This is a genomic window from Streptomyces callyspongiae (assembly GCF_047200695.1).
Classification (GTDB): domain Bacteria; phylum Actinomycetota; class Actinomycetes; order Streptomycetales; family Streptomycetaceae; genus Streptomyces.
Genome location: NZ_JBJZOM010000011.1, coordinates 1 through 193915 on the forward strand (window position 1 = coordinate 1; position 193915 = coordinate 193915).

At 71.0% G+C, this 193915-nt stretch carries 192 protein-coding genes and 4 tRNA genes; 53 read left to right on the forward strand and 143 right to left on the reverse strand.

Features of this window, described 5'->3' with window-relative positions:
- Positions 1 to 25 precede the first annotated feature (25 nt).
- The 6 genes from ACL06G_RS12485 to ACL06G_RS12510 all read left to right on the forward strand — a co-directional run bounded on the left by ACL06G_RS12485 (position 26) and on the right by ACL06G_RS12510 (position 6810).
- Entirely contained in the window at positions 26 to 1165 is a 1140-nt protein-coding gene (locus tag ACL06G_RS12485) for a MalY/PatB family protein (RefSeq protein WP_412787676.1), read from the forward strand.
- Positions 1166 to 1328: 163 nt separating this feature from the next.
- Positions 1329 to 2759 carry an ergothioneine biosynthesis glutamate--cysteine ligase EgtA gene (egtA, locus tag ACL06G_RS12490; protein ID WP_412787671.1) on the forward strand — a complete coding sequence of 477 codons (1431 nt, stop codon included), beginning with the start codon at positions 1329 to 1331 and terminating at the stop codon, positions 2757 to 2759.
- On the forward strand, positions 2756 to 4141 hold the full coding sequence (gene egtB / locus ACL06G_RS12495; protein WP_412787670.1) for an ergothioneine biosynthesis protein EgtB: 1386 nt from the start codon (positions 2756 to 2758) through the stop codon (positions 4139 to 4141). Before egtA ends, egtB begins: the two co-directional genes overlap by 4 nt.
- A complete protein-coding gene (gene egtC / locus ACL06G_RS12500) occupies positions 4141 to 4965 on the forward strand; it encodes an ergothioneine biosynthesis protein EgtC (protein WP_412787669.1) in 825 nt (274 codons plus the stop codon). Before egtB ends, egtC begins: the two co-directional genes overlap by 1 nt.
- Positions 4962 to 5924, forward strand: a complete 963-nt coding sequence (egtD, locus tag ACL06G_RS12505; protein WP_412787668.1) for an L-histidine N(alpha)-methyltransferase — start codon at positions 4962 to 4964, stop codon at positions 5922 to 5924. The genes egtC and egtD overlap by 4 nt, the downstream gene beginning before the upstream one ends.
- A gap of 67 nt (positions 5925 to 5991) precedes the next feature.
- Positions 5992 to 6810: a hypothetical protein gene (locus ACL06G_RS12510; protein ID WP_412787667.1), complete on the forward strand. Its 819-nt coding sequence runs from the start codon at positions 5992 to 5994 to the stop codon at positions 6808 to 6810.
- Between the two features lie 61 nt (positions 6811 to 6871).
- On the opposite strand, the gene ACL06G_RS12515 is transcribed toward ACL06G_RS12510, so the two are convergent.
- Positions 6872 to 7681: a hypothetical protein gene (locus ACL06G_RS12515; RefSeq protein ID WP_412787666.1), complete on the reverse strand. Its 810-nt coding sequence runs from the start codon at positions 7679 to 7681 to the stop codon at positions 6872 to 6874.
- Between the two features lie 268 nt (positions 7682 to 7949).
- On the opposite strand from ACL06G_RS12515, the gene ACL06G_RS12520 reads away from it, so the two are divergent.
- Complete coding sequence (locus ACL06G_RS12520; RefSeq protein WP_412787665.1) at positions 7950 to 9584, forward strand: M28 family peptidase; 1635 nt, start codon at positions 7950 to 7952, stop codon at positions 9582 to 9584.
- Positions 9585 to 9843: 259 nt separating this feature from the next.
- Positions 9844 to 12690 (forward strand): helix-turn-helix transcriptional regulator, encoded by a 2847-nt coding sequence (locus ACL06G_RS12525; RefSeq protein WP_412787664.1) that lies wholly within the window; start codon positions 9844 to 9846, stop codon positions 12688 to 12690.
- Here ACL06G_RS12525 and ACL06G_RS12530 read toward each other — a convergent pair.
- Positions 12674 to 14293 (reverse strand): putative glycoside hydrolase, encoded by a 1620-nt coding sequence (locus tag ACL06G_RS12530; protein ID WP_412787663.1) that lies wholly within the window; start codon positions 14291 to 14293, stop codon positions 12674 to 12676. The genes ACL06G_RS12525 and ACL06G_RS12530 overlap by 17 nt on opposite strands.
- Positions 14294 to 14447: 154 nt before the next feature.
- Between ACL06G_RS12530 and ACL06G_RS12535 the strand changes: the two genes are divergently transcribed.
- Both ACL06G_RS12535 and ACL06G_RS12540 read left to right on the forward strand, forming a co-directional pair.
- Positions 14448 to 15521 (forward strand): polysaccharide deacetylase family protein, encoded by a 1074-nt coding sequence (locus tag ACL06G_RS12535; protein WP_412787662.1) that lies wholly within the window; start codon positions 14448 to 14450, stop codon positions 15519 to 15521.
- 100 nt (positions 15522 to 15621) lie between these two features.
- Positions 15622 to 16833, forward strand: coding sequence for a low temperature requirement protein A (locus ACL06G_RS12540; protein WP_412787661.1), 1212 nt, complete (start codon positions 15622 to 15624; stop codon positions 16831 to 16833).
- 87 nt (positions 16834 to 16920) lie between these two features.
- On the opposite strand, the gene truA is transcribed toward ACL06G_RS12540, so the two are convergent.
- Positions 16921 to 17778, reverse strand: coding sequence for a tRNA pseudouridine(38-40) synthase TruA (gene truA / locus ACL06G_RS12545; RefSeq protein WP_412787660.1), 858 nt, complete (start codon positions 17776 to 17778; stop codon positions 16921 to 16923).
- Positions 17779 to 17970: 192 nt separating this feature from the next.
- Between truA and ACL06G_RS12550 the strand changes: the two genes are divergently transcribed.
- From ACL06G_RS12550 to ACL06G_RS12560, 3 genes are all read left to right on the forward strand, one after another.
- Complete coding sequence (locus tag ACL06G_RS12550; protein WP_412787659.1) at positions 17971 to 18885, forward strand: AurF N-oxygenase family protein; 915 nt, start codon at positions 17971 to 17973, stop codon at positions 18883 to 18885.
- 54 nt (positions 18886 to 18939) lie between these two features.
- On the forward strand, positions 18940 to 20460 hold the full coding sequence (locus ACL06G_RS12555; RefSeq protein ID WP_412787675.1) for an FAD-dependent oxidoreductase: 1521 nt from the start codon (positions 18940 to 18942) through the stop codon (positions 20458 to 20460).
- Between the two features lie 188 nt (positions 20461 to 20648).
- Positions 20649 to 21827 carry a DUF3103 family protein gene (locus ACL06G_RS12560; protein ID WP_412835890.1) on the forward strand — a complete coding sequence of 393 codons (1179 nt, stop codon included), beginning with the start codon at positions 20649 to 20651 and terminating at the stop codon, positions 21825 to 21827.
- A 90-nt stretch (positions 21828 to 21917) separates the two neighbouring features.
- Here ACL06G_RS12560 and rplQ read toward each other — a convergent pair whose 3' ends face one another.
- The 31 genes from rplQ to rpsJ all read right to left on the reverse strand — a co-directional run bounded on the left by rplQ (position 21918) and on the right by rpsJ (position 39004).
- Positions 21918 to 22415, reverse strand: a complete 498-nt coding sequence (gene rplQ, locus ACL06G_RS12565; protein ID WP_412787657.1) for a 50S ribosomal protein L17 — start codon at positions 22413 to 22415, stop codon at positions 21918 to 21920.
- 234 nt (positions 22416 to 22649) lie between these two features.
- The gene (locus ACL06G_RS12570; RefSeq protein WP_412787656.1) at positions 22650 to 23675 is read right to left on the reverse strand and encodes a DNA-directed RNA polymerase subunit alpha; all 1026 of its coding nucleotides are present in this window, start codon (positions 23673 to 23675) and stop codon (positions 22650 to 22652) included.
- 115 nt (positions 23676 to 23790) lie between these two features.
- Positions 23791 to 24417 carry a 30S ribosomal protein S4 gene (gene rpsD / locus ACL06G_RS12575; RefSeq protein ID WP_412787655.1) on the reverse strand — a complete coding sequence of 209 codons (627 nt, stop codon included), beginning with the start codon at positions 24415 to 24417 and terminating at the stop codon, positions 23791 to 23793.
- A gap of 26 nt (positions 24418 to 24443) precedes the next feature.
- Positions 24444 to 24848 carry a 30S ribosomal protein S11 gene (gene rpsK, locus ACL06G_RS12580; protein WP_016473404.1) on the reverse strand — a complete coding sequence of 135 codons (405 nt, stop codon included), beginning with the start codon at positions 24846 to 24848 and terminating at the stop codon, positions 24444 to 24446.
- A gap of 67 nt (positions 24849 to 24915) precedes the next feature.
- On the reverse strand, positions 24916 to 25296 hold the full coding sequence (gene rpsM / locus ACL06G_RS12585; RefSeq protein ID WP_412787654.1) for a 30S ribosomal protein S13: 381 nt from the start codon (positions 25294 to 25296) through the stop codon (positions 24916 to 24918).
- 211 nt (positions 25297 to 25507) lie between these two features.
- Positions 25508 to 25621, reverse strand: coding sequence for a 50S ribosomal protein L36 (gene rpmJ, locus ACL06G_RS12590; RefSeq protein ID WP_003956441.1), 114 nt, complete (start codon positions 25619 to 25621; stop codon positions 25508 to 25510).
- 70 nt (positions 25622 to 25691) lie between these two features.
- Entirely contained in the window at positions 25692 to 25913 is a 222-nt protein-coding gene (gene infA, locus ACL06G_RS12595; RefSeq protein WP_003948620.1) for a translation initiation factor IF-1, read from the reverse strand.
- Between the two features lie 152 nt (positions 25914 to 26065).
- Entirely contained in the window at positions 26066 to 26911 is an 846-nt protein-coding gene (gene map, locus ACL06G_RS12600) for a type I methionyl aminopeptidase (RefSeq protein ID WP_412787674.1), read from the reverse strand.
- A gap of 201 nt (positions 26912 to 27112) precedes the next feature.
- Positions 27113 to 27763, reverse strand: a complete 651-nt coding sequence (locus ACL06G_RS12605) for an adenylate kinase (protein WP_412787653.1) — start codon at positions 27761 to 27763, stop codon at positions 27113 to 27115.
- Positions 27763 to 29076 carry a preprotein translocase subunit SecY gene (gene secY, locus ACL06G_RS12610; protein WP_412787652.1) on the reverse strand — a complete coding sequence of 438 codons (1314 nt, stop codon included), beginning with the start codon at positions 29074 to 29076 and terminating at the stop codon, positions 27763 to 27765. Before secY ends, ACL06G_RS12605 begins: the two co-directional genes overlap by 1 nt.
- A 209-nt stretch (positions 29077 to 29285) precedes the next feature.
- Positions 29286 to 29750 (reverse strand): 50S ribosomal protein L15, encoded by a 465-nt coding sequence (rplO, locus tag ACL06G_RS12615; RefSeq protein ID WP_412787651.1) that lies wholly within the window; start codon positions 29748 to 29750, stop codon positions 29286 to 29288.
- Position 29751: 1 nt separating this feature from the next.
- Complete coding sequence (gene rpmD / locus ACL06G_RS12620; protein ID WP_412787650.1) at positions 29752 to 29934, reverse strand: 50S ribosomal protein L30; 183 nt, start codon at positions 29932 to 29934, stop codon at positions 29752 to 29754.
- The gene (gene rpsE / locus ACL06G_RS12625; RefSeq protein WP_412787649.1) at positions 29934 to 30533 is read right to left on the reverse strand and encodes a 30S ribosomal protein S5; all 600 of its coding nucleotides are present in this window, start codon (positions 30531 to 30533) and stop codon (positions 29934 to 29936) included. The genes rpmD and rpsE overlap by 1 nt, the downstream gene beginning before the upstream one ends.
- A gap of 43 nt (positions 30534 to 30576) precedes the next feature.
- Positions 30577 to 30960 (reverse strand): 50S ribosomal protein L18, encoded by a 384-nt coding sequence (gene rplR, locus ACL06G_RS12630; RefSeq protein ID WP_412787648.1) that lies wholly within the window; start codon positions 30958 to 30960, stop codon positions 30577 to 30579.
- A 3-nt stretch (positions 30961 to 30963) separates the two neighbouring features.
- On the reverse strand, positions 30964 to 31503 hold the full coding sequence (rplF, locus tag ACL06G_RS12635) for a 50S ribosomal protein L6 (protein WP_412787647.1): 540 nt from the start codon (positions 31501 to 31503) through the stop codon (positions 30964 to 30966).
- A 23-nt stretch (positions 31504 to 31526) separates the two neighbouring features.
- Entirely contained in the window at positions 31527 to 31925 is a 399-nt protein-coding gene (rpsH, locus tag ACL06G_RS12640) for a 30S ribosomal protein S8 (protein WP_356295629.1), read from the reverse strand.
- Positions 31926 to 32147: 222 nt separating this feature from the next.
- Positions 32148 to 32333: a type Z 30S ribosomal protein S14 gene (locus ACL06G_RS12645; RefSeq protein ID WP_028433259.1), complete on the reverse strand. Its 186-nt coding sequence runs from the start codon at positions 32331 to 32333 to the stop codon at positions 32148 to 32150.
- A 1-nt stretch (position 32334) separates the two neighbouring features.
- Positions 32335 to 32898, reverse strand: coding sequence for a 50S ribosomal protein L5 (rplE, locus tag ACL06G_RS12650; protein WP_412787646.1), 564 nt, complete (start codon positions 32896 to 32898; stop codon positions 32335 to 32337).
- The gene (gene rplX / locus ACL06G_RS12655) at positions 32898 to 33221 is read right to left on the reverse strand and encodes a 50S ribosomal protein L24 (protein ID WP_412787645.1); all 324 of its coding nucleotides are present in this window, start codon (positions 33219 to 33221) and stop codon (positions 32898 to 32900) included. Before rplX ends, rplE begins: the two co-directional genes overlap by 1 nt.
- Before the next feature lie 2 nt (positions 33222 to 33223).
- Entirely contained in the window at positions 33224 to 33592 is a 369-nt protein-coding gene (rplN, locus tag ACL06G_RS12660; RefSeq protein WP_412787644.1) for a 50S ribosomal protein L14, read from the reverse strand.
- A 103-nt stretch (positions 33593 to 33695) separates the two neighbouring features.
- Positions 33696 to 33980 carry a 30S ribosomal protein S17 gene (rpsQ, locus tag ACL06G_RS12665; RefSeq protein WP_412787643.1) on the reverse strand — a complete coding sequence of 95 codons (285 nt, stop codon included), beginning with the start codon at positions 33978 to 33980 and terminating at the stop codon, positions 33696 to 33698.
- On the reverse strand, positions 33980 to 34204 hold the full coding sequence (rpmC, locus tag ACL06G_RS12670; RefSeq protein WP_412787642.1) for a 50S ribosomal protein L29: 225 nt from the start codon (positions 34202 to 34204) through the stop codon (positions 33980 to 33982). Before rpmC ends, rpsQ begins: the two co-directional genes overlap by 1 nt.
- Entirely contained in the window at positions 34204 to 34623 is a 420-nt protein-coding gene (gene rplP / locus ACL06G_RS12675; RefSeq protein ID WP_412787641.1) for a 50S ribosomal protein L16, read from the reverse strand. The genes rpmC and rplP overlap by 1 nt, the downstream gene beginning before the upstream one ends.
- Positions 34624 to 34626: 3 nt before the next feature.
- Positions 34627 to 35466 (reverse strand): 30S ribosomal protein S3, encoded by an 840-nt coding sequence (rpsC, locus tag ACL06G_RS12680; protein WP_412787640.1) that lies wholly within the window; start codon positions 35464 to 35466, stop codon positions 34627 to 34629.
- Positions 35466 to 35813, reverse strand: coding sequence for a 50S ribosomal protein L22 (gene rplV / locus ACL06G_RS12685; protein ID WP_237320015.1), 348 nt, complete (start codon positions 35811 to 35813; stop codon positions 35466 to 35468). Before rplV ends, rpsC begins: the two co-directional genes overlap by 1 nt.
- A 39-nt stretch (positions 35814 to 35852) precedes the next feature.
- On the reverse strand, positions 35853 to 36134 hold the full coding sequence (gene rpsS / locus ACL06G_RS12690; protein ID WP_412787639.1) for a 30S ribosomal protein S19: 282 nt from the start codon (positions 36132 to 36134) through the stop codon (positions 35853 to 35855).
- Positions 36135 to 36149: 15 nt separating this feature from the next.
- Positions 36150 to 36986 (reverse strand): 50S ribosomal protein L2, encoded by an 837-nt coding sequence (gene rplB, locus ACL06G_RS12695; protein ID WP_412787638.1) that lies wholly within the window; start codon positions 36984 to 36986, stop codon positions 36150 to 36152.
- A 47-nt stretch (positions 36987 to 37033) separates the two neighbouring features.
- A complete protein-coding gene (gene rplW, locus ACL06G_RS12700) occupies positions 37034 to 37372 on the reverse strand; it encodes a 50S ribosomal protein L23 (protein WP_412787637.1) in 339 nt (112 codons plus the stop codon).
- Positions 37372 to 38031: a 50S ribosomal protein L4 gene (rplD, locus tag ACL06G_RS12705; RefSeq protein ID WP_412787636.1), complete on the reverse strand. Its 660-nt coding sequence runs from the start codon at positions 38029 to 38031 to the stop codon at positions 37372 to 37374. Before rplD ends, rplW begins: the two co-directional genes overlap by 1 nt.
- 5 nt (positions 38032 to 38036) lie before the next feature.
- Positions 38037 to 38681, reverse strand: a complete 645-nt coding sequence (rplC, locus tag ACL06G_RS12710; RefSeq protein WP_412787635.1) for a 50S ribosomal protein L3 — start codon at positions 38679 to 38681, stop codon at positions 38037 to 38039.
- Between the two features lie 14 nt (positions 38682 to 38695).
- On the reverse strand, positions 38696 to 39004 hold the full coding sequence (gene rpsJ / locus ACL06G_RS12715) for a 30S ribosomal protein S10 (protein WP_016909683.1): 309 nt from the start codon (positions 39002 to 39004) through the stop codon (positions 38696 to 38698).
- 516 nt (positions 39005 to 39520) lie between these two features.
- On the opposite strand from rpsJ, the gene ACL06G_RS12720 reads away from it, so the two are divergent.
- Both ACL06G_RS12720 and ACL06G_RS12725 read left to right on the forward strand, forming a co-directional pair.
- Complete coding sequence (locus ACL06G_RS12720; RefSeq protein ID WP_412787634.1) at positions 39521 to 40258, forward strand: hypothetical protein; 738 nt, start codon at positions 39521 to 39523, stop codon at positions 40256 to 40258.
- Positions 40259 to 40469: 211 nt separating this feature from the next.
- Entirely contained in the window at positions 40470 to 41159 is a 690-nt protein-coding gene (locus tag ACL06G_RS12725; RefSeq protein ID WP_412787673.1) for a GNAT family N-acetyltransferase, read from the forward strand.
- Between the two features lie 36 nt (positions 41160 to 41195).
- Here the strand turns inward: ACL06G_RS12725 and ACL06G_RS12730 are convergent, their stop codons facing one another.
- From ACL06G_RS12730 to ACL06G_RS12810, 17 genes are all read right to left on the reverse strand, one after another.
- Positions 41196 to 42434, reverse strand: coding sequence for an alpha/beta fold hydrolase (locus tag ACL06G_RS12730; protein WP_412835891.1), 1239 nt, complete (start codon positions 42432 to 42434; stop codon positions 41196 to 41198).
- Positions 42435 to 42494: 60 nt separating this feature from the next.
- Complete coding sequence (locus tag ACL06G_RS12735; protein ID WP_412835892.1) at positions 42495 to 43049, reverse strand: YceI family protein; 555 nt, start codon at positions 43047 to 43049, stop codon at positions 42495 to 42497.
- Positions 43050 to 43213: 164 nt separating this feature from the next.
- Positions 43214 to 44407: an elongation factor Tu gene (gene tuf / locus ACL06G_RS12740; protein ID WP_412787631.1), complete on the reverse strand. Its 1194-nt coding sequence runs from the start codon at positions 44405 to 44407 to the stop codon at positions 43214 to 43216.
- A 222-nt stretch (positions 44408 to 44629) separates the two neighbouring features.
- The gene (gene fusA / locus ACL06G_RS12745; protein WP_412787630.1) at positions 44630 to 46753 is read right to left on the reverse strand and encodes an elongation factor G; all 2124 of its coding nucleotides are present in this window, start codon (positions 46751 to 46753) and stop codon (positions 44630 to 44632) included.
- 39 nt (positions 46754 to 46792) lie between these two features.
- Entirely contained in the window at positions 46793 to 47263 is a 471-nt protein-coding gene (rpsG, locus tag ACL06G_RS12750) for a 30S ribosomal protein S7 (RefSeq protein WP_028433241.1), read from the reverse strand.
- Between the two features lie 2 nt (positions 47264 to 47265).
- The gene (rpsL, locus tag ACL06G_RS12755; protein WP_003948652.1) at positions 47266 to 47637 is read right to left on the reverse strand and encodes a 30S ribosomal protein S12; all 372 of its coding nucleotides are present in this window, start codon (positions 47635 to 47637) and stop codon (positions 47266 to 47268) included.
- A gap of 327 nt (positions 47638 to 47964) precedes the next feature.
- The gene (locus ACL06G_RS12760) at positions 47965 to 48477 is read right to left on the reverse strand and encodes a DUF1707 and DUF4190 domain-containing protein (protein ID WP_412787629.1); all 513 of its coding nucleotides are present in this window, start codon (positions 48475 to 48477) and stop codon (positions 47965 to 47967) included.
- Between the two features lie 180 nt (positions 48478 to 48657).
- Positions 48658 to 52557, reverse strand: coding sequence for a DNA-directed RNA polymerase subunit beta' (locus tag ACL06G_RS12765; RefSeq protein WP_412787672.1), 3900 nt, complete (start codon positions 52555 to 52557; stop codon positions 48658 to 48660).
- Between the two features lie 99 nt (positions 52558 to 52656).
- Positions 52657 to 56142, reverse strand: a complete 3486-nt coding sequence (gene rpoB, locus ACL06G_RS12770) for a DNA-directed RNA polymerase subunit beta (RefSeq protein WP_412787628.1) — start codon at positions 56140 to 56142, stop codon at positions 52657 to 52659.
- A 470-nt stretch (positions 56143 to 56612) separates the two neighbouring features.
- Positions 56613 to 57002 carry a 50S ribosomal protein L7/L12 gene (gene rplL / locus ACL06G_RS12775; protein ID WP_412787627.1) on the reverse strand — a complete coding sequence of 130 codons (390 nt, stop codon included), beginning with the start codon at positions 57000 to 57002 and terminating at the stop codon, positions 56613 to 56615.
- Between the two features lie 87 nt (positions 57003 to 57089).
- The gene (rplJ, locus tag ACL06G_RS12780; RefSeq protein ID WP_412787626.1) at positions 57090 to 57662 is read right to left on the reverse strand and encodes a 50S ribosomal protein L10; all 573 of its coding nucleotides are present in this window, start codon (positions 57660 to 57662) and stop codon (positions 57090 to 57092) included.
- 333 nt (positions 57663 to 57995) lie between these two features.
- Positions 57996 to 58949: an SCO4651 family lipoprotein gene (locus tag ACL06G_RS12785; protein ID WP_503167848.1), complete on the reverse strand. Its 954-nt coding sequence runs from the start codon at positions 58947 to 58949 to the stop codon at positions 57996 to 57998.
- 93 nt (positions 58950 to 59042) lie between these two features.
- Positions 59043 to 59765: a 50S ribosomal protein L1 gene (gene rplA / locus ACL06G_RS12790; RefSeq protein ID WP_412787624.1), complete on the reverse strand. Its 723-nt coding sequence runs from the start codon at positions 59763 to 59765 to the stop codon at positions 59043 to 59045.
- Positions 59766 to 59844: 79 nt separating this feature from the next.
- Positions 59845 to 60282, reverse strand: a complete 438-nt coding sequence (rplK, locus tag ACL06G_RS12795) for a 50S ribosomal protein L11 (RefSeq protein ID WP_412787623.1) — start codon at positions 60280 to 60282, stop codon at positions 59845 to 59847.
- A gap of 228 nt (positions 60283 to 60510) precedes the next feature.
- Positions 60511 to 61359, reverse strand: coding sequence for a transcription termination/antitermination protein NusG (gene nusG, locus ACL06G_RS12800; protein WP_412787622.1), 849 nt, complete (start codon positions 61357 to 61359; stop codon positions 60511 to 60513).
- A 136-nt stretch (positions 61360 to 61495) separates the two neighbouring features.
- On the reverse strand, positions 61496 to 61774 hold the full coding sequence (gene secE, locus ACL06G_RS12805; protein ID WP_412787621.1) for a preprotein translocase subunit SecE: 279 nt from the start codon (positions 61772 to 61774) through the stop codon (positions 61496 to 61498).
- Between the two features lie 108 nt (positions 61775 to 61882).
- Positions 61883 to 61955: transfer RNA gene (locus ACL06G_RS12810), tRNA-Trp, on the reverse strand.
- A gap of 205 nt (positions 61956 to 62160) precedes the next feature.
- Here ACL06G_RS12810 and ACL06G_RS12815 point away from each other — a divergent pair.
- The gene (locus ACL06G_RS12815) at positions 62161 to 63399 is read left to right on the forward strand and encodes a pyridoxal phosphate-dependent aminotransferase (RefSeq protein ID WP_412787620.1); all 1239 of its coding nucleotides are present in this window, start codon (positions 62161 to 62163) and stop codon (positions 63397 to 63399) included.
- A gap of 102 nt (positions 63400 to 63501) precedes the next feature.
- Positions 63502 to 64524, forward strand: coding sequence for an adenosine deaminase (locus tag ACL06G_RS12820; protein WP_412787619.1), 1023 nt, complete (start codon positions 63502 to 63504; stop codon positions 64522 to 64524).
- A 49-nt stretch (positions 64525 to 64573) separates the two neighbouring features.
- On the opposite strand, the gene ACL06G_RS12825 is transcribed toward ACL06G_RS12820, so the two are convergent.
- From ACL06G_RS12825 to ACL06G_RS12850, 6 genes are all read right to left on the reverse strand, one after another.
- Positions 64574 to 65629, reverse strand: coding sequence for a UDP-N-acetylmuramate dehydrogenase (locus ACL06G_RS12825; protein ID WP_412835893.1), 1056 nt, complete (start codon positions 65627 to 65629; stop codon positions 64574 to 64576).
- Positions 65630 to 65672: 43 nt separating this feature from the next.
- Positions 65673 to 66107, reverse strand: a complete 435-nt coding sequence (locus ACL06G_RS12830; RefSeq protein ID WP_412787617.1) for a MaoC family dehydratase — start codon at positions 66105 to 66107, stop codon at positions 65673 to 65675.
- Positions 66108 to 66111: 4 nt separating this feature from the next.
- A complete protein-coding gene (locus ACL06G_RS12835; RefSeq protein WP_412835894.1) occupies positions 66112 to 66564 on the reverse strand; it encodes an FAS1-like dehydratase domain-containing protein in 453 nt (150 codons plus the stop codon).
- Positions 66565 to 66675: 111 nt separating this feature from the next.
- The gene (rpmG, locus tag ACL06G_RS12840; RefSeq protein WP_412787615.1) at positions 66676 to 66843 is read right to left on the reverse strand and encodes a 50S ribosomal protein L33; all 168 of its coding nucleotides are present in this window, start codon (positions 66841 to 66843) and stop codon (positions 66676 to 66678) included.
- A 92-nt stretch (positions 66844 to 66935) separates the two neighbouring features.
- Positions 66936 to 67008: transfer RNA gene (locus ACL06G_RS12845), tRNA-Met, on the reverse strand.
- A gap of 53 nt (positions 67009 to 67061) precedes the next feature.
- A tRNA-Thr gene (locus ACL06G_RS12850) sits at positions 67062 to 67134 on the reverse strand.
- A 196-nt stretch (positions 67135 to 67330) separates the two neighbouring features.
- Between ACL06G_RS12850 and ACL06G_RS12855 the strand changes: the two genes are divergently transcribed.
- Positions 67331 to 68587 carry an amidohydrolase family protein gene (locus ACL06G_RS12855; protein ID WP_412835895.1) on the forward strand — a complete coding sequence of 419 codons (1257 nt, stop codon included), beginning with the start codon at positions 67331 to 67333 and terminating at the stop codon, positions 68585 to 68587.
- A gap of 82 nt (positions 68588 to 68669) precedes the next feature.
- Positions 68670 to 69344: an SDR family oxidoreductase gene (locus ACL06G_RS12860; RefSeq protein ID WP_412835896.1), complete on the forward strand. Its 675-nt coding sequence runs from the start codon at positions 68670 to 68672 to the stop codon at positions 69342 to 69344.
- A 93-nt stretch (positions 69345 to 69437) separates the two neighbouring features.
- Here the strand turns inward: ACL06G_RS12860 and ACL06G_RS12865 are convergent, their stop codons facing one another.
- The 5 genes from ACL06G_RS12865 to ACL06G_RS12885 all read right to left on the reverse strand — a co-directional run bounded on the left by ACL06G_RS12865 (position 69438) and on the right by ACL06G_RS12885 (position 74906).
- Complete coding sequence (locus ACL06G_RS12865; RefSeq protein WP_412835897.1) at positions 69438 to 70103, reverse strand: hypothetical protein; 666 nt, start codon at positions 70101 to 70103, stop codon at positions 69438 to 69440.
- Between the two features lie 1173 nt (positions 70104 to 71276).
- Positions 71277 to 71867, reverse strand: a complete 591-nt coding sequence (locus tag ACL06G_RS12870) for a hypothetical protein (RefSeq protein WP_412835898.1) — start codon at positions 71865 to 71867, stop codon at positions 71277 to 71279.
- A 29-nt stretch (positions 71868 to 71896) separates the two neighbouring features.
- On the reverse strand, positions 71897 to 74110 hold the full coding sequence (locus ACL06G_RS12875; protein ID WP_412835899.1) for a hypothetical protein: 2214 nt from the start codon (positions 74108 to 74110) through the stop codon (positions 71897 to 71899).
- 13 nt (positions 74111 to 74123) lie between these two features.
- On the reverse strand, positions 74124 to 74510 hold the full coding sequence (locus ACL06G_RS12880) for a hypothetical protein (protein WP_412835900.1): 387 nt from the start codon (positions 74508 to 74510) through the stop codon (positions 74124 to 74126).
- 314 nt (positions 74511 to 74824) lie between these two features.
- Positions 74825 to 74906 (reverse strand) — tRNA-Tyr (locus tag ACL06G_RS12885).
- 212 nt (positions 74907 to 75118) lie between these two features.
- On the opposite strand from ACL06G_RS12885, the gene ACL06G_RS12890 reads away from it, so the two are divergent.
- Complete coding sequence (locus tag ACL06G_RS12890; protein WP_412835901.1) at positions 75119 to 75607, forward strand: YajQ family cyclic di-GMP-binding protein; 489 nt, start codon at positions 75119 to 75121, stop codon at positions 75605 to 75607.
- A gap of 118 nt (positions 75608 to 75725) precedes the next feature.
- On the opposite strand, the gene ACL06G_RS12895 is transcribed toward ACL06G_RS12890, so the two are convergent.
- The 13 genes from ACL06G_RS12895 to ACL06G_RS12955 form a co-directional block, all read right to left on the reverse strand.
- Positions 75726 to 76130, reverse strand: coding sequence for a YccF domain-containing protein (locus ACL06G_RS12895; RefSeq protein WP_412786513.1), 405 nt, complete (start codon positions 76128 to 76130; stop codon positions 75726 to 75728).
- Entirely contained in the window at positions 76130 to 76990 is an 861-nt protein-coding gene (htpX, locus tag ACL06G_RS12900; protein ID WP_412835902.1) for a zinc metalloprotease HtpX, read from the reverse strand. Before htpX ends, ACL06G_RS12895 begins: the two co-directional genes overlap by 1 nt.
- 124 nt (positions 76991 to 77114) lie before the next feature.
- A complete protein-coding gene (locus ACL06G_RS12905) occupies positions 77115 to 78689 on the reverse strand; it encodes an NADH-quinone oxidoreductase subunit N (RefSeq protein WP_412835903.1) in 1575 nt (524 codons plus the stop codon).
- A complete protein-coding gene (locus ACL06G_RS12910; RefSeq protein ID WP_412786516.1) occupies positions 78686 to 80320 on the reverse strand; it encodes a complex I subunit 4 family protein in 1635 nt (544 codons plus the stop codon). The genes ACL06G_RS12905 and ACL06G_RS12910 overlap by 4 nt, the downstream gene beginning before the upstream one ends.
- A gap of 4 nt (positions 80321 to 80324) precedes the next feature.
- Entirely contained in the window at positions 80325 to 82346 is a 2022-nt protein-coding gene (locus tag ACL06G_RS12915; RefSeq protein ID WP_412835904.1) for an NADH-quinone oxidoreductase subunit 5 family protein, read from the reverse strand.
- Entirely contained in the window at positions 82343 to 82750 is a 408-nt protein-coding gene (gene nuoK, locus ACL06G_RS12920) for an NADH-quinone oxidoreductase subunit NuoK (RefSeq protein WP_412786518.1), read from the reverse strand. Before nuoK (ACL06G_RS12920) ends, ACL06G_RS12915 begins: the two co-directional genes overlap by 4 nt.
- Positions 82750 to 83337 (reverse strand): NADH-quinone oxidoreductase subunit J family protein, encoded by a 588-nt coding sequence (locus tag ACL06G_RS12925; RefSeq protein ID WP_412835905.1) that lies wholly within the window; start codon positions 83335 to 83337, stop codon positions 82750 to 82752. Before ACL06G_RS12925 ends, nuoK (ACL06G_RS12920) begins: the two co-directional genes overlap by 1 nt.
- A complete protein-coding gene (locus ACL06G_RS12930) occupies positions 83334 to 83894 on the reverse strand; it encodes a NuoI/complex I 23 kDa subunit family protein (RefSeq protein WP_412786520.1) in 561 nt (186 codons plus the stop codon). Before ACL06G_RS12930 ends, ACL06G_RS12925 begins: the two co-directional genes overlap by 4 nt.
- Positions 83895 to 83897: 3 nt before the next feature.
- Complete coding sequence (locus ACL06G_RS12935; protein WP_412786521.1) at positions 83898 to 84851, reverse strand: complex I subunit 1/NuoH family protein; 954 nt, start codon at positions 84849 to 84851, stop codon at positions 83898 to 83900.
- On the reverse strand, positions 84852 to 85820 hold the full coding sequence (locus ACL06G_RS12940) for an NADH-quinone oxidoreductase subunit C (RefSeq protein ID WP_412786616.1): 969 nt from the start codon (positions 85818 to 85820) through the stop codon (positions 84852 to 84854).
- A gap of 68 nt (positions 85821 to 85888) precedes the next feature.
- Positions 85889 to 86533 carry an NADH-quinone oxidoreductase subunit B gene (locus ACL06G_RS12945; protein WP_412786522.1) on the reverse strand — a complete coding sequence of 215 codons (645 nt, stop codon included), beginning with the start codon at positions 86531 to 86533 and terminating at the stop codon, positions 85889 to 85891.
- A complete protein-coding gene (locus tag ACL06G_RS12950; protein ID WP_412786523.1) occupies positions 86524 to 86901 on the reverse strand; it encodes an NADH-quinone oxidoreductase subunit A in 378 nt (125 codons plus the stop codon). The genes ACL06G_RS12945 and ACL06G_RS12950 overlap by 10 nt, the downstream gene beginning before the upstream one ends.
- 84 nt (positions 86902 to 86985) lie before the next feature.
- On the reverse strand, positions 86986 to 88536 hold the full coding sequence (locus tag ACL06G_RS12955) for a hypothetical protein (RefSeq protein WP_412835906.1): 1551 nt from the start codon (positions 88534 to 88536) through the stop codon (positions 86986 to 86988).
- A gap of 263 nt (positions 88537 to 88799) precedes the next feature.
- Between ACL06G_RS12955 and ACL06G_RS12960 the strand changes: the two genes are divergently transcribed.
- From ACL06G_RS12960 to rarD, 4 genes are all read left to right on the forward strand, one after another.
- Positions 88800 to 89906 (forward strand): class I SAM-dependent methyltransferase, encoded by a 1107-nt coding sequence (locus ACL06G_RS12960; protein ID WP_412786525.1) that lies wholly within the window; start codon positions 88800 to 88802, stop codon positions 89904 to 89906.
- A gap of 358 nt (positions 89907 to 90264) precedes the next feature.
- Complete coding sequence (locus ACL06G_RS12965) at positions 90265 to 92202, forward strand: 2-oxoacid:acceptor oxidoreductase subunit alpha (RefSeq protein ID WP_412786526.1); 1938 nt, start codon at positions 90265 to 90267, stop codon at positions 92200 to 92202.
- Positions 92195 to 93310 carry a 2-oxoacid:ferredoxin oxidoreductase subunit beta gene (locus ACL06G_RS12970; RefSeq protein ID WP_412786527.1) on the forward strand — a complete coding sequence of 372 codons (1116 nt, stop codon included), beginning with the start codon at positions 92195 to 92197 and terminating at the stop codon, positions 93308 to 93310. Before ACL06G_RS12965 ends, ACL06G_RS12970 begins: the two co-directional genes overlap by 8 nt.
- A 126-nt stretch (positions 93311 to 93436) precedes the next feature.
- Positions 93437 to 94453, forward strand: coding sequence for an EamA family transporter RarD (gene rarD / locus ACL06G_RS12975; protein WP_412835907.1), 1017 nt, complete (start codon positions 93437 to 93439; stop codon positions 94451 to 94453).
- A gap of 129 nt (positions 94454 to 94582) precedes the next feature.
- Here rarD and ACL06G_RS12980 read toward each other — a convergent pair whose 3' ends face one another.
- The 6 genes from ACL06G_RS12980 to ACL06G_RS13005 all read right to left on the reverse strand — a co-directional run bounded on the left by ACL06G_RS12980 (position 94583) and on the right by ACL06G_RS13005 (position 99837).
- Positions 94583 to 95104 carry a phospholipase gene (locus ACL06G_RS12980; protein WP_412786529.1) on the reverse strand — a complete coding sequence of 174 codons (522 nt, stop codon included), beginning with the start codon at positions 95102 to 95104 and terminating at the stop codon, positions 94583 to 94585.
- A gap of 202 nt (positions 95105 to 95306) precedes the next feature.
- A complete protein-coding gene (locus ACL06G_RS12985) occupies positions 95307 to 96191 on the reverse strand; it encodes an ABC transporter permease (RefSeq protein ID WP_412786530.1) in 885 nt (294 codons plus the stop codon).
- Complete coding sequence (locus ACL06G_RS12990) at positions 96178 to 97149, reverse strand: ABC transporter ATP-binding protein (protein ID WP_412786531.1); 972 nt, start codon at positions 97147 to 97149, stop codon at positions 96178 to 96180. The genes ACL06G_RS12985 and ACL06G_RS12990 overlap by 14 nt, the downstream gene beginning before the upstream one ends.
- Positions 97146 to 97274, reverse strand: coding sequence for a hypothetical protein (locus ACL06G_RS12995; protein WP_412835908.1), 129 nt, complete (start codon positions 97272 to 97274; stop codon positions 97146 to 97148). Before ACL06G_RS12995 ends, ACL06G_RS12990 begins: the two co-directional genes overlap by 4 nt.
- A 28-nt stretch (positions 97275 to 97302) precedes the next feature.
- A complete protein-coding gene (locus ACL06G_RS13000; RefSeq protein ID WP_412835909.1) occupies positions 97303 to 98613 on the reverse strand; it encodes a LolA family protein in 1311 nt (436 codons plus the stop codon).
- Between the two features lie 213 nt (positions 98614 to 98826).
- A complete protein-coding gene (locus ACL06G_RS13005; RefSeq protein WP_412786534.1) occupies positions 98827 to 99837 on the reverse strand; it encodes a polyprenyl synthetase family protein in 1011 nt (336 codons plus the stop codon).
- A 245-nt stretch (positions 99838 to 100082) separates the two neighbouring features.
- Between ACL06G_RS13005 and fahA the strand changes: the two genes are divergently transcribed.
- Positions 100083 to 101273 carry a fumarylacetoacetase gene (fahA, locus tag ACL06G_RS13010; protein WP_412786535.1) on the forward strand — a complete coding sequence of 397 codons (1191 nt, stop codon included), beginning with the start codon at positions 100083 to 100085 and terminating at the stop codon, positions 101271 to 101273.
- 93 nt (positions 101274 to 101366) lie between these two features.
- Entirely contained in the window at positions 101367 to 101966 is a 600-nt protein-coding gene (locus tag ACL06G_RS13015) for a hypothetical protein (RefSeq protein ID WP_412835910.1), read from the forward strand.
- 86 nt (positions 101967 to 102052) lie between these two features.
- Here the strand turns inward: ACL06G_RS13015 and nuoN are convergent, their stop codons facing one another.
- From nuoN to ACL06G_RS13085, 14 genes are read right to left on the reverse strand one after another with little or no spacing between them, the layout of a single operon-like run.
- Positions 102053 to 103711: an NADH-quinone oxidoreductase subunit NuoN gene (gene nuoN / locus ACL06G_RS13020; protein ID WP_412786537.1), complete on the reverse strand. Its 1659-nt coding sequence runs from the start codon at positions 103709 to 103711 to the stop codon at positions 102053 to 102055.
- The gene (locus tag ACL06G_RS13025; protein ID WP_412786538.1) at positions 103708 to 105303 is read right to left on the reverse strand and encodes an NADH-quinone oxidoreductase subunit M; all 1596 of its coding nucleotides are present in this window, start codon (positions 105301 to 105303) and stop codon (positions 103708 to 103710) included. Before ACL06G_RS13025 ends, nuoN begins: the two co-directional genes overlap by 4 nt.
- A gap of 1 nt (position 105304) precedes the next feature.
- Positions 105305 to 107197, reverse strand: a complete 1893-nt coding sequence (gene nuoL, locus ACL06G_RS13030; protein WP_412786539.1) for an NADH-quinone oxidoreductase subunit L — start codon at positions 107195 to 107197, stop codon at positions 105305 to 105307.
- 13 nt (positions 107198 to 107210) lie between these two features.
- A complete protein-coding gene (gene nuoK / locus ACL06G_RS13035) occupies positions 107211 to 107510 on the reverse strand; it encodes an NADH-quinone oxidoreductase subunit NuoK (protein ID WP_412786540.1) in 300 nt (99 codons plus the stop codon).
- The gene (locus tag ACL06G_RS13040) at positions 107507 to 108391 is read right to left on the reverse strand and encodes an NADH-quinone oxidoreductase subunit J (protein ID WP_412786541.1); all 885 of its coding nucleotides are present in this window, start codon (positions 108389 to 108391) and stop codon (positions 107507 to 107509) included. Before ACL06G_RS13040 ends, nuoK (ACL06G_RS13035) begins: the two co-directional genes overlap by 4 nt.
- Positions 108388 to 109026, reverse strand: coding sequence for an NADH-quinone oxidoreductase subunit NuoI (gene nuoI / locus ACL06G_RS13045; protein WP_412786617.1), 639 nt, complete (start codon positions 109024 to 109026; stop codon positions 108388 to 108390). Before nuoI ends, ACL06G_RS13040 begins: the two co-directional genes overlap by 4 nt.
- A 37-nt stretch (positions 109027 to 109063) precedes the next feature.
- Positions 109064 to 110479 (reverse strand): NADH-quinone oxidoreductase subunit NuoH, encoded by a 1416-nt coding sequence (gene nuoH / locus ACL06G_RS13050; RefSeq protein ID WP_412786542.1) that lies wholly within the window; start codon positions 110477 to 110479, stop codon positions 109064 to 109066.
- Positions 110476 to 112986, reverse strand: coding sequence for an NADH-quinone oxidoreductase subunit G (locus tag ACL06G_RS13055; protein ID WP_412835911.1), 2511 nt, complete (start codon positions 112984 to 112986; stop codon positions 110476 to 110478). The genes nuoH and ACL06G_RS13055 overlap by 4 nt, the downstream gene beginning before the upstream one ends.
- Positions 112983 to 114332: an NADH-quinone oxidoreductase subunit NuoF gene (gene nuoF / locus ACL06G_RS13060; protein WP_412786544.1), complete on the reverse strand. Its 1350-nt coding sequence runs from the start codon at positions 114330 to 114332 to the stop codon at positions 112983 to 112985. The genes ACL06G_RS13055 and nuoF overlap by 4 nt, the downstream gene beginning before the upstream one ends.
- Positions 114332 to 115210 carry an NADH-quinone oxidoreductase subunit NuoE gene (gene nuoE / locus ACL06G_RS13065; protein WP_412786545.1) on the reverse strand — a complete coding sequence of 293 codons (879 nt, stop codon included), beginning with the start codon at positions 115208 to 115210 and terminating at the stop codon, positions 114332 to 114334. The genes nuoF and nuoE overlap by 1 nt, the downstream gene beginning before the upstream one ends.
- Positions 115207 to 116535 carry an NADH-quinone oxidoreductase subunit D gene (locus tag ACL06G_RS13070; protein ID WP_412786618.1) on the reverse strand — a complete coding sequence of 443 codons (1329 nt, stop codon included), beginning with the start codon at positions 116533 to 116535 and terminating at the stop codon, positions 115207 to 115209. Before ACL06G_RS13070 ends, nuoE begins: the two co-directional genes overlap by 4 nt.
- Entirely contained in the window at positions 116532 to 117302 is a 771-nt protein-coding gene (locus tag ACL06G_RS13075; protein ID WP_412786546.1) for an NADH-quinone oxidoreductase subunit C, read from the reverse strand. The genes ACL06G_RS13070 and ACL06G_RS13075 overlap by 4 nt, the downstream gene beginning before the upstream one ends.
- Positions 117299 to 117853: a NuoB/complex I 20 kDa subunit family protein gene (locus tag ACL06G_RS13080; protein WP_412786547.1), complete on the reverse strand. Its 555-nt coding sequence runs from the start codon at positions 117851 to 117853 to the stop codon at positions 117299 to 117301. Before ACL06G_RS13080 ends, ACL06G_RS13075 begins: the two co-directional genes overlap by 4 nt.
- Positions 117854 to 117865: 12 nt before the next feature.
- Positions 117866 to 118225, reverse strand: coding sequence for an NADH-quinone oxidoreductase subunit A (locus ACL06G_RS13085; RefSeq protein ID WP_412786548.1), 360 nt, complete (start codon positions 118223 to 118225; stop codon positions 117866 to 117868).
- Between the two features lie 516 nt (positions 118226 to 118741).
- Between ACL06G_RS13085 and ACL06G_RS13090 the strand changes: the two genes are divergently transcribed.
- A complete protein-coding gene (locus ACL06G_RS13090) occupies positions 118742 to 120346 on the forward strand; it encodes an N-acetylmuramoyl-L-alanine amidase (RefSeq protein ID WP_412786549.1) in 1605 nt (534 codons plus the stop codon).
- Positions 120347 to 120858: 512 nt separating this feature from the next.
- Positions 120859 to 121644 carry a C40 family peptidase gene (locus tag ACL06G_RS13095; RefSeq protein WP_412786550.1) on the forward strand — a complete coding sequence of 262 codons (786 nt, stop codon included), beginning with the start codon at positions 120859 to 120861 and terminating at the stop codon, positions 121642 to 121644.
- A gap of 73 nt (positions 121645 to 121717) precedes the next feature.
- Here ACL06G_RS13095 and ACL06G_RS13100 read toward each other — a convergent pair whose 3' ends face one another.
- From ACL06G_RS13100 to ACL06G_RS13120, 5 genes are all read right to left on the reverse strand, one after another.
- A complete protein-coding gene (locus ACL06G_RS13100; RefSeq protein WP_412786551.1) occupies positions 121718 to 123022 on the reverse strand; it encodes a geranylgeranyl reductase family protein in 1305 nt (434 codons plus the stop codon).
- 121 nt (positions 123023 to 123143) lie between these two features.
- Positions 123144 to 123845: a demethylmenaquinone methyltransferase gene (locus tag ACL06G_RS13105; RefSeq protein ID WP_412786552.1), complete on the reverse strand. Its 702-nt coding sequence runs from the start codon at positions 123843 to 123845 to the stop codon at positions 123144 to 123146.
- A 96-nt stretch (positions 123846 to 123941) separates the two neighbouring features.
- On the reverse strand, positions 123942 to 124598 hold the full coding sequence (locus ACL06G_RS13110; RefSeq protein ID WP_412835912.1) for an imidazolonepropionase-like domain-containing protein: 657 nt from the start codon (positions 124596 to 124598) through the stop codon (positions 123942 to 123944).
- 11 nt (positions 124599 to 124609) lie between these two features.
- Positions 124610 to 125806 carry a cyclic dehypoxanthinyl futalosine synthase gene (mqnC, locus tag ACL06G_RS13115; protein ID WP_412786554.1) on the reverse strand — a complete coding sequence of 399 codons (1197 nt, stop codon included), beginning with the start codon at positions 125804 to 125806 and terminating at the stop codon, positions 124610 to 124612.
- 112 nt (positions 125807 to 125918) lie between these two features.
- Positions 125919 to 126770, reverse strand: coding sequence for a menaquinone biosynthetic enzyme MqnA/MqnD family protein (locus ACL06G_RS13120; RefSeq protein ID WP_412786555.1), 852 nt, complete (start codon positions 126768 to 126770; stop codon positions 125919 to 125921).
- A 322-nt stretch (positions 126771 to 127092) separates the two neighbouring features.
- On the opposite strand from ACL06G_RS13120, the gene ACL06G_RS13125 reads away from it, so the two are divergent.
- Together ACL06G_RS13125 and ACL06G_RS13130 are read left to right on the forward strand one after the other, a co-directional pair.
- Complete coding sequence (locus ACL06G_RS13125) at positions 127093 to 127296, forward strand: cold-shock protein (RefSeq protein WP_412786556.1); 204 nt, start codon at positions 127093 to 127095, stop codon at positions 127294 to 127296.
- Between the two features lie 441 nt (positions 127297 to 127737).
- Complete coding sequence (locus tag ACL06G_RS13130) at positions 127738 to 128607, forward strand: TauD/TfdA dioxygenase family protein (protein ID WP_412835932.1); 870 nt, start codon at positions 127738 to 127740, stop codon at positions 128605 to 128607.
- Positions 128608 to 128702: 95 nt separating this feature from the next.
- On the opposite strand, the gene ACL06G_RS13135 is transcribed toward ACL06G_RS13130, so the two are convergent.
- The gene (locus ACL06G_RS13135) at positions 128703 to 129518 is read right to left on the reverse strand and encodes an endonuclease I family protein (RefSeq protein ID WP_412786557.1); all 816 of its coding nucleotides are present in this window, start codon (positions 129516 to 129518) and stop codon (positions 128703 to 128705) included.
- A gap of 121 nt (positions 129519 to 129639) precedes the next feature.
- Between ACL06G_RS13135 and aac(6') the strand changes: the two genes are divergently transcribed.
- Positions 129640 to 130113, forward strand: a complete 474-nt coding sequence (gene aac(6') / locus ACL06G_RS13140; protein ID WP_412835913.1) for an aminoglycoside 6'-N-acetyltransferase — start codon at positions 129640 to 129642, stop codon at positions 130111 to 130113.
- 33 nt (positions 130114 to 130146) lie between these two features.
- Here the strand turns inward: aac(6') and ACL06G_RS13145 are convergent, their stop codons facing one another.
- The 6 genes from ACL06G_RS13145 to ACL06G_RS13170 all read right to left on the reverse strand — a co-directional run bounded on the left by ACL06G_RS13145 (position 130147) and on the right by ACL06G_RS13170 (position 132681).
- A complete protein-coding gene (locus ACL06G_RS13145; RefSeq protein WP_412835914.1) occupies positions 130147 to 130893 on the reverse strand; it encodes a hypothetical protein in 747 nt (248 codons plus the stop codon).
- Between the two features lie 327 nt (positions 130894 to 131220).
- Entirely contained in the window at positions 131221 to 131526 is a 306-nt protein-coding gene (locus ACL06G_RS13150) for a hypothetical protein (protein ID WP_412786560.1), read from the reverse strand.
- 4 nt (positions 131527 to 131530) lie between these two features.
- Positions 131531 to 131818, reverse strand: a complete 288-nt coding sequence (locus ACL06G_RS13155) for a hypothetical protein (RefSeq protein ID WP_412786561.1) — start codon at positions 131816 to 131818, stop codon at positions 131531 to 131533.
- Complete coding sequence (locus ACL06G_RS13160; protein ID WP_412835915.1) at positions 131818 to 132102, reverse strand: hypothetical protein; 285 nt, start codon at positions 132100 to 132102, stop codon at positions 131818 to 131820. Before ACL06G_RS13160 ends, ACL06G_RS13155 begins: the two co-directional genes overlap by 1 nt.
- 139 nt (positions 132103 to 132241) lie before the next feature.
- Positions 132242 to 132466 carry a type II toxin-antitoxin system HicA family toxin gene (locus tag ACL06G_RS13165; protein WP_023531770.1) on the reverse strand — a complete coding sequence of 75 codons (225 nt, stop codon included), beginning with the start codon at positions 132464 to 132466 and terminating at the stop codon, positions 132242 to 132244.
- Complete coding sequence (locus ACL06G_RS13170) at positions 132463 to 132681, reverse strand: type II toxin-antitoxin system HicB family antitoxin (protein WP_023531771.1); 219 nt, start codon at positions 132679 to 132681, stop codon at positions 132463 to 132465. Before ACL06G_RS13170 ends, ACL06G_RS13165 begins: the two co-directional genes overlap by 4 nt.
- A 358-nt stretch (positions 132682 to 133039) precedes the next feature.
- On the opposite strand from ACL06G_RS13170, the gene ACL06G_RS13175 reads away from it, so the two are divergent.
- Positions 133040 to 133264 (forward strand): hypothetical protein, encoded by a 225-nt coding sequence (locus ACL06G_RS13175; RefSeq protein WP_412835916.1) that lies wholly within the window; start codon positions 133040 to 133042, stop codon positions 133262 to 133264.
- Positions 133265 to 133916: 652 nt separating this feature from the next.
- Here ACL06G_RS13175 and ACL06G_RS13180 read toward each other — a convergent pair.
- Positions 133917 to 135221 (reverse strand): acetyl-CoA C-acetyltransferase, encoded by a 1305-nt coding sequence (locus ACL06G_RS13180; protein ID WP_412835917.1) that lies wholly within the window; start codon positions 135219 to 135221, stop codon positions 133917 to 133919.
- Between the two features lie 77 nt (positions 135222 to 135298).
- Between ACL06G_RS13180 and ACL06G_RS13185 the strand changes: the two genes are divergently transcribed.
- Positions 135299 to 136669, forward strand: a complete 1371-nt coding sequence (locus ACL06G_RS13185; protein WP_412835933.1) for a 3-oxoacyl-ACP reductase — start codon at positions 135299 to 135301, stop codon at positions 136667 to 136669.
- Position 136670: 1 nt separating this feature from the next.
- Positions 136671 to 137555, forward strand: coding sequence for a MaoC/PaaZ C-terminal domain-containing protein (locus ACL06G_RS13190; protein ID WP_412786565.1), 885 nt, complete (start codon positions 136671 to 136673; stop codon positions 137553 to 137555).
- On the opposite strand, the gene ACL06G_RS13195 is transcribed toward ACL06G_RS13190, so the two are convergent.
- The 7 genes from ACL06G_RS13195 to ACL06G_RS13225 form a co-directional block, all read right to left on the reverse strand.
- Entirely contained in the window at positions 137488 to 138141 is a 654-nt protein-coding gene (locus ACL06G_RS13195; RefSeq protein WP_412835934.1) for a TetR/AcrR family transcriptional regulator, read from the reverse strand. The genes ACL06G_RS13190 and ACL06G_RS13195 overlap by 68 nt on opposite strands.
- Before the next feature lie 123 nt (positions 138142 to 138264).
- Positions 138265 to 139632, reverse strand: coding sequence for a dicarboxylate/amino acid:cation symporter (locus ACL06G_RS13200; RefSeq protein ID WP_412835918.1), 1368 nt, complete (start codon positions 139630 to 139632; stop codon positions 138265 to 138267).
- Positions 139633 to 139989: 357 nt separating this feature from the next.
- A complete protein-coding gene (locus tag ACL06G_RS13205; RefSeq protein WP_412786568.1) occupies positions 139990 to 140271 on the reverse strand; it encodes a DUF4229 domain-containing protein in 282 nt (93 codons plus the stop codon).
- Positions 140268 to 140834 carry a GNAT family N-acetyltransferase gene (locus tag ACL06G_RS13210; protein ID WP_412786569.1) on the reverse strand — a complete coding sequence of 189 codons (567 nt, stop codon included), beginning with the start codon at positions 140832 to 140834 and terminating at the stop codon, positions 140268 to 140270. Before ACL06G_RS13210 ends, ACL06G_RS13205 begins: the two co-directional genes overlap by 4 nt.
- A 6-nt stretch (positions 140835 to 140840) precedes the next feature.
- On the reverse strand, positions 140841 to 142007 hold the full coding sequence (gene mqnE, locus ACL06G_RS13215; protein ID WP_412786570.1) for an aminofutalosine synthase MqnE: 1167 nt from the start codon (positions 142005 to 142007) through the stop codon (positions 140841 to 140843).
- Positions 142008 to 142071: 64 nt separating this feature from the next.
- Entirely contained in the window at positions 142072 to 142533 is a 462-nt protein-coding gene (locus ACL06G_RS13220; protein ID WP_412786571.1) for an Lrp/AsnC family transcriptional regulator, read from the reverse strand.
- A gap of 60 nt (positions 142534 to 142593) precedes the next feature.
- Positions 142594 to 143295 (reverse strand): UbiX family flavin prenyltransferase, encoded by a 702-nt coding sequence (locus tag ACL06G_RS13225; protein WP_412786572.1) that lies wholly within the window; start codon positions 143293 to 143295, stop codon positions 142594 to 142596.
- Between the two features lie 65 nt (positions 143296 to 143360).
- Here ACL06G_RS13225 and ACL06G_RS13230 point away from each other — a divergent pair, with 65 nt between their 5' ends.
- Together ACL06G_RS13230 and ACL06G_RS13235 are read left to right on the forward strand one after the other, a co-directional pair.
- Complete coding sequence (locus tag ACL06G_RS13230; RefSeq protein WP_412786573.1) at positions 143361 to 144455, forward strand: hypothetical protein; 1095 nt, start codon at positions 143361 to 143363, stop codon at positions 144453 to 144455.
- Between the two features lie 82 nt (positions 144456 to 144537).
- The gene (locus ACL06G_RS13235; RefSeq protein WP_412786574.1) at positions 144538 to 145131 is read left to right on the forward strand and encodes a rhomboid family intramembrane serine protease; all 594 of its coding nucleotides are present in this window, start codon (positions 144538 to 144540) and stop codon (positions 145129 to 145131) included.
- Positions 145132 to 145186: 55 nt separating this feature from the next.
- Here ACL06G_RS13235 and mqnP read toward each other — a convergent pair whose 3' ends face one another.
- Entirely contained in the window at positions 145187 to 146098 is a 912-nt protein-coding gene (gene mqnP / locus ACL06G_RS13240; protein ID WP_412786575.1) for a menaquinone biosynthesis prenyltransferase MqnP, read from the reverse strand.
- Positions 146095 to 147546 carry a menaquinone biosynthesis decarboxylase gene (locus tag ACL06G_RS13245; protein WP_412786576.1) on the reverse strand — a complete coding sequence of 484 codons (1452 nt, stop codon included), beginning with the start codon at positions 147544 to 147546 and terminating at the stop codon, positions 146095 to 146097. Before ACL06G_RS13245 ends, mqnP begins: the two co-directional genes overlap by 4 nt.
- An 86-nt stretch (positions 147547 to 147632) precedes the next feature.
- On the opposite strand from ACL06G_RS13245, the gene ACL06G_RS13250 reads away from it, so the two are divergent.
- The gene (locus ACL06G_RS13250) at positions 147633 to 147971 is read left to right on the forward strand and encodes a PLD nuclease N-terminal domain-containing protein (protein ID WP_412786577.1); all 339 of its coding nucleotides are present in this window, start codon (positions 147633 to 147635) and stop codon (positions 147969 to 147971) included.
- Between the two features lie 21 nt (positions 147972 to 147992).
- On the opposite strand, the gene ccsB is transcribed toward ACL06G_RS13250, so the two are convergent.
- The 6 genes from ccsB to hemL all read right to left on the reverse strand — a co-directional run bounded on the left by ccsB (position 147993) and on the right by hemL (position 154374).
- The gene (gene ccsB / locus ACL06G_RS13255) at positions 147993 to 149093 is read right to left on the reverse strand and encodes a c-type cytochrome biogenesis protein CcsB (RefSeq protein ID WP_412786621.1); all 1101 of its coding nucleotides are present in this window, start codon (positions 149091 to 149093) and stop codon (positions 147993 to 147995) included.
- Positions 149094 to 149098: 5 nt separating this feature from the next.
- Positions 149099 to 150886: a cytochrome c biogenesis protein ResB gene (resB, locus tag ACL06G_RS13260; RefSeq protein ID WP_412835919.1), complete on the reverse strand. Its 1788-nt coding sequence runs from the start codon at positions 150884 to 150886 to the stop codon at positions 149099 to 149101.
- A gap of 5 nt (positions 150887 to 150891) precedes the next feature.
- Positions 150892 to 151680, reverse strand: a complete 789-nt coding sequence (locus tag ACL06G_RS13265) for a cytochrome c biogenesis CcdA family protein (protein WP_412835920.1) — start codon at positions 151678 to 151680, stop codon at positions 150892 to 150894.
- A gap of 7 nt (positions 151681 to 151687) precedes the next feature.
- Complete coding sequence (locus ACL06G_RS13270; RefSeq protein WP_412786580.1) at positions 151688 to 152296, reverse strand: TlpA family protein disulfide reductase; 609 nt, start codon at positions 152294 to 152296, stop codon at positions 151688 to 151690.
- Positions 152297 to 152386: 90 nt separating this feature from the next.
- A complete protein-coding gene (locus ACL06G_RS13275; protein WP_412786581.1) occupies positions 152387 to 153058 on the reverse strand; it encodes a histidine phosphatase family protein in 672 nt (223 codons plus the stop codon).
- Positions 153055 to 154374, reverse strand: coding sequence for a glutamate-1-semialdehyde 2,1-aminomutase (gene hemL, locus ACL06G_RS13280; RefSeq protein WP_412786582.1), 1320 nt, complete (start codon positions 154372 to 154374; stop codon positions 153055 to 153057). The genes ACL06G_RS13275 and hemL overlap by 4 nt, the downstream gene beginning before the upstream one ends.
- A gap of 128 nt (positions 154375 to 154502) precedes the next feature.
- On the opposite strand from hemL, the gene ACL06G_RS13285 reads away from it, so the two are divergent.
- The 8 genes from ACL06G_RS13285 (at position 154503) to ACL06G_RS13320 (ending at position 160972) form a co-directional block, all read left to right on the forward strand.
- Positions 154503 to 155051 (forward strand): hypothetical protein, encoded by a 549-nt coding sequence (locus ACL06G_RS13285; protein WP_412786622.1) that lies wholly within the window; start codon positions 154503 to 154505, stop codon positions 155049 to 155051.
- A gap of 185 nt (positions 155052 to 155236) precedes the next feature.
- The gene (locus ACL06G_RS13290; RefSeq protein WP_412786583.1) at positions 155237 to 155932 is read left to right on the forward strand and encodes a response regulator transcription factor; all 696 of its coding nucleotides are present in this window, start codon (positions 155237 to 155239) and stop codon (positions 155930 to 155932) included.
- Complete coding sequence (locus ACL06G_RS13295; protein ID WP_412786584.1) at positions 155929 to 157287, forward strand: sensor histidine kinase; 1359 nt, start codon at positions 155929 to 155931, stop codon at positions 157285 to 157287. Before ACL06G_RS13290 ends, ACL06G_RS13295 begins: the two co-directional genes overlap by 4 nt.
- A gap of 125 nt (positions 157288 to 157412) precedes the next feature.
- The gene (locus ACL06G_RS13300) at positions 157413 to 157787 is read left to right on the forward strand and encodes a hypothetical protein (RefSeq protein WP_412786585.1); all 375 of its coding nucleotides are present in this window, start codon (positions 157413 to 157415) and stop codon (positions 157785 to 157787) included.
- Positions 157784 to 158749 carry an FAD:protein FMN transferase gene (locus tag ACL06G_RS13305; RefSeq protein ID WP_412835921.1) on the forward strand — a complete coding sequence of 322 codons (966 nt, stop codon included), beginning with the start codon at positions 157784 to 157786 and terminating at the stop codon, positions 158747 to 158749. Before ACL06G_RS13300 ends, ACL06G_RS13305 begins: the two co-directional genes overlap by 4 nt.
- Positions 158746 to 159429 carry a ferric reductase-like transmembrane domain-containing protein gene (locus ACL06G_RS13310; protein WP_412786587.1) on the forward strand — a complete coding sequence of 228 codons (684 nt, stop codon included), beginning with the start codon at positions 158746 to 158748 and terminating at the stop codon, positions 159427 to 159429. Before ACL06G_RS13305 ends, ACL06G_RS13310 begins: the two co-directional genes overlap by 4 nt.
- Complete coding sequence (locus ACL06G_RS13315; RefSeq protein ID WP_412835922.1) at positions 159426 to 160763, forward strand: NADH-ubiquinone oxidoreductase-F iron-sulfur binding region domain-containing protein; 1338 nt, start codon at positions 159426 to 159428, stop codon at positions 160761 to 160763. The genes ACL06G_RS13310 and ACL06G_RS13315 overlap by 4 nt, the downstream gene beginning before the upstream one ends.
- Positions 160760 to 160972 (forward strand): ferredoxin, encoded by a 213-nt coding sequence (locus ACL06G_RS13320; RefSeq protein WP_412786589.1) that lies wholly within the window; start codon positions 160760 to 160762, stop codon positions 160970 to 160972. The genes ACL06G_RS13315 and ACL06G_RS13320 overlap by 4 nt, the downstream gene beginning before the upstream one ends.
- Positions 160973 to 161081: 109 nt before the next feature.
- Here the strand turns inward: ACL06G_RS13320 and ACL06G_RS13325 are convergent, their stop codons facing one another.
- The 3 genes from ACL06G_RS13325 to ACL06G_RS13335 form a co-directional block, all read right to left on the reverse strand.
- Entirely contained in the window at positions 161082 to 162791 is a 1710-nt protein-coding gene (locus ACL06G_RS13325; protein ID WP_412786590.1) for a BCCT family transporter, read from the reverse strand.
- A 177-nt stretch (positions 162792 to 162968) separates the two neighbouring features.
- The gene (locus ACL06G_RS13330; RefSeq protein ID WP_412786591.1) at positions 162969 to 164753 is read right to left on the reverse strand and encodes a BCCT family transporter; all 1785 of its coding nucleotides are present in this window, start codon (positions 164751 to 164753) and stop codon (positions 162969 to 162971) included.
- A 340-nt stretch (positions 164754 to 165093) separates the two neighbouring features.
- Entirely contained in the window at positions 165094 to 166287 is a 1194-nt protein-coding gene (locus ACL06G_RS13335; protein WP_412786592.1) for an RtcB family protein, read from the reverse strand.
- Between the two features lie 208 nt (positions 166288 to 166495).
- Here ACL06G_RS13335 and ACL06G_RS13340 point away from each other — a divergent pair, with 208 nt between their 5' ends.
- From ACL06G_RS13340 to ACL06G_RS13350, 3 genes are all read left to right on the forward strand, one after another.
- Positions 166496 to 167422 (forward strand): hypothetical protein, encoded by a 927-nt coding sequence (locus tag ACL06G_RS13340; RefSeq protein WP_412786593.1) that lies wholly within the window; start codon positions 166496 to 166498, stop codon positions 167420 to 167422.
- Between the two features lie 44 nt (positions 167423 to 167466).
- Positions 167467 to 168150, forward strand: a complete 684-nt coding sequence (locus ACL06G_RS13345; RefSeq protein ID WP_412835923.1) for a DUF3558 domain-containing protein — start codon at positions 167467 to 167469, stop codon at positions 168148 to 168150.
- Between the two features lie 63 nt (positions 168151 to 168213).
- Positions 168214 to 169773 (forward strand): DUF2637 domain-containing protein, encoded by a 1560-nt coding sequence (locus tag ACL06G_RS13350; protein WP_412835924.1) that lies wholly within the window; start codon positions 168214 to 168216, stop codon positions 169771 to 169773.
- Positions 169774 to 169828: 55 nt separating this feature from the next.
- Here the strand turns inward: ACL06G_RS13350 and lysS are convergent, their stop codons facing one another.
- Positions 169829 to 171553, reverse strand: coding sequence for a lysine--tRNA ligase (gene lysS, locus ACL06G_RS13355; protein ID WP_412786596.1), 1725 nt, complete (start codon positions 171551 to 171553; stop codon positions 169829 to 169831).
- A 141-nt stretch (positions 171554 to 171694) separates the two neighbouring features.
- On the opposite strand from lysS, the gene argS reads away from it, so the two are divergent.
- Together argS and ACL06G_RS13365 are read left to right on the forward strand one after the other, a co-directional pair.
- Entirely contained in the window at positions 171695 to 173467 is a 1773-nt protein-coding gene (gene argS / locus ACL06G_RS13360) for an arginine--tRNA ligase (RefSeq protein WP_412786597.1), read from the forward strand.
- A 150-nt stretch (positions 173468 to 173617) separates the two neighbouring features.
- Entirely contained in the window at positions 173618 to 175078 is a 1461-nt protein-coding gene (locus ACL06G_RS13365; protein WP_412835925.1) for an FAD-binding protein, read from the forward strand.
- Between the two features lie 59 nt (positions 175079 to 175137).
- Here the strand turns inward: ACL06G_RS13365 and ACL06G_RS13370 are convergent, their stop codons facing one another.
- From ACL06G_RS13370 to ACL06G_RS13415, 10 genes are all read right to left on the reverse strand, one after another.
- A complete protein-coding gene (locus ACL06G_RS13370; RefSeq protein WP_412835926.1) occupies positions 175138 to 176118 on the reverse strand; it encodes an ABC-2 membrane transporter-related protein in 981 nt (326 codons plus the stop codon).
- Between the two features lie 26 nt (positions 176119 to 176144).
- Positions 176145 to 177122, reverse strand: a complete 978-nt coding sequence (locus ACL06G_RS13375) for an ABC-2 membrane transporter-related protein (protein ID WP_412835927.1) — start codon at positions 177120 to 177122, stop codon at positions 176145 to 176147.
- Positions 177119 to 178036: an ABC transporter ATP-binding protein gene (locus ACL06G_RS13380; RefSeq protein WP_412835928.1), complete on the reverse strand. Its 918-nt coding sequence runs from the start codon at positions 178034 to 178036 to the stop codon at positions 177119 to 177121. Before ACL06G_RS13380 ends, ACL06G_RS13375 begins: the two co-directional genes overlap by 4 nt.
- On the reverse strand, positions 178033 to 178419 hold the full coding sequence (locus ACL06G_RS13385; protein ID WP_412835929.1) for a GntR family transcriptional regulator: 387 nt from the start codon (positions 178417 to 178419) through the stop codon (positions 178033 to 178035). Before ACL06G_RS13385 ends, ACL06G_RS13380 begins: the two co-directional genes overlap by 4 nt.
- Positions 178420 to 178679: 260 nt before the next feature.
- Entirely contained in the window at positions 178680 to 179696 is a 1017-nt protein-coding gene (gene hemB / locus ACL06G_RS13390) for a porphobilinogen synthase (protein WP_412786603.1), read from the reverse strand.
- A complete protein-coding gene (locus ACL06G_RS13395) occupies positions 179693 to 181303 on the reverse strand; it encodes a bifunctional uroporphyrinogen-III C-methyltransferase/uroporphyrinogen-III synthase (RefSeq protein WP_412786623.1) in 1611 nt (536 codons plus the stop codon). Before ACL06G_RS13395 ends, hemB begins: the two co-directional genes overlap by 4 nt.
- A 116-nt stretch (positions 181304 to 181419) precedes the next feature.
- The gene (gene hemC / locus ACL06G_RS13400; RefSeq protein WP_412835930.1) at positions 181420 to 182439 is read right to left on the reverse strand and encodes a hydroxymethylbilane synthase; all 1020 of its coding nucleotides are present in this window, start codon (positions 182437 to 182439) and stop codon (positions 181420 to 181422) included.
- Positions 182436 to 183866: a glutamyl-tRNA reductase gene (locus ACL06G_RS13405; RefSeq protein ID WP_412786605.1), complete on the reverse strand. Its 1431-nt coding sequence runs from the start codon at positions 183864 to 183866 to the stop codon at positions 182436 to 182438. Before ACL06G_RS13405 ends, hemC begins: the two co-directional genes overlap by 4 nt.
- Complete coding sequence (locus tag ACL06G_RS13410) at positions 183863 to 184642, reverse strand: redox-sensing transcriptional repressor Rex (protein ID WP_412786606.1); 780 nt, start codon at positions 184640 to 184642, stop codon at positions 183863 to 183865. Before ACL06G_RS13410 ends, ACL06G_RS13405 begins: the two co-directional genes overlap by 4 nt.
- Before the next feature lie 321 nt (positions 184643 to 184963).
- A complete protein-coding gene (locus ACL06G_RS13415; protein WP_412786607.1) occupies positions 184964 to 185200 on the reverse strand; it encodes a glutaredoxin family protein in 237 nt (78 codons plus the stop codon).
- Between the two features lie 154 nt (positions 185201 to 185354).
- Between ACL06G_RS13415 and ACL06G_RS13420 the strand changes: the two genes are divergently transcribed.
- The 3 genes from ACL06G_RS13420 to ACL06G_RS13430 all read left to right on the forward strand — a co-directional run bounded on the left by ACL06G_RS13420 (position 185355) and on the right by ACL06G_RS13430 (position 188999).
- Positions 185355 to 186272, forward strand: a complete 918-nt coding sequence (locus ACL06G_RS13420; protein WP_412786608.1) for an HAD family hydrolase — start codon at positions 185355 to 185357, stop codon at positions 186270 to 186272.
- Between the two features lie 528 nt (positions 186273 to 186800).
- Complete coding sequence (locus tag ACL06G_RS13425; RefSeq protein WP_412786609.1) at positions 186801 to 187607, forward strand: ECF subfamily RNA polymerase sigma factor, BldN family; 807 nt, start codon at positions 186801 to 186803, stop codon at positions 187605 to 187607.
- Positions 187608 to 187811: 204 nt separating this feature from the next.
- Positions 187812 to 188999: a DUF5667 domain-containing protein gene (locus ACL06G_RS13430; RefSeq protein WP_412786610.1), complete on the forward strand. Its 1188-nt coding sequence runs from the start codon at positions 187812 to 187814 to the stop codon at positions 188997 to 188999.
- 71 nt (positions 189000 to 189070) lie between these two features.
- On the opposite strand, the gene ACL06G_RS13435 is transcribed toward ACL06G_RS13430, so the two are convergent.
- The 6 genes from ACL06G_RS13435 to ACL06G_RS13460 all read right to left on the reverse strand — a co-directional run bounded on the left by ACL06G_RS13435 (position 189071) and on the right by ACL06G_RS13460 (position 193843).
- Positions 189071 to 190162, reverse strand: coding sequence for a lysophospholipid acyltransferase family protein (locus tag ACL06G_RS13435; RefSeq protein WP_412835931.1), 1092 nt, complete (start codon positions 190160 to 190162; stop codon positions 189071 to 189073).
- The gene (locus ACL06G_RS13440; protein ID WP_412786612.1) at positions 190155 to 191222 is read right to left on the reverse strand and encodes an NAD-dependent epimerase/dehydratase family protein; all 1068 of its coding nucleotides are present in this window, start codon (positions 191220 to 191222) and stop codon (positions 190155 to 190157) included. Before ACL06G_RS13440 ends, ACL06G_RS13435 begins: the two co-directional genes overlap by 8 nt.
- 127 nt (positions 191223 to 191349) lie before the next feature.
- Complete coding sequence (locus ACL06G_RS13445) at positions 191350 to 191448, reverse strand: 30S ribosomal protein bS22 (protein ID WP_003948845.1); 99 nt, start codon at positions 191446 to 191448, stop codon at positions 191350 to 191352.
- Positions 191449 to 191585: 137 nt separating this feature from the next.
- Positions 191586 to 191795 (reverse strand): helix-turn-helix domain-containing protein, encoded by a 210-nt coding sequence (locus tag ACL06G_RS13450; RefSeq protein ID WP_412786613.1) that lies wholly within the window; start codon positions 191793 to 191795, stop codon positions 191586 to 191588.
- A gap of 188 nt (positions 191796 to 191983) precedes the next feature.
- Complete coding sequence (locus ACL06G_RS13455) at positions 191984 to 193171, reverse strand: acetoin utilization protein AcuC (RefSeq protein ID WP_412786614.1); 1188 nt, start codon at positions 193169 to 193171, stop codon at positions 191984 to 191986.
- A 24-nt stretch (positions 193172 to 193195) separates the two neighbouring features.
- Positions 193196 to 193843, reverse strand: coding sequence for an HAD family hydrolase (locus ACL06G_RS13460; protein WP_412786615.1), 648 nt, complete (start codon positions 193841 to 193843; stop codon positions 193196 to 193198).
- Positions 193844 to 193915: the final 72 nt, after the last annotated feature.

Below are 193915 nucleotides of genomic sequence, written 5' to 3' on the forward strand. Positions count from 1 at the left end.
CCAGGCGACGCGGACCGATCCGCTGATGCAGTGCTCCCCGGCGGGGCTGCGGCGGCGCACCAGCACCAAATGGCGCTTCCACCCGCCGGACGTGCTGCCGCTGTGGGTGGCCGAGATGGACGTGCCGCTCGCCCCGCCCGTCGCCGAGGCGCTGCACACGGCGGTGGCGCTCGGCGACACCGGCTACGCGGAGGGCCCCGGGCCGTACGCGGCGGCACTGGACCACTTCGCCTCGCGGCGGTGGGGGTGGCGCGTCCCCGAGGAACGGACCCGGCTGGTACCGGACGTGATGCAGGGCGCGGCGGAGGTCGTGCGGCTCCTCACCGCGCCCGGCGAGTCCGTGGTGGTGACTCCGCCCGTGTACGCGCCGTTCCTCGCACTGGTCGCCCGGCTCGGACGGCGGCTGGTCGAGGCGCCGCTGGACGGGGCCGGACGGCTGGACTCCGAAGCGCTGGAGACGGCGTTCCGCACCGCCACGGCGGGCGGCGGGCGGGCCGTGCTGCTGCTGTGCAGCCCGCACAACCCCACGGGGACGGTGCACACCGCCGCCGAACTGGCCGCCCTCGCGGACCTTGCCGAGCGGTACGGGGTGCGGGTGGTCGCGGACGAGATCCACGCGCCGCTGGTGCCGCCCGGCGGCCCGGCCTTCACTCCGTACCTTTCGGTGCCGGGAGCGGCACGCGGCATCGCACTGTTCTCCGCCTCCAAGGCGTGGAACCTCGCGGGCCTGAAGGCCGCTGTGGCGGTGGCGGGAGAGGCGGCCGCCGACGATCTCGCGCGGATGCCGGCGGAGGTGGGCAACGGGGCCTCGCACTTCGGCGTGCTGTCGCACACCGCGGCGCTGCGGGACGGCGGGGCCTGGCTGGACGGCCTGCTCGCGGGTTTGGCGGACAACCGGAAGCTGCTCGGGGATCTGCTGGCGGAGCGGCTTCCCGGGGTGCGGTACCGGCCGCCGGAGGGCACGTTCCTGGCGTGGCTGGGCTGCTCGGGGCTCGGCCTGGGGGACGACCCCGCTGCCGCGTTCCTGTCGGAGGGACGGGTGGCACTGGTGCCCGGGGAGGTGTTCGGCACCGGAGGCGCCGGCTTCGTCCGGCTCAATTTCGCCACCCGTCCGGACCTGCTCGCCGAGGCCGTGACCCGCATGGCGGCGGCCCGCCCGCGCTGAGCGGAGTCCCGTGCGCGCACCGGACGGGGCCGCGCGTCCCGACACGCCGGGGGCCCGGGCCGGAACCCGTCGCGCACGCCGCTGATCGTGCCTACCATGTCCCGAGGACCACCGAAACGGGGTGTGCGAAAGCGCACCGTCCACCTCTGCGAGGGGAGTCCCCGTGGCCCGTGCGCATCCAGCCCGGAGCGGCGATCCGCTCACCGAGTCCGAGGCCGCGGCCCGCATCCACGGCATCTGCTTCAAGACCGGTCCACCGCGCCGTGTCGGCGTCGAACTCGAATGGCTGGTGCACGACCTGCCCAGCCCGCACGACCCGCACAGCCCGCACGACCCGCACGACCCGCACGACCCGCCTTCCGGCGGTGGCGACGACGCCCTGCCGACCTTCCCGCTCCTCCGGGGTCCCGATCCCGCGCGCTACGAGAGTGCCCTCCGCGCACTGCGCGCTCTGCCTCTTCTCTCCTCCCTGACCGTCGAGCCCGGCGGACAGCTCGAACTCAGCTCCGCCCCCGCTCCGTCGCTCCCCTCCTGCGTGCGTTCGCTGCAGAGCGACCTCACCGCCGTACGCCGCTGCCTCGCCGCACACGGCCTGGCGCTCGCCGGGCACGGCCTCGACCCGTGCCGCCCGGCCCGCCGGGTACTGGACCTGCCGCGCTACCGCACCATGGAGGCGTACTTCGACCGGTCCGGCCCCGCCGGGCGGGCCATGATGTGCAACTCCGCCTCCGTCCAGGTCTGCGTGGACGCCGGAACGGAGGAGCCGGGCCCGACCGGACACGCCCGTCGCTGGCTGCTCGCGCACCTGCTCGGCCCGGTACTGCTCGCCGCCTTCGCCAACTCACCGCTCCACCACGGGGTGCCGACGGGCTGGCGCTCGACGCGGCAGACGGTGTGGGCCGCCATCGATCCCGGACGCACCGCCGCCCCCTCACTGCGGCACGAGCCCCGCACCGCCTGGACCCGGTACGCCCTCGACGCGCCCGTGCTGTGTGTGCGGGGTGCGGACGACGCCCCTTGGGCGGTGCCGCCCGGCCGGGGCTTCACCTTCCGCCAGTGGCTGCGGGGCGCCGGCCCGCGGCGGCCGGTGCCGGAGGACCTCGACTACCACCTGACGACACTCTTCCCTCCGGTCCGCCCCCGCGGCCATCTCGAACTGCGCATGATCGACGCGCAGCCCGGTGCCGACGGCTGGATCGTTCCTGCAGCGGTGACCACCGCGCTCTTCGACGATCCGGCCGCCGCCGAGAGCGCCTACCGGGCCGTGAAGCCGCTGGCCGACCTCGAGGGAGAGGAACCGGCACCCCGCAGTCCGCTCTGGCGCCGGGCCGCGCGGGACGCGCTGACCGACCCCGAACTGCACGCTGCGGCCCGCCTCTGCTTCACCGCGGCACGGGAAGCACTGCCGCGCCTGGGCGCGGCGCCGGAGGTCCTGGCAGCGGTCGACCGCTTCACCGCACACCACCTGGAGCGGGGCCGCTGCCCCGCCGACGACGTGCTCGACACGTACACCCGGAGGGGGCCCGCCCGGGACACCGGCGCCAGCGGCGTCACACGTCCCGGCGCCACGGCCGTATCGAAGGAGTTCCGATGACCACCGCCCACCGCACGATGCCGTACGACCCCGAGGCGCTCCGCAGCCGTGCCCTCCACGTCCTGACGGCCGCGCGGGACCGCACCACCCTGCTCACCAGCGCCGTCGACGAGCACGACCTGACCGCCCAGCACTCCCCGCTGATGTCGCCCCTGGTGTGGGACCTCGCGCACATCGGCAACCAGGAGGAGCAGTGGCTGCTCCGCGCCGTCGGCGGGCGGGAGGCGATCCGCCCCGACATCGACCCGCTGTACGACGCGTTCGAGCACCCGCGGGCCGAGCGCCCGTCGCTCCCCCTGTTGCCGCCGGCGGAGGCCCGCGCCTACGTCGCGGAGGTGCGCGGACGCGCCCTGGACGTGCTGGAGAGGAGTCCGCTGCGGGGTAGCGGTCTGCTGGACGGCGGCTTCGCGTTCGGCATGATCGCGCAGCACGAGCAGCAGCACGACGAGACGATGCTCATCACCCACCAGCTCCGGAACGGACCCGCGGTCCTCACCGCCGCCCCGCCTCCGCCCGCACCGGCGGACGCGTCCCTGCTGCCCCGGGAAGTCCTCGTCCCCGGGGGCCCCTTCACCATGGGCACCGACACCGAGCCCTGGGCGCTGGACAACGAACGCCCGGCCCACCGGCGGGATTCGGCGGCGTACTTCATCGACACCCTGCCGGTCACGAACGGCGCCTACGCACACTTCGTGGAGAGCGGCGGCTACGACGACCCGCGGTGGTGGACGACGGAGGGCTGGGCGCACATCCACCGGCACGGCCTGCACGCACCCCGGTTCTGGACACGCGAGGGCGGCCAGTGGCTGCGCGACCGGTTCGGGGTCACCGAACCGGTGCCGCCGGAGGAGCCGGTGCAGCACGTGTGCTGGTACGAGGCCGACGCGTACGCCCGGTGGGCGGGCCGCCGGCTGCCCACCGAAGCGGAGTGGGAGAAAGCGGCGCGGTTCGACCCCGCCACGGGCCGCTCCCGTCGCTACCCGTGGGGCGACGCCGACCCCGAACCCCGGCACGCCAACCTGGGCCAGCGGCACCTCCGACCCGCACCGGCCGGCAGCTATCCCGACGGTGCCTCGCCCCTCGGCGTACGGCAGTTGATGGGCGACGTGTGGGAATGGACGTCGAGCGACTTCCTCCCCTACCCCGGGTTCCGCCCGTTCCCCTACCGGGAGTACTCCGAGGTGTTCTTCGGCGGCGACTACAAGGTGCTGCGCGGCGGCTCGTTCGCGGTCGACGGGGTCGCCTGCCGCGGCACCTTCCGCAACTGGGACCACCCGGTGCGGCGCCAGATCTTCTCCGGGTTCCGCACCGCGCGCGACGCGGAACCCGAGCAGGCCGCGGCGACGCGGCACCACGAACGCGCAGCGGGAGGTCCCGCCTGATGTGCCGCCACCTCGCCTACCTCGGGCCGCCTCTCGCGCTGGGGACGCTGCTGCGCAGCCCTTCGCACTCCCTCCACCGGCAGTCCTGGGCGCCACGCCGCCAGCGCCACGGCACCGTCAACGCCGACGGCTTCGGCGTCGGTTGGTACACGCCCGAGGATCCCGTGCCCGCGCGCTACCGGCGCGCCCGCCCGGTCTGGGCCGACCCGTTCTTCGACGACCTGTGCCGGACCGTACGCTCCCACGCCGTCCTGGCCGCGGTCCGCGACATCACCGAGGGCTGTGTGGCCGACGAGTCCGCCGTCGCCCCGTACACGGCCGGGCGGTGGCTGTTCAGCCATAACGGCTCCCTGACAGGCTGGCCCCGCTCGGTGTCCGGGCCCGCCGCGGCACTGCCCGCCGAGGCGCTGCTGTCGCTGGAGGCACGCTGCGACTCCGCGCTGGCCTGGGCGATGGTCCAGCAACGGCTCGGGGAGGACGGCGGTCCCGGGGAGGCGCTGACCGCCGTCACCCTCGAACTGGGGCGCGCCGCCCCGGGCTCCCGGCTCAACTTCCTCCTCTGCGACGACCGCACCCTCGCGGCCACCGCCTGGGGGGACGAGCTGTGGTACCTGCACCGCGGCGGCGAGGCACTGGTCGTGGCCTCCGAACCGTACGACGACGACCCGCTCTGGACGGCGGTGCCCGACCGGCACCTGCTCACCGGCGACCCCGCGTCCGTGCGGCTCACCCCGCTCGACGCCCGCCCCGCGGCACCGGCCACCCCCTCTTCCGTACCGCTCGACGAGACCGCTCGTCCCCACTCCGAGGAGCACGCACTGTGAGCTCGTTCTCCCTCACCCGAAGCCTGCCGCAGGACGCCACGGCCGCGGCGCTCCGCGCCGACGTGGAACGGGGGCTCGCACGGCGGCCGAAGACGCTCCCTCCGCGCTGGTTCTACGACGCCCGCGGCAGTGCACTGTTCGAGGAGATCACCCGCCTCCCGGCCTACTACCCCACCCGCGCCGAGCGGGAGATCCTGCAGGCCCGCGCGGACGGGATCGCCCGCGCCTCCGGCGCCCGCACCCTGGTCGAACTCGGCTCCGGCTCCTCGGAGAAGACCCGGCTGCTCATCGATGCGCTCGGCCCCGGACTGCACTACGTACCGGTCGACGTCAGCGAGTCCGCACTCACCGGTGCGGCAGAGACACTCCTGGCGGACCACCCGGACCTCACGGTGCGCGCTCTCGTCGCGGACTTCTCCTCCGCTCCCCCGCTCCCCGCGTCGCCTCGCCCCCGGCTGCTGGCGTTCCTCGGCGGCACCATCGGCAACCTGCTGCCCGACGAGCGCGCCCGTTTCCTCACCATGGTCCGCTCGCTGCTCGCCGAGGACGACGCGCTGCTCCTGGGAACCGACCTCGTGAAGGACCCGGGCACCCTGGTCGCGGCCTACGACGACGAGGAGGGCGTCACCGCCGCCTTCAACAAGAACGTGCTGTCGGTCCTCAACCGCGAACTCGGCGCCGACTTCGACGGGGACGACTTCGCACACGTCGCGGTGTGGGACGCGGAGCACGAGCGGATCGAGATGCGGCTGCGGGCGCTCAGGCCGGTGCACGCCAAGATCCCGGCAGTGGACATGAGCGTCCGCTTCGACGCCGGCGAGGAGATGCGCACCGAGGTGTCGGCGAAGTTCCGCGAGGCCGGCGTGCGCACCGAGTTGGCGGCTGCCGGGCTGGCGCTGCGGCACTGGTGGACCGACCCGCGGGGCAGGTTCGCACTCTCTCTGGCCTCCCCGGCCTGACCGGGACGGACGGGGACAGGGCGGCACCGGCCCGTGTGCGCCGGGCCGGACCGCTTAGGATGCCGCCATGAACTACGGTCAGGGGGATCCGTTCGGATCCGGAGGATCCACACCGGACTGGGCCGCGCTCGCCGAGGAGTCGGAACGCAAGGGTGCGGCCCGGCGGCGCCGACTGGTGATCGGTGGCGCCGCAGTGGCCACACTCCTCGTCGGTGGCATCGTCGCCGTGGCCGTGACGACCGGGAGCGGCGGCTCCCCGTCCGACGGGCCGTCGCAGGCCCTGCCCAGCCCGGAAACCCTGCCGCCCGAACCGGAGCCGTCCTTCGAGGACAAGCTGCCGCCGGCACCCCCGCAGGACTACCTGAAGGACCCGGAGAAGGACACCGCCCCCCTCAGCACGGACACGCTGTTCCCGGAGGCGAAGGCACTCGTCAACGGGCGCGACTACACGCGTGCGGCGAAGGACGCCACCACCGACTGCGCCTCCGTCGCCTCGGACGCGCTGGGGAAGCTGCTGGAACAGCACGACTGCCGGAAGCTGTTCCGCGCCACGCTCCACAACGGCGGTCTGGCCGTGACCGTCGGCATCGCCGTCCTCCCGACCGAGCAGGACGCGGCGGCCGTCAAGAGCGACTACGAGCCGAACGTGGACGCCCTGTCCGGCGGCGCCGTGCCCGAGTACTGCACCGACGTCGAATGCCGCACCACGGTCAACTCGCTGGGCCGCTACGCCATCATGACGCTCGCCGGGCACGTCGACGGCGAGCCTGCGGGCGACGACGACGAGCCCGCCAAGCAGGCCGCGATCGACGGCTCGAACTACGGGTACGAGCGCCTCGTCGACCGCGGCAGGCGCCAGGCGGAGGCCGACGCCGAAGCGGGCTGAGCACCGGAGCGGCTCCCCGTCCGGCGCCGGCCCGCCGGCGCCCGCCTGCCGGCCACCGGCGTCAGCCGAGCTTCGCCAACTGCGCCTCGACCAGCGGCGCGGGCGCGTCGGCGGAATCCCCCTCACCGGCGAGTGCGGAGAGGTTGGTGGACTGGAAGGCGGCGACCAGGCCACCCTCCCGGTAGACCGTGTACCGGGCCATCGGCGTGATCTCCCCGCCGATGTCGACGTTCACCGTGAAGGCGACGGCCTCGTCTGCGCCGCGCAGCGGCTCGTCGGCGCTGACCCCGCCGACCTTCTGCTTCTGGCCCGCCACGGTGAACCCGTCGCTGCAGGACCGCGTCCAGGAGCGCAGCTCCTCCATCGCGTCCGCCGCGCCCCCACCCGCATAGGTGGCCACCGAGACCCGGACCACGGCGGCGCTCAGGGCGTCGTCCAGCGCCTTCCCCAGCTCGTCCAGATCCTCCGCGGAGACCTCCCCGTCGCCGTCCGGCGCGCCCTGGCCGCCCTTGCGCTGCTCGGTGGCGGTGCGCACGACCACACCGGCCGGGTCGCCCGGCGCGGAGCGGGCGGCGAGGCCGATGTAGGGGGAGCAGGCCGCCGGTTCGGCCTTCGTGCCCTGCGGAGGCGCCCCCGCGTCGTCCGCAGCCGCCTTCTCGATCGAGAAACCCTCGACATCGCCCTGTTCCAGGGCCAGTTCCGTGAGCTCCGCGGTCGACAGCGCCTTCGCAGCGGAGGTGCCGGCCTTCGCCCCGTTCGCCGGGGACTCCTTGTCCGGTGCGTCCGAACCGCCCGAGCAGCCGGCGACGAGACCGAGCGCCGCGACCGCCGCGGCGACGACGGCCCCCGATCTCCACATTCTGTTGCCCATTTCTCACTCCCTGTAAAGAATAAGGAGGGTTGATCCTCGGTGATCACCGCGCGGACAACAAGCCGGATGCCCTAAATGCGCACCCCGGCGTGGTCACGAACACGTTGCGTTTCCCTGCGTGTTCCTCCCCCGCCACCTCATCTCTCCGTGACGACAAGGGTTTTCCCCGATACCCCTCCGAGCTCCGGGCCCCGATCCTCACCACAGGGCACGGCGGTCCCCGCCCTGCCCACTGCCCGACGGGGGAACCCAGCAGAGGGAGGACGGAATGCCGAGTCTCAGACGCACGGCCGCGTCCCTGGCGGTCCTGGCCCTGTCGTTGTCCGGCACCGCGCTCGCCGGCACGGCCGCGCACGCGGCCGGCGACGGCGACCGGGGGAACGCCGTGGCGGCAGCGGCCGCAGCACCCGACATCCAACTGGCCGCCGTCAAGGACCATCTCGGCGCCCTGCAGGACATCGCGGACGCCAACGGCGGCAACCGCGCCCACGGCGAGCCGGGTTACTCCGCCTCGATCGACTACGTGCAGAACGAACTGGACGCCGCCGGCTACGACACGCAGGTCCAGAGCTTCAGCTACTTCGGTGAGACCGGCTACAACCTGATCGCGGACTGGCCGGGCGGGGACCCGGACCACGTGCTGATGGCAGGCAGCCACCTCGACAGCGTCAGCGCCGGCCCCGGCATCAACGACAACGGCAGCGGCTCCGCCGGCATCCTCGAAGTCGCCCTCGAGGTGGCACGCACCGGCCACCAGCCCGACAAGCACCTGCGGTTCGCCTGGTGGGGCGCGGAGGAACTCGGCCTGATCGGCTCCGAGCACTACGTCGACTCGCTGTCGTCCACCGAACAGCAGCGCATCGACGGCTACTACAACTTCGACATGATCGGCTCGCCGAACGCGGGCTACTTCGTCTACGACGGCGACGACTCCGACAACACCGGCTCCGGCCCGGGCCCCAACGGCTCCGCCTATCTGGAGACCGTGCTCGAGGACTACTTCGCCTCGGTCGGCGTCGAGACCCGCGGCACCGACTTCGACGGCCGCAGCGACTACGGCCCGTTCATCGCCGTGGGCATCCCCGCCGGCGGCACCTTCACCGGCGCCGAGGGCTACAAGACCTCGGAGGAGGCCGCCCTGTGGGGCGGCACGGCCGGACAGCCGTACGACGCCTGCTACCACAGCTCCTGCGACGACATCGGCAACCTCGACGACACCGCCCTGAACCGCAACGCCGACGCCATCGCCCAGGCCGTGTGGACCGTGGGCGGCACGCAGTCCGCGGACGACTTCTCGCTCTCGGTCTCCCCCGCCTCCGGAACGGTCGAGGCCGGGCAGTCGGTGACCGCGACCGTCGACACCACCGTCACCCGGGGGTCCGCCCAGACCGTGCAGTTCTCCGCCCAGGGCCTGCCCACCGGCGTCACCGCGAGCTTCCAACCGGCGACGGTGACCTCCGGCCAGTCCACCACGCTGACGCTGACCGCCGCGGCGGACGCCCCGTCCACCACCGCCACCGTCACGCTCACCGGGGACGGCAGCGCGGCCTCCGACGCCACCGGCTACAACCTCACCGTCAACGGCACCTCCAGCTGCGGCGGTTACGACAACACCGCTTCCGGATCGGTGAGCAGCGGCGCCGTGGACGTGCACCCCGACGGCAGCTACTACCACTCCGACGTCTCCGGCACCCACAGCGCCTGCCTCGACGGTCCCGACGGTGCCGACTTCGACCTCTACCTGCAGAAGTGGAACGGCTCCTCCTGGTCCGACGTCGACGAGTCGATCAGCTCCGGACCCGACGAGCAGATCACCTACAGCGGCACCTCCGGCTACTACCGCTACCAGGTCCACGCCTACAGCGGCTCCGGCAGCTACACCGTCGCGTGGACCACCCCCTGACACCGCCGAGGTCACGGCCCCAGGCCTATAGCACCTTCCGATAGCGCGGTGCGGCCCCGACCCGGGAACCCGAGGTCGGGGCCGCACCGCGTGCGCCCGCACGGCCCGCGACACTTCCGCCGCCCCACGCGCCATTGAGACGCGTTCCAGGGGTGGTTACTGTCACCTCCGCCGTGCCGCCCGCCCGCGCCGGAGGGGGAGGACCATCGCCGAAAACGCCGTGCACCCCGACGGGCCGGGACCCCCACCGCGGCAACCGGTGGGCCGTACCCGGCTGCTCGCGGCACTGGAATCGCTCGTCGGCGCCGGCACCGGCGCCGTCCTCACCGGCCCGCAGGGCATCGGCCGCTCCACGCTGCTCGACAGTCTCGGCACTGCCGCCCTCGAACGCGGCGAACTGGTGCTGAGCACGGCCGGAACGGAGGCGGAGCGCGGCACCCCGTACGCCGGCCTGGTCGGTCTGCTCGGACGGGTCCCCGTCGAACGGCTCGCCGGCCTTCCCGCACCGCAACGCAACGCCCTCTACGCCCTGCTGTCCGGCAGCGGCAGCTCCGCGGGCCCCGCCGCCGACCGGCAGCCGCCGGTGTACCGGCACGCGCTGCACCGCCTGCTCGACCGGTGCGCCGCCGAGCGGCCGGTGCTGCTCCTCGTCGACGACGCGCAGTGGCTGGACGGCGCCACCGTCGACGTCCTGCGCCACGCGCTCCGGCGGACGGCGGGCCCCCGCGTCCGGGCCGTCACCGCCGGCCGCTGGCCCACGCACCCGGCGGCGCCCGCGGACAGCCCCGGGCCGTGGAAGCCGGCGCCGTCCGCCGCCGTGCTCCCCGTACCGCCGCTGGCCGCCGACGAGACGGCCGAACTCCTCGCCCGGCACGGCCTCCCCGCCCGCATCGCCAACACCCTGCACGCGGAGTCCGGCGGCAACCCCTCCCTCGCCCTGGCACTCGCCGAAGCCTTCGCGGATCGCGTGCCCCGGCACGGGCGCCCCGCGCCGCTGCCGCAGCAGGTCCACACCCTGATCGGCGAACGACTCGGCGCCCTGCCCGAGCGGACGCGGCGCACACTCCTCACCGCCGCACTGGCCGCCCGCCCGACGGTCGACCTGCTGGTGCGTGCCGGACACGCCGGGGCCGCCCAGGACGTCCGCATCGCGGCCACCACCGGGCTGGTCTCCCCGGACCGCGGGACCGTCCGCTTCACGCCGCCCGCCGTGGCCGCCGTGCTCGCCGAGTCCACCGAGCCGGGCCGCTGCGCGGCCGTGCACGCCACGCTCGCCGACACCTCCCCCGACGCGGCCGAGCGGGCGCGGCACCGCGCCCTGGCCGCTCCCGGCCCGGACGCCGCTCTGGCCCGGTCGTTGGCGGAGCAGGCAGCGGCGGCTACGAGGCGGGGCGCGCACCGGGCGGCGGCGGAGCTGTACCTGCTGGCAGCCGACACTTCTCCCGGCGAACCGGCACCTGCCGACGCGCCCGCCCACCGTACGTCCTCAAGGCGGGCGGGGAGACGGACCGCACTGCTGGTGGCGGCCGCCGAGTCGGGAGCGGCCGCCGGCATGCCGGCCCTGGTGCACCGGGCCGTGGACGCCGTCCTCGGGTCCGACGCCCCGGACGCGGCACGGGTACGGGCGCGCATCGCCCTGCTGGACCTGTCCGGACAGGGGCTGTCCGAGATGGACGAGGTGTTCGCCGCCGCACGGCTCGAGGCGGGAGACGACCCCGCGCTCACCGCGCCCCTGCTGCTGCGCCGGTCGTGGGCGGCGCTGGTGCGGGGCGAGCCGGAACGCAGCGCCCGGGAGGCGGAGTCGGCCGCGGCCCTGGCACGCAGCGCGGGCGACGGCGCGACCGAGGCCATGGCGTGGACGGGCGGCGCCGTGGCGGCCCTGGTCGCGGGTCGCCACGAGCACCGCGACCTCCTGGAGCGTGCCGGGAAGACGGCCGCGGCGCCACCGGGCCTGCTGCACGCCTCCCCCCGTTTCGTCGCCGCCCGGTTCGCGCTGTTCGAGGACCGGCTCGGCGAGGCGCGCCAGGAACTGCTCGGCATGCTGGCCCTCGTCGATCAGGGGTCCGGGGAGGAAACCGTCCACGTGCTGCGGGCCCTCGCGGAGGTCTCCGCGCGAACCGGCCGCTGCCGGGACGCGCTGGACTACGCGGACCGGGCGGTCCGCCTCACCGAGGAGGCCTCGCTCAGCCCCGGCCCCGCCTGGTGGAGCGCCGCCGTCGCCGAACTCGCGGGCGGCAGCATCGCCCGTGCCGCCGTCTACGCCGAACGGGGGCTGCGTGCCTCGGAGGAGGAACGCGACGTGCTCCACGGCATCCGGAACCTCCACGTGCTCGGGCAGGCCCGGATGCGCGACGGAGACCTGCGCGGCGGTGTCGAGGCGCTGCGGCGGGTGCGCGCCGGGGAGCGCGAACGGGGCCTCCGTGCACCGCAGGTCGTGCGGTGGGACGGCGATCTGGTCGCCGGCCTGACGGCGCTGGGAGAGACGGAGCACGCGGCGGTCGTGCTGCGGGAGGCGCGTGGCACGGAGGGGTCCTGTGCGGCGGGTCCGGGTGTGGCCGCCCAACTCGACCGCGCCGAGGCGCTGCTCAGGGCGGCATGCGGCGATCCGGCCGGTGCGCTGGAGCTGCTGCGGGATGCGGAACTGCGGTTCGGAGAACTGGGGCAGCCCCTGGAGGTCGGACACTGCCTGCTGGAGAGGGCGCGCGTGGAGCGCCGAAGACGCCGGCACGCCGCCGCACGCGGCGCCGTGAACCGCGCCCGCACCCTGTTCGAACGCTGCGGGGCGCGCCCCTGGGTCGAGCAGAGCGGGCGCAGCCTCTCCGTGACCGGGCCCGGTGGTGCTCTCCCCTCCCGGCGTTCCGGTGGGGGCGGCGGGGCGGAGAGCCTCACCGGCAACGAGGCGCGCATCGCCTCCCTGGTCGGCGAGGGTGCCACCAACCGGGAGGTGGCGACGCGGATGTTCCTGAGCGTCAAGACGATCGAGGCCTCACTGACCCGGATCTACCGCAAGCTGGGCGTCCGCTCCCGCACGCAGCTCGGCACGCGGCTGCGGTCGGGAGCGGATGCCCGGGAGGCCGGCGGCGACGCCGTCAGTCGTGGCGTGTGAGCGCCTCGGCGTGGTAGCGGGCTCCCGCGTTCCACAGGATGAACGAGTCGAGACCGTCGTCCCGGGCCCCCTGGATCTGTGCGGACACCTCGTTCGGCCCGTAGGAGACGCCGAGGGAGAAGTCCTGGAGCCAGGGCACGACCTGCGCACCGGTGCCTTTCACCTGCCGCTTGAAGTCCGCCAGCGACCGCTTGACGATCCGGTAGGGACTGCTGTTCGGGTCGGAGACGCCGTACTCGCCGGCGGCCCAGTGCGACGGGTAGACCATCGGTGCGATGTAGTCCGCCTGTTCGGCCATGGTGGGGATGTCCTGGGCGATCTCGTCGGGACGCGTCGCCGCCACACCGAACACACAGGCGCCGAGGAACGCACCCTCGGGACGGACGCGTTCACGGGTCTCGGCCATGAAGGACGCGATGGACACGGTCGGCTTCGTGTCGCCCAGCCCCGGGAAGCGGAAGCCGGACATCGGCCCGTCGGGACGGCGCACGTAGTCGTAGAGGACGTCGTCGAAGCCCAGCTTCGCGGCCTCGACCGCGATGTCCATGTTGTACTTGCGGACCGCCGGGTTGGCGAAGTTGGTGAACGCGAGGCTTCCGTAGTGGCCGCCGCTGTACGGGGCGCCGGACGGAGTCAGCACGAGGCGGTCGTCCTTGCCCGCGCGGTGCGAGGCGGCTGCCAGCATCGGGTCGCGGAAGGCGACGATGCGCCCCACCACGCGCACCCCGCGGTCGTGCAGCTGACGGATCGCCTTCTCGGCGTCGTAGTAGCCCTTGGCCGCCCCGATCCGCTTCGCCAGCGGCACCTGGGAGTCGTAACCTATCTCGCCGTCCTCGTCCTTGATGTCGAGCTGGACGGCGTTGATCCGCCCCTCCTCCGCCATGCGCAGGATCGGCTTCCGCAGGGCGTCGGAGGTCCACCCGATGGCCGTGATGTGCACGGCGCGGGTCTCGGGGTAGCTGACGAGCACCGTGGCCTGCTCGGTCGTCTCGTTGCCTCCCGCGTCGGCCGCCCGGACCTCGACCTCCGTCAGGGGCTTGCGCAGCCGGTGCGAGAACGAGCCGTCCTCGCCCACCTCGACCTCGGCCCCGGCCACGGTGACGGTGTCCGCGCCCTCCGCACGTCCGCGTACCGTCGCCGGCTCACGCAGCGACTCCGCCTTCGCCTTCTCGACGGTCAGCCGGGGCGCCACGGTGTCGACCGTGAACTTCCGGCTGGTGCTCCTGTCCATGCCGATGCCGCTCTCCGAGGAGAGCGACACCTCGTGCGGCCCCTCGCTCAGATCGGCGGCGTCGACGAGCAGGCGGCGGTTCCCCACTGCCCTGGCCTCGACCTCCTCGCCGTCCAGACGCACCGTCAGGGATTCCGGCGCGCCCCCGCTCCGGACCACCAGGGTCAGATGTCCCTCGCGCATCTCGGCCCGGTTGAGCACCGATCCACCCTCCAGGCCCACGACCTGCATCCGGGGCGGAACGGCGCGGAACGCGAACGCCGCCGTCACGGCGCTCCCGACCACCACCAGCACCACCGCGAGCACGACGACCAGTCTGCGATATCGGGGATCGAGGACGCTGTTGCGGCTGCGCGCTGCGGCGGGACTCATGTGTACGACCACCTGCCGTTCCGATGAAGATCATTCTGGATATCCGGCTTATCAGGTGCACGACGCCCTGGGAAGATTCGGAGGGGCCTGACTCGGCAACGATTCCTGTACCCCCACTTCCCCCATACTTCCCAGGCACCCAGGGAGGCCAACCATGGCTCGGCCCCTCCGATACGGCACGGCACTTGCCGTGGCCTCGCTGCTCCCCCTCGCCGGTTGCGCGGATCCCGGCCCCTCCGACTCCGGTCCCGCCGGCAGCAGGGCCGGCACACACGCCGCCGACGCAGAAGCCGGGGCGAAGAGTTCGCGGTCGACCTCCCCCTCGCCCTCCCCGGAGCCCGTCGACCCGGCATCCGTCGGGGCCGACGAACTGGGCGCTGTTCCGGTGCTGATGTACCACCAGATCGTGCAGGATCCGGCGAGCGTCTACGACCGCACCCCGAAGGCGTTCCGCGCCGAACTGGAACGGCTCGCCCGGGAGGACTACGTACCGGTCACGGCACGCGAGTTCACGGGAAGCCGCATCGACATACCTGCCGGGAAGCACCCGGTCGTCCTCACCTTCGACGACTCGACCGTCAGCCAACTGGCTTTCGACGGGAAGGGCCGGGTCGGCAGCGGCACCGCGGTCGCCATCCTCCGCGACGTCGCGGCGGAGCACGAGGGCTTCCGTCCCGTCGCCACGTTCTTCGTCAACGGCGACCCGTTCGCCGAGCCGGGCGGCGAGCGGACGCTGGGCTGGCTGCACGACCACGACTTCGAGATCGGCAACCACACCCTGCGGCACACCACCCTGGGCACGGTCTCCGACGCCGAGGTGCAACGCGCCATCGCCCTCAACCAGGACGCCATCACCGACGCCCTGCCGGACGTCCCGGTCGACTCGCTCGCGCTGCCGAACGGTTCCATGCCGGCACGGGACCGGCTCGCCGTCGAGGGATCCTCGGGCGGCACCGCGTACCGCCATGCCGGGGTGTACCTCGTGGGCGCCAACCCCGCGCCCTCGCCGTTCGACAAGGACTTCGACCCCGGCGCGATCCCCCGCATCCGCTCCCAGGGCCCCACGGGGCCGGACGCCGATTTCGCCTCGACCGCCTGGCTGAACAAGCTCCGGGACGGCACTGTCGACCGCTACACCTCCGACGGCGACCCGGAGCGGATCAGCTTCCCCGCCGCCAAGAAGGCCGAGCTGGACGGCGCCCTGGCCGATCGCGCCCAGCCGTACTGACCGACCGGGCGTACCGGTGGCCTGCCGCCGCGCCGTCCGGCCGCGCCGTGACAGGGCCCGGGCCCGGCGTCCCCCATGATGGGCCGCAAGGAGGTCGGGCATGGGCGGCGGGAACGGTGGAAGGACTCCGGCAGGTGCGTTGCGCCGCGTGATGCGCGGGCGCGACCCGGAAGAGGTGCACCGGGCCGCCACTCCGCTCGAGCTGCTGTTCGACCTGACGTTCGTGGTGGCGGTGGCGCAGGCCGCCGCCGAACTCCACCACGGGCTCGCGGAGGGGCATCCCGGCTCTTCCCTGGCGGGGTACGCCGCGGTGTTCTTCGCCATCTGGTGGGCGTGGATGAACTTCTCCTGGTTCGCCTCGGCGTACGACACCGACGACGTGGCGTACCGGGTGCTGACACTGGTGCAGATGGCGGGCGTGCTGGTGCTGGCCGCGGGTGTGCAGCCCGCGTTCGAGGACCGCGACTTCACGGTGATCGTCATCGGCTACGTCGTCATGCGGATCGCGCTGGTCGCGCAGTGGCTCCGTGCGGCGGCGGAGCACCCCCGGGGCCGGGACGCCACCCTGCGCTACGCCGTCGGGATCGCCCTCGCGCAGGCCGGCTGGGTCGCATGGCTCTGGGCGCCGGAGGCGTGGGCCTGGCCGTTGTTCCTACTCCTGGCCGCGATCGAGCTGGTGGTTCCGGCGTGGGCGGAGGTCGGAGGTTTGCGCACACCGTGGCATGCGGGCCATATCGCCGAACGCTACGGCCTGTTCACCATCATCGTGCTCGGCGAGGTCGTCCTGGCCACGCTCAGCGCGGTGCGGAGAGGCGTGAGCGAGGGCGGACTGTCCGCGGACCTGATGCTCGTCGCGCTCGGCGCCCTGCTGCTGGTCTTCTCGCTGTGGTGGATCTTCTTCAGCGGCGCCGAGGTACGGCTTCCCACTCTTCGTGTCGCGCTCACCTGGGGGTACGCCCACTACGTCGTGTTCGGGGCCATCGCCGCCATCGGCTCGGGACTGGCCGTGGCGTTGGACCACGTCCTGCACCACGCGCACCTGTCCGCCAGGGCGGCGGCGCTCACGGTGGCGGTGCCCGTCGCCGTCGTGCTGGCCGTGCTCACCTTCCTGCACCGGCTGACCGCGGTCGGGGCCGTGGAACACGTCCTGGTAGTGGCAGCCGGTGCGCTGGTGGTGGTGGCTCTCGGGGTCGCCGCGTCGGCGATCGGCGTGGGAGGCGCCGTGCTGGGGATGGGCCTGGCCGTGACGGCCACCCTGGTCGCGAACCTGGTCGTGGTGCGGCACCGGGGACGCGGCGAGGGCACGCCCTGATCCCGTCGCCACGGCCACAAGGCCGGGCTCGGGGCCAACGCGTACGTCACGTCCCCGGCCTACGTATGCGCGGGAGCCTGCCGTGCTTCAGCAGCAGCCCGAACCGCCTGGCAGGCTCCGCCTGTTGCGGGAGGCCGCGTTCCGCGCGGCGAGGTCGGCGTCGGCGGGGTAGCCGACCTCCTCGAGCGTGAGGCCGTGCGGCCGCACGACATGGACCGCGGAGTCGCGCACGCCCGCCGCCAGCACCTTCCCCGGCCAGTCGGCAGGCCGATGGCCGTCCCCCACGAACAGCATCGCCCCCACCAGCGCCCGCACCATGTTGTGGCAGAACGCGTCGGCCTTCACGGCGGCCTCCAGGACGCCGTCGTCGTGGCGCACCCAGTGGAGCCGCTGCAGCGTGCGGATGGTGGTGGCACCCTCCCGCTTCTTGCAGTACGCGGCGAAGTCGTGCTCGCCGAGGAGGGCCGCCGCCGCCTCGTTCATGACGTCGACGTCCAGCGGGCGGTTGTGCCAGAGGATGTGGCCGCGGCGCAACGGGTCGACGCCGCCGGGGGCGTCGCACACGCGGTAGGCGTAGCGGCGCCAGATCGCGGAGAACCGGGCGTTGAAGTGCGGCGGGGCCTCGGCGATCCGGTGGACGCGCACATCCGTCGGGAGCCGCCCGGCCAGGCGGCGCAGCAGGTGTGGGCCGTGCTCGGCCCAGACCTCGTCGGGCAGGTCGACGTGGGCGACCTGCCCGCGGGCGTGGACGCCCGCGTCGGTGCGGCCCGCCACGGTGAGCTGCACGGCGTGGTCGAGGCGCAGGACGACGCGGAGGGCGTCCTCGATCTCCGCCTGGACCGTGCGCTGTCCGGCCTTCTGCCGTGCCCAGCCGGAGAAGTCCTTGCCGTCGTAGCCCAGGTCCAGCCGCGCCCGCACGTACCCGGGTTCCACCTCGTCGCTCACCCGTCGATCCTCTCACCGCGCGGTGGACGGGCGGCCGGGGGCCACCGCACGGGTACGGGAGGTTCTCGGTCGCGGGGGTGGGCACCGGGAACCTCTTGCTATACAGTCCGTCAACAAGAATCGGTGTATCCGCCGGTAACACCTGAACGACCCCGCGAGGAACACACCCGGACGCGACTTGAGGAGTCCCCCATGGCCGACAGCAGCGTGCGACCGGAGACGACCGACCGCTCCGCGCGGGACGACGTACCGCGCCGCCTCCTCGACTCCTCGGCCCGGCTGTCCTACGACCCGCTGACCGAGGTCGACTGGGACACCCCGCTCGACAAGGACTTCCACGGCGCGAGCCCCGAGTGGAGCTCCCTCTACGGCACCGCCTACTGGGACGACATGACCGAGGCGCAGCGCAGGGAGCTGACACGTCAGGAGGCCGCCTCGGTGGCCTGCACGGGCATCTGGTTCGAGATGATCCTGCAGCAGATGGTGCTGCGCGACATCTACACCAAGGACCCCACCGACCCGCGCGTCCAGTGGGCACTGACCGAGATCGCCGACGAGTGCCGCCACTCGATCATGTTCGCCCGCGGTGCGGGGAAACTGGAGGCTCCCGCCTACCGGCCGCACCGCCTCGCGGTCGAACTCGGCCGGGCGTTCAAGACCGTGGCCTTCGGCGAGGCCGCCTACGCGGCCATCCTGGTCGCCGAGGAGGTCCTCGACGTCATGCAGCGCGACTGGATGCGCGACCCGCGGGTGGCGCCGTTCGTCCGCACCATCAACAACATCCACGTGGTCGAGGAGTCCCGGCACATGAAGTTCGCCCGGGACGAGACCCGCAGGCACCTCGCCCGCGCCGGGCGGGTACGGCGGCAGCTCCACGCCGTCGTGATCGCCGTCGCCGCCTGCGTCATCGTCACCAGCATGGTGAACCCGAAGGTCTACGCGAACGCGGGACTCGACGGGAAGCGCGCCCTGCGCGAGGCCCGGGCGAACGAGCACCACAAGGCGATGATGCGCTCCAGCTGCTCCGGGCTGATGGACTTCCTCGCCTCGGCCGGCCTGCTCACCAAGCCTGCCCTGGTCTTCTACCGGCGCGCCCACCTGATCTGACCCGACCCCGAGACACGGACCCCGGTGCTGCCGACCGGAACCGGAGCGGACGACATGGCCTACGCGATCACCCAGACCTGTTGCACCGACGCGGCCTGTGTCGCCGTGTGCCCGGTGAACTGCATCCATCCCACGCCCGAGGAGAAGGAGTTCGGCAGCACGGAGATGCTGCACATCGACCCGCGGGCGTGCATCGACTGCGGCGCCTGCGCGGACGCCTGCCCGGTGGACGCCGTCCTCCCCGTCGACAGCCTGAGGGGCGGGCAGCGCGCGTACGCGGCACTCAACGCGGACCACTTCGCGGACCCCCCTCCCGAACCGGAGGACGGCAGCCCGAACTTCCACGCCTGGGGCGGGCCGAGCTTCGCACGGGTGCTGCCGGCCGACTTCCCGCCGCTCCGGGTGGCAGTCGTGGGGACCGGACCCGCGGGGATGTACGCGGTGGAGGATCTGGTGCTGCACACCGGCGCCGAGGTCACCCTCGTCGACCGCCTGCCGGAACCGGGAGGCCTCGCGCGCTACGGCGTGGCCCCGGACCACCCCGCCACCCGCAGGGTCGGCGCGCGCTTCGCCCGCTTCCACGAGCACCCCCGGGTGCGCCTGCACCTGGGGCTGGACATCGGCGGCGGTACCGGCGTCGGCCACGACGAACTCGCGGCGCACCACGACGCCGTCGTCTACGCCGTCGGCGCCTCCGGCGACCGGCGGATCGGCATCCCGGGCGAGGACCTCCCGGGGAGCCTCTCCGCCACCGCCTTCGTCGGCTGGTACAACGGCCGGCCGGACGCCCCTCAGGAGACGGTGGACCTCTCCAGCGCTCGCGTGGTCGTCGTCGGCAACGGGAACGTCGCCCTGGACATGGCCCGCATCCTCCTCTCCGACCCGGAATCGCTGGCGGGCACCGACATCGCCCCCCGGGCGCTGGAGGAACTGCGCCGCAGCGCGGTGCGGGAGGTCGTCGTGCTCGGACGGCGCGGCCCCGAGGACGCCGCCTGCACCCGGCCCGAGATGCTCGCCCTGAAGCACCTTCCCGGCGTGGACCTCGTGGTGGACGACCACGACGCCCGCATCGGCAGGAGCATCGACGCGTCGGACCCCCCGGGCAGGGCCGGCATGTTCCGGGGCGTCGCGCGCGAGACGATCGACTGGACGGTGCCGCCCGCCGCAGGCCGCCGCATCGTGCTGCGGTTCCGTTCCGCGCCCACCGCGCTCCTCGGCGAGGGCCGCGTCGCCGCGGTCCGGACCACGGACGGCACGGGCGGGCGGGACATCCCGGCCGGCACCGTGCTGCGGGCCGTCGGCCACCGGGGCCGGCCGGTCCCCGGGCTGCCCTTCGACGAACGCACCGGAACGGTCCCCCACGACGCGGGCCGCGTCACCGGCCGGCCCGGCACGTACGTGGTGGGCTGGATCAAGCGCGGGCCCTCCGGGGGCATCGGCGCGAACCGGGGCTGCGCCGCCGAGACGGTCGGCAGCCTGCTCGCCGACGCCGTGGCGGGCAACCTCCCCGCCCCCACCGGAACCCCGAGGTCCTTCGCGCGCCTGGCGCGGCGCCGCCGGCGCGGCCGGAACTGACGGGAAGGGACGCGGGGACGCGGGGACGCGGGGACGCGGGGACGCGGGGACGCTGCGGTGGCGGGGAACACCTCTTTCGTAAGTGACATGCATCTGTCAATCTGGAGCAGGCGTCTACTCGCATAGACGCCTGCTCCGCACTCCCGCACGTGTCCGCCCGACCACTCACCCCGGGAGGAGTTCTCCCCATGCCCACCACATCCCGCGCCTTCCTCAGACGCCGCGGCGCGGCCGTGGCCCTCGCCGCGACCGTGCTCCTGGCGCCGTTCGCCCAGAGCGCCGCCGCGGCCGAGTCCGCGGCGGCGCCTTCTTCTTCGGCGGCCGCCCCGTCCACCGACCCCGCCACCACGGTCGCCACCATCGAGGCCCGCACGGCCCGGGCAGTCGCCCGCTCACTGGCGGACCCGGCCTGGCAGGACCGGGTGGAGAAGGCCGCACTCGCCTCCGAGACCGTCCGCCTCGCACCGCTCGCCGACCGCGCCGACGACGAGGCGGCCGCCCGCACTCTCGCGCCCCGCCTGCACCGTGCGGAGCGCAGACTGGCCGAGGCGAAGGGCCTGGACGCCGACACTCCACCGCTGCTGAACCTCCGGCTCGCGGCGGACTCCATGCGGGCGGCACTGGCCGACGGACGGGCACCGCTCGTCGCCGCGGCACCCGCCGACGAGACCGCCCGTACCGTCCCCGCGTACGACAGCCGCGGCAGGACGCACACCCTGAACGTGCGCAGCGTGCCGGAACGACCGGTCTACATCGTCGACGTCGACGCCACCCGGGCGCTCGCGGCAGGCATGGACGTGCTGCGCGAGGAGCTGACCGCGCAGGGTCTCGGCGGCGCCGCGGCACGGGTCGCCGACAACGCACCCACCGCGCAGGGCGGTTTCTGGACGACCCGCATCACCTCGGTCCGGCTCTCCGACAACAAGGAGCCCTGGGTCAAGGGCTCCAGCGAGATCTACACGCTGGTCACCGGCTTCGGGCACGACGGCAAGGTCCGGGTGGACCCCGTCGAGATGCCCTACCTCGACGACGAGGACCACACGTACTACCCGAACCAGGTCCTGGTGAACTGGTCGTACTACAAGTACAACCTGGCCGACGCCGTGATGATGGAGGAGGACGGCGGCACCAACTACCACGACCTCGCACAGGCGCTGGCCACCGCCCTGCTCACCATCACCGACCAGGGCATGTACATCCCGCTGGTCAACGCGCTGCTGGACGCCATCCCCACCGACTGGTGGACCGACGACCCGGACTACGTCGACTCCTGGTACACCCTCGCGCAGGGCGACCGGGGGACGCTGAACGGCGCCGCCGGCAACGGAACGATGGGTGTGGAGCCGTACTTCGTCGACGCCCTCTGACCACCCCGCACGCCGGTTGCCGGCGACCACAGCAACGGGCCCGCCCCCCTTCCCCGGGGAGCGGGCCCGTTGTCGGGACGCACGCGGCGATCAGTCCTCCTTGGAGGACTCCTCGGCCGGGGCCTCGGCGGCCTCGTCCTTCGCCTGAGTGTCGGCGGCCTTCTCGTCGGCCTCCTTCACGGAACGCTTCGTCGCCGCCTCGGCCTCGCCGACAGCCTCCTGCTGCACGGTGAGGGCCTCCACCAGCTCGATGACCGCCATGGGGGCGTTGTCGCCGCGACGGTTGCCGATCTTGGTGATGCGGGTGTAACCACCCGGGCGGTTCTCGTACCGCGGACCGATCTCGGTGAAGAGCGTGTGGACGACGCCCTTGTCGAGGATCGTGCGCATGACCTGACGGCGGTTGTGAAGGTCGCCCTTCTTCGCCTTGGTGATCAGACGCTCCGCGACCGGGCGCAGGCGACGGGCCTTCGCCTCGGTCGTGGTGATCCGGCCGTGCTCGAAGAGGTCCGTGGCGAGGTTCGCCAGCATGGCCTTCTGGTGCGTGGCGCTGCCGCCCAGACGAGCACCCTTGGTGGGCTTCGGCATGGTGATTCTCCTTGGTTACTGCACCGGCCGTATCAGGTACCGGTGTCAGGGGTCCGTACGGACGGGCCGTCCGCACGGGCCCGGGACGGTCGGCGTACCGCCGTCCCGGAACCGCGGGCCGTGCGGCCCGCGGCGTACCCGGCCCGAAGGCCGGAGGTCGTCACTGCGCGTGACGGCGGAGCGGGGACCGGCCGCGGACGACCGGCCCCGTACGTCTCCGCCCTCGGGCGCGGATCAGTACTGCTCCGTCTCGACGAAGCCCTGGTCGCCGCCGTCGTCCTCGGCACCGAACGCGTCGGCGGCGGCGGTCGGGTCGAATCCGGGCGGGCTGTCCTTGAGGGCCAGGCCCATGCCGGCCAGCTTCGCCTTGACCTCGTCGATCGACTTCGCACCGAAGTTGCGGATGTCGAGCAGGTCCGCCTCGGAGCGTGCGACGAGCTCGCCCACGGAGTGGATGCCCTCGCGCTTGAGGCAGTTGTAGGAACGCACGGTGAGCTCGAGCTCCTCGATCGGGAGCGCGAGGTCCGCCGCCAGCGCCGCGTCCGTCGGAGACGGGCCCATGTCGATGCCCTCGGCGTCGACGTTGAGCTCGCGGGCCAGACCGAACAGCTCGACCAGGGTCTTGCCGGCCGACGCCATGGCATCGCGCGGGCGCATGGCCTGCTTGGTCTCGACATCGACGATCAGCTTGTCGAAGTCGGTGCGCTGCTCGACACGGGTCGCCTCGACCTTGTAGGTGACCTTCATGACGGGCGAGTAGATGGAGTCGACCGGGATGCGGCCGATCTCCTGGCCCACCTGCTTGTTCTGGACGGCGGAGACGTAGCCGCGACCGCGCTCGACGGTCAGCTCCATCTCGAGCTTCCCCTTGCCGTTCAGCGTGGCGAGCACCAGGTCGGGGTTGTGCACCTCGACACCGGCCGGCGGCGCGATGTCCGCGGCGGTCACGACGCCCGGCCCCTGCTTGCGCAGGTACATGACGACCGGCTCGTCGTGCTCCGAGGAGACGACCAGGCTCTTGATGTTGAGGATGAGGTCGGTGACGTCCTCCTTGACGCCCGGCACGGTGGTGAACTCGTGCAGGACACCGTCGATCCGGATGCTGGTCACGGCAGCACCGGGAATCGAGGAGAGGAGCGTGCGACGGAGAGAGTTGCCGAGGGTGTAGCCGAAGCCGGGCTCCAGCGGCTCGATCACGAACCGCGAGCGGAACTCGTCGACGACCTCTTCGGTCAATGAGGGACGCTGAGCGATCAGCATGGGAAGGTGCCTCCAGTCTGCGGCAACCGCTATTTGATGCCGTACTGACAGGGTACGGGCGGTACGGACCGAAAGGGCCCGTACCGCCCGCTCCCGTTACCGAGCGTGACCCGAATTACTTCGAGTAGAGCTCGACGATGAGCTGCTCCTGCACCTGGGTGTCGATCACCTGGCGCTCGGGCAGGGAGTGGACCAGGATCCGCAGCTTGGAGGGAACGGCCTCCAGCCACGCCGGGACGGTCTTCTCGCCGGCCTCGGCCTGAGCCACCTGGAACGGGGTGAGGTTCCGGGAGGACTCGCGGACCTGGACGATGTCGCTGGGGACGACACGGGCCGAGGGGATGTCGGTCTTGCGACCGTTCACCTGGATGTGGCCGTGACGGACCAGCTGACGGGCGTGGTCGCGGGACTTGGCGAAGCCCGCCCGGTAGACCACGTTGTCGAGACGGGTCTCGAGGATGCGCAGCAGGTTCTCACCCGTCTTGCCCTGCTGGCGGTTGGCCTCGTTGAAGTACCCGCGGAACTGCTTCTCCAGGACGCCGTAGATGCGAGCAGCCTTCTGCTTCTCGCGCTTCTGCAGCAGGTACTCGGAGTCCTTCGTGCGCCCGCGCCCGTGCTCACCCGGGGGGTAAGGACGGATCTCGATCGGGCACTTCGCGCTCTCGCACTTAGCTCCCTTGAGGAAGAGCTTCTGCTTCTCCCGACGGCAACGCTTGCAGTCGGCCCCGGTATAACGCGCCATTGCTCAGATCTCCTACTTCCTGCTGTTCAGACTCGGCGGCGCTTCGGCGGGCGGCAGCCGTTGTGCGGGGTCGGGGTGACGTCCTGGATGGAGCCGACCTCGAGGCCGGTGGCCTGGAGGGAACGGATCGCGGTCTCACGGCCGGAGCCGGGACCCTTCACGAAGACGTCGACCTTGCGCATGCCGTGCTCCTGCGCGCGGCGCGCGGCGTTCTCCGCGGCCATCTGCGCGGCGAACGGAGTCGACTTGCGCGAGCCCTTGAAGCCGACGTGGCCGGCCGAGGCCCAGGAGATCACGTTGCCGGTGGGGTCGGTGATCGAAACGATGGTGTTGTTGAACGTGCTCTTGATGTGGGCGTGCCCATGAGCGACGTTCTTCTTCTCCTTGCGGCGCACCTTCTTCGCGCCGGCCGTACGGCCCTTCGGAGGCATAGAGTTCTACTCCCGTGGAGGTGGTCGGTCCGACTGCGGGACCGCTGGTCAGCGTGTCCGCAGTGGACTACTTCTTGCCCGGCTTCTTCTTGCCGGCGATCGCGCGACGCGGGCCCTTGCGGGTCCGGGCGTTGGTCTTGGTGCGCTGGCCGTGGACCGGAAGGCCGCGGCGGTGGCGCAGACCCTCGTAGCAGCCGATCTCGACCTTGCGGCGGATGTCGGCCTGGATCTCACGGCGGAGGTCGCCCTCGACCTGGAGGTTGCCGTCCACGTACTCGCGGATCTTGATGAGGTCTTCCTCGGCCAGGTCACGGACCCGGGTGTCCGGGTCGACGCCGGTCGCGGCGAGGGCCTCCTGGGACCGCGTACGACCGATGCCGAAGACGTAGGTGAGAGCGACCTCGACGCGCTTGTCGCGCGGGAGGTCGACGCCTGCGAGGCGTGCCATGGATGTGGCTCCTGATTTCTTGCGGAGGTCTGGCGCAGCACCGTTCCCGTAAGACTCCGAACGAGTTACGAGCCGGGTCCTCGGCCTCCGACCGAGGGTGTCGTCCCCACCGGCAGTGACGTGTCACGGCGGGGGGTCGGGTGACTGCGTATGTACTTTTCGCTGCGTCGCGCGAAGAGTGCGAGCGAGGTGCGAAGGAAACGGCCGTGCTTCAGCCCTGGCGCTGCTTGTGGCGCAGGTTGTCGCAGATGACCATGACCCGGCCGTGACGGCGGATCACCTTGCACTTGTCGCAGATCTTCTTGACGCTCGGCTTGACCTTCATGAAAGTGAGGTTCTCCGGGTCAGGCGGACGCCCCGTCGGACGGATCCGTACCGGGACGCCTGCGAGAGATCTACTTGTAGCGGTAGACGATCCGCCCGCGCGTCAGATCGTAGGGAGACAGCTCCACCACGACCCGGTCGTCGGGAAGGATACGGATGTAGTGCATCCGCATCTTGCCGCTGATGTGCGCAAGGACCTGGTGGCCGTTCTGCAGCTCCACCTTGAACATCGCGTTCGGGAGAGACTCGACGACCGTGCCCTCGATCTCGATGGCCCCTTGTTTTTTGGCCATGCTTGAGCGCTTCACCTTCCGGGATCGGCTACCTGGGGTGGACCGGGGCATACCGATACACCCGGACCGACGAGCCAGTCTACGGCACGCCGCCCGGAATGACGAATCGGGGAAGTCTCCCCGCCCTGCAAGATCGTTAAGCGTGCGAGGGCTCAACCGAGCGGATCGGGAGCGGCCGTGACGCCGAGCTCGGCCAGTTTGGCCCTGCCGCCGTCCGGCGCCGTGAGCACCAGGGGCCCCTGCTCGGTCAGCGCGACCGAGTGCTCCCAGTGGCTGGACCAGGAACCGTCGTCGGTGAGGACGGTCCAGTCGTCCGACAGCACATGGGTCCGCGGCGTACCCAGGCTGATCATCGGCTCGATCGCCAGACACATGCCCGGCACGAGCTTCGGGTTGTTCCGGCCGAGGAGACGCCGACGGTCCACATAGTTCAGCAGGTGCGGGTCCATGTGCATCTCGGAGCCGATGCCGTGGCCGCCGTAGTCCTCGATGATCCCGTACTTGCCGGAGGCCGGGCGCGGCTGCCGCCGCACGTACCCCTCGACGGCCCGGGAGATGTCCGCGAGGCGCTTGCCCTTCCGCATCGCGGCAATCCCGGCCCACAACGACTCCTCCGTGACCCGGCTCAGCTCGTGCAGCTCGGCCGGGTGCCCGTCCCCCACGAACACGGTGATCGCCGCGTCGCCGTGCCAGCCGTCGACGATGGCACCGGCGTCGACGGACAGCAGGTCGCCGTCCCTGAGGACGGTGTCCCGGTCGGGGATGCCGTGCACGACCACCTCGTTCACCGAGGTGCAGATGTTGCCGGGGAAGCCGCCGTAGCCCAGGAAGTTCGGCTTGGCGTCGTGGTCGGCCAGGACCTTCGCCGCCACCTCGTCGAGGTCCTTGGTGGTGGCCCCCGGCACCGCGGCCTCGCGGCACGCGGCGTGCATGGCGGCGACGACCAGGCCGGCCTCGCGCATCTTCGCGATCTGCTCGGGAGTCTTGAGCTCGATCATGGCGGCGGCCGCCTTCCTGAGCGGGTTGCGTGCGTCGTACGTGTCGATTGTGCCCACAGTCCCGCCCCCGCGGCGCGGTGGTCCGGACGCACCGGCCCCCGGACGCGGGTGGTCCTGCGGGGACGGACGCGCCGGAGACCGGCGCCACGGGAGTGCGGGAGGGCGGCCGGAGCGACGCACGGAGCGGGCGCCGCCCGGGCGTCAGTCCCGGCCCAGCGCCGTCATCGCGCGGCCGGTGACCTCACCGGCCGCGCCGATGCCCGAGATGGTGGTCACCAGGCCCTGCGACTTGTAGTAGTCGATGATCGGCTCGGTCTCGCTGTGGTACACGGCCAGCCGCTTCCGGACCGTCGCCTCGCTGTCGTCCTCGCGCTGGTACAGCTCGCCGCCGCACTTGTCGCACACGCCCTCGTTCTCCGGCGGCGCGTACTCGGCGTGGAAGACGTGGCTGGAGTCGCTTCGGCAGATGCGCCGACCCGCGATCCGCTTGACGACCTCCTCCTCCGGAACCTCGAGGTCCAGCACGGCGTCGAGCCGCAGCGCATGGCCGTCGAGGAAGCGGTCCAGGGCCTCCGCCTGGCCGATGTTCCGGGGGAAACCGTCCAGCAGGAACCCGCCGCGGGCGTCCTCGGCGAGCATCCGGTCCTCGGCCATCCCGATGGTGACCTCGTCCGGCACCAGTCGGCCGGCGTCCATGAACTCCTTGGCCTGCCGCCCGAGCGGGGTCCCCTGGGAGATGTTGGCGCGGAAGAGGTCACCCGTGGAGATGTGCGGGATCGACAGGTTCTCGGCAAGGTACGCGGCCTGCGTGCCCTTGCCCGCGCCCGGCGGTCCGACGAGGACGATTCGCATCAGCGGAGGAACCCTTCGTAATGGCGCTGCTGCAGCTGGCTCTCGATCTGCTTCACAGTCTCGAGTCCGACACCCACGATGATGAGAATGCTCGTCCCACCGAACGGGAAGTTCTGGTTCGCGTTGAAAGCCACCAGCGCGACGGTGGGCACCAGGGCGATGAGTCCCAGGTAGAGCGAGCCGGGCCACGTGATGCGGTTCAGCACGTAGCTCAGGTACTCGGCCGTGGGACGTCCCGCCCGGATGCCCGGGATGAAGCCACCATACTTCTTCATATTGTCAGCAACTTCTTCGGGGTTGAACGTGATGGCCACGTAGAAGAAGGCGAAGAAGACGATGAGCAGGAAGTACGTCGTGATGTAGACCGGGCTGTCACCCTTGACCATGTTGCTCTGGACCCAGTCCGCCCAACCGGCCTGCGAGTTGGTGAACTGGACCACCAGGGCCGGGATGTAGAGCAGCGACGAGGCGAAGATCACGGGAATCACACCCGCCTGGTTGACCTTCAGCGGGATGTAGGTGGAAGTCCCCCCGTAGGAACGGCGGCCGATCATGCGCTTCGCGTACTGCACCGGAATACGGCGCTGCGCCTGTTCCACGAACACGACGAGCACGACCATCGCGAGGCCGGCGAGAATCACGACGCCGAACTCGATCCAGCCGTTCGCGAGCTTGCCCTGCTGCTTGATGGCCCACAGCGCGCCGGGGAAACCGGCGGCGATGGAGACGAACATCAAAATGGACATGCCGTTGCCGATGCCGCGGTCGGTGACCAGTTCGCCGAGCCACATGATGAGGCAGGTGCCCGCGGTCATGGCGATCACCATCACGATGGTGGTGAAGATGCCGTCGTTGGGAACGATCTGGTCGCGCACCGGGCACTGCGGGAACAGCGCACCGCTGCGCGCGGTGGCCACCAGGCCGGTGGCCTGGAGGACGGCCAGCGCCACGGTCAGGTAACGCGTGTACTGCGTGATCTTGGCCTGACCGGTCTGCCCCTCCTTCTTCAACTGCTCCAGTCGCGGGATCACCACGACCAGCAGCTGGAGGATGATGCTCGCGGTGATGTACGGCATGATGCCGAGCGCGAAGATGGTGAGCTGCAGCAGCGCGCCGCCGCTGAACATGTTGACCAGCCCGAACAGCCCGCTGTTGGCCTGGGCCATGTCCATGCACTGGCTGACATTCTCAAAGCTGACGCCCGGGACCGGGATGTGGGCACCGACCCGGAAGAGCACCACGATGCCTAGCGTGAACAGCAGCTTCTTGCGCAGGTCAGGCGTCTGGAACGCCCGGGCGAACGCGGTGAGCACGGTGCCTCCTGCGACCCCCCGCGCTGTGGACGCACGAGAGGTGACGGTCTCGAGGATCTACGGATATCAACAGTGCACGCCACCTTACCGGCGGCGACGGGCGCGGGGAACGACCCGTCGTGACGGATGGATCACGGATGGGCCGGCCCCGGGGACACGACTGGCCGGGGATGCCCACGGGACATCCCCGGCCGGTCGGTCAGACGAACTCAGACAAGCTCGGTGACGGTTCCGCCCGCGGCGGTGATCTTCTCCTTGGCGGAGCCGGAGACCTTGTCGACGGTCACCTGCAGCGCCACGGAGATGTCGCCGGAGCCGAGCACCTTCACGAGCTCGTTCTTGCGCACCGCGCCCTTCTCGACCAGGCCGGCCACGGTCACCTCGCCGCCCTCGGGGTAGAGGACAGCGAGCTTCTCGAGGTTGACGACCTGGAAGTCCTTGTGCGCGGGGTTCTTGAAGCCCCGAAGCTTGGGCAGCCGCATGTGCAGCGGCATCTGCCCGCCCTCGAAGCCCTCGGGAACCTGGTAACGGGCCTTGGTGCCCTTGGTGCCACGACCGGCGGTCTTGCCCTTGGACGCCTCACCACGACCCACGCGGGTCTTGGCGGTCTTGGCGCCCGGAGCGGGCCGCAGGTTGTGGACCTTCAGCGGGTTGTCGCCCTGTGGCTCAGCCATCTCAGTCGACCTCCTCGACCGTCACGAGGTGACGCACGGAGTGCACCATGCCGACGACCTCGGGACGGGCCTCCTTGACGGAGACGTCGTTCACACGCTTCAGACCGAGCGTCCGGAGCGTGTCCCGGTGGTTCTGCTTGGTCCCGATGACGGAACGCGTCTGCGTGATCTTGAGGCGAGTCATTACGCGCTCACCCCGGCACGCGCCCGCAGCAGAGCCGCGGGAGCAACGTCCTCGAGCGGCAGACCACGGCGGGCGGCGATCTCCTCGGGGCGCTGCAGGCCCCGCAGAGCGGCCACCGTGGCGTGCACGATGTTGATCGGGTTGGCAGAGCCGAGCGACTTGCTCAGCACGTCGTGGATGCCCGCGCACTCCAGCACGGCACGCACCGGGCCACCGGCGATCACACCGGTACCGGGCGACGCCGGCTTGAGCAGCACGACACCCGCGGCCTCCTCACCCTGGATCGGGTGCGGGATGGTGCCCTGGATCCGGGGGACCTTGAAGAAGTGCTTCTTCGCCTCCTCGACGCCCTTGGCGATGGCAGACGGCACCTCCTTGGCCTTGCCGTATCCGACACCCACGGTGCCGTCACCGTCGCCCACCACGACCAGCGCGGTGAAGCTGAAGCGACGACCACCCTTCACAACCTTGGCGACTCGGTTGATCGCGACGACGCGCTCGACGTACGCGGTCTTCTCGGCGGCGGCGCCGCCGTCCCGGCCCTTGCGGTCCCGGCGGTCGCCACCGGCGCCGCCACCGCGACGCTGGGGTCCAGCCATTGGAATTACCTCTCTCGTTTACGTCCGCCTGTGCGGAACCGGCTCAGAACTTCAGACCGGCTTCGCGGGCGGCGTCAGCCAGAGCGGCAATCCGCCCTGCGTACTTGTTTCCACCGCGGTCGAACACGACGGCCTCGACACCCGCGGCCTTCGCACGCTCGGCGACCAACGCGCCGACCTGCTGGGCCTGGGAGCTCTTGTCGCCCTCGCCACCACGGATCGAGGTGTCGAGCGACGACGCGGAGGCGAGCGTGTGGCCCGCGATGTCGTCGACGATCTGCGCCACCATGTGACGGTTGGAGCGCGTCACCACCAGACGAGGACGCTCGGGCGTGCCCGAGATCTTCTTCCGGATGCGGATGTGCCGGCGCTTGGCGGCGGCGCGCTTGTAGGCGTCGCCCTTAGCGATCTTCACGCCGTATGCCATGGCTTACTTACCAGCCTTTCCGACCTTGCGGCGGATGACCTCGCCCGCGTACTTCACGCCCTTGCCCTTGTACGGGTCGGGGCGGCGCAGCTTGCGGATGTTCGCGGCGACCTCGCCGACCCGCTGCTTGTCGATGCCCTCGACGGAGAACTTCGTCGGGGACTCGACCTTGAAGGAGATGCCCTCGGGGGCCTCGATCAGGATCGGGTGGCTGTAGCCCAGGGAGAACTCCAGGTCGGAGCCCTTCGCCTGGACGCGGTAGCCGACACCGCTGATTTCGAGAGCCTTCGTGAACCCATCGGTCACGCCAGTGATCATGTTCGCCACCAGCGTGCGGGACAGGCCGTGCAGGGCCTTGTTCCGGCTCTCGTCGTTCGGGCGGGTGACGACGAGAGCGCCGTCCTCGCCCTTGGCGATCTCGATGGGCGCCGAGATCGTCGTGGAGAGGGACCCCTTGGGGCCCTTCACGTCGACGGTCCGGCCATCGAGGGTGACGTCCACACCGGCGGGAACCTGGATGGGGAGCTTGCCGATTCGCGACATGGCTTTACCTCCGTTCCCTTCCGTTACCAGACGTAGGCGAGGACTTCCCCGCCCACACCCTTCTTCTGAGCCTGCTGACCGGTCAGGAGACCGTGGGACGTGGAGATGATCGCCACGCCCAGGCCGCCGAGCACCTTCGGCAGGTTGGTGGACTTTGCGTAGACCCGAAGACCCGGCTTCGAAATCCGCTTGATGCCGGCGATCGAGCGCTCGCGGTTCGGGCCGAACTTCAGCTCGAGGACCAGGTTCTTGCCCACCTGGGCGTCCTCGGTCTTCCAGCCGGTGATGTAGCCCTCCTGCTGGAGGATCTCCGCGATGTGCGACTTGATCTTGCTGTGCGGCATCTCGACGGTGTCGTGGTACGCCGAGTTCGCGTTCCGCAGACGCGTCAGCATGTCTGCGATCGGATCGGTCATGGTCATGTGCTGGCCTTCGGCCTCTCTCGCCGGGGTTTCCTGTCTGCTCCGTCCTTCTCCCCGCACACGCGCGGCGCGGCGGGACAGGTGTGGAGCGGGGACCTACGGCGTAGTAAGTCGTATCCGGGCACCGGGCGCCCGACCCTCCACCCTAAGGGATGCGGGTCGGGCTCCCGACGTCCAGGTTCCTTACCGAGAGCCCTGGCTGGTCCTCGAACGGGTCGAGGATTACCAGGAACTCTTGGTCACGCCCGGCAGCTCACCGCGGTGCGCCATCTGGCGGAGGCACACACGGCAGAGGCCGAACTTGCGGTAGACGGAGTGCGGACGGCCGCAGCGCTGGCAACGCGTGTAGGCACGCACCGCGAACTTCGGCTTGCGGCTGGCCTTGGAGATCAGGGCCTTCTTCGCCATGTCAGTTCTCCTTGAACGGGAAGCCGAGGTGACGAAGCAGAGCGCGCCCCTCCTCGTCGGTGTTCGCCGTGGTGACCACGGTGATGTCCATGCCCCGGACCCGGTCGATCTTGTCCTGGTCGATCTCGTGGAACATGACCTGCTCCGTGAGACCGAAGGTGTAGTTGCCCCGGCCGTCGAACTGCTTGGGCGACAGTCCGCGGAAGTCGCGGATGCGCGGCAGCGCGAGCGACAGCAGGCGGTCCAGGAACTCCCACATCCGGTCGCCGCGCAGCGTGGAGTGGGCACCGATCGGCTGACCCTCACGCAGCTTGAACTGCGCGATGGACTTCCGAGCCTTGGTCACCGCCGGCTTCTGACCGGTGATCGTCGCGAGGTCCTTGACGGCCCCCTCGATCAGCTTGGAGTCGCGGGCGGCGTCGCCCACGCCCATGTTGACCACGATCTTGGTCAGACCCGGGATCTGCATGACGTTGTCGTAGCCGAACTCGTCACGCATCTTGCCCGCGATCTCTTCGCGGTAGCGCGTCTTCAGACGCGGCGCGTTGGTGGTGGTGGCAGTCATCAGATGTCCTCACCGGTCCGCTTGGCAACGCGGATCTTGTTGCCCTCGTCGTCGAAGCGGTACCCGACGCGGGTGACGACCTTCTTGCCGCCGGACTCCACGACGAGCTGCACATTGCTGACGTGGATCGGCGCCTCGGTCGTCACGATGCCGCCGGTCTTCGAGCCACGAGCGGTCTGGCCGGCCCTGGTGTGCTTCTTGACCCGGTTGACACCCTCGACCAGGACGCGGTCCTCGCGCGGGTAGGCCACGATGACCTTGCCCTGCTTGCCCTTGTCCTTGCCGGTGATGACCTGAACCAGGTCGCCCTTCTTGATCTTCATGCTCACAGCACCTCCGGCGCGAGCGAGATGATCCTCATGAACTTCTTCTCGCGCAGCTCGCGGCCCACGGGGCCGAAGATTCGGGTGCCGCGGGGGTCGCCATCGCCCTTGAGGATGACGGCGGCGTTCTCGTCGAAACGGATGTACGAACCGTCGGGGCGGCGGCGCTCCTTCACGGTGCGCACGATGACCGCCTTGACGATGTCGCCCTTCTTCACATTCGCGCCCGGGATCGCGTCCTTGACGGTAGCGACGACGACGTCACCGATGCCCGCGTAGCGACGGCCCGAACCACCGAGCACACGGATGGTGAGGATCTCCTTCGCACCCGTGTTGTCGGCGACGCGAAGCCGAGACTCCTGCTGGATCACGTCTATCTCCTGATCGTCTGCCGGTTCCCGGCAGGGCGTCCATGGCACATGCACGCCCTGCCGAGCCTGGCGGAACTGTCCTCGGGGCTGCTGCCCCGGGGAATTACTTGGCCTTCTCGAGGATCTCGACGATGCGCCAGCGCTTGGTGGCGGACAGCGGCCGGGTCTCCATCAGGAGGACGCGGTCACCGACACCGGCAGCGTTCTGCTCGTCGTGCGCCTTGAGCCTTTCGGTACGGCGGATGATCTTGCCGTACAGCGCGTGCTTGACGCGGTCCTCAACGGCGACGACGACGGTCTTGTCCATCTTGTCGCTCACGACAAGGCCCTGCCGGGTCTTGCGGAAGCCGCGCTGCTTGCTGTTGTCAGTCACGTTGGTCTCGCTCATCAGGCACTCTCCACCGTCTCGATGCCCAGCTCGCGCTCACGCATCAGGGTGTAGATCCGCGCGATGTCCTTGCGGACGGCCTTCAGCCGGCCGTGGTTCTCGAGCTGTCCCGTCGCCGCCTGGAAGCGGAGCTTGAACAGCTCGTCCTTGGCCTCGCGGAGCTTGCCGAGAAGCTCCTCGTTGCCCAGCTCACGCAGCTCGGACGCCTTGGTACCGGCCGCCATCACGACTCACCTGCCTCGCGCCGCACGATCCGGCACTTCATCGGAAGCTTGTGGGCGGCGCGTGTCAGCGCCTCCTTGGCAATCCGCTCGTTCGGGTAGGACAGCTCGAACATGACCCGACCGGGCTTCACGTTCGCGACCCACCACTCCGGCGAGCCCTTGCCGGAACCCATGCGGGTCTCGGCGGGCTTCTTGGTCAGCGGGCGGTCCGGGTAGATGTTGATCCACACCTTGCCGCCACGCTTGATGTGACGCGTCATGGAGATACGAGCTGCCTCGATCTGCCGGTTCGTCACATAGGCCTGGCCGACGGCCTGGATGCCCCACTCGCCGAAAGCGACCTCGGTACCGCCCTTGGCCATGCCCTTGCGCTTCGGGTGGTGCTGCTTGCGGTGCTTGACCCTGCGCGGGATCAGCATGGGTCAGCTCTCCTTTCCGGAAGCCGTGGGCTCGGCCGCCGCAGCGGCGGGCGCAACGGCCTCGGCCGACTTCGCGGAGCTGCCCGCGTCGGCCTGCTGCTGCGACTGCTGCGGCTTGCGGCCGCGACGCTCGCCGCCGCCCCGGCGGGGACGGTCGCTGCCACGCGACGGGCGGTTGCCCGCGCGGGCGGCCGCGTTCTCGGCGCGCACCTCGGCGATGTTCTTGACGTCGCCCTTGTAGATCCACACCTTCACACCGATGCGGCCGAAGGTCGTCCGGGCCTCGAAGAAGCCGTAGTCGACGTTGGCGCGCAGGGTGTGCAGGGGCACACGGCCCTCGCGGTAGAACTCCGAGCGGGACATCTCGGCGCCGCCGAGACGACCGCCGCACTGGATCTTGATGCCCTTGGCGCCGGCCTTCATCGCGGTCTGCATGCTCTTGCGCATCGCGCGACGGAAGGAGACGCGGGAGGACAGCTGCTCGGCGACGGCCTGGGCCACCAGCTGAGCGTCCGTCTCCGGGTTCTTCACCTCGAGGATGTTGAACTGGATCTGCTTGCCGGTGAGCTTCTCCAGGTTGCCGCGCAGGCGGTCCGCCTCGGCGCCGCGGCGACCGATGACGATGCCCGGGCGGGCGGTGTGGACGTCGACGCGCACGCGGTCACGGGTGCGCTCGATCTCGACCTTGGAGATGCCGGCCCGCTCCATGCCCTGCGTGAGCATCTTGCGGATCGCGACGTCTTCCTTGATGTAGTCCTTGTAGAGCTTGTCGGCGTACCACCGCGACTTGAAGTCGGTCGTGACGCCGAGCCGGAACCCGTGCGGGTTTACCTTCTGGCCCATTACCGGGTCCCTTCCTTGCTGCTGACGACCACGGTGATGTGGCTGGTCCGCTTGCGGATCCGGTAGGCACGCCCCTGGGCGCGCGGCCGGAACCGCTTCAGGGTCGGGCCCTCGTCGACGTAGGCCTCGGAGATGTAGAGGCTGTCGACGTCCGTGTGGTCGTAGTTGTGCGCGGCATTGGCAATGGCGCTGTCCAGCACCTTGCCCACGGGCACGCTGGCGGCCTGCGGGGCGAAACGCAGGACCGCCTGAGCCTCCGTGGCGTCCATGCCACGGACAAGGTCCACCACCCGGCGGGCCTTCATGGGCGTGACGCGCACATAGCGCGCGGAGGCCCTGGCTTCCATGGTTGTCCCTTCGGTGTCAGTCATGGTCGATCACCCCTGTCAGCGACGCCGCGACTTGCGGTCGTCCTTGACGTGGCCGCGGAAGCTGCGTGTCGGGGCGAACTCGCCGAGCTTGTGGCCGACCATCGACTCGGTGACGAACACCGGGACGTGCTTGCGGCCGTCGTGCACCGCGATCGTGTGGCCCAGCATCGCCGGGACGATCATCGAGCGGCGGGACCAGGTCTTGATGACGTTCTTGGTGCCTGCGTCGTTCTGGGTGTCCACCTTCTTGCTCAGGTGGTCGTCGACGAAAGGCCCCTTCTTGAGACTGCGCGGCATCGAAAACCCCGCCTCCTAGCGCTTCTTGTTCGTCTTGCGGCGGCGGACGATGTACTTGTTGCTGGCCTTCTTCGGCGAGCGCGTACGCCCCTCCTTCTGGCCCCACGGCGACACCGGGTGGCGACCACCGGAGGTACGACCCTCACCACCACCGTGCGGGTGGTCGATCGGGTTCATGACCACACCGCGGACGGTCGGGCGGACGCCCTTCCAGCGCATACGGCCGGCCTTGCCCCAGTTGATGTTCGACTGCTCGGCGTTGCCGACCTCGCCGACGGTGGCGCGGCAGCGGACGTCGACCAGGCGGATCTCGCCGGACGGCATGCGCAGGTGGGCCATGCGGCCCTCCTTCGCCAGCAGCTGCACGGACGCACCGGCGGACCGGGCGAACTTGGCGCCGCCGCCGGGGCGCAGCTCGATGGCGTGGATGACCGTACCGACCGGGATGTTGCGCAGCGCCAGGTTGTTGCCCGGCTTGATGTCCGCGCCCGGACCGTTCTCGATCCGGTCGCCCTGGTTCAGGCCGGCCGGTGCGAGGATGTAGCGCTTCTCGCCGTCCGCGTAGTGGAGCAGCGCGATGCGCGCGGTGCGGTTGGGGTCGTACTCGATGTGCGCGACCTTGGCCGGCACGCCGTCCTTGTCGTGACGACGGAAGTCGATCACGCGGTAGGCGCGCTTGTGGCCACCGCCCTGGTGACGGGCGGTCACACGACCGGCGTTGTTACGGCCGCCCTTGCTGTGCAGCGGGCGGACCAGCGACTTCTCCGGCGTGGACCGCGTGATCTCGACGAAGTCGGCGACGGACGAGCCACGACGGCCCGGGGTCGTCGGCTTGTGCTTGCGGATACCCATTTCTCAGTCCTCGGAAGATTCCGGACTTCCAGGCGAACCGATCTCCGTCAGGAGACCGGACCGCCGAAGATGTCGATACGGTCGCCCTCAGCGAGGGTCACGATCGCGCGCTTGGTGTCAGCACGCTTGCCGAAACCGGTGCGGGTGCGCTTGCGCTTGCCCTGCCGGTTGATCGTGTTGACTCCGGTGACCTTGACCGAGAAGACCGCCTCGACGGCCTGCTTGATCTGGGTCTTGTTCGCGCGCGGGTCGACGATGAACGTGTACTTGTTCTCGTCGAGCAGCGCGTAGCTCTTCTCGGAGACCACGGGCTTCAGCAGGACGTCACGGGGGTCCGTGAAGTTCTTGCTGGTCACGGTGGTCTGCGTCGCGGTCGCCTCGCTCATCAGGCTTCGCTCCCTTCGAGCTCAGCCCCGGCGGCCTTCTGCGGGCCGGCCACGAAGGACTCGAAGGCGGCCTTCGTGAAGACCACGTCGTCGGAGACGAGCACGTCGTACGTGTTCAGCTGGCCCGGCTCCAGGAGGTGCACCTGGGGCAGGTTGCGGGCGGACAGCCACGCGGACTCGTCGGAGCGCTCGGCGACCAGCAGCACGTTCTTGCGGTCGCTGACCTTGCCGAGGAGCTTCTTCGCAGCCTTGGTGGAGGCCTCGCCCTCGACCACGCCGGTGACGACGTGGACGCGGCCGTGGCGCGCCCGGTCGGAGAGGGCACCGCGGAGCGCGGCGGCCTTCATCTTCTTCGGGGTCCGCTGCGAGTAGTCGCGCGGCACGGGGCCGTGCACGACGCCACCGCCGGCGAACTGCGGCGCACGGGTCGAACCCTGACGGGCGCGGCCGGTGCCCTTCTGGCGGTACGGCTTCTTGCCACCGCCGCGGACCTCACCACGGGTCTTGGTCTTGTGCGTGCCCTGGCGGGCCGCGGCCAGCTGCGCGACGACGACCTGGTGGATCAGCGGAACGCTGACCTGCGCGTCGAAGAGCTCGGCGGGGAGCTCGACGGTGCCGGTCTTGTCGCCTGCCGGCGAAAGAATGTCAACGGTGCTCATTTACCTCAGGCCCCCTTGGCCGCAGTACGGACCAGGACGAGGCCGCCGTTCGGACCGGGAACCGCGCCCTTGATGAGCAGCAGGCCCTTCTCCGCGTCAACGGCGTGGACGGTCAGGTTCTGGGTGGTGACCCGCTCGTTGCCCATGCGGCCCGCCATGCGCGTGCCCTTGAAGACACGGCCGGGGGTCGCGCAGCCGCCGATGGCACCCGGCTTGCGGTGGATGCGGTGGGCACCGTGCGATGCCTTGCCGCCCTTGAAGTTGTGACGCTTCATGCCACCGGCGAAGCCCTTGCCCTTGCTCGTGCCGGTCACGTCGACCTTGATGCCGGAGTCGAAGGCCTCGGCGGTGACTTCCTGGCCGAGCGCGTACTCGGACGCGTCGTTGGTACGGAGCTCCACCAGGTGGCGGCGCGGGGTCACGTCGGCCTTGGCGAAGTGGCCCTTGAGGGGCTTGTTCACCTTGCGCGGGTCGATCTCGCCGAAGGCGATCTGAACGGCGTCGTAGCCGTCCTTGTCGTTCGTGCGCACCTGGGTCACGATGCAGGGGCCGGCCTTGACGACGGTCACCGGGACGACACGGTTGTTCTCGTCCCAGACCTGGGTCATGCCGAGCTTCTCGCCCAGGACGCCCTTGATCTGCTTGGTCATCTCTACCGGGCCTCTCAGAGCTTGATCTCGATGTCGACGCCGGCCGGGAGGTCCAGGCGCATCAGCGAGTCAACGGTCTTGGGCGTCGGGTCGAGGATGTCGATCAGGCGCTTGTGGGTGCGCATCTCGAAGTGCTCGCGCGCGTCCTTGTACTTGTGCGGCGACTTGATGACGCAGTACACGTTCTTCTCTGTGGGCAGCGGCACCGGGCCCGCGACCGACGCACCTGTGCGGGTCACCGTCTCGACGATCTTCTTCGCCGAGTTGTCGATGACCTCGTGGTCGTAGGCCTTGAGCCGGATGCGGATCTTCTGTCCCGCCATGGCTACTTCGTAGTCCTTCTTCTCGTCTCGCTCTGGTACCCCGGGGAGCGCCTGCTCCCCGCTCCCCTCCACCGCGGCGCCTCCGACCCACGCGGTCGGGCGTGTCGTGGTCCTCCTCGTACGTCTCCGGGGGAGATGTCCTCGAAGAGGGAGGGAGTCGGGGGAAGATACCCACCGGGATGCCTGGTCGGAGCCCCTCCTGCACTTCCCGGAAGATTCCCGTACTTCCACCCCTGATGAGGGGTGACGAGTACCTGGGACTCGCTTCCGGTCCTCCCGGCGGGAGGCGCACAGCATCGGCACTCAACCGAGCAACCGGAACAGTGTGCCATACCAGGCATCCCCCATGCGAATCGAGCCCGCGGGCCCTGCGAACCTCCGGACACGCCGGGCCGGAGTTCTCCGTCGAGCGGACAATGGCACCCGTACCACCGCAAGGAGTGCGGCGGTGGACCGACACCGGGCGCGAGCCCGGGGCCGGCGGCAGGCGACCGGACACATGGGAGGTGCCGCGCTATGGGCGACTGGTGGTACCGGAACATCGTGGAGCCCGGGAAGCTGCCGCTGCTGCTGGCCCTGGTGACCTTCGTCCTGACCTTCGCGATCACACGACTGGTGACGCGGATGATCCGGGCCGGCCGCGGGCCGTTCCGCAACGTCACCCCCGGCGGCATGCACATCCACCACGTGGTGCCGGGCATCCTGCTGATGACCGTCGGCGGGTTCACCGCGTTCGCCGGCGGGCGCCACGGCTGGGGCGCGGGGGTGGCCGCCGTCCTCTTCGGCATGGGCGCCGGACTGGTGCTCGACGAGTTCGCACTGGTGCTGCACCTGGACGACGTGTACTGGACCAGGGCCGGCACGCAGAGCGTCGAGGTCGTACTGATCACCTTCGCCCTCACGCTGCTGCTGCTGGGCGGCTTCTCCCCGCTGGGCGTCAACGGGGTGAGCGACGACGAGCAGCAGAGCAGGCTGGGCGCCGCGCTGAGCGCCCTCCTCAACTTCGCGTTCGTCCTGGCCGCCCTGCTCAAGGGCAAGGCCTGGATGGCGCTGGTGGGCGTGCTGATTCCACCGGTGGCGCTCTTCGGCGCCCTGCGGCTGGCGAAGCCGACGTCGCCGTGGGCGAAACACGCGTACGCGCGCCGCCCGCGGGCGCAGCGGCGCGCGGCGACGCGTGCGGAGGCCCACATGCGACGCTGGGGTCCGCTGCGACGCAGAGTGGACTACCTCGTCGGCGGTGCCCCCTCGGCCTGAGAACCCGTCCGGTGCGCGGGTGGGGTGGCGCAACGACCCGTCGCGGAACGATGATCAGTGCGGCCGGACGATCGACCCGGGCGACCGACCCAGGAGGAACACGGTGGGCATCCCCACACCGCAGCCGCACCCGACCGGCACCGGCAGCCCTGCGGGCGCAGCGGCCCGGGAGAGGGCGGAGCAGCCGGACCACCCGGCGCACCGCCACCCGCTGGACAACCCCGTCCGGCACTCCCTGGCCGGCGCCCACGCCGCGCTCGGGAGTCACCGCGGAGCCGCAGCACGGTACGCGCCCGAGGTGTCGCCGTTCGTCGGCGTTCCCGACACACCCGGGCCGGGCGACTGGGCGGACCTGGCGGAACTCCTCGGCCGGGCCCCCGGATCCGGGCCGTCGCTGTTCATCGGCATGACGGCGTCCCCTCCGCCGGACTGGGAGGTCGTCCGCACGCTCGACGGCGTCCAGCTGGTCGGCGAGCAGGTCCGGCACACGCCCGACCCGGAGGCGGTGCGCCTGGGCCCGGCCGACGTGCCCGAGATGCTGGACCTCGCGGAGCGCACCCGGCCCGGCCCGTTCCGGACGCGGACCGTCGAGATGGGGCTCTATCTCGGGCTCCGGCATCGGGGCCGGCTCGTGGCCATGGCGGGCGAGCGCCTGCGTCCCCCCGGCTGGACGGAGGTCAGCGCGGTCTGCACCGACCCGGACTTCCGGGGCCGGGGCCTCGGCGGCCGGCTGGTCCTCGCCGTCGCCGCCGGGATCCTCGAGCGGGGCGAAACCCCGTTCCTGCACGCCGCCCGGGACAACACCGGCGCCCTCCGGCTGTACGAGGCGCTGGGATTCCGGCTCCGCCGCGCCACTCCGTTCGTCGTGACACGTCCGGGCCCGGGCGCGGCGGCGACCTGAAGGGCTCAGCGGACGGGCCGCCGCCGCGTCCACCGCTCAGGCGTGTCCGCGGGCCAGCGCGATGAGCCGGTCAAGGATCCGGGCTCCGTCCGTGCGGAGCCCGTCGTGCTCGTACTCGCTCGTCAGCCAGGTGCGCAGGGTGGGGACGAGCGCAGCGGTCTCCTCGGAGAAGGCACGGTCGACGTACGCGTCGTGCGCGTAGACGGCTGCCGCGCACGGCACCCGGCAGGCCCGCAGCCGGTCGGCGTCGTACAGCGTCGGCCAGGTGCGCTCGGCGAGCAGGTCGGCGGCCTCGCGGAACGGCGCCAGCTCCCGGTAGTCCTCGAACATCCAGGGGTAGACGTGTTCGCCGGTGAGCAGGGTGGGGTCCTCGACGAAGTCGTCGGGCAGGGTGCGCTGGGCCGACCAGCGGGTGGCGTGGCCGTCGGCATAGCCCGACTCGTGGATGACGGCGTAGAGCGGGTTGCGGCCGGAGAAGGGCAGCATCGCGCCGAGGTCGTGGCGGAAGGCGGGCGAGGCGGGGTCGCGTTCCAGCAGGTGGTGGAGGCGCTCGGCACCGTCGGTGCCGCCGAGGAGGTGCCCGAGCTGCCGGAAGCGGCGGGCGGTGAGCAGGTCGCCGTCCGGGAGCCGCACCTCACCGGCGTCCATGCGTTCCAGGAGGGCGCGCACCCGGGGACGGTCCTCGGGGTAGCGCCGGTAGTAGCGGCGGTTGCGTTCCCGCAGAACCCGGTAGGTGGCGCGGTACACCTCGTCCGGATGGCGGCCGACCGGCGGCAGACCGCCGGTGAAGTACACCTCCTGCAGTGCCTCCGGTGCCGCCCCGAGGTAGTGGAGGGCGCAGAAGCCGCCGAAGGACTGCCCCAGCAGCGACCAGCGGTCGACGTCGAGTTCGGCCCTGATCCACTCGGCGTCCTGCACGATCGCGTCGGCGCGGAAGTGTGCCAGGTGGTCGGCCTGCGCCTGGGGGGACATGCCGGTGAGCGGGCCGATCGGGGTGGAGCGGCCGGTGCCGCGCTGGTCCAGCAGCAGCACCCGGTAGTCCTGCAGGGCGCGCTCCAGCCAGCCGGGCGCGGTCGGTGAGGCGGTCGGCCGCGGCGCCTCCTGGCCGGGGCCGCCCTGCAGGTACAGCACGTAGGGCCGGTCGTGGCCGTCCGGGGCTGCCACCTCGCGCGCGAAGACGGTGAGGCGTGCGCCGTCGGGGTCCGCGTGGTCGAGCGGCACGCGGAACTCGAGTTCGGTGAGCACCATTCCGGGGACGTGACGGGTCAGAGCCATGTGCCGATGCTGTCAGCACGGCGCCGCCCGCACCACGTCCCCGGGCCGGCGGCGGTGCCGTCAGCTCTGCTTCACGGCGGAGACCTCGAACTCCAGCCGGACCGTGTCGCTCACCAGGAAGCCGCCGGTCTCCAGGGCGGCGTTCCAGGTGACACCGTAGTCCCGGCGGTCGATGGTGAGCGCGCCCTCGAGTCCGATGCGTTCGTTGCCGAACGGGTCCTTCGCCTGTCCCTCGTAGGTGAAGGGGACGGTGACCGACCGGGTGACGCCCTTGATGGTGAGGTCGCCGGTGACGTCGAAAGCGTCGTCGCCGGACTGCTTCACGCCGGTGGAGCGGAAGGTGATCTCCGGGTGGTTCGCCATGTCGAGGAAGTCGTTGCTGCGGAGGTGCCCGTCGCGGTCGGCGTTGCGGGTGTCGATGCTCTCGGCCTTGATCACGAGTTCCACCGAGGACTGCTCGGGGTTCTCGCCGTCGATGCGGGCGGTGCCGGTGAAGTCGTTGAACGCGCCGCGCACCTTCGTCACCATCGCGTGCCGGGCGACGAAGCCGATCCGCGTGTGGGCCGGGTCGAGCGTGTACGTGCCGGTCAGCCGGGGGTCGGGGGTGGTGGCCATGGGATGCCTCCGGAAGTTCGTCGGGGAAAACCTTCTGCCCCGCCCAACATAGTTGAAGCGTGAACTATTCCGTTCGTGGCACGCAACAGGGCCCGCACGACCGAAGTCGTACGGGCCCTGCGCACCGGACGAATCCGGTGCAGGTGCTCACCAGGAGCGGCAGGTCACTTGAGGATCTTGGTGACCTGGCCGGCGCCCACGGTCCGGCCACCCTCACGGATGGCGAACTTGAGGCCCTCCTCCATGGCGACCGGCTGGATGAGCTGCACGCTCATCTCGGTGTTGTCGCCCGGCATGACCATCTCGGTGCCCTCGGGGAGGGTCACGACGCCGGTCACGTCCGTGGTACGGAAGTAGAACTGCGGGCGGTAGTTGTTGAAGAACGGGGTGTGGCGGCCACCCTCGTCCTTCGACAGGATGTACGCCTGCGCCTCGAACTCCGTGTGCGGGGTGACCGAGCCCGGCTTGATGATGACCTGGCCGCGCTCGACGTCCTCGCGCTTGATGCCGCGGAGCAGCAGACCGACGTTCTCACCGGCCTGGCCCTCGTCGAGCAGCTTACGGAACATCTCGATACCGGTGACCGTGGTGGAGGTCTTGGTGTCCTTGATGCCGATGATGTCGACGTTCTCGTTGACCTTGAGGACACCACGCTCGATGCGGCCGGTGACGACCGTGCCGCGGCCGGTGATGGTGAAGACGTCCTCGATGGGCATCAGGAACGGCTTGTCGGTGTCACGCTGCGGCGCCGGGATGGCGTCGTCGACGGCGTGCATGAGCTTGACGACGGACTCGCCCCACTCCTTGTCGCCCTCGAGCGCCTTGAGCGCCGAGACCTTGACGACCGGAACCTCGTCGCCCGGGAACTCGTACTCGGTGAGCAGCTCACGGACCTCGAGCTCGACGAGCTCCATGATCTCCTCGTCGTCCACCATGTCGGCCTTGTTCAGGGCGACGACGATGTACGGAACGCCGACCTGGCGGGCCAGGAGCACGTGCTCCTTGGTCTGCGGCATCGGGCCGTCGGTGGCGGCGACCACGAGGATGGCGCCGTCCATCTGCGCGGCACCGGTGATCATGTTCTTGATGTAGTCCGCGTGACCCGGGCAGTCGACGTGGGCGTAGTGACGGTTCTCCGTCTGGTACTCGACGTGCGCGATGGAGATGGTGATACCGCGCTGGCGCTCTTCGGGCGCCTTGTCGATGTTCTCGAACGCCGAGGCCTCGTTGAGCTCCGGGTAAGCGTCGTGCAGCACCTTGGTGATCGCCGCGGTAAGGGTGGTCTTACCGTGGTCGATGTGACCGATGGTGCCGATGTTGACGTGCGGCTTAGTCCGCTCGAACTTCGCCTTCGCCACTGGGGTCCTCCTGTGGACTGGTGCTGTACGCCCGCCGCGCTCTGCGGTGGGGTTCAGGTGGTCGTACCGAACCGGTCAGGACCCCGAGGGGGACGCCCTTGACCGTTTCGTCTTCTGGGCGGGCCGCCGGGGGCCGTCCCGGACCACGTGGGTGATCCGGGACGGTTTGCCCCGAATGCCTTTGCTCCAGCCTAATGGGTGAGCGGAACCGGTGAACCGGTCCTACTCTCCCTTGGCCTTCGCGACGATCTCCTCGGCGATGTTCTTGGGAACCTCGCCGTAGGAGTCGAACTGCATCGAGTAGCTTGCGCGACCGGAGGTCTTGCTGCGCAGGTCGCCGACGTAGCCGAACATCTCCGAGAGCGGCACCAGGCCCTTGACGAGCTTGTTGACGCCCCGGTCCTCCATGGCCTGAACCTGGCCACGGCGGGAGTTGATGTCGCCGATCACGTCGCCCATGTACTCCTCGGGCGTCGTGACGTCGACGGCCATCAGCGGTTCGAGGATGGCCGGGGAGGCCTTCCGTGCGGCCTCCTTGAAGGCCATCGAACCGGCGATCTTGAACGCCATCTCGGACGAGTCGACCTCGTGGAACTGGCCGTCGAGCAGCGTCACACGCACGCCGGTCAGCGGGTAGCCCGCCATCACGCCGAACTCCATGGCCTCCTGGCACCCCGCGTCCACGGACGGGATGTACTCCCGCGGGATGCGGCCACCGGTGACCTTGTTGACGAACTCGTAGCCGTCGCCCTCGAGAGGCTCGAGCTGGATCTGCACCTTCGCGAACTGACCGGAACCACCGGTCTGCTTCTTGTGCGTGAAGTCGTGCTTCTCGACCGTCTTGCGCAGCGTCTCGCGGTAGGCCACCTGCGGCTTACCGACGTTGGCCTCGACCTTGAACTCACGCTTCATGCGGTCGACCAGCACGTCCAGGTGCAGCTCGCCCATGCCCGCGATGATGGTCTGGCCGGTCTCCTCGTTCGTCTTGACCTGGAAGGACGGGTCCTCCTCGGCCAGACGCTGGATCGCGACGCTCAGCTTCTCCTGGTCGCCCTTGGACTTGGGCTCGATGGCGACCTCGATCACCGGGGCCGGGAAGTCCATGGACTCGAGGATGACCGGGTTCGACGCGTCGCAGAGCGTCTCGCCGGTGGTGGTCTGCTTCAGACCCATGACGGCGACGATGTCGCCGGCACCCACCGACTCGATCTCCTCGCGCTTGTTGGAGTGCATCCGGTAGATCTTGCCGATGCGCTCCTTGCGCCCCTTCACCGCGTTCATGACCTGGGTACCGGTCTGCAGCCGGCCCGAGTACACACGGATGAAGGTCAGCTTGCCCAGGTGCGGGTCGGCTGCGATCTTGAACGCCAGCGCGGAGAAGGGCTCCTCCTCCGAGGGACGCCGCTTCAGGACCTCGTCCGGGTCCTTCACGGAGTGGCCCTCGACGGCCTCGACGTCCAGCGGCCCCGGAAGGTAGCTGCAGACCGCGTCGAGCAGGGGCTGCACGCCCTTGTTCTTGAACGCGGTGCCGCAGAACACCGGGGTCACGGTGATGGTGCCCTCGGCACCGGTGGACGCGAGGGTGACGCGGCGGACCGCCGCGATGAGCTGCTCCTCGGTGGGCTCCTGGCCCTCGAGGTACAGCTCCATCATCTCCTCGTCGTTCTCCGCCACGGCCTCGAGCAGCTTGCCGCGGTACTCCTCGGCAGCCTCGATGTGCGTGTCGGGGATGTCGACGGTGTCGTAGGCCTCGCCGAGCTTGGTCTCGGCGGACCAGACGAGCGCCTTCATCTTGACGAGGTCGACGACGCCCTTGAAGTCCGACTCGGCACCGATCGGCAGCTGCATGACCAGCGGCACCGCGCCCAGGCGGTCCTCGATCATGTCGACGCAGCGGTGGAACTCGGCGCCCGTGCGGTCCAGCTTGTTGACGAAGCAGATCCGCGGCACGCCGTACCGGTCGGCCTGCTGCCACACGGTCTCGGACTGCGGCTCGACACCGGCCACCCCGTCGAACACCGTCACCGCACCGTCGAGCACGCGCAGGGAACGCTCCACCTCGACGGTGAAGTCGACGTGCCCCGGGGTGTCGATGATGTTGATCGTGTGGTCGATGTTGTTGAGCGGCCAGTGGCAGGTCGTCGCGGCAGACGTGATGGTGATGCCGCGCTCCTGCTCCTGCGCCATCCAGTCCATCGTGGCAGCGCCGTCGTGGACCTCACCGATCTTGTAGCTCACACCGGTGTAGAACAGGATCCGCTCGGTGGTGGTCGTCTTGCCCGCGTCGATGTGGGCCATGATCCCGATGTTCCGGACCTTGGCCAGGTCAAGTGAAGTGGTAGCCATAAGGCTTCAGTCTTCTCTCGGTCTCGATGGGGTGAGCGACTACCAGCGGTAGTGCGCGAAGGCCTTGTTGGACTCGGCCATCTTGTGGGTGTCCTCGCGCTTCTTCACGGCGGCGCCGAGCCCGTTGGAGGCGTCGAGCAGCTCGTTCAGCAGACGCTCGGTCATGGTCTTCTCGCGGCGGGCGCGGGAGTACCCCACGATCCAGCGCAGTGCGAGAGTGGAGGAACGGCCGGGGCGGACCTCGACCGGGACCTGGTAGGTGGCGCCACCGACGCGGCGGGACCGGACCTCGAGGGTCGGCTTCACGTTCTCGAGCGCGCGCTTGAGCGTGATGACCGGGTCGTTGCCGGTCTTCTCACGCAGGCCCTCCATGGCGCCGTAGACGATGCGCTCGGCGGTGGAGCGCTTGCCGTTGAGCAGCACCTTGTTGATGAGGGAGGTCACCAGAGGAGAACCGTAGACCGGGTCGATGATGACCGGGCGCTTCGGGGCGGGGCCCTTACGAGGCATGCTTACTTCTCCTTCTTGGCGCCGTAGCGGCTGCGAGCCTGCTTGCGGTTCTTGACGCCCTGCGTGTCGAGGGAGCCGCGGATGATCTTGTAACGAACACCCGGCAGGTCCTTCACACGGCCACCGCGCACGAGCACGATGGAGTGCTCCTGCAGGTTGTGGCCCTCGCCCGGAATGTAGGCCGTAACCTCGATCCCGCTGGTCAGTCGCACACGGGCGACCTTACGCAGGGCCGAGTTCGGCTTCTTCGGGGTGGTGGTGAAGACACGCGTGCAGACGCCGCGGCGCTGGGGCGAACCCTCCAGTGCGGGCGTCTTGTTCTTCTCGACCTTGTCCTGCCGGCCCTTGCGGACCAGTTGCTGGATCGTAGGCACAGATTCTCCGTTTTCTGTGTGCCAGTCTCGGTAAAGCTAACCTGGAACACTTTCGCCGACCCACGCGGTCGGGTGTGTCGAGGTCTGCACGTCCCGGTGACCGCAGCATCGCCGCGACCGGGGAAACTCCTCTGGCGGGAGAAGTGTGCAGACTTCGGCGATCCCCGAGACGCCCTCCTGGCGTCAGAGCACACAGGCAGAGCAGGGGATACCCCAGGCACAAGGTCAGAGCCTACCTACCGCCTCCCCGGCGGTCAAAACAAGCCCCCGTCCGCTCCGCGCCCCCGCGTCGTCCCGTGTCCTCCCGCACCGTGGACACCGGGGACATCAGGAGGACACGATGCCGATCACGATCAGCGCCACGAAGCACACGCCGATCCACCCCAGCGCCAGCCCCGCGACAGCCAGTCCGTCCCCGCGGTCGCCGCTCCGGCGGATCTCGGCGCGGGCCTTGTGCCCCAGAATCACCGCAGGTACACCGGTCAGACCCATCGTCATGGGCGCCATGATGCCGCAGACCAGTGCCCCGATGGCGGTGCCGTTCTGCGGCGGAGGCGGCCGCAGCGGCACCGGCTGCCCGTACACGGGCGGCCCGAAGCCGACGGCCGGCCGGTACGCCGGATGCGGCGTCACCGGAGCCGCGGGCTGCGGGGCCACGCTGCTCGCGCCCCCCGGGCCGTGGGGAACGTCACAGGTGAGCTGCTGCAGCTCCGCCACCGTCCGCGACGCCAGCGCGCGCCCCACCCGCTCCTCGTACTCCTGCAGGGTCAGGCGGCCCTCCGCATAGGCGGCCCGCAGCACGTCGACGGTGCGCTCCCGGTCCGCGTTCCCAGCGAGCATGTCCTCGACCTCCCCGTGACGTCCCGCAGGACTGTGCTCATCATCCAGGACGAGAACACTCTCCGAACAGTTCCCGCTCCGCACGAGCATCTTCCCCCACCACACGCGCCGGAGGGCGGTCGCCCCGCTCGGGGTGACCGCCCTCCGTGACCGCATGCCGCGCCCTCACGGCGCAGACCGTCAGCCGGTGTAGGGACCGTAGTCGTAGTCCTCCAGCGGAACGGCCTGGCCGGAGCCCGCGCCGAACGGCGAGTAGTCGAGGTCGTCGTAGCCGACGGCCGAGTACATCGCGGCCTTCGCCTCCTCCGTCGGCTCGACCCGGATGTTGCGGTAGCGGGACAGGCCCGTACCGGCCGGGATGAGCTTACCGATGATGACGTTCTCCTTGAGGCCGATCAGGGAGTCCGACTTGGCGTTGATCGCCGCGTCGGTCAGGACCCTGGTGGTCTCCTGGAAGGAGGCCGCCGACAGCCACGACTCGGTGGCGAGCGAGGCCTTGGTGATACCCATCAGCTGCGGACGGCCGGAGGCCGGGTGGCCGCCCTCCGTCACCACACGACGGTTCTCGCCCTCGAACTTGGTCCGCTCGACCAGCTCGCCCGGCAGCAGCTCGGCGTCGCCGGACTCGATGATCGTCACCCGGCGCAGCATCTGCCGGATGATGATCTCGATGTGCTTGTCGTGGATCGACACGCCCTGCGAGTTGTAGACCTTCTGCACCTCGTTGACCAGGTGCACCTGGACGGCGCGCTGGCCGAGGATGCGCAGCACGTCGTGCGGGTTGGTCGCACCGACGGTCAGCGGCTGGCCGACGGTCACGTGGTCGCCCTCGGACACCCTCATGCGCGCACGCTTGGAGACCGGGTAGGAGGTCTCGTCGGAGCCGTCGTCCGGCGTGACGATGACCTTCTTGGTCTTCTCGGTCTCCTCGATGCGCACCCGGCCGGCCGACTCGGTGATCGGCGCGACGCCCTTCGGCGTACGGGCCTCGAAGAGCTCGACGACACGCGGCAGACCCTGGGTGATGTCGTCACCCGCCACACCACCGGTGTGGAAGGTACGCATCGTCAGCTGGGTGCCGGGCTCACCGATGGACTGGGCCGCGATGATGCCGACGGCCTCGCCGATGTCCACCAGCTTGCCGGTCGCCAGCGAACGGCCGTAGCACATGGCGCAGGTGCCGACGTGCGACTCGCAGGTGAGGACCGAGCGGGTCTTCACCGTCTGCACGCCGTGCCGCACCAGTTCGTCGATGAGCACGTCGCCCAGGTCGGTGCCGGCCGCGGCCAGCACCTTGCCGTCGACGGTGATGTCCTCGGCGAGGCAGCGCGCGTACACGCTGGTCTCGACGTCCTCCGCCTTGTGGAGCACGCCGTCCTCGCTGCGGGAGGCGATCTCCAGCTTGAGACCGCGGTCGGTGCCGCAGTTCTCCTCACGGATGATCACATCCTGCGAGACGTCCACCAGACGACGGGTCAGGTAACCCGAGTCCGCGGTACGCAGCGCGGTGTCCGCCAGACCCTTCCGGGCACCGTGCGTGGAGATGAAGTACTCCAGCACGGACAGGCCCTCGCGGAAGGACGCCTTGATCGGACGCGGAATGGTCTCGTTCTTGGCGTTGGACACCAGGCCGCGCATACCCGCGATCTGGCGCATCTGCATCATGTTCCCTCGCGCACCCGAGTCGACCATCATGAAGATCGGGTTCGTCTTCGGGAAGTTCTCGTTCATCGCCTCGGAGACCTCGTTGGTCGCCCGGGTCCAGATCGAGACCAGCTCGTTGGAACGCTCGTCCTTGGTGATCAGACCGCGCTCGTACTGCTTCTGGACCTTCTCGTCCTGAGCCTCGTACGACGCGATGATCTCCTTCTTCGCCGCGGGGACCACGACGTCGGAGATCGCGACCGTCACACCGGACCGCGTCGCCCAGTGGAAACCGGCGGACTTCAGGTTGTCCAGCGCCGCGGCGACGATCACCTTCGGGTAGCGCTCGGCCAGGTCGTTGACGATCCCGGAGAGCTGCTTCTTGCCCACGGTGTAGTCGACGAAGGGGTAGTCCTCCGGCAGCAGCTCGTTGAAGAGCGCCCGGCCCAGCGTCGTCCGCAGGGTGAAGGGGTCGCCAGGCTGGTACTCGGCCTCGCCCTCCTCGGGCGTCGGCGGAGTCCAGCCGCGCGGCGGCACGGTGCCCACCGGGAAGCGGATGTCGATCTTCGCCTGGAGCGAGAGCTCGCGGGCGTCGAACGCCATGATCGCCTCGGCGACGGAGTTGAACGCCCGCCCGTCGCCCACCGTCTTGCGCTGCTCCTCGTCGGTGGTGAGGAAGAACAGGCCGAGCACCATGTCCTGGGTGGGCATGGTGACGGGACGGCCGTCGGCCGGCTTGAGGATGTTGTTCGAGGACAGCATCAGGATGCGTGCCTCGGCCTGGGCCTCCGCGGACAGCGGCAGGTGCACGGCCATCTGGTCACCGTCGAAGTCCGCGTTGAACGCGGTGCACACGAGCGGGTGGATCTGAATGGCCTTGCCCTCGACCAGCTGCGGCTCGAAAGCCTGGATGCCCAGACGGTGCAGCGTCGGCGCACGGTTCAGCAGCACCGGGTGCTCGGCGATGACCTCTTCCAGCACGTCGTACACGACCGTGCGGCCGCGCTCGACCATGCGCTTCGCCGACTTGATGTTCTGCGCGTGGTTCAGGTCGACCAGGCGCTTCATCACGAACGGCTTGAAGAGCTCCAGCGCCATGGCCTTCGGCAGACCGCACTGGTGCAGCTTCAGCTGCGGGCCGACGACGATGACGGAACGGGCCGAGTAGTCGACGCGCTTGCCGAGCAGGTTCTGACGGAAGCGGCCCTGCTTGCCCTTGAGCATGTCGGACAGCGACTTCAGCGGACGGTTGCCCGGGCCCGTCACGGGCCGGCCGCGGCGGCCGTTGTCGAACAACGCGTCGACGGCCTCCTGCAGCATCCGCTTCTCGTTGTTCACGATGATCTCGGGCGCGCCGAGGTCGAGAAGCCGCTTCAGCCGGTTGTTCCGGTTGATGACACGGCGGTACAGGTCGTTGAGGTCGGAGGTCGCGAAGCGGCCACCGTCCAGCTGCACCATCGGACGCAGGTCCGGCGGGATCACCGGGACGCAGTCCAGCACCATGCCCTTGGGGCTGTTGGAGGTCTGCAGGAACGCCGAGACGACCTTGAGGCGCTTCAGGGCACGGGTCTTCTTCTGGCCCTTGCCGGTCCGGATGATCTCCCGGAGCTTCTCGGCCTCCTCGTCCAGGTCGAAGGTGTCCAGGCGCTTCTGCAGCGCGTTGGCACCCATCGAACCGTCGAAGTAGGTCCCGAAGCGGTCGCGCAGCTCGCGGTAGAGCAGCTCGTCGCCCTCGAGGTCCTGCACCTTGAGGTTCTTGAAGCGGTTCCACACCTCGTCGAGGCGGTCGATCTCACGCTGCGCGCGGTCGCGGAGCTGCTTCATCTCGCGCTCCGCGCCCTCGCGCACCTTGCGGCGCACGTCCGCCTTGGCGCCCTCGGCCTCCAGCTCGGCGAGGTCGGCCTCCTGCTTCTTCGCACGGGCCTCGAGGTCGGCGTCGCGGCGCTGCTCGATCTGCTGGCGCTCCACACCGACGTGTGCCTCGAGCGAGGGCAGGTCGCGGGTGCGGCGCTCCTCGTCCACGTACGTGATCATGTACGCGGCGAAGTAGATGACCTTCTCCAGGTCCTTGGGCGCCAGGTCCAGCAGGTAGCCCAGACGGGAGGGAACGCCCTTGAAGTACCAGATGTGGGTGACGGGTGCGGCCAGTTCGATGTGGCCCATCCGCTCACGGCGCACCTTGGCGCGGGTGACCTCGACACCGCAGCGCTCACAGATGATGCCCTTGAAGCGGACGCGCTTGTACTTGCCGCAGTAGCACTCCCAGTCCCGGGTGGGGCCGAAGATCTTCTCGCAGAAGAGCCCGTCCTTTTCCGGCTTGAGGGTGCGGTAGTTGATGGTCTCCGGCTTCTTGACCTCACCGTGCGACCACTGACGGATCTCGTCAGCGGTGGCGAGGCCAATCCGCAGCTCGTCGAAGAAGTTGACGTCGAGCACTCTCGTCAATCCCTCTCAGGGTCGTCTCTAGATCAATGGTCTGAACGGGGTCCGGGTGGGACGAGCCGGGCCGGACGCGAAGTCCGGCCGGCTCACCCGTCAGACCTCTTCGACGCTGCTCGGCTCTCGCCGGGACAGGTCGATACCGAGCTCTTCCGCCGCGCGGAAGACGTCCTCGTCGGTGTCACGCATCTCGATGGACATGCCGTCGGAGGACAGCACCTCCACGTTCAGGCAGAGCGACTGCATCTCCTTGATGAGCACCTTGAAGGACTCGGGGATGCCCGGCTCGGGGATGTTCTCGCCCTTGACGATGGCCTCGTAGACCTTCACGCGGCCGGTGACGTCGTCGGACTTGATGGTCAGCAGTTCCTGGAGCGCGTAGGCGGCGCCGTACGCCTCCAGCGCCCACACCTCCATCTCGCCGAAGCGCTGACCACCGAACTGGGCCTTACCACCCAGCGGCTGCTGGGTGATCATGCTGTACGGGCCGGTGGACCGGGCGTGCAGCTTGTCGTCGACCAGGTGGTGCAGCTTGAGGATGTACATGTACCCGACCGAGATCGGGTCCGGGAACGGCTCGCCGGAGCGGCCGTCGAAGAGATGAGCCTTGCCGGAGGGCTGGACCAGGCGGTCGCCGTCGCGGTTCGGGATCGTCGAGGAGAAGAGACCGGCGATCTCGTCCTCGCGGGCGCCGTCGAACACGGGGGTGGCCACGTTGGTGCCGGGCTCCACCTCGTCCGCACTGATGCTCGCGAGGCGCTTCTTCCACTCCTCGTCGACGCCGTCGACCTTCCAGCCCTGCGAGGCGAGCCAGCCCAGGTGGATCTCCAGGACCTGGCCCGGGTTCATCCGGGAGGGGACGCCCAGCGGGTTGAGGATGATGTCGACGGGGGTGCCGTCCTCGAGGAACGGCATGTCCTCGACGGGAAGGATCTTGGAGATGACGCCCTTGTTGCCGTGGCGGCCGGCGAGCTTGTCACCGTCGGTGATCTTGCGCTTCTGTGCGACGTAGACGCGGACCAGCTGGTTCACGCCCGGGGGCAGCTCGTCGCCCTCCTCGCGGTCGAAGACGCGGACGCCGATGACCTTGCCGGTCTCGCCGTGCGGCACCTTCAGCGAGGTATCGCGCACCTCGCGCGCCTTCTCACCGAAGATCGCGCGGAGCAGACGCTCCTCCGGGGTCAGTTCGGTCTCGCCCTTCGGGGTGACCTTGCCGACGAGGATGTCGCCGGCCTCGACCTCGGCACCGATGCGGATGATGCCGCGCTCGTCGAGGTCGGCCAGGACCTCCTCGGAGACGTTCGGGATGTCCCGGGTGATCTCCTCCGGGCCCAGCTTGGTGTCGCGGGCGTCGACCTCGTGCTCCTCGATGTGGATCGAGGAGAGGACGTCGTCCTGCACCAGGCGCTGGGAGAGGATGATCGCGTCCTCGTAGTTGTGGCCCTCCCAGGGCATGAAGGCGACCAGCAGGTTCTTGCCGAGCGCCATCTCGCCGTCCTCGGTGGACGGGCCGTCGGCCAGCACCTGGTCGAGGACGACGCGCTCGCCCTCGTTCACCAGCACCTTCTGGTTGAAGGAGGTGCCCTGGTTGGAGCGGGAGAACTTGGCGACGCGGTAGGTGGTGTAGGTGCCGTCGTCGTTGGCCACCGTGACGTAGTCGGCGGAGACCTCCTGGACGACGCCTTCCTTCTCGGCCTTGATGACGTCACCGGCGTCGACGGCGCAGCGGTACTCCATGCCGGTGCCGACGAGCGGCGACTCGGCCTTGATGAGCGGAACCGCCTGGCGCATCATGTTCGATCCCATGAGCGCACGGTTGGCGTCGTCGTGCTCGAGGAACGGGATCATGGCGGTGGCGACCGACACCATCTGGCGCGGCGAGACGTCCATGTAGTCCACGTCGTCGCCCGGGATGAGGTCGACCTCGCCGCCACGGCGGCGGATCAGGACACGGTCCTCGGCGAACCGCATCTCCTCGTTGAGCGGCGCGTTCGCCTGGGCGATGACGAAGCGGTCCTCCTCGTCGGCGGTCAGGTAGTGCACCTCGTCGGTGACCACACCGTCGACGACCTTGCGGTACGGGGTCTCCACGAAACCGAAGGCGTTGACCCGGCCGTAGGAGGCCAGCGACCCGATGAGACCGATGTTCGGGCCTTCGGGCGTCTCGATCGGGCACATGCGGCCGTAGTGCGAGGGGTGCACGTCACGGACCTCGAAGCCGGCCCGCTCACGCGACAGACCGCCCGGACCCAGCGCCGAGAGGCGGCGCTTGTGGGTCAGCCCCGACAGGGGGTTGGTCTGGTCCATGAACTGGGACAGCTGGCTGGTGCCGAAGAACTCCTTGATGGAGGCGACGACCGGCCGGATGTTGATCAGGGTCTGCGGCGTGATCGCCTCGACGTCCTGCGTGGTCATCCGCTCGCGGACGACGCGCTCCATGCGGGCCAGACCGGTACGGACCTGGTTCTGGATGAGCTCGCCGACGTTGCGCAGACGGCGGTTGCCGAAGTGGTCGATGTCGTCGGTCTCGACGACGATCTCGTCGCCCTCGGCGGAGACCGTCTCCTCCTCGCCGGCGTGCAGCTTGACCAGGTACTTGATCGTGGCGATCACGTCGGCGGTGGTGAGCACGCCGGAGTCGAGCGGCTCGTCGCCGCCCAGCTTCTTGTTGATCTTGTACCGGCCGACCTTGGCGAGGTCGTAGCGCTTCGGGTTGAAGTAGAGGTTCTCCAGCAGCGTCTGCGCCGCCTCGCGCGTCGGCGGCTCACCGGGACGCAGCTTGCGGTAGATGTCGAGCAGCGCGTCGTCCTGGCCCTGGGTGTGGTCCTTCTCCAGGGTGGCGCGCATGGACTCGTACTGGCCGAACTCCTCGAGGATCTGCTCGTTGGTCCAGCCGAGCGCCTTGAGCAGGACGGTCACGGACTGCTTGCGCTTGCGGTCGATGCGCACGCCGACCATGTCGCGCTTGTCGACCTCCATCTCCAGCCAGGCACCCCGGGACGGAATGATCTTGGCGGAGAAGATGTCCTTGTCGGACGTCTTGTCGATGGAGCTGTCGAAGTAGACACCGGGCGAGCGCACCAGCTGCGAGACCACGACGCGCTCGGTGCCGTTGATCACGAAGGTGCCCTTGTTGGTCATGAGCGGGAAGTCGCCCATGAAGACCGTCTGGGACTTGATCTCGCCGGTCTCGTTGTTGGTGAACTCGGCGGTCACGAAGAGCGGAGCGGCGTAGGTGAAGTCACGCTCCTTGCACTCGTCGATCGAGTTCTTCGGAGGCTCGAAGCGGTGATCGCGGAAGGTCAGGGACATCGAACCGGAGAAGTCCTCGATCGGGGAGATCTCCTCGAAGATCTCCTCCAGACCGGACTTGGTCGGGACGTCCTGTCCGCTGTCCAGCGCAGTCTCGACGCGGTGCTTCCATGCCTCGTTGCCGAGGAGCCAGTCGAAGCTCTCGGTCTGGAGCGCAAGGAGGTTCGGAACCCCGAGGGGCTCCTGGATCTTCGCAAAGGAGATACGCAGCGGGGAGGTGCTGGCGCCGGTGTTCGAATGGGCGGTCGAGGCGTTGCGCGAGGCGGCCAAGAGGGGGTCCTTCCGAGGGCTCGGACTCACTACGCGCATACCGCTGCCCCTGGTGACGGGCAGAGGGCAGCTAACAGGCAGCGCAAAGGGTCAGTGTAGCCAAACGGCCCACTGATGTCCAGAGCGGTTCTCCGGAGACTGGCGCAGTGCCACTCTCCCCCTCTCGTTCTGCTGTGTCGACGCGAGGGGCACCGTGATCCGCGGCGCCTCTCGCGCACCCCCATGCTTCCCGCTTCGTCTCCGATCCATGCCTCGGATTCACGGATCGGTGTGACGACGCGTCCCGAGAATTACGCGCTGCGTGCCATTCGTCAAGGCCCCCGGGGCAGCGGTGATCACCTTACCCGCCCGATTTGTCAGGGCAAGTACCCCTTCCCGCGAACGCCGCAGGGCGGCCACCCGTTCGGGTGACCGCCCTGCGGAGCGGAGCGCACGCGACGCTCCACGAAAGAGTCAGAGGACTCCTGAGATCACTTGACCTCGACGGAGGCGCCGGCGCCCTCGAGGGACTCCTTGGCCTTGTCGGCGGCGTCCTTGGCGACCTTCTCGAGGACCGGCTTCGGGGTGCCGTCCACGAGCTCCTTGGCCTCCTTCAGGCCGAGCGAGGTGAGCTCGCGCACGACCTTGATGACCTGGATCTTCTTGTCGCCCGCGCCGGTGAGGATGACGTCGAACTCGTCCTGCTCCGGCTCGGCGTCGGCCTCGCCGCCGCCCTGGCCCGGAGCGGCAACGACGGCGGCGGCCGGAGCGGCAGCCTCGACGTCGAACTTCTCCTCGAACTTCTTCACGAACTCGGAGAGCTCGATGAGGGTCATCTCCTCGAACTGCGCGAGCAGCTCGTCCTGGCTGAGCTTCGCCATGATGGCGGTCCTTCCACTAGGTCGGCGGGTGCCGGATGTCGTGCTGTGTCGGCGGGCGTACTCGGGCCCGCTGCGACCGCGCGGGTGTTACTCCGCGTCGGCCTCGGCGGGAGCCGGCGTACCGGCACCGCCCTGCTCTCCCTGCTTCTCGCGAAGCGCGTCCGCGGTACGGACCATCTTCGTGAGCGGGGCCTGGAAGGTCGCCGCGGCCTTGGCCATGGACGCCTTCATGCCGCCTGCCAGCTTGGAGAGCAGCACCTCGCGGGACTCGACGTCCGCGAGCTTGTTGAGCTCGGCAGCGGTGTACGCACTGCCGTCGACGATGCCGCCCTTGATGACAAGAGCGGGGTGGTCCTTGGCGAAGTCGCGCAGACCCTTCGCCGCCTGCACCGGGTCACCGGTGACGAAGGCGACGGCCGACGAGCCCGTGAAGAACTCGTCGAGCTCGTTGATCCCGGCCTCGTTCGCCGCGATCTTGGTCAGCGTGTTCTTCACCACACGGTACTGGGCGTTCTCACCGAGAGAACGGCGCAGATCCCTGAGCTGCGCCACGGTGAGACCGGTGTACGCGGTCACGACGGCCGCGTTGGAGTCACGGAACTTGCCCGTCATCTCCTCGACAGCTGCGACCTTGTCAGGTGCGACTCGGTCCCTCGCCATGAGCCTCGGCCTCCTTCCGGGTGATGAGGACCGCTCGGAAGGGGCTTGAAATGCGAAACGCCCCGTGCGCAGGCGCACAGGGCGATGCTCGACCGGTTCGCACGCGTGTGGGCATGCCGTCCGGGAGCTCTTCCAGTTCACCTACGCGGGTCGCCCGCAGCTAGCGGATCCTTCGGCCGTGCGTCCTCGGGTGGACACACTGCGAACCAGCGGTCTTTGGCTTCGCCGACAGATTACGCGGACGGGACCTGCGCAGGCAAATCAGTCCGGCGGCGGACAGCGCGGCGTCCCCACCGCGGCGGGCGCGGGAGGGGACGCCGTGCGGCAGCCGGATCACATACCCGTGCCGGTGCCCGCGTTCACGTCCTGCAGATCCTCCAGCATCTTCATCAGGTCCACCGTCTGCGAGGCCGGGGGAGCCGTCACCGAGAGATCGGTGCCGTAGTCGCTCATCCGCTGGGTCGTCTCGACGGTGCCCTCGGGCGTCTCCATCTCGGCGTCGATGCGGACCGGCAGGTCGTCCTCGTCCACCCAGGCCTCGATCCGGTACTCCTTCATACCGGAGGCCTCCAGCTGCTCGACGAGCTTCTCGCGCTCCTTCTTGTCGAGCACCTCGAGGGACTTGTTGGCGTCCAGCGCCTCCTGCAGGGTCAGCGAGCCGGTGTAGTGCCGGGCGTCGACGCCGTCGATCCGCTGCTCGCCGGCGAACTCGATGTTGGGCGAGTCCAGGAGCATGCCCAGCTGCTGCGCCGGGCTCTGCCCCATGTTGTCCATGCCGGAGGTCATCGCCTCGGCCATCGCGGGGTCTTCCGCGGACTCCGCAATCGCCCCCATGTCGATCTTCATCCAGCGCTTGCCGTCCATCTCGGCGGTGGCTGCTTCTCCCATGTCCATGTACATCACGTCGTCGACCCACACCATGCGGGTCTGCTCCGGGCCGCCACCGGTCGACATCGCGCTGCCGGACATGGTCACGTCCATTGCGTACGGGTCCCAGCCCATGACGCCGCTCATCCGGACGGTGCCACCGGCGTTGCCCGGCACGGTCATCTCCAGCGAGACCTTGGCGGACTTCGCCTCACTGGTGCGGCGCGTGGCCGCGGTCATCACCGCGAGCGCCGAGTGCGACTCCGTCTGCCGGGAGACCTGCTTCTCCCCCGTCGCACCGGCATCGTCGGACTTCTCTCCCCCGGTGCAGGCCGTCAGCGTGACCGCCATAGCCATGCTCACGGTTGCCAGGACACCCTTGCGGAATGCGCGCATCCCCCACCCCCACAAATTCTTCATATGTTCGGTCGCCCAGATATACCACAGCGCCGGGCCCGCCCTCCGCATCGGAGAGCGGGCCCGGCGCCGTGTGCGTCCGCGTCACCGGCAGGCTCAGGCGGCCGCCGGGTCCTCCTCGACGAGGAGGTTCTTCGTGCGGTTGGCGTCCACCGGAATGCCGGGGCCCATCGTGGTGGTGATGGTCGCCCGCTTCACGTAACGGCCCTTGGCGGCCGACGGCTTCAGCCGGTGGATCTCCTCGATCGCGGCGCCGTAGTTCTCCACGAGCTGGGCGTCGTCGAACGAGGTCTTGCCGATGATGAAGTGGAGATTGGCGTGCTTGTCCACCCGGAACTCGATCTTGCCGCCCTTGATGTCGGAGACGGCCTTGGTCACGTCCGGGGTGACGGTGCCGGTCTTCGGGTTCGGCATCAGCCCCCGCGGACCGAGGACGCGGCCGAGACGACCGACCTTGCCCATCAGGTCCGGGGTGGCGACGACGGCGTCGAAGTCCAGACGTCCCTTGGAGACCTCGTCGATCAGCTCGTCGGAGCCGACGATGTCGGCTCCCGCGGCTTCCGCGGCCGCTGCACGGTCACCGGTCGCGAAGACCAGGACCCGGGCGGTCTTACCGGTGCCGTGCGGGAGGTTCACGGTGCCGCGGACCATCTGGTCGGCCTTGCGCGGGTCGACACCCAGACGCAGGGCGACCTCGACGGTCGCGTCGAACTTCACCGAGGAGGTCTCCTTGGCGAGCCGGACGGCCTCGAGCGGGGCGTAGAACTTCGCCCGGTCGATCTTCGCGTCCGCGCTGCGGAGAGTCTTGCTGCGCTTCACTGCTGCTCCTGCTGTTGCTGTTCCGGAGTCGTGGTGCGGGCCGCGCCCGGCCCTTCCACGGGATGGTCGGCGGCTGCTGTCAGCCCTCGACGGTGACGCCCATCGAACGCGCGGTACCGGCGATGATCTTCTCCGCCTGGTCCATGTTGTTCGCGTTGAGGTCGGGCATCTTGGTCGTGGCGATCTCGCGCACCTGGTCGCGCGTGACCTTGCCGACCTTGTTGATGTGCGGGGTGCCGGAGCCCTTCTCGATACCGGCGGCCTTCAGGATCATCTTCGCGGCCGGCGGCGTCTTGGTGATGAACTCGAAGGAGCGGTCCTCGTAGACCGTGATCTCCACCGGGATGACCCACCCGCGCTGCGACTCGGTCGCGGCGTTGTAGGCCTTGCAGAACTCCATGATGTTGACGCCGTGCTGACCCAGCGCCGGACCGACCGGCGGGGCCGGGTTGGCGGCACCGGCCTGGATCTGGAGCTTGATCAGCCCCGCGACCTTCTTCTTCTTCTTGGGAGGCATGCTCTCTCCGGGTCCTAGTGAGAGGTGATTCGCGCCACCGTCCACGGAGTCGGAGTCCGACGACTCGATCAACCGGACGGAGGCATACCGCACCACGATAGCGCCTACCACGGCGAGCCCCGAAATCGGATACGGCCGGAACTCCGGGGAGGGGCGGCCCCGGGGCATGAAAGAGCCCCCGCTCAACGCCGAGGCGCCGGTCAGGGGCTCTTTCGTGGCGACGATCGCCTAGTTCTTCTGGATCTGGTCGAAGCTCAGCTCGACCGGAGTCTCGCGGCCGAAGATCTCCACGAGGCCCTTGACCTTCTTGGAGTCGGCGTTGATCTCGTTGATGGTCGCCTGCAGCGTGGCGAACGGACCGTCCGTGACGGTGACGGCGTCGCCGACCTCGAAGTCGAGCACCTGCACCTCGACCTTGCGGGAGGCGCCGGCCACCGGCTTGCCCTCGTCGTCCGTGGCCGCCGCCTTGGTGGCCTTCTCCTCGGCCTCCGGGGCGAGCATCTTCACGATCTCGTCGAGCGTCAGCGGGTACGGGTCGTAGGCGTTGCCGACGAAACCGGTGACACCGGGGGTGTTCCGCACGACGCCCCACGACTCGTTCGTGAGGTCCATGCGGACCAGGACGTAACCGGGCAGCTTGTTCTGCCGCACGGTGCGCCGGTCGCCGTTCTTGATCTGGACGACCTCTTCCTGCGGCACCTCGGCCTGGAAGATGAAGTCCTCGACGTTCAGCGAGACCGCCCGCTGCTCGAGGTTGGTCTTCACACGGTTCTCGTAGCCCGCGTAGGTGTGGATCACGTACCACTCGCCGGGGAGGAAGCGCAGTTCGTCACGGAGGGCGGCCACCGGGTCGACCGGCTCGCTCTCCTCCGCCGCCTCTTCCGACGCGTCCTCGGCTGCCCCGGCGTCCGCTTCCTCGGTGGCCTCCGCGGCCGCCTCGGCCGTCTCGGAGGTTTCCTCGGCGGCGTCGGCAACTGCCGCCTGGTCGACGCCTGCGTCCGTCGCCTCGGCGAGATCGCGCGCGGAGTCGTCGCCCTCGGCGGGCTCGACGGCGTCGTTCAGGTTCGGGTCAGACACGGTGGCTGCTTCTTCCTGGCTACGGGGGGTCGAACATGCGGTGACCGCGCTCCGGCGGCCGGGCCCGGCACGCGGCTGCGCGCCTCCTACGCCTCAACGTACCCCGAAGCCGGCTTCCACGTGCCGCAGCGGCGGGTCAGCCGAAGACGAACTTGACGCCCTCGGTGAACCCGTAGTCCAGAACGGTCACCAGACCGATCATGATGATCACGAAGACGATCACCACGGTCGCGTACGTGGAAAGCTGGTTCCGCGTCGGCCAGACGACCTTGCGCAGTTCGGCGATGATCTGCCGGTAGAAGAGAGCGAGACGAGCGAGAGGGCCCTTCTTGCCGCGCTTCCCACCACGCCGCGGCTTGTCGTCCGAGGACCGTCCGGGCTCGGGGACCTCGGTGGTGTCCGTGATCTCCGTCACTCGTCCTCACCTTGATCCGGATCATTGCCCTGCGGCATACGAGCCGACCGCACGGCGCGTGCATTCGAAGTACGTACCTGCACACACACCATGGGGTGATGTGTGGAGCAGGGCCGGAGGGACTCGAACCCCCAACCGCTGGTTTTGGAGACCAGTGCTCTTCCAATTGAGCTACGACCCTTTGCGGTGTCCACAACCTACCGCATCCGCGCCGCTGCATGCAGTGTGCAGCGCGAAGCGATCGATGTGGGCCGACGACGTAGGAGTGTACGTGCTCCGCCGCGCGCAGTCGAACACCGCCCGTCGCGGGCACCCGGCCGACGCCCGGGCGTGACCGGCTCCACACCTTGCTGCGATCGGGATGTGCGGTCTGCAACGATGCCTCCATGACCGCTGCTACTCCTTCCGCACAGTCCCCCACCGAACGACGCGTATCGGCCCGCATCGGGGCGATCTCCGAGTCGGCGACGCTCGCCGTCGACGCCAAGGCGAAGGCGCTCAAGGCCGCCGGGCGCCCCGTGATCGGTTTCGGCGCGGGTGAACCGGACTTCCCGACGCCGGACTACATCGTCGAGGCGGCGGTCGAGGCGTGCCGCGACCCGAAGAACCACCGGTACTCCCCCGCCGGGGGCCAGCCGGAACTCAAGGCCGCGATCGTCGACAAGACGCTGCGCGACTCCGGCTACCAGATCGAGGCCGCGAACGTGCTGGTCACGAACGGCGGCAAGCAGGCGATCTACGAGGCGTTCGCCGCCACCCTCGACCCGGGCGACGAGGTCGTCGTGCCCGCGCCGTACTGGACCACCTACCCCGAGTCCATCCGGCTCGCCGGCGGCGTACCGGTGCCGGTCGTCGCGGACGAGTCCAGCGGCTACCGGGTCACGGTGGAGCAGTTGGAGGCCGCGCGCACCGAGCGCACCAAGATGGTGGTGTTCGTCTCGCCGTCGAACCCCACCGGCGCCGTCTACGACCGCGAGCAGACCGAGGCCGTGGGCCGCTGGGCCGCCGAGCACGGCCTGTGGGTGCTGACGGACGAGATCTACGAGCACCTGGTCTACGGCGACGCCCGGTTCACCTCACTCCCGGTCGCCGTGCCGGAGATCGCCGACAAGTGCATCGTCGTCAACGGTGTCGCCAAGACGTTCGCGATGACCGGATGGCGCGTCGGCTGGGTCGTCGGCCCCAAGGACGTGGTGAAGGCCGCGACCAACCTGCAGTCCCACGCCACTTCCAACGTGAGCAATGTCGCGCAGGCCGCCGCCGTGGCGGCGCTGACCGGCGACCTGGACGCGGTCACGACCATGCGGGAGGCCTTCGACCGGCGGCGGCGCACCATCGTGCGGATGCTGAACGAGATCGACGGTGTCGTCTGCCCGGAGCCGGAGGGCGCCTTCTACGCCTACCCGTCGGTGAAGGGCGTGCTCGGCAGGGAGATCCGCGGCAAGCGGCCCGCGACCTCGGTCGAACTGGCCGAGGTGATCCTGGAGGAGGCCGAGGTCGCGGTCGTACCCGGCGAGGCGTTCGGTACCCCCGGCTACCTGCGGCTCTCCTACGCGCTCGGGGACGAGGACCTGGTCGAAGGCGTCTCGCGGATCCAGAAGCTGCTCGCCGAGGCCCGGGACTGACCCCCGCCGGCACGGCCGTCCGTTGACGGTCGTGCATGCGAACAAGCCCCCGTCCGGGCATCACGATTCCGGGCGGGGGCCTCTTTGCGGCAGGATGCGGGAATGGCACGAGAGGTACGTTCGCTCCCCAAGGCTCACCTGCACCTGCACTTCACCGGCTCCATGCGGCCGAGCACGCTGCTGGAGCTCGCCGACAAGTACGGCGTCGGCCTGCCCGAGGCGCTGCGCGGCGCGGAGCCTCCCAAGCTCCGCGCCACCGACGAGCGCGGCTGGTTCCGCTTCCAGCGCCTCTACGACGCCGCGCGCTCGTGCCTGCGCGCCCCGGAGGACATCCAGCGGCTGGTCAGGGAGGCCGCCGAGGAGGACGTCGCGGACGGCGGGCAGTGGCTGGAGATCCAGGTCGACCCGACCTCCTACGCACCCCGGCTGGGCGGGCTCACCCCCACGCTGGAGGTGATCCTCGACGCCGTGGACAAGGCGATGCGGGACACCGGTCTGGGCATCCGCGTGCTGATCGCCGCGAACCGCATGAAGCATCCGCTGGACGCCCGCACCCTCGCCCGGCTCGCGGTCCGCCACCGCGACCGCGGCATCGTCGGCTTCGGCCTCTCCAACGACGAACGGCGCGGCTTCGCACGCGACTTCGACCGGGCATTCGCCATCGCACGGGACGGAGGACTGCTGGCCGCACCCCACGGCGGGGAGCTCTCGGGGCCGTCCAGCGTGCGCGACTGCCTCGACGACCTGCGGGCCTCACGGGTCGGCCACGGGGTGCGCGCGGCGGAGGACGAGCGGCTGCTGGGCCGTCTCGCCGAACGCGGCGTGACCTGCGAGGTGTGCCCGGCGTCCAACGTGGCCCTGGGCGTCTACGACAAGGCGGAGGACGTGCCGCTGCGGAAGCTGTGGGACGCCGGGGTGCAGATGGCGCTCGGCGCCGACGACCCGCTGTTGTTCGGTTCCCGACTGGCCGACCAGTACGAACTGGCCCGGCACACGCACGGCTTCTCGGACGAGGAGCTGGCGGAGCTGGCCCGCCAGTCGTTCCGCGGTTCGGCGGCCCCGGAGGACGTGCGGCGCCGGGCGTTCGCCGACATCGACGCCTGGCTGGCCGCATCGGCCGACTGAGCCCGGTGACGTCCCGGCCCAGGGACCGACGGAGCCCCCGGGACTCCGTTCAGAGGGCGCAGCCGACCGTCACGGGCTCGTTCACGAGAGTGATACCGAACGCCTCGTGCACCCCGTCGCGGACTTCGCGGGCGAGTGCCAGCAGGTCGGCGGTGGTGGCCCGGCCCCGGTTCGTCAACGCCAGGGTGTGCTTCCCGGAGATCCGGGCCGGGCCGGTGCCGTAGCCCTTGGTGAAGCCCGCGCGGTCGATGAGCCACGCCGCGGACGTCTTCGTCCTGCCGTCCTCCGCGGGGAAGGCGGGCGGGGCGACGTCCGGCCCGAGCCGTTCGGCGGCACGGGCGAGGAAGGCCGCCCACCCGGTGTCGTCGAGGATCGGGTTGGTGAAGAAGGAACCCGCGGACCAGGTGTCGTGGTCCTCCGGGTCGAGCACCATGCCCTTGCCCGCCCGCAGTTTGAGGACGGTCTCCCGGGCGGTGGCCGCCGCCACCCGCTCGCCGGGCCGCACGCCCAGCACCCGAGCGGTCTCGGCGTACTTCAGCGGCGCGGACATGCCGTCAGCGTCCTCCAGCGCGAACCGGACCCGCAGCACGACGTACCGCGCCGGATCGGCCTTGAAGCGGCTGTGGCGGTACGCGAAGCCGCACTCGGCGTTCGGCAGGGTGACGATCTCGCGGGCGCGGCGGTCGTAGGCGACCACTTCGGTGACCGTCGACGACACCTCCTGCCCGTAGGCGCCCACGTTCTGGATGGGCGTGGCACCGGCGGAGCCGGGAATGCCGGCGAGGCACTCGACACCGGCCAGCCCGGCCTCGACCGTCCGGGCCACCGCGTCGGACCAGTTCTCGCCGGCGGCCAGTTCCAGGTGGGCGCCGTCGAGGTGGAAACCCCGGGTGGCGATGCGCAGCGCGGTGCCCGGGAAGCCGTCGTCGGCGACGACCAGGTTGCTGCCGCCGCCGACCAGCAGCAACGGGGTGCCCGCGGCGTCGGCCTCACGCACAGCCGCCACCACCTCGTCGTCCGTGGTGGCGGTCTGCAGCCGTGCGGCGGGACCGCCGAGCCGGAAGGTGGTCAGCGGGGCCAGTGGGGCGTCGAGGAGTTCCTGCACGGACACAAGACTACGGGCCGCCCCCGCCGGGGGCCGGGACCGCTCAGGCCAGCGCCACCACGGCGCGCGACATGCCCAGCACCCGCTGCCCGGCGCTGGTCACCGTCAGATCCACGCGAACGGTGCGGGCCTCGTCGTCCAGCTTGGCCGCGACCTTCGCCGCGACATCGATGCGGGCGCCCTCACCGTCGTCGGCGACGACTACCGGCTTGGTGAAGCGCACGCCGTACTCGCGCAGCGCGCCGGGGTCGCCCGTCCAGTCGGTGACGACCCGTACGGCTTCGGCCATGGTGAACATGCCGTGGGCGATGACGTTCGGCAGGCCGACCTCGACGGCGAACCGCTCGTTCCAGTGGATGGGGTTGAAGTCGCCCGAGGCGCCCGCGTACCGCACCAGGGTCTCGCGGGTCACCGGGAAGCTTCGTGCGGGCAGTTCGGTGCCGACCTCGACATCGGCGTAGGCGATCCTCGCGGTCATGCCCTCAGCCCTCCTCGGCGGCGCGCGCCACCAGCTTCGTCCAGGCGGTCACCACGTGCTCGCCGTTCTCGTCGTGCACCTCGCCGCGGACGTCCAGCACGTCGTTGCCGGCCAGGGACTTCACCGACTCGATGGTGGAGACCACCGAGAGACGGTCCCCGGCACGCACCGGGCGGCTGTACGCGAACCGCTGGTCGCCGTGGACGACCCGGCTGTAGTCCAGCCGCAGCTTCGGGTCCTCCACCACCTGGCGGGCGGCCCGGAAGGTGACGGCGAACACGAACGTCGGCGGCGCGATCACGTCGGGGTGGCCGAGCTCCGCGGCGGCGGCCGGGTCGGTGTAGACCGGGTTGGTGTCACCGACGGCCTCCGCGAACTCGCGGATCTTCTCCCGCCCGACCTCGTAGGCACGGGTGGGCGGGTAGCTTCGTCCCACGAACGACTGGTCGAGCGCCATCGGCTCGCCACCTCCTGATTGTGCGGGAGAACGCCGGACGGCGATCGTCCGTCCGGCGAACGACGTGAGGCCGCCCCCGACAGGCGGGGACGGCCTCGTACGCGACGTGTGTCAGCGCGTCTCGCGGTGCGCAGTGTGCGCATTGCACCGCGGGCAGTGCTTCTTCATCTCCATGCGATCCGGGTTGTTGCGCCGGTTCTTCTTGGTGATGTAGTTCCGCTCCTTGCACTCCACGCAGGCCAGCGTGATCTTCGGGCGGACGTCAGCGGTGGCAGCCACGTGAGTGCTCCTATGACGAACGGGACAGGATTCAACGCAGAAAGAGTAGCCGATCGGAGGACCGAGCCCGCAATCGGCTACTGTCAGTGAAGTAGCGGCGACCGGACTTGAACCGGTGACACAACGATTATGAGCCGTTTGCTCTACCGACTGAGCTACGCCGCCGCGATGCGTTACGGGTGCCACCCGCAGAGCGAGCGACACACCTCACACATCAGAGCCCCAAAACGGAATCGAACCGTTGACCTTCTCCTTACCATGGAGACGCTCTGCCGACTGAGCTATTGGGGCGAGCGGTGAAGACACTACACGCTCTCCCTCCCGAACGTGAAATCCGTATCCGGGCCCGGAGCGTGCGCCTCCCGCCGACACCCTGCGCAGGCTCCCCGACGCACCACGCCGGTACGACTATTCGGTTCCTCCGCTGGACGGCCCACTCCGCGCCGTACCCTCGTCACACGCCGGGCGCGACAGCATGGGGAGCACGATGGGCGACAGCCAGACACCGGAGCCCGGCCCCGCCGCCGAGGTCCCCCGGCTGCTGCTCAGCGGCGCACGCCTGGCCGACGGCCGCACCGTCGACGTCCGCCTGGGAGAAGGCCGCATCGAGGCCGTCGGCACCGCGGGCAGCCTCGCCCCCGGCCCCCGTTCCGGCCACAGCGCCCGCGTCGACCTGCGCGGCTACCTGCTCCTCCCCGCGCCGGCGGAGCCCCACGCCCACCACGACACCGCCCTCACCGCCCCGCAGGCCGCCGCCGGAGCACCGGCCCCGCCGCCCTCCGACGACCCGCACGAGATCCAGTCCCGCACGACCGAGGCAGCCCTCCTCCAACTCGGCCACGGCGCCACCGCCGCCCGCAGCCACGTACGGATCGGCGACGTCACCGAGCTCCGCTCGCTGGAGGCCGTCCTGCAGGCCCGACGCAGCCTGCGCGGCCTCACCGACCTCACCACCGTCGCCGTACCGCGGCTCCTCACCGGCCTCGCCGGCGCGGACACCCTCGCCATGCTGCGCGACGCGCTGAAGATGGGCGCCCAGGTCGTCGGCGGCTGCCCCGACCTCGACCCCGACCCCGGGGGCTACGTGGACGCCGTACTCGCCGTCGCCTCCGAACACGGCTGCGCCGTCGACCTGCACACCGACGCCGACGACCCCGCGCGGCTCGCCCGGCTGGCCGCCGCCGCGGGCGGCCTCCGGCCGGGAGTGACCCTCGGCCCCTGCGCCGGACTGGCCCGCCTCCCGCACGAGGTGGCGGGCCGAGCAGCCGACCGGCTGGCGGCCGCGGGAATCTCCGTGACCGCGCTGCCGCAGGGCTGCTGCGCCACGCTCGAGCAGGCAGGTGTGTCCGGCGCGGCTCCCGTCCGGCTCCTGCGAGCGGCGGGCGTCACCGTCGCGGCGGGCAGCGGCGCACTGCGGGACGCGGCCAACCCGGTGGGCCGCGGCGACCCGTTGGAGGCCGCCTACCTGCTGGCCTCGCACGGCGAGGCCGCCCCGGACGCCGCGTACGAGACCGTCAGCGCCGGTGCCCGCACCGTCATGGGCCTCCCGGAGGTGCGCATCGAGGCAGGGTTTCCCGCCGAACTGCTCGCAGTCCGGGGCCGGGACGTGGCAAGCGCACTGTCCCTCGCGTACAGCCGCATCGTGGTGCACCGGGGGCGGGTGGTGGCGCGGACGAGCGCGGTGCGGGAGTACTGCGACTCCGCGGCGGCGGATCTCGACCTGCCGCGCCAGTCGCAGGGGTGACGGGCGGCCCGCTCGTCCCCGCACCGGCGCGCTGCCGCGGCGCGTACGGCGCCCGGGCGGGGTACCGCGTACGGTCGGGACCATGCGCACAGTCATCGCCGGTGGACACGGAAAGATCGCGCTTCGGCTGGAGGAGCTCCTCGCCGGGCGCGGGGACGACGTCGCGGGATTGATCCGCGATCCCGCACAGGCGGACGACCTGGCCGCGGCGGGAGCCCAAGCCGTCGTGTGCGACCTGGAGAGCGCCTCGGTCGACGAGGTGGCGGCCCATCTGGACGGCGCCGACGCCGCCGTGTTCGCGGCCGGTGCAGGACCCGGCAGCGGGGCGGCCCGGAAGGAGACCGTCGACCGGGACGCGGCGATCCGCTTCGCCGACGCCGCCGAACGCGCGGGCGTACGCCGCTTCGTGGTCGTCTCCGCGATGCGGGTGGACCAGCAGCCGCCCGCCGACATGGACCCGGTCTTCGCTGCCTACCTGCGCGCCAAGGGCGCCGCCGACGCCGACGTGCGGGCACGCGACGGTCTGGACTGGACGATCCTGCGCCCGGGACGACTCACCGACGACGCCCCGACCGGACACGTACGGCTCGAGGGCAGCACCGGCCGCGCCGAAGTCCCCCGCGCCGACGTGGCCGCCGTCCTGCTCGCGCTGCTGGACGAGCCGCGCACGGCGGGCATGACGCTGGAACTGATCTCCGGCGGGACGCCGGTGGCCGAGGCCGTCGCCGCCGCGGCAGCGGGCGGCGGGGCCGGCTGAGGCGGGAGGCGGGAGGCGGGACGGACTGGGGCCGCGTCAGCGGGTCCGCCGACGACGGCGGTACAGAAGAAGGCGCGCGGACATCCGACGTGCTCATTCACGAATGTCGACAGTTTTCGGCACCTTTGGATCATCCTCGCAGTTCTTGACGGCGTGACGCAGGAAAGAAAGCGCAAGATCCGCAGCATTCTGACGCTGCTCAAGACTGTCCGCGTCAGGCGCATCCTCCGTTCGCGCCGCTACGGCCATCGCACCGTGACGCCTCTCAGGTGGAAGTCCTGTCGAACGGGACGTCGTGCAGGGAACACGCAGCACCGCATCTCCCCCGCCCGATACCCCGCCGAGGTATGCTCCCTTCGAGCCGATACGCAACAACCGCCCATCAACATCGAACGGCTCCACCAATTCCCGAGGCGATAGTTTCGACGGGTTCGCCCCCTCCGTGAGGAATGCCGCATCGATGACGAACTCGGGTAGTCCGCGATGCTCAGCGTCGCTCACAGAACAGTAGCCCTCGTACAGAGAGAGGTTTCTCTCGTAGTAGCCCGACTCGATCTTGTCAATGTCGTCCGGCAGAAGCTCGAGAACCTTACGGCCATCCTCGCGACTGGTCAGCACCTTGCCCTGACAGTTAGCGTCCTTCAGCATCTCATCTTCTGATGCGGTGCATCCCGTCAGATTTATCGCCAAAATCACGGCTGCACCGAGAGAGAACGGCGCTCGCAAACTCCCTGTATGGGCAAGATTGAAATACCCCACAATGCAAACTCCAACTTGAAAAGCGACAAAAACTGTAGGCGCGAATCATATCAACCATTCGCGCTTGTTCTCGACGTGGCCACGGACGTGCTGACCGGCATCGGCCCATCCAGAATCGAATCCACCAGAAATCAATCCGTGAAAATCTCCGGTTTTCATGTCACCAGGAGGCTCGACTCCAGCACCGCGCAATCCAGTCCAAATATTCTGGTAGGCCTCACCTCTCATGGACTCCAGCTTGGTCGATGTATTTCTCCCGGATTCCTCTGAGTTGTCCTGCTTCGCGAACCGATACCCCGAGAGGACGCCCCATCGAGGGCCGTTTCTTAGACCTCTGACAATCAGACACGAGAAGCGATGCATAGTACATCGTGAACCCTTTCACCGCGCCCAAAGTGACAGACTGCTGCCGGTCATCCGGATACCATATTTCGTAGCGCTAAAACATGTCATCGACAGATTTCTGAGGGTGCAGTTCGACAACAACCCTTGCGACGGTGAAGACATTTCCCTTCTCTTGGGTGATCCAGACGTCGCACTTTTCTTGGATTCCGCTATTACGCTTACCCAGGTCCTCGACCTCCCCTTTATCGGAGGGGACCATGAGGACCTCCGAGTAAGGGCCGGGGTACATGCCTTGCAGGGATCTCGTGCTGATCTTCGCACCACAAAGCACCTTAGGAAATTCCGGATGCTTTTCCGAGTTCACCGAACAAGATGAAAGGATCATTCATCCTGTTACCGCGACAAGCTCAGCTCTACGCACTACTTCAACCTCCGCGAACATTGACGGATTTCGGCAACTTCGGGTGATTGTCGCATTTCTTGGAGGAGTGACGCATGAAGGAAAGCGCAAGATCCGCAGCATTCTGACGCTGCCTCCTGCTACTCGCTTCGGGAGCCGCATACGCCTGCACGGTAATAATCATGCTTCCCTGGACGGGTTCCCCCACAGTCTTGTGCGAGATCACACACGGCACGCTCAGCGAGGCACTTCCTTTCCCGGAAATCCCAGATACCACTTCGGGATCACTAGAAGTGACACCACGCGGCGTGCCGGACAATTCGAATTCCTCGAAATACTCACCGGGGTCCTCCGGAGCAGGGAATTGGTCACTTGAGAAGGAGCCCCGGTGACCCGCCCTGTGGGGCCTCACGGACTTGCATGTCACGTCACTCAGCATCAGGCTCGTCACATGGGCCACTGAGCGAACCTGCTTCTTCGGCGGCCCGTTCAGCGATCGCAACGAGTTCAGCCCGGTGGTCACCCTCGTTGTTCGCCTTGGCCCGGACTGAGAGACCACCCCGCTTAGTGTCGGCGCCGTCCGACATCCTGCAGGGTAGGTACACGGCCGTGACAGTGGGAGTCGACCAACCACCGCCGGCAATGTCCAAACGTTGCCGATCCGCGGCGGGAACGAACCCGTCGACGACTTCGTCACTCCAGGCTTCGAAGCTCCGGTAGCCAGTGAATTCGACGGACAGGTAAAGCGCCTGGTCTCCCTCTGCTTCCACCGTGCACAGACCGGAGTAGTAGCCCGGCTTCTCCATTATCGACTCGTGCACCGCGTAGCCTTCGGCGGCGGGAGCGAGTGCGTCGACATCCTCAGCATTCGCCTCCTGCGTGAGATCCCGGCAAGCGCTTCCCATGACTTCGCCGAACCGAGAGTCGGGGCCGATGTACACCCCGGAGGCGTAGCCTCCTCCGATCAGTGCCAGCCCGGCTGCGGATATCGTCACCCACTTCCGGCCCAGTTTCTGCATTGTGTCACCCATACCATCGGCCTCTCTCGTTAGTTGACGTCGGTCTCGAGGTCGTCCGCCATGTTTTCGACACTCGTCTGTGCGTCGTTAAAGCCGGTACGGGTGCCTCCCAGCGCCCAGTCAGCGACACTGTCGGCGTAACGCGCACCGTGCGCTTCAGCCGCGAGCTCCGCGGTGTGCTGGTTCAGGTAGATGTTGGATTCGAGACTCTTCTCCCAGTCACCGCCGGAGATCCTCGCAGCCTCGTTCAGAGCATTGGGCTCCTGTGCCTGGAAAATCTCTTCAAGGATGACACTGGACACCGTGCTTGCGACTCCGCTAGCTACAGCTCCACCTGCTGGCGAAGCGATGAAACTGACGCCAACTCCGATGCCCGTGCTGATCCCGCCGGAGATCAAGTTTTTGCGTTGCGCCATCGATTCGCTGAACTCTTTATCTGCGATGGCTGCTTCGCCAAGTGTGGCCTCTTGGCGACCAACGGCAAGCGTTCCGCCGATCTCACCGGAACGACGCGAAATGGTCTCGACAATCTCCTGCGGAGAACCGGGATATCGCTGGTCTTCGGGCAGGTCTGGGTTGAGATGGTGGTCCATGAGGTTAGCAGTGTAGGCCCGCTGGGCAGTTTCGATCGCGGCGTAGCCGTCCGGATCTTGCCCAACCGAGACCATAAATCGAGTAACGTCCTGGTTGTCCAGCTCCGCTTGCGCCCCTGCAACGGGAAACAGCATGTTGGTGTTTCCGAGAGGATCGTTGGAGATGGCACGGTTGATGTCAGGAAGGTATTCGGCGGCCATATTTCCAAAGCTTTCAGACATCGAACTTGGATCGGTGAGCTGCTCGTCGTCTCCGCCGAACGACTGGACCACGCGCTCCATGAGTTCGGCCTGGCCCTGGTTGTGCGGAGGCGCGTCAACGGACGGACCGGCGCCGGCATCGTGCCCTGTCGTGGCAGCCTCCAGCGCATGGCCGAAGTGGGCCTTGTCGGCGTCGCCGCCGTGCCACTCGCGGTCCTTGAGGAGATAGTCGAGGTTGTCGATCGTCCCGTCGTCCGTTTCCGTGCTGCCGGAAAGAAAGTCGGTGGCCGCTTCGGGGTTGTGGCCGAGGCCATCCGAGAACCCGACCATGGGGTCGGAGTTGATGAGGTCCCAGGTACCGTCCCCGTTCCAACTGGACTCCCGGTCCGTTCCCCAGAACTGGTAACGGTCCTGTTCCTTCTGGACGAGTTCGGTACCGAAGTCCTTCAGAAAGTCGTCATCCCAGTCGCCGTGGGATAGCAGGCTACTGGTGAGTTGGTCGCCATTGTAGGAGTAGGCAGTGGTACGCCCATTCGATGACTGGTACACACTGTCACCGGCGGCCATCAGTTCCTTCTCGAACTTGTCCATGGCCGGACTGTCGATCCTGCTGGCCGTTCCGAGCGTGGTGCCGAGGTTCTTCTGGATCTTCCGGAGGACAGCCTTCTGGTCCTCGCTGGTTCCCGGGGGCGGATTCATCATCGTCATGTAGGACCGCAACGTCCCGTCCGCGCCCTTGCTCTTCACGAACCTCTCGGCGAACAGAGGCTCGTCGGCATGCTTGCTCAGCAGCCTGTTGAGTTCGCTGAGCTCGGTCGGCGAGGCCCCGCCGGCCATCAGTTCTGCCGCGCGCTTGGCGTCGCGCTGTGCCTCGACGGCGTCGTCGAGGCTGGTGTAACCCGCCGTGGTGAAGCTGTCGTCCTCTTCCCCGTTGGGGTCGGCCTTGAGCGCTGCTTCCGCCGTTTCGTCGGCTTGGGTCGCCTTCTTCAGGATCCGGTCGATCTTCCGCTCGTACTTCTGCATGAGCTTGAACCGGGCGTCCTCGAAGTCGCTGTAGCCCGCGTCGTGGCGCGCGACGCTGTCGTGACGCATCGGGTGGTTGTCGGTGATGCTCCCGTTGCTGTTCACGACCAGGTGTTCGCCCCGCATCTCCTCTTCGAGGGCGCTGAGCTGCTTCTGGAAGGCGTGGAGGTCGTGGTGGATGTCGTCCAGCAGCTTGGACATACGCCCGGCCTCTGCGGCCGCGGCATGCATCTGCTTGCGCACCTGAGCGATCTCGCTCTGTGCCGCGCAAGCTGCCTCGCCCGTCCAGTTCTTCTCGAGGCGCCGCTGCACCTGCTGCTCGTACTGGTCCCCCAGGCCCTCGTAGGCCGACTTGACCTTCCGCCAGTCCCCGGCGGCCTGTTCGAGGCCGGACAGGTCCGCCTGATCCAGCTGTTCGTAGTTCATGCCAACTCCCCCTTCACCCGAAGTCCTGTTGGATCTTCTTGTGGTTGGCCGTCTCTTGTTCTTCCCGCTCGGTGTACTGGACCTTGTTCCGGTGGAGCTTCTCGCTGATCCCTTCCAGCCGGTCGTGCAGGTGCTTCACCTGCTGGTTCCAGCGGTTCGCGAAAGCGGTGAGTCCGTGAGGTGTCTGCCAGCCGCCGGCCTTGTTGATGCGGGGACCGGCCGCACGCGTGGAGTCGTCGGCCTCGTTGTCCTTCTTCCGCAACTGGCTGCGGATGCCCACCAGCGCGTCCGCGGCAGCCGCCAGCTCCCTGGTTTCGACCTTCGTCCTGCCGCCGCCTCCGCCCGCGGAGTTGAGCTGTGTGGCAGTCGGCTCATGGCTGGGCTCATCGAAGTCACCCATGCACCCTCCCCCGATGAGTGTCCGTGCGTGTGCGTGGCGTAAAAACGCCGACGAAGGAGCCTACCGAACATCCGGGCCTTGGAAAGGGGTGGGGCCGCCCGAAACAGACCGAGGCGGACGACACGTGCCGGCGGGAGGAGGCGGAGCGCTGATCGGCTTCTGCAACCTCACCCCTGCCCCACGCGGACCCCCAGGCACTGGCCAGTAGGCGAAACAGAGTGGGACATTCCTGCCCCAACGCTGCCCTGCGACGGAGACATGCGAAAGGGTCCTGTGATCAGCGTTTCCGCTGTTCACAGGACCCTTTTCTGCTGTGGCGGCGCTAGGATTCGAACCTAGGAAGGCTGAGCCGGCAGATTTACAGTCTGCTCCCTTTGGCCGCTCGGGCACACCGCCTGGGTTTGCTGCCGCGGCGCCGCTCTGGGCTGCGCTCCGTGGCAACGCGGTAAACCATACCTGATACCGGGGGGTGGTCCGCCACTCGGTTGATCCACAACTTCGGGCACCCCGGATGGCTAGGCTTGCGGGCGCGGGCACGGGCTGCTTCGGGCGGCGCGGGACCCGCACCCCCACCCCATCGGCAACTATCCACGAGGAGCCAATCCACCATGGCGGACTCCAGTTTCGACATCGTCTCGAAGGTCGATCGGCAGGAGGTCGACAACGCCCTGAACCAGGCCGCCAAGGAGATCTCGCAACGCTACGACTTCAAGGGCGTCGACGCGTCCATCGCCTGGTCGGGCGAGAAGATCGAGATGCGGGCGAACTCCGAGGAGCGGGTGAAGGCCGTCCTCGACATCTTCCAGGGCAAGCTGGTCAAGCGGGGCATCTCCCTGAAGTCGCTCGACGCGGGAGAGCCGCAGGCCTCGGGCAAGGAGTACAAGCTCTCCGCGACGGTCCAGGAGGGCATCTCCCAGGACAACGCGAAGAAGGTCGCCAAGATCATCCGCGACGAGGGCCCGAAGGGCGTCAAGGCGCAGGTGCAGGGCGACGAGCTCCGCGTCACCTCCAAGAGCCGCGACCACCTGCAGGAGGTCATCGCCTTGCTGAAGGGCAAGGACTTCGACTTCGCCCTCCAGTTCGTCAACTACCGCTGACGCGCCGTCCGGGCCCGCTGCGCGCACGTCGCGGCGCAGCTCGCGCAGCAACAGCGAGGGCCGTGGTCGAGACCGTTCTCGACCACGGCCCTCGCTGTTGCTGCCGGGGGCCGTGCGGCTACCAGCGGAAGCCGGGGTAGGCGTCGGGGCCGGTCGTCGGGACGATCTCGCGTCCCAGCGGCATCAGGGAGATCGGCACCATCTTGAAGTGGGCGATCCCGAACGGGATGCCGATGATGGTGACGCAGAACGCGATGCCCGCCGTGATGTGCCCGATGGTCAGCCAGATGCCTGCCACGATCAGCCAGATCACGTTGCCCACGCCGGAGGCGAGGCCCGCGCTCTGCCTCTGCACGGCGCGGTAGCCGAAGGGCCACAGTGCGTACACCGCGATGCGGAAGCACGCGATGCCGAACGGGATCGTGACGATCAGGATGCAGCAGAGGACACCGGCGACCACGTAGCCGAGGGCCATCCACAGTCCCGAGAGGACCAGCCACACGATGTTCAGGATTGTCCTCATCAACGTGTGCCTCCCATCTGTTCGAGCCGGGCGATCCGCTCGGCCATCGGCGGGTGTGTGGCGAAGAGCCTGGTCATGCCCCTGCCCGCGCGGAAGGGGTTGGCAATCATCAGATGACCGGCAGTTTCCAGACGCGGCTCGGACGGCAGCGGCAGCTGTTTCGTGCCGGTCTCCAGTTTGCGCAGCGCGGAGGCGAGGGCCAGTGGGTCGCCGGTGAGGCGGGCGCTGGAGGCGTCGGCCTCGTACTCGCGGGAGCGGCTCACCGCCATCCGGATGAGGGACGCGGCCAGCGGCCCGAGGAGCATGATCAGGAGCAGGCCGGCGAGTCCGGGCCCTTCGTCGTCGTCGGACCGGCCGATCGGGACGAGCCAGGCGAAGTTGACCAGGAACAGCACGACGGAGGCCAGCGCGCCGGCGACGGAGGAGATGAGGATGTCGCGGTTGTGGACGTGGCTGAGTTCGTGGCCGAGGACGCCGCGCAGTTCGCGTTCGTCCAGCAGCCGCAGGATGCCGTCGGTGCAGCACACGGCGGCGTTGCGGGGGTTGCGTCCGGTCGCGAAGGCGTTGGGGGCACGGGTCGGTGAGATGTACAGGCGGGGCATCGGTTGCCGGGCGGACGTCGAGAGGTCCCGGACGATGCGATAGAGCTGCGGGGCCTCGAATTCGCTGACGGGCCGTGCACGCATGGCGCGGAGGGCGATCCTGTCGCTGTTCCAGTAGGCGTAGGCGTTGGTGCCCACCGCGACGACGAGCGCGACGATCAGCCCCGTCCGGCCGAACAGGCTGCCGATGGCGAGGATGAGGGCCGAGAGGCCCCCGAGGAGCAGCGCTGTCCTCAGTCCGTTGTGCCGGCGGTGCACGGTACGCCCTCCACAGATGATGCCCGCAGGAGAACCCGTGAGGCAGGTGGCCCATCCACTTCCAGTGGACACTCACGTACGGATCAACGCCACACGGGCGGCCCGGGTTCCCGTGCCGGGCCGGTCAGAGCAGCGTGCCGGAGGTGTAGCGGAGGGCGGCCTGCGGGGCTCCGGAGAGGAGGAGGGCTGCGGCGGCGGTGAGGGCGACGGCCGCGGTCAGCGGGATGCCGAGCGGCTGCCTGGCCGTGGCGGCTGCGGCGGGGGCCCGGTCGGTGGCGGGGCGGCGGAAGAGCAGGGCTGTCCAGTTCAGGTAGTAGTACAGCGCCACGACGACGTTGACGGCCATGATCACGGCGAGCCAGCCGAGGTCGGCCTGGAGCGCTGCGCGGAAGACGACCACTTTGGCGAAGAGGCCGATGACGCCCGGCGGCAGTCCGGCGAGGCAGAGCAGTTGGAAGCCGAGGGCGAGTGCGGCGACGGGGTTGCGTGCGGCGAGGCCGCGGTGGTCGTCCAGTCGGGTGTCGGTGGGGCGGCCGTTCCGTGACACGTGGACGACGACGGCGAAGGCGCCGAGGTTCACCACGGTGTACATGAGGGCGTAGGAGACGGTCGCGCCGAGGGCGGCGGAGGTGTCGGTGGTGGCGCGGGCGCCCGGGGTGCCTGCGGTGGCTGCCGCGGCGGCGAGGGGGACGAGCAGGTATCCGGCCTGCCCGACGGAGGACCAGGCGAGCAGCCGTACGGCGCTCTGTGCCCGGTCGGGGCGCTGCCGGAGTGCGCCGAGGTTGCCGATGCTCATGGTGAGGGCGGCGAGTACGGCGAGGAGGGGTCCCCAGATGTCCGCGTAGGAGGGGAGGGCCAGCAGGGTGACGAGTGCGAGGCCGGTGAAGCCGACGACCTTGCCGATGACGGAGAGGTAGGCCGCGACGGGCAGCGGCGCTCCGGCGTAGGCGTCGGGTACCCAGAAGTGGAAGGGGGCGGCGGCTGTCTTGAAGGCGAAGCCGACGAGGGTGAGGGCGGCGCCTGCTGCGGCGAGGGTGCCGAGGGGGGCGTCGGCGGCGGGGAGCCGCTCGGCGACGGTCGTGAGGTGGAGGGAGCCGGTGGCGGCGTAGAGGAAGCTGATGCCGAGCAGCATGACGGCGGTCGCGGTGACGGAGGAGAGGAAGAAGGTCAGCGCGGCCTGCGAGGAGCGCCGGTCGCCGCGGCGGAGGCCGACCAGGGCGAAGGCGGGCAGTGAGGCGGTTTCGAGGGCGATGACGAGGGTGGCGAGATCGCGGGAGGCGGGGAGCAGCGCGGCTCCGGCGGCGGAGGCGAGCAGCAGGAACCAGTACTCGCCTGCGGAGAGCCGCTCGTCCTGCACTGCGGGGAGGGAGAGCAGTGCGGTGAGGAAGGCTCCGCCGAGCACGAGGAGCTGGACGACGAGGGCGAAGGGGTCGGCGACGTAGCTGCAGGCCGCGGGGTCGGTGGTGAGGCAGAAGGTGGCGCGGTCCTCGCCGACGAGGGGGATCAGTGCGAGTGCGGCGGCGCCGAGCCCGGTGACGGCGAGGGGGCCGAGCAGGTGGGTGCGGGTGGCGGGCAGGAAGAGGTCGAGGACGAGCACGGCGAGGGCTGCCAGTGCGGCGAGGACGGGTGGGGCGATGGCGAGCCAGTCGACGGACTGGACGACGTCGGCCGTGGCGGCTCCGGCGGAGGCGGTCGTCATGGGGTGGCTCCCGGCAGGAGGTGCTGGACGGCGGGGTCCGTGAGGCGGAGGAGGACTGCGGGCCACAGGCCGGCGAGGACGGTGAGGGCGACGAGCGGGGTCCAGGTGGTGAGCTCGTACGGGCGTGCGTCGGGGAGTGCCGTGGTCAGGGTGCGGGGGGCTGCGGCCGGGGCGGCGGTGCCTGCCTTCCGGGGGGTGCCGGGGCGTTTCTCGGCGGGGTCGCCCATGCATACCCGGCGGACGACGACGAGGAGGTAGGCGGCGGTGAGGAGGGTGCCGAGGGCGCCGGCGGCCATGCAGGTGAGGAAGGCGGGCCTGCTGAGGGCGGGTGCGGGGTCGAAGGCGCCGAGCAGGGCGAGCATTTCGCCCCAGAATCCGGCGAGGCCGGGGAGGCCGAGGGAGGCGACGGCGCCGAGGGCGAGGAGGCCGCCGAGGCGGGGGGTTCTTCCGTAGAGGGCGCCGCCGGTGCGGCCGGCGAGGGTGTCGAGGTCGGTGGTGCCGGTGCGGTCCTTCACGGCGCCGACGAGGAAGAAGAGGAGGCCGGTGATGAGGCCGTGGGCGATGTTGGCGAAGAGCGCGCCGTTCAGGCCGGCCGGTGTCATGGAGGCGATGCCGAGCAGCACGAATCCCATGTGGCCGACGGAGGAGTAGGCGATGAGGCGTTTGAGGTCGCCGTGGGCGCCGCGCCGGGCGAGGGCCAGGCAGGCGAGGGAGCCGTAGACGATGCCGGCGGCGGCGAACGCGGCCAGGTAGGGGGCGAAGGTGCGGAATCCGTCGGGTGCGGCGGGGAGCACGATGCGGACGAATCCGTAGGTGCCCATTTTCAGCAGCACGCCGGCGAGGAGGACGGATCCGACGGTGGGTGCGGCGGTGTGGGCGTCGGGGAGCCAGGTGTGGAGCGGCCACATGGGGGTTTTTACGGCGAGGCCGATGCCGATGGCGAGGACGGCGGTGACCTGGGTTGCGTGGCTGAGATCCGAGCCGTTGTCGGCGGCGAGTGCGAGCATGTCGAACGTGCCGCTCCGCAGGCCGAGAAGGAGGAGGCCGAGGAGCATGACGACGGAGCCGAGCAGGGTGTAGAGGAGGAACTTCCAGGCGGCGGGGCCTCGGTTCTCACCGCCCCATCGGGCGATGAGGAAGTACATCGGGACGAGCACCGTCTCGAAGGCGAGGAAGAAGACGAGGAGGTCCAGGGCGGTGAAGGCGGCGAGGGAGCCGGCTTCGAGGAGCAGCAGCAGGGCGACGAAGCCGGTGGGGGACGGGCCCTCCGGCGGGCGCCGGTAGGTGTGGAGGGCGCCGAGGAAGGCGAGGAGCGCGGTCAGGACGATCAGGGGCAGCGAGACTCCGTCGACGCCCAGGTGGATCCGGGCGCCGAGAGCGGGGATCCAGGTGAGGTCGGTCTCCGCCTGAACGGTGGCGGGGTGGTCGTGGTCGAAGCCGGCGGTGAGGACGAGCGTGACGGCGAGGACGGCGCCGGTGACGGTCACGCCGTGCCGCAGGACGGCGTGTTCGGGGCTGCGGCCGCGGAGGCCGGGGGGTGCGGGCAGCAGGGCGGCCGCCGCGCCGAGAAGGGGCAGTGCCACGACGGCGGCGAGGAGGAGGCGGAGGGCGGTGTCGTCGATCGGCAGCACGGTCTCAGGAGCCTCCGGTTCCGGTGGCGGCGGCGACGGCGGCCACGGCGAGCACGAGGGATCCGGCGAGCAGGGCGCTGAGGTAGGTCTGCACGTTGCCGGTCTGGGCGCGGCGGACGGCGCCGCCGAGGAGGCGCGCGCCGCGTCCGGCGCCGCGCACGTAGGTGTCGAGGACGGCCTGGTCGAGGAAGGGGACGAGGCGGGCGGCGGCGTGTAGTGGGCGTACGAGGAGTGCGCGGTACGCGGTGTCGAGGTGGAAGCCGTGTGCGGCGGGCCCGTGGAGCGGTCCGAGCAGGGTTCGTGCGGGGTCGGCGGGGTCGGAGGCGGCGGCGATGTCGCCGTAGGCCGGTTCGTGGGTCGCGATGGCTTCGGCTTCGGAGAGGGCCGCGTCGCCCTCGGGGTGGGCGGCGACAGCTCCGAGCGGGACACGGCGGGCGGGGGCCCGGGTGTGGCGCCATGCGGCGTAGGCGGCGATGCCGCCGGCGAGGCTGAGCCCGGTGGCGAGGACGGAGGTGGTGAGGGTCGGGGCGAGGGAGCGGCCGCCGAACCAGCCGGGCAGCACGGTGTAGGCGAGGCCGAGGGCGAGGGAGGGCGCGGCGAGCACCCACAGCACCGCGTTCATGACGACGGACCGTCGTGCGGGTTCGGGAGCGGTCTCGGGCCCGTCGCCGCGGAGGGCGAGGAGGTGGAGGCGTGCCGCGTAGGCGGCGGTGAGGAGGGCGGTGAGGAGTCCGGCGGTGAGGACGGTCCAGCCGACGGCGGGGGGCACGCCGGCGCTGTCGCCGAGTGCGGCGTGTTCGGCGGCACCGAGTACGGCCTCCTTGGAGAAGAAGCCGGAGAACGGGGGGACGGCGGCGAGCGCGAGGAGGGCGATCGCCATGGTCCATGCGGCGTCGGGTGCGCGTCGGGCGAGTCCGCGGAGGCGGGACATGGCGGCGAGGGAGTTGGTTCCGGCGGCGTGGATGAGGACGCCTGCGCCGAGGAAGAGGAGTGCTTTGAACGCGCCGTGGGTGAGGAGGTGGAAGACGGCGGCGCCGCGGTCGAGGACGGCGAGCGCTCCGGCCATGTAGGCGAGTTGGCCGACGGTGGACCAGGCGAGGACGCGTTTGATGTCGTCCTGGGCGAGGGCGGCGAGGGCGGAGCCGACCATGGTCACGGCGGCAAGGGCGGCGAGCACGGCGAGGGCGGCGGCGGAGGCGGCGAAGACGGGCAGCAGGCGTCCCACGACGTACACGCCGGCGGCGACCATGGTGGCGGCGTGGATCAGGGCGGAGACCGGGGTGGGGCCGGCCATGGCGTCGGGCAGCCAGGTGTGGAGCGGGAACTGTGCGGACTTCCCGGCGACTCCGGCGAGCAGCAGCAGTGCGACCAGGGTGGGCTGGTGGAGTTCGTAGCCGGAGAGGGAGGAGCTGATGCGTACCGCGAGGGTGCTGATGCGGAAGGTGTCGAGGTCGGTGGCGAGGACGAAGATGCCGATGAGGAACGGGACGTCGCCGATTTTGGTGACGAGGAAGGCTTTCAGGGAGGCGTCGCGGGCGGCCCTGGTCTCCCAGTAGTGGCCGACGAGGAAGTACGAGCAGATGCCCATGACTTCCCAGCCGACGAGGAGGACGATCAGGTCGTCGCTGTAGACGACGAGGAGCATCGCGGCGGTGAAGAGGGAGACCAGCGCGGCGTACGAGGGGTAGCGGGGGTCGTCGTGCAGGTAGCCGGTGGAGTAGAGCTGCACGCAGGAGGCGACGACGCAGACGAGCACGGCGACGAGTGCGGCGTAGCCGTCGACGGAGAGCGCCAGGTTCACGGGCAGGTCGGGGACGCCGGTGGGGGTGAGTTCGGTGCCGGCCCGGATGGCGGCGCCGCCGCCCTGGCGTGCGGCGAGGAGGGCGGCGAGCGCGGTGGCGGCGAGAGTGGGCAGGACGGCGAGCGGCCTGGTGAAGCCGGGTGCGCGTCTGCCGAGGAGGAGTCCTGCGGCGGCGCCGAGGAACGGCAGCAGGGGGACGAGGACGGCGAGGGTCGTGGTGCTCACGCGGTCTGCCTCCCGGTTCGGGTACCGGCTGCTGCGTCGTGTGCGGTGGGCTCCGCGTCGTGCGCCGGCGTTCCGTCCGGGGTGCCGGCGGGGTCGCGGTCCTCGTGGAGGGCGCGGAGGCGGTCGATGTCCGCGCTGCCGGTGTTGCGGTGGACGAGGAGGACGATGGCCAGGCCGATGCCGATCTCGGCGGCGGCGAGCGCGATGGTGAAGAGGGTGAGGGCCTGGCCCGCGTGGAGTGTGTCGCGGAGCCAGACGTCGAAGGCGACGAGGTTGAGGTTGACGGCGTTGAGCATGAGCTCGACGGACATCAGCACCAGGACGGCGTTGCGGCGGGCGAGGACGCCGTACAGGCCGGTGGCGAAGAGCAGTGCGGCGAGGACGGCCGGGTGGGCGAGGTGCATCAGCGCGTTCCCTCCTGGCCGCGGTCCGCGGTGCCGGGCCGGTCGTTGCGTCGCGAGAGCACGATCGCGCCGACGAGGGCGGCGAGCAGCAGGACGGAGAGCGCTTCGAACGGCAGCACCCAGTGCTGGAACAGGATGGCTCCGGTGGTGCGGGTGGACCCCTGTACGCCGGTGTCGAGGTCGATCCAGGTGGTGCGGAAGGCGTCGACGACGAGGGTGACGAGGGTGCCCGCCGCGGCGACGGAGACCAGCAGCGCGGCGGGCCGGTTGCGGGAGTCGGCGTCCGGGGAGGGTCCGATGGGGGCGCGGGTGAGCATCAGTCCGAAGAGGACGAGGACGACCACGGAGCCGACGTAGATGAGTACCTGCACCCAGGCGATGAACTCGGCGGTGAGCAGTAGGTATTCGACGGCGATGCCGCCGAGGGCGACGACCAGCCAGAGCGCGGCGTGCACGAGCTGGCGGGTGGTGACGGTCACGACGGCGGCGGCGAGGGTGACGAGACCGACGAGCAGGAAGACGATCTCGGCGCCGGTGGGTGAGAGGAATGCGGGGTGGTCGGCGGCGAGTGCAGCCGCGGGGCTCACGCGGTGCCTCCCTCGCCGGCCGCTCGCTGCGCGGCGGCGCGGTCGGCGGCCTTGCGGGCGGCGGCGAGTTCCTTGGGTTCCTCGGCGGCGGGGTCGGAGGGGGGCGGTTCGGGCACGGTCCACATCCACTCGCGCAGTTTGTCGCGCTCGTGGGTGAGTTCGTGGATGTCGGTCTCGGCGTACTCGAACTCCGGGGACCAGAAGAGCGCGTCGAAGGGGCACACGTCGATGCAGATGCCGCAGTACATGCAGAGTGCGAAGTCGATCGCGAACCGGTCGAGCACGTTGTGGCTGCGGTCGCGCCCGCCCGGGGTCTCGGAGGGCACGGTCTCCTTGTGCGAGTCGATGTAGATGCACCAGTCGGGGCACTCGCGGGCGCACAGCATGCAGACGGTGCAGTTCTCCTCGAAGAGCCCGATGACGCCCCGGGTGCGCGGCGCGAGTTCCGGCTGCGTGTCCGGGTAGTGCGCGGTGACCGTTTTCCTGGTCATGGTGCGGAGGGTGACGGCCAGGCCTTTGGCGAGGCCGGAGCCGGGGAGGCCGGGTGGAGGGGTCATGGGTCACATCACCACCTTGACGACGCCGGTGAGGGCGATCTGGAGGAGGGCGAGCGGGACGAGCACGGTCCAGGAGAACCGCTGGAGCTGGTCCTCGCGCAGCCGCGGGTAGCTTACGCGGAGCCAGATGACGACGAAGGCGAGGACGGCGGTCTTGAGCAGTGTCCAGACCCAGCCGAGGTCGGCGGGGGACGGTCCGTGCCAGCCGCCGAGGAAGAGGACCGTGGTGAGGCCGCAGAGTACGACGATGCCGGCGTACTCGGCGAGCAGGAACAGGGCGAAGCGAAGTCCGGTGTACTCGGTGTAGGCGCCGAAGATGATTTCGGAGTCGGCGACGGGGGCGTCGAACGGCGGGCGTTGCAGTTCGGCGAGGCCGGCGGTGAAGAACACGAAGGCGCCGAGGAGCTGCCAGGGCACCCACCACCAGGCGAACGCGTCGAGGATGCCGGGCAGTGAGAGGGTTCCCGCGGCCATCGCGACGGAGGCGGCGGCGAGCAGCATCGGCAGTTCGTACGCGAGCAGCTGGGCGGCGGTGCGCAGGGCACCGAGCAGCGAGTACTTGTTGGCGGAGGCCCAGCCGCCCATGACGGAACCGAGGACGCCGACGCCCATCACGGCGAGCACGAAGAAGATCCCGGCGTCGATGACCTGGCCGACGCCGTGCGGGGCGTACGGCACGGCGACGAGTACGAGCAGGTAGGGCAGCAGGGCGACGGCGGGCGCCAGTTGGAAGACCCGGCGGTCTGCGCCGGCGGGGACGATGTCCTCCTTTTGCGCGAACTTCACGCCGTCGGCGACGAGTTGCGCCCAGCCGTGGAAGCCGCCCGCGTGCATCGGCCCGACGCGGCCCTGCATGTGGGCCATGACTTTGTGCTCGGTCTGGCCGACGAGGAGCGGGAGGATCAGGAACACGGCGAGCACGCCGAGCAGCCGCATCGCGATGTCGAGGACGTCCATCTACCGGTCGCTCTCCGTCCCGCGGTCGTCGGGTGTCGGGTCCGGGTCGCGAGCGGGCCGTGCGTGGTGCCACGGCGCGTCGGACGACCGGCCTGTGCGCCTCTCCTCCGTCGCGTCCGTCGCGTCCGTCGCCCCGGTCGCGTCCGGGGAGTCCGGGGAGTCCGGGTTCCCTTCGCGGGTGCCGGATGTCGTGCCCCGCTGACTCGCCGACCCGCCGGTCGCGCTGCGGTTGCGTCGCGGCGGGCGCGTTCCCTGCGCGGACGGCTCCGGCGCGGCAGTGGCCGCGTCGGAGCGCCGGCTCGCGGACCCTTCGGAGGCGGAGCGGGTCCGGCGGGCGGGCCGGTCACCGCCGGCCGCGGTACCGTTGCGGCGCGAGCGCGACGGCGCGGGCGGCAACTGGCCCTTGAGCGGGCCCCATTCGTTGGGGTCGGGGACGCCCGGAGGCAGCATCTGCCGTCGCTTCGGTCCGCCGTGGCCGGACTCCCCGGGCTCCTTCGCGCCGGGCCAGGCCTTGGCGACCCGGGCGGCGAGGACGAAGTCCTTGCGCAGCGGATGTCCCTCGAACCCGTCGGGCAGCAGCAGCGGCGCCGGGTTGGGGTGGCCGGTGAAGTCGACGCCGAACATCTCGTGCGTCTCGCGTTCGTGCCAGGCGGCGCCCGCGTAGACACCGGTGGCGGTGGGCAGCGCCGGGGCGTCGTGCGGCACGGTCGTCCGCACCAGCAGCCGCCGCACCTGCCGGTGCCGTGCTCCGGGCAGCGCGGCGAGGTGTGCGCAGACGCGGAAGCCGTCGCGGGGCTCGTCCACGGCGCTCAACCAGTCGAAGTAGGTGCAGCCCAGCTCGTCCCGCGCGGTTTCGAGGGCGGTGGTCCAGGTGTCCGCCGGGACGTCGACGGTGAGCAGCCCGTACGCCTCCTCGGCGGTCGCGCCGCTGCCGAAGAGTGCGTCGGCGCCCCGCGGCAGCCATCCCACCGGCGGCTGCCCGGAGGCGTCGTCGGCGGGTGTGCGGTGCGCGCCGGGTGCCGGCTCGTCGGGCTCGTTCACCGGCCCTCCTCCTCGCCGTCAGCGGCGTCGGTGCGGCGGTCTGGCGGCGCCACCAGTCCGCTGGTCAGCGCACCGGGGGTGGGGCGGCCGGCTCCGGGCCTCCCGGCGTACCGCTCGGCCACCGACTCTTCCGCGATCTTGTCCTGCAGGGCGAGGACGCCCTGGAGCAGCGCCTCGGGTCGGGGCGGGCATCCGGGGACGTACACGTCGACGGGCACGATCTGGTCGACGCCCTTGGTGACGGAGTACGAGTCCCAGTACGGGCCGCCGCAGTTGGAGCAGGCGCCGAAGGAGATGACGTACTTCGGCTCGGGCATCTGCTCGTGGAGGCGTTTGACGGCCGGGGCCATCTTGTCGGTCACCGTGCCGGAGACGACCATGAGGTCGGCCTGCCGCGGCCCGGGAGCGAAGGGGATGACGCCGAGCCGGATGAAGTCGTGACGGGCCATGGAGGCGGCGATGAACTCGATGGCGCAGCAGGCGAGTCCGAAGTTGAAGACCCAGAGGCTGTAGCGGCGGCCCCAGTTGAGCACGATCTTCATCGGTTCGGGTGCGAGGCGTGCCAGTGCGCCGAGGGCGCGGCCCGGTGGGCGTTCCGCCGCCAGGGGCAGGGTGGTGCGGTTCTCCGGTGTCACGTCCATTGCAGGACGCCCTTCTTCCACGCGTACAACAGTCCGACGGTCAGGAAACCGAGGAAGACGAACATCTCCACCAGCGTGGCTCCTCCGTAGCCGGGCTCGGCGAAGACCGTCGCCCAGGGGAAGAGGAACAGCGAGTCGACCGCGAAGATCACGTACAGGAAGGCGTAGACGTAGTAGCGCACCTGGGTGTGGGCCCAGCCCTCGCCGACCGGGTCGACACCGCATTCGTAGGTGAGCAGCTTTTCCGTCGTGGGCACCACCGGCCGCAGCAGCCGACCGGCGCCGAACGCCACGCCGACGAAGAGCACGCCGACGACCGCGACGAGTCCGACGACCGCATAGCCGTGGAAGTAGTCAGGCACGTCCACTGCCCGTCCTCACCTGAGTGTGTCGCGCGGGCTCCCTGTCCGCTGCGTGCTTCCCTCTCCACGGCGGAGTCTAGGCCCTGCCGGTCAGCGCGACGCCGCGCGGTCCATCACCGCGCCGCCGAGCAGGGCGGCGGCCTCCTGCGTCTCGAGGGAGAGCAGGTCGTGGCGGACGGCTCCGCCGCCCGCCAGATGGCGGTCGTAGGGGAGGGCGACCACGTGGGCGCCGCCCTGCCCGAGGAGTTCCGCGGAACGGCGTACGTCGAGGGTGCTGTCGGGCGAGGTGTGCGCGAGCGCCACCACGGTGGTCGGCAGCATGCCGCGGTGCAGGTTGCCGAGCCACTCCAGCACGGTGCGGGTCGCGGCCACGCCCTCGACGGTTGCGGGCGACACGAGCACCCGTGCCTGGGTGGTGGTGAGCGCGGTGCGCGCCACCTCGGCGGGCAGTGTCTGGCAGTCCACGACGGTGGCGGCGAAGTGGTGCCGGACGGCCGTCATGACGACGCGGTAGGTGTCGAGGTCGAGTTGGGCGCCGACGGTGCCCTGGCTGCCGGGCAGCAGCCAGCCGCCGCCGGGGAACGGAAGCAGGTAGCCGATGAGGTCAGTGATCTGCATGGACGGGTCGAGGATGCGGGCGAGGTCGGCGCAGGACCAGCGCACCTCGGTGGCGCTGAGCCGCCGCGGCAGCGTCCCCAGTGCAGGGTCGGCCTCGACGGCGAGCACGGGGTCGGTGCGGTGGTGGGCGAGGCCGAGGGCGAGCAGCGCGGCCACGGTCGACTTGCCCGATCCGCCGCGGATGCTGGTCACCGCGATCTGGCGGCCCGCGGCGAGCGGCTGCTGCATGGAGCGCACGGCGGCCATGACCGCGGCGGAGTCCGCGGACGAGGCGAGCAGGCGTTTGAGGTAGCGCCCGGTGCGCCGGGCGAAGGTGTCGCCGTGCCGCACCTTCCGCTCCGTGCCGGCGAGTTCGGGACCGACGACCGGGACCGACACCCGCGGCGGGACAGCGCGGTAGGGGATGCCGGGTGGCGCCGTCCGGGTGTGCTGACCGTGCTCGGTGGGGTGGGTTGCGGGCGGCGGCGCGGCGGGCGGCAGGGGCGCGGAGCGCGGCGGTTGCGGGCCGGGGGCAGCAGCAGGGGTGTGGACGGGCCGGGGAGGTGCGGCCGGCGGCGGTCCGGGCTGCGGCCCCTGGTGCGGAGGCGCCTCCGGCATGGGCTGTGCCTCCGGCCCGGGCTGTGGGGCGGGCGTTTCCCCGGCGGGCTCCGTGCCCCCTTCGGGGGCGGACGTGCTCCGCGGTGTCCCCGCGGCGGCGGGGTCGGGCTCCGGCTCCGCGGGTGCGGAGCACGACGTGCCGGCGGCGGACCCGGCGCCGGCGCCCGGGGTACGCGCCGCGACGATGCCGGGTTCGAAGTCGCTCAGCCTGCGGGTGGCGGTGTCGTCCGCGATCCCGTCCGCGGGGGTGTCGTCCCGGCCGCCGTCCGGAGAGCCGTTCCGGGGTGCGCTCCGGTCGTCGCGGGGCGGCCCGTCGGCGCCGCGCGACGCGGAGCGGGAGCGCACCAGGGATGGCGGGTCGGGGAGTCTGCGCAGCCCACCGTCCTGCGTGGCCCCGTCCGTCTGCGCGTCGTCGTGTGCCGACATGGTCCCGCCAGCCCCCTTCACCAGACCTTGCCTCTGCGCCGTCCCCGCGGCGGCGACGGTCCGCCGGCGGCGAGGCCGCCGCGGCGCACCGGATGCCCGGTCACCCGTCCGCCCGCGGCGCGGCAACACGATACGACCCCGGGGCGCCGATCCACCCGTGGAGCCCCGGGTCCTCCTCATTCGCCCGCGGTTCGCCACAGCGGGCGGCCGCGGCACCGGGGCGTACCGTGAGAAGCGGGACCGTGGCGCTGCGGGAGGTCCGTATGCAACAGACGCGTGAGGCGGGTGGCTCCGTCCCGGCAGGCTCCGAGCAGCTCGCGGACCGGCTCTTCGCCGGCCTGCTCGGATCGCTGGAGACCTTCACCGTGTACGTCGGGGTGCGGCGCGGCCTGTACCGGGTCCTCGCCGAACACGGCCCGCTGAGTCCCGGTGAGCTGGCTGCCGAGGCACGCATTCACCCGCGCTACGCCCGCGAGTGGCTGGAGCAGCAGGCCGTCGCCGGCATTCTGCACGCGGAGCAGGACTTCGACGTGGCGGATCCGTACGACCGCCGGTTCTCGCTGCCCGGGGCGCACGCGCGCGTACTGGTGGCGGTCGAGGATCCGCTGTATCTCGGGGCGGCGCCGCTGCTGGCCGTGGGCATCGCGGAGGCGCTGCCGGAGCTGCTGGCCGCGCTGCCGACCGGTGGCGGCGTGCCGTACGTCTCCTACGGCAGCGACGCGCGGGAGGGCATCGCGGGGATGAACCGGCCGATGTTCACCCACGACCTGGTCGACAGCTGGCTCGGCGCGATGCCGGACGTGATGGAGCGGCTGCGCAGGCCGGGTGCGCGCATTCTCGATCTGGGCTGCGGCCACGGCTGGTCGTCGCTGGCGATGGCCCGGGCCCTGCCCGAGGTGGCCGTGACGGGCCTCGACCTGGACGCCTCGTCGGTGGAGCAGGCGCAGGCGCTCGCAGGGGCGGCCGGCATGACGGACCGCGTGACCTTCGTCCACGCCGACGCCGCGGCCGCGGCGGCGGAGCCCGCCGACCTGGTGACACTGTTCGAATGCCTGCACGACATGGCCGATCCGGTGGGCACGCTGTCGGCGGTGCGGCGCGGCGTGCGCCCCGGGGGCGCCGTCCTGGTGGGCGACGAGCGGGTGGCCGAGGCCTTCGGCGCGCCGGGCGACGAGGTGGAGCGCCTCAACTACGCCTTCAGCGTCCTGCACTGCCTGCCCGCCACCCGCGCCGAGGGGGCGCGGGTCGAGGCGGGCACCGTGCTGCGCCCGGACGTGGTCGCCGGGTATGCGGCGTCGGCGGGCTTCGCGTCCTGCGAGGTGCTGCCGGTCGAGCACGACCTGTGGCGCTTCTACCGGCTCGCGCCGTGAGCGGCCGGGCCGTCGTCGGGGGCCGCCCCTGCTGCGGGGCGGCGCAGGGCACCCGTACGGGGGCCGGTAGCCCTGCGAGGGGGACGGACCCGCGTGTCGCGGCAGGCCGGAGCGGCGCCGGCGAGCCGGGCCGGTGCGCCCGGGGCCTGTGACGGCACCCGTGACAGAGATCACTTTCTGAGGCAGCACTGGTTCACGAACTTGAATTCCCAGGCCACAAAGGGAGGACACACGTCATCATCGTGTGCGAACACCCGCTTGTCTCATTTTCTCGTCCGCCATGTGATCCACCCGGGGAAGGCGACCCTTACCCACGTACGATGGCCTGCGACCGCAGCCTCGAGGGAGGTCCGAATCCGTGACCAGTCAGGTCAACACTCCAGCCGGCGCACCGACCGGCGCCGGCCAGTCGTCGCCGACGACGAAGGAGGTCCGACGCCTGGATCGGGTGATCATCCGTTTCGCGGGCGACTCCGGCGACGGCATGCAGCTCACGGGTGACCGGTTCACGTCGGAGACCGCGTCGTTCGGCAACGACCTCTCCACGCTGCCCAACTTCCCCGCCGAGATCCGGGCGCCCGCAGGAACCCTCCCCGGCGTCTCCAGCTTCCAGCTGCACTTCGCGGACCACGACATCCTCACGCCGGGGGACGCACCGAACGTCCTGGTGGCGATGAACCCGGCGGCGCTGAAGGCCAACATCGACGACGTGCCGCGCGGCGCCGAGGTGATCGTCAACACGGACGAGTTCACCAAGCGCGCCATGGCGAAGGTCGGCTACCAGGCCTCGCCGCTGGACGACGGCTCTCTCGACGGCTACAACGTGCATCCGGTCCCGCTCACCACCCTGACGGTCGAGGCGCTCAAGAGCTACGACCTCTCCCGCAAGGACGCCGGGCGGTCGAAGAACATGTTCGCCCTGGGCCTGCTCTCCTGGATGTACAACCGTCCGACGGAGTCGACGGAGTCGTTCCTGCGGAAGAAGTTCGCCCGCCGGCCGGACCTCGCCGAGGCGAACGTCTCCGCCTTCCGGGCCGGCTGGAACTTCGGGGAGACCACGGAGGACTTCGCCGTCTCCTACGAGGTGGCCCCCGCCTCCTCGGCCTTCCCCCCGGGCACGTACCGGAACATCTCCGGCAACCTGGCACTGTCCTACGGGCTGGTTGCCGCGTCTCAGCAGGCGGACCTGCCGCTGTTCCTCGGCTCGTACCCGATCACGCCGGCCTCGGACCTGCTGCACGAACTGTCCAAGCACAAGAACTTCGGTGTCCGGACCTTCCAGGCCGAGGACGAGATCGCCGCCATCGGCGCGGCCCTGGGGGCCGCCTTCGGCGGCTCGCTCGGCGTGACGACCACCTCCGGGCCGGGCGTCGCACTCAAGTCGGAGACGGTCGGCCTCGCCGTTTCCCTGGAACTGCCGCTGCTCATCGTCGACGTGCAGCGCGGCGGCCCGTCGACCGGCCTGCCGACCAAGACCGAGCAGGCCGACCTGCTGCAGGCCATGTACGGACGGAACGGCGAGGCACCCGTGCCGGTGGTCGCCCCGGCCACCCCGGCGGACTGCTTCACCGCCGCGCTGGACGCCGCGCGCATCGCGTTGACCTACCGCACCCCGGTGTTCCTGCTCTCGGACGGCTACCTGGCGAACGGCTCCGAGCCGTGGCGCATCCCGCAGCCCGACGAACTGCCCGACCTGCGCACCCGGTTCGCCACCGGACCCAACCACGAGCTGGCGGACGGCACCGAGGTGTTCTGGCCCTACAAGCGGGACCCGGAGACGCTGGCACGCCCCTGGGCCGTGCCCGGCACGCCCGGACTGGAACACCGGGTCGGCGGCATCGAGAAGGCCGACGGCTCCGGCAACATCTCCTACGACCCGGCCAACCACGACCACATGGTCCGCACCCGGCAGGCGAAGGTCGACGGCGTCGAAGTCCCCGACCTGGAGGTCGACGACCCCACCACCGACCCCGCCGACGGGCCGGCACGCGTCCTGGTCCTCGGCTGGGGCTCCACCTACGGGCCGATCACCGCGGCGGTGCGCCGGGTGCGGCGGGACGAGGGCCGCGTCGCACAGGCCCACCTGCGGTACCTCAACCCGTTCCCGAAGAACCTCGGCGAGGTGCTCCGGCGCTACGACAAGGTGATCGTCCCCGAGATGAACCTCGGACAGCTGGCGACCCTGCTCCGCGCCAAGTACCTGGTGGACGCGGAGTCCTGCACGCAGGTCCGCGGCCTGCCCTTCAAGGCCGAACAACTGGCGGACGTTCTCAAGGAGGCCATCGGAAATGGCTGAGCAGCAGCTCGTCGACGGCCCGGTGTCCGGGGAGGGAAGCCAGGGCAACCCCCTGCTCTCCCTGGTCCCGAAGGCCGAGGGCAAGCAGACCATGAAGGACTTCAAGTCCGACCAGGAGGTCCGCTGGTGCCCTGGCTGCGGCGACTACGCCGTTCTGGCCGCCGTGCAGGGGTTCATGCCCGAACTGGGCCTGGCCCGGGAGAACATCGTGTTCGTCTCCGGCATCGGCTGCTCCTCGCGCTTCCCGTACTACATGGACACCTACGGGATGCACTCCATCCACGGGCGTGCCCCGGCGATCGCGACCGGACTCGCCGCGGCACGCCAGGACCTGTCGGTGTGGGTGGTCACCGGTGACGGCGACGCGCTCTCCATCGGCGGGAACCACCTGATCCACGCCCTGCGCCGCAACGTCAACCTCAAGATCCTGCTGTTCAACAACCGGATCTACGGTCTGACGAAGGGCCAGTACAGCCCGACCTCCGAAGCGGGGAAGATCACCAAGTCCACACCGATGGGCTCCCTGGAGTCCCCGTTCAACCCGGTGTCGCTCGCACTCGGGGCGGAGGCATCCTTCGTCGCACGCACCGTCGACTCGGACCGCAAGCACCTGACCGAGGTGCTGCGCCGGGCCGCCGACCACCCGGGCACGGCACTGGTCGAGATCTACCAGAACTGCAACATCTTCAACGACGGCGCCTTCGAGGCGCTCAAGGACAAGCAGCTGGCCCAGGAGGCGGTGATCCGCCTGGAGCACGGTGCTGCCATCCGCTTCGGCACCCCGGCGGAGGACGGCCTGGGCACGAAGGGCGTCGTACGGGACCCGGCGACCGGGGACCTGCGCGTCGTCGACGTGACCGCGGAGGGCACCGACGGTCTGCTGGTGCACGACGCCCACGCGGCGTCGCCCACGACCGCGTTCGCGCTGTCCCGCCTGGCCGACCCCGACACCCTGCACCACACGCCGATCGGGGTGCTGCGGGACGTCCGCCGCCCGGTCTACGAGCAGGAGATGGCGGACCAGCTCGAAGCAGCGGTGGAGCAGAACGGCAAGGGCGATCTGGGCGCGCTGCTGGCCGGGAAGGACACCTGGACCGTCGTCGGCTGACGCCCCCTCTCCGACCGGTCACCGCGCCACCACCCCTCGTGTCATGAGCGTCACCCGCTTACGGGAATGACACGGGGGGTGGTGCGACGTTACCTTCGGGACTGCGTTGTTCCACCGGAGGTGTCCATGTCCTCGTCGAGCGATACCCGCAGCGGCCTGGTGTACGGCTTCGCCGCGTACGGCCTGTGGGGGCTGCTCCCGCTCTACTGGCACCTCCTGGCCCCGACGGGCGCCGCCGAGGTGCTCGCCCACCGGATGGTGTGGTCGCTGCCCACCGCGGTGCTGGTGCTCGCCGCCATGCGCCGCTGGTCGTGGATCCGCGAACTGGTGCGCCGGCCCCGCACCCTGGGCATCGTGGCGCTCGCGGCGATCGTCATCTCGGCGAACTGGGGGATGTTCATCTGGGCCGTCAGCGAGGAGAAGCTGCTGGAGGCCTCGCTCGGCTACTTCATCAACCCGCTGGTCTCGATCGCCTTCGGCATCGTCCTGCTGCGTGAGCGGCTCCGTCCCGCGCAGTGGGTGGCGGTCGGCATCGGCGCCGCCGCCGTAGCGGTGCTCACCGTGGGGTACGGCGAGGTGCCGTGGCTCTCCATCGCCCTCGCCTTCACCTTCGCCACCTACGGGCTCCTCAAGAAGCGGGTGAAGCTGGAGGGCGTCGAAAGCTTCAGTGCGGAGGCGGCCGTGCAGTTCCTCCCCGCACTGGGGTTCCTGGTGTTCCTGGCCTCCCGCGGGGACGCCGGCTTCACTACGGACGGCCCGGGCAACGCCGTGCTGCTGGCACTCTCCGGCGCGGCCACCGCGGCCCCGCTGATCTTCTTCGGCAGTGCGGCCGTACGTCTCCCGCTGTCCACCATCGGCCTGTTGCAGTACACGGCGCCGGCGTTCATGTTCGTCCTCGGCCTGCTGGTGTTCCACGAGCCGATGCCCGCGGAGCGGCTGACCGGCTTCCTGCTCGTGTGGGCGGCGCTGGCACTGCTCAGCTGGGACGCCTTCCGCAACGCCCGCCGCGGCCGCCGCGCCCTGCGCGAGGCCGCCCGCAACGCCGCGGCGTACGAAGCCGGCCACTCGGCAGGTCCCACCGGGACGGCCGCAGCGCACGCGGAGCGGCCGGCGTGGGCGGGAGGCGCGGACCGGCGCGACTGACCCTGGTCGGCCCCCTCACCGGCACACCGGGGCCCGCAGGTCGCATCGCGGCCGACGGGTCCCGGCGCGCGCACCGGGAAGGCGGTCGAGGGTGCCAGTGAGGCGGGTGGACGTGGCGGAACCGCCCGGTCAGCGGTCGGCCGCGGCCTTCTCCGAGGCGCGGTACTTGTCGACCTTCTCGGCGTAGGCGGGTGCGTCGGCCGCGGAGATGCCGAAGATCGAGACTGCCTGGTAGTAGGTCCAGGCCGTCGCGTTGCAGGAGCTCCCGGTGGCACCCGAGTACTGGTCGCAGACGCGCTTGAGGTCCTCGTAGAAGGCGCTGTCGATGCGGTCCTTGTTGGGGTCGAAGAGGCCCTCGTCCTTGAAGTTGCGGTAGTTGAAGTCGTGTCTGATGCAGGCGTTCTCGAACGGGAAGCCGAAGGGATTGTCCGGGGAGCTGCTGCACTTGTCGGTCGACCAGTCGAAGCCGTACGAGGAGTAGTCCCAGTAGTGCGAGCGCGCGCTGTGGAAGGCGGCCTCGCTGGACGCACTCGTCTGGCTCCAGCTGTACATCAGGTCGAGCTTCGTGGCGGCGTTCGCGGGAGCGGCGAGTGCCACGACCGCGGCAGCACTGGTTGCCACGGACATGCCAACAATGGACCGGCGGTGCATCCGTTCCTCCGAGGGGGGACGGCAGCCCGGAACGGGCTGCGGTGGACGAAAGCTGACGCGCTCTCCGACGGGCGGGAAGCGGGCCCAGTCTTCCCCACCGCACTGTCACATCGCCGTCACTGCGCTGACACCGCAGGTCGCGGGCCGGAACCGGAACAGAAACCGGCACCCGCGCACCGGCCCGGGGCGTGCGGGACACTGCTCAGGACTTGACGTCCCGGGAGGTGAACCGGGCCCAGGCCGCCGATCCGAACACCGCCACGTGGAGCGCCTGGAGACCCAGGTTGTCGAGCACCGGCCCCCAGCGGACCGGCTCCCGCAGCACCTCGGCGAAAGAGAGCCAGTGGTGCGTGAACAGATACGGGTGAACGGCGTCCAACTGCGGGATCCCGTCGAGGATCTGCACCGTGATCAGCACTCCCACCGTGGCCGCCATGGCACCGATGCCGCTGTCGGTCAGAGTGGAGACGAACAGGCCGACCGCCGCCGTTCCGAGCAGCGAGGCCGCGACGAGGACGGCGATCAGCAGCGCCCGGAGCATCCCCTCGCCCAACGGCACCGTGCTCCCGGACAGCAGCGTCACGTCCGAGAAGGGGAACAGCACCGCCCCCACCACCAAGGCGGACACCGCCACGGTCAGCGTCGCCACGAGGCAGAACGCCGCGACAGCCCCGAACTTGACCAGCAGCAGCCGGGTACGGCCCGCCGGGGCCACCAGCAGGTAGCGCAGCGTACCGGTGTGCGCCTCTCCGGCCAGTGAGTCGCCCGCGACCACCCCGACGGTCATGGGCAGGAAGAACGGCAGGGTGACGGCCAGCGCGGTGAAGACCAGGAACAGCCCGTTGTGGGTGACCTGGGCGAGGAACGCGGGCCCGCCGCCCCCGCCCCGCCGGGAGCCGCCGTCGCCCGTCTCGATCTCGACGGCGAGACCGACCAGCACGGGCACCGCCAGCAGCACACCCAGCAGCGCCAGGGTGCGCCCGCGCCGGAAGGTGAGGCGCAGTTCGCTGCGGAACAGCCCCCGGGGACGGCCCCGCGGCCCCGCCCCGGGAGCGGTCGCCGACACGGTGGGGTCAACCTGCGACATCGAAGCCCTCCCCCGTCAGCGCGACGAACGCGTCCTCCAGCGAAGCGCTCTCCTGCCCGAAGGACCGTACGCGCACCCCTGCCCGCACCAGCGCGCCGTTCAGCTCCGCGAGCTCCGGTGCGCCGCCGGCCGGGTGGGGAGGGAGTTCGCCCGTGACCCGGGCCCCGGAGACGGCGACACCGGTGACGCCCCGCTGCGCCAGCACCCGCACCGCGTCGGCGGTGTCGGGCGTGCCGACCGCGACCCGGCCGCGGAATCCCGCGGACATGCCGGCGACCGTCCCCTGGACGAGAAGCCTGCCCCGGTGCATCACCGCCGCGTGCGTGCACACCTGCTCGATCTCGTCCAGCAGGTGCGAGGAGAGGAACACCGTGGTGCCCTCGGCCGCCACGTCCCGCACGAGGGCGCGGACCTCACGCATGCCCTGCGGGTCCAGCCCGTTCGTCGGCTCGTCCAGGACGAGCAGCTCGCGCGGCCGGAGGAGCGCCGCGGCCAGCCCGAGCCGCTGCTTCATGCCCAGCGAGTACGCCCGGGCGCGCTTCCCGCCCGCAGCCGCCAGGCCGACGCGCTCCAACGCGCGGTCCACCCGGTTACGGCGGGTGCGCGGGTCCCCGCACGGGTCGGCGGCGTCGTAACGCAGCAGGTTGTCCCTGCCGGTCAGGAATCCGTACGGCGCGGGCCCCTCGATCAGCGCACCGACCCGGGGCAGTACGCGCGCGGCCGCGCGGGGCACGGGTTCGCCCAGCAGGCGCACCGTGCCGCGCGTGGGAGCGACGAGTCCGAGCAGCATCCGGATCGTGGTCGTCTTGCCGGAGCCGTTGGGGCCCAGGAACCCGAAGACGCTGCCGCGGGGCACGGACAGCCGGAGTCCGTCGACGGCGGGCCGACCGCCCCGGAAACGCTTCGTCAGCCCCTCCGTCTCGACGACCGCGCCACCCGCGTCGCCCGCGTCTGTCATGCGGCGGCTCCTGCCTGCTCGTGGACCGCGTGCGCCCGCCCGCCGCCGGTGCCGTCCTGCGCACCGGCGGCGGGAATCTCGAGGAACGGACGGTGCTCGCCGGTGCTGCGGCCGGGAAGTCTCACCGGCTCGCAAACCAACCCGGGCACAGCACTAGCCGGCCCGCTCCGCCGCTTCGACGAGTCCCTCGCGGGTGACGGCACCGGCGTACACCGTGCCGTCCTCCGTGATCAGGACGTTGAACAGCCGCGACTCGAAAACCCTGCCCGTCCCGAAGTCGCCGTTCACCTGCTGCGTGAAGCCGTCCAGCAGCCGCTGCGCGCGGCGGTCGTCGGAGCGCGGCGCGGAGTCGGCCTCCGGACGGGCGGACGCGGCGCCCCGGGGGAGATGCAGCTCGGCCACCGTGCCCCAGCCGTGCCCCAGTAGCTCCCCTCCGCCGGCCGCCGGCCGGGGGATGCCGCGGCGGTGCTGACCCCGCCGGTGCTCGGCCGCCCGGCGGTCGAACTGCTTCTCGGTGATGTCCGTGCCCTCCGGAGGGTCGAACGAGAAGGTGCCGGGCTCCGGCTTCCCGAAGTCGACCTCGGTGTAGGCGATGTCGACGACGGGCTTCCCGCCGCCCTCCGGCGCGAGCGTGAACGCCAGCGGAGCGCCGTTCTCGGCGTCGACCGCGATCCGCACCGAGTCGACGGTGGAGTGCGCGGCGTCCTTCGGTGCGAGAACCAGGCGGTAGGCGGCCCGGCCGGCGACCTCGGTGGTGCCGTCCACCGTCACGGATGTCGTGTCGTCGGCGAGGCGGAGGGCCTTGCGCGCGGCCTGCTTCGGGGTCAGGTCCGCGAAGGCACCGGCGCGCGCGCCCGGCACCTTTCCGGGACCGGATGCACCGGGCTCGGGGCCGACGCCGTGGAAGGCGGAATCGGTGGCGCTGTCGTACGCCCACACCTCGTTGCCGTTGCGGACGAGGCTGTACTCCGCCGTGTCCTCCAGGACGGAGAGCCGCCTCTTGCGGGGGCCGTCGGCCGCGACGCGCAGCGTGTGCTCCCCGTCGGCCAGTTCCGCCAGCCGGGCGCCCGGCGCGGCGGGGCCGCCCCGGTCCGGTGTCTCCTCGCCGCCGTGCCGTGCACGGCCGCCGAACGGGCTGTCGCCGTCCCGGAGGTCCCCGGAGGACCGGCCACCGAGCAGGCCGGGCAGCGCCGGGAGACCGAGATCGGTGTCGAGGCGGACGGTTCCGGAGAAGGACTCGACGTCGGACGCCGCCATCCGGGACACGAGTTCCTCGGCGGTCACCCGCGGAAGGTCCGGCGAGCCGGTGTCGGCGAGTGCGGGGACCAGGCCCACGCCCGCCGCGACGGCCCCCACCACGGCGGCGGGTACGGCGTACCGGACGGTTCTCCTGCCGGGCCTGCCCGGCTCGCCCGGGGCGCGGCCTCCCCCTGGCTCCTGCGCGCTCGGTCGGATCTGTGGCATGTGCCCAACCTCCGTGGTCGGCAGCGGTTCCGTGACTGGCACTCGTGCCCGGCGGCCCCCGTCGTCCGTGACCTGCCGGAGAACGACCCCTCCATGGCACCAGAGTTCACCGGTCCGGGCGTCGCCCGCAGGGTTCGGACGGGCGTACGCCGCGAGGAGGACGGGAACAGGGAACGCGTACCCCGGAAGGCGGGCGGCAACCCCGACGGGGGTTCAGCCTGCCCGGTGGACGACCGCGTCGCAGAGGTCGGCGAGGGCCTGGCGCGCCGGCCCCTCGGGCAGCGGGTCGAGCATCGCGCGGGCCTCGTCGGCGAAGCGGACGGTGTCCCGGCGGGCCTGGGCGAGCGCCGGGTGGGCGCGCAGGCCCGCGAGTGCCTCGGCGAGCCGCGCGTCGTCCGTCAGGTCGCCGTCCAGCAGTGCGCACAGCTCCCGGTCCTCCCGGGAGCCGCCGGCCGCGGCGAACTCCCGCAGGCGCAGCACCGGCAACGTCGCGACGCCCTCCCGCAGGTCGGTGCCCGGGGTCTTGCCGGACTCGTGGGAGTCGCTCGCGATGTCCAGCACGTCGTCGGCGAGCTGGAAGGCGGTGCCGATACGCTCGCCGTACTGGGAGAGCACCGAGACCGCGCGCTCGTCGGCGCCGGACATCATCGCGCCGAACCGGCAGGCCACCGCGATCAGCGATCCGGTCTTCCCGGCGAGCACTTCGAGGTAGTGGTCGACGGCGTCCTGCCCCTCCCGGGGGCCGGCGGTCTCCATGATCTGGCCGGTGACCAGCCGCTCGAACGCCTGTGCCTGGACGGTGACGGCCTCCGGGCCGAGGTCGGAGAGCACCTGCGAGGCACGGGCGAAGAGAAAATCACCGGTGAGCACGGCGACCGAGTTGTCCCAGTTCGCGTTCGCGCTGGGCACACCACGCCGCACGGGTGCCTCGTCCATCACGTCGTCGTGGTAAAGCGTGGCCAGGTGCGTCAGCTCCACCACCACGGCCGAGGGCACCACGCCGGGTGCGTTCGGGTCGCCGAACTGCGCGCCCAGCATCACCAGCAGCGGGCGGAACCGCTTCCCGCCGGCACGGACGAGGTGCTGCGCGGCACCGGTTATGAACGGGACGTTGCTCTTGGTGGCTTCGACGAGGCCTTCCTCGACAGCCGCCAACCCCGCCCGGACGTCGGCCTCGAGTGCCGAGTCCCGCACGCTCAGCCCGAAGGGCCCGACGACGGTCACGAGGGGTTCTCCTGTCTACGCGGCTTGTCGATGCGTCCGCAGTGGCCGCGGCACTCTCCTCCGCCACAGCCACTGGCAGCGTAACCGGTCCCGGAACGATCACTGTCCTCGCGTACCCCCGGGCGCACCCGCCCGGGCGCCAGCCTCCGCCCGCCCGGTCCATTAACCTGACCCCGGCCCTGACCCCGCGACGCTTCCCCTCCCTTCGGCGGGGACGCCCTCATCGAAGGCGAGGCAGCACGACGATGACCGAAGCCATTCCGTTCGACCTGCCCGGAGACGACCTCTTCGGCCTGGACAACCTTCCGTACGGCGTCTTCACGACCGAGGACGACCAGGACCTGCCCCGGGTGGGCGTGCGCTTCGGTTCGCACGTGCTGGACACCGGTGCCGCGGCGGACACCCTCGGCTCCCCGCACACCGCGCTGCTCCAGCAGCCCACCCTCAACCCGCTGATGGCGGCCGGGCCCGCCGTGTGGCGCGCCGTCCGGGCGGACGTGCGCACCTGGCTGAGCGACCCGGCCCACCGCGAGGCCGTCTCCGGTCACCTGATCCCGCTGGCCGACGTGACGCTCCACCTGCCCTTCGAGGTGGCCGACTACGTCGACTTCTACGCCAGCGAGCACCACGCCTCGAACGTCGGCAGGATCTTCCGGCCGGACGGCGACCCGCTGACGCCGAACTGGAAGCACCTCCCGATCGGCTACCACGGCCGCGCGGGCACCGTCGTGGTCTCGGGCACGCCCGTGGTGCGTCCGCAGGGGCAGCGGAAGCCGAAGGACGAGCCGGAGCCGGTCTTCGGCCCGTCGCAGCGCCTGGACATCGAGGCCGAGGTGGGCTTCGTCGTCGGCGCCGCCTCCCGGCTCGGATCCCGCGTGTCCCGCGCGGAGTTCCCGGAGCACGTCTTCGGCGTGTGCCTCCTCAACGACTGGTCGGCGCGCGACCTCCAGGCATGGGAGTACGTCCCGCTGGGCCCCTTCCTGGGCAAGTCCTTCGCCACCTCCGTCTCGCCGTGGATCACCCCCCTGGAGGCCCTGGAGTCCGCCCGCACGGCTCCTCCGGCCCGCGACGTGCCGCAGCTGCCGTACCTCGACGACAGCGGCGCGCAGGACGGCCTGGACATCCGCATCACGGTGACGCTCAACGGCGAGAAGGTCTCCGAGCCGCCGTTCTCCGCGATGTACTGGACGGCGGCCCAGCAACTGGCGCACATGACGGTCAACGGCGCCTCGCTGCGCACCGGCGACCTGTTCGCCTCGGGCACGGTCAGCGGCCCGGAGCCCGACCAGCTGGGCTGCCTCCTGGAGCTGACCGGCGGCAAGGGGCCGTTCCTGGCCGACGGCGACGAGGTCACGCTGACCGCGTGGGCACCGGGCCCGAACGGCACCCGTATCGGCCTGGGCGAAGTGACCGGAACCGTCGCACCGGCGGTCTGACGGGCACGCCGCGGGTGCTGTTCGCGTCACAGCGGCCGGGGCGCGGCCCCTGCTAGTTTGGCGTGACCCTGCACACACACCGAGGAGGGGAACGTGCGCGGAACACGGCTCGGCATGGTGGCGGCCGCCACCACGGCCGCGGCGGCGCTGCTCGTCAGTGGCTGCGGCAGCGGCGACGGTGGCGCGGGGGACGGCTCGGCGTCCTCCTCGTCGTCCTCCTCGGGGTCCGGCGGCACCGGCGGTTCCGCGGACTCCGGGGGTGGCGGCACGAGCGGGAAGCGTCCGGACGACGGCGGAAACACCGGGGGTGCCGACACCGGCGGCTCCGGATCGGGCGGTGCGGGCTCCGGCAGCGGTTCTTCCGGCGGCTCGGGCGGCGGGAGAACGGACTCCTCCTCGCCCTACACCGGTTCGTGGGCGGCGGGGACGAAGGGTGACGGAAAGCTGCTCGTGCTGCTGTTCAACAAGGATGCGACGGTGTCACTCGCCGGACAGAACCTGGCCTGCCAGGGGCGGTTGAAGGCATCCGCCGAGCCCGCACGGCTGGACATGGAGTGCCGCGACGGGAACGACGCCTACGCGTCCGGCACCCTCACCGAGCAGGACGGCGACACGCTCACCGTCCGGTGGGGCGCCGGGAAGACCTCGCACTTCCGCAAGGGCGCCGCGCCGGTCGGCCCGGGCGGCGCATAGCGGCTCCACCCGGCCTGCGTACGGCGAGGGGCCGCCGACCCGTACCGGTCGGCGGCCCCTCGCCGCTGCGGGAAACCGGTGCCGGGCTACCGGACGAAGACGGAAGCCTGGCCGGCCAGGTCCAGGAAGTACTGCGGCGCCACTCCGAGCACCAGCGTCACCGCGACGCCGAGGGCGATCGCCGTGGTGGTCATGACGCTCGGCACGGCGACGCTCGGCCCGTCGGCCTGCGGCTCCTGGAAGAACATCAGCACGATGACGCGGATGTAGAAGAACGCCGCGATCGCCGAGGAGACCACACCGACGACCACCAGGGCACCGGCGCCGCTCTCCGCCGCGGCCTTGAAGACCGCGAACTTGCCGCTGAACCCGGAGGTCAGCGGAATGCCCGCGAAGGCCAGCAGGAACACCGCGAACGTCGCCGCGACCAGAGGTGAACGGCGGCCCAGGCCGGCCCACTTCGACAGGTGGGTCGCCTCGCCGCCCGCGTCCCGGACCAGGGTGACCACGGCGAACGCACCGAGTGTGACGAAGGAGTAGGCCGCCAGGTAGAACAGCACCGAGGAGACGCCGTCCTCGGAGAGGGCGACGACACCCGCCAGGATGAACCCCGCGTGGGCGATCGAGGAGTAGGCCAGCAGGCGCTTGATGTCGGTCTGCGTGATGGCGACGATCGCACCGCCCAGCATGGTGAGGACGGCGACGCCCCACATGACGGGCTCCCAGTCCCAGCGCAGGCCCGGAAGCACCACGTAGAGCAGGCGCAGCAGGGCGCCGAAGGCGGCGATCTTGGTGGCCGCCGCCATGAAGCCGGTGACCGGGGTCGGCGCACCCTGGTAGACGTCGGGCGTCCACATGTGGAACGGCACGGCGCCGACCTTGAACAGCAGGCCCACCAGCACCATGGCACCGCCGATCAGCAGCAGCACGTCGTTGCCGGCGGTCCCGGCGAGCGCCGGGTCGGTGACCGCGCTGGTGCTGCCGACCACGCGGGCGATGCTCGCGTAGTCGACGGCCCCGGCGTAGCCGTACAGCAGCGCGATGCCGAACAGCAGGAACGCGGAGGAGAAGGCGCCCAGCAGGAAGTACTTGACCGCGGCCTCCTGGGACAGCAGGCGGTTGCGGCGCGCCAGTGCGCAGAGGATGTACAGCGGCAGGGAGAAGACCTCCAGCGCCACGAACAGCGTCAGCAGATCGTTGGCAGCCGGGAAGACCAACATGCCGCCGATCGCGAACAGCACCACGGGGAAGACCTCCGTGGTGGTGAAGCCCGCCTTGACCGCCTCGCGTTCGGCGTCGCCGCCGGGCGTGGCGGCGGCCTGGGCCGCGAAGGAGTCGACGCGCCTGCCGTGCGCCGAGGGGTCGAGGCGCCGCTCGGCGAAGGTGAAGACCGCGATCAGCCCCACCAGGAGCACGGTGCCCTGGAGGAACAGCGCCGGTCCGTCGACGGCAACGGCACCCATCGCGGCGAGTTGGGCCTCGGAGGTGGCGAAGCCGTTCAGGGCCAGCGCGACGACCGCGGCGAACGCGGACGCCAGCGCCGCCACAGCGACCCCCACCTGGGATGCGTAGCGGAACCGGCGCGGCACGAACGCCTCGATGACGACGCCGACGAGGGCGGCGCCGAGCACGATCAGCGTCGGGGAGAGCTGCGCGTACTCGATCGTGGGTGTCGGGATACTGCCGGGCCCGGCCGCCTGTGTCCACAGGCTGTGGACGGCTCCGGTTGTGCTCTCAGCGCTCACTTGGCGGCCTCCACCTCAGGAGCAGGATCCTTCTTGTGCACGTCGGACAGGGTGTGTCCGACGGCGGGGTCGACGATCTCCGTCAGCGGCCTCGGGAAGACGCCGAGGAGGATCAGGAGGGCGATCAGCGGTGCGGCGACGGCGAGTTCGCGGATCCTCAGATCCTTCATGCCGGCGACGGCGTCCTTGACCGGCCCGGTCATGGTGCGCTGGTACAGCACCAGCACGTACAGCGCCGCCAGCACGATGCCGAGGGTGGCGACGATCCCGACGACCGGGTACCGGCTGAAGGTACCGACCAGGACGAGGAACTCGCTGACGAACGGCGCCAGTCCGGGCAGCGACAGTGTGGCGAGGCCGCCGATCAGGAAGGTGCCGGCCAGCACCGGGGCGACCTTCTGCACCCCGCCGAAGTCGGCGATGAGCCGGGAACCGCGACGCGTGATCAGGAAGCCCGCCACCAGCAGCAGCGCTGCCGTGGAGAGGCCGTGGTTGACCATGTAGAGGGTCGCGCCGCTCTGCCCCTGGGAGGTCATGGCGAAAACGCCCATGATGATGAACCCGAAGTGCGAGATCGAGGCGTAGGCGATCAGCCGCTTGATGTCGCGCTGGCCGACGGCGAGCAGCGCACCGTAGATGATGCTGACGAGCGCCAGTCCCAGCACCACCGGCGTGGCCCACTCGCTGGCGTTCGGGAACAGCCCGAGGCAGAAGCGGAGCATCGCGAAGGTGCCGACCTTGTCGACGACCGCGGTGATGAGGACGGCGACCGGAGCGGTGGACTCCCCCATCGCGTTCGGCAGCCAGGTGTGCAGCGGCCACAGCGGGGCCTTGACCGCGAAGGCGAAGAAGAAGCCCAGGAACAGCAGCCGTTCGACGCCGGAGGACATCTGGAGCTCTCCGCTCCCGCGGGCCTCGAGGATCGCCTGGAGCGAGAACGTGCCCTGGCCGAGCTGGTCGGCGGTGACCGCGTACAGCCCGATCACGGCGGCCAGCATGATCAGGCCGCCGACGAGGTTGTAGAGCAGGAACTTCACGGCCGCGTAGGAGCGCTGCCGCGAGGCCTCCTCCTCGCCGCCCGCGTGGGCCCGGTCCCCGAAGCCGCCGATGAGGAAGTACATCGGGATGAGCATCGCTTCGAAGAACAGGTAGAAGAGGAAGACGTCCGTGGCCAGGAAGGAGACGATGACCATCGCCTCCACGGCCAGGATCAGGGCGAAGAAGCCCTGGGTCGGACGCCAGCGCCGGTTGGCGCGCTCTCCTTCGAGGGTGTCCGCGTCGTTCCACCCGGCGAGGAGCACGAAGGGCACCAGCACTGCGGTGAGAGCCATGAGAACGGCACCGATGCCGTCCACGCCGAGCTCGTAGCGCACGCCGAAGTCCGCGATCCAGGCGTGCGATTCGGTCATCTGGTAGCGGGCGCCGCCAGGGTCGAACCGGGCGAGCACCACCGCCGCCGGCACGAGTGTCGCCAACGAGAACAGCAGCGCCAGCCACTTGGCGGCCGTCCGGCGCGCCGCGGGCACGGCGGCGGTCGCCAGGGCACCGAGCGCCGGTACCGCTGCGGTGACCGTCAACAGGGGAAAGGACATCTCACACCGCCCTCATCAGCAGGGTGGCGGCGACGAGCACCGCCGCACCGCCGAACATCGAGACCGCATAGCTGCGCACGAAACCGTTCTGGACCCGGCGCAGGCGTCCGGAGAGTCCGCCGAACGCCGCGGCGGTTCCGTTGACGCCGCCGTCCACCACCGAGTGGTCGAGGTAGACCAGTCCGCGCGTCAGGTACTCGCCCGGCGTGACCAGGACGGCGTGATTGAAGTCGTCCTGGAGCAAATCGCGGCGCGCCGCCCGGGTGAGGAGGCTGCCGCGGGGTGCCGTGACCGGGACCGGTCGGCGGCCGTACTGCAGCCAGGCGACGCCGACTCCGAGCACCATGCAGGTGACCGTGCCCGCCGTGATCGTCCAGACCGGGATCGGCGGGTGCGCGTGCTCGAACCCGGTCACGGGCTCCAGCCAGTGCACGAAGGACTCGCCGAGGTCGAAGAGGAAACCGGCGCACACCGATCCGACGGCCAGCACGATCATGGGGATCGTCATGATCTTCGGCGACTCGTGCGGGTGGACGGCGTTCTCGCCCTCCTCGCTCCAGCGCTTCTCGCCGAAGAAGGTGAGCAGCATGACCCGGGTCATGTAGTACGCGGTGAGCGCCGCGCCCAACAGCGCCGTCCCGCCGAGGATCCAGCCTTGCGTTCCTCCCTTGCCGAAGGCGGCCTCGATGATGAGGTCCTTCGAGAAGAAGCCGGACAGTCCGGGGAAGCCGATGATGGCGAGGTAGCCCAGGCCGAAGGTGACGAAGGTGACCGGCATGTACTTCCGCAGGGCGCCGTAGCGCCGCATGTCGACCTCGTCGTTCATGCCGTGCATCACCGAGCCGGCGCCGAGGAAGAGCCCGGCCTTGAAGAAGCCGTGGGTGACCAGGTGCATGATGGCGAACGCGTAGCCGATCGGCCCGAGTCCGGCGGCGAGCATCATGTAGCCGATCTGCGACATCGTCGAACCGGCCAGCGCCTTCTTGATGTCGTCCTTCGCGCAACCGACGACCGCACCGAAGACCAGCGTGACCGCGCCGACGGTGACGACGGCGAGCTGCGCGGTGGGCGAGGCGTCGAACAGGGCGCCGGACCGGGTGACGAGGTACACGCCGGCGGTGACCATGGTGGCGGCGTGGATGAGGGCGGACACCGGGGTGGGGCCCTCCATGGCGTCGCCGAGCCACGACTGCAGCGGCACCTGGGCGGATTTGCCGCATGCGGCGAGGAGCAGCATCAGGCCGATGCCCGTGAGCACGCCTTCGCTCGCCTGTCCGGTGGAGTCCAGCACCGGCCCGAAGGCGAAGGTGCCGAAGGTGGTGAACATCAGCATGATCGCGATGGAGAGGCCGACGTCACCGACGCGGTTGACGATGAACGCCTTCTTCGCCGCGGTGGCGGCGCTCGGCTTGTGCTGCCAGAAGCCGATCAGCAGGTAGGAGGCGAGTCCGACGCCCTCCCAGCCGACGTACAGCAGGAGGTAGTTGTCGGCGAGCACCAGCAGGAGCATCGCCGCGAGGAAGAGGTTGAGGTAGCCGAAGAACCGCCGACGCCGCTCGTCGTGCTCCATGTAGCCCACCGAGTAGAGGTGGATCAGGGAACCGACGCCGGTGATCAGCAGCACGAACGTCATGGACAGCTGGTCCAGTTGGAAGGCCACGTCGGCCTGGAAGCCGTTGACCGGGATCCAGCTGAACAGGTGCGAGTGCAGGGTGCGGTCCTCGGCGCCGCGGCCGAGCATGTCGGCGAAGAGCGCCAGCCCGAGCACGAAGGAGGTGCCGGCGAGGGCGGTGCCCAGCCAGTGCCCCGTGCGGTCGAGCCGGCGGCCTCCGCACAGCAGGACGGCCGCGCCGAGGAGCGGAGCTCCGACGAGCAGCCCGATGAGTGATTCCACGTCTGCGAACTCCTTACAGCTTCATCAGGCTGGCGTCGTCGACCGAGGCCGAGTGGCGGGAGCGGTACAGCGTCACGATGATCGCGAGCCCGACCACGACTTCGGCGGCCGCCACGACCATGGTGAAGAACGCGATGATCTGGCCGTCGAGGTTGCCGTGGATGCGGGAGAACGTCACCAGGGCGAGGTTCGCGGCGTTCAGCATCAGCTCGATGCACATGAAGACCACGATCGCGTTCCGGCGGATCAGCACTCCCGCGGCACCGATGGTGAACAGCAGCGCGGCGAGGTAGAGGTAGTTGACCGGGTTCACTTCGCCTCCTCCTTCTCGCCGTCGTGGTCGTTGTCGTCCTCGCCGTCGTCGCGACCGGTCTCGCGGGACGCCTCGCGGGAGGCGTCGTTCTCACGGCCGAGGTACTCGTCGGTGCGCTGTTCGAGTGCGGCGAGGTCGCGCAGGGCTTCGCCGGAGACGTTCCGCACCTGCCCGCGGCTGCGGAGCGTGGGGCTGACGGTGAGTTCGGACGGCGTGCCGTCGGGCAGCAGTCCCGGGATGTCGACGGCGTTGTGCCGCGCGTACACGCCGGGTGCGGGCAGCGGCGGCACGTGCTTGTTCTCCCGCACGCGCTGCTCGGCGAGTTCGCGCTGCGTGTGGCGGCGCTCCGTGCGCTCCCGGTGGGTGAGGACCATCGCGGCGACGGCGGCGGTGACCAGCAGGGCGCCGGTGATCTCGAACGCGAACACGTAGGTGCCGAAGACGAGTGCCGCCAGCCCCTGGACGTTGCCGCCCGCGTTGGCCTGTGCCAGGCCGTTGAACTCCCCGACGGCCGCGTTGCCGAGGCCGCCGATCATCAGGACGCCGAAGCCGAGGCCGCACAGGGCGGCCAGCCATCGCTGTCCCTTGATGGTCTCCTTCAGGGAGTCGGCGGTACTGACGCCGACGAGCATCAGCACGAACAGGAAGAGCATCATCACGGCGCCGGTGTAGACGACGACCTGGACGATGCCGAGGAAGTAGGCGCCGTTGGCGAGGTAGAACACCGCCAGGACGATCATGGTGCCGGCGAGGCACAGCGCCGAGTGCACCGCGCGCTTCATCAGGACGGTGCCGAGGGCTCCCAGGACGGCGACGGTGCCCAGGACCCAGAACGAGGCGGCTTCTCCGGTGGAGGTGGCGGTCAGGGCGAGATCGGTCATCGCGCGCCCTCCGCGCCGTCCGCGGCGGTCTGCCCGGGAGCCGTGTCGGTCGGGTCGCCCTCGGCGCGGGCGGAGTCGGAGAGCGGACCGGACGCCGCCGGCTCCTGCGGTCCGTAGGTGTCGGCGGACTGCTGCGGGGCACCGCCCGCGTGGATCTCCTGCTGGACGGTGCCGGGCGCGGCCTCGGTGACCAGACCGCTGTAGTAGTCCTTCTCGGTCATGCCCGGGTGGATCGCGTGCGGCGAGTCGACCATGCCCTCCTCCAGGCCCGCGAGCAGCTCCTCCTTGGTGTAGATGAGCGACTCGCGGGAGGAGTCGGCGAGTTCGTACTCGTTGGTCATGGTCAGCGCGCGGGTGGGGCACGCCTCGACGCACAGTCCGCACAGGATGCAGCGCAGGTAGTTGATCTGGTAGACGCGGCCGTAGCGCTCGCCGGGCGAGTAACGCTCCTCGTCGGTGTTGTCCGCACCCTCCACGTAGATCGCGTCGGCCGGGCAGGCCCAGGCGCAGAGTTCGCAGCCCACGCACTTCTCCAGCCCGTCCGGGTGACGGTTGAGCTGGTGGCGGCCGTGGAACCGCGGCGCCGTGGGCTTCTTGTACTCGGGGTACTGCTCGGTCAGCCGCTTCTTGAACATGCCCTTGAAGGTCACGCCGAAGCCGGCCACGGGGTTGTCAGGCACCGTCGGCCTCCCTTCCTTCGTTGGTCCCGTCCTGGGCGCCGTCGGACTCCGCGGCCGTGCCGACCAGTTCGCGGTCCGCGCGGGACCGGCGCCGGGGCACGGGCGGGAGGGTCTGTCCGGGGAGCGGCGGCACCGGGTAGCCGCCGGCCATCGGGTCGAAGCCCGCCTTCGCGGCGGCGTGGCGTTCCTGCTCCTCCGTCTCCTTGTGGGCCCGCTCGCGGAAGACGTCGATCACGAAGGAGAGCAGCAGCAGGACGAGGACGCCGCCGCCGACCCAGTACACGATGTCGGTGAAGGCGTAGTTCTCGTTCCGCATGGCCCGCACCGCGGCCACGAGCATCAGCCAGACCATGGCGACCGGGATGAGGACCTTCCAGCCCAGCTTCATGAACTGGTCGTAGCGGACGCGCGGCAGCGTGCCGCGGATCCACACGAACCCGAAGAGCATCACCACGAGCTTCGCGGTGAACCAGAGCAGCGGCCACCAGCCGTGGTTGGCGCCCTCCCAGTAGGTGGAGATCGGGGCCGGGGCCCGCCATCCGCCGAGGAAGAGCGTGACCGCGAGAGCGGAGACGGTGACCATGTGGATGTACTCGGCGAGCATGAACATCGCGAACTTGATCGACGAGTACTCGGTGTTGAAGCCGCCGACGAGGTCGCCCTCCGACTCGGGCATGTCGAACGGCGCACGGTGCGCCTCACCGACCATGGACACCATGTAGATCAGGAAGGAGACCGGGAGCAGGATCGCGAACCACCGGTCGCCCTGGGCGTCGACGATGGCCGAGGTGGACATCGAGCCGGAGTGCAGGAAGACGGCGGCGAAGCTGAGGCCCATCGCGACCTCGTAGGAGATCACCTGGGCGGTGGCCCGCACGCCGCCGAGCAGCGGGTAGGTCGAGCCGGAGGACCAGCCCGCGAGCACGGTGCCGTAGGCGGCGATGGACGCGGTCGCCAGGATGTACAGCACGGCGACCGGCATGTCCGTGAGCTGCATGGCCGTTCGGGTGCCGAAGACGGACACCTCGTTGCCCGCCGGGCCGAACGGGATCACCGCGATGGCCATGAAGGCGGGGATCGCGCCGAGGATCGGGGCCAGGATGTAGACCGCCTTGTCGGCGCCCGTGACCACCACGTCTTCCTTCAGCATCAGCTTGATGCCGTCGGCGAGCGACTGCAGCATGCCCCACGGGCCGTGCCGGTTCGGGCCGATGCGCAGCTGCATCCAGGCGACGACCTTGCGCTCCATCACGATGGAGATCAGCACGGTCAGCATCAGGAACGCGAAGCAGAAGACGGCCTTGAGGCCGATCAACCACCACGGGTCCGTGCCGAAGAAGGACAGGTCCTCGGCGGCGACGAGGACTCCCCCCTCGGGAGCCGACGCGATGTGGGCCAACGTGTTCACGCGTCCCCCTCCTTGTGCTGGTCGGCGCCGTCGGTGGCGACGCCGATCCGGACGAGATCGCCGGGACGGGCGCCGGTGTCGGCGGTGACTCCGGAACCGGACGAGTTGAGTGGCAGCCACACGACGTGGTCGGGCATCTCGGTGACGCGGAGCGGGAAGGTGGTTCCGCCGGTGGGCCCGGTGACGGTCAGCAGGTCGCCGTCCGCGACGCCGGCCGCCTCGGCGGTGGCGGCGGAGAGCCGCGCGAGCGCGGCGTGCCGGGTGCCGGCCAACGCCTCGTCGCCCTCCTGGAGCCGTCCCTGGTCGAGCAGCATCCGGTGCCCGGCGAGTACGGCCTCGCCTGCGCCGGGCTGCGGCACCGGGCGGGAACGCTCGCTCGGCGCGGTGGCGTAGGACCCCTCGGAAGCCCCGCCCAGCCGGTCGAGTTCGCGACGGGCGGCGTGCACGTCCGGCAGCCGCAGCGGGGTGCCCATCGCGTCCGCGAGCATGTGCAGGACCCGGCCGTCGGGCTGCACGTGCCGGCGGGTCATCTGGTCGGGCTTGATCGCGGCGTCGAACATGCGGGCCCGGCCCTCCCAGTTGAGGAAGGTCCCGGACTTCTCGACCACCGCGGCGACGGGAAGCACCACGTCGGCCTTGTCGGTCACGGCCGAGGGCCGCAGCTCCAGACTGACGAGGAAGTCGACGGCGTCGAGCGCCTCGGCGGCGCGCGCCGGGTCGGGCAGATCGGCGAGCTCGACACCGCCGACGACGAGAGCGGACAGCTCCCCGCGGGCGGCGGCCTCGACGATGCCCCCGGTGTCCCGCCCGTATCCGGCGGGCAGGTGGTCCACGCCCCAGGCGCGGGCCACTTCGGTGCGCGCGAGGGGGTCGGTGGCGGAACGCCCGCCGGGCAGCAGCGTCGGTACGGCGCCGGCCTCCACCGCACCGCGCTCGCCGGCGCGCCGTGGGATCCACATCAGCTGTGCGCCGGTGGCGGTCGCGGTGCGCAGCGCCGCGGTGAGCGCGCCGGGCACGGCCGCGAGGCGTTCGCCGACGAGGATCACCGCGCCCTCCGTGCGGAGCGCGTCGGCGGCCTCCTTGCCCGCGCCGTCGAGACCGACGCCGCCGGCCAGGCCGTCGAGCCAGTCCGTCTCGGTGCCGGGCGCGGCCTGCAGCAGCGTGCCGCCGGCCTTCCGCAGTCCGCGGGTGGCGTGGGTCGCCAGAGCGTAAGTGCGCTGCCCGCGGGTGCGGTGCCCCTTGCGCAGGCGCAGGAAGACGCCGGGGGCCTCCTCCTCGGCCTCCAGGCCGGCGAGGAGCACGGTGGGGGCCTTCTCCAGCGCGGTGTGGGTGACGCCGGTGCCGTCCAGGTCCTTGCCGCGGCCGGCGACGTGCGCCGCGAGGAAGTCGGCCTCCTCCGCGGAGTGGACGCGGGCGCGGAAGTCGATGTCGTTGGTGTCCAGTACGACGCGCGCGAACTTCGCGTACGCGTAGGCGTCCTCGACGGTGACGCGGCCGCCGGTGAGGACACCGGTCCGTCCCCGGGCGCCGGCCAGGCCCCGCGCGGCGGCTTCCAGGGCCTCCGGCCAGCTCGTGGCCTCCAGTTCACCGGTCTCCGGGTCCCGCACCAGCGGCGCGGTCAGCCGGTCGTGCCGCTGTGCGTAGCGGAAGCCGAAGCGGCCCTTGTCGCAGAGCCACTCCTCGTTGACCTCGGGGTCCTCGGCGGCCAACCGCCGCATGACCTTGCCGCGGCGGTGGTCGGTGCGGGTGGCGCAGCCGCCGGAGCAGTGCTCGCAGACGCTGGGCGAGGAGACCAGATCGAACGGCCGGGAGCGGAACCGGTAGGCCGCCGAGGTGAGGGCGCCGACCGGGCAGATCTGGATGGTGTTGCCGGAGAAGTACGACTCGAACGGGTCACCCTCGCCGGTGCCCACCTGCTGCAGCGCGCCCCGCTCCAGCAGTTCGATCATCGGGTCGCCGGCGATCTGGTTGGAGAACCGGGTGCAGCGGGCGCAGAGCACGCAGCGTTCGCGGTCCAGCAGCACCTGCTTCGAGATGGGCACCGGCTTCGCGAAGGTGCGCTTCTTCCCCTCGAAGCGGGAGTCGGCGGAACCGGTGGACATCGCCTGGTTCTGCAGCGGGCACTCGCCGCCCTTGTCGCAGACCGGGCAGTCCAGCGGATGGTTGATGAGCAGCAGCTCCATCACGCCGCGCTGCGCCTTGTCGGCGACCTGCGAGGTGAGTTGCGTCCGGACGACCATGCCGTCGGTGCAGGTGATGGTGCAGGACGCCATGGGCTTGCGCTGGCCCTCGACCTCGACGATGCACTGGCGGCAGGCGCCGGCCGGGTCGAGCAGCGGGTGGTCGCAGAACCTCGGGATTTCGATGCCGAGTTGCTCGGCGGCGCGGATGACCAGCGTTCCTTTGGGGACGCTGATCGTGGCTCCGTCGATCGTCAGCGTGACGAGGTCCTCGGGGGGCGGGGCCTCGCCGCCCCCGGAGGCGGGAGCGTTCGTCGTCACGGTCACGCGTTCACCTCCAGGTGAGCGGTCTTTCCGGTGGAACCGTCGGCCCAGAGGGTCGACTTGGCCGGGTCGAAGGGGCAGCCGCCGCCGGTGACGTGCTGCTCGTACTCCTCGCGGAAGTACTTCAGCGAGGAGAAGATCGGCGAGGCGGCGCCGTCGCCGAGGGCGCAGAAGGACTTGCCGTTGATGTTGTCGGCGATGTCGTCGATCTTGTCGATGTCCGCCATCGAGGCCTTGCCCGCTTCGAAGTCGCGCAGCAACTGGACGAGCCAGTAGGTGCCCTCGCGGCAGGGGGTGCACTTGCCGCAGGACTCGTGGGCGTAGAACTCGGTCCAGCGGGTGACGGCGCGGACCACGCAGGTGGTCTCGTCGAAGCACTGCAGTGCTTTGGTGCCCAGCATCGATCCGGCCTCGCCGACACCCTCGTAGTCCAGCGGGACGTCGAGGTGCTCGTCGGTCAGCAGCGGGGTCGAGGAACCGCCGGGTGTCCAGAACTTCAGCCGGTGTCCGGGGCGCATGCCGCCGCTCATCTCCAGCAGCTGGCGCAGTGTGATGCCCAGCGGGGCCTCGTACTGGCCGGGGCGGGCGACGTGGCCGCTGAGCGAGTAGAGGGTGAAGCCGGGCGACTTCTCACTGCCCATCGACCGGAACCAGTCCTTGCCCTTGTTCATGAGGGCGGGAACCGAGGCGATGGATTCCACGTTGTTCACGACGGTGGGGCAGGCGTAGAGGCCGGCGACCGCGGGGAAGGGCGGCCGCAGCCTGGGCTGGCCGCGGCGGCCTTCGAGCGAGTCGAGCAGCGCGGTCTCCTCGCCGCAGATGTACGCTCCGGCGCCCGCGTGGACGGTGAGTTCGAGGTCCTTGCCCTTGCCGAGGGCGTCCTTGCCGAGGTAGCCGGCCTCGTACGCCTCGCGCACCGCCTCGTGGAGCCGGCGCAGCACGGGCACGACCTCGCCGCGCAGGTAGATGAAGGCGTGGTGGGAGCGGATCGCGTGGCAGGCGATGATCATGCCTTCGATCAGCGAGTGCGGGTTGGCGAACAGCAGCGGGATGTCCTTGCAGGTGCCCGGCTCCGACTCGTCGGCGTTGACCACCAGGTAGTGCGGCTTGTCGTCGCCCTGCGGGATGAACTGCCACTTCATGCCGGTGGGGAAGCCGGCGCCGCCGCGTCCGCGGAGCCCGGAGTCCTTGACGTAGGCGATGACGTCGTCCGGGTCCATGGCCAGGGCCTTCCGCAGTCCCTGGTAGCCGTCGTGGCGGCGGTAGGTCTCGAGAGTCCAGGCATCGGGCTGGTCCCAGAAGGCCGAGAGCACCGGTGAGAGGAGCTTCTCGGGGGACTCGGTGGTCATCACTTGCCCTCCTCGGTGACCGGCCCGCTGGGGTTCTCGGGGTCGGACTCGGCACTCGGCTGCGGAGCGTCGTGGGAACTGGGGTGCGTGGCCGGGGATTCGGCGCTGCGCGGGGTGGTGCCCGCGGTGCCGGAGGCCTCGTCGCCGCCTTCGGCTCCGCCGCCGTTCCGCGGAGCGACCACGCGGGCCGGTGCCCCGTGCTCGCCCTTGGCGATCCGGAGTCCGGCGAGGGAGGCGGGGCCGGCGCCGCCGGTCTCCGCGACCGCACCGTCGCGTTCGTCGGGGAAGCCCGCCAGCATGCGGGCGGTCTCCTTGAAGGTGCAGAGCTTCGCGCCACGCGTGGGCGACACGTCGCGGCCGGCGCGCAGGTCGTCGACGAGCTGCTTGGCGGAATCGGGGGTCTGGTTGTCGAAGAACTCCCAGTTCACCATCACGACCGGCGCGTAGTCGCAAGCGGCGTTGCACTCGATGTGTTCGAGGGTGACCTTGCCGTCGTCCGTGGTCTCGTTGTTCCCCACCTCCAGGTGCTCCTGGAGTTCGGAGAAGATGGCGTCCCCGCCCATGACGGCGCAGAGCGTGTTGGTGCAGACGCCGACCTGGTAGTCGCCGCTCGGCTTGCGCCGGTACATGGTGTAGAAGGTCAGGACCGCGGCGACCTCGGCGGTCGTCAGGTCCAGCATTTCGGCGCAGAAGCGCTGCCCGGTGCGGGTGACGTGGCCCTCCTCCGACTGCACCAGGTGCAGCAGGGGCAGCAGGGCGGACCGGCTGTCGGGGTAGCGGGCGATGACCGCCTTCGCGTCCTGCTCCAGCCGTGCCCGTACGTCCGCCGGGTAGTCGGGGGCGGGCATCTCGGGGATGCCCAGGTGCACGTCGCTCATCGGTCGACGCCTCCCATCACGGGGTCGAGGGACGCGACGGCGACGATCACGTCGGCCACCTGGCCGCCCTCGCACATCGCCGCCATGGACTGGAGGTTGGTGAACGACGGGTCGCGGAAGTGCACCCGGTAGGGGCGGGTCCCGCCGTCGCTCACGGCGTGCACCCCGAGCTCGCCCTTGGGGGATTCGACAGCGGCGTACGCCTGGCCGGGCGGGACGCGGAAGCCCTCGGTCACCAGCTTGAAGTGGTGGATGAGGGCCTCCATGGAGGTGCCCATGATGTTCTTGATGTGGTCGAGCGAGTTGCCCAGGCCGTCGGGGCCGAGGGCGAGTTGCGCGGGCCAGGCGATCTTCTTGTCGCCCACCATGACTGGGCCGGGCTCCAGCCGGTCGATGCACTGCTCGATGATGCGCAGCGACTGGCGCATCTCTTCGACACGGATCAGGAACCGGCCGTAGGAGTCGCAGGTGTCGACCGTGGGGACGTCGAAGTCATAGGTCTCGTAGCCGCAGTAGGGCTGTTCCTTGCGCAGGTCGTGCGGGAGGCCCGCGGAGCGCAGGATGGGGCCGCTCGCGCCGAGTGCCATGCAGCCGGCGAGGTCGAGGTAGCCGATGTCCTGGAGACGCGCCTTGAAGATGGGGTTGCCGGTGGCGAGCTTGTCGTACTCCGGCAGGTTCTTCTTCATCTTCTTGACGAATTCGCGCAGCGCGTCGATCGCGCCGGGCGGCAGGTCCTGCGCGAGGCCGCCGGGACGGATGTAGGCGTGGTTCATGCGCAGGCCGGTGATGAGCTCGTAGAGGTCGAGGACCAGTTCACGGTCCCGGAACCCGAAGATCATCACGGTGGTGGCGCCGAGTTCCATGCCTCCGGTGGCGATGCACACCAGGTGGGAGGAGAGCCGGTTCAGCTCCATGAGCAGGACGCGGATGATGTTCGCGCGGTCCGGGATGTCGTCCTCGATACCGAGCAGCTTCTCGACGGCCATGCAGTACGCCGTCTCGTTGAAGAACGGCGTGAGGTAGTCCATGCGCGTCACGAAGGTGGTGCCCTGCGTCCACGTCCGGTACTCGAGGTTCTTCTCGATGCCGGTGTGGAGGTAGCCGATGCCGCAGCGCGCCTCGGTGACGGTCTCGCCGTCGATCTCGAGGATGAGCCGGAGCACGCCGTGCGTGGACGGGTGCTGCGGGCCCATGTTGACGATGATGCGCTCGTCGTCGCTCTTGGCGGCGGCCGCGGCGATCTCGTCCCAGTCACCGCCGGTGACGTCGTAGACGGTGCCCTCGGTCGTCTCGCGGATTCCCGCGGTTGCGTGGGTTGACATCAGCTGTACGACCTCCGCTGGTCGGGAGCCGGGATCTGGGCGCCCTTGTACTCGACGGGGATGCCGCCGAGGGGGTAGTCCTTGCGCTGCGGGAAGCCCTGCCAGTCGTCGGGCATCATGATCCGCGTGAGCGCGGGGTGGCCGTCGAAGATCAGGCCGAAGAAGTCGTACGTCTCGCGCTCGTGCCAGTCGTTCGTCGGATAGGTCTCGACGAGGGACGGGATGTGCGGGTCGGTGTCGGGCGCGGTGACCTCGAGCCGGATGAGCCGGTTGTGGGTGAGCGAGCGCAGGTGGTAGACGGCGTGCAGCTCCCGGCCCTTGTCGTCGGGGAAGTGCACTCCGGACACGCCGGTGCAGCTCTCGAACCGGAGGGCGGGGTCGTCGCGGAGGGTGCGGGCGACCCGCGGGAGGTGCTCGCGGGCGATGTGGAAGGTGATCTCGCCCCGGTCCACCACGGTCTTCTCGATGGCGTTCCCGGGGAGGAGGTCCTGCTCCTCCAGGGCGCCCTCGAGTTCGTCGGCGACCTCGTCGAACCAGCCGCCGTAGGGTCGGCTGCTCGCGCCGGGCAGCCGCACCGAGCGCACCAGCCCGCCGTAGCCGGAGGTGTCCCCGCCCTGGCTGGGGCCGAACATGCCGCGCCGGACGCCGATGACCTCCCCCTCGGCACCGCGGTGCCCGGGCAGGTTGTTGGCCTGGACGTCCTGGTCCGGGTTGGGTCCTTCGCCGCCGGCGGCGTTGCCGTCGACGGGCTTGCCGTTGGCCGCGCTCATCGCAGGAGCCCCTTCATCTCGATCGTCGGCAGGGCCTTCTGCGCGGCCTCCTCGGCCTCACGGGCCGCCTGCTCCCGGTTGACGCCGAGCTTCTCGCCCTGCACGTGCTCGTGGAGCTTGAGGATGGCGTCCATGAGCATCTCGGGACGCGGCGGGCAGCCGGGCAGGTAGATGTCCACGGGGACGATGTGGTCGACGCCCTGGACGATCGCGTAGTTGTTGAACATGCCGCCGGAGGAGGCGCAGACACCCATGGAGATGACCCACTTGGGGTTGGGCATCTGGTCGTAGACCTGTCGCAGCACCGGGGCCATCTTCTGGCTGACCCGCCCGGCCACGATCATGAGGTCCGCCTGGCGGGGTGAGCCGCGAAAGACCTCCATGCCGAACCGGGCGAGGTCGTAGCGCCCCGCGCCCGTCGTCATCATCTCGATGGCGCAGCAGGCGAGTCCGAAGGTCGCCGGGAACATCGACGACTTGCGGACCCACCCGGCGGCCTGCTCGACGGTGGAGAGCAGGAAGCCGCTCGGCAGTTTCTCTTCGAGTCCCATTTACCTATGCCCCTAGTCCCATTCCAGGCCGCCGCGACGCCACACGTAGGCGTAGGCGACGAAGACCGTCAGCACGAAGAGCAGCATCTCCACGAGCCCGAAAATCCCCAGGGCGTCGAAGGTGACCGCCCAGGGATAGAGGAAGACGATTTCGATGTCGAAGACGATGAAGAGCATCGCCGTCAGGTAGTACTTGATCGGGAAGCGACCGCCGCCCGCAGCCTGCGGGGTCGGCTCGATTCCGCACTCGTACGCCTCGAGCTTGGCCCGGTTGTAGCGCTTGGGACCGATGATCGAGGCCATGACCACGGAGAAGATCGCAAAGGCCGCTCCCAGGCCCCCTAGCACAAGGATGGGCGCGTACGCGTTCACCGCTCCTCGCTCCTTCCGGTCGACGCCACACCGAAGATCACTTCTATGTGAGGCAGTTCACAAGCCCTAGTGGGAGGCATCCTATGCCCGCCACTCTGTGATCTGCGACACGGGGCGCAGAAGCTACTTTGTGATCTTCACCACCTGACGGATGATCATGGAGCCGACGCTTCGACGATCTTCATACGCGAAGCTTCCGACTGTTCACGGTTGGTGACCTTAGGCCGGATTCCGACCTGCTGAACTAAGGGTTCCCTTAACACCAGGGTAGTGCGTGTGCAAATTCGCTTTGCTCTGCACCGCCTGCTAGGCACCCGTGCGCGCCCCGGCCGGGAGGCGAGGACGGAACCGGGGGAAGTGCGGGGCCGAGCGGCGGGGCACGTCGTGAACCGGGGCACAAGCGGCGGCATCGTCCCCGTTGTTGACGCGCCTCCCACGGGCGGGCATTTTTGTCATGGGCTCGACATAGATCATCGCCACCTGCTCCGCGCCCCACCGCCCACGAGGAGGCCACCGATGTCCACCAGAACACTGCTGTGGCGGCGAGTGCGGAGCTCCGCACTCGCCGCACTGGCCGCCGCGACGCTGGTCGCGACGGCCTCACCGGCCGGCGCGGCCGACGCACCCGCCGGGGGCGCCCCCGCAGACGCGACCGGCCACGGCATGCGCGGCGCCTTCGCCCACGCCGCCGCCGAGTACGGGGTGCCCCGGGACCTCCTCGTCGCCGTCGGCTACGGAGAGACGCGCCTCGACGGCCACGACGGTGCCCCCAGCCACGCCAACGGATACGGCGTGATGCACCTGGTGTCCCAGCCGGGACGGCACGTCCTCCAACGCGCCTCGGAACTCACCGGTACTTCGCGCCCGGTGCTGCGGCACGACGACACCGCCAACATCCACGGCGGCGCCGCGGTGCTCCGCGACCTCGCGGACAACGCGGGGATGGACGCGGCGGAACGCCGCGACCTGGACGCCTGGTACCCGGTGGTCGCCCGGTACAGCGGCGCCACGAGCCGCCCCGTGGCGCGGCTCTACGCCGACACCGTCTACCGGTTCCTCGCCGACGGTCTGCGGGCCCGCACCCCCGACGGCGAGCGGATCGCCGTCGCCGCACAGGACGTCGCCCCCGAACGCGGCCCCCTCGCCGACGTGCGCTCGCTCGACGACCCGGCACCGGCCGGGCCGGCGGGCCTGCAGAGCGCCGACTACCCACCCGCGCAGTGGGTCCCCGCGGACCCCAGCAACTACGCCGACGGGCGCAGTTCCTCGATCACCCACGTCGTGGTGCACGTGACCCAGGGGTCCTACGCCGGCACCATCAACTGGTTCCAGAACCCGGACGCCGACGTCAGCGCCCACTACGTCGTCCGGTCCTCCGACGGCCAGGTCACGCAGATGGTGCGCGACGCCGACACCGCGTGGCACGCCCGCTCGGGCAACCCCTACTCGATCGGCATCGAGCACGAGGGCTACGTCGACGACCCCACCTGGTTCACCGACGCCATGTACCGGGCCTCGGCCGCCCTCACCGAGCACCTCTGCGACACCTACGGCATCCCCAAGGACCGCACCCACATCGTCGGCCACAGCGAGGTGCCGAACAACGACCACACCGACCCCGGCCCCTACTGGGACTGGGACTACTACATGCAGCTCGTCGGCGGCAGCACCCAGGCCCCGCCGCAGCTGAACTTCGCCTCCTACAGCACGCTCCAGCAGGGCTCCCAGGGCGCCCAGGTCGAGGCGGCCCAGTACCTGCTGAACCAGAACGGCTTCGACGCGGGCGCCGTGGACGGCGTGTTCGGCTCCGGCACCGAGGCGGCGGTGAGCGACTTCCAGGCCGACCGCGGCCTGCAGGCCGACGGCGTGGTCGGCTCCCGCACCTGGACGGCGCTGCTCTCCGCGGGCACCACCCCGCTGCTGCAGAACGGCAGTTCGGGCCCCGACGTCACCCGGCTCCAGCGGGCGCTCACCGCGGCCCTGGGACGTACGGTCGACACGGACGGCCTCTTCGGCCCCGCCACGGAGGACGCCGTGCGGGACTACCAGACCGACCGCGGCCTGGGGGTCGACGGCATCGTGGGAAGCGAGTCCTGGAACGCACTGCAGTCCGGGCTGTAGCACTCCCGGCACCCCCGGACCCGGGTCGCCCTCCCACCCGCGGGAGAGCGACCCGGGTCCGGGGCCTCCCGACATCGGAACGCGGCCACGGCCCGCCGTTCCCGGTCCGCGCAGCCCTCCACGATCGCCGCCATCTCCGCGAACAGCGCCCGACGCTCCTCCCGGCCGGGCACCCGTGGCAGCGGAACGACCGCTTGGGGCGGCATCGGCAGCGTTCTCCGTGAATTGTCCGTTTGGCTGGAGTAGTTCACCTCTGCACCGTGAAGTGTGCCACGCCCGACACCGGCAGTGACTGCCGTCTTTGCGCAGGATCGGAGCGCCGTGATAGACGCCCGCCGATCACACACCCGCAAGACCAACTCGCAGCACAGGGGCACCTTTCCGGACACTCGGGCCGTCCCCGTGCGACTCAGTGGAATCCCCCGAAGGCGCCCAACAGGTGCCCGAGAGGGGGACTGTGGCGCATCCCACCTCATTTGAAGCAGGCCGGTGAGCGCTGCTCCACTGTGGGTATGTCCTCGAACGCCCACATACCCAGCCACCGCAAACGCCGGACGCGTGCCCGAAACCTGGTACTGCGCACCGGTGTGGCGAGTGGCATCCTCGGCACCCTCGCCATGACCGGAGGGTCCGCGTCGGCCGCGGGCGACCCCGCGGCGGACGACACCGCCACCACCGGCAGCCTCCCCGTCATCACCGAGGACCTGGCGGTGGCCAACGAGCAGGCCGAGGCGTCGCTGCAGACCTCGGCCGCACGGTTCCAGCTGGACGCCGCCAGGGAGGCCGCCGCGGCGAAGGCCGCCGAACACGCCGCCGACGAGAAGAAGAAGGCGGAGGCGCGGGCACGCCGCCGGGCCGCCGCCGAACGCCGTGCCGAGGAAGCCGCCCAGGAGCGGGCGGCACGCTCCTCCGACCGGGCCGAGCTGAACGTGAACGTGTCCTCCGGCTCCGCGGCCACGCTCGTCTCGTTCCTGCGCGCACAGGTCGGCAAGGCCTACGTCTCGGGGGCGACCGGCCCCAGCAGCTACGACTGCTCCGGTCTCGTGCAGACGGCATTCCGGCAGGTCGGTGTCAGCCTGCCGCGCGTCTCGCAGGACCAGTCCGCCGCCGGCACCCAGGTGCCCGTGAGCGCCGTGCAGCCCGGAGACATCCTCCACTGGGGCGGTGCGGGCAGCGCCTACCACGTCGCCGTCTACGTCGGCGGCGGCCAGTACATCGACGCGGCGAACCCGGAGAAGGGCGTCGTCGTGCAGAACATGTCGGACTGGCCGCCGGAGGGCGCGACGCGCGTGATGTGAGCACCGGGCGGGCCGGCCCGCCCGGCCTCCGACGAGGGCCGCCGTCCCGGCTGCGCGGGACGGCGGCCCTTCCTCATGCCTTGGGGGCCACCTTCGAGAGGCCGTTGATGATGCGGTCCATCGCGTCGCCGCCGGTCGGTTCGGTGAGGTTGGCGAGCATCTTCAGCGTGAAGCGCATCAGCAGCGGGTGGCTCAGCCCCCGCTCGGTGGCGACCTTCATGACCTTCGGGTTGCCGATCAGCTTCACGAAGGCGCGGCCCAGCGTGTAGTAGCCGCCGTAGGTGTCCTTGAGCACCTGCGGGTAGCCGCGCAGGGCGAGCTCACGCTGCCGCGCGGTGGTCCGGGCGTGTGCCTGGACGATCACCTCGGCGGCGATGGCGCCGGACTCCATCGCGTAGGCGATGCCCTCGCCGTTGAACGGGTTCACCAGGCCGCCCGCGTCGCCGACGAGCAGCAGTCCGCGGGTGTAGTGCGGCTGCCGGTTGAACGCCATCGGCAGTGCCGCTCCCCGGATCGGGCCGGTCATGTTCTCCGGGGTGTAGCCCCACTCCTCCGGCATCGAGGCGCACCAGGCCTTGAGCACCTCGCGCCAGTCCAGTTCCTTGAAGGCGGCGGAGGTGTTGAGCACGCCGAGGCCGACATTCGAGGTGCCGTCGCCCATGCCGAAGATCCAGCCGTACCCGGGCAGCAGCCGGTCCTGGGCTCCGCGCCGGTCCCACAGTTCCAGCCAGGACTCCAGGTAGTCGTCGTCGTGGCGCGGCGAGGTGAAGTAGGTGCGCACCGCGACGCCCATGGGGCGGTCGTCCCGCCGGTGCAGGCCCATCTTCAGCGACAGGCGCGTGGAGTTGCCGTCCGCGGCGACCACCAGCGGCGCGTGGAACGTGGTGGGCGTCCGCTCCTCCCCCAGCTTGGCGTGCACCCCGGTGATCCGGCCGGTGTGCTCGTCGAGGATCGGCTCGCCGACGTTGCACCGCTCGTACAGTCGGGCACCGGCCTTCTCGGCCTGGCGGGCGAGCTGTTCGTCGAAGTCGTCCCGCCTGCGGACCAGTCCGTAGTCCGGGTAGCTCGCGAGTTCCGGCCAGTCGAGCTGGAGGCGCTGCCCGCCGCCGATGATGCGCAGGCCCTTGTTGCGCAGCCAGCCCGCCTCCTCGGAGATGTCGATCCCCATCGCGACGAGCTGCTTGGTGGCACGCGGCGTCAGGCCGTCGCCGCACACCTTCTCGCGGGGGAACGCGGTCTTCTCCAGCAGGAGGACGTCGAGTCCGCTCCGGGCGAGGTGGTAGGCGGTCGCCGAACCGGCCGGGCCGGCACCGACCACGATGACATCGGCGCGGTGCTCGGAGGGGGCCTGCGTTGCCTTCGTCAGAGGCTCGGTCACGACGGTCTCCCGCAAGACTCGGTGTGGCGCGTGCCGGCCGTGCGTGCCGGGCGCGGATCGCCACCAGTCTAGGAGGCAGGTCGTGCCGGGGGCCCGGCGGTACGCGCGGGCCGGTGCGCGGTCAGGACTCCCGGGCCCGGAAGCCCCGGTGCAGTGCGACCACGCCGCCGGTGAGGTTGCGCCAGGCGACGCTCCGCCAACCGGCCTGCTGCAGCCGTGCCGCCAGCGCCGGCTGGTCCGGCCAGGCCCGGATCGACTCGGCGAGGTAGACGTAGGCGTCCGGGTTGCTGGACACGGCCTCCGCCACCGAGGGCAGGGCCCGCATCAGGTACTCGGTGTACACGGTGCGGAACGGGGCCCACGTCGGGTGACTGAACTCGCAGATGACGACGCGCCCGCCGGGCCGGGTCACCCGCCGCATCTCCCGCAGCGCGGCGTCCGTGTCGTGCACGTTGCGCAGCCCGAACGAGATGGTCACGGCGTCGAACGAGCCGTCGCGGAAAGGCAGTCGGGTGGCGTCTCCGGCGGTGAACGGCATCCACGGCTGCCGTCGCCTGCCCTCGGCCAGCATCCCGGTCGAGAAGTCGCACGGCACGGTGTACGCGCCGGCCTGCGCGAAGGGCAGCGAGGAGGTGCCGGTGCCGGCCGCGAGGTCGAGCACCCGCTCGCCGGGCCGGGCGGCCACCGCCCGGGCGACGGCCCGGCGCCACAGCCTGGTCTGCCCCAGGGACAACACGTCGTTGGTCAGGTCGTAGCGGGCCGCCACGTCGTCGAACATCGCGGCGACCTCGTGCGGCTGCTTCTCCAGGGATGCGCGAGTCACGGGACTCATTCTTCACCCGCCCCCGCGACGGCGGTGCGGCAGGGGGCGCCTCGGGCGCGCCCGAGGCGCCCGGGAACCGCGCGCCGGCCCCTCCCGCTACCGGCCGGGCGCGTCCCATCGGCCGCGGTAGGCCAGCCGCCCGGCGACCACCGTCGCGACGCAGCAGGCCGCTCCGGTCTCCTCCAGGGCGGCGGGATCCGGTACGGCGAAGGCGGCGAGATCGGCCCGCGCACCCGGCGCGAGCGTCCCGGCGAACGCGGCGGCCGGGGAGCACGCCGCGAGCGGATCGAGGGACGGGACCGGTGCCTCCGGGTCCCCGTCCGCGACCCGGACGACCCCGGCGCGGGCGACGGCCGTACGCACCGCGGGGCGCCGGAACGGGCCCGCGACGGCCGTCACCCCGTGGCGCAGCAGCAGCTGGAGGCCGCGGCGGGCACTGCTGCCCCAGCGCATGTCGTCGAGGGGCAGCGTGCCGAGCGTGGTTCCGGTCAGCGGTGCCGTCCCGAGCGTGTCGGCCTCGCGCGGATCCGGGTGGTAGGCGTGCTCCAGCAGCGGCGACGCACCGCGGTGCGCGAGTCCGGGAGTGAGCAGACCGGGCCAGTGCCGCGTCCGGGCCCGCGGATGCGCACGGGCCAGTTCGTCCGCGGGGCCGACGGCGGTGACCGTCCCGCCGTCCACCGCGACCGCACCGTCGGCGAGCGGGGCCACCGCCGCGCCGGGCACGACGAGGGCGGCGGCGTGGACGGTCAGCACGGGGCGGCCGCTCAGTCCGCTTCGACGAGGGTGAGTTCGGGGCGGGCACTGCCGCCGTCGAGCGCGGTCGAGGACAGGTGGGAGACGGCCTTGTCGTCCACCGGGTCGTTCGCCGGGTCGTCGTGCACCACCAGGTGCTCGTAGGTGGTGGCGCGCTGCGCCGGCACCCGGCCGGCCTTGCGGATGAGGTCGATGAGCTCCATGCGGTTGGAGCGGTGCTTGGCGCCGGCCGAGGAGACGACGTTCTCCTCGAGCATGACGGAGCCGAGGTCGTCCGCGCCGTAGTGCAGGGACAGCTGACCGACCTCCTTGCCCGTGGTGAGCCAGGAACCCTGGATGTGGGCGACGTTGTCGAGGAAGATCCGCGCCACGGCGATCATGCGCAGGTACTCGAAGAGCGTGGCCTGCGTCTGCCCCTTCAGCGTGTTGTTCTCCGGCTGGTAGGTGTACGGGATGAAGGCGCGGAAGCCGCCCGTGCGGTCCTGCACGTCGCGGATCATGCGCAGGTGCTCGATGCGCTCGGCGTTCGTCTCACCGGTGCCCATGAGCATCGTGGAGGTCGACTCGACGCCCATCCGGTGCGCGGTCTCCATGATCTCCAGCCAGCGCTCGCCCGACTCCTTCAGCGGCGCGATGGCCTTCCGGGGGCGTTCCGGCAGCAGTTCGGCGCCCGCGCCGGCGAAGGAGTCGAGGCCGGCCGCGTGGATGCGGCTGATCGCCTCCTCCGGCGTCACGCCGGAGATGCGGGCCATGTGCTCGACCTCGGAGGCGCCGAGGGAGTGGATGACCAGCTGGGGGAAGGCCTTCTTGATGGCGGCGAAGTGCTCCTCGTAGTACTCCACGCCGTAGTCGGGGTGGTGGCCGCCCTGGAACATGATCTGGGTGCCGCCCAGCTCGACCGTCTCCGCGCAGCGCCGCAGGATGTCGTCGAGGTCGCGGGTCCAGACCTGGTCGCTCTTGGGCGACGCGTAGAAGGCGCAGAACTTGCACGCGGTCACGCAGGAGTTGGTGTAGTTGATGTTCCGCTCGATGATGTACGTGGCGATGTGCTCGATGCCCGCCCAGCGGCGGCGGCGCACCGCGTCGGCGGCCCGGCCGAGCGCGTGCAGCGGGGCGTACCGGTAGAGGTCGAGCGCCTCCTCGGGGGTGACGCGTCCGCCCTCGGCGGCGCGCTCGAGTACGGACTGGAGGTCGGCGTTCTCGGGCACCGGGGCATCCCTTCACGTCTGGCGGGTACGGACGCTCCAGCGTACGCCAGCACCGGCGCCCGGCCTCGCGCAGCGTCGCAGGGCGACGGCCCGGAGCCGGGGGCGCCGCTGCTCACCGCTCCAGCAGGTCGACCTTCACGTCCGCGGGGAAACCGCTGGAGTCCCCGGTCCGGCGGGCGAACTCGGCAATGCCCGCGAGCTGCTCCGCTCCCAGCCGGAAGTCGAGCGTGGTGAAGTACCGCTCCAGCACGGACGCCTCGAACGGCTCCCAGCGGGCTGCCTGTTCGGCGACCTTGGCGACCTCCTCCAGGGACAGGTCGCGGGAGGCGAGGAACGCGTCGTGGACGGCGTGCACGATGCCGGGCTCGCGCGCGAGGTAGTCGCGGCGCACCGCCCAGACCGCGAAGACGAACGGCAGTCCCGTCCAGTCCTTCCACTGCTGTCCGAGGTCGTGCACGACGAGGCCGGGTTCGGGCAGCGCCCGCAGGTAGGCGCGGAGCCCGACGTCGCCGATGACCACCGCCGCCTCGGCCCGTTCCATCATCGACGGCAGGTCCGGAGGGCAGGAGAAGTATTCCGGACGCACGCCGTACCGCTCGGCGAGCAGCAGTTGCGCCAGCCGGACCGATGTCCGGGAGGTGGAGCCCAGCGCGACGGGTGCACCGTCGAGTTCTTCCAGCGGACGGCGCGCCACGATTTCGCAGGACATGACAGCGCCGTCGCAGCCCACCGCGATATCGGGAAGCGCGACGAGATCCTCGGCATTGCGGAGGAATTCCACGAGCGTGACGGGACCGATATCGAGATCCCCGTTCACGAGCGCTTCGCTCAGCTTTTCGGGGGTGTCCTTGGTCAGTTCCAGATCCAGCAGCGTGCCGGTGCGGGCGAGACCCCAATAGAGCGGCAGGCAGTTCAGGAACTGGATGTGGCCCACGCGGGGGCGCGATGTCGGCTCTGCAGTCACTCTGGCGAGGGTACGCCCGCCGCCGCTCCGCCTCGCGCCGCGCCCCTCGCCGGACGCCGCGGGGCGCGGGCAGGGCACGGGCAGAGCGCGGACCGGGCGGGGCGGGCGCGGCAGCCGTTCTGTCACAGGGGAGTCCCGACCGGGTGAACGCGCCGGGCTTCCCTTCCACGGACCAGGGCAGCGTGCTAGGCTCTGGATCAAGTTGCAGTTAGGTTTCCCTTGCAGTACAGAGCCTGCGGAGCATGTGACCGCGGGCTCTCGTCGTTTTCAGGCTTCTCGAGGTTCTGGAACAGGGCGACCCTTATAGGCCCAAGGAGGGCTTATGGCTACCGGAACCGTCAAGTGGTTCAACGCTGAAAAGGGCTTCGGCTTCATCGCCCAGGACGGCGGCGGTCCCGATGTCTTCGTCCACTACTCCGCGATCAACGCCACGGGCTTCCGCTCCCTCGAGGAGAACCAGACCGTGACCTTCGACGTCACCCAGGGCCCGAAGGGTCCGCAGGCGGAGAACGTCACCGCGGGCTGATCGCCCTGTTTCGCAGTACCCAAGGAGCCCCTCGCCCGTTCGGGCGGGGGGCTCCTGTCCTTGGGTGCGGTGCGGGGCTACCATGCCCCTCATGACCACGCACACGTCGGACGCCACCGGGGTTCTGCGCATCCCCGAGCGCGACGGGTGCGAGCGCTCCGGCCGATAGCCGGGCGGCCGTTCCCCGCCGCCCCGCATCGCGCCCGGCCGGCCTCCGGCCGCCGACGACGAGCGCCGCCGTGGCCCCCACGGCTTCTCCTGCCCGGTCTTCCGGATGCCGCGCCCCGCGCGGTGCGAGGGCGTTGCTCGCTCACCCGACGCGCCTTGTCCGCTCGCACCGTTCCCAGGAGGAGAACCGTGACCCTCACCGACACGTCCGCCGGTACGCCCCCCGGCGCCGTATCCCCCGCACTCCGCGAGGCCCGCATACCGGAGGGCGGCATGTACGAGGGGCGCCGCACGCTGCGCCGCGTCCCCGACGGCTGGGAGGACCGGCCGTACGAACTGTTCACTCTGGTGCCGCAGGGCCGGCTGATCGGCGCCGAGATCCGCGACATCGACCTGCGCGGCCCGCTCCCACCGGAGCTGCGCGAGGAACTGAACCGGGCTCTGCTGGAGTGGAAGGTGCTGTTCTTCCGCGGCGCGCACCTCACCTCGCAGGAGCAGGCGGACTTCGCCCGTCACTGGGGCGAGCTGGAGACCAACCCGCTGCTCGCCCGGGGCACGTCGAGCGAGGTGGCCCGCTTCGACAAGAGCGCGGTGCCCACCTTCGAGAACGTCTGGCACGCCGACGTCACCTTCCGGGAGCGCCCGGCGCTCGGGGCGGTCCTCCAACTGCGTGAGGTGCCCCCGACGGGCGGCGACACCATGTGGGCCGACATGGCGGCCGCCTGGGACAACCTGCCGGAGGAGGTGAAATCCCGCATCGACGGTGCGACGGCGGTCCACGACTTCCTGCCGGGCTTCCGCCGGTTCTACGGGCCGGAGCGGCTGGCGCCGCTGCAGGACGCCTTCCCGCCGGTGGAACATCCCGTGGTCCGCACCCATCCGGAGACCGGCCGGAAGATGCTGTTCGTCAACACCTCCTTCACCACGCACCTGACGGGGATGCCGCGGGAGGAGAGCGACCGGCTGCTGGCGTACCTGGTCCGGCAGGCGCACGTCCCGGAGTACCAGGTGCGCTTCCACTGGCAGGAGGGCGACATCGCGTTCTGGGACAACCGCGCCACGCAGCACTACGCGGTCGACGACTACTTCCCGCACCGCCGCGTCGCGGAACGGGTGGCGATCGCCGGCGACCGCCCCTTCTGAGGCGGACCCGGCGGGAGCCGTACGGCCGCCGCTCACCGCAGGAGCGGCGGCCGTACCCGTCACGGCACCGGCGGGAAGAGGTGCCGCGACCGGGGTCACCAGATGGACTCGACCCACTCCGGGTGGTCGACAAACGGGTTCCGGTTGCCCTGGAACTGGTCGTATATGACCTGGTTGCGGTTCTCCTCGAAGGAGTCCGGCGGGTCCTGCTGGCTCCACTGCTTCAGCACGGACACCCGGCCCATGTACGGCGCGGAGCCGTTGTCGACCTGGTCGTTGAGCTCCAGGTCGGCGAAGCCGTCGTCGCCCTCGTAGCGGACGGCCATGTAGAAGATCATGCGGGCCACGTCGCCCTTGACCGCGTCGCGCGGCTCGAAGGAGTCGCTGTCGGTGTAGCTGTCGGGGGCCTCGGAGACCGGCGAGCCGCCGTTGTCGAAGTCCTTGTTGCCCCGGGCGCCGTTCACCGTGACGTCGGTGGGCCGCAGGTGGTGGATGTCGGTGCCCGGGCCGGTGCTGGTGCCGAAGTCGCCGTGGGACTTGGCCCACACGTGCTCGCGGTTCCAGTCGTCCTGGTTGCCGCCGTGCTGGGAGGCGCTGCGGGTCTGGCCGCTGTAGAGCAGCACTACGCTCGACGGGTCGGAGGGCGCCCGGTCGGTCACCATCAGCGCGTCCCACACCTGGGAGTAGCTCAGCTTCTGCTGGACGCTGATGATGTCGTGCAGGGCGCTCTTGAGCTCCTGACCGCTCTTGCCGACGGCCCCGTCGTAGTAGCTCTCGTCGTATGCGGCGGCCCCGGCGGGGGCCGGTGCGGGCGCAGCGGTGGCGGCACCCTGTCCGGTCAGGGCGGCGAGCAGGGCGCCGGCGGCGAGCAGCGGCAGAGCCGTGCGCGCTCTGCGGTGGCGGACGGACATGCGGGGGATCCTCCCGTTGACTTCCTCGACAGGGAGAGCCTTCCCCGGAAGTTCGCAGTAATTGTGAACATGACAAGTTCATCGGGTGACGGTTCGTACTCCGTCCGGGGACAATGGCGGCATGGAACTGCGCGGAGAGGCGGTCCTGCCGCGGCCGGTGCAGGACGGCGACCGGGAGATCCTCGAGCGGAGCGTCCGCGAACCGGAGGTCGCCGCCCGGTGCTCCCCGCCGGACGACTACTCCGGCATGCTCGCCGTGGTGCACGGCCACGAGGTCGTCGGCGCCGTCCAGTACGCGGAGGAGGACGACCCCGAGTACCGCCACGCCGGCATCGACCTCTTCCTCGACGCACGGCACCACGGCCGGGGCCTGGGGCCGGACACCGTCCGCACCCTGGCCTGCCGGCTGATGACCGAACGCGGCCACCACCGCCTGACCATCGACCCGGCGGCGGCGCACACCGCGGCGATCCGCGCGTACGAGAAGGTCGGCTTCCGCCCGGTGGGCATCCTGCGCGCCTACGGGCGCGACCCGCGGCCCGGCGCCTGGACCGACGGCCTGCTGATAGACCTCCTCGCCGACGAACTCACCTGAACAGTCGGCCCGGTCGGCACCGCGCCCGCCGCATCAGGGCCGCTTGCGGCTGACCAGGTGGGCGGTACCCCATGCCGAACCGGCCGCGGCAGCGAGGCCGACCAGCGCCAGAGCGTGGCCGAGGCCGTCCAGACCCCACCATGCCGTGGCCGGCCACAACGGGTCGTAGCTCAGCAGGTCGAAGAAGCCCCACAGTCCGCCGTTCACGATGTTGAGAACGGCGATGGAGTTCGTGAACCCGAAGAACGCACCCAGCGTCGCCACCACGGCCCCGCCCGCATGGGCGCCCGTGCTGCGGCGTCCCACGAGGGCGACGAGCCAGCCGACGACCGCCCCGTTCAGCAGGCCGTGCACGATGTACACGGTGTTCACCGCGGTCCGCGACTGGTCGAGGACCAGCAGCGCGTTGAGGACGCTGAAGACCAGGGCGACCGCGAACGAGGCGAGCAGCCCGAGGAAGAACGCACCTACCGGGCTGCCGCTCCCCGGACGGACGGGCGCACCGGCCCCCGGATACGGCACGGGACCGGGCGCGCCCTGCCAGGCGCCCGGATACATCGGAGGGCCCGCCACGCCCGGCCCACCCGGCCCCTGCGGCGGCACCGGCTGCGGGGCGCCCACGCCCATCACCGGCGGCGGCATCCCGGGGCCCTGCTGCGGATAGCCGTACCCGGGCGGGGCTGCGCCCTGGCCCGCGGGCTGCGGGGGCTGCGCGGGAGGCGGAGGCGGCTGAGGCGGTTGGGACGGCGGCTGGTTCGGCGGCTGAGGCGGCTGGTTCACGGTTCCCCCCGAGGCATCGGCAAGCGGCAAGGGCAGCAAAGCTACCAACTGGCGCCCTGCAGACTGCCCGAGAGGCCGGATCTGCCCATCACCCGTACCCGGCCATGCACACATCGGTGCCCCGCCATTGCCCCCGTGTACGCACGTCCGACTCCGCCTCCAACGCCAAGCCCTCGCTGATTTCGCCACGCCCTTGGCCCCACCGACGACCCGGACGATCCGCCCGCCGCAGCCGTCGTCCGCTGACGTTGCCGTCACATACGCCAGGAGGCCCCACCGGAATCAAACCGGTGGGGCCTCCTGCTTTCGAGATGCTCAACGAGTCAGCTAAACCATCTCCTGCTGGATCGCAAATTCGCGAGGAGTTTTCACTGCAAGGCGATTCGAAATTTCAGCTCGATCCACGGAATCCAGCCAGCTGCCGAACGAAACTCCACCACCAGGGAACCACCACTCCGAATGGCCGCCTACAGAATCGAGGTCATCACCCAAAGGATACCTGAGTTCGAATTGCACCTGAACGTAAGACTCGTGCTCGCCGGCCGAGTCGATGACTTCAAGCTGCCGGGAAATACCGAGGACGAAGGTGGGCTCCGAAAACCAATTCACCTTCCCATACTGGAAGACCGTCATTATCTCAGGAGGCCGCTTCGTCACCGATGGCACGAAGGACCTCGGAGAGCCAGACGAAACCGTGTCCCACAACACGGTCGGGATCGGAGAGCATATCTTCCAGGTGACCCCACGACTCAGAAAGCATACCGATCGTGAGATCTCGCGGCTCACTGTAGACGTCATAAGCCTGATCTCGAGGCACGGACCAGAATGCCTCCGTATCGATTTCCAACACCTGCTCACCGGCCTGGATCCGCTCCATGAGCAAGTCGAAGACATCTTTGAGTTTGCCTACTGGAATCTCGACCATCAGCAAACACTCCCGGTGATTTTCGCGATGTTCTCGTGGAAGGTTTGTATTTCCTTCCTGAGGTGCTTGGCGCGCCCCTCGACTATTCGCTGCCGAACCTCTTCATGCGGCGCATTCTTGAGGTACCCCTTGTTGTCGTAGGCGTCCGGGTTCGCTAGATAATCCCGGAGTTTCGCCTCGTGCTCATCGATCAACTGCCGATACGAGCCGATGGACTTCAGCTGCTCAGGGGTCAGATCGCCATTGCTGTTGTGAACCAGAACCGGAGTCTCGCCCGCCAGCACATAGTACGTGTGCTGGACAGGGGCTTATGATCTGCGTTTTTGCAGGTCAGCGCCGACCCGTGTGTCCAGGGAAGTCCGCAGGCGTATGCCGTTGACGGGTCCGGTTGCCGTCAGCGTTGCCGTCAGAACCGGTGGCCGGCTACTTCAGGTGCGCCTGAAGGTCATCGACAGTCCAGTTGGCCTGGCGGAGGATGGAGCGGAGGGTCCCGGGTGCGAGACTGCGGTGGAGAGGGACGATGGCGGTCCGCTCTCCGCTGCGGTACTTGGCGTGGCTGCCACGGGTGGAGACGTACTCGAATCCGCCCCGCTCCAGGGCCTTCGCTACTGCGGCTCCCGAGAGACCCGTAGGGACGGCGGGGCTCACGCGGCGCGCCGCACTTCCACAGGGGCGGTGATCACATCGGTCACCTCGGGGGCGGGAGCGTCCTCGAAGTAGAGCTCCAGCGCTTCGCGGAGGTTCTCCAAGGACTCCTCGATGGTCTCACCCTGGGAGGCAACCTCGACCTGGAGACAGCGCGCCACATACCACTCGCCCTCGTGGGTGATCGCGGCAGTCAAGTGCAGTGCATCAGTGGCCATGCCGCCAGTCTGGCACGCACCGCCCCCACCGGTCAGCAGCTTCCCCCGCCGTCACCCCCGCCGATGGCCGCGTTGACCCGGCGAAGCAGTTGACCTCCACCTGCACCCGGCAAAGGCTCGCCTGTGGCTGGTCCGATCTGCCGGGGCGCTGACACGTCGCGTGTTCTGGCGGCTTCCAGGCCGTTCCGGAGTGCTGATCTTGCGCGGCCAAGGGGCCGGGTTCGGGTCAGCGGGGGGGGCGCCATAGCGGCCGGGCCCGCGCACCGGCCGCGCGCGGGTCCGCGTCAGCGGGCCCGCCTTGAAACCGCAGAGAAACTGCTCACCCCTGGACCCGAAGCGTTACGACTACCGAGGGGCGGTGCTGTGGAACGCTCACGCGCCCGCCCTGTGGTCCCGCTTCGTCCTCAACCTCCGCCGCGAGATCGCCCGCATCAGCGGCCTCACCCAACGCACCCTCGCCTCGGTCAAGGAACTTCTCGGTCACGCCCACATCCGCGTCACCGCCGCCGTCTACGCCCACGTCCGCCCCCGACTGAAGCGAGACGCCATCGACGCCCTCGGCGCCGCACTCGAACGTCCCTGACACTTGCACGGCAACGGCGGCAAACACCCCTGACGTTCGCCGCCGTTGCCGTCAACTACTGCCGTCAGGTGACCGTATCGCGGTCGATAACGGGCACGCTATGACCTCCATGATTCGCCTAGGCGAACGCGGTGTGCCATCGCCCCGGTGGAGTCACTGAATCGGCTCACCAACTACTCAACCAAACCAACCATCGCGATCCCATTTCGCCGGTCCGGCCGCTTGACGGAAGTGATCCCGCTGCCTAATCCCTTACCGGGCGGAACGACTACTCCTTCGAGAGCATCGAAATTCCACCTGCCGCGAGAGAGAACATCCGCACGAGAGTCCTGCGGACATCACGATCTCGATCGATTCTCTCCAATGATTCCAGTCTCGCCGGATCGAGATCGATTGTGGCAACTCCACCAGCATTCTGCTCGTCAGCTGTTGCGAATAGCAGCAGGCATCGATACGCCTGCACAACTCCTCCGCGCTTCTCCCGCATCAACGGTCGGAGCACGACGATGCCTTCCCTGACCTCACCGGCCCATGTCGGCCGCTCCGGAACCCAGAAGGGGTGTCCGGCCGTCGCGGTGACGGAAGCCGTCCTGTCACCCGTATCCCGTCGATGTCGACGCAGGCGGGCGGCATGAGGTCGTCGCCCTGGCCCTCAGGCGCGTTCGAGGACGACGGTGACGCCTTGGCCGCCGGCGGCGCAGACGGAGACGAGTCCGCGCGCACCCGGTTCGGCGCCCTCCCGTTCGGCCAGCAGTTTGGCGAGCGTGGCGACGATGCGTGCCCCGGTGGCGGCGAAGGGGTGCCCGGTGGCCAGTGAGGACCCGGCCACGTTGAGGCGGTCGTGGTCGACGGGCCGGAGCCCCTGCTTCTCCCACGCCGCCAGTGTGGCCAGCACCTGGGAGGCGAACGCTTCATGCACCTCGAAGAGTGCGAAGTCCTCGATGCCCAGCCCCGCGCGGCGCAGCATGCGCGGCACCGCGTGGGCGGGCGCCATCAGCAGCCCTTCGTCCCCGGCCTCCGTGAAGTCGACCGCGCCGGTCTCGTAGGCCGTCAGGTAGGCGAGGGGCTTCAGGCCGCGCGCCTCGGCCCACTCCTCGGAGGCCAGCAGCACGGTGGCCGCGCCGTCGGTGAGCGGGGTGGAGTTGCCCGGCGTCATCGTGGCGCCCTCCGGTCCGCCGGTGGACTCGCCGAGGCCGAACACCGGGGTGAGACCGGCGAGTTTGTGTGCCGAGGTGCCGGGGCGCAGGTTCTGGTCGCGGGCCAGGCCCCGGTACGGCACCACCAGGTCGTGCAGGAAGCCGTCGTCGTAGGCCTTGGCCAGGTTGTGGTGGCTTCGGACGGCGAGGGCGTCCTGCGCCTCGCGGGAGATGCCCCATTCCCGGGCCGTGCGGGCGGCGTGGTCGCCCATGGACAGCCCGGTGCGGGGTTCCGCGTTCCGGGGTATCTCCGGCACGAGGTGGCCGGGCCGGATGCGCGCCAGTTGCTTCACCCGCTCCGGCAGGGACGGGGCGCGGCGGGCGGCCAGCAGGATGCGGCGCAGGCGGTCGTTGACGCCGAGCGGGGCGTCGCTGGCGGTGTCGGCGCCTCCTGCGATGCCCGCGTCGATCTGCCCGAGGGCGATCTTGTTGGCGACGGCGATCACGGCCTGAAGGCCGGTGCCGCAGGCCTGTTGGAGGTCGTAGGCGGGGGTGCGCGGGTCGAGGCGGGAGCCGAGCACGGTCTCGCGGGCCAGGTTGAAGTCGCGGCTGTGCTTGAGCACCGCTCCGGCCACGAATTCGCCGACCTGTTGCCCCTGCAGCGCGTACCGTTCGACGAGGCCGTCGAGCGCTGCGGTGAGCATGTCCTGGTTGCTGCAGGTGGCGTACGGGCCGTCGGACCGTGCGAAGGGGATACGGCTGCCGCCGACGATCGCGACGCGGCGCGGTGCGGAGGAACGAAGGAGGCCGCTGGGGCTCATGCTCGACCAAACTCCTGACGAATGAGTAACCTTACCCGGAAGTAATGTATCGCGAGACCCACCAGGAGGAGAACGGCATGACGGACCGGTACCTGCGATGGACCCGCTCCCGCACCGGCCGCTTCCTCTCCCGACGTCTCGGCCTGCCCCGGCCGGAACCGCTGCACCGCTGGTCGGCGGAGCGGCCCCTGCTGGAGGGCGGCCCGCTGCTGCACCTGACCGCCGGCAGAACGACGTGCGACGCGGCGGAGCTGGCAGCGGCCCTCGGCAGAAGCGGGCTCGACGTCCGCCGGGAGGCGGACACCGGGCCACCAACCGGCTCCGGGCGGGGCGACCGGTTCTCCGCCGTCGTCCTGGACGCTACGGGTATCCGCGCGATTCCGGAACTGCGGGAGGTGCATCGCGCCCTCCATCCGGTCGCGCGGCGCATCGCCTCCTGTGGCCGGGTCGTGGTGCTGGGCTCCTCGCCCGACCCGCACGACCACCACCAGGCAGCCGCCCAGCAGGCCCTGGAAGGGTTCGTACGGTCGCTCGGCAAGGAACTGGGCGGCGGCCGCACCGCGCACCTCGTCCGGTTCGCGCCGGACGCCACTCCCGCGGACGCCGCCTCCACCCTGGCCTTCCTGCTCTCGCCGCGCTCGGCCTACGTCAGCGGCCAGGTGATCGGGATCGGCGCCACCGGGCAGACCCCGGGCCCGGTTCCCGACCCGCGACAGCCGTTGGCGGGCCGCACCGCGCTGGTCACCGGCGCCGCGCGCGGCATCGGTGAGGCGGTGGCCGCGACCCTGGCGCGGGACGGCGCCCACGTGCTCTGCCTCGACGTCCCGCAGGCCGCGGACGAGCTGACGGCCGTCGCCGAACGGCTACGGGGCACGGCACTGCCGCTGGACGTCACGGCGCACGACGCGGGCGCACGCATCACGTCCGCGCTGCCCTCCGGCAGCCTGGACGTCCTGGTCCACAACGCCGGGATCACGCGGGACCGCAGGCTCGCCAACATGGCGGCCGACCGGTGGGACGGCGTGCTGGACGTCAACCTGGACAGCGTGCTGCGCACCACCGACCACCTGCTGCGCGAGGGAGCCCTCGGCCCGGGCGGGCGCGTGGTGGCGACCGCCTCCATCGCGGGCATCGCGGGGAACACCGGGCAGACCAACTACGCCGCGAGCAAGGCCGGAATCATCGGCCTGGTGCGCTCGCTCGCGCCGCGTGCCGCGGAGCGGCACGGTGTCACCGTCAACGCGGTCGCGCCGGGTTTCATCGAGACGGCGATGACCGCGGCGGTGCCGTTCACGATCCGCGAGGCGGGTCGCCGGATGAACTCCCTCTCGCAGGGCGGGCTTCCCGTCGACGTCGCCGAGACCACCGCCTGGTTCGCCCGACCCGACTCCGGCGCGGTCAACGGCCAGGTCGTCCGCGTGTGCGGCCAGAGCCTGCTGGGGGCCTGAGATGACCTCGACCGCAACCCTCGTCAAGGGCGTGCTGGGCGGCGTCGCGAAGCGGCCGCCGTACGACGGAGCGGCACTGCCCGGCACCGAAATGGTGCGCGAGGCGGTCTCCACGGATCCGGGGCACGTCGCGGCATATGCCCGGCTGTGCGGATTCCCGGCGGGCGACCGGCTGCCGGCGTCCTACCCGCACCTGCTCGGATTCCCCCTCGCCCTGCGCCTGATGGCGTCGCGCGCCTTCCCCTTCCCGCTCCTCGGGCTGGTGCACACGAAGGTGGACGTGGTGCAGCACCGTCCGCTGCACCCGGCGGACCGGCCGACGGTCCGCGTGCACGCCGAGGGGTTCGCGCCGCACCGGCGGGGCAGCACGTTCCGGCTGGTGACCCGCGCCTCGCTCGCGGACGAGGAGGTGTGGTCCTCCAACAGCACGTACCTGTGCCGCCACCGTCGGGCGGACGCGGGGCCGCCACCGGCGGCGTCGGGCCGTGAGCCTTCAGCGGAGCTCGCCGATCCCCTGCCCCGGCAGGAGCGGTGGTCCCTGCCGGGAGACCTGGGGCGCCGCTACGGAGCCGTCTCGGGTGATCGCAATCCGATCCACCTCCACGCCCTCACCGCGCGGCTGTTCGGCTTTCCCAGGCCGATCGCCCACGGCATGTGGACGTTCGCACGCTGCCTCGCGCACACGGTCGGGGACGCGGAGGCCGTCACGGCCCGGGCACGCTTCCTGGCGCCCGTGCCGCTGCCGGGGGCGGTGGTGCTGCACGAGCGGGACGGCCGCTTCGAGCTGCGGGAGGGCGGGACCGGTTCCCGGCTGCACCTCAGCGGGACGGCGACCAGTGGGTGCCCTTCATCAGGCTCTCCAGGCCCGTCCAGCAGAAGTTCATGAGGGTGGCGGCGGTCTCCTTCGCTGTCGGACGGTCCACCGCACGGGAGTTGGCCCAGTCCGCCAACGATTCGGCCGCGCCGGTCAGCGCGTGCGCCAGGCCGGAGACCTCGCGGTCGACGAGATCCTCGTCGCAGCCGGCGTCCTGGGCGGCGCGGCCGATCAGCACGGTCACCATGTCCACGATCTCGGCCCGCATGCCGTGGACCAGGCCGTTGAACGGCTCGCCCTCGCCGCGGGCCTGCCGGTACAGCAGGGTCCAGCTGTCGGGGTAGGTGGCGGTGTGCGCGAAGAAGGCGCAGAGTCCGCTCCACAGCTGCTGGTCGGAGGAGGCCGCCGTCTCGCGCGTGCCGAGCGACACCGCGTCCTTCAGGGCGGCCGACTCCCGCTCGATGCACGCGGTGAAGAGGTCCTCCTTGGAGTGCAGATACTGGTAGACCAGCGGCTTGGACACTCCCGCGGCCTCGGCGATGTCGTCCATCGAGGCCGACCGGTAGCCGCATCGGGCGAACTCCGCCACCGCCGCGTCGAGCATCTGCTGTTCGCGGACGGCCCTGGGTACTCGCTTGCCGTTCTTCGTCCCCACCATTTCGCCCTTCACTTCGCCCCTGCCCACCCCCGGGAGCGTCACCGGATCCCCACCCTACGCCGTTGCTCCTCCGTACCCGAGAGGTCCGGAGGAGCAACGGTGCCGGTCATCGCAGGGACGGCGTCACGCGGGGACGGGCTCCTGCCGGTCGGCCACAGGCTCGTGCGGCGCCTCGTCGGGGGCGGCCTCGTCGGGGCTGAAGCTCCTCGCGCGGCCGAAGGCGTCGCGGTCCAGGATGCCCTCCCGGGCCGAGACGATCACCGGGATCAGCGCCTGACCGGCGACGTTGGTCGCGGTGCGCATCATGTCCAGGATCGGATCGATCGCCAGCAGCAGACCGACTCCGGCCAGCGGCAGGCCGAGCGTGGAGAGGGTCAGGGTCAGCATGACGGTCGCACCGGTCAGTCCTGCCGTCGCGGCCGAGCCGACGACCGACACGAAGGCGATCAGCAGGTAGTCACCGACCCCGAGGTCGACGCCGAAGATCTGCGCGACGAACACGGCGGCGATCGCCGGGTAGACGGAGGCGCAGCCGTCCATCTTCGTGGTGGCGCCGAACGGCACCGCGAAGGAGGTGTACTCCCGGGGCACGCCGAGGCGTTCGACGACGCGCTGGGTCAGCGGCATGGTGCCCACCGAGGAGCGGGAGACGAACGCGAGCTGGATCGCGGGCCAGGCGCCGCGGAAGAACTGCACCGGGTCGACCTTGGCCGCGGTGGCCAGCAGCAGCGGGTACACCCCGAAGAGGACCAGCGCGCAGCCGACGTAGATGTCGGCGGTGAAGGTGGCGTATCGGCCGATGAGGTCCCAGCCGTAGTCCCTGATGGCGGTGCCGATGAGGCCGAGGGAGCCGATCGGGGCGAGCCGGATGACCCACCACAGCGCCTTCTGCAGCAGGGTGAGCACGGACTCCCCGAGTTCCAGGAGCGGTTCGGCCTTGGGCCCGAGCTTCAGTGCCGCGATGCCCACGACGGCAGCGAGGAAGACGATCTGGAGGACGTTCAGTTCGGTGAACGGCGTGACCACGTCGGTGGGAACGATGCCGGTGAGGAAGTCCAGCCAGGAGCCGGACTGCTCGGGCGCGGCCCCGTCACCGGCGTCCAGGCCGGTGCCGGCGCCCGGGTCGGTCAGCAGGGCGATCGCGAGGCCGATGCCGACGGCGATGAGTGAGGTGGCCATGAACCAGAGCAGGGTCCGCACGGCGAGCCGCGCCGCGTCGGACACCTTGCGCAGGTTGGTGATCGAGATCACGATCGCGAAGAACACCAGCGGCGCGACGGCCAGCTTCAGCAACTGCACGAAGATCTCGCCAGTTCTGGCGAGGCCGGTGCCGAGCCAGGACACGTCGCCGGTGCGGGCCACCCAGCCCAGCACGACGCCGAGCACGAGGCCGGCGAGTATCTGGGCCCAGAAGGGCACGCGGAACGCACGGGGCAGGCGGGACCGCCGCACCGCGGCGGCAGGGGAAGTCGTCTCGGAGGACACGGACACACTCCGGTCGGGAAGAGGGGGGGTCGTGGTGGAGAGCGCGCACAGCGGCGCGGAGCCGGGCGCCTCGAACGGCGCCCGGGTGTGCCGGAGGAGGTCCGGCTGCCGATCAGGCCCTGCGACAGACCGCCGTCAGGCAGCGGCAGAGGTCGACATGCAGCCGCGCGACCAGCCTCGTGCTGGTCGCATCTGCGAACGGAGCTGCTGTCGTCATGTCCCTCACGCTAACACCGGGAGTTATGGCCCCTGAAAGGCTGCCTTCTGGATCGTCGGTACGCGACGCACAACGCCCCGCCGGGAACAGGGGATTCCCGACGGGGCGTGGCAGCGGCTGTGACGAGGCTTACGTAAGGCGCGTCCTCAGTCCTCCATGCTGCGGTTGGCGGCCAGCTTCTCCTTGGCCCGGTCCACACCGCCGACGATCTGGGCCGACATCGCCGCTCGCTGCTTGCGGAGCAGCACGAAGCTCAGCGGCGCGGAGAGCACCAGCGCCAGCAGCAGCACCCACAGCGGGTGCGAACTGCCGATGCCCGCGGGCAGCGCACCGACGTACGCGAGGCCGGCGACGAGCACGAGACAGCCGAGGAAGATGCCGATCCGCAGGGCGGTGTAGCGGAGCGTGGCGTGTGTGGTGCTGCTCACGGTGTGGTCTCTTTCCTGACGGGTGGGGTGAGGGTCAGCCACTGGGTGACCTCGTCGCAGTACTGCTCCTCCGCGACGCGGAAGGCGCCGGGCACGCGCCCGACCTCCCGGTAGCCGCAGGCACCGTAGAAGTGCTCCAGGCCGCGCCCGCTCCGGTGGGTGAGGCGCAGCGCCTCGATGCCGTCCCAGGCGCGGGCGGTCTCCGCGACGGCCGACATCAGCGCTCGGCCCAGGCCCTTCCCCTGCAGGGAGGGGTGCACCATCACGATGTACAGCCACGCCCAGTGTCGCATCAGGCGGTGGGCGTCCCGCACCAGGAAGGCCGAGGCGGCTGCTCTGCCGTCGCCGTCCCGCCCGACGACCAGCCGGGCCCTGCCGTCGGCCATGTCGCGCAGGTACCGCAGCAGCTCGGGCCGCACGTCGTCCTCACCGACCGGCGGGACGAAGCCGACGGATCCGCCCGCGTCCGCCACGTCGACCCACAGGCGCAGCAGGTCGTCGCGGAGGGCACGGTCCACGGAAGGGTCGGCCTCGAAGGCCGGCAGGGGTGCGGGAACCTGCACCGGCGCTCAGACCTTCATCGGCTGCGGAGACTCGCGGCGGTCGGGGTCGGGGCCGTCGTACTCGCGGAGGATCTCGTACCGGGTGTTCCGCTCGACGGGCCGGAAGCCGGCGTCGCGGATCAGGTCGAGCAGGTCCTCGCGGGTGAGCTTGTCCGGGGTGCCGAAGTCGTCGGCATCGTGAGTGATCTTGTACTCGACGACCGAGCCGTCCATGTCGTCCGCGCCGTGCTGGAGGGCGAGCTGCGCGGTCTGCACGCCGTGCATCACCCAGAACACCTTGACGTGCGGCACGTTGTCGAACAGCAGGCGCGAGACCGCGAAGGTCTTCAGCGCCTCGGCGCCGGAGGCCATGGTGGTGCGCGCCTGGAGCTTGTTGCGGACCTTGCCGTCCTGCATGTCGACGAAGTCGTGCTGGTAGCGCAGCGGGATGAAGACCTGGAAGCCGCCGGTCTCGTCCTGGAGTTCGCGCAGCCGCAGCACGTGGTCCACGCGGTGCCGGGGCTCCTCGATGTGCCCGTAGAGCATGGTGCTGGGCGTCTTGAGGCCCTTCTCGTGGGCGAGGCGGTGGATGCGCGACCAGTCCTCCCAGTGGGTGGCGTGGTCGACGATGTGCTGCCGGACCTCCCAGTCGAAGATCTCGGCGCCGCCGCCGGTCAGCGACTCCAGGCCCGCCTCGATCAGTTCGTCCAGGATCTCGGAGGCGGACATGCCGGAGATCGTCTCGAAGTGGTGGATCTCGGTGGCCGTGAACGCCTTCAGGGAGACGGACTCGGGCAGCGCCTCCTTCAGGGCGCTCAGCGAGCGGGGGTAGTAGCGCCACGGCAGCGTGGGGTGCAGTCCATTGACGATGTGCAGTTCGGTGAGTCCGTCCCCCTCCATCGCCTTGGCGAGCTTGACGGCCTCCTCGATGCGCATCGTGTAGGCGTCCTTCTCTCCCGGCTTGCGCTGGAAGGAGCAGTACGAGCAGGACGCCGTGCACACGTTCGTCATGTTGAGGTGCCGGTTGACGTTGAAGTGGACGACGTCGCCGTTCTTCTCCGTCCGCACCTCGTGTGCCAGACCGCCCAGCCACGCGAGGTCGTCGCACTCGTAGAGGGCGATACCGTCCTCCCGGGTGAGCCGCTCACCCGCGCGGACCTTGTCCTCCAGCTCGCGCTTGAGCCCAGCGTCCATGCTGCAGCGCCTCCTTAAAGCCCTCGGTGTCCGGGCGCCGCCGCACGGGGCGCCCCGGTCGAGACTAGCCCCAGGTCTCCTCGGGCAGCTCCCCGACCCGGTTCTCCCACTTCGTGGACAGCACGATCGTGGTACGGGTGCGCGAGACCCCCTTGGTGCCGGACAGACGGCGGATGGTCCGCTCCAGGCCGTCCACGTTCGTCGCGCGGACCTTCAGCATGTAGGAGTCGTCGCCGGCGATGAACCAGCAGTCCTCGATCTCGGCGAGGTCCCGCAGCCGGCCGGCGACCTCCTCGTGGTCCACGGCGTCCGACAGCTGGATCCCCACCAGTGCCGTGACGCCGAGCCCCAGGGAGGGGGCATGGACGGTCGCCCGGTACCCGGTGATGACTCCCGCCGCCTCGAGCCGGTTGATCCGGTCGGTGACGCTGGGCCCGGAGAGGCCCACGAGTCGCCCGAGCTCGGCATAGGAGGCCCTGCCGTTCTCCCGCAGCGCCTGGATGAGCTGCCTGTCCACCGCGTCCATGCGACCTACGCCTTCCGTCTTCCTGCGATTCGCGGATTCCCGGTTCCGTCGGATACGAATCTAAGGCATGACCGCGTCATCTCCTGCGGTCGGCCCGCTCCCGGCACGCCCCTCGGCCAGTTCGCCCCGCCAACGGCGGTACAACCGGTGCGGCACGCCCGCGGCGTCCAGCACCCGCCCGGCGACGAAATCGACCAGGTCCTGCGCGTCGCGAGCCCCCGCGTAGAAGGCCGGGGAGGCCGGCAGCACCACCGCCCCGGCGTCGTCCAGCGTCACCAGATGGCGCAGCGTCTGCCCGGTGAGCGGGGCCTCCCGCACGGTCACCACCAGCGGACGCCGCTCCTTGAGGGTCACCGCGGCGCTGCGCTGCAGCAGATCCTTCGACAGGCCCAGCGCGACTCCGGCGACGCAGGCCGTGCTGGCCGGCACCACGAGCATGCCCTTCGTGGGGTACGACCCGGAGGACGGGCCCGCGGCGAGGTCGCCCGCGGACCAGTGCCGCACGTCGCCTCCCTCCACCCGGTGGAGTTCCGGCGTGCCGTCGGCACCACGCGCCAGCCAACGCCGCAGGTCGTCGTCGGCATGGGCGTCGCGGAAGGGGTGGCCGGTCTCGTCCAGGACGGTCAGCCGCGCGGCGCGGCTGACGACCAGGTCCACCGCCTCGCCCGCGTGCAGCAGTGCGCGCAGGACAGCGGCGGCGTAGGGGGTGCCCGAGGCTCCGGAGACCCCGACGACCCACGGTCGGCGCTGACTGGAAGTCACGCTCCGAGCCTACGCCGCGCGCCGCACGACGCTCGGACGCCCCCGGGTGGCGCGGAGAGACGCCCATGCGGTTGGCTCGTCGGGTGCGCTTCTCCCGTTCGCTCCGCCACCGTGCCGCCGCCGTGGGCGCGGCGGGCCTGCTGCTGGTCACTGCTGCGTCGTGCAGTCCGGTCGACGAGCCGGACCACGGTCCCCCGTCCACCGTGGAACGGGCCGTCGGGCGAGTGACCGCCGACGAGTCGGCCACCCTGCTCGCCGATCTGGCCGCGCCGCGGAGCCACCTGCGGGACATGCTGCGCGAGCTGGGGTCGGATCCGGGGCCGGAACGGGTGCGCGCACTGCGCCGCGCGGAGTTCGCCCTCGCGCTGCAGGCGGACGGCCCGCTGAACGGCCTCGCGGAGTACGGGCCCGGAACCCGCGTCGCGTACGCGGTGAGCCTCGGCGGCCGGGACGTCCTCGCCACCAAGTCGGCCGACGGGCGGGTCTACCTGCGCCTCCGGCTCGCGGCACTCGCCGACGCGGGCGTGCTGACCGCCGCGCAGCGGGCCCGGGTGGACGACGTCACCGCGCTCGCCGGGCAGCTCCCCGATTCGCTCGCCGCCGCAGCCAGGTTCCTCCGGGGCCGCTGGGTCGCGGTGGACGGCGACGACTTCGCGGAGTACGGCTGGGCGCTGGAGGAGTTCACCGGTGTTTCGGTGTCGCAGCGCCGGCTGCGCGGCGCCGCGGCCCTCACGGACGGGAGCGACCTGCGGGCGGCGCTGGGAGCGCTGCGGGACGTACTGGTCGAGCACACCACCTACCGGCGGGCCGGCGACCGGCACGGCGCGGACGAGCCCGGGGAGCAGCGGCTGCGCGTCGACCTCCCGGCGCGGCGGACGGCGGACGCGCTGGCGCCGCTGCTGGAACGGGTCGACGCGGGGATCGTCCCGGAGCGGGTTCCGCGACACCGGGTGCCGGGGGTGCTGACCGTGCGGCGCGGCACGCTGGCCGAGCTCCGCGTGGACCTGGGCCGGCTGACCGGCACCGCGGCCCGGGTTCCGCTGCGGCTCCGATTCGCGACCGGTGACGTGTTCTCCCCGAACCCGCCGCGCCACTCGGTGGCGCTGGCGCCGCAGGACCTGCTGGCGGCGGCGCTCTACGCCCGCGTGCACCGGCCCTGATCCCGTCGGGCCCCGGGGAACCGCCGCGGGACGGTTAGCGTTGGACCGAACGGGCAACGGTCTCTCCCGGGGGAGGTACGCGATGACGAGCGAGACGACCCACCGGACGACGTCGGCCTTGAAGATCGTCCTGCTGTGGGTGGGGCTACTGTGGCTCCTCGAGGCGGTCGACTACGCGACGGGCCACGCCCTGGACACCTTCGGCATCGCACCGCGCCGGACCGACGAACTGGTCGACGTGGTGCCCGCCGCGTTCATGCACTTCGGCTTCGACCATCTGATGGCGAACACGGTTCCGCTGCTGGTCCTGGGCTTCATGGCCGCGCTGCGCGGCGTCCGCACCTTCCTCGCCGTCGCCCTGATCACCATCGTGGTGAGCGGGCTCGGGGTGTGGCTCACCGCTCCCGCGCCGAGCAACACCGCGGGCGCCTCCGGCCTGGTCTTCGGCCTGTTCGGCTACCTGGTGGTGCGGGGGTTCGTCGACCGCAGGATCGGGGACGTCGCACTGGGCGGCGTCGTCGTGGTGCTGTACGGCTCGATCCTGTGGGGCGTGCTGCCGACCACGCCCGGGGTGTCCTGGCAGGGCCACCTCTTCGGGCTGATCGGCGGCGTGATGGCGGCGTTCATGACCTCGCGCGCACGGCATCCCGGCGAGCCGAAACCGGCCTGGCACTGACGCCGGGGCGGGGGCGGGCCCGGGGCGGCGCGGCGGGAACGGACCGCGCCTCCCACTACGGCGCGAGGCCCCGTACCGCCAGGTCGGCCAGCGCACAGCCGAACAGCGCGATGCCGATGAACCCGTTCACGGTGAAGAACGCCCGGTTCAGCCTGCTCAGGTCGTGGGGCCGTACCAGCGAGTGCTCGTACACGAAGGCGGCGAGCACGAGCGCCAGACCGGCCCACCAGAAGGCTCCGGCGCCCGTGGCGAGGGCGTACCAGGCCAGCAGCACCACGGTGACGGCGTGGCAGGCCCGCGCCCCGTACAGCGCCCCGGCGACACCGAAGCGGGCGGGCACCGACCGGACGCCCTCGGCCCGGTCCGCGGCGACGTCCTGGCAGCCGAAGATCAGGTCGAACCCGCCGATCCAGATGCCGACGGCCAGCCCCAGCAGCACCGCGTCCCAGGACCACGTCCCGGTCACCGCGATCCACGCCCCGACGGGCCCCATGGCCTGTGCCAGCCCCAGGATGGCGTGCGGGAAGTCCGTGAAGCGCTTGCCGTACGGGTAGACCACCATCGGCACCACGGCGACGGGGGCCAGCGCCAGGCACAGCGGGTTGAGCAGGGCGGCCGCTCCGAGGAACACCACCAGGGAGACGGCCGCGCCGACCCGCGCGGTGCGCAGCGAGACCGCGCCGGTGACCAGTTCGCGTCCCGCGGTCCGCGGGTTCCGCGCGTCGATCTCCCGGTCGATGATGCGGTTGGCGGCCATCGCGAAGGTCCGCAGCCCCACCATCGCCACGGTGACCAGCAGCAGCTCCCCCCAGTGGACGCGGCCGTCGTCCAGGAACATCGCGGTCAGCGCGGCGGTGTAGGCGAACGGCAGCGCGAAGACGGAGTGCTCGATCATCACCAGCCGCAGGAACGCGCGGACGGGGTTCCGCTGCGCCGGCACGCCCGCCGTGCCCTCGGCCGCGCTCACAGCCCGTACTCCTTCCAGCGGCGGTCGACCTTCGCGGCGGTGTCCGGGTCGGAGACCACCATGTGCGGCCAGCCGCCGTCCCGGGTGTAGCCCTCCTCCGGCCACTTGGCGGTCGCGTCGATGCCGGCCTTGCCTCCCCAGAACTGCTGGTAGGAGGCGTGGTCGAGATGGTCGACCGGGCCGTCGACGACCGAGAGGTCGCGGGCGTAGTCGGTGTTGCCCAGCGCCCGCCAGGCGACCTCGTGCAGGTCGTGCACGTCGCAGTCGGCGTCCACCACCACGATGAGCTTGGTCAGCGACATCATGTGCGCTCCCCAGATGGCGGACATCACCTTCTGGGCGTGCTTGGGGTAGCGCTTGTCGATGGAGACGATCGCGCAGTTGTGGAAGCCGCCGGCCTCCGGCAGGTGGTAGTCGACGATGTCGGGCACGACGACCTTCAGCAACGGCAGGAAGAAGCGTTCCGTCGCCCGGCCCAGCGGCCCGTCCTCGGTCGGCGGGCGGCCGACGACGATCGACTGGAACGTCGGCTTCTTCCGCATGGTGACGCAGTCGATCGTCAGGGCCGGGAAGTCCTCCTGCGGCGTGTAGAAGCCGGTGTGGTCGCCGAACGGACCCTCGGGCCGCATCTCGCCGGGTTCCAGCCAACCCTCCAGCACGACTTCCGCATCCGCGGGCACCTGGAGCGGCACGGTCTCGCAGTCGACCATCTCGACGCGCTTGCCCTGCACGAACCCGGCGAACAAGTACTCGTCGATGTCGCCGGGCAGCGGCGCGCTGGAGGCATACGTCACGGCGGGCGGGCAGCCGAAGGCGATCGCGACGGGAAGCCGCTCGCCGCGGCGCGCGGCGACCTGGTAGTGGTTCCGGCTGTCCTTGTGGATCTGCCAGTGCATGCCGATGGTCCGCCTGTCGTGCCGCTGCAGGCGGTACAGGCCGAGGTTGCGCACGCCCGTCTCCGGGTCCTTGGTGTGCGTCAGCCCCAGGTTGAAGAACGACCCGCCGTCCTCCGGCCAGGTGAAGAGTGCCGGCAGCGTGTCGAGGTCCACCTCGTCGCCGCGCATCACCCGTTCCCGCACCGGGCCGCTGCGCACCTTCTTCGGCGGCACGTGGGTCATCGACCCCAGTTTCCCGAAGGCCTCGCGCATGCCGACGAATCCCTGCGGCAGTTCCGGCTTCAGCAGGCCGCCGATCTTCTCGCTGATCTCGCCGTAGTTCTTCAGCCCGAGGGCCTTGAGCAGCCGCCGGTCGGTGCCGTAGACGTTCATGGCCAGCGGCATCGAGGAGCCCTTGACGTTCTCGAAGAGCAGCGCCGGACCGCCGGACTTCTGCACCCGGTCGACGATCTCGCCGACCTCGAGGTACGGGTCGACCTCCGCCGTGATGCGCTTGAGGTCGCCTTCGCGTTCGAGCGCCCGCAGCAGCGAGCGGAGATCGTCGTATGCCATGGGGCACAGTATCGGCCATGCCCCTTCCGCACGGTTACGCTGGTGCTCGTACGTCCGCCGCATCCGCTTTCCGAGGGGCACGCGACATGATCAGGTACCTGCCCACGCTGCTGCTCCTCGCGTTGTGGATCTTCGCGTTCATCGACTGCCTGAACACGCCCGAGAACGAGGTGCGCAAGCTGCCCAAGCTGGCGTGGGTCTTCATCGTGCTGTTCTTCGGCTACCTGCTGATCGGTTCGGTGGCCTGGTTCGTGGCGGGCCGTCCCCGCCGCAACGCCCCGTACGGCGCGCAGCGGCCGCAGGAGCGCCGCTGGGTCGCGCCGGACGACAATCCGGACTTCCTCAAGTCGCTGGGCGAGGAGGACGAGCAGCGCCGCCGCCGCGGCGGCGGTGGCGAGGAGACGCCGCCGCCCGCCGGAGCCTGACGCGGCGACCGCCGCCGGCCGTCACAGCCCCGAGTAGCTGTGCTTGCCGTTGAAGAAGATGTTGACGCCGTAGTAGTTGAAGATCCAGCAGGCGAAGGCGAACAGCACCAGGTAGGCGGCCTTGCGGCCCTTCCAGCCGGCGGTCGCGCGGGCGTGCAGGTAGCTGGCGTAGGCGACCCAGGTGATAAAGGACCAGACCTCCTTGGGGTCCCAGCCCCAGTAGCGGCCCCAGGCGTCACCGGCCCAGATGGCGCCCGCGACGATGGTGAAGGTCCAGAACGGGAAGACGGCCGCGTTGATCCGGTAGGAGAACTTGTCCAGCGAGCCCGACGACGGCAGGCGCTCCAGCACGGAGGTCGCGAACGCCCCGGGCTTGCCGCCCGCCAGCAGCTTCGTCTCGTAGTGGTCGCGGAACAGGTAGAGGATCGTGCCGACGAACCCGAGGTAGAAGAGCGCCCCGCAGACGATCGCCATCGAGACGTGGATCCACAGCCAGTAGGAGTGGAGGGCGGGGACGAGCTGGTCGCTCTCGGTGTAGAGCCAGGTGGTGGCCAGGCCCAGGTCGAGCAGGACGCTGGTGACCAGCGGAAGGCCGACCCAGCGGATGTTCTTCCCCGTCGCCAGCAGCACGAGGTACGCACCGACGACGACCATGGCGAACGTGGTGGAGAACTCGTACATGTTCGCCCAGGGGGCGCGGCCCACGGACAGGGCGCGGGCGAGGACGGCGGCCGCGTGCAGCGCGAAGGCGAGGACGGTCAGGGAGATCGCCATCCGGCCGTAGAGGTCGCCCTGCTCGTCGCCGCCGGAGGCGCCGGGGCCGTCCGGGAGGTCGCCGCGGCGGCCCGCACCGGAACGGGTGATGACCTTCGGACGTTCCAGCACCCCGGTCGCCCCGCCGGTGCGGACGGTGACGTCCGGCGCTGTGGACCGTGCCGTGCCGTCCGCAGCGGGGGTATCGGCCGTCAGTGCCGACGCCGTGCGGGCGACCCTGCTGCGGCTGCCCAGTACCCACTCGGCGATGTGCGCGCCGAACGCCAGGGCGTAGACGGCCATCGCCGAGTACACCAGGTAATTGCTGATCTCGGCGAGCGACTCGTGGGTCGCGGCGGCGGTGTTCAGGAGGTTCACGCGCGCTCTCCTCGGGAGGGTGACTTCTCTGCTTCGCCGGGCCGGTCGGCCGCGGGGTCCCCGGTTGCCGCCGGCGGGGCGTCGTCCTGCAGGGCGGCGGCGAGGTCGCCCAGTTCCTCGGCGAGCCGCGGCGACTCGCTGCGGCCCAGTCCGGCCATCTCGACGACGGTGGTGCCGTCGGGTCCGGCCACGGCACGCACCCAGACGCGGCGGCGCTGGATGAACAGCGATCCGGCCAGTCCGGCGATGGCGGCGAGCGCGCCGCCCAGCGCCCAGCCGGCCGCGACCTGGTGCGTCACCTGGAAGTTGGCCCAGCGCTTGATGCCCTCGAACCGCAGCTCGCCCGCGCCGTCCGGAAGCTTCATGGTTTCGCCGGGCAGCATCTTCTGCGCGAACGGGCTGCCGTCGGCCTTCTTGAACTGCTTCATGCGGTCGGTGTCGAGCTGGTAGACGTTCTGCGGCAGGCCCGCGTCCACTCCGAGGTCGCCCCGGTAGGCGGTGAGGAAGAGCACCGGGTACTTCGGGCCGGGCCACTGGGAGAACATGCTGCCGGACTCGGCGCCCCCGAAGGTGGGGACGAAGAATCCCTGGAAGCCGAACTGCTGGGGTTCGCCGTTGCTGCCGACCGCGTCGGGAACCTTGATCACACCGCTGGAGGTGAGGTTCGTGTCCTGCGGCAGGAACGGCACGGGGCCGCGGTAGGCGAGGTTGCCCTGCGCGTCGGTGAACGACACGACCGGCGCATAGCCGTTGGCGAGCAGGTAGACCTTGCTGTCCCCCACCTCCAGCGGCTTGTTGACCTCGATCGAGGCCTCGGTGTCAGATCCCTCGGCAGAGGTCCAGTAGGTGACGTCGGCGCGGGCGGTGCGGACGCTGCCGCGGTTGGGGCCCTTCTTCTCGAAGGTGGCGTCGAACCCGTCGAGCCGGAAACCGAAGTCCTCCAGGTCGTCGGAGGTGAAGAGGGAGCCGGAGGAGAAGTCGTCGTAGAGGGACTTGGTGTTGGAGAACCCGTTGCCGACGGTGACGAGCGTGCCTCCCTCGGAGCGGAACAACTGTCCCGCCGCGAACGCCACCAGCAGCACGATCAGGGCGATGTGGAAGGCCAGGTTCCCGGCCTCGCGCAGGAAGCCCTTCTCCGAGGCCACCGCTTCGCCGTCGGCCGCGACGCGGTACCGCCTGCCGCGCAGCAGGCCCCGCGCGGCCGCCACGACCTCGTCCGCACCGGCGTCGGTGCGCCAGGTGGTGAACGCGGGCATGCGGTCCAGCCGCCGGGGCGCGCGCGGCGGCCGGGCCCGCAGCTGGCCGACGAACTGCCCGGTGCGGGGCACGATGCAGCCGATCAGCGACACGAAGAGCAGGAGGTAGATCGCGGAGAACCACACCGAGGTGTAGACGTCGAACAGCTGGAGGACGTCGTAGACGTCCGCGAGCGCCGGATGGTCGGTGCGGAACTCCTGGACCCGCGTGGGGTCCACGGACTGCTGCGGGACGACCGAGCCCGGGATCGCCGCGAGGGACAGCAGGAACAGCAGGATCAGCGCCACCCGCATCGAGGTGAGCTGACGCCAGAACCAGCGTGCCCAGCCCAGCAGTTCGCGCCCGGTCCAGGCGGCTGCGCCGGCAACGCCGGGGGCGCGGACCCCGCCGAACGAGCCCTGCACCGCCTGGCCGCGGTCCTCCGCGGGGGTGGTGGACAGCTGCGACATCGCGGCGCCGAACTCGCCGTCCTCCGTCGCGGTCCCGGCACGGCTGTCGGCCGGCCCGGTGGTGGTGTCGTCGCTCATCACGCTCAGATCCCCACGGTGAAGCCGCCGGACCACACCTGTAGTTCGTAGACGATTCGGTCCCATGCTCCCGTGACCAGCAGCACGCCCACCGCGACGAGCAGGCCGCCGCCGAGGCGCATCACCCACACGTAGTGCCGCTTGACCCAGTCGAACGCCCCGAGCGTGCGGCGGAACAGCACCGCCGCCACGAGGAACGGCACGCCCAGACCGAGGCAGTACGCGGCCGTCAGCAGCGCGCCGCGTCCGGCGCTGGCCTCCCGGAGCGCCAGCGCCGTCACCGCGGACAGCGTCGGGCCGATGCACGGCGTCCACCCGATGCCGAACAGCACGCCCAGCACGGGCGCGCCCGCCAGCCCGACGGCCGGGCGGCGGTGGATGCGCACCTCCCGCGAGGTGATCCGCTGCAGCAGGCCGGAGCCGGACCCCATGAACGACAGGCCCAGCAGGATCGTCACTGCTCCCAGGACCCGCGAGATGATCGCCCGGTGCTCCTGGAGCGTGGTGCCGAAGTACCCGAACAGCGCCCCGCCGGAGACGAAGACCGCGGTGAAGCCGAGCACGAACAGGGCGGCGCCGCCGAGCACGCGGCCCCGGCGGGCGTCCGCGAGATCGGTGCCGCTGACGCCGGTGACGTACGACAGGTAGCCGGGGACGAGCGGCAGCACGCAGGGGGAGAAGAACGACACCAGTCCGGCGAACAGTGCGACGGGCACGGCCAGGAGGAGCGTGCCGGTGACGACGGTCTGGTGCGGGGAGGCGGCCAGTGCGGACAGCGCGGCAGAGGCGGTCATGGAGCCGTCACTTCTCCGCCAGCAGCGGCTCGAGCAACGACCGGAGCCGGTCCTCGTCCAGCTCGGTCAGCGCCTGGACGGCGATCCGGCCGTCCCGGTCGATGATCAGGGTGGAGGGGATGGTCTGCAGGGAGAGCGTGCCCTTGGGGAACTTCAGCATCTGCCGGCCGTCCGGGTCGTACAGGCTGGGGTACGGGACGTCGTAGGTGCGCTCGAACGCCCGGGCCGGCGCCTTGTCCAGGTCGCGGGTGTTGATGCCGAGGAACCGGACGCCGCGGTCCTTCGTTTCGCGGGCCACGGTCACCAGGTGCGGAGCCTCCGCGCGGCACGGCGCGCACCAGGAGCCCCAGACGTTGACGACCACGACCTTGCCCCGGTAGTCGGAGAGCCGGGCCTCGCCGCCGCCGACGGTGTCGCCGCCGATGTCGGGGGCCTGCTTCCGTTCACCCTTGGGGACCTCGGTGACCTGCCCGGTGCCCTGGACGAAGCCGGCACCGTCCTTCCCCGAGGCCTGCTGCTCCTCGCCGCAGCCGGCGAGCAGCAGCGCGCCCGTGAGCACGGTCGCGGCGAGAGCCGACGGGCGCGTACGGCGACGGAAGGCACGGATCGGACTCATGTGAAAAGTTTCCCATGGGGGTGCGGGCCGGACCGCGCACCCCCCTGCTGGGCCACGGAACCGCAGCTCACCGGGCATGTGCCGGGACTCTCAGGCACCCGCCGCGGGCGGGTTTCCCGGGCTGCCGCCGGCCCGCAGGTGCGGCGGCACCAGATCCAGCGCGGGCTCGCTGTACCCGACGGAGACGATGGTGTCGTCCAGGTACGTGAAGGAGGTCAGCGACGCCAGCGTGCACTGCCGGTTGCGCGGGTCGTGCCACAGCCGGCGGCCCTCGACGTGGCAGCGCAGCACCCAGATCGGCAACTGGTGGCTGACGCAGACCGCCTCGTGGCCGCGGGCAAGGTCCTTGGCGCGGTCGACCGCCCGCGCCATGCGCACCACCTGGTGGACGTACGGCTCCCCCCAGGAGGGCCGGAACGGGTTCCGCAGGTGCCGCCAGTTCGCGGGGCGCCGCAGCGCACCGTCGCCGACCCCGAAGGTCTTGCCCTGGAAGAGGTTGCCCGCCTCGATGAGGCGGTCGTCCGTGGCGGGCTCCAGCCCGTGCGACTTGGCAATCGGCTGGAGGGTCTCCTGGGCCCGTTCCAGCGGTGACGAGACGCCGTGGACAATGTCCCGGTCCGCCAGGTGCTCGGCGACCCGGTCGGCCATGCGGCGGCCCAGATCCGAGAGGTGGTAGCCCGGGAGGCGGCCGTAGAGGATGCCCTCCGGGTTGTGGACCTCGCCGTGCCGGACCACGTGCACGACGGTCACGGTGGGGCTCATGCGTCGCTCTCCGGCTTCGCCCGGGCCGCGGCCTGCGCGGCGGCCGGCAGGGCCTCGGCGATCTGCTCCAGTGCCTGCTCGTCCAGCGCGGTGGAGACGAACCACGACTCGAACGCGGACGGCGGGAGGTAGACGCCCTGTTCCAGCATGGAGTGGAAGAACGCCTTGTAGCGGAACGCCTCCTGTTCCTTGGCACCGTCGTAGTCGTGCACCGGGGAGTCGGTGAAGAACACCGAGAACATGCTGCCCGCGGTCTGCAGCCGGTGGGCCACGCCCGCCGCGTCGAGGGCCGCGGTGGCCAGACCCTGCAGCCGTTCGGAGACGGCGTCCAGCGCGGCGTACGCGGCGTCGTCGAGGAGGCGGAGCTGCGCGACTCCGGCGGCGGTGGCCACCGGGTTCCCGGAGAGGGTGCCCGCCTGGTAGACGGGACCGCTGGGGGCGAGGTGCTCCATGACGTCCCGGCGGCCGCCGAACGCGGCGGCGGGGAAGCCGCCGCCCATCACCTTGCCGAAGGTCAGCAGGTCGGGCTCGACGCCGTCCAGGCCGTACCAGCCGGCCCGGCCGACGCGGAAACCGGTCATGACCTCGTCGGACACGTAGAGCGCGCCGTGGGTGCTGCACAGGTCGCGCACCGCCCGGTTGAAGCCGTCGCGGGGCGGGACGACGCCCATGTTGCCCGGGGAGGCCTCCGTGATCACGCAGGCGATCTGCCCGGGGTGCGCGGCGAACGCGGCCGTCACGGCCTGCAGGTCGTTGTACGGCAGCACGATCGTGTCCGCGGCGGTCGCGCCGGTGACGCCCGGGGTGTCGGGCAGCGCGAGGGTGGCCACGCCGGAACCGGCCGCGGCCAGCAGGGCGTCCACGTGACCGTGGTAGCAGCCGGCGAACTTGATCACCTTGGGGCGTCCGGTGAAGCCGCGGGCGAGCCGGATCGCGGACATCGTGGCCTCGGTACCGCTGGAGACCAGCCGCACCGCCTCGACCGGGGCGACACGGTCGACGATCTCCTCGGCGAGCTCGACCTCCCCCTCGCCCGGCGTGCCGAAGGACATGCCCCGGGAGACCGCCTCCCGGACGGCCTCCACGACCTGGGGGTGGGCGTGTCCGAGGATCATCGGACCCCACGAGCACACCAGGTCGACGTACTCGCGACCGTCGGCGTCGGTGAGGCGGGGGCCGCTGCCGGACACCATGAAGCGGGGCGTGCCGCCCACCGCGCGGAAGGCGCGGACGGGCGAGTTCACGCCTCCCGGTGTCACGGCGGCGGCGCGGTCGAACAACGACTGCGATACTGGGGCGTCGAACGAGTAAGTCACGACGCCATGGTGTCAGAGCTTCCGGGTTCGTCGGGGTCTCGGGGCGTTTCGTACCCGCGTGCGCGGGGAGGTCTTCTGACACGATGATCTGGTTGCGCGGCACGGTCCGCGAGTGGTCGGGTGGTGACATGCAACGCGGTGGCGGTCTGGGCGAGGGCACAGGGGGACTGGAGCCTGAGCAGGCGCGCGGACGGCACCGACGTCGGGCAGCGGGAACTGAGAACAACAGGGGTGGCGGCCGCGTGGGGGTGACCTACAAGTACTTCGGTGCACCGGACGGTGCGACCGCCGCCCGCGTGCCGATCTCCATGCGCCCCGAGGAACTCGGCGGGGACGAGCTGGGTCAGGGCATGTTCACCAAAATCAAGCCGGAGACCATGGCCGCGATGGTGCTGACGGGCATCGAGGGCATTCCGCTGCACCGGGTGCCGCCGCTCGAACTGGTCGTGCTGCACCCCGACTACGCCGTGGTCAAGCTCCCTATGACGGTCGTCGACCCGCTGCGCGGCATCGGTGAGGAATCGGTGGGCGCGGCGGCGTTCATCTGGTCCACCGTGCCCGACCGCAGCGGCCCGCAGGACGCGTTCAACGTGTACCGGCTGCTCCACGAGTGGCAGGACTTCTCCGAGCGGCTCCACATGGCCGGGCACCAGCCCTACTGCCTGGTGTGGCCCTGACGGGAGCCCCGCCCTTCCCCACCCTCCCGGTGCAGCCCGTCACCTGCGACGGCCCGGCGCCTCCACCGAGTACTGTCGGCACCATGACGCTGCGGGCCTGCGCACCCGCGGAGTCGGTGCGGACGAGGAAGGGCTGAGGGCGAGCGGCCGCAACAGCGGGCTCGCCCGGAAGGCGGGAGACACGCATGGACACCCGGGGCACCGGTGCGGCCGACGCGACCCGGGTGCTGGTCGTGGAGGACGACCGGGGCATCGCGGAGTCCCTGGTGCGCGGGCTGCGGCAGGCCGGGTACCGCGCCGAGGCGGTCCGTACGGGCCGTGACGCGCTCACCGCCGCCGCGACGGACGTCGTCCTGCTCGACATGGGGCTGCCGGACATCGACGGGCTGGAGGTCTGCCGGACCCTGCGCGGCCGGTCCGACGCCGCGATCATCGCCGTCACCGCGCGCGGCGAGGAGGCGGACCGGGTGGTGGCCCTGGACGAAGGGGCCGACGACTACCTCGTGAAACCGTTCGGGCTGGCCGAACTGCTGGCACGGATCCGCGCGGTCCTGCGGCGCAGGCGTCCGGCGGAGCCGGAGGTCGTGCGGCACGGTCCGCTCGCGCTGGACCTGAGAACACGGCAGGTCGCGGTCGACGGCCAGGCCGTCGCGCTGACCCCGAAGGAGTTCGGCATCCTCGAATGCCTGGCCACCGACCCCGGGAGGGTGATGAGCCGGCAGCAGATCCTGGAGCGGGCCTGGGACGCCCACTGGTACGGCCCCACGAAGGTGCTTGACGTGCATGTGGCCTCGCTGCGCCGCAAGTTGGGGGTGCCAGGGCTGATCGAGAACGTCTACGGGCACGGGTTCCGCCTCGGCACACCCGGGGAGTCCCCGTGACGCGCCGGATCGCCTGGACGCTGCTGATCCTCACCGCGGTGCTCCTGGTGCTGGCGGTCGTGCCCCTGGCCGTGTCGCTCACCGCGAACGAGCGGTCCGCGTACCGGGACAGCCAGCGCGCGGCGACCCGCGTCGTCGCCGCCAAGGCCGAGGAACACCTCTCCGACCACGAGCCGGCCGCCGGCACGCGGCGTGTGCTGGCGGCCGCGGCCGATGCCGGGGACTGCGCCGCCGTGTACGACACCTCGCTGCGTCTCGTGGCCGCCACGCCCTGCGGCGCCGCCCGGGGCGAGGAGGCGAAGCAGCTCGTGGCGGAGGTCCTGGCCGGGAACGAACCGGGGGCGCTGGAGGAGGAGGGCCGGACGCTGACGGCCGAACCCACCGGCGAGGAACGGCGGCCCGCCGGGGTCGTGGTCCTGGCACGGTCCGCGGCACCGCGCGACGCCCGAGTCGCCGCGATCTGGGGGTGGTCCGCGGCGATCGGCGCGGCCGGGCTCGCCGCCTCGGTGCTGCTGTCCGTCCGACTCGCCCGCTGGGTCAGCCGCCCGTTGTCCACGCTGGACGCCAGTGCCCGCCGGCTCGGCGAGGGCAGGCTGGACGCACGCGCCGACGTCGAGGGCGGGCCTCCCGAAGTGCGGCGCCTGGCCGCCACGTTCAACACCATGGCGGCCCGCACGGAGACCCTCGTGCACGGGCACCGGGCGATGATCGCGGACGTGTCCCACCAGTTGCGCACCCCGCTGACCGCGCTGCGGCTGCGGCTCGACGTGCTGGCCGCCGGTGCGGCCGGCGACACCGCCGAGGAACTGGCCTCCGCCCAGGAGGAGATCGCCCGCCTCTCCCGCATGGTCGAGGGACTGCTCACGGTGGCCCGCGCGGAGCAGGCCACCCCGCACCCCGTCGCCGTGCGGGTCGACGAGGCGGTGGCCGAACGGGTCGCCGCGTGGTCGCCGGTCGCGGCGGAACGCGACGTGCGGCTGTCCGCCGCCCCGGACGGGCCCGCGGTGGCCGTCGCCCTCGGGGCGGGACACCTGGAGCAGATCCTCGACAACCTCGTCGCCAACGCGGTGGAGGCCGTGCCCGGCGGCGGGAGCGTGCGGATCGAGCACCGGGCGGCGGGCGCCTCCGTCCGCCTCCTCGTGCGCGACGACGGGCCGGGGATGACCGACGCGGCCAAGGCGGTCGCGTTCCGCCGCTTCGGCAACCCCGACGCGAAGGGCACCGGCCTGGGACTGGCCATCGTCCACCGGCTGGTCACCGTCAACGGGGGACAGGCCGCGCTGCGGGACACCCCCGGAGGCGGGCTGACCGTCGTCCTGGACCTGCCGCGGTGGCAGGAGCGGGGAACCGGGTGAGCGACACACCGCCGAGGAATCTTTACCGCTTCTGAAGAGGACGTGAGCCGGTTCCTGCATGCCGCGGCCGGAACCTGGAAGTGCACGCAGCCGAAACCGGCCACCACGTCACCAGGAGCGCCGCCATGGCACCCTCGCCCGACGATCCCGACCGGACGCCACCGCCCACCGGTTCTCCCCGCGCACGGTCCCGGGGTCTGCGGCGGAGCAGCAGGACGACCCGGTGGATCGCCGCGGCCGCGGTGACGGGCACGGCGGGCCTGGGCACGCTCTACGGCCAGCTGCTGCCGGGAAGCACGGCCGCCCCGGCACCGTCGCACGCCCCCGCGCAGCACCCGCCGGGGTCCGCCGACGGCTCCGGGACGAACCAGCAGCGCCCGGGCGCGGACGGCCACCGCACGGGCGGAACGGCCACGCCGCAGCCCACGGCGCCGAAACCCCCCGCGCACCCACCCGCGGCGGGCCGCGCGCAGCCGCACACCACCACGGGCGCGTCGTGACCCCCGGCACGCACCCCACCGGCACGGCCCGTGCCGCCTTCCCCGCACTCGGCACCACCGCCGCGGTGCTGGTGACGGAACCGGAGGCGCTGCCCGTCGCGGAATCCGTGCTGCGGGCGGAGGTGGCGGCCGTGGACCGTGCGTGCAGCCGTTTCCGCCCGGACTCCGAACTCACCCGCGTGAACGTGCGGGCGGGCTCCCCGACAACGGTGGGCCAGTACTTCGCGGAGGCGCTCGGGGCGGCGCTGCACGCGGCCCGGATCACCGACGGGGCAGTCGACCCGACCGTCGGCCGCGCGGTGCTCGCGCTCGGGTACGACCGCACGTTCGCCTCCGTGCGGCCCGACGACGCCCGGCCGCTGCCGGTGGCCCGCCCCGCTCCGGGCTGGCAGCGGATCGTCTTCGACCCGCGCACCCGCCGTCTGCACCTCCCTCCGCGCACGCACCTCGATCTCGGCGCCACCGCCAAGGCCCACGCGGCCGAACGTGCCGCCCGGCGGGCCGCGGAGAGGTCCGGCTGCGGCGTGCTGGTGAGCCTCGGCGGTGACCTCGCCACCGCCGGTCCGGCCCCGCGGGGCGGCTGGCGGGTCGGTCTCGTCGACGACCACACCGAACCCGCCACCGCCGGCACCCCCTGCGTGGCGGTCAGCGGTGGGGCCCTGGCGACCTCCGGCGTTCGCGTACGCACCTGGCGCCGCTCCGGGCGCACCGTCCACCACATCGTCGATCCGGCCACGGGCGCCTGCCCCGCGCCCACCTGGCGCACCGTCAGCGTCGCCGCCGCCGACTGCGTGGACGCCAACGCCGCGGCCACCGCGGCCGTGGTGCTCGGCGAGGGGGCGCCCGCATGGCTGGGGGCCGCCGCCCTGCCCGCGCGGCTGACCGGTATCGACGGCGGGGTCTCCTGCCTCGGCGGCTGGCCCCAGGACGTCGCCCCGCTCGCTCCCGGAGGCGCACGATGACGGAACTCGCCCTGGCTGGAAGCCCGTTGTGGTACGCGGGCCGCGCGAGCGGCACGCTCGCGCTGATCCTGCTCACCGCCGCCGTGATCCTCGGGGTGGTGTCCGGCGGGCGGGTCGCCCCGCGCCGGCACGGCCGGTTCGAACTCGGCGTGCTCCACCGCAACGTGTCGCTGCTCGCCGTGGCGTTCCTCGTCGTGCACGTGGTGACGATGGTCCTCGACCCGTTCGTCGCACTGCGGTGGACGGCGGCCGTGGTGCCGTTCGGGGCCGCGTACCGGCCGTTCTGGCTGGCGCTCGGCGCGGTGGCCCTCGATCTGCTCCTCGCCGTCCTGGTGACCAGCGCCGTGCGCCACCGGTTGGGGCGGCGCCGGTGGAAGGCGGTGCACTGGCTCGCCTACGCGGCGTGGCCTGCGGCGCTCTTCCACAGCGCGGGGGCCGGCACCGACACCCCGCTCACCCTCCAACTCTGGATCTACGCGGTGTGTCTGGCTTCGGTGGTCGCGGCCGTGTGGTGGCGCCTGGCCCAGGCCGGTCCGGGGCGCGTCGCGGGCCGTCTGACGGCCGGGGCGGCCGCGGCCGCACTGCCGGTGGTGCTGTGGTCGTTCCTCGTCGCGGGGCCGCTCCAGCCCGGCTGGGCGGACCGTGCCGCACCGCTGCTCGGCACCGGAGGTCCGCTGTGACGGGCTCGGCGGCGGAGTCCGTCGCCCTCCCCGCTACGGACGGCGCGGTCGGGGCCGCCGGCCCGGTCGCCGGACGCCTGCTGGCGGGCCGGGCGGCCACGCTCGCGGACCACCTGGGGCGCCACGGGCCGCTGCCGCAGGCCGTGGCGCAGGGGGACCGCCGGACACCGCCGCCGCTGCTGGAGGCTGTGGAGCGTGCCGGACTGACGGGACGCGGCGGCGCCGGCTTCCCGACGGCCCGCAAGCTGCGGGCGGTCGCCGGACGCCGGGGCCGGAGCGTGGTCGTGGTGAACGCCATGGAGAGCGAACCCGCCAGTCGCAAGGACCGGTTGCTGCTCGCCGCCGCTCCGCATCTCGTCCTGGACGGCGCCGTCCTGGCCGCCCTCGCCGTGGGGGCGGACACCGTGCACGTGTGTCTCCCGCGTGACGGCACCGGACGGCCGCGGCAGCTCGACGTTCCCCTGGAGGAGCGGCTGCGCAGCCGCATCGACCCCGTGCGGCTGCGGGTACATGCCCTTCCGGACGCGTACGTGTCCAGCGAGTCGACCGCCCTGGTGCGTTGGCTCGACGGGGGACCCGCGCTGCCCCGGGGCAGTACGCCGCACAGCCACGAGCGCGGCGTCGGGCGGCGCCCCACGCTCGTCCAGAACGCGGAGACTCTCGCGCACCTGGCGCTCATCGCCCGCCGCGGACCGGACTGGTTCCGGGCGGCGGGCACGCCGGACGAGCCGGGTACCGCCCTGGTCACCGTGTCCGGCGGGGTCGCCGCTCCCGGGGTGCTGGAGGTCGCCCTCGGCACTCCGGTCGCCACGATCCTCGACGGTGCGTCGGGCAACGCGGCAGACCTGCAGGCGGTGCTCCTCGGTGGGTTCGGCGGAACCTGGCTGCCCGCGGCACATGGAGGCACGCCCTTCACCCGGCGGGCGCTGGCCCCGTTCGGGGCCGCTCCCGGCGCCGGGGTTCTCGTGGCGCTCCCCCGCGCGGCCTGCGGCCTCGCCGAAACCGCCCGGATACTCGCCTTCATGGCCGCCCACAGCGCCCGCCAGTGCGGTCCGTGCCGGTTCGGACTGCCCGCCGTCGCGGAGGACTTCGCGGCACTGGCCGACGGGCGGGGGGACGCGGCCGTGCTGTCGCGGCTGCACCGCCGTACCGCGCTGCTGCCGGGCCGGGGGGCCTGCCGGCACCCGGACGGTGCCGGCCGTCTCGCGGCCTCGGCGCTGCGCGCCTTCGCCGACGACGCCGACCGCCACCTCTCCCGGGGTCCGTGCCCCGCGGCGCATCGGACTCCGAACATCCCCGTGCCACCCACGACACCCGAGGAGACCTGGCGTTGAACGGCCCACGCACCCTGCGCATCGACCGGATCGCCTGCACCGGCGCAGGGCTGTGCGCCGAACTGCTCCCGGAGAGGATCGAGACGGACGAGTGGGGCTACCCGGTGCTCACGGACCCGGCCGTCCCCGACCGGTTGCGCCGCCATGCCCGCCGGGCCGTGGCGGCCTGCCCGCGGCTGGCGCTCCACCTCGACGGGCGGCCGCGGTGACGCGACCGCCCGCTGCCCGGCGCGAGCGTTCCCGCACACGCAGAGGCGGGCCCCGCCCCGGTCATCGTCCGAACCGGGGCAGGGCCCGCACAGCGGTACCGCGAAGCGGTCAGCTCTTGGTGACGGAGGTCTTCCCGCCACCGTTCTCGGCGAGCGAGCCGTTCTCGAGCGCCGCGACGGTCTCGTCGACCAGCTGCTCCTGCTGCCGCTGGAACTTGGCCTCCAGGTAGGCCTCGCGCTCCCGGCGGAACGACCGCAGGGTCGCCCAGCACATGCCGATCATCACGAAGGAGAACGGCAGGGCCACGAGGATGGCCACCGTCTTCAACGTGTCGAGCGACGCCGTGCCTTCGCTGCCGGAGGCGACCAGCAGGGCGATGGCGACGGCACCTTCGGTCAGCGCCCAGAACACCCGGCTCCAGACCGGCGGGTTCGGGTCGCCGCCGGAGGCCAGCATGTCGACCACGTACGAACCGGAGTCCGAGGACGTGACGAAGAACAGCACGATCAGCAGGATCGCCAACCCGGCGACCAGCTTGCCGCCCGGCAGGGTGTCCAGCATCTCGAACAGCGCGTTGTTCGTGCTCACGCCCTCTTTGGTGATGTAGTTGTGCTCACCGTTGACCTGCTCGAACAGTGCGGTACCGCCGAAGATGGAGAACCACACGAAGGTCAGCAGGGTCGGCACCAGCAGGACACCGCAGACGAACTCGCGGACGGTGCGGCCGCGGGAGATGCGGGCGATGAAGATGCCGACGAAGGGCGCCCAGGAGATCCACCAGCCCCAGTAGAAGACGGTCCAGCCGTTGACCCAGCTGGTTCCGTCGTCACCGTAGGCGGCACCCGTGTCGAAGCTCATCGACAGGATGTTCTGCAGGTAGCCGCCGGTGTCCTGGACGAGGGTGTTCGCGATGTACAGCGTCGGGCCGGCGATCAGCACGAAGAGCATGATGAGGGCGGCGATGCCCATGTTGGCGTTGGACAGCCACTTGATGCCCTTGCCGATGCCCGTCACCACGGAGAGCGTGGCGACCGCGGTGATGCAGATGATGAGAATGACGAGCAGGGACTTGCTCTCGGCGTTCTCGACCCAGCCGAGGAAGCCCATGCCGCTGGCAACCTGCATGACGCCGAAGCCCAGCGAGGTCGCGACACCGAACAGGGTGCCGATGACGGCGACCGAGTCGATGATGTCGCCCCAGATACCCTTCACCTTGTCGCCGAAAACCGGCTCCAGGGCCCAACGGATCGAGACCGGGCGGCCCTTGCGGTGCACGGAGTAGGCGACCGCGAGGCCGACCACGACGTAGATGGCCCACGGGTGGATGCCCCAGTGCAGGAAGGTCTGCACCATGGCGAACTCGGACTTCGCGGCGTCGCTGCCGCCGACGCCCGGTCGCGGCGCGTTGAAGAAGTTGAGCGGCTCGGCCACGCCCCAGAAGACCAGGCCGATGCCCATGCCCGCGGCGAACAGCATCGCCAGCCAGGACATGAGGCCGAATTCGGGTTTCTCCCCGTCCTTACCGAGCTTGATGTCGCCGTAGCGGCCGATTCCCACCCAGAGGCAGAAGATCACGAACAGCGATACCAGGGCCAGGTAGAACCAGCTCAGGTTCCCGATGACCTCGGTCTGAATCGTGGCAACTGCTTCGGCGGCCTTTTCCTTGCCGTTGGCGGCGAGAATGACGAAGCCGAGGATCACCACGGCAGAGGGCCAGAAGACCTTCGGTGCTATGGAGCCCTTACCGGCCACCGGATCGGCGGAGCCAGGATCCGGACTCTCCTTCTGCGGCGTTTTCGCCGTCGTCTGCGCAGACACGCGAGATTCCTTCGGTCGTCGGGTCGATTACTCATCGGGCCGGGACGACATCGGCCCGGTGGCTTCGCCTCCCCGAACCGGCCGAAAACACACATCACGAAACCGTATCGCGCGCCACATCTGCGAAAGCCCTGGTCAGAGTGGTCACCGACGGGAACTCTCCACCCCTCCCGGACGTTAGGACAACCTTTCGTGTCCGGGTGACTTCCGAGGGTCGTCGCCGTGCTCGGCCTCGATCTCCGCGAGCTGGCTGCTGTCGGCGCGCCGCCGCACGGCGTCCATGTCCACGTCCTCGGCCGGCCCGACCCGCAGCTCGAACTCGCCGTCGTACTTCTCGGAACCGGTGATCACGGCAAGTTCGACCGCCTCCTCGCCGCGCTCGCCGCGCAGGATCCGGGCGTCGCTCCGCAGGTCACGCATCAGCGCGAAGCACAGGCCGATCATCACGACGGTGAAGGGGACGGCGGCGAGGATGGTGAGGTTCTGCAACCCGTCGAGCGCGGTGGTGCCGCCCTCCCCGATCAGCAGCATGATCGCGGCCACCGCGCCGGTGACGGCGCCCCAGAAGATCACGACGAGGGTGTTCGGCTCCAGCGTGCCCTTCTGGGAGAGCGTCCCCATGACGATGGAGGCGGCGTCCGCACCGGACACGAAGAAGATACCGACGAGAATCATGACGACGAGGCTGGTGACACCGGTGATCGGGTACTCGCGGAGCACCGCGAACAGCTGCGCCTCCGGTGTCGCCTCTCCGGCGATCCCCGCGCCCTCCTCCTGCAGCCGCATGGCCGTCCCGCCGAGGATGGCGAACCAGAGCAGGCTCACCGCACTGGGCACGAGGATGACGCCGCCGATGAACTGGCGGATCGTGCGCCCCCGGCTGATGCGGGCGATGAACATGCCCACGAACGGCGTCCAGGAGATCCACCAGGCCCAGTAGAAAACGGTCCAGGAGGACAGCCAGGCGGCGACGTCCTCGCCGGCACCCGCGTCCGTGCGGGCGGCCATCGCGGGGAGTTCGGCGAAGTAGGCACCGATGGAGGTGGGAATGAGGTCGAGCTGGAGGACGGTCGGGCCCGCCACGAAGACGAACACCACCAGCAGTGCGGCCAGCACCATGTTGGTGTTGGACAGCCACTGGATGCCGCGCTCGACGCCGGAGACCGCCGAGACCACGAAGCACAGGGTCAGGAACGCGATGATCGCGACGAGGACACCGGTGCCGACCCGGGACATCCAGTTCAGCTCCTCCACGCCGCTGCCGATCTGCAGGGCGCCGAGGCCGAGGGAGGCCGCGGAGCCGAAGAGCGTGGCGATAATGGCGAGGATGTCGATGACGCGGCCCGGAGCGCCCTTCGCCGCCTTCTCGCCGATCAGCGGGGTGAAGGTGGCGCTGATCGTCTGGGGCCGGTTGCGCCGGAACGCGCTGTAGGCGATGGCCAACCCCACCACGGCGTAGATGGCCCAGGGGTGCAGGGTCCAGTGGAAGAGGGTGGTGGCCATCGCGTTGGCCATCGCCGCTCCCGCGTCGACCGGGTCGGTGCCCGGCGGCGGGTCCACGAAGTGGGTGAGTGGCTCGTTGACGCCGTAGAACATCAGCCCGATGCCCATGCCCGCACTGAACATCATGGCGATCCAGGAGACCGTGCGGAACTCCGGCGCCTCGCCCTCCTTGCCCAGGGTGATCCGGCCGTAGCGGCTGAAGGCGACCCAGAGGGAGAACACCACGAACCCGGAGGCGGCCAGCACGAACGCCCACCCCCCGTTCTCGATGACCACCGCGAGGAGATCGCTCGAGACGTCGGCGAGCGAGTCCGTGGCGAGCCCGCCCCAGAGCACGAACGCCAGTGTCAGCGCACCGCTGACTCCGAAGACGATCCTGTCGGTCTGCGGGCGAGGAGGAGAACCGCCCGGGAGAGGCGTGCCCGTTGCCCCGCCGCCCGCCCTGTCGTCGTTCCGCACGTGCTCGACCTTTCGCTCGAACGGCTGGGCGGGACCGCGCCGTGACGCCGCCTCCGCACGTCTGCGCTCACCTCCGGGGTGCCGATGCCCCGGCGCCGCACCACCACCTTTGCCCCACATGCAACGATTTGCGACAAGTATCACAGGTCGGGAACGGGGAAGCGGAGGTGCACCGGACCCGGCGCCAACCGGCCGGACACACCGCAGGGGCCGACCGGCGCTGCTGAGCACCGGTCGGCCCCTGAAGAACGCACCCGTCCGCGGCGCGGCGCGGGTTGGGCCGTCGGAGTGACGAGCCGCGGAGTCCGGCGCGGGGCCGCTCGGGGCCCCGCGGGGCGGGTCAGCCCTTCACGCAGACCACCTGCCGCAGCGCGGCCACGACCTCGACCAGGTCGCGCTGGCGTTCCATCACCTGCCCGATGGGCTTGTACGCGCCGGGGATCTCGTCGACGACACCCGCGTCCTTGCGGCACTCGACACCGCGGGTCTGCTCCCTGAGGTCCTGCTCCGTGAAGCGGCGCTTCGCGGCGCTGCGGCTCATACGGCGGCCGGCCCCGTGCGAGGCGGAGTGGAAGGAGTCGGAGTTGCCGAGCCCCTTCACGATGTACGACGCGGTGCCCATCGACCCCGGGATGATGCCCCAGTCCCCGGAACCCGCCCGGATGGCGCCCTTCCGGGTGACCAGCAGGTCCACGCCGTCGTACCGCTCCTCCGCCACGTAGTTGTGGTGGCAGGAGACGACCCGCCCGAAGGTGGGCCGGGCCCTGCGGAACTCGCGGCGCACCACGTCCTGCAGCAGGCCCGTCATCACGGCACGGTTGCGCCGCGCGTACTCCTGGGCCCAGAACAGGTCGTTCCGGTAGGCCGCCATCTGCGGGGTTCCGGCGACGAAGACGGCCAGGTCGCGGTCGACGAGGCCGCGATTGTGGGGCAGCTTCCGCGCCTCGCCGATGTGGAACTCCGCCAGCTCCTTGCCGATGTTGCGGGAACCCGAGTGGAGCATCAGCCACACCGCGCCGGTGGTGTCGAGGCACACCTCGACGAAGTGGTTGCCGCCGCCGAGAGTGCCCAGCTGCCGGGCGGCGCGCCCGCGCCGGAGACGGACCGCCTCGGCGAGTCCGTCGAAGCGCTCCCAGAAGTCGTCCCGCCCGGGCGCGGAACCGCCTCCCGCGCGCTCCTGCGCCACCGGTTCGGCGTGCATGCCGCGGCCGACGGGGATGGCGCGCTCGATGGCGGAACGCAGCCGCGACAGGTCCCCCGGCAGGTCGTTCTCCGTCAGCGAGGTGCGCACCGCCGTCATCCCGCAGCCGATGTCCACGCCGACGGCGGCCGGGCAGACCGCACCCTCCATCGCGATGACGGAACCGACCGTGGCCCCCTTGCCGTAGTGCACATCGGGCATCACGGCGAGTCCGCGCACCCAGGGGAGGGTCGCGACGTTCCGCAGTTGCCGCAGCGCCCCCTCCTCGACAGAGGCCGGGTCCGCCCACATGCGGACCGGTGCGCGGGCACCGGCCAGTTCGGTGTAGGACATCTCACTCAACTCCCCCCGGAGAGACACATCGACGACGCACACGCACAGGCCACGGGCAACGGAACACAGAAAACAGCACGAAAAACAGAAATTCGGACTTCGCGTCACATGGGTGACGGGCGACCGGACGCCCGGGTGGCGCGTGCGGTAGACATTGTGTGCCGTCGGCCCACAGCCACGGCAACACGTTTTCGAGCAAGGAGGACGGGTGCAGCGGAGGGCAAGGACACGCCTGGCGGGTGCCGCGGTCACGCTCGCCGTGGCCGGCGGCCTCACGGCCTGCACGGGTGTCTCCGGCGAACAAGGGACCGACACCGGCACCGACGTCTCGGCCGCCGCCCGACCGGCCGCACCGGGGAGGTTCCGCACGCTCCCCGAACCGTGCGGTGCCGTGAGCCGGGGCACCCTGGCCACCATGCTTCCGGGGGCCGCGGCGAGGGCCGAGGAGGCCGAACGCGACGACGATGTCACGGACTCCGGGACCCCCTCGCCGCTGGAGGGCGAAGCGGCCCTGACCTACGACACCGACCGCCGGGTGAGCTGCACCTGGCAGAGCACCACCAGCCTCGGCAGCCGGGAACTCACCGTCGACTTCGAACGCATCGTCTCCTACGACCCCGAGGTCAGCGACGACGCCGCGGCCGAGAACCTCTTCACCGATCAGGCCCGGGACGCAGGGGCGATGCCGGAGCCCGCGGCGTCCGACGCCACCGCGAGCCCGTCGGGCGCCGGGAACGTCACCGCACCGGACGCCGCGGCCGGCGAGGAGTCCGGGCCACGGTCCGTCGCGGACGTGCAGGGCGACACCGCCTCCCCGTCGCCGTCCGACGACGGCACCACGCCGGACGGGGACGGCACGGACCCGGCCTCCCCGTCGGCGGAGCCCTCGCTGCAGCCGCGCACACTCGAGGACATCGGCGACACCGCCTTCATCGACGACCGACTGGACTCCTCGCCGGTCGGCAGCGGTTCGCTGCGCGGCATCACACTCGTCTTCCGCACCTCGAACGTGCTGGTCACCGTCGAGTACAGCCAGTCCCTCGCAGACGCTCGGCGCACACCGGACAGCGCGGAACTCCAGGACCACACCCAGAACCTCGCACGGCAGCTCGCCGAGCAGTTCTCCGACAGCTGAGCACCGCACGCTGCTCCCCCGAACGATCCGGAAGCGAAGGAACCATGCACCCAATCACCCCGCGCCCGGCCCGCCGGGCCCTGGTCGCCGCAGTGACCGTGCCCGTGATGCTCGTCGCCGGATGCACCTCCGACTCGGGCGGCGAGGACTCCGCCGGCCCGTCGTCCGCGTCGACGGCGGCCTCCCGGCCGGAGGCCGTGAAGTACGCGAAGGTCCCCGAAGCGTGCAGGACGGTGGGCGAGAAGACCGTCGAGGACGTCGTCCCCGGCGTCGACGACGCCTCGGGCAAGGAACTGAACTCCTCCGACACCGGGAGCTACAGTGCCTGCCTGTGGAGCGGGAGCAGCGGCGACCTGGGCGGGAAGTACCGGGCGCTCACCGTCTCCCTGCGCCGTTTCGAGTCCGACAACTCCCTCGGGACCGGCGACGAGCGGGCGGGCCGCTTCCTCACCCAGGAGGCGGAGAGCGTCCAGAAGGACGACACGAACAAGGACCCGGTCGAAAGCGGTCTGGACGGTCTCGGGCAGGAGGCGGTCGGCGTCACCTACGAGACGGAGAAGAAGAACGACACCTACCGTGCGACCCGGGTGGTCGTGCGCGACCACAACGTCGTCGCCACCGTCGACTACGAGGGCGCGGGATTCGAGGACGCAGACCCGCCCAGCCGTGACGAGGTGCGCAAGAACGCGGAAAAGGTGGCGAAGGAGGCGACGGCAGCCATCGGGTGACGGGAAACCGCACAGGTGTGTCAGGCTGAGCGCCGCCAGCTTCCCGAGGGTGGGGTCACACCGGTGCAGTCCGAATCTCTCAACCGCACACACCGCATACTCGTCGGCATCGTCGTGACCGGCGCAGTCGTCATCGCCGCGATCGGTTTCGCCGGCAGCTACGCCGCCGTCCGCGACCTGGCGGTGAAGAAGGGCTTCGGCGACTTCGCTCCCTTCTTCCCGATCGGAATCGACGCCGGCATCGTCGTACTGCTCGCGCTCGACCTGCTGCTCACCAGGATCCGGATACCGTTCCCCCTGCTGCGGCAGACCGCCTGGCTGCTCACCGCCGCGACCATCGCCTTCAACGGCGCGGCCGCCTGGCCGGACCCGCTCGGGGTCGGCATGCACGCCGTCATCCCGGTGCTGTTCGTGGTGTCCGTCGAAGCAGCCCGGCACGCCATCGGACGCATCGCCGACATCACGGCCGACAAGCACATGGAGGGCGTACGCATCTCCCGCTGGCTGCTGGCCTTCCCCTCGACCTTCCGGCTGTGGCGGCGGATGAAACTGTGGGAGCTGCGCTCCTACGAACAGGTCATCACCATGGAGCAGGACCGGCTCGTCTACGAGGCCCGGCTCCGCGCCCGCTACGGCCGCGGCTGGCGCCGCCGGGCCCCCGTCGAGGCCATGATGCCGCTGCGCCTCGCCCGCTACGGGGTTCCGCTGGCGGAGACCGGCCCGGCGGGCCTCGCCGCCGCGGGCATCGAGGCACCCGCCCGGCTCACGCAGCGCACCGCCGCAGGGACCGTGCGCCCGGGGCACGAACTCTCGCGCGGTACGGAACCGGGCCGGGAGACCGTCGCAGCACCGGAGGAAAGGCCCCCCACAGCCGTCACCGCCAACCCTCCGGACGATGCCGCGGCACCCTCCAACCTCCCGTCGCCCGAAGCCTCGGCGGCACCGTACGCCGCGGCGGACACCGCCACGGACCCCGGTCGGCCCGAGTGGACCGCACCCGGACACGACGGGTTCCCGCCGGACACCTGGCCCGACCCCCACGCCCCGTCCCCCGCCGTCGCACCGCAGCGGGACGTCCCCGGCCCGGCACCGGTGCCCGACCCCACCGGCCAGGACACCGCCGTGGCGGCCCACGCCTACGCGGCCGAGGACGGCGCACACCGGTCGCAGGTGACGGTCCCAGTCGTGCAGGGCGGACGGCAGCGACCGCTGGGCCGCAACGGCGCCCCCGACGGGAGCCGTTCGGCGTACGTGCCCGACCAGCAGCAGCTGTTCGTCGAACCGGAGCCGACACCACCCGGCCCCGCACCGGAACAGGCGTACCACCCGCCGGAGCCACCCGCCCCCGAGCCGCCGCCCGCCCCGGTGCCCGACCCGTACGGCGCGGACGAACCGGTCGGGATCCCCGAGGACATCCCGGTCGAGGACCTCTACTACGCCGCCTACCGGCAGTTCGCCGCAGCAGACGGCAACCGCCCCACGGCCAGGGACCTCTCGCGCACGCTGAACGACAGCTACGCGGTGACCAACGCCGACGGCAGCCTGCTCAGTGAGCCCTACCTGCGCCGCTACCTGCCGGAACTCCACGAGCGCTACAAGGCGGAGATGGGCATAGCCGGCTGACCCGCCGTACCGCTCCGGAGCCGGTGGTCCGGGAACGGCACGGCCGGGGAACGCGCTACGCGCCGAGCAGCTTGCGGACCCGGTCCGCACCGACGGCGAGCAGCAGCGTCGGCAGCCGCGGACCGGTCTCCCGGCTCACGAGCAGCCGGTACAGCAGCGCGAAGAACGACCGCTGCGCCACCTTCAGCTCCGGCGTCGGCTTCGCGTCGGGCGCCAGCCCCGCACGGATCTTCGGCACGCCGTAGACCAGCGAGGTGAGGCCCTCCAGCGACCAGTTCCCGTCGAGCCCCTCCAGGAGCAGCCGCAGCGACTCGCGCTGCTCCTCGTCCAGCGAGGCGAGGAGTTCGCCGTCCGGCTCGTCGCGGACGCGCGTGCGCTGCTCGGCCGGGACCTGCGTGGTGATCCACCGTTCGGCGCGGTCCAGCCGCGGCCGGGTCTCCTCCAGCGAGGACACCGGGTTTCCGGGGTCCAGCTCGGAGAGGATGCGCAGGGTCTGCTCGGCGTTCCCCGCGGTGATGTCCGCCACCGAGGCGAGGGTGCGGAACGGCAGCGGCCGCGGCGTCGCGGGCAGCGGCCCGGCCGCGGTGGAGGAGGCCCGCATGTGCGAGGCGATGTCCGCCGGCTGGGCGGAGCCGTCCGCGATCTTCCGGCCCAGCGCGTCCCACTCGTCGTAGGTGCGCTGGATCTCCTGGTCGAAGGCGATCTTGAAGCTCTGGTTCGGCTTGCGGCGGGCGTACAGCCAGCGCAGCAGCGGCGCCTCCATGATCTCCAGCGCCTCCGCGGGAGTGGGCACACCGCCCCGGGAGCTGGACATCTTCGCCATGCCGCTGATGCCGACGAACGCGTACATCGGGCCGATCGGCTGCTGTCCGCCGAAGATCTCCTTCACCAGCTGCCCGCCGACCACGAAGGACGAGCCGGGCGACTGGTGGTCCACGCCGCTGGGCTCGAAGGTCACACCCTCGTAGGCCCAGCGCATCGGCCAGTCGACCTTCCAGACCAGCTTGCCGCGGTCGTACTCGCGCAGCAGCACCGTCTCCTCGTGCCCGCACTCGCAGACGTAGCTCAGCTCGGTGGTCGCGTCGTCGTAGGCCGTGACCCGGGTGAGGTCGCGCTCGCACACCCCGCAGTACGGCTTGTACGGGTAGTAGGTGCCGCCGCCGGAGCCGTCGTCCTCGGCGGCCGCGCCGGACCCCTCGGCGGCCTCGATCTCGGCCGCGTCCTTCGGCTTCTGCTGCTTCTTCTTCCCGCCGTTCCTGTCGAGCGTGCGGTAGCGCTCGAGGACGGCGTCGATGCGGTCGCGCTCCCGCATGGCGAAGAGGACCTGCTCGCGGTAGGCGCCGGAGGTGTACATCCGGGTCTGGCTGATGCCGCGGAACTCCACCCCGAGCTCGGCGAGCGAGTCGGTCATGGCAGTGCGGAAGTGCTCGGCCCAGTCGGCGTACGGGCTGCCCTGCGGCGGCGGCACGGAGGTCAGCGGCTTGCCGATGTGCGCGCTCCACGACGCGTCGACGCCCTCGACCCCGGCCGGCACCTTGCGGAAGCGGTCGTAGTCGTCCCACGAGATCAGGTGCTCGCAGGGCACCCCGCGCCGCTTGATCTCGTCCGCCACCAGGTGCGGGACCATGACCTCGCGCAGGTTGCCGAGGTGGATGGGCCCGGAGGGGCTGAGGCCCGAGGCGCACACCACCGGTTTCCCGGGGGCTCGGCGCTCCGCCTCGGCGATGACGTCATCGGCGATACGGGAGACCCAGTCGGCCTCGGGGGCGGTCTGTGCCACGTCCGGTACTTCCTTCTGGTGCGGTGTCGACGGGTGTGCGCAGCCATTGTCCCATCCGGGAAACGTGTCGCGGGCCACGGTGGGCCCCGTGGGATACTGGGCGGCATTCCCTGTAACCGCCGACGAACGGTGAGCGCATCCATGACCTCGGTCCAGTCTCTCTCCGCCGCTGTCCACCAGCGCCTCGCGGAAGCCCTCGCGGCAGCAGTGCCCGAGTCGGCGGCCGCGGACCCGCTGCTGCGACGCAGCGACCGGGCGGACTTCCAGGCCAACGGCATGCTGGCGCTCGCGAAGAAACTCAAGGGCAATCCGCGTGAGCTGGCGGGCACAGTCGTGGACGCGCTCCCCGCGAACGACGAGATCGCGGAGATCGAGGTGTCCGGGCCCGGGTTCCTCAACATCACCGTCGCCGACGAGGCGCTCGTGCGGACGCTGGCGGCACGGGCCGCGGACGACCGGCTGGGCGTCCCGTACAAGGAGAACCCCGGCACCACCCTGGTCGACTACTCGCAGCCCAACGTCGCCAAGGAGATGCACGTCGGCCACCTGCGGTCCACGGTGATCGGCGACGCGCTCGTGCACCTGCTGGAGCACCGGGGCGAGACCGTCGTCCGGAGGCACCACATCGGCGACTGGGGCACCGCCTTCGGCATGCTCACCCAGTACCTGATCGAGCACCCGCACGAGCTGGACCACGCCTCGGACACGGCGGCCGGGGACGGCGAGGGCGAGGCCGCGATGGCCCGGCTCAACCGGCTCTACAAGGCGTCGCGGGAACTGTTCGAATCGGACGAGGAGTTCAAGACCCGCGCCCGGAACCGGGTGCCGAAGCTGCAGTCCGGTGACCGGGAGACCCTCGACCTCTGGCACAAGATCGTCGACGAGTCGAAGATCTACTTCCAGGGCGTCTACCGGCACCTCGACGTGGAGATCCGCGACGCCGACGTCGTCGGGGAGAGCGCCTACAACGACGACCTGCACGCCGTGGTGAAGGACCTCGAGGAGTCCGGTGTCGCCGTGCGCTCGGAAGGCGCGCTCTGCGTGTTCTTCGACGACGTGAAGGGCCCGGACGGCACCCCGACGCCGCTGATCGTGCAGAAGTCCAACGGCGGCTTCGGGTACGCGGCCACCGACCTGGCGGCGATCCGCAACCGGATCGGCGACCTCAAGGCCGACACCCTGCTGTACGTGGTGGACGCCCGGCAGGCGCTGCACTTCCGCATGGTGTTCGAGACCGCGCAGCGCGCCGGCTGGCTGCCGGAGGGCGCGGCGCGGCACCTCGCGTTCGGCACCGTGCTCGGCAAGGACGGCAAACCGTTCAAGACGCGGCAGGGCGAGACGATCCGTCTGGTCGACCTGCTGGACGAGGCGGTGGGCCGCGCGGCGGAGGTGGTGCGCGAGAAGGCGCAGGACCTCACCGAGGACGAGATCGCCGAGCAGGCGGCGCAGGTCGGCATCGGTGCGGTGAAGTACGCCGACCTGTCCAACTCCATGACGCGGGACTACGTCTTCGACCTGGACCGGATGGTCTCGCTCAACGGCGACACCAGCGTCTACCTGCAGTACGCCTACGCGCGGATCCGCTCCATCCTCCGGAAGGCCCCCCGGGGCGCGGAGCCCGCACCGCACCCGGAGCTCGCCCTGGAACCGGCGGAGCGGGCACTGGCGCTGCACCTGGACGAGTTCGCCGAGGCGCTCGCGACCGCGGCCGACCTGTACGAGCCGCACAAGCTCGCGGCGTACCTGTACGAACTGGCGTCGCTCTACACCACGTTCTACGACCGGTGCCCCGTGCTGAAGGCCGAGGGCGGACCGGACCAGATCGCGAACCGGCTGTTCCTGTGCGACCTCACGGCACGGACCCTGCACCAGGGCATGGCGCTGCTCGGCATCCGCACGCCCGAACGGCTGTAGCCGACGCCCGCCCGCCGGACGTCCCCGGCGGGCGGGCTCCCCCGCCGTACATCTGTGCGCCGGATCCGTCTCGGCGGAACCGGCGCGCCGGGGCAGGGGCCGTGGGTAGCATCTCGCGCTGACGCCACGTCATCGCCGAGAGGATCGCGCATGCTTCCCAAGCCGACCCGTCGCACTGCTTTGAAGGGAGCGGCCGCCGCCGCGGTCGTCGTGGGCTTCGACCCCGTGGGGCGGGCCTGGGCGGTCCGAGGAAGCAGCGGGCCGTTCGACGAGGTGCCGCCGCTGGACGGCACCCTCCTCACCGACGACGCCTCCCGCGACGCCGCCGCGGACGACTACGGCCACATCGTGCACAGACGCCCCGCCGCCGTACTCCGGCCCGGATCGGTGGACGACGTCGTGGCGATGGTCCGCTACTGCCGGAAACGCGACATCTCCGTCGCCCCCCGCGGCCAGGGCCACGCCACCTTCGGCCAGGCCCAGGTGAAGGGCGGTCTGGTCATCGACACCGCCACCCTGGACCACATCGGCGCGGTGAAGAACGGCCGCGTCACCGCGGGAGCGGGCGTGCGCTGGTCGACGCTCGCCCAGGCCACCCTGGAGCACGGCCTCACCCCGCCGGTGTTCACGGACTACCTCGAACTCTCGGTCGGCGGCACCCTGTCCGTCGGCGGCATCGGCGGCCAGACCCACCAGTACGGCGCCCAGGTCGACACCGTCACCGAACTCCAGGTCGTCACCGGCGCCGGGGAGTTCGTCCGCTGCTCCCGGCAGCGGCACCGCGAACTGTTCGACGCGGTGCGGGCCGGGCTCGGCCAGTGCGCCATCGTGGTGGGGGCCACGCTGCGCCTGGTCACCGCGCCGGAGCGGGTGCGGCACTACCTGCTGCCCTACGACGACCTGCACACCTTCCTGGAGGACCAGCGGCGCCTGGTCGAGGACCGCCGCTTCGCGTACGTCGAGGGCCAGGTGCAGGCCGACGACACCGGCGCGTTCCGTGTCTACGTCCTCGAAGCCACCGCGTACGGACCGCCCGCAGGCCCGGAACCGGACGACGAGGTGCTGCTGAGCGGCCTGCGCCACGACCCGTCGGGCGTCACGGCGGAGGACCTGGACTACTACGCGTTCATCGACCGCCTGGGCCCCGTGGTGGAACAGCTCAAGGAAGCCGGCCTGTGGGACTACTCCCACCCCTGGCTCAACCTGCTGCTGCCCGGGGACGAGGCCGAGCGCCTGGCGGGGAACATCCTCGCCGGACTGACACCCGCCGACGTCGGTCCCGCGGGAGTCGTGCTGATCTACCCGCTGCAGCGGGAGGAACTGTGCACACCGCTGCTGCGGATGCCGCACGACCCGGTGCCGTACCTGCTCGCGGTGCTCCGCACCTGCCCGCCCGAGGACCAGGAGACGATCGACCGCCTCCTCGCCGCCAACCGCGTGGCCTACGAGGACGCGCGCGACTGCGGCGGCAAGCAGTACCCGGTCGGATCCATCCCGTTCGACCGCGCCGACTGGCGCGACCACTTCGGGGCGCTCTGGCCGTTCCTGCGGTCCGCCCGCCACCGCTACGACCCGGACGGCATCCTCGTCCCCGGCCAGGGCATCTTCTGACACCGACCCGTACGGCGGTGCGGGGTGCCGTCCCCCTCCGGACGGCACCCCGCACCGGGTCAGGGGAGGCGCCGACGGAGCAGCCGGAACGCGAGGAACGTCAGCAGGCCGGCGGCGGCCAGCAGGATCCCCGTCTCCACCCACTGCAACGGCCAGTAGTGGGAGGTGGGGTGGAGGAAACCGTAGACCTCGGTCGCCCCCGTCTTCTCCATGCATCGCTGGATGTTGACTCCGCCACTCGAAACGCGGCAGGCCTCCATGCCGATGCGCTCTCCCGACGGTGTGACCACACCTTCCAGCGCGAACGGCTCCACGTGGGACCAGGCGAGACTGTGGTTCTTCCCGCTCCAGAACTCCTTCGGCCAGAGATCGGCACGATGGCGAGCGCCGAGCAGTTGCACGATTCCCATGCCCACGAAGCCCAGCCCCAGAGCCGGCAGGGTACGGCGTACCCACAGACCGATCACCACGCCCAGGAGGAGAGCGAAGAGAGCCGACGCCGGGCCCACCGGCCCCGTGGCGCGGTAGACGTCGTCCATGTACCAGTCCGCTCGGACGTGAGGGTCTCCGGAGACCCAGGTCCAGCGGAAGAGCACTGTGAGCAGGACGGAGCCGAGCGCGAGAGCGAGTGTCGGCAGGGCCAGCTTCGCCACCAACCACCGCGTCGGTGTCGTGGTTTGCGTCCACGACAGCGCCGTGGTGTCCTGCTCGACCTCACGCGCGACGAGCGCGCCACCTGCCCACGCCGCCACACCGAGTGGCATGTAGGCGAGCAGAGAGCTCGCGACGCCCGACCATGAGGTGTAGCGGCTGATGGCGGCGATGGCCCTGTCGTCGTGGCCCGAACCGCAGACCGGGCTCCCGGCCCCACCGCAGGGCAGCGTGACCCGCTCCGTGTACTCACCGAGGTAGTACAGGGCGACGAGCCCCACCGCCAGTGCCAGAACGAACACTGCCCAGGTACGGGCCGCGGCTCGGTGCGTGGTGAGCACCGCCCAGGTGAGGCCGCGCGGACACAGCGCGCGCGGCAGGGCGGTCACGGGCAAGTCCACGTTCCCGGCACTATTCACGGCAGCCTCCGACGGAGCAGCCGGAACGCGAGGAACGTCAGCAGGCCGGCGGCGGCCAGCAGAATCCCCGTCTCCACCCACTGCAACGGCCAGTAGTGGGAGGCGGGGTGGAACTCGTGGTAACCCAACGCGTCCCGCTGCGTCAGGCAGTTCTCCACGACGCGTTCCGGATCGGATGTCCCGCGGACGTAGCACACGGAGAGATCGAACCGATGGCCGGTGGCGGTGACGCCGCCGGACTCCAGGATGTGGGCGTACGGGGGCACGTCCACCGGCCAGGGCCCGGTCACGGTCCTCGTCGGCCAGAGCGCGTCGCGGAACTCGGCGGCGAGCATCTGGACCGCGACCACCAGTCCCACGGTGATCCCGAGCGCCGGGAGCGTGCGCCGCAGCAGCAGACCGACCACTGCTCCCAGCACCAGGGCGAACAGGGCATGGGCGGTGGCGGCCGGCCCGGTGGAGAGGAAGGTCAGGGAGTTGTACCAGTGCTCCTGCATCCCGTCGCCCGAGGCGTCGCCGGAGGTCCACACCCACCGGTTGACCGCGGTCAGCAGCGTCATCGAGGCCACCAGCACCAGAGTCGGCAGGGCGAGTTTCGCCGCCAGCCACCGCGCCGGCGTCACGGACTGCGTCCAGGACAGAGCGGCCGTACCGCTCTCCCGCTCCCGTGCCACGAGGGTGGCACCGGCGAATCCGGCGACGGCGACGGCCAGGTGGGCGAGGGATGCCCCGGCCAGTTCCCTCCAGTACCTATAGGCCTGGTGGAGTTCGGAGAGCTGCTGCACGCACGGAGCGACGGGCCCCTCGCAGGCGTCGGAGAGCCGCGCCACCTCCTCGCCGTAGCTCTGGAGCCACACCAGAGCCCCGATGCACAGCACGACGTACACCGCGTAGGTACGCAGCGCCGCGCGGTGCGTGCTCAGCACCGACCAGGTGAGGCCGCGCGGTCTGAGGGCGGCAGGAAGGGCGCTCATGCGGCGGCCTCCTGCTGTCTGTCCCCGTTCTCCCCGTTCTCCCCGAGCACCAGCGGCGCCGCCGAGGGGTTCCGCAGGTGTGCCAGGACGAGGTCGTCCAGGGTGGGCTGCTCGACGAGCCAGTCACTGTCCCGCTGCGCGTCCCTCTCGAGCCGGACCAGGGCGGCGGCGCCGCGTCCGCTCTGCCGCTGCTCGACCACGGTGTGCGGGCCGAAGTCGGGGCCGCGTCCGGTCAGCAGCGCGTGGGCGGCCAGCAGTTCGTCCACCGGCCCCGCCAGGCGCACCCGGCCGCCGCCGAGCAGCAGCAGCCGGTCGCAGGAGTTCTCCAGTTCGGCGATCACGTGGGAGGACATCACGACCGTCGTGCCCCGTTCCGTCGCCTCCGCGAGCAGCGCACCGGCCAACTCGTGGCGGGCGAGCGGGTCGAGGTCGGCCATGGGCTCGTCCAGCAGCATCAGATCGGGACGCTTCCCGACGGCGAGCGCGAGCGCCACCCGGGTGCGCTGCCCACCGGAGAGGCTGCGGACCTTCTGCCCGCCGTCCTGACCTGCCGCGTAGGCGATGCGCTCGGCGGCTTCCCGGTCCCAGCGGCGCGGGTTCGTCTCCGCCCCGAACCGGAGCGTCTCCGCGACCGTGAGCTGCGGGTACAGCGGCTTCTGCTGCGCCACGTACGCCACTCGTTCCCGCGCCTCGGCCGGCCCGCCTCCCAGGACGCGCACCGCTCCCGCCGCGGGCCGCAGCAGTCCGGCGGCGAGTTTCAGCAGGGTGGACTTGCCGGTGCCGTTCGGCCCGACGAGCGCGCACACGCTCCCCTCCGGCACCCGGAACGAGCAGTCGTCCAGCACCTGCTTTCGGCGTCGGCCGTAGCGCATGCCCAGTCCGGCCGCCTCCAGCGCGGCCACTTCCTCGCTCATGGCTCCCCCCTCGGGAACTCCTTCTCCAGGGCGGCTGCGAACAGCGCCGCCACGTCGTCCTTCTCGAGCCCGGCGCCTCGTGCTCGCCGTGTCCAGTCCGCCAGTTCGGCGGCGTAGGGCGAGTCGGCCGGTGCGCCGCCCAGCGACTTCCGCACGAAGGTGCCCAGACCGCGCCGGGCCTCGACCAGGCCGTCCCGCTCCAGCTCGCGGTAGGCCTTGAGCACGGTGTTCGGGTTGACCGCTGTCGCCTCGACGACTTCGCGGGCCGTGGGCAGCTTGTCTCCCGGTTCCAGCAGGCCCAGGCGCAGCGCCTGCTGCACCTGCCGCACGATCTGCACGTAGGTGGCGACACCGCTGCGCCGGTCGATCCTGAACTCGACCACGCCAGCACCCTTTCACTACTCAATTAGTGAAAGGGTTGTATCCGGAGACACGGCGCCGTGTCAAACTCCGGTGTCCCGACGCGTGCCGCCCGCCAAGGCGACTACGACGGGCCGGGGCAGGACCGGGTGGTCTTCCGCCGCCCCCTGTGAGCCGCCCCGACGGTCGGCGGGGGTGGCGCGGGAACGCGCAAGGGGCCCGCCGTTCCCGGCGGGCCCCTCCACACATGCTGCCGGCGTGCCGACGTGTGCCGGCGCCGTGCTCAGAAACGGGCGCGCAGCAGCTGCGCCGCCTCCAGCGCCCAGTAGGTGAGGATCATGTCGGCCCCGGCCCGGGTGAACGAGGTCAGGGTTTCCAGGATCGCCGCCTCGCGGTCGATCCAGCCCTTCTCCGCCGCCGCCTCGACCATCGCGTACTCGCCGGAGATCTGGTAGACGCCGAGCGGCACGTCCACCGTCCGGGAGAACTCGCGGAGCACGTCCAGGTAGGGCAGCCCGGGCTTCACCATGACCATGTCGGCGCCTTCGGCGAGGTCCAGGGACAGCTCCCGCAGCGCCTCGCGGGCGTTGGCCGGGTCCTGCTGGTACGTCTTCCGGTCGCCCTGCAGCGACGAGGCCACCGCCTCCCGGAACGGACCGTAGAACGCCGACGAGTACTTGGCGGTGTACGCGAAGAGGGCGACGTCCTGGTGCCCGGCCTCCTCCAGGGCCCTCCGGACGTGGCCGATCTGGCCGTCCATCATGCCGCTGGGGCCGAGTACGTGGGCGCCGGCGTCGGCCTGCACGCGGGCCATCTCCGCGTACCGCTCCAGGGTGGCGTCGTTGTCGACACGGCCGTCGGCGTCCAGCACCCCGCAGTGGCCGTGGTCGGTGTACTCGTCCAGGCACAGGTCGGACATGAGCACCAGCGCGTCGCCGACCTCGGACCGCACGTCGCGCAGCGCCTGCTGCAGGATGCCGTCCGGGTCGGTGCCCTGCGAGCCGACCGCGTCCTTCTCGCGCGGCACCCCGAACAGCATCATCCCGCCGACGCCCGCCTCCACGGCCGCCACGGCCGTCTTCCGCAGGGTGTCGCGGGTGTGCTGCACCACGCCCGGCATGGAGGACACCGGAACCGGCTCGCTCACGCCCTCCCGCACGAAGGCGGGCAGGATCAGGTCGGCCGGCCGGGTGTGGTGCTCGGCGACCAGGCGGCGCATGGCCGTCGTGGTCCGCAGCCGCCGCGGCCGGACCGCGGGGAAGCCGCCGGGCGGGGACGGGACGTGCTCGGGTGCACTCACGAGGTGCGGGCCCTCCTTCGCTGCGGCCGCTTCTCGCTCGGCCGCTTGACGGGGTCGCCCGCCTCGATCTGCGCGGTCCGGCGCTTCGCGCCGAAGTCCGCCAGGGCCTCGGCGAGCCGGTGCACGGACGGCTCGGGCGACATGACGTCCACCCGGAGTCCGTGCTCCTCGGCGGTCTTCGCCGTGGCGGGACCGATGCAGGCGATGACGGTGACGTTGTGCGGCTTGCCCGCGATGCCGACGAGGTTCCGCACGGTGGACGACGAGGTGAAGAGCACCGCGTCGAATCCGCCGCCCTTGATGGCCTCGCGGGTGGTCGCGGCCGGCGGCGAGGCGCGCACCGTGCGGTACGCGGTCACGTCGTCGACCTCCCAGCCGAGCTCGATCAGCCCGGCGACGAGGGTCTCGGTGGCGATGTCCGCGCGCGGCAGGAACACCCGGTCGATCGGGTCGAACACCGGGTCGTACGGCGGCCAGTCCTCCAGCAGCCCGGCGGCGGACTGCTCGCCGCTGGGCACCAGGTCCGGCTTCACGCCGAAGTCGATCAGGGCTTTCGCGGTCTGCTCGCCGACCGCGGCCACCTTGATGCCGGCGAACGCGCGGGCGTCCAGGCCGTACTCCTCGAACTTCTCCCGCACGGCCTTCACGGCGTTGAAGGAGGTGAAGGCGATCCACTCGTAGCGCCCGGTCACCAGGCCCTTCACCGCGCGTTCCATCTGCTGCGGCGTGCGCGGCGGCTCCACGGCGATGGTCGGCACCTCGGCGGGCACCGCGCCGTACGAGCGGAGCTGGTCGGAGAGGGAGGCCGCCTGCTCCTTGGTGCGGGGCACCAGGACCTGCCAGCCGAACAGCGGCTTCGACTCGAACCATGCCAACGGGTCGCGTTCGGCGGGCGCGCTGTGCTCGCCGACGACGGCTATCACCGGCTGCGTGCCGTCCGCCGCAGGCAGCACCTTCGCGGACTTGAGGGTCTGCTGCAGGGTGCCCAGGGTCGCGGTCCAGGTGCGCTGCCGGGTGGTGGTGCCCTCGATGGTCACCGCGACCGCGGTGTCCGGCTTGCGTCCCGCGGCGACGAGTTCGCCCGCCGCCCCGCACACCGAGTCGAGGGTGGTGGAGACGACGACGGTGGCGTCGCTGGAGCCCAGCTCCGTCCAGCACTTGTCGTCGGCCGTCCGCGCGTCGACGAACCGCACGTCGGTGCCGCCGCTGTCCCGCAGGGGGACACCCGCGTAGGCGGGCACGCCGACGGCGTTGGCAATGCCCGGCACGACCTCGAAGGTGATGCCCTCCGCGGCGCAGGCGCGCATCTCCTCGGCGGCGTCGGCGTCGAGCCCCGGGTCGCCCGCCACGGCACGGACGACCCGCTTGCCGCTGCGGGCGGCCGCCATGACAACATGTGCCCAATCGCTCGCCGCGTCAGGGGCTTTGGGGATTTCCTCGCCCTCTGCCGTGGGTCGCAGCGGCGTGTCCACCCCTGCCCGGGCATGGGTGAGGACGATGTCGTGCACCTGCGGATCGGCAACGAGCACGTCGGCGTGGGTCAGCGCCTCCACGGCACGCAGTGTGAGCAGTCCCGGATCACCGGGGCCCGCGCCGAGGAAGGTCACGTGCCCGTGCGCTCCGTAGAGGTGGGCGGCAGCCGCCGGAGCGACGCGCTGCGGCTCCGCCGGCTCGGTCTTCGCCGACGTGGTTCTCGTGGTCGGCGTCTTCGCGGTGGTGGGGCTCAAAGTGCTCGCTCCCCCATCAGACCGGCCGCGCCTTTGGCAAGCATCTCGTCGGCGAGTTCGCGACCCAGCTGCTGCGGGGACGCGGTGTCGTCGGCGGACGCCGGCACGGGACCGGTGGTGGACAGCTGCACCAGCGTCTTGCCGTCGGTGGTGCCGACGACGCCACGCAGGCGCATTTCGGTGACGGTCTGCCCGTCGCCCAGCAGGTCGGCAAGCGCCCCCACGGGTGCGCTGCAGCCGGCCTCCAGGGCGGCGAGCAGGGTGCGCTCGGCGGTGACGGCGGCCCGGGTGTGCGGGTCGTCGAGCTCCGCGAGCTGGGCGGCGAGGAGTGCGTCGGTCGCAACGCACTCGACGGCCAATGCCCCCTGGCCGGGGGCGGGCAGGACGGTGTCCGGGGTGAGCAGCTCGGTCGCCTCGTCGGCGCGGGAGACGCGGTTCAGCCCGGCGGCGGCGAGCACGACGGCGTCGAGCTCACCGGAGCGCACGTACCCGATCCGCGTGTCGATATTCCCCCGGATCGGCACGGTCTCGATCTCGATCCCCAGTGACCTGGCCCATCCGGCGAGCTGCGCCATGCGGCGCGGCGAGCCGGTGCCGATGCGGGCGGGACCGCCCGCCCGGGCGCCCGACCGGACCAGTCGCTCGAAGCCGAGGCCGTCCCGGGCGATCAGCGCGTCCCGGGCATCCTCACGGGCGGGGACGGCCGCGACGTGCAGTTCCTCGGGCTGGGTGGTGGGGAGGTCCTTCAGCGAGTGGACCGCGAAGTCGATGTCGCCCCGGAGCAGGGCGTCGCGCAGCGCGGTGACGAAGACGCCGGTGCCGCCGATCTGCGCGAGGTGTTCGCGGCTGGTGTCGCCGTAGGTGGTGATCGGCACCAGTTCGACCTCGCGCCCCGTGAGCCGCCGCACGTCCTGTGCGACGAGCTCGGACTGCGCGACGGCCAGGGTGCTGCGGCGGGTGCCCAGCCTGAGGGGCGCGGCGCCGCCGCTGTGGCCGTGGACGGGGCCGGTTCTCATTGCCGCTCCTGTTCCGGGTTGCTGACCGCGGCGACCGCCTGCGGGTCGAGGTCGAAGAGTTCGCGCAGGGCGTCGGCGTAGCCGGCACCGCCGGGCTCTCCGGCGAGCTGCTTGACCCGCACCGTCGGTGCGTGCAGCAGCTTGTCGACGACGCGCCGCACGGTCCGGGTGATCTCGGCGCGCTGCTTGTCGTCGAGGCTTTGGAGCCGGCCGTCGAGGCGTGCCATCTCGGCCGCGACGACGTCCGAGGCCATGGCGCGCAGCGCGACCACGGTGGGGGTGATGACGGCGGCCCGCTGGGCGGCGCCGAAGGCGGTCACCTCCTCCGCGACGATGCGGCGTGCCGCGTCGACGTCGGCGGCCATCGGGGCGTCGGCGGCCGCCTCGGCGAGCGACTCGATGTCGACCAGCCGCACGCCGTCCAGCCGGTGCACGCCGGCGTCCACGTCACGCGGCATCGCCAGATCGAGCAGGCCGACGGTGCCGGTCGCGGCGACGCGCGCCGAGAGTGCCTGCCGCACGTCGTCGGCCGTGAGCACCAGGCCGGTGGCGCCGGTGCAGGACACCACGATGTCCGCGTGCGGCAGTTCGCCGCCGAGCTCCTCCACCGTGGTGGCCCGTGCCGAGAACGGCCGGCCCGGGGACGGTGCGGCGGCCGAGGGGGCTCCGGCGGGCGCGCTGTCCGCGGTGGGGGCTTCGCCGCGCGGGCCGTGCTCCTCGGTCAGGCTCACGGCGAGGCGCCGGGCGCGGGAGACGGTCCGGTTGGCGATCACCAGTTCGGTCACGCCGCAGCGGGCGAGCGTGGTCGCCGCCAGCGACGACATGGAGCCGGCGCCGATGACCAGCGCCCGTCGGCCGTCGGCCCAGCGGGCGACCGCGTCGTCCCCGTCGGAGCCCGCCGCTTCCGCCAGTGTCCGGAGTCCGAAGGTCACCAGGGACTGGCCGGCGCGGTCGATACCGGTCTCGGTGTGGGCCCGCTTGCCCACCCGCAGCGCCTGCTGGAACAGGTCGTTCAGCAGCCGGCCCGCGGTGTGCTCGTCCTGCGCGACGGCCAGGGCGTCCTTGATCTGGCCGAGGATCTGCCCCTCGCCGACGACCATCGAGTCCAGGCCGCAGGCCACGGAGAACAGGTGGTGGACGGCGCGGTCCTCGTAGTGGACGTAGAGGTACGGCGTGAGCTCGTCCAGGGCGACGCCGCTGTGCCGCGCGAGCATCGTGGAGAGCTCCGCGACGCCGGCGTGGAACTTGTCCACGTCCGCGTACAGCTCGAGGCGGTTGCACGTGGCCAGCACGGCGGCTTCCGCGGCGGGCTCCGTGGAAACGGTGTCGTGCAGGAGCTTGCCGCGCAGTGCGGGTTCCAGCGCGGCGCGCTCCAGCACGCTCACGGGGGCGCTGCGGTGGCTCAGGCCGACGACGAGGAGACTCATGCCGGCATCACCGCGGGCACGTCCCCGTCGGGTCCCGGACCGGGCCGCTTGGTGACCGCGGCGGCCGGTGGCACGGCGGGCGGCGCCGTGTCCTCCTCCGCCGGGGCCTCCTCGCCCGCCTTGCGCTGCTCGTGGAAGGCGAGGATCTGCAGCTCTATGGACAGGTCGACCTTGCGCACGTCCACGCCCTCGGGAACCGAGAGCACGGTGGGCGCGAAGTTCAGGATGGAGGTGATGCCCGCAGCGACGAGCCGCTCGCAGACCTGTTGGGCGGCGCCCGCGGGAGTCGCGATGACACCGATCGAGACGCCGTTGTCGGCGACGATCCGTTCCAGGTCGTCGGTGTGCCGGACGCGGATACCGGCGACGGTGCGGCCGGTCATCGCGGGGTCGGCGTCGATGAGCGAGGCGACGCGGAAGCCGCGGGAGGCGAAGCCGCCGTAGTTGGCGAGGGCCGCGCCGAGGTTGCCTATACCGACGATCACGACGGGCCAGTCCTGGGTGAGGCCCAGCTCGCGGGAGATCTGGTACACGAGGTACTCGACGTCGTAGCCGACTCCGCGGGTGCCGTAGGAGCCGAGGTAGGAGAAGTCCTTGCGCAGCTTCGCCGAATTGACGCCGGCGGCCGCCGCCAGCTCCTCCGAGGAGACCGTGGGGACCGAGCGCTCCGACAGCGCCGTGAGTGCCCTCAGGTACAGCGGAAGCCGGGCGACGGTGGCCTCGGGGATCCCTCGGCTCCGGTTCGTCGCCGGTCGGTGGTTTCGGCCAGTTGCCACGGTGCTCCTGCCGGTTGCGCGAAGCGGTGAGCGGCCGTGCACCGGGTACGCCCGGCACCTCGCCCGGCGCGCCCCCGGACCGCTCCGTCGCCACCAGGCTATGCCTTTGTGAACGCGTGCACAAAGATGGTGTCCGTTTTGCCCCGGCAACGTGACCGGTGCCACAGAGGCCAAGGAGGACACGCGTCACACTCCTCACGTATACGCCCCCGGACGGCAAAACGACCCCGATGATAGTCGAATTCCGGCCGAATTCGGGACGCCAGGGAAGGCCCCATCCTACCTGCGAGTAGGAGCGGCGCCGTCCGCGAACGCCGAGGCTCAGCCCGCGAGGGCCGCGCGCAGCCGCTCGGGGTCGACCCGCCAGAAGTCGTGCTGGGCACCGTCCACCAGGACGACCGGAATCTGCTCCCAGTAGAGCCGGTACAGCTCCGCGTCCTGGTTGATGTCCTTCTCCTCCCAGGTGTCGCCCGTCTCGGAGCAGATCCTCGCAACGGTGTCCCGTGCGACGTCGCAGAGGTGGCAGCCGGGCTTTCCGATCAGTGTGACGGTCTTCATGCCGTCATTGTCCCGTGCGTGCCGTGCGTCCCGCGCACCCCCGGGGCCGCGGTTCCGGCGGGCATCCCCGCCCGCACAGCCGGACCCCTTCCGTACGGCAAGCCGACATCCGTCGGTAACGGACTCGGTCGCCGAACTGGCTATGCTCGGCCTCATGCCTCTCCCCTCCTGGCTCACCGCCCCCGGACGGGCCGCGACCGCGAGGAGCGTCCTCGCGGGCGAGGCCGCTGCGGAAGCCGCACGGAAGCAGGAGTCGGCGGCGCAGGAGTCCCCCGAGACACCGGAGTTCCCGGTCGCGGGCGACACCAGGGCCGCCGCGTTCTTCGACCTCGACAACACCGTCATGCAGGGCGCCGCTCTCTTCCACTTCGGGCGCGGCCTGTACAAGCGCCGTTTCTTCCACACCCGCGATCTCGCACGCTTCGCCTGGCAGCAGGCATGGTTCCGGCTCGCCGGCTCGGAGAACAGCGGGCACATGGCGGAGGCCCGGGACAGCGCACTGTCCATCGTCAAGGGCCGCCGGGTCAGTGAACTGGCCGAGATCGGCGAGGAGATCTACGACGAGTACATGGCCGGGCGCATCTGGCCCGGCACCCGCGCACTCGCCGAGGCGCACCTGGAGGCGGGTCAGCGCGTGTGGCTGGTGACGGCCGCTCCGGTGGAGACCGCCACGATCATCGCCCGCCGCCTCGGCCTGACCGGTGCGCTGGGGACCGTCGCCGAGTCCGTCGAGGGCGTCTACACCGGACGCCTCGTCGGTGAACCGCTGCACGGCCCCGCCAAGGCGGAGGCGGTCCGCGCCCTCGCGGTCGCCGAGGACCTCGACCTGTCGCGCTGCGCCGCCTACAGCGACTCGGCCAACGACATCCCCATGCTGTCGCTGGTGGGCTACCCGTACGCCATCAACCCGGACAGTGCGCTCCGGGCCCACGCCGCACGCGAGGGCTGGCGCCTGCGCGACTACCGCACCGCCCGCAAGGCCGCGAGGATCGGCATCCCGGCGGCCGCCGGGGTCGGCGCCGTCGCCGGCGGGACGGCCGCCGCACTGGCCATTCAGCGCCGCCGCCGCTGACCGGCCTCGCACACCCGCTGCCTCCCACCGGCCGGCGGCCCGCTCGGGCCGTCGGCCGCTTCTGCCCGCGCGGACAGCCGGGCACACGGCACACGGCGGCGGACACACCGCACCCGGCCCCCCTCGGGGAGCGCACGCACGACGGCAGGTCGGGCACGTGTCGCAGGCACCGGTGCCCACGTGTGAACGGACGACCGGAGAAGCGCCCCGGGCATGCGCGTCGCGACCGCAATCCGGTCTTCCTACCCCGACCTGGGGCACCGCAGACATCACCCTGAGACTCGGTCAGAAACGGTCAATCGTGCAGTCATTTGAGGCGGCCGACCGGTCAACCCGACACCCGTGTTCGATTCTGTATCAGCCTTCAAGGCGTAACAGACCAAACCGATTCGGTGATTTGAGCAACTGGGCGTAGTACTGCCTGTACGAAGCGTTATTCTCCTCAGACGCATTCGGAACCTCTTCGTCCCGCCCGGGGACGAAAGGTCCCGCTCTGCACGTGATGGAAGCTCTGCCTCTGGGAGTCCCGTGTATCCACACGTCGGGGTTGACGCCTCGGGCCCGGCTGCGCCGCGCACAACGGTTCTCGGACTGCTGCGCGCGATCGTCCCCACCGCGCACGCCGTCCCCGCCCTCGCCGCAGCCACACCTGTCCCCACCCGCCCCTGCTACGCGCTGGCCGACAGCACGACCACCGGGGCCGCCACCACCGACACGCCGCGCACCACCGGCAGACGGCGGAACGGCACCTCGACCGCCCGCCGGCGCCCCGCCATGGGCGACACCGAGGCGCGGCGGATGATGGACTTGGTCGAACGCGCGCAGAACGGCGAGGCCGAGGCCTTCGGCCGGCTGTACGACCAGTACAGCGACACGGTGTTCCGCTACATCTACTACCGGGTCGGCGGCCGGGCCACCGCGGAGGACCTGACCAGCGAGACCTTCCTGCGGGCGCTGCGCCGGATCGGCACGTTCACCTGGCAGGGGCGCGACTTCGGCGCCTGGCTGGTGACCATCGCCCGCAACCTGGTGGCCGACCACTTCAAGTCCAGCCGGTTCCGGCTGGAGGTGACCACCGGCGAGATGCTCGACGCCAACGAGGTGGAGCGCAGCCCCGAGGACTCCGTCCTCGAAAGGCTGTCCAACGACACCCTCATCGATGCGGTGCGACGCCTCAACCCGCAGCAGCAGGAGTGCGTGACACTGCGCTTCCTGCACGGGCTCACGGTCGCCGAGACCGCCCGCATCATGGGCAAGAACGAAGGCGCCATCAAGACGCTCCAGTACCGCGCCGTGCGGACCCTGGCCCGGCTGATGCCGGACGACGCCCGATAACCGCAGGTGACGCGCCATGTTCCCGCAGTCACATCATCATGACTCCGTAACCCGTCCGGCGCTCGTCTCGTTGGGGAGAGTGCAGACTCCCCGCACCCGTGCCACATCCGGGCGCCCTCACACGTTCGGGTGTACGCGGCCAGGCTGTGCAACCCCTTCCCCGCCGCGGGGAGTCCACCGTGCTGATGAGAGGAGGTGCCGCCCGTGATCGGATCCGTATCGGCCGGCCGCCGGGCACACGCCTTCGCCGAGGCCGTGGACGCCCAGGACCGCGGAACCGGCGAGGGAGCGGCCGACAGCGACCACGAGCAGACGCAGCTGCTCGCCTTCGCGGACGGGCTGCGCGCGCTGCCCGGCCCCGGGCTGGACCCGGAGGTGAAGGCCGTTCAGCGGGCGCAACTGGTGGCGGCGATGGAGACAGCCGTCGCCGAGGGAACCCTCGGCACGGACGACCAGGGGGTGCCGCGGCCGCGCACCGCCCACCGCGGGAAGGGCACCCACCGGGCGTCCCGTCTCGGCCCGCTCGGGAAACTCCGTCCCAAGTCCCGCCTCGGCAGAGGACTCGCGGCGGGCGGACTGAGCGTCGGGGTGGCCGCGTCCGCGCTCGGCGGCGTCGCGGCTGCCAGTACGGACGCGCTGCCGGGTGACGCGCTCTACGGACTGAAACGCGGCATGGAGGATCTGCGGCTCGACCTCGCCGAGGACGACGCCGACCGCGGCCTGCTCTACCTGGACCACGCCTCCACACGACTGCGCGAAGCCCGCAGGCTCGTCGAGAGCGACCGCTCGGGGCCGTTGGACCACGAGGCGCTGGCGGAGGTACGACGGGCCCTGGGCGCCGTCACCCACGACGCCTCGGAAGGACACCGGCTCCTCAGCGCGGCCTACCGCCGGGACGGCAGCATCGACGTCATGCAGTCCCTGTCGACCTTCGCCGTCGACCACCGCTCCCGCTGGGCGGAGCTGCGTGGCCGGCTCCCCGCGCAACTCGCGGACGTCGAGGCCGAGGTCACCGAGGTCTTCACCGCCATGGAGCAGGAGGTCGATCCGCTCCGGGAGTTGTTCCCGTCCACCGGGAAAAGCTCCGGCGGCGGCGAGCGGGAGACGACGGACCCGGAAGAGGCCGGTGGCAGCTCGGCGAGCCCCTCGCCGGAGTCATCGCGGCACCCGAGCCGGCAGCCCGACGGCAGTGGGAGCCGGGCGCCGGAACCCTCGGACTCGGCCTCGCGGGACGACGGCGGTCTGCTCGACGGGGACGGCCTGCTCGACGAACCCGGCCTCGGCAGCCGGCAGGACGGCACCGGGGCACCGGAGCCGGAGATCACACTGCCGCCGCTGGTGCCGGACGTGCTGCCGGGCCTGAGCGTCGAGACGGAGGACGACAAGGGCTGAGGAGCGCCACGCTCGGCCGAGGGGCCCGCGCCCCTGCCCGGCGGCGGCGCCCCGTGGGGCGGAGACAGGTGTCAGAAGAACACCGAACTCCGCCCCACCAGCATTTCGTAGAGCGTGTGCTGGATCGTCTCGCGGACCTGGTCCGTGAGGTTGAACATCAGCATCGGGTCGTCCGCGGCCTCCGGCGCGTACCCGTCGGTCGGGATCGGCTCGCCGAAGCGGATCGTCCACTTCGTCGGCAGCGGCACGACGCCGAGCGGCCCCAGCCAGGGGAACGTCGGCGTGATCGGGAAGTACGGGAAGCCGAGCAGCCTCGCAAGCGTCCGGGCGTTGCCGATCATCGGGTAGATCTCCTCGGCGCCCACGATCGAGCAGGGCACGATGGGCACACCCGCGCGCAGCGCGGTGGAGACGAACCCGCCACGGCCGAACCGCTGGAGCTTGTACCGTTCCGCGAACGGCTTCCCGACCCCCTTGAAACCCTCCGGCATCACGCCGACGACCTCGCCCCGTCCGAGCAGACGCGCGGCGTCCTCCGCGCAGGCGAGAGTGTGGCCGGCCTTCCTCGCCAACTGGCTGACCACCGGAAGCTGGAAGACCAGATCCGCCGCGAGCAGCCGCAGCGCCCGGTCCGCGGGATGGTGGTCGTGCACGGCGACCTGCAGCATCAGCCCGTCGAGCGGAAGCGTCCCGGAGTGGTTCGAGACCACCAGCGCACCGCCCTCGGCAGGAATGTTCTCGATGCCCCGCACGTCGACCCGGAAGTAGTCCTCGAACACCGGTCGGAGCAGGGTCATGAGCACCTGGTCCGTCAGTTCGGCGTCGTAGCCGAACTCGTCGACCTCGTAGTCCCCGGTGAGCCGGCGCCGCAGGAACGCGAGACCATGGGCCGCACGCCTCTCCCAGCGCCCCGGACCGCCCGACGCGCCGGTGTGGGCGCCACCGCCGCCCGCGGCCGCGCCCGCGGCCCCTCCGGGGGCGCTGCGCCCCTCACCGGCCGCCTGCTCGGGCACGGCGGCCAGCGACCGCGCGGCATCCTGCTCGCCGTCGGCGGGGCGCTGCCACTCGGGCCGCGCCTGCGGGCGGTTGCCGGAACGGACCTGCCCTCCGTTCCGCGACCGGTCCCGGTCGTCGTCGAAGGGGATCACTTTCGCATCAGCCATGTCCTGACGGCTCCTTCTCGCCCCGCTCCTCGGGGGACACGTACGCAGCGATCCGGTCGACCACCCGGCCGACCCGCTGCGGCGGCAGCACACCCGGGCCGCAGCTGCGCGCGAACGCGTCGAGCGCCTCAGCGGTGGTGTACTTCGGTTCGAAGCCCAGGACTTCCCGCATCCGAGCGGTTCGTACCACCCGGCCGTGGGTGAGCATCCGGATCTGCTCCGGCGAGAAGCCGTCGACGCCGACCGACCGGAGCACGGAACCGCTCCAGCGGAGCGCGGGCAGCAGTATCGGCACGGTGGGACGCCCGAGCCGGCGGGCACACTGCGACAGCAGCAGGACGCCGTCGCCGGCGATGTTGAAGGTGCCGGCGTTGAACGTGCCGCGCTCGGGTTCCGCCGCGGAACGGCGCAGCACCTCCACCGCGTCCTCCTCGTGGACGAACTGCAGCCGGGGGTCGTAGCCGAGCACCGTGGGCAGCAGGGGAAGCGAGAAGTACCCGCTCATGGAGGTGTCGACGGTCGGGCCCAGCACGTGCGCGCACCGCAGGACCGTCACCGAGACGTCGGGACGGCGTCGGGAGAAGCCCCGGACGTAGCCCTCGACCTCCGTGACGTCCTTCGCGAATCCGCCGCCGGGCAGTGCCTTGGGCGTGGTCGTCTCGTCGAACACGGCCGGGTCGCGCGGAGCGGAGCCGTAGACACCGGTGCTGGACTTGACGACCAGGCGCCGCACGGACGGGGCCTTCTGGCATGCGCCCAGCAACTGCATCGTGCCGATGACATTGGTCTCCTTGAGAGCCGCCATGCTGTCGCGGGGGCGCGCAAGGGTGGCGTTGACGTCCAGGTGGACGACGGTGTCGATGCGGTGCTCGGCCAGCACGCCGCCGATGGAAGGCTGCCGGATGTCGGCCGCCACGAACCGGGCGCCTCCCAGCGGATGGTCCGGCGGGACCACATCGACCCCGATCACCCGGTCGACATCGGGTTCCTCCGTCAAGCGCCGGACGAACCGCCCGGCGAGCTGCCTGGCGACCCCGGTGACGAGTACCGCCCTGCCCATACGGTCTCCCTGTCGTCGTCGCGCGTCGACGTTGCTGGGGACAGCAGACCACAAAAAGGCGCCGCTTTCCGCCACGCACGCGGAGGTGCGGGCCGAAAGCGGCGCCTTCAGCGAGCCGTGCGCTCGCTCACTTCTTGTTGCGACGCTGCACGCGCGTGCGCTTCAGCAGCTTGCGGTGCTTCTTCTTGGCCATCCGCTTCCGCCGCTTCTTGATGACAGAGCCCACGACTACCCTCGCTCACTTCTCCGACTCGGTGCGGGGCGTCCGAGCCCACACGACCTACATGGGATCAGGGTACCCGCCACCGCGAGATGGTCGTAATCCGAGGGGCACCGCGAGTGCCGCGTCACGATATCGGAATGTCAGGCGCTCTCCATCCCGACGTACGACTCCCGGAGATACTCGTGCACGGCCTGCTCCGGGACCCGGAAGGAACGGCCCACCCGGACCGCCGGCAGATGACCGCTGTGCACCAGGCGGTACACGGTCATCTTGGACACACGCATCACGGCGGCGACTTCCGCCACGGTCAGGAACACGACCTCGTTGAGAGGCCTCTGCTCGGCAGCCATGTCTCACCTGAACCTTCCGCACACGACGGACACCGGCATCCCCTCCGGTGACTGAAGCTCCCATGCACGTTCTGCCCAGATTCGGGGCGGGTGATGCACCTGGGGAAGCGGAGAGCGCGCGGACGGTGAAGGCAGCAGGTCAACTCACCGGCGCCGGACCGATGTCACCCGTCCGAGCGGTGGGCGTCTCACGGCAGGAGGCCGTGGGCGGGGAAGACGGCACGGCGCGCGGCGAGCACAGCCTGGTCGAGGGCGTCGGCAGGGTCGTAGCCGGTCTGTTCCCAGTCGCGCCAGGTGCCGTCGCGGCCGTCCGTCATCCGCTGCGGGACGGTGGACGGGGCCCGGCCGGTGCGCGCGTACACTTCGCGCCGCCACGCCTCGGGGACCTCCGCCCCGGACCGGACCGGGGCGTCCGCGGCGATGCCCACGAGGTGCGTCCAGGTCCGCGGCACGACGTCCACCACGGCGTACCCGCCGCCACCCAGGGCCACCCAGCGGCCGTCGGCGTAGGCGTGCGCCCAGTCGTGGCAGGACGCCGCCGCGGCGCGCTGGGCGTCCACGCTGACCGCGAGGTGGGCCAGCGGGTCCTCGATGTGCGTGTCGGCCCCGTGCTGCGTCACGAGCGCGTCGGGGCGGAACTGCGCGAGGAGTTCGGGCACGACGGCGTGAAGTGCCCGCAGCCAGCCGTCGTCCGAGGTGCCGGGCGGCAGGGCGACGTTCACCGCACTCCCCTCGGCTCCGGGGCCGCCGGACTCCTCCGGCCAACCGGTGCCCGGGAACAGCAGGCGCGGGTGTTCGTGCAGCGAGATCGTCAGCACCCTGGGGTCGTCCCAGAACGCGGCCTGCACGCCGTCCCCGTGATGCACATCGACATCCACGTAGGCGACCCGCTGCGCGCCCAGTTCCAGGAGGCGCGCGACGGCGAGAGCGGCATCGTTGTACACGCAGAAGCCTGCGGCGGCGCCGGGCATCGCGTGGTGCAGGCCGCCGGCGAAGTTGACCGCGTGGGCGGCTTCGCCGCGCCACACCGCTTCGGCGGCGCCGACCGACTGCCCGGCGATGAGCGCCGAAGCCTCGTGGATGCCGGCGAACGCGGGGTCGTCGAGCGTGCCCAACCCGTAGGAGCCGTCGGCCGACAGAGGGTCGGCGGAGATCCGCCGGACCGTGTCGATGTAGTCCTGCCGGTGGACCAGGCGCAGTGTGGAGTCGCCGGCGCCCTTGGCGGCACGGACGGCGAGACCGGGTGCGTCGGGCAGTCCGAAGGCCTCCACGAGCCGCATCGTCAGCGCCAGGCGCACCGGGTCCATCGGGTGCTGGTCGCCGAAGTCGTAACCGGTGACCGCCTCGTCCCACATCAGCACTGCGCCGCCGCTCATGCCGCCACCGTACCGGCCGGGTACTCAGCGGGTGAGGAGAGGCAGCAGCGAGCTCATCTCCGCGAACCGGGCGGTGGCCGGCGCGATCCGTTCGGGCGGGGTCATGGCGGTGTAGCCGTACACGTCCATTCCCGCGGCCCTGGCAGCCTGTACCCCGAGCGGGCTGTCCTCCACGACGGCGCACCTGCGGGGCGGGACGCCCAGGGACGCGGCCGCGTGCAGGAAGAGGTCGGGTGCGGGTTTCCCCCGGGCGACGTCCTGGGAGCTGAAGATCCGCCCGTCGTCGAAGCGGCGGAGCAGGCGGGTGCGGTCCAGGGAGACGCGGATCCTTTCGTGCGTTCCCGAGGACGCGACGCAGTAGGGGACGCGATCGGCGTCGAGGGCGTCCAGGACCTCCGCGACCCCGTCGACAGGGTGGAGTTCGCGCCGGAAGGCCTCGAACGTCCTCCGGTGGAGTGTCTCGTCGAATGCCGGAGGCAGGAACCTGCCGGTGCGGGCCTGCACCAGTGCGTGGACGCGGCCGACCGCGGATCCCATGTAGTCACGGACGGACTCCTCGTAGGTGGTGGGGTGGCCCAACTCGGTGAGGTAGTCGGCGAGGACGCGGTTGGCGATCCGTTCGCTGTCCACCAGGACACCGTCGTTGTCGAAGATCACCAGGTCGTAGCGCATGGCCTCAAGCCTAGATAACGTCCGGACATGCAAAAGGCCGTGGTCCCCGACATGACGTCGGGGACCACGGCC

What these genes read in the sequence shown, in the direction of transcription:
- rplO (WP_412787651.1), bottom strand. Translation starts at nt 29,750, where the DNA reads ATGGCTGAGCCACAGGGCGACAACCCGCTGAAGGTCCACAACCTGCGG.
- ACL06G_RS13290 (WP_412786583.1), top strand. Translation starts at nt 155,237, where the DNA reads ATGGACACCCGGGGCACCGGTGCGGCCGACGCGACCCGGGTGCTGGTC.
- ACL06G_RS12535 (WP_412787662.1), top strand. Translation starts at nt 14,448, where the DNA reads ATGGCTCGGCCCCTCCGATACGGCACGGCACTTGCCGTGGCCTCGCTG.
- ACL06G_RS12540 (WP_412787661.1), top strand. Translation starts at nt 15,622, where the DNA reads ATGGGCGGCGGGAACGGTGGAAGGACTCCGGCAGGTGCGTTGCGCCGC.
- ACL06G_RS13450 (WP_412786613.1), bottom strand. Translation starts at nt 191,795, where the DNA reads ATGGCTGCCGAGCAGAGGCCTCTCAACGAGGTCGTGTTCCTGACCGTG.
- ACL06G_RS12520 (WP_412787665.1), top strand. Translation starts at nt 7,950, where the DNA reads ATGCCGAGTCTCAGACGCACGGCCGCGTCCCTGGCGGTCCTGGCCCTG.
- ACL06G_RS12895 (WP_412786513.1), bottom strand. Translation starts at nt 76,130, where the DNA reads ATGAGGACAATCCTGAACATCGTGTGGCTGGTCCTCTCGGGACTGTGG.
- ACL06G_RS13155 (WP_412786561.1), bottom strand. Translation starts at nt 131,818, where the DNA reads ATGGTCGAGATTCCAGTAGGCAAACTCAAAGATGTCTTCGACTTGCTC.
- ACL06G_RS12935 (WP_412786521.1), bottom strand. Translation starts at nt 84,851, where the DNA reads ATGGACGTCCTCGACATCGCGATGCGGCTGCTCGGCGTGCTCGCCGTG.
- ACL06G_RS13025 (WP_412786538.1), bottom strand. Translation starts at nt 105,303, where the DNA reads ATGTCCTTTCCCCTGTTGACGGTCACCGCAGCGGTACCGGCGCTCGGT.
- ACL06G_RS13135 (WP_412786557.1), bottom strand. Translation starts at nt 129,518, where the DNA reads ATGTCCGTCCGCCACCGCAGAGCGCGCACGGCTCTGCCGCTGCTCGCC.
- ACL06G_RS12855 (WP_412835895.1), top strand. Translation starts at nt 67,331, where the DNA reads ATGGGCGACAGCCAGACACCGGAGCCCGGCCCCGCCGCCGAGGTCCCC.
- ACL06G_RS12510 (WP_412787667.1), top strand. Translation starts at nt 5,992, where the DNA reads ATGAACTACGGTCAGGGGGATCCGTTCGGATCCGGAGGATCCACACCG.
- mqnE (WP_412786570.1), bottom strand. Translation starts at nt 142,007, where the DNA reads ATGGACGCTGGGCTCAAGCGCGAGCTGGAGGACAAGGTCCGCGCGGGT.
- ACL06G_RS13345 (WP_412835923.1), top strand. Translation starts at nt 167,467, where the DNA reads ATGCACCCAATCACCCCGCGCCCGGCCCGCCGGGCCCTGGTCGCCGCA.
- rplQ (WP_412787657.1), bottom strand. Translation starts at nt 22,415, where the DNA reads ATGCCGAAGCCCACCAAGGGTGCTCGTCTGGGCGGCAGCGCCACGCAC.
- ACL06G_RS13375 (WP_412835927.1), bottom strand. Translation starts at nt 177,122, where the DNA reads ATGAGCGCCCTTCCTGCCGCCCTCAGACCGCGCGGCCTCACCTGGTCG.
- ACL06G_RS12945 (WP_412786522.1), bottom strand. Translation starts at nt 86,533, where the DNA reads ATGGACGTGACACCGGAGAACCGCACCACCCTGCCCCTGGCGGCGGAA.
- ACL06G_RS12880 (WP_412835900.1), bottom strand. Translation starts at nt 74,510, where the DNA reads ATGGGTGACTTCGATGAGCCCAGCCATGAGCCGACTGCCACACAGCTC.
- ACL06G_RS13125 (WP_412786556.1), top strand. Translation starts at nt 127,093, where the DNA reads ATGGCTACCGGAACCGTCAAGTGGTTCAACGCTGAAAAGGGCTTCGGC.
- rpsK (WP_016473404.1), bottom strand. Translation starts at nt 24,848, where the DNA reads ATGCCTCCGAAGGGCCGTACGGCCGGCGCGAAGAAGGTGCGCCGCAAG.
- ACL06G_RS13095 (WP_412786550.1), top strand. Translation starts at nt 120,859, where the DNA reads ATGTCCTCGAACGCCCACATACCCAGCCACCGCAAACGCCGGACGCGT.
- ACL06G_RS12760 (WP_412787629.1), bottom strand. Translation starts at nt 48,477, where the DNA reads ATGCTCGCTGGGAACGCGGACCGGGAGCGCACCGTCGACGTGCTGCGG.
- nuoI (WP_412786617.1), bottom strand. Translation starts at nt 109,026, where the DNA reads ATGTTCAAGAAGCGGCTGACCGAGCAGTACCCCGAGTACAAGAAGCCC.
- ACL06G_RS13275 (WP_412786581.1), bottom strand. Translation starts at nt 153,058, where the DNA reads ATGAGCCCCACCGTGACCGTCGTGCACGTGGTCCGGCACGGCGAGGTC.
- rarD (WP_412835907.1), top strand. Translation starts at nt 93,437, where the DNA reads ATGTCCTCGTCGAGCGATACCCGCAGCGGCCTGGTGTACGGCTTCGCC.
- ACL06G_RS12930 (WP_412786520.1), bottom strand. Translation starts at nt 83,894, where the DNA reads ATGACCCCTCCACCCGGCCTCCCCGGCTCCGGCCTCGCCAAAGGCCTG.
- ACL06G_RS12980 (WP_412786529.1), bottom strand. Translation starts at nt 95,104, where the DNA reads ATGCACCGCCGGTCCATTGTTGGCATGTCCGTGGCAACCAGTGCTGCC.
- rplJ (WP_412787626.1), bottom strand. Translation starts at nt 57,662, where the DNA reads ATGGCGAGGGACCGAGTCGCACCTGACAAGGTCGCAGCTGTCGAGGAG.
- egtB (WP_412787670.1), top strand. Translation starts at nt 2,756, where the DNA reads ATGACCACCGCCCACCGCACGATGCCGTACGACCCCGAGGCGCTCCGC.
- ACL06G_RS13230 (WP_412786573.1), top strand. Translation starts at nt 143,361, where the DNA reads ATGCGGTTGGCTCGTCGGGTGCGCTTCTCCCGTTCGCTCCGCCACCGT.
- ACL06G_RS13420 (WP_412786608.1), top strand. Translation starts at nt 185,355, where the DNA reads ATGCCTCTCCCCTCCTGGCTCACCGCCCCCGGACGGGCCGCGACCGCG.
- map (WP_412787674.1), bottom strand. Translation starts at nt 26,911, where the DNA reads ATGATCGAGCTCAAGACTCCCGAGCAGATCGCGAAGATGCGCGAGGCC.
- rpsD (WP_412787655.1), bottom strand. Translation starts at nt 24,417, where the DNA reads ATGGCGCGTTATACCGGGGCCGACTGCAAGCGTTGCCGTCGGGAGAAG.
- ACL06G_RS13170 (WP_023531771.1), bottom strand. Translation starts at nt 132,681, where the DNA reads ATGGCCACTGATGCACTGCACTTGACTGCCGCGATCACCCACGAGGGC.
- ACL06G_RS13335 (WP_412786592.1), bottom strand. Translation starts at nt 166,287, where the DNA reads ATGTCCTACACCGAACTGGCCGGTGCCCGCGCACCGGTCCGCATGTGG.
- ACL06G_RS12785 (WP_503167848.1), bottom strand. Translation starts at nt 58,949, where the DNA reads ATGAAGAATTTGTGGGGGTGGGGGATGCGCGCATTCCGCAAGGGTGTC.
- ACL06G_RS13150 (WP_412786560.1), bottom strand. Translation starts at nt 131,526, where the DNA reads ATGACGGTCTTCCAGTATGGGAAGGTGAATTGGTTTTCGGAGCCCACC.
- ACL06G_RS13285 (WP_412786622.1), top strand. Translation starts at nt 154,503, where the DNA reads ATGCAACGCGGTGGCGGTCTGGGCGAGGGCACAGGGGGACTGGAGCCT.
- ACL06G_RS13460 (WP_412786615.1), bottom strand. Translation starts at nt 193,843, where the DNA reads ATGCGCTACGACCTGGTGATCTTCGACAACGACGGTGTCCTGGTGGAC.
- rplW (WP_412787637.1), bottom strand. Translation starts at nt 37,372, where the DNA reads ATGAGCGAGGCGACCGCGACGCAGACCACCGTGACCAGCAAGAACTTC.
- infA (WP_003948620.1), bottom strand. Translation starts at nt 25,913, where the DNA reads ATGGCCAAAAAACAAGGGGCCATCGAGATCGAGGGCACGGTCGTCGAG.
- ACL06G_RS13250 (WP_412786577.1), top strand. Translation starts at nt 147,633, where the DNA reads ATGATCAGGTACCTGCCCACGCTGCTGCTCCTCGCGTTGTGGATCTTC.
- ACL06G_RS12960 (WP_412786525.1), top strand. Translation starts at nt 88,800, where the DNA reads ATGCAACAGACGCGTGAGGCGGGTGGCTCCGTCCCGGCAGGCTCCGAG.
- rplD (WP_412787636.1), bottom strand. Translation starts at nt 38,031, where the DNA reads ATGAGCACCGTTGACATTCTTTCGCCGGCAGGCGACAAGACCGGCACC.
- ACL06G_RS13265 (WP_412835920.1), bottom strand. Translation starts at nt 151,680, where the DNA reads ATGACCGCCTCTGCCGCGCTGTCCGCACTGGCCGCCTCCCCGCACCAG.
- ACL06G_RS12485 (WP_412787676.1), top strand. Translation starts at nt 26, where the DNA reads ATGCAGTGCTCCCCGGCGGGGCTGCGGCGGCGCACCAGCACCAAATGG.
- ACL06G_RS13310 (WP_412786587.1), top strand. Translation starts at nt 158,746, where the DNA reads ATGACGGAACTCGCCCTGGCTGGAAGCCCGTTGTGGTACGCGGGCCGC.
- ACL06G_RS12605 (WP_412787653.1), bottom strand. Translation starts at nt 27,763, where the DNA reads ATGCGAATCGTCCTCGTCGGACCGCCGGGCGCGGGCAAGGGCACGCAG.
- ACL06G_RS12835 (WP_412835894.1), bottom strand. Translation starts at nt 66,564, where the DNA reads ATGGCGCTCGACCAGTCGTTCGTGGGACGAAGCTACCCGCCCACCCGT.
- resB (WP_412835919.1), bottom strand. Translation starts at nt 150,886, where the DNA reads ATGAGCGACGACACCACCACCGGGCCGGCCGACAGCCGTGCCGGGACC.
- ACL06G_RS12530 (WP_412787663.1), bottom strand. Translation starts at nt 14,293, where the DNA reads ATGAGTCCCGCCGCAGCGCGCAGCCGCAACAGCGTCCTCGATCCCCGA.
- ACL06G_RS13380 (WP_412835928.1), bottom strand. Translation starts at nt 178,036, where the DNA reads ATGAGCGAGGAAGTGGCCGCGCTGGAGGCGGCCGGACTGGGCATGCGC.
- ACL06G_RS12860 (WP_412835896.1), top strand. Translation starts at nt 68,670, where the DNA reads ATGCGCACAGTCATCGCCGGTGGACACGGAAAGATCGCGCTTCGGCTG.
- ACL06G_RS13245 (WP_412786576.1), bottom strand. Translation starts at nt 147,546, where the DNA reads ATGGCATACGACGATCTCCGCTCGCTGCTGCGGGCGCTCGAACGCGAA.
- ACL06G_RS13130 (WP_412835932.1), top strand. Translation starts at nt 127,738, where the DNA reads ATGTACGAGGGGCGCCGCACGCTGCGCCGCGTCCCCGACGGCTGGGAG.
- rplK (WP_412787623.1), bottom strand. Translation starts at nt 60,282, where the DNA reads ATGCCTCCCAAGAAGAAGAAGAAGGTCGCGGGGCTGATCAAGCTCCAG.
- ACL06G_RS12875 (WP_412835899.1), bottom strand. Translation starts at nt 74,110, where the DNA reads ATGAACTACGAACAGCTGGATCAGGCGGACCTGTCCGGCCTCGAACAG.
- nuoF (WP_412786544.1), bottom strand. Translation starts at nt 114,332, where the DNA reads ATGACCACCGAGTCCCCCGAGAAGCTCCTCTCACCGGTGCTCTCGGCC.
- rplR (WP_412787648.1), bottom strand. Translation starts at nt 30,960, where the DNA reads ATGGCATACGGCGTGAAGATCGCTAAGGGCGACGCCTACAAGCGCGCC.
- ACL06G_RS13185 (WP_412835933.1), top strand. Translation starts at nt 135,299, where the DNA reads ATGACGGACCGGTACCTGCGATGGACCCGCTCCCGCACCGGCCGCTTC.
- rpsE (WP_412787649.1), bottom strand. Translation starts at nt 30,533, where the DNA reads ATGGCTGGACCCCAGCGTCGCGGTGGCGGCGCCGGTGGCGACCGCCGG.
- ACL06G_RS13270 (WP_412786580.1), bottom strand. Translation starts at nt 152,296, where the DNA reads ATGAGTCCGATCCGTGCCTTCCGTCGCCGTACGCGCCCGTCGGCTCTC.
- ACL06G_RS12990 (WP_412786531.1), bottom strand. Translation starts at nt 97,149, where the DNA reads ATGACAGACGCGGGCGACGCGGGTGGCGCGGTCGTCGAGACGGAGGGG.
- argS (WP_412786597.1), top strand. Translation starts at nt 171,695, where the DNA reads ATGACCTCGGTCCAGTCTCTCTCCGCCGCTGTCCACCAGCGCCTCGCG.
- ACL06G_RS12890 (WP_412835901.1), top strand. Translation starts at nt 75,119, where the DNA reads ATGGCGGACTCCAGTTTCGACATCGTCTCGAAGGTCGATCGGCAGGAG.
- ACL06G_RS13090 (WP_412786549.1), top strand. Translation starts at nt 118,742, where the DNA reads ATGTCCACCAGAACACTGCTGTGGCGGCGAGTGCGGAGCTCCGCACTC.
- ACL06G_RS12815 (WP_412787620.1), top strand. Translation starts at nt 62,161, where the DNA reads ATGACCGCTGCTACTCCTTCCGCACAGTCCCCCACCGAACGACGCGTA.
- ACL06G_RS12645 (WP_028433259.1), bottom strand. Translation starts at nt 32,333, where the DNA reads ATGGCGAAGAAGGCCCTGATCTCCAAGGCCAGCCGCAAGCCGAAGTTC.
- ACL06G_RS13435 (WP_412835931.1), bottom strand. Translation starts at nt 190,162, where the DNA reads ATGGCTGATGCGAAAGTGATCCCCTTCGACGACGACCGGGACCGGTCG.
- egtC (WP_412787669.1), top strand. Translation starts at nt 4,141, where the DNA reads ATGTGCCGCCACCTCGCCTACCTCGGGCCGCCTCTCGCGCTGGGGACG.
- fusA (WP_412787630.1), bottom strand. Translation starts at nt 46,753, where the DNA reads ATGGCTACCACTTCACTTGACCTGGCCAAGGTCCGGAACATCGGGATC.
- ACL06G_RS13180 (WP_412835917.1), bottom strand. Translation starts at nt 135,221, where the DNA reads ATGAGCCCCAGCGGCCTCCTTCGTTCCTCCGCACCGCGCCGCGTCGCG.
- rpsG (WP_028433241.1), bottom strand. Translation starts at nt 47,263, where the DNA reads ATGCCTCGTAAGGGCCCCGCCCCGAAGCGCCCGGTCATCATCGACCCG.
- ACL06G_RS12830 (WP_412787617.1), bottom strand. Translation starts at nt 66,107, where the DNA reads ATGACCGCGAGGATCGCCTACGCCGATGTCGAGGTCGGCACCGAACTG.
- ACL06G_RS13455 (WP_412786614.1), bottom strand. Translation starts at nt 193,171, where the DNA reads ATGAGCGGCGGCGCAGTGCTGATGTGGGACGAGGCGGTCACCGGTTAC.
- nuoE (WP_412786545.1), bottom strand. Translation starts at nt 115,210, where the DNA reads ATGAGCGACGTGCACCTGGGCATCCCCGAGATGCCCGCCCCCGACTAC.
- ACL06G_RS12550 (WP_412787659.1), top strand. Translation starts at nt 17,971, where the DNA reads ATGGCCGACAGCAGCGTGCGACCGGAGACGACCGACCGCTCCGCGCGG.
- ACL06G_RS12515 (WP_412787666.1), bottom strand. Translation starts at nt 7,681, where the DNA reads ATGGGCAACAGAATGTGGAGATCGGGGGCCGTCGTCGCCGCGGCGGTC.
- rpsJ (WP_016909683.1), bottom strand. Translation starts at nt 39,004, where the DNA reads ATGGCGGGACAGAAGATCCGCATCCGGCTCAAGGCCTACGACCACGAG.
- ACL06G_RS13080 (WP_412786547.1), bottom strand. Translation starts at nt 117,853, where the DNA reads ATGGGACTCGAAGAGAAACTGCCGAGCGGCTTCCTGCTCTCCACCGTC.
- rplE (WP_412787646.1), bottom strand. Translation starts at nt 32,898, where the DNA reads ATGACTGCCACCACCACCAACGCGCCGCGTCTGAAGACGCGCTACCGC.
- rplP (WP_412787641.1), bottom strand. Translation starts at nt 34,623, where the DNA reads ATGCTGATCCCGCGCAGGGTCAAGCACCGCAAGCAGCACCACCCGAAG.
- rpsC (WP_412787640.1), bottom strand. Translation starts at nt 35,466, where the DNA reads ATGGGCCAGAAGGTAAACCCGCACGGGTTCCGGCTCGGCGTCACGACC.
- ACL06G_RS12720 (WP_412787634.1), top strand. Translation starts at nt 39,521, where the DNA reads ATGGGCGACTGGTGGTACCGGAACATCGTGGAGCCCGGGAAGCTGCCG.
- ACL06G_RS13220 (WP_412786571.1), bottom strand. Translation starts at nt 142,533, where the DNA reads ATGGACGCGGTGGACAGGCAGCTCATCCAGGCGCTGCGGGAGAACGGC.
- rplF (WP_412787647.1), bottom strand. Translation starts at nt 31,503, where the DNA reads ATGTCGCGAATCGGCAAGCTCCCCATCCAGGTTCCCGCCGGTGTGGAC.
- rplV (WP_237320015.1), bottom strand. Translation starts at nt 35,813, where the DNA reads ATGGAAGCCAGGGCCTCCGCGCGCTATGTGCGCGTCACGCCCATGAAG.
- ACL06G_RS12730 (WP_412835891.1), bottom strand. Translation starts at nt 42,434, where the DNA reads ATGGCTCTGACCCGTCACGTCCCCGGAATGGTGCTCACCGAACTCGAG.
- ACL06G_RS13000 (WP_412835909.1), bottom strand. Translation starts at nt 98,613, where the DNA reads ATGCCACAGATCCGACCGAGCGCGCAGGAGCCAGGGGGAGGCCGCGCC.
- ACL06G_RS13195 (WP_412835934.1), bottom strand. Translation starts at nt 138,141, where the DNA reads ATGGTGGGGACGAAGAACGGCAAGCGAGTACCCAGGGCCGTCCGCGAA.
- ACL06G_RS12985 (WP_412786530.1), bottom strand. Translation starts at nt 96,191, where the DNA reads ATGTCGCAGGTTGACCCCACCGTGTCGGCGACCGCTCCCGGGGCGGGG.
- hemC (WP_412835930.1), bottom strand. Translation starts at nt 182,439, where the DNA reads ATGAGAACCGGCCCCGTCCACGGCCACAGCGGCGGCGCCGCGCCCCTC.
- ACL06G_RS13190 (WP_412786565.1), top strand. Translation starts at nt 136,671, where the DNA reads ATGACCTCGACCGCAACCCTCGTCAAGGGCGTGCTGGGCGGCGTCGCG.
- rplL (WP_412787627.1), bottom strand. Translation starts at nt 57,002, where the DNA reads ATGGCGAAGCTCAGCCAGGACGAGCTGCTCGCGCAGTTCGAGGAGATG.
- ACL06G_RS13235 (WP_412786574.1), top strand. Translation starts at nt 144,538, where the DNA reads ATGACGAGCGAGACGACCCACCGGACGACGTCGGCCTTGAAGATCGTC.
- rpsQ (WP_412787643.1), bottom strand. Translation starts at nt 33,980, where the DNA reads ATGAGCGAGACCAACGTGACTGACAACAGCAAGCAGCGCGGCTTCCGC.
- ACL06G_RS12555 (WP_412787675.1), top strand. Translation starts at nt 18,940, where the DNA reads ATGGCCTACGCGATCACCCAGACCTGTTGCACCGACGCGGCCTGTGTC.
- ACL06G_RS12955 (WP_412835906.1), bottom strand. Translation starts at nt 88,536, where the DNA reads ATGTCGGCACACGACGACGCGCAGACGGACGGGGCCACGCAGGACGGT.
- ACL06G_RS12905 (WP_412835903.1), bottom strand. Translation starts at nt 78,689, where the DNA reads ATGACGACCGCCTCCGCCGGAGCCGCCACGGCCGACGTCGTCCAGTCC.
- rpsS (WP_412787639.1), bottom strand. Translation starts at nt 36,134, where the DNA reads ATGCCGCGCAGTCTCAAGAAGGGGCCTTTCGTCGACGACCACCTGAGC.
- rpmC (WP_412787642.1), bottom strand. Translation starts at nt 34,204, where the DNA reads ATGGCGGCCGGTACCAAGGCGTCCGAGCTGCGTGAGCTGGGCAACGAG.
- rpsM (WP_412787654.1), bottom strand. Translation starts at nt 25,296, where the DNA reads ATGGCACGCCTCGCAGGCGTCGACCTCCCGCGCGACAAGCGCGTCGAG.
- ACL06G_RS13415 (WP_412786607.1), bottom strand. Translation starts at nt 185,200, where the DNA reads ATGAAGACCGTCACACTGATCGGAAAGCCCGGCTGCCACCTCTGCGAC.
- nuoK (WP_412786518.1), bottom strand. Translation starts at nt 82,750, where the DNA reads ATGCACCTCGCCCACCCGGCCGTCCTCGCCGCACTGCTCTTCGCCACC.
- rpmD (WP_412787650.1), bottom strand. Translation starts at nt 29,934, where the DNA reads ATGACTCGCCTCAAGATCACGCAGACGCGTTCCGTCATCGGGACCAAG.
- ACL06G_RS12870 (WP_412835898.1), bottom strand. Translation starts at nt 71,867, where the DNA reads ATGCAGAAACTGGGCCGGAAGTGGGTGACGATATCCGCAGCCGGGCTG.
- rplC (WP_412787635.1), bottom strand. Translation starts at nt 38,681, where the DNA reads ATGACCAAGCAGATCAAGGGCGTCCTGGGCGAGAAGCTCGGCATGACC.
- rplX (WP_412787645.1), bottom strand. Translation starts at nt 33,221, where the DNA reads ATGAAGATCAAGAAGGGCGACCTGGTTCAGGTCATCACCGGCAAGGAC.
- ACL06G_RS12970 (WP_412786527.1), top strand. Translation starts at nt 92,195, where the DNA reads ATGGCTGAGCAGCAGCTCGTCGACGGCCCGGTGTCCGGGGAGGGAAGC.
- ACL06G_RS13405 (WP_412786605.1), bottom strand. Translation starts at nt 183,866, where the DNA reads ATGAGTCTCCTCGTCGTCGGCCTGAGCCACCGCAGCGCCCCCGTGAGC.
- rplB (WP_412787638.1), bottom strand. Translation starts at nt 36,986, where the DNA reads ATGGGTATCCGCAAGCACAAGCCGACGACCCCGGGCCGTCGTGGCTCG.
- rpsH (WP_356295629.1), bottom strand. Translation starts at nt 31,925, where the DNA reads ATGACCATGACCGATCCGATCGCAGACATGCTGACGCGTCTGCGGAAC.
- ACL06G_RS12820 (WP_412787619.1), top strand. Translation starts at nt 63,502, where the DNA reads ATGGCACGAGAGGTACGTTCGCTCCCCAAGGCTCACCTGCACCTGCAC.
- ACL06G_RS12735 (WP_412835892.1), bottom strand. Translation starts at nt 43,049, where the DNA reads ATGGCCACCACCCCCGACCCCCGGCTGACCGGCACGTACACGCTCGAC.
- ACL06G_RS12560 (WP_412835890.1), top strand. Translation starts at nt 20,649, where the DNA reads ATGCCCACCACATCCCGCGCCTTCCTCAGACGCCGCGGCGCGGCCGTG.
- ACL06G_RS13040 (WP_412786541.1), bottom strand. Translation starts at nt 108,391, where the DNA reads ATGACCGATCTCGCCCTGACCGCCACCTCCACCGGAGAAGCCGCCTCG.
- ACL06G_RS13300 (WP_412786585.1), top strand. Translation starts at nt 157,413, where the DNA reads ATGGCACCCTCGCCCGACGATCCCGACCGGACGCCACCGCCCACCGGT.
- ACL06G_RS13365 (WP_412835925.1), top strand. Translation starts at nt 173,618, where the DNA reads ATGCTTCCCAAGCCGACCCGTCGCACTGCTTTGAAGGGAGCGGCCGCC.
- fahA (WP_412786535.1), top strand. Translation starts at nt 100,083, where the DNA reads ATGACCGAAGCCATTCCGTTCGACCTGCCCGGAGACGACCTCTTCGGC.
- ACL06G_RS13440 (WP_412786612.1), bottom strand. Translation starts at nt 191,222, where the DNA reads ATGGGCAGGGCGGTACTCGTCACCGGGGTCGCCAGGCAGCTCGCCGGG.
- rpmJ (WP_003956441.1), bottom strand. Translation starts at nt 25,621, where the DNA reads ATGAAGGTCAAGCCGAGCGTCAAGAAGATCTGCGACAAGTGCAAGGTG.
- ACL06G_RS13075 (WP_412786546.1), bottom strand. Translation starts at nt 117,302, where the DNA reads ATGAGCGCGGCCAACGGCAAGCCCGTCGACGGCAACGCCGCCGGCGGC.
- ACL06G_RS12570 (WP_412787656.1), bottom strand. Translation starts at nt 23,675, where the DNA reads ATGCTGATCGCTCAGCGTCCCTCATTGACCGAAGAGGTCGTCGACGAG.